Consider the following 230,686-nt stretch of genomic DNA (forward strand, 5'->3'; position numbering starts at 1 on the left):
TCGAGTGATTATGAGGGACGTTTGGATCTGCGAGACGAGGTTATTTTCACAATTGACGGTGCAGATGCCAAGGACTTGGACGATGCCGTCCATATCAAACGCTTAGCAAATGGCAACTTCGAATTGGGTGTCCATATCGCAGATGTATCCTACTATGTGACAGAGGGGTCAGAGTTGGACAAGGAAGCCTTAAATCGGGCGACGTCTGTCTATGTGACAGACCGTGTGGTTCCGATGCTTCCAGAACGCTTGTCTAATGGAATTTGCTCGCTCAATCCAAATGTGGATCGCCTCACCCAGTCTGCCATCATGGAGATTGACTCAAAAGGGCGCGTGGTGAATTATAAGATTACTCAGACAGTGATTCATACAAGTTTTCGGATGACCTATAGTGCAGTCAACGAGATGATTGCAGGCAATCCTGAGACCTTGGAGCGCTATCAAAAGATTGCACCTAGTGTGGAGTTGATGGTTCAACTTCATCACCGTTTAGAAAAGATGCGTTATCAGCGAGGTGCCTTGAATTTTGATACCAAAGAAGCCAAGATTTTGGTCAATCAAAATGGCAAGCCAGTTGATATTGTTCTTCGAGAACGGGGAGTTGCCGAGCGGATGATTGAGTCCTTTATGCTGATTGCAAATGAGACGGTGGCGGAACACTTCAGCAAATTGGACTTGCCTTTTATCTATCGAATTCACGAAGAACCAAAGGCAGAAAAGGTGCAGACCTTCATTGATTATGCGTCTAGCTTTGGAATTCGGATTTATGGCACTGCTAGCAGTATGAGCCAAGAAGCCCTTCAAGAAATCATGAAAAAGGTTGAGGGAGAGCCCTATGAGGCTGTCTTAGCCATGATGTTGTTGCGTTCCATGCAGCAGGCTCGTTATTCTGAGCACAACCATGGTCACTACGGCTTAGCGGCAGAATTCTATACGCATTTTACCAGTCCGATTCGGCGTTATCCGGATTTATTGGTGCATCGCATGGTAAGAGAGTATGGAAAAACAAAGGAAGTCTCTAACCACTTTGAACAGGTCATTCCTGATATTGCCAGTCAATCTTCCAGTCGGGAACGGCGTGCCATTGAGGCGGAGCGTGAAGTGGAAGCCATGAAAAAAGCGGAATACATGGAAGAATTTGTGGGCAAGGAATTTGATGGTGTCATCTCCAGTGTCGTGAAATTTGGAGTGTTTGTTGAATTGCCAAATACGGTCGAGGGCTTGATTCATGTGACTAATTTACCTGAGTATTTCCAGTATCAAGAACGCACGATGACCCTGCATGGAGAGAAATCCGGTGTCGTCTTTGGCGTTGGGCATTTGATTAGAGTTCGTTTGACCAAGGCTGATAAGGCAACGGGGGAAATTGATTTTGACTACCTCCCAAGTGACTATGATGTCAAGGAGAAAAGACAAAAATCAAGTAGTCGCAGACCCGAGAAAAAGCAGGATAAACCACGCAAAACAGATAAAAAATCAAAGAAACTCTTTTACAAGGAAGCAGTAAAAAAAGGAGGAAAACATGGCAAAGGGAGAAGGAAAGGTCGTCGCTCAAAATAAAAAAGCCAGACATGACTATACCATTGTCGACACCCTTGAAGCTGGTCTAGTCTTGACGGGTACAGAGATTAAGAGCGTTCGTGCTGCACGAATCAACCTCAAAGACGGCTTTGCTCAAGTTAAAAACGGAGAGGTCTGGCTGAGCAATGTGCACATTGCCCCTTATGAAGAAGGAAATATCTGGAATCAAGAGCCAGAACGTCGGAGAAAACTCCTGCTTCATAAAAAACAAATTCAAAAATTGGAGCAGGAAATCAAGGGAACAGGCATGACACTTGTCCCTCTCAAGGTTTATCTCAAGGACGGCTTTGCTAAGTTGTTATTGGGACTTGCCAAAGGGAAACACGATTACGACAAGCGAGAGTCCATCAAGCGTAGAGAGCAAAATCGCGACATTGCCCGCCAAATGAAGGCTTACAATCACAGATAGGAGGCTCAGATGAAAAAAATCAAACGCACTATCTATCTAGCCCTGGCTTTTCTGGCTGTCTTTGCTATCGGAGGATTTGCGGCGTCGCATTTCTCAGGTGGGCAGACCCAGATTACTTCGAGTTTGATAAAAAATCGCTTGGAAGCGGCCAAGGAATTGGTGACGACTAAATATTACTATACCAATGTAGGCTCCTTTGAAAATCACCAAGATTTTTATGGTTGGAAAGTCCCTTTTACAACAAAGAAATTTATCCTTTCTTACGATGGTGTCATTCATGCAGGGATGGATCTTGAACAAATGACGGTCCAAGTCAAGGGCAAGACCATCCAGCTGACCTTGCCAGAAGCTAAAATCCTCTCCCATGAGATTGATGACAATAGTCTCAAGGTCTTTGATGAGAAAAATTCAATTTTTAACAGCATTCAGATTGAGGATTATACCTCTTTTGCCAAAGGTCAGAAGGAAAAATTGGAAAAAGAAGCGATTGACAAGGGCTTATACAAAAAGACAGTAGCAGATGCCAAAGTAGCCTTGAAAGATTTATTGCTAGCATCGCCAGACATCAATCAAGGCTATCAGATTGAATTTGTGACCAAGTAATACTCGTCAAAAATCAAAATCTGACGTTGTTAACCCATCTTGCTGAACTCTAGTTCTACCTGCGGTTTTTAGGACACAAGCTATGCTAGATCTTGATTTTTATGGAGGATCAGTTGTAGCAACTTTTTAGGAATGTTAGTCGTTGGTGCTCTGTTTTGGGAGTGGCTCCTGCAGGTACATTTCACATACGAATTGAAATCTTGCATGAAAGTAAGGTGTTTGATGAAATTTTCAAGAAATAATTGGCTTAGAATAGTGATATTATTGGGTTTGGCGTGTCAATGGTTTGATAAAACTGTCTTACTGATCGTTCAAATAGGTATTGGCATGCTGGCCATCTTGGAAATCATTTTTGTTCTGGAAGAGCTCTTTTTTCAGAAAAAATTGCAGATGAGAGATTTAGGAGCTGTTTCATTCGCTTGTTTTTATGGCCTGATTTGGCTGTTGATTCTTGCTGGAGTTTTGAAAAATATTGGTTTTCTGCTCCTTGCTGGGTTTTTGACTTGGGATATTCTCCTTGGACAGAATAGGAAGCCTTACATCAACAGAGGAAGTGCTAGGGAGCATGTGATGTTCACACCGACTCACCATAAAGATTTGGCAAAGATTACCTATGCCTATAGTTCTATTATTGGTAGCAGTATGGTTTCGTATTTTATAATTTCTTTGGATCGTGTTATAGTCGTGTGTCTACTCTTATCATTACAATGTTTTTTGATAAATCAATATTTTTTATCTACCATAAATAGATTGGTAACGAAATGTTGGAGAATCGTATTTCACATCAATATTTTCTTGATGCACTGTTTACCTCTTTTATTGTTCTCATCCCACGTTCATCTTTCTGTAATACCAAACATTTTAGGACTGTTTTTATATCTGTTAGCTCTAATAACTACTTTTCATCTATTATCCTTACTATCGTTTATTATTTTAAACAATGAAGACAAGTAAGAAGAGTATGCTACTATATGGCTAGGATTTGTGGGTATTGGAGTTCACCTAATTCTCTGTAAACGAAAGAGCTTTTTGGCTCTTTTTTTCTTATCTTTGCGAATAGTGAGGTAAGGAGGGATTTTTATGGAAAAGATCATGGAAACCATAAAAGAATACAAGATTGTTGCAGCATTTGTCTGTTTAGGGGTGGCGATTGGGGGATTTTTCCTCTTCCAAACGCCGACAGAAAGTAGCTCTAGTGCTCAGAGTCTGGCTCAAGAAGTCTTGGTCTCCTCAGAAGAGCCAAAAAAAGAAACAGAGGAGATGGTCAAAGCGGAGCCTGTTGAAGAACCAACGCTACTGACTGTGGATGTCAAGGGAGCTGTTCAACATCCTGGTATTTATGAGTTGAAAAAGGAGAGTCGGGTCAACGATGCGATTCAAGCAGCTGGTGGGTTGACCGCAGAGGCTGAGAGCAAGTCCGTCAATCTTGCACAAAAGTTAACTGATGAAGCAGTGATTTATGTGGCAAAGCTTGGAGAGGAAGCACCAGTTGTGACCACTCAAGCTCAAGTAGGGAATAGCCAAGCAACTGGAGCTAGCTCAGATGCATCTGGCAAGGTCAATCTTAATACAGCTGACTTAGCGACCCTACAAACCATTTCAGGAATTGGACAAAAGCGTGCCCAGGATATTTTAGACTATCGTGAAAGCAATGGCAAATTCAAATCTGTGGAAGAGTTGAAAAATGTTTCTGGCATTGGGGCAAAGACCCTAGAAAAATTAAAGGCCTATGTTACAGTGGATTAAGAAATGCCCGATTCCCCTGATTTATCTGACGGTTCTCTTGGTTTGGCTCTACTATGCGATTTACCAAGGCTCAGTGCTTGCTTGGGGCGGCTTTGGTTTTTCAATGTTGCTTCTTTGGGTTCGTTATGCTGGCAAACAGGCTGTTTATGTTTGCATGATATTAGTGTTCTTTGCTTGTCTGTTTAGCTACCGAAGCCGAACCATGGAGCGGGGGATGGAGCTTAATCCGCCGAGCCCAAGGGAAATTCTACTCTTGCCAGATACTATCAAGGTGAATGGGGATTCTCTATCCTTTCGAGGAAAAAGTCAGGGACAACTATTTCAAGCCTTTTATAAACTACAAACTGAGCAAGAAAAGCAGCGTTTTCAAGCCCAGTCTGATCTTCTACGCTTGGAGATAGAAGGAGAACTAAGTCAGGCAGAAGGACGGCGTAATTTTGCTGGATTTGATTACCGAGAATACTTGAAAACACAAGGAATTTACCGTACCTTGACCATTGAGCACATCACGTCTGTTCAGCCTGTGAAAACTTGGAATGTTTTGGATAAGCTCTCTAGTTGGCGGAGAGCTGCAGTCGTCTTTATCAAACAGACCTTTCCTCAGCCCATGTCAAACTATATGACGGGTCTCTTATTTGGTCATTTGGATACGGATTTTGAGGAGATGAATGATCTCTACTCAAGTTTAGGGATTATTCATTTATTTGCCTTATCTGGCATGCAGGTTGGATTTTTCATGGATGGTTTTCGAAAACTTTTGCTCCGACTGGGCTTGAAAATGGAAACCGTCACGGTCATCCAGTATCCATTTTCCTTGCTTTATGCGGGACTGACAGGTTTTTCTGTGTCTGTGGTTCGCAGTTTACTCCAAAAATTATGGGGGCAGGCTGGGGTGAAGGGCTTGGATAATTTTGCCCTGACCATGATGACTTTGAGTCTTCTCATGCCCAATTTCTTGCTGACGGCTGGAGGAATTTTATCCTGCGCCTATTCTTTCTTGCTCAGTATGATAGATACGGATGGTTTATCTTCTTTTAAGAAAATTTGCTATGAAAGTGCGATGATTTCCATCGGAATGTTACCTATTTTGCTCTTTTTCTTTGGGGAATTTCAACCCTGGTCCATCCCTTTGACCTTTTTCTTTTCCTTTATTTTTGACGTTTTGCTCTTGCCAGGGCTTAGTTTGATTTTTCTTCTTGCCCCTTTGGTCGCGATTGCGCAGGTCAATCCGCTCTTTCAGCTCTTGGAGCAGATCATTCGTTGGGTAGGAAGTCTGACTTCTCATCCCCTGGTTTTGGGGCAGCCGAGTCCTATCTTGCTCCTTGCTCTACTGCTTTTCCTTGCGATTTTTGCTGATAAACGGCAAGAAAAAGCTTGGAAGATGGGGTTACTTGGGATGATTACTCTTTTGTTTTTTATCTGTAAACATCCTCTAGAAAATGAAGTGACCATTGTGGATATCGGGCAGGGGGATAGTATCTTTTTGCGTGATATGACAGGAAGAAATATATTGATTGATGTTGGTGGGCGAGTTGAAGTTGGTAAGAAAGAGAATTGGCAACAGCGGGTGAGTGTGCCTAATGCGGAGAGGACCTTGATTCCCTATCTAAAAAGCCGCGGAGTTGGGTGTGTGGATAAGTTGGTGCTCACCCATACCGATACAGACCACATGGGAGATATGCTAGTGGTGGCAAAAGCTCTATCTATCCGAGAGGTTTATGTGTCAAAAGGAAGTTTAACCAAGCAAGACTTTGTTGAAAAACTAGACCAGTTGGGTGTACGAATTCATGTCGTAGAAATTGGAGACCGTTTACCGATTATGGGCGGATATCTAGAGGTGCTATACCCAAGTGGTGTGGGTGACGGTGGCAATAATGACTCCATCGTCTTATATGGGGAGTTGCTCAAGACTAGATTTCTATTTACAGGAGATTTGGAGACAGAAGGAGAAGAGGAGATGATGGCTAGATTTCCAAATCTTCGGGTCGACGTCTTAAAGGCAGGACACCATGGCTCTAAAGGCAGCTCAAGTCCGGCATTTCTAGACCAGATAAAGCCTCAGTTGGCCTTGATTTCCGCGGGAAAGAAAAATCGCTACAAACATCCGCACCAAGAAACCCTAGATCGATTTGATGAACGTCAGATAAAGGTTTTGAGAACAGATGAACAAGGAGCCATTCGCTTTACAGGCTGGTCAGAATGGAAAATCGAAACCGTTCGCTAAGATTTGTGAAAATTATTGCTATCTTTTTAGAATGTGCAACCATGGTCTAAAAGTACAGTGCACCGCATAGGAACTTTTGCTTGAATGCTATAAATTTTAATTGTACTGTTAATCCTTCTTTGCATGCCAAGGAAAGAGGAGAAAGCTTCCGTTTCGAGGACAAAGATTTTGATGGAAGATGAGGTATGAGGTGAAAAGACACCAGCTGTGCCTGTTTTAGACGATGGGCTTATCGATGAATAAATGAGCAGACTAGGAGTTTAGTGCCAGCTAAGCTCCTTTTTAGAACTTGTATTCATACCATTACAGGATTTTTATACCCAATGAAAATCAAAATTAGCGATTTAGCGACTTTCTTAGATGGTTCAGACATAAACCACTTATTTTTTTATTACTGTCTATTCCATTTACTGAAATAGTATCCTGTTTAACTCATTTAGTTCTCTACACTTTAAGACAAAAATAAATATGTTTATATAAAAAGGCTATTTTTGAAATTAAATGAGTATTTATACTCAATGAAAATCAAAGTTAGCAATTTTGCGAGTTTCTTAGATGTTTCCTACCTCTTTTTTATCATTGTCCTTTTCATTTACTGAAAAAGCGTCCTATTTGACTTACTTAGCCCATTTCATTTCATAGCAAAAAATAAATTTTTATATATGGTGGTGGTTATTTTTGAAATTAAATGAGTATAAAATTGTGATAATTTCACAATCTTAGTTTTCTAGGTTATTGGAAAGTCAGTGCCATCAGAGGTCGCTTTTGTGAAATTATCATACATTGATTGTTTTTTAAGGTATGATAACATTGTGAATACAGGTTTTTAGAAAGGATAGGGCATGAAAATTCAGATTACAGGTGATAGCCTAGCAGCGAGATATGAAGGGCATGGAAGTCCGATTTTAAATGAGTTGTTGACTAAAAAATGTGGGGAGTTAGAGATTGTCAATACTGCCATCTCAGGGCAAAATAGTCAGGATTTGCTGGATAGAAAAAGGCTTATCCAGCAAGCAGGTGGTGATTTTCTATTTATATTTGTAGGGAGCAATGACCTTGCTCGGCATAAGCCGATTGATCGAGCTACGTTTTCTAGTAATCTTTATCAATTGATAGATGGTTTGCATGAGTGGGTGGATGAGATTGTCCTTGTCTCTCCGCCTCCTGTCGATGAACAAAAACAAGCCTTTCGAGATAATGACTTGATTATGAGCTATGTTCGTGTCATGGAGGCCGTTGCGAAAGAAAAATCATGTCAGTTGGTTAATATTTTTCGAATGTTTTCAGAAAATGAAGTTCCACTGGCTGAGCTGATGAAAGGTTTGGCAGATGATGGGCTCCATTTTGGAGAGGTCGGCTATCAATTGGTGACGGAGGCTATGCTTGCTTTGATAAATAGTCGCCAATCGAAGGAAAATTTGGTATGATAGAAAAAAGAATTTCTTAGGAAAGTGAAGCACGCAAAAATGGACCATTCGACCTGGCATGAATTAATCAAACAGCAGCTCCCTGAAGGGTATTTCGGGAAAATCAATCAATTTTTGGATTTTGTCTATGGACAAGGAGTGGTGTATCCGCCGAGGGAACAAGTGTTTACTGCCATTCAGACCACAGCTTTAGAAGATGTAAAAGTGGTTATCTTGGGGCAAGATCCCTATCATGGTCCTAAGCAGGCACAGGGCTTGAGCTTTTCCGTACCCAATGATTTACCTGCACCACCCTCTCTACAAAATATCTTAAAAGAACTGGCAGATGATGTGGGTGAAAAAGTCCAGCACGATTTAACACCCTGGGCGGAACAAGGTGTCTTGCTTCTGAATGCTAGTTTGACCGTTCCAGCTGGACAGGCCAATGGCCATGCGGGCCAAATCTGGGAGCCCTTTACGGATGCCATTATCAAGGTGGTCAATCAAAAGGAAAGACCTGTTGTCTTTATTCTTTGGGGGTCTTATGCACGTAAGAAAAAGTCTTTAGTGACCAATCCTCAGCATTTTGTTATTGAATCAGCTCATCCCAGTCCCTTGTCTGCTTATCGTGGCTTTTTTGGCAGCAAGCCCTTTTCACGAACCAATCAGTTTTTAGAGAGTAAGGGGCTTGCACCTATTGATTGGCTTTTATAGGAGGAAAGATGGTAAAATTAGCGACAATTTGTTATCTCGACAACGGAAAAGAATGGCTCATGTTGCACCGCAACAAAAAAGAAAATGATGTTCATGCCGGCAAATGGATTGGCGTTGGCGGCAAGCTAGAAGCAGGTGAAACTCCGCAAGAATGTGCTGTGAGAGAAATTTTTGAAGAAACAGGTCTGCGTGCGAAGCCCGTCTTAAAGGGGATTATTACCTTTCCAGAATTTACGCCAGGTCATGACTGGTATACTTATGTCTTTAAGGCAACAGAGTTTGAGGGTGAGTTGAGGGATTGTGACGAAGGAACGCTTGAATGGGTCCCTTATGAGGAAGTGTTAGATAAGCCGACTTGGGAGGGGGATCGTACCTTTATTTCTTGGTTACTAGATGACAAACCGTTCTTTTCTGCTAAATTTAGCTACAAGGGTGAGGAGCTGGTAGACAGTCAGGTGGATTTTTATGAATAGGAGATACGGATGTATGCAGTAATTACCATTTTTGATGAAGAAACCAATCAAAAAATTCACGGTATCTGGGACGGTTTGGCTAAAGAGCATATTTCGACCTACGGTTTTCAAGTGCCAAATCGTAGGCCTCATATCACCTTGGCAAGTTTTGAAAAGGTGCCAGATATGCAGTATTTTTCAGAGCAGTTGGCTAAATTTTGTGCTGGACAGACAGTGGTAGAACTGCAATTATCGCTATTGGGGACTTTCTTGGATAGTCGTGTCCTCGGATTATTTCCAGTTGTAACGGATGAGTTGTATGACTTGCACCGAAATATCCATCAACTATTATCAGAGTTTAAAAATGAAAATTCTTTGTATCGACCTGGGAAATGGGTTCCTCATTGTACGTTGGTGAACCATGAGAAGGAAGCTGATTTGGAGCAAGCCTATACTTATTGCCGCACTCACTTCTCATCATTTTCTGGTCAATTAACAGAGATGATTGTACTTCAATTTCATACGTCTCAGAAAATCGAAGAGATTTATCGATTTCCCCTATGTCAACATTAGAAAGGATAACAAATGTTACTTATCAAAAATGGTCGGGTGATGGACCCTAAAACAGGATTTGATCAGGTGTGTGATGTCTTGGTTAAAGACAAGAAGATCGTGCAAATTGCAAAGAATATTGACGCAGAAGCAAGCCGCGTTGTGGATGCAACAGGCATGGTTGTGGCTCCTGGTTTGATTGATATTCATGTGCATTTTAGAGAGCCAGGGCAAACACACAAGGAAGATATTCATACAGGAGCGCTGTCTGCAGCTGCTGGTGGCTTTACGCGTGTGGTCATGATGGCCAATACCAATCCAACCATTTCTACGGTTGAAACCTTGAAAGAGGTACTAGCCTCTGCCGAGCGTGAAGATATTCATATTCATTCGGTAGCGACCATTACGGAGAATTTTGATGGACAGCACTTGACGGACTTTGAGGTCTTATTGAAAGCAGGGGCAGCTGGCTTTTCAGATGACGGCATTCCCTTGACCAGTAGTCGTGTGGTCCGTGAGGCTCTGGAGAAGGCGAAAAAATTAGGGACCTTTATTAGTCTCCATGAAGAAGATCCAGAATTAAATGGTATTTTAGGGCTTAATGAAGAAATTGCCCGCAAGCATTTTCATATTTGTGGTGCAACAGGTGTAGCAGAATATAGCATGGTGGCGCGTGATGTCATGATTGCCTATGCCACTAAAGCACCTGTCCACATTCAGCATTTGTCCAAGGAAGAAAGTGTCAAGGTAGTCGAATTTGCCCAGCAATTAGGGGCGCAAGTCACGGCAGAAGTAGCACCGCAGCATTTTTCTAAAACGGAAAGCCTACTTTTGACACAAGGCAGCAATGCCAAGATGAATCCGCCTTTACGCTTGGAATCAGACCGCTTGGCAGTCATTGAGGGCTTGAAATCTGGTGTTATTTCGATTATTGCAACAGACCACGCCCCTCATCATCGGGATGAGAAAAATGTAGCTGATATTACCCAGGCTCCGTCTGGTATGACAGGTCTTGAGACCTCTCTATCGCTTGGTTTGACCCATTTGGTTCAGGCAGGTCACTTGACTTTGATGGAGTTATTGGAAAAAATGACAGTGAATCCTGCTAAGCTTTATCAGTTTGATGCAGGATATTTGGCAGAAAATGGACCAGCAGATCTGACGATTTTTGCTCCAGATGCGGAACGAACCGTTGCGCCTGATTTTCAATCTAAGGCTAGCAATTCGCCATTTGTTGGAGAGGAGTTAGTCGGTCAAGTCTACTACACGATTTGTGATGGGAAGATTATCTACGAATGGGAATAAATAGAAAACTCTCATGAAAATTTCGTGAGAGTTTTGTTTGTTTTCAAAAAGCGAACATTTATCAGAAAAGATTAAAAAATGGTTTTGTTTACGTGATAAATATGTTAAAATAGAAGAAATAAAAAGAAAAAAGAGGGTAAATAATGAAAAAGAAATCTATCATGTTTTCGCTTGCGTCGACTGCTTTATTGGCGCCAGCTCTTCTAGCGAACCATGTGCTAGCAGATGGGACTACTGCTGACGAGATGCCCCCAGTATCGCGCACAGAAATTACAGCTAATCCAGCAACAGTAGAAACGGATAAGGATGTGGTTATTCTTCATACCAATGACGTTCATGGACGGATTGTCGAAGAAAAAAATCGAAACGGTGAAACGACGGTTATCGGAGATGCTAAGTTGGCCGCTGTTTTGGAAGAAGAGTCTGCAAAAACAGACCAACACACCTTGGTGGTAGATGCAGGAGATGCCTTCCAAGGCTTGCCAATCTCCAATAGTTCAAAAGGGGAAGAACGGGCGAAAATCCTCAATGAAATGAACTATGATGCCATGGCCGTTGGGAACCATGAGTTTGACTTTGGTTTGGGTGAAGTGAAAAAATACAAGGAAATCTTGAATTTCCCACTGTTGAGTACCAATACTTATATCAATGGAGCACGTTTATTTGAAGCCTATACGATTGTCGACAAGGATAAGACGGTTAAAGGTGATGAATTTGTGGTCATTGGGGTGACAACTCCAGAAACAGCGACCAAAACACATCCAAAAAATGTCGAAGGGGTAGAATTCAGAGATCCTGTTGATGAAGTGAATAAGGTGATTGCAGAGATTGAAGCCAAGGCTGCAGCAGTTGGAGCAGAATATAAAAATTATGTGATTTTGGCTCACTTAGGAGTGGATAGCACAACTCCTGTTGCTTGGCGTGGTTCTACCTTGGCAGAAGCTTTGGCGGCCAATGAAGTCCTAAAAGGCAAACGTGTTGTGGTTATTGATGGTCACTCCCATACAGTCGAATCAAAACCTTATGGCACAAATGTGACCTATAATCAAACCGGAAGCTACCTCCACAATGTTGGGAAAGTAACCTATAAGACGAAAGATTTATTGGGAAATCCAACACAAATTACCGCTAAATCTGTAACGAATACAGTTCCAAATGCAAAAATTGAAGCCTTGGTTAAACAAATCAAGGACAAATATGATGCAGAAAATGCGAAGGTTGTTGTGGAAAATAGCCCAGTAGAGCTTAGCGGCGATCGTGAAAATGTTCGTGTTCGGGAAACAAACCTTGGAAATATCGTAGCAGATGCTCTGTATGACTATGGACAAACAGGCTTTGCCCACAAATCTCACTTGGCTGTGACAAATGGTGGAGGTTTGCGTGAAACGATTGCCAAGGATAAACCGATTACCAAGGGAAGCATCATCGCGGTATTGCCATTTGGAAATATCATTTCTCAAATTACCGTTACGGGCCAAAACATTCAGGATATGTTTACCAAATCACTTGGTTCCATCCTTCAAGTAGACCAAGATGGCAAGCCTGTCCTTGATCAGAACGGTCAGCCCCTCCTTGAGGCAAGTGGTGGTTTCCTCCAAATTTCTGGTGCAAAAGTTTACTATGATACCAACTTGCCAGCTGAAAAGCGTGTCTTAGGCATTGAAATCAAGGATCCAGAAACAGGCAAATACGAACCGCTAGACTTGACGAAGACTTACTATCTTGCGACCAATGATTTCTTGGCTGCTGGAGGCGATGGCTATACCATGCTCGGTGGTGCGCGTGAGGAAGGTCCATCCATGGATGAGGTTTTTGCAGATTTCTTGAAAACTGCGAAATTAGAAGACTATGCAGACGTCAATCCAAATAGAAGAACCATTTCTATCAGCCAAGCTGATTACGAAAAAATGCTTCAACAAGGAAAAGATGAAAATCCTAACGAAGACTTGCCAAATCCAGGAGGTGTTGAACTTCCATCTAGAAGAAATCGTGGACCAGTTGCGAAACCAGCTGTCTATGGTGCACAGGCTAATCAAATGACCTATGCAGCGCCAAAAGCGTCTGCTCTAGCTACAGCTACAGCAACTGCAAAATCAAGTAGCAAAAATGCACTTCCAGAGACTGGAAGCAAGGATTCAGCCCTTCTTTCCATCTTTGGAGCAAGCCTTGCCCTCCTTGGTTTAGCAGGTATGAAGAAAACAGAAGACAAGTAAAGCTTGATAAAAACTTGGACAGTCTGAAAAGGTTGCCCAGGTTTTTTAATTTTTGTCGTTCAAGTTGGAACATTTGAAAAAGCGGGCGAAAACTGTATTTTCAGATTCGGCCTACCTCATCAGCTGGTAGATATTGAGCTTTACTTTTTAAAACTCATACTCATTTCATTTCAAAAATAGCCTTTCTATCTAGATATATTTATTTTAGGTTTAAAATGTAGAAAACCAAATGAGTTAAACAGGATACTTTTTCAGTAAATAAGATGACTAGTCATAGAACACAGGTAGTTTACATCAAAACCATCTAAGAAAGTAGTAAGATGCTAATGTTGATTTTCATTGGGTATTAGGACACAAGCTACCCTAGTTTTATCTATCACCTTCCACAATTCTTAATTGTAGAACCTAGTCAGATGTTGATTTTTATAGCGGCAGTCGTCAAGAAAAGGCAGGTTTTGAGGGTGCAAATGCTGCAAAGATTATCAAGCAGGAGGGGTTTGAACTTGGAATAGGGGGAAAATGATTCTGACAGCTGTATTTTCAACTGCTTGCTCAACTTCAAACCGAAGTCACAGCTAAAAGGTAGATTCAGTGTGATGAGCGAGGGAGGTAAGAAGCGGATTGTGGTTGAAATCAAATAGGCTGACAGAGCGCGACATCTGACTTTTAGTGAATAAGAATTGCATTTGTTTTTCTTAGGATTTAGCTAGAGCTGCTTGAAAAGGAATATGGAAAGGTTAAGGGGGGGGGGTGATTCCACTAGATAAAATTATCATGTAGGTACAAAGAGATTGTATTTATTTTGCAGAGCATGAAGGGGAAGAAATAAAAACGAATATGTATATATAATCATTCTTATTGAATAAAAAACCTTTGCAATATTGTTCGAAAAAACTTAAATTAGCCGGCAAAACAGATAGATAGTGATGTAGCGCAGGTATTGATGGATAAGGAATCGTAACCTATAAATGTTTGTGAATAAACTAGAAAATCTTTCGAGGAAAAATTTTTAAGAGAAATCGTATAAAAATTAGGATTTTTACGTTCATTGTGTTATAATGATTCAGGGATTCTTCTGCGTTAATAAGATTTTTTGATTAAGCAGTGATGATCGCTTGTATATTTTATGAGTATAGAAGATAGACTTCATTTTTATTGTTAAGATAATGATTTTTGAAACGAGAACAAGGTCTTACTTGGATAAGAAATTGAGAGGACTCCATAGCATATGATTTTTTGATAAGGGGGGAAGGCAGAATTTAACAATTTAGCAAATGTAAACGGCTGCCATACTACCATAGGCAAGTAGATATCAGTACACAAACAGGAGGAAAAAATGGTAGGAAAAAATAATAAACTTATGCAAGCGAAGCGAGATGGTGAAAAATTCACAAAATATTCGTTGCGCAAAATGAAGGTTAGAGGTGCGGCTTCGGTCATGATTGCGGCCTTCTTTCTGCTAGGAGGGGGAGCAAGTGTTGTATATGCTGAGGAAGCTGTCACAGACACTGCTGCATCCTCACAAGTGGTCAGCAACTCAAATCCAGCAAGTAGTGAGCAAGAGGGTGCGTCAGAAACCGAAACAACTCCGGCAGAAACACCAGCGCCAGCTAGCTTAGAAACGCCAGCTCCAGAAGCACCAGCGCCAGCTAAGTCAGAGACGCCTGCGTCAGAGGAAGCAGCGAAAACGCCAGCACCAGAGGCAGAAACGCCAGCTAAGTCAGAGACACCAGCACCAGAGGCAGAAACGCCAGCTAAGTCAGAAGCGTCAGAGGAAACAACACCAGCAGAAAGCAAGCCAGCAGATTCTGCTAAAAAGGCCTCAGACAAGGAAAAATCAGGGACTGTAGAAGTTAAAGAACAACCAATCCATGCAGCTACCTTTAGATCAGCTTTTCGATCTGTTGGAAGTGATCGCAGTACAGCGGATAATAGAGAAGCTGCTCAACCTATACTTGGACCTGCCGACTATGTAGATACTGCTCGCCTAGAAGTAACTAAGAAAAACCTAGTTAGTTACTTTATTGTAGGTGGTAATGCACACGGTAATGATGTGGAGCCTGTTACCTTAACAGAGGATACAAGCGGACAAGTAGGTAGCCTTGGTCTCTTTAGTAAAATCAATATGAATGAAGACTTCACCCTTATCGGGAAGTTGAATTTGGGAGATAAGTATGAAGGATACAGACCAAATGGTCGTAGCGGTGGTGATGGAGTTTCTTTCGTATTTACAACTAAAAATCCAGGTGATGTCGGTCTAGCTGGAGCAAGTATCGGGATAGGTGGAATTCCAAATTCATTTGGATTCAAACTGGATACGTGGCATAATACTGGAGCTCCTAAACCTGCAGATAAGGCTCAAGCGGATCCAAAATTCTCAGGTTATGAAAACGGAGCATTTGGAGCATTTTATAATACAAATGCTGCAGGAGTAGCCATAACAAATCGTGATGATGCTAAGAGTCTTATTAGCCAGCCTACGGGTGAATTAACAGATTTAAGGGTTGATTACAATGGTGCAAGTAAAGTCATGACGGTCACCTACGGTGGCCAAGTCTTTTCAAAAAATATTCAAGCTTATTTAAATGCTTCAAGAACTACAACGAAACAACAACCAGGACAAGAGACGCTAGCTTTTGCCATCTTTGCTTCGACAGGTGCAGGGACAAACTTACAACAGTTTGACTTGACTAGCTTTAATTACTCAGCAGGTGGAAGCTACATCAAGGTCTTGTACAAAGATGAAAAATCAGGCGAAATTATTCAAGAGAAGATTTTTGAAGGTACAACTCGTGATACATTGAATCTTAGTGATAAATTGGCAGTAGCTAATTATGTTAAAAAGGGAAGCAATGAGGAAACTGCAGTAGGATACCGCTCGCCAAATACCATTGCTTATCAATCAGGTATTCAGACGATTACATACACTTATGCAAAAGCAGATAAAAGAAAGTTACAAAAACTTGTTGATGGAGATGATACATTAAAAGCATCAAGTGATTACACCACTGCAAGCAAGGAAACGCAAGATGTTTATAACGCTGCAATAGCTAAGGGTAGGGAAGTATTAGCAGATACTGCAGCTGAACAACCAGCTATTGATGCCAGCATCCAAAAAATCAATGATGCAATTTCAGCTTTGAAAGCGTCAGCCAAGGAAGCCGCCGATGCCGCCGCAGCAGAAGCAGCAGCAACCGCAGCTGTAGAAGCAGCCGAAGCCGCATCAAACGCTGGAAAAGCTAAGAAGACAGATGTCGAATCCGACAATATTGTGAATCCATCTGAGAAAGAAGCTGTTGATGCGTTGAACACAACAACCAACGAGAAGAAAACAGCAGCCTCAAGCTTGGTTGACGCCTTGAAAGATGGACCAGTGAAAACCGCGTTGAAAGAACGCTTGAATAATGTTGTTCCATCAGAGGTAACCGTCAATGACGCGAATAACGACGGCAAAGATGATGCCCAAGCAGAAGCCGAAGCAGCAGCAACCGCAGCTGTAGAAGCAGCCGAAGCCGCATCAAACGCTGGAAAAGCTAAGAAGACAGATGTCGAATCCGACAATATTGTGAATCCATCTGAGAAAGAAGCTGTTGATGCGTTGAACACAACAACCAACGAGAAGAAAACAGCAGCCTCAAGCTTGGTTGACGCCTTGAAAGATGGACCAGTGAAAACCGCGTTGAAAGAACGCTTGAATAATGTTGTTCCATCAGAGGTAACCGTCAATGACGCGAATAACGACGGCAAAGATGATGCCCAAGCAGAAGCCGAAGCAGCAGCAACCGCAGCTGTAGAAGCAGCCGAAGCCGCATCAAACGCTGGAAAAGCTAAGAAGACAGATGTCGAATCCGACAATATTGTGAATCCATCTGAGAAAGAAGCTGTTGATGCGTTGAACACAACAACCAACGAGAAGAAAACAGCAGCCTCAAGCTTGGTTGACGCCTTGAAAGATGGACCAGTGAAAACCGCGTTGAAAGAACGCTTGAATAATGTTGTTCCATCAGAGGTAACCGTCAATGACGCGAATAACGACGGCAAAGATGATGCCCAAGCAGAAGCCGAAGCAGCAGCAACCGCAGCTGTAGAAGCAGCCGAAGCCGCATCAAACGCTGGAAAAGCTAAGAAGACAGATGTCGAATCCGACAATATTGTGAATCCATCTGAGAAAGAAGCTGTTGATGCGTTGAACACAACAACCAACGAGAAGAAAACAGCAGCCTCAAGCTTGGTTGACGCCTTGAAAGATGGACCAGTGAAAACCGCGTTGAAAGAACGCTTGAATAATGTTGTTCCATCAGAGGTAACCGTCAATGACGCGAATAACGACGGCAAAGATGATGCCCAAGCAGAAGCCGAAGCAGCAGCAACCGCAGCTGTAGAAGCAGCCGAAGCCGCATCAAACGCTGGAAAAGCTAAGAAGACAGATGTCGAATCCGACAATATTGTGAATCCATCTGAGAAAGAAGCTGTTGATGCGTTGAACACAACAACCAACGAGAAGAAAACAGCAGCCTCAAGCTTGGTTGACGCCTTGAAAGATGGACCAGTGAAAACCGCGTTGAAAGAACGCTTGAATAATGTTGTTCCATCAGAGGTAACCGTCAATGACGCGAATAACGACGGCAAAGATGATGCCCAAGCAGAAGCCGAAGCAGCAGCAACCGCAGCTGTAGAAGCAGCCGAAGCCGCATCAAACGCTGGAAAAGCTAAGAAGACAGATGTCGAATCCGACAATATTGTGAATCCATCTGAGAAAGAAGCTGTTGATGCGTTGAACACAACAACCAACGAGAAGAAAACAGCAGCCTCAAGCTTGGTTGACGCTTTGAAAGATGGACCAGTGAAAACCGCGTTGAAAGAACGCTTGAATAATGTTGTTCCATCAGAGGTAACCGTCAATGACGCGAATAACGACGGCAAAGATGATGCCCAAGCAGAAGCCGAAGCAGCAGCAACCGCAGCTGTAGAAGCAGCCGAAGCCGCATCAAACGCTGGAAAAGCTAAGAAGACAGATGTCGAATCCGACAATATTGTGAATCCATCTGAGAAAGAAGCTGTTGATGCGTTGAACACAACAACCAACGAGAAGAAAACAGCAGCCTCAAGCTTGGTTGACGCCTTGAAAGATGGACCAGTGAAAACCGCGTTGAAAGAACGCTTGAATAATGTTGTTCCATCAGAGGTAACCGTCAATGACGCGAATAACGACGGCAAAGATGATGCCCAAGCAGAAGCCGAAGCAGCAGCAACCGCAGCTGTAGAAGCAGCCGAAGCCGCATCAAACGCTGGAAAAGCTAAGAAGACAGATGTCGAATCCGACAATATTGTGAATCCATCTGAGAAAGAAGCTGTTGATGCGTTGAACACAACAACCAACGAGAAGAAAACAGCAGCCTCAAGCTTGGTTGACGCCTTGAAAGATGGACCAGTGAAAACCGCGTTGAAAGAACGCTTGAATAATGTTGTTCCATCAGAGGTAACCGTCAATGACGCGAATAACGACGGCAAAGATGATGCCCAAGCAGAAGCCGAAGCAGCAGCAACCGCAGCTGTAGAAGCAGCCGAAGCCGCATCAAACGCTGGAAAAGCTAAGAAGACAGATGTCGAATCCGACAATATTGTGAATCCATCTGAGAAAGAAGCTGTTGATGCGTTGAACACAACAACCAACGAGAAGAAAACAGCAGCCTCAAGCTTGGTTGACGCCTTGAAAGATGGACCAGTGAAAACCGCGTTGAAAGAACGCTTGAATAATGTTGTTCCATCAGAGGTAACCGTCAATGACGCGAATAACGACGGCAAAGATGATGCCCAAGCAGAAGCCGAAGCAGCAGCAACCGCAGCTGTAGAAGCAGCCGAAGCCGCATCAAACGCTGGAAAAGCTAAGAAGACAGATGTCGAATCCGACAATATTGTGAATCCATCTGAGAAAGAAGCTGTTGATGCGTTGAACACAACAACCAACGAGAAGAAAACAGCAGCCTCAAGCTTGGTTGACGCCTTGAAAGATGGACCAGTGAAAACCGCGTTGAAAGAACGCTTGAATAATGTTGTTCCATCAGAGGTAACCGTCAATGACGCGAATAACGACGGCAAAGATGATGCCCAAGCAGAAGCCGAAGCAGCAGCAACCGCAGCTGTAGAAGCAGCCGAAGCCGCATCAAACGCTGGAAAAGCTAAGAAGACAGATGTCGAATCCGACAATATTGTGAATCCATCTGAGAAAGAAGCTGTTGATGCGTTGAACACAACAACCAACGAGAAGAAAACAGCAGCCTCAAGCTTGGTTGACGCCTTGAAAGATGGACCAGTGAAAACCGCGTTGAAAGAACGCTTGAATAATGTTGTTCCATCAGAGGTAACCGTCAATGACGCGAATAACGACGGCAAAGATGATGCCCAAGCAGAAGCCGAAGCAGCAGCAACCGCAGCTGTAGAAGCAGCCGAAGCCGCATCAAACGCTGGAAAAGCTAAGAAGACAGATGTCGAATCCGACAATATTGTGAATCCATCTGAGAAAGAAGCTGTTGATGCGTTGAACACAACAACCAACGAGAAGAAAACAGCAGCCTCAAGCTTGGTTGACGCCTTGAAAGATGGACCAGTGAAAACCGCGTTGAAAGAACGCTTGAATAATGTTGTTCCATCAGAGGTAACCGTCAATGACGCGAATAACGACGGCAAAGATGATGCCCAAGCAGAAGCCGAAGCAGCAGCAACCGCAGCTGTAGAAGCAGCCGAAGCCGCATCAAACGCTGGAAAAGCTAAGAAGACAGATGTCGAATCCGACAATATTGTGAATCCATCTGAGAAAGAAGCTGTTGATGCGTTGAACACAACAACCAACGAGAAGAAAACAGCAGCCTCAAGCTTGGTTGACGCCTTGAAAGATGGACCAGTGAAAACCGCGTTGAAAGAACGCTTGAATAATGTTGTTCCATCAGAGGTAACCGTCAATGACGCGAATAACGACGGCAAAGATGATGCCCAAGCAGAAGCCGAAGCAGCAGCAACCGCAGCTGTAGAAGCAGCCGAAGCCGCATCAAACGCTGGAAAAGCTAAGAAGACAGATGTCGAATCCGACAATATTGTGAATCCATCTGAGAAAGAAGCTGTTGATGCGTTGAACACAACAACCAACGAGAAGAAAACAGCAGCCTCAAGCTTGGTTGACGCCTTGAAAGATGGACCAGTGAAAACCGCGTTGAAAGAACGCTTGAATAATGTTGTTCCATCAGAGGTAACCGTCAATGACGCGAATAACGACGGCAAAGATGATGCCCAAGCAGAAGCCGAAGCAGCAGCAACCGCAGCTGTAGAAGCAGCCGAAGCCGCATCAAACGCTGGAAAAGCTAAGAAGACAGATGTCGAATCCGACAATATTGTGAATCCATCTGAGAAAGATGCCGTTGATGCGTTGAACACGACAACCAACGAGAAGAAAACAGCAGCCGAAGCCTTGGTTGACGCCTTGGAAGATGGCGCAGAGAAAGACGCGTTGAAAGAACGCTTAACGAAAGTTGTCCCATCAGATGTAACCGTTAATGACGCGAATAACAACGGCAAAGACGATGCCCAAGAAGCAGCTGAAAAAGCACAAGCCTTGAAAGCAGCGCAAGACGCGGTTAAAGCAGCCGAAAAAGCACAAAAAGACGCTCAAGACAAACTAAAAGAAATCGAAGGCAGAATGCCAGCAACCGTAACAGCCGAAGATGTGAAAGCAATCGAAGACTTGAACAAAGCGGTAACTGAAGCAAAAGCCAAAGCAGATGAATTAGTAAAAGCCTTAGATGAGGATGTAGAGCAAAAAGCCGACTTAGAAACTCGCTTAGAAGCCGTTAAACCAGTAGCTGTTCCGAAAGAACAAGGTAGACATGATGTTGGCTTAGCAGATGTTAATGAAAAACCAACCTTAGATCTCAATGAAGATGATGACAAAGATGGATTAACAAACTTTGAAGAATTACAAGGTGGAACTGATCCATTCAAGAAGGATACCGATGGTGATGGTTTTGATGATGGTGTTGAAATTAAGCAGGGTACAAACCCACTTGATAAGAACAGTTATCCAGGAAGTGCTAAGCAAGTCGTAACAAGTCACAAAGGTGGTACTGTTAAGGCTGAAGCAACAAGCCAAACCGTACAAACTGTTCATAGCAATACTGCAAAATCAACTTCTACTAAAGAATTGCCAAACACTGGGGATGCAAGAAGTCACGCAGGTATGCTTTACGGTCTAGCAGCACTTGGTCTTGTAGGACTTATCGGTAAACGTAAGAAACAAGACGAAGAATAAAATATTTCTTCTTTCATCTACTAATGACGGAAGTCGAGTTACAATGGTTAACAATTGATAGAACGACTTTGAGTTCGGTTAGTAAGCAGATTGAAGAAAAGCTAGATTCTGGGGGCTGGGAGATAGTTTCCCCAACTCCAGCTAAAAAGCAACGGTTTTAATGCCGTTGCTTTTTGGTTTTTGTGGGCGTCCCATAATAAATTGCATTTATAAAAATGTCAGCCATCTATAATGAGGTGTATTGTAACCGCCCAATAACCAGGTATATTGAAAAAGTTCCAAAGTCTTGCTTGACTCTGGAACTTCTTCTATTTGCAGTTGTTCTGAATTCGTTCAGTCCACGGGAAATAAGCCTCTAGCACCTCCTTTTTTGCGAGTGACTCCTCGTTGGGTAGATTGTCTAGAAGATAGATCATCTATTTCTCAGAATCAAGGCTATGCTTCTTAGCCATCTCCAGTAAGCTCAGGATAATGGCAGTTGCTTTAGCTTTTTTTGAAGCTTGTGTCGCATCCTTAAATTTTTGGCTTTTGCTTTGTCAGATTTAGCCCCCAAGGGACAAGATTTTCCTTGCGAGCTAAGATACGAGCAATATTATCCTTGTGACGGACAATAATCAGACTGCCAAGCAGGGTAATCACTAAGGTGAACAGTGGGTCATAGTGAGGCAATAAAAAGTGAAACAAAGGAAAGAGCAGGACTCCAATAATAGCTAAAAAGGCAGAGAGAATGCTAGCGAGGGAAATCATACTTCCAAGATACAACGTTAGAAAGAAGAGAACAAATAGATATCCAAAGAAGGCAGGTGCAAAGCCCAAAACCACTCCAGCACTTGTGGCTACAGCCTTTCCACCTCTGAAGTTTGCAAATACAGGAAAAGTGTGTCCTAAGACCGCTAATAACCCAAAAATCATAGGAGAAATATCGGAGATGCCAAAGAAAATAGGCAGCAAAGTCGCTACGGTTCCTTTTAAAAAATCAAAAGCAAAGGTAGCAATGCCAGCTTTAACCCCCAGAACACGAAAGGTGTTGGTTGTGCCAGTATTTCCACTGCCGTATTCGCGCAGATTTTTCTTAAAAAAGAGTTGCCCAATCCATAAACCTGCTGGAACAGATCCCATTAAATAGGCTAGTATTAAGAGTAAGACTAATTTTATCATAGGCTTATTATACCATGAAAATGGCTACTGGGATAGTCAGAAGACAAGAATATTTCTAAGGAAATGTCTAGGCAGATTCCCTTCTAGCTAGTACTTCTACAGAAAATTTGATATGATAACACTAGATGAAAAGGAGGATTGTGATGAAAGTTAGAAATGCCGCTATTTTACCAGGTTTTTTGCTGTCTGTTGCAGTTGCGGTACTCGCTAAGTTGTTAGCATCTTTGTTGCCTAGTATTGGAGCTGCTAGCATAGCGATTTGCATTGGAATTATCTTGGGAAATACAATTTGTAAGAATGAAAGATTTGAAAAAGGAACGAAATTTTCAGAAAGTAAGCTCTTAGAGTTTTCGGTCGCACTCTTGGGGTTGACCGTCACCTTTCAAACTATAGGTCGCTTGGGATGGTCAGGCTTGTCTTATATTTTGCTAATGATGACAAGTGTCATTATTTTTGCCTATTTAGTCGGGCGCAGGCTTGGATTTACAGAGGAAATGTCTCTGATGATTGCAGGTGGTAATGCGGTATGCGGGTCTTCAGCCATTGGAGCGATTGCTCCAGCCATTCACGGACAAGATAGGGATAAGGGTCAGGCAATTGTCTTGATCAACCTTCTAGGGACTATTTTAATGTTTGTGCTTCCTTTGCTGGGAGTGCAGGTCTTAGGATTTTCAGATTTAGAAAATAGTGCTCTGACAGGAGGTGTTCTGCAATCAGTGGGGCAAGTCGTAGCATCAAGCAGCCTCATCAATCCAACGGTCACCCAGTATGCGATGCTCTTTAAAATTACGCGCATCCTCTTTTTGGTTGCTGTGGTTGTCTTATTTGAAACCTTTATAAATCGGAAAAGGACGAGTCAAGTTTCTAGCGATGAAGGAGGAACAAACAGATTAGCAAGTTTACCTTGGTATATTTTGGTCTTTTTGGCTCTGTGTTGTGCCAATAGTTTTGTAGCTTTACCGAGTTTTCTCGGATCAGGTTCCACATTTGTTAGTTCTTGGTTTGAAATAACAGCCCTTGCAGCAATTGGGCTCCGATTGGATTTAAAAAAATTCCTCCAAGAAGGTTCCAAATTTTTGTGGTATATGGGATTGATTGGTGCCTTTCAAATGATTCTGGCAATCAGCTTGATTTTCCTACTTTCTATTGGGTAAGTTAGAAAATCCCTTTGTTCGTAAGCGTTATCATTGATAAAAAAAGAAATTTCTTAGGTTTTTTCTTGAAAAAAGGTTCTTTTTAAGGTATGATGGAGAGGTAAATAAAATTAACTCATAAGGAGAGTAGAAAATGTCAATTATTACTGATGTTTACGCTCGCGAAGTCCTAGACTCACGCGGTAACCCAACACTTGAAGTAGAAGTTTATACTGAATCAGGAGCATTCGGTCGCGGTATGGTTCCATCAGGAGCTTCTACTGGTGAGCACGAAGCAGTAGAACTTCGTGACGGAGACAAATCTCGTTACCTTGGTCTAGGTACACAAAAAGCAGTTGATAATGTAAACAACATTATCGCTGAAGCGATTATCGGCTACGATGTCCGCGACCAACAAGCAATCGACCGTGCAATGATCGCTCTTGACGGTACTCCAAACAAAGGTAAATTGGGTGCAAACGCAATCCTTGGTGTATCTATCGCTGTAGCACGTGCGGCTGCTGACTACCTTGAAATCCCACTTTACAGCTACCTTGGTGGATTTAATACAAAAGTTCTTCCAACTCCAATGATGAACATCATCAACGGTGGATCTCACTCAGATGCTCCAATTGCTTTCCAAGAATTCATGATTGTACCTGCTGGTGCACCATCATTCAAAGAAGCACTTCGTTGGGGAGCTGAAATCTTCCATGCTTTGAAGAAAATCCTTAAATCTCGTGGTCTTGAAACTGCTGTAGGTGACGAAGGTGGATTTGCACCACGCTTTGAAGGAACTGAAGACGGAGTAGAAACAATCCTTTCTGCGATTGAAGCAGCTGGATATGTGCCAGGTAAAGACGTATTTATCGGATTTGACTGTGCATCATCAGAATTCTACGATAAAGAACGCAAAGTCTATGACTACACTAAATTTGAAGGTGAAGGAGCTGCTGTACGTACTTCTGCAGAGCAAATCGATTACCTTGAAGAATTGGTAAACAAATACCCAATCATCACAATCGAAGATGGTATGGACGAAAACGACTGGGACGGTTGGAAAGCTCTTACTGAACGTCTTGGTGGAAAAGTTCAATTGGTTGGAGATGACTTCTTCGTAACTAATACTGCTTACCTTGAAAAAGGTATTGAAGAAGGAGCAGCTAACTCAATCCTTATCAAAGTTAACCAAATCGGTACTCTTACTGAAACATTTGACGCTATCGAAATGGCAAAAGAAGCTGGATACACTGCAGTCGTATCACACCGTTCAGGTGAAACAGAAGATTCAACAATTGCTGACATCGCAGTTGCAACAAATGCTGGTCAAATTAAGACAGGTTCATTGTCACGTACTGACCGTATTGCGAAATACAACCAATTGCTTCGTATCGAAGATCAACTTGGTGAAGTTGCAGAATACCGCGGTTTGAAATCTTTCTACAATCTTAAAAAATAATCTCTTTGTGAGGTTAAGGGCGTAAAGCCTTGATAAATCAACACTCTAGGGCGTCATCCTAGGGTGTTTTTTTGGATTTACTACCCTTTGTACTACCCCGACTTTAGAGATTGTTCTTTTTGGTATAGTAAGAGGGTAACTTTTAGATTAAGCACCCTTGATAGTATATTGTTTAATAGTTTGAATTTTGTTATAATGTGCCTTGCCCCCTCAATTTAGAAGGGAGGTGAGTTTTATGGATACCTTCACTACATTTCTTGTCACTGTATCAAGCGGTATTGTTATTGTACTGTTTGAATATTGGTTGAATAATCGTGACAAGTAGCCCTAGGGGCAAAAAGAAAACCCTCAGCATGGCACGCTGGGGGTTTTTGAGTTGTATGGACGTCCTTCACTACGTTTCTACAAGTACATTATACCTCAGTGAGCTTATATTTGTCAATTATTTATAAACTATTGATTGCTGTTTCATAATTTGAGACAGCTTTTTTTGCATTTTCTTGGTTCGTATGCCAATAAACATTCTCCGTCATCATCAAGCTAGAGTGTCCTAATCTGTATTGTACATCTTTAGGGCTAGCTTGAGCGTAGAGCATCATAGTTGTATGTGTGTGACGGAAACCATGGAATGATACGTTAGTCACGCCAGCAGCCTTAAAATGCTTATCTAGTCGTCTTCTCAAATTACAAGAATAGGCATATTTTTCTGTAAATACAGAAAAGACAACTGTTTCAGACCGCCCTAGTTGCCATGATTGCACTTGTTGGCGGTTTTTGTATTGCTTGAGCATGAGTAACGTGGCATTATCTATTGGTATATCTCGGTAACCAGCACTTGATTTAGGCGAGTTTATCTCTTGATATCGGTTTAGCGTCTTGTTGATGCTAATAATGCCGTTGTCTAGGTCAATATCAGACCATTCAAGAGCTAGAGCTTCACTAATACGGCATCCAGTAGCAAGCAACGTCTTATATAAGACGACATCAAAGAGATTTTCATAGTTTGATTGATCCAGTGTATCGAGGTAATCAAGAAATTGTTTTAGTTCTTTGTTGCCTAGGTATTTTACAGTGGTTTTTTCTTTTTGCCGCTTACGTGGTACGATAACATCATTGGCCGGATTGTGTGGTATAACCTGCAGAGATACACCGTATTTCAAAATACGCTTATTCATGTTGTGGAGCAAGGAGTAGTTAGTAAACGCTCCTTTTTGCTCAGTATTAGCCTTGTCAGCCCATTTGTTTACTTGGTGTTGGATAATAGGCGTAGTGAGTTTAGATAGCTTGTAATCGCCAAATACAGGCAATAGATGAACCCTAACCAATCCCTCCATAGATTGGCGAGTATTTGGCTTAACTGTATTTTTGTAACTATCCCACCAAACTTTTACAAGCTCTTTGTATGTGGTTATAGTTGGCTTGTCTTTAACTGTATAGCCGTTAGCAGCAAAAGCATTGATTACATCCCTTGCTTTTGTCTTAACCCCTTTTTTAGTGGTGGCTGTAACAGTTGTACGGGCTTTCTTGCCCGTTAGCTGGTCAACGCCTAGATAAACACTAGCATAGTAAACCTTTTGACCGTTCTTTTTGATTTTGTCTTTGATATTCATGTATTTGTACCTTTCTTTTCATCAGCAGGCAAGGCGCATGATTTTTGTTAGGTGTTTATACATGAAATGATTCTAGTTTTGAGGTGTAGCGATTTGCTACGCCAGATTGTGCTGGAGTACCAAAAACGCTAGTAGAGCTTCAATGATGGGGTTATTTTTGTTTGTCTATTGCTAAACGTAGATGATTAAGAATGTTCATTTGTTCATCGTATCCAATTAGAGACCACGATAAAATAAGTTCTTCGAATTCTCTACCTGCTATACCTAATAAATAATATATGTGTTTTATACGTTCGTGTACGATATATTCGGAGTTTACAGAAGAAAAAAGACCATTTTCATCTATCGTATTAACTGTTTTAAATTTCATTTGTTCATGAATCATATTTTCAAATTCATCTAAAGTTTTATCTCTCAAATATAACTTTGCTATTTCCCGACCTATATCAAGAATTTCTTGCTCTTCTTGCAATTCTTTTTTATTAGCTATTATTGCATCTTCGTTATCTGTATGGATAAAACCCAACAAATTCCCTACACTCACCCCAAAATAATCCGCCAGCGTTTGGGCTTTGTCGGATTTGATGTCATGCTTTCCGTTCTCCCAATTAGATACAGATAGTTTAGTTACTCCAATTTTATCGGCTAATTCTTGTTGAGTTATGCCTTTTTCTTTGCGTAATTCTTTCAATCTATTCATAAATTCACAACCTTTCATCTATTGATTATACAATTATTTTTTAAAAAAGTATAGAAAAAATATAAATTTTTTCGATTTTATCTATTGACTATATAGAAAAACTATGATATTATCAAATCACAGTTATAGAAAATATAGTTTTTCTATAACTTTGGGCAGACATTCAATCTATTCAACCTTTCATCGTCTGCCTTTATTTTAGAAAAGGAGGTAAACGCATGCTGATTACAGAAGAAATGGCGGAGCGTGTACGGGTCAAGCGAGCGATTGACCGCATTACAGCTAAGGCACTTGCCGAAAAGCTGGGAATTACTCACGTTACGCTTGCAAAAGTGGAGAACGGCGACTATGACGCACCACGGCGGATCTATCAGTCGGTTATGGAATGGCTGACAGAAGACCTGTAAACGATTTTTCACTACCTTTCACCCTTGAAAAATCTGAAAAACATAGAAAGAGGTACATAATGGAACAATATTTAAATGCAATCAGTCCAGACGGGACAGTTAGAAGCGTACAACTTGCAGAGCTTTTTGATAAAACCCATGAAGAACTGTTGCAAGACATTGAGAAGGTAAAACAATATTTTTTAGAGCCGACAAAAGAAAAAGATATAGAATTTTCTTTTGAATTTCAAGACTACTATTTTTTAGATGATGAGCAAGAAAATATGGTTGTCTATAAGATTTCTAAAGAAGGATTTTTCTTCTTGGTTGGACAAAGTAAATTAAACAAGAAAAAAGTCTTTAAATTAATGTTGGCTTTTGATATTAAAAACAAGCAGATCATCGAAGAGAACAAAAAGGTATTTGGATTTTAAAAGGAGGTACACAATGGATTTAGGAATTATTTTGAAAAATAACAATTTGGTTGTCGATAGTTTGACAGTAGCGGAAGTGTTCAATAAAGAGCATAAACGAGTATTGCAGGATATAAGAAAAAAGATAGATGAGATTGGACAATCTGGTGGGCACAATTTCGTGCCCACCGATATTGAGGTAAAAACTTACTTTTGGGAAGATAGTTATATATATATTCAAGGTAGAAATAGACCTATTTATTATATGACCCAAAAAGGTTGTACTTACTTAGTTATGGGATATACAGGAAAACTAGCTAATCAGTATAAACTTGCCTACATCGAGCAATTCGAGCAGATGAAGCAGGCTCTTGAAGATCAAGCCATCCCGTATCTAGAAAACCCAACCCCAGACCAGCTAGTCGAGATTATCCGTGAGCGATTATCACGTGCTGAAATCATCATCCAACCCAAAGATGACGAGCTAGGCCGTGACTACTTCGCTATTGGTATCTATGGCTTGCTACGCTACTATGGCCATGATAAAAGCATTACTTACCCCTATATTCGCTCTATCCGTCCCAAAGTGATGGATATTGGGTTAGCAGAGTTTGAAGAGATTGTAAACTATTGTGCTGTTAAGGACAAGCTGAAATTAGCCTATGTTCGTGCAACCTTGGAGAATTGGCAGCCGTCAGAGGTTGAGCAGCTACGCCCGCCAATCTTTGGGATTGCTGGATTATTGACAGTATGACAGACACAAAAAAACGCACCGATTGGCGCGTGAGAGCAATAAAAAAGTCATGTGCAGGCGACCAAACCAATGTACATGACTAAGGAACAATAACAAAACTCAAGCAGGCAAGGCGCATGATTTTTGTTAGGTGTTTATTTGATTATAGCACAAAAACACAGAGAACGCCAACTCTAAAAAAATGGCGATAAAAAAACTTGGATAGTAAACAGTAAATAAACCCCAAAATGAACACGGAGAAAAGAAAATGACGACAGAACAAATACTAGACAGCTACGAGAGTTTAACAAGTGACATGATGAAGGCAGTCAGTGCCTTGAATATTGTCAGACGTTGGCTAGAGAACGTCAAGAAGAGCGATGAAGGATATTATGATTTTATCGCCTTTAAAGAAGCGTACGCGGATATTATCAATCTAGCCATGAACGACTTGCAACGGTTGGCCAGTGAACATTATAAATTTATTGAAAGGGCGGAGAAAGATGAATTTTCAGAAGCTGAATGATATAGCAGATAGACAAGAAGTAAATACCGAAGACTTTGAAGTTATAGACTTCTACCACGAATGCCGCAAGCGAACGAATAGCGTAGCATTCGCCGTCTTGCATGTTTTCCAGATGGGAAAGATAGCAGGGATCAGACAAGAAAGGAAACGTAAAAATGATAATATATGAACTTGACTTACCAATTGAACAACTATTAGCCCTTGTGATTATCCTAGGTATCGTGAACATCTTTCTATGGCGGCATTTGGGCGTGTTTCAGCTTGCTAGCAAGCCCCAAAAGAAACCGATAGACAAAGATACCACGGAGCAATTAAACCCCAACTATGGGGCTTATATTCAGCTTGGCATGAGACGGAACAATTAGGAGGTGAGTACATGGGAGCTTTTTCAACAGAATTTGAACAGGCGTTGCTTGATAGAGTGGATGCCCTTGCCGAAAAGAAACTAGACCTAGAAAGGCAGTTACAAAATCAGACAGGTTTGATAAGTGCCAAGGAATTAAAAAAAGAGCTTGATATTACAGGGTCAACGCTGAACAATTGGATAAAGGCAGGTCTGAAAGTCTATCAAAGTCCTTTTGAAAGCAGTAAAAAGCAATTTTTTAGGGCTAGTGACGTCATACAATTCTTATCTGTACGCTAGGAGGTCTATTTTGAAAATATTTATTATTGATGGTAGCAATTGGCGAGGAATGGCGCATTATTCGCCTAGTCTAGATGTTGTCTATATCAGTGATAGAGTGCCAAAAAGCGAGCACGTGCAGCTAATTGAGGCAGTAAAGCAAAAAGGAACTATTTGGAGGTGAAAGGGTGAAAATTACCGAAAAAGAATTAAAGCAAGCGATAGAATTCTTTAAAATGCCGAAAACATTATATACAAATCCAAACTACAGCAGTTTGAGCACAAATGCGAAAACTATGTATATGTTACTGTTTGATCGTTTGAAATTGTCCTATAAGAATAATTGGATTGATGAATACGGAGCAATTTATCAACGATATACAGTTGAACAATTTATGGCAGATTTACAATGCAGCCGCCCAACAGTTATCAAAATAAAAAAAGAATTATCTGATTATGGTTTACTTGAAGAAGTAAGCGGCGGCAAAGGGAAAGCGAACATCCTTTATCTCCATCATTTAGAGTCAAAAAATTTAACTCCAACCAGTAAAAATTCTTTACACGACCAGTCAAAAAATTTAACTCCAACCAGTAAAAATTCTTTACAAACACCAGTTAAAAAATTTAACCCTATCAATAATAATACTATCAAGACTAATATATCAATAACGGCTAATCAAGAAGTAGCAGCTGGCAGTGGCAAAAATCCAATTTTTGAAAAACTTAAAGAAGCATTTGGGGAAATGGCTATATCTGGAACAATTACCCAAGAAGTTGAAGACTTGCTAAAGGTACATGGCGAACCTTTACTAATGCATGCCTTGAATGAAACTATCCTAAACGGTGGTAGGTCTATCAGATATACGCGTTCTATTTTGGAGCGTTGGCAGGGTCAAGGTTTGCGAACTGTTGAGCAGGTAGAGCAAAACAAGCGAGATTATAAGAATAAACAATCCAAAACTGATGATGTGCCTTTTGACCAGTTAGGCAGGGCAGAAGATTTGGGCTTTTAGGAGGTAGAGTATGCAGATTGGAAATTTTCACCATGTAACCGATAAATTATGCCCTAGACACCAGACCTATACTTGGCAATCAAATGATAAGGTGAAGGCAATAGACCGAAAAGAGCCATATTATGTTGAAGTTTGCCCTGTTTGTGTACAGGAGAAGATAGACAAGGAATTAACGGAGATAACAGGCGAGGCCGTCCTTAATGCTGAATTGTCTCAAACCTATGATCTATTTGAGAGAAAAAGCATTATCACCCCCAAGCTACAATCAGCCAGTTACAAAACGTTTACAGTAAGCGGCGAGATAGACAAACAGGCCAAAGACTTTGGTTTGTGGCTCAATGAGTATTATTTCAAAAACGAAGGCACAGGTAACGCCATTTTGCAGGGACGCCCAGGAGTAGGGAAAAGCCATCTGACGCTTGCTATTGCCCGAAAATTGAATGAGGATTGGAAAGCAATCAAGAAGCCTAAAAGCGTGCTATTTATACCCGTCAATCGCCTATTTCAGACTATCCAAGCTAGTTTTAACAAGTCCGATGGGATGAGCCGTGATGAGATGATGAAATTGTTGGAGCGTGTAGACTATCTTTTCCTTGATGATTTAGGGAAGGAATCCACCTTTGGAAACCATGGCAACGAGGCTAGCAATTGGAAACAAGAATTTTTGTACGAATTACTGGACATGAGAGGCAAGACTATTATCAATACAAACTTGAACGGCGAGCAACTGAAAAAGGTTTATGATCCGTCATTGGTTAGTCGTATCATGGACGGAGTAGGAAAAAATATCTTTGTCTATCCAGAACATGCTGAAGATAGGCGAAAATTGCCCTTCTAGCGTTTTTGTAAGTAGGGCGGTAAATTCTACCGCCTACCCCTTACACGCGCTAAAATAGGCAAAATATGGACGATTTGAAGGTATCAGAAAGGAGCAAGCAAGATGAACCAATACCACTACCAGACAGGTACGAGGGATTTGACCACAGCCCAGAGGATAAAGTTTGCGATCCAAGGCTATCTTATCAGCTTGAGGACTTGGGCAGATAGCGAGATTGAGTTGACAAAATTAGACAAATGTTGGCGGCTTGTCGTCAGGTATACGGCGGACGGTGACAAGTCAGACGACATGGAGCGAATCGCGGCAACCATTAAGCAGGAGGAGCAGACATGAACAAAACTAAACAAAAATAGACACTTTTCATGGGGTGAGAAATCGCCCTTTTGAGAAGTAATAGCCATGCTTTCCTTGACCAGATAAGTCAAACGTGGCAATCTAACCAATTTGAAAAATCAGCCATAGGGTACACCAAAAGGGTAGTATTTCAGCATACAACCCCTAAAAACCTAGTGAAATCAATAGACTAGGGATATTCAGATTATAATAAATTGAAATAAAGGAGTTAAAAAATATGGATTTGAGAGATATTCAACCAATGGAAACAGTTGCCGAGTTATTAAGCCAAGGCTGGATAATTTTAGAAAAAGATGGTATAATAAAAAAAGTCAATAATGTAAGTCATGGCAGTGTTGAAATCCACTTTAGGGATGGTATGCCATACAAAAAGACTGAACATGTTGACGGTTTAATTTAATAAATAATGCTAGAGGAAGAACCCAATGCAAATTTCAAGGCTTATGGCTTTGTTATTGTGTTGGGTTCTTTTATTTGTCATAAGGAGGATTTTAAAATGACAACTTCAAATGTATTGCCTGATATTCAATCTATCGTATCTCAAGTAAATACCAAACGTGATGTGGTGAATGAGTACAAACAAAAACTAGATGCAGCTAAGGCAGAATTAGAGCAAGCCAAAATTAACAGGGAAAAGAATTTCTCATTTGAAACTGATAATAAGGTGTCAGAGTTAGAAAATTATATCTTGCGTGTTGAAAGTCGATATAATGCCTTGAAACGTGAACTTGATGTAGAGTTACCAAGTAAGTTACGTGCAGTTGAAGAATTGTATAATGCATATTTGGTTGAGCAATGGGGACAAAATGAAGAAGTTAGGGAGCTGACAGAGCAAACGCTAACCAGCTTTAAAGAAACTGTTACCTTGCTAAGTCGTTATACTAAAAAGCCGTCAGAACTTAACAAAGAAGTGTTATCACAGATTGTTGATGAAGATTTTAGAAAAGCCTTTAGCGGACAAATGACATTTATTGGTGCTGATAATTATTCACTAGCAAATGCTGTACCGCTAGATTATGAGACCTATCAAAAATTGTATGCCGCAGGGCGTAGCCTAGGAGTTAATCTTGGATGATTTATAAGAAGTATCATACAGCATTGGTATTTACGCTTGTTTTGCAACATCTTCTAAAGGATACTGAGTTAGAGGAAAAAGCTTTTAATTTGTATGCTGATATTTTGGAACAAGAGAAAGTACCAAAACATCAGATTAAATCAGCCATTTTATACTCAAAAAGAATTATCAGAGCCTTTGAAAAGGGGCAAATTTTACAGCCATCACCCTTTACGAGGTGGCAGAAAGTTAGGCAAGTTATCAAAAAGGGTATAGATAAAATGGTTGGTTATTTTACTTCGTAGGGGGGATTATCCCCTTTTACATCTTAGGAGGTAATAGATGGCAGGAAATGAAAATGATAGCCTTACAACTAAACAAGTAAAGTTTATAGATGCCATGCTTACCGAACCAACGATAGAAAAAGCTTGCGAAAAAGCAGGGGTATCTAGAGCAACAGGCCATAAGTATCTAAAGGTTGCAGCAGTTAAAAAAACGTTGAGGATAAAGCAAGATGAGATGATGGATAAAACAACTCAAATGCTATATCTAGCATCGTCTAATGCTGTTTCTGTACTCAATGATATCATGATGGATAGTAAGGTCAATCCATTTATAAGAACTCAAGCCGCAAAGGCTATACTTGAACAATCATATAAAACCCATGAAATTTTTGGGGTTGTAAGGCAGATTGAAGAATTGAGGTTAGAAATTGAGGAAGTATCTAAAGGAAATCAAAGAGTTACGAGAATTTAAGGAGTTATTGAGTAATAGAACTTTACCAGAAACTATTATTGTTGAGGGTAACAATGACTTAGGGGAATTTTTCCAAATTGATGGCGAGCTATTTAGTGATATTGAACTTTTAGAAAACCTTAAAAAATGGCGTGAGTGGGAAGTATCGGTTATTATTGATGATCGGTGCAACCGTACCCTAAATGAAGATGAAACAGAAGTCTTATACTTTCTTACTCATGAGGATATGATGGATTTTATTAGAATTAACAAAGGCTTAGAACCTTTATACCATGAAATATATCAACCATATAACACAGTTTCAAAAAGTGAATGGTTAGAATTGTTAGATTGATGATTTAGGAGGTAGCAATGACTAAGAAAAAAATCGAGCGTATTTCTGTAATACATCGAGAAAAAATTTTATGGCTCAAGTGGTATTTCATGCGAGATAAAGAACAACCTAAGTATAGTGTCCTTGAGCGTAAAATGTTTGATGCTGCTAAAAATCAAGATATGCTATCTTACCAAAAATACGCTACCATCAAGAAGATAACAGATATTAGGATACAAACAAGCGAGGATGATATTTTAAAGGCTGTAAAAGAAGTTTATGTGTATAACCATGTGAACGTTATCGGAGCTTGTCAGCGGATATTATTTATCAGCCAGTCACAAGCTTATAGCAAGTTAAACAAGTGGTTTGAAACTTATTCTGATTTGTATTTTAGCGTTATACCTTTACCTAATATGGGGGTATATCATGATGTGGCAGGTATCTAGTTGATTGTATGTCATAATGTTTTTAAGCACAAGGAGTAGAGGTGGCTATGGGGCACTAGCATTTAGGAAACTAGGTGCTTTTAGTTAAAAATGGACAAAAATGTGATTTACTGATATAATTTATTGTAGTGAATGAGGGCAGAAAGGTTCCTGCCGCACCTAGTATAGGTATCTGAGATGCTGGATATACCGCCCAGCCATTTGCTTTCAATATCGTACCGCTCCCTTGGTTATGTTCAAGGGAGTTTTTATGATTTTTGCCTATCGGCAGATTGACAACCTTCTAAAATTGTGTTACAATGTAACACAAAGAAACGAGGTGAATATTATGAGTACAGTAACTATCAGATTAAATCAAGAAGAAGAAACATTTTTCAAAAGCTATGCTCAATTAACAGGGCAAAGCCTTTCAAGTCTTTTCAAGAAAGCCCTAGAGCGTGATATTGAAGACGAGTATGATTTGAAAATCTATAAACAAGCCTATGCAGAGTATAAGGCAGATCCAGAGACAATTAGCCATGCTGATTTTAAGAAAGAGCTAGGCTTGTAATATGTACAGTATAGAGTATTCTAAAAAGGCTCAAAAGCAGATTAAGAAACTAGATAAGCAGATACAGCGGTTGTTATTCGCTTGGATTGATAAACACTTAGAGGGGACAGACAATCCACGCGCCCATGGTAAAGGTTTAACAGGGAACCATGCTAACGAATGGCGTTACCGTATTGGTGATTATAGGTTTATATGTGATATTCAAGATGATAAAATGGTTATTCTAGCTCTTGAGTTTGGGCATAGGAAAGATATTTACTGATTACTGGAGAAGTAAGATGGTTAAAAATAATGCTATCATTGTTTGTATTTCTGATGAATTAGTAGATGATTGTTACTTAATCGAGGCGCTAAACCATTCTTACTTACCAGGTTGGAGTAAGATAAATCAGTTAATTTTATATAAAAAATAGCACCTTGTCTGGTGCTATCAGATTGAAGACAAAGTCCTAGAAATACTTGTTTCTGAGGGCTTTTTTTGATGTCAAGGAGTATAATAGAGGTAAGAAGAATGTGAGGTGTTGGCTATGTTTCACAAAGAAAATCCCGATTATAACCGTCGTCAAGTAGGCTTCTATACGCTTGAAGAGTTAGTTCCAAAGGACCACTTTCTGCGTCAGTTGGAGGAAACTGTCGACTTTTCTGTCATCTATGACTTGGTGGAGGATAGTTATTCCTCAGACAAGGGTCGTCCTAGCCTTGACCCTGTTATGCTGGTCAAAATCCCTCTGATTCAGTGCTTCTATGGCATTCGCTCCATGCGTCAGACCATCAAGGACATTGAGGTCAATGTTGCCTATCGTTGGTTTCTGGGCTTGAGTCTGGACGATAAGGTGCCTCATTTTACCACATACGGTAAAAACTACAGCCGTCGTTTCGCTGAAACAGAAGTGATCACGCGTATCTTCGAACATGTCCTCAATCTCTGTTTGACTGCTGGATTAGTGGATACAGATGAGATTTTCATCGACGGAACGCACATCAAAGCAGCTGCCAACAACCATAAATACAGACGACAAGAGGTAGAGGCTCAAGCTAAATGGATGAGTGAACAACTCGAAAAAGAAATCGCACAAGATCGGGTAACACATGAAAAAAAGCCCTTAAAGCCCGCCGCAAAAGGCGAGGCTAACACTAAAAAGATGTCCACGACTGACCCTGATAGTGGTTGGTTTCATAAGGGGGAGCATAAGGAGGTTTTCGCTTATGCAGCACAGGTGGCTTGCGACAAACACGGTTGGGCATTAGCCTATACTGTTGAAGCAGGCAATGTCCATGATAGTCAAGCTTTCCCTGCTCTTTTCGCAAAGCTAGAACCGTTTCACCCCAACTATATCATCGCTGACTCTGGTTATAAAACTCCCAGTATTGCCAAATGTCTACTGGATCAGCATATCACACCTGTCTTTCCCTACACCAGACCTCGTGGCAAGAAGGGCATGTTACGACCGAATGATTTCATTTATGACGAGCATTATGACGTCTACCTCTGCCCTGAAAACCAAGTCTTGTCTTACAGCACTACCAACCGTTCTGGCTATCGAGAATACAAGAGTAACCCTAAGACTTGTGCAACCTGTCCACTCCTAAAGAGTTGTACTGAAAGTAAGACCAAGCAGAAGCTAGTCACCAGACATATCTGGAAAGGTTACATGGAGATTTGTGAAGAGATTCGCCACCAAAGAGGGATGAAAGAGCGATATCAGCATCGTAAGGAGACGATAGAGCGACTCTTTGGGACGGCTAAAGAATACCATAATCTCCGCTATACAAGAGAAATTGGTAAGCTCAAAATGCGAGATAAGGTTGGGCTGACTTTGGCGTGCCTTAATCTCAAAAAACTGGTGAAAATGAGGGCAGGAAGGTCTTTTTATGTTGCCCTAATCTACTCTTTTAGACTACTTTTTTCAAAAATAACACAGCAAACAAAAAGACAAACTAGTTTAAGGGCTAGTTTGTCTTCGGTCTGATAGCACCTTGTCTGGTGCTATTTCCTTGCCTGCTGAACTCATAAATTTTAATACCTTTTTTACTATCCCTCTAATATATTCTACTTGTTTGTACGTTATGTTTTGGAATTGAAAAGATGAAAAGTGGGGTAATAATTTAGCCTATTTCATTGAATTATTTGATATTGTGACAATCTTAAAAAATAGTCGTTGCTAGACCAACGTTTTAAAGCCCTTAGTTATTTGACTAGGGGCTTTTTTCGTGTTATTACTCGTCAACAATCAAAAACTGACATCGTTCACTCACCTTGCTTCAACAGTCCAGTAGACTGTTGAAGGTTGGAAATAAGGATTATGAAATACTCCTCAGCTAACCTCCGTTGCCCCTGCGATTTTTAGGACACAAACTAGGCTAGTTATATCGATCATCTTAAGGCTGGGATAAACCTAGTCAGATTTTGATTGTTTAGAGTATTAGGAGGCAAAAAGAGAAAATTTTGAATGCCTATTCTTTGCTTGTATGTCGTTTTCCTTGGGCAATGGCTTCGGATTCAGTCATGGAAATCACTCGGTCACGGCGAGTGTTTTTCGGCATATGCTCCATACTATACCAATAGACCTCTGCTGCACCATAACGAGCAATGTAGACTGTTCGCTCTTCTTGCTGGTTGGTTTCTGGAGAAGTAGCTTCAGGAAGGGTTTGTTCAGGAGCAACGCTTTGTTCTTCTGAATTTTTAGTTTCGGTAACGTTTTTAGTCCTATCAACGGCAGTAGCTTTACCTGTGGCATAATCAATTGTAGCATTTGGCGAAAGATTATCGAGTACGACAGTGGTAATGCCGTGTTCATCAGTGCTCTCATGACCTCCTACTTTGATTTCCACCTTTTGCCCGTTTTCATCGAGTCCAACATATTGCAATTTTATTTGGCGTGGGAGCAATTCCTGCTCTGTATAAATAGGGGTAACTTTATAATCAAGCCAGTAGCTGGGGTGAATGGCGAGCCAGTTATCCAATTGGGTTTCATAGTAGAGCATGCTCGCTTGATTTTTTTCGTCTGTCCCCTTGAAATTTCCGGCATTCAGCCAAGCAGTCATAGGTGTTAAGTTACGTTTTTCATTGGTCAATCCACTAAATTGATAGCCAATTAAATGTCCACGATGCATGAGCCAGGCTTTTTTCTTGCTATCTTTGTATGCAAATTTAAAATTATGCCAACCTGCAGGATTATATTTAATTTTAGGCTCCCGTTTTTTCTTAGGTTCGTCCTTGTCTTGCAGCTGAATATGTGCAGAAGTGGCACGATTGAGGGAGTCCAGCTCACCTAAAAGGAGCTGTTTTTGGCCAGTAAACAAAAGTGTTCCGTCTTCAGAGACGATTGGCTCAGTTTCCTCAGCATAAACGACAGCAGGACTTGGGATATAAATCTTGCTTGCTAGGGTACTTGTATGGAGGGTCAATAAAGCTAGTATGGCAAAGAGCCATTTAGAGGTTCGTTTCATGGTAAGTGCCCCTTTATCAGTGAATAGTTTCACAATTTTCACGCTATCATTATACTAAATTGAAAACGCTTTATCAAATAAAAACTAAAAAAGATCGGACCAAATCTGCCCAATCTTTTGAAAGGATTACATAAAATAGACAATCGCTAAATACTGCAAGACAGAAGCCGCTAGGATAAATAAGTGCCAAATCATATGGAAATAAGGTCTACGTTTGGCATAAAAACCTGCTCCTACTGTGTAGCAAAGGCCACCGGCCAGCATCAGCCCCCAAAAGAGAGGAGTGGTTTGACTGATAATCGGAGGAATTATGAAAATCACCAGCCAGCCCATGATGAGGTAAAGAGCCAGACTAAACTTTTCATTGACTTCTTTGGCAAAAATTTTATAGAGGATACCAAAGAGGCTTGTCCCCCACTGGATAGCAATGATGAGATAGCCCAGCCAGTTATTCATGAGGGTTAAGACAACGGGGGTATAGCTTCCTGCAATGGCAATGTAAATCATAGAGTGGTCAATGATTCGTAAGATATATTTGTGGGTCGAACCATAGACCATGGAATGATAGATGGTTGAGGAGAGAAACATGAGAAAAAGGCTAATGATGAAAATAGAAATGCCAATAGCAGATAGAAGTCCATGTTCCTCATAGGCGTATATTGCAGAAATTGGCAGTAAAATCAGCATGAGAAGGCTACCAACAGCATGAGTAACGCTGTTTGCGACTTCCTCACCAAAGCTCAGTTGAGGGCTAAGTTTGAGAGCTTGTTTCATGAGTTCCTCCTTTTAAATGTAGGCTTATCCTTCTTGTTTGATGAAAGAGTTGAACGGTTTCACAGGCGCTTTGGATAGCAGGGTGAGTAGTATGGATTGCTTGTTGATTGATACACCTGGCAAATTCATCATAGAGTTCTTGAGAAGGGCGTGTCTGTAAGAGCAGTTCGATAGTCTCTGCGATATCGGTAATCGGAAAAACTGTCTTAAGTGTAGTGAGGGCTAGGAGTCGCGCTAGTTGAGTGCGACTGTATTTTTTCTTCAATGGTTTTTGCAGGTAGCCGTGCTTCACATAATTGTTAATCATCGCTGCGGTCAAGGGCTTATCTCTTAGAGAAAAGACTTGTTGATTGATTTGATTGATGTAGAGGAGAACTTGGTCCAGATAGAGGTCAAGGCTTGGTAGTTCTTCCCAGAGAGGGATAAGAGGCTGGTTCAATTGTTTTTAACTCCTTATAATCTAGTTTTGATAACTAGATTATAAGATAATTGACTTTAAAAGTCAACTCAGGTAGAATAAAAGTATGAAAATTTTAATTCCAACCGCAAAAGAACTGAATCTTCAAGCCAATACAGTCCCTACAAAATGCCTTTCGGAAACAAGTCAAGCTGTTTTAGACAGTCTAGCGACTTATACTAAGCAAGATTTAGCTGAATTATACGGCATTAGTTTTGAACGGGCAGAAGAAGAATACCAGAGAATTCAAGCTCTCAAGCAACAAAAGGCAGAAGCTTATCCCGCTCTTGACTTATTTGACGGCTTGATGTACCGCAATATCAAACGGCAGGGGCTCTCACCTCTAGAAAAGGATTATCTGGAGCAGCATTTGCTGATTACTTCTAGTCTATATGGGGTCATTCCTGCCTATAGCGCCATTTCTCCGCATCGCTTAGACTTTATGATGAAGGTAAAGGTAGCTGGAAAAAGCTTGAAACAACATTGGAAGGTGATGTTTGATGCTGCTGTAGAAGGAGAAGAGGTCTTGCTGTCCCTTTTATCCAGCGAGTTTGAGACGGTTTTTTCAAAGGCAGTTCGAAAAAAGATGATTACTTTTAAATTTTTGGAAGATAGGGGAGGACAGCTGAAGATTCATTCGACCATTTCTAAAAAAGCTAGAGGGCAATTTTTAACGGCTTTATTGGAAAATCAGATAGATGATTTAGCGACTATAGGACAGTTGAGCTTTGCTGGATTTCATTTCCGTGAGGATTTGTCTTCTGAAAAAGAATATGTTTTTGCTAAGAAGGGATAGAAAAAGGAGTTGGACAGAAAATCCAGCTCCTTTTGAGGATGGTATTATTGGATAGCTGCGAGCAGGGCTTCTGCTTGTGTAGCCAATGCAGCTGTTTTTTCTTCAGAAAGGACTAATTCACCAGTTCCCCATGCTTCAGGATTAACTGGAGCACCTGTGAATGGTTCAACAACTTGCATACGAATAAATGGCAAAAGTCTGCTGTACTCTTTGAAGACCTCATCTGGCGATGTACCGTTGGCAACAGAAGAGACTGTGACAAATTTTTCATGAAGGGCAGAAGCGCTAGTGGTATCAGACAAGTCAAGGGCGCGTGAAAGCCAGTCAAGAAGGTTTTTGACAACACCTGGGATAGACCAGTTATAAACAGGAGAGAAAATCCAGATGGCATCTGCAGCAAGGACTGCATCACGAGCTTTAGCGACTGCAGCAGGTGTTGGAAGTTCGAAATCTTGGTTCATGAGGGGAACCTGACTGTAGTCAAGGTAAGAAACTTCCGCTTTTCCAGCAAGTGCTTTTTCTGCAACTTGAGCCATTTGATGGTTAAAAGATCCTTTGCGAAGCGATCCGACGATAAATAAGATTTTTTTTGACATAGCTATGTCTCCTTTTTATTAATATGACCTTATCTTACAACAAAAATCACTAATTAGCAATAATTTAGCTTAAATCTTTAAATTTTTTTAAAATACGAATTAAATCTTCCTTATCCTTCTCATCCAAAACTTTTAAGGCCTTTTCAACGTTTCGAATGTGGTCAGGGAGGATTTTTTCAATCTTTTTTCGGCCTTCGGGTGTCAAACCTACGAGGAAGGAACGACGATCTTTAGGGTCGCAGGTGCGAAAAATCAATCCATCTCGAACCATATTTTTAATGACCACAGTCATATTTCCAGATGTGGCTAACATTTTGTCAATCAGATCCTGGATACGAAGATTGCCTTTGCTATACAGGGTTTCTAGCACTGAGAATTGGGTTGGGGTAAGATGGTGTTCTTTAAAAGTCTTGTTTTCAAAAGGAATGAGGGTACGATCGGCCTTTTTAAAGACAATCATCGTTTTCAAATCAAGATGATGTTGGTTTAATAATTCAGATATGTTTTCCATGTGTCTATTGTACTAGGGAATGCGGGATAAATCAAGCATTTTTATGCTACTACTAATTAGTATGAAATAGAAAAATCTTGTTCGTTTGGATTTTTATCATTTTCTGGTATAATAGGTTTATGATTCAATTAGTATTTGTTCTTAGTAGTCATTTATTTTTTATTTATCTGTCCTTTCATCTCCTGTCAGATGTGGTTCAGTGGGACAAGTATCTGAAGGTGACTGCTGACAATAGTATTAAAATTCGGCTGCTAATTTTTTTGTTGAGCGTAGTGATGGGGTATTTACTGAGTTCCTTTTTCATTAGCTTATATCAGTTAGGCAGAGAAGCTTTTATAGCAAATTTATAAGAAGGATAGAGTGAGTGAATATGGATAAAATCGTGATTCAAGGTGGTCGTACAAGACTGGAAGGAACTGTTGAAATCGAAGGGGCAAAAAATGCAGTCTTGCCCCTTCTTGCTGCGACCATCTTAGCTAGTAGTGGAAAAACGGTTCTGACCAATGTGCCTGTATTATCAGATGTATTTACCATGAATCATGTGGTTCGTGGCTTGAATACTCAGGTGGATTTCGATCAAGCAAGCAAGACCATTACAGTTGATGCTAGTCAGCCGATTACAGAGGAGGCTCCTTATAAGTACGTTAGTCAGATGCGTGCCTCTATTGTTGTATTGGGGCCTATTTTAGCCCGTAATGGCTATGCAAAAGTGTCTATGCCAGGTGGTTGTACGATTGGTAGTCGTCCGATTGACCTTCATTTAAAAGGTTTGGAAGCCATGGGGGCAGAGATTCATCAAACGGCCGGTTTTATTGAAGCTAGATGCGATCGTCTTCAAGGAGCACATATTTACATGGATTTCCCGAGTGTTGGAGCTACGCAGAATATCATGATGGCTGCGACCTTGGCAGATGGGACGACCGTTATCGAAAATGCAGCTAGAGAGCCAGAGATTGTAGATTTAGCCCTTTTGCTCAATAAAATGGGCGCAGATGTACGTGGAGCTGGGACGGAAACGCTCACGATTACAGGGGTCAAGGAATTGCACGGAGCGACTCATAGCGTTGTTCAAGACCGTATTGAAGCGGGAACCTTTATGGTGGCTGCGGCCATGACTGGGGGAAATGTCCTCATTAAAGATGCGATCTGGGAACACAATCGTCCCTTGCTCGCTAAAATGCAGGAAATGGGAGTTACCGTCACAGAGGAAGAAAGTGGTATCCGTATAGAAGCCCAAAAGGGGCAACTGAAGGCGGTTCACGTGAAAACCCAGCCGCATCCAGGTTTTCCAACGGATATGCAGGCGCAATTTACGGCACTGATGACCGTAGCCAAAGGCGAGTCTATCATGACAGAAACAGTCTTTGAGAATCGTTTCCAACACTTGGAAGAAATGCGTCGTATGGGTCTTCATTCAGACATTATGCGCGATACAGCCCGCATCGTAGGAGGCCAAGAATTGCAAGGGGCAGAAGTTATGTCAACAGATTTGAGAGCGAGTGCAGCCCTAATTTTAACAGGTTTGGTTGCTGAAGGGGTTACCACAGTAGGACAACTCCAACATTTAGACCGTGGTTATTACCAATTCCACGAAAAATTAGCCAAGCTTGGAGCAGCTATTCAAAGAGTGAAGGATGAGACGGATGAAATCTAATCTATCGTATGTCGGAAAACAGCTGGGATTGCTGTTGTTAGTGATTTTTGTTGGATTTATTCTCCTTTGTGCTGGGCTGATGATTGGCTATAGTCTGGTGGGAAATGGAGATAATGCTTGGGCTATTTTGTCGCCTGAAAAATGGCAGAGCCTATTTGATAAATTCACAGGAAAATAAGGCAAAAAAGGGTAGATTATCTACTCTTTTTCCATGAAAGAGGAGGAGCCTATGGCAAAATATAGAGGAAAAAAAGGGAAGCAAACCTTAGTTGGCTTGCTCCTGAGCTTGGTTTTAGCAGCTGGGGGGTATTATATTGGTGACCAAGGAGGATTGGTTAACCAATCTGCCCACCAGTCACAGGTAGAGGCTAGCTATGCCCCGAGCCGAGAATTGGCAGAAAGTGTGCTAACTGAAACAGTCCAACAGCAGCTCAAGGGAAAGATTGAATGGAATGGAGCAGGGGCATTTGTCGTGAATGGGAACAAAACAAGCGTAAATGCCAACGTTGCCAGTCAACCTTATGCCGACAACAAGGTCAAAATAGTAAACGGACAACTACTTCCAACGGTGGCCAATAGCCTGATGACCAAAGCAACGCGTCAATATAAAAAACGAGAAGAAACGGGCAATGGCTCCACCAATTGGACTCCAGCTGGCTGGCACCAACTGAGAAATCTTTCAGGCGAATACACCCATGCTGTGGATCGTGGGCATTTGCTGGGGTATGCACTGATTGGCAATCTCAAAGGATTTGATGCCTCAACCAGCAATCCTAAAAACATTGCTGTGCAGACCGCTTGGGCCAATCAAGCGAACAAAAGTAACTCGACTGGACAAAATTTTTATGAAAGTCAGGTGAGAAGAGCGCTGGATCAAAATAAACGTGTTCGCTATCGAGTAACCTTGCTCTACCAAACAGAGCAAGATCTGGTTCCTGCTGGGTCTCATCTGGAAGCTAAATCAAGCGATGGTAGTTTGGAGTTTAATGTCTTTATTCCTAATGTTCAAAAAGGGATTGTCCTCAATTATCAAACAGGAGAAGTGCGACTAGCTCCTGACATTCAATGATTGCTAGTCTATTGAAATAACAGGGCTAAATAGTCTTGTTCAATAAGGAAAAAAATTGGTTAGATAAAGAAGGTGAGGAAAAATCGTGGTGTGCTACTCTGAATTTTTCCTCACCTTCTGTTTTCTTGTTCATTTTTGAAAATTTTTTGTAAAAATATAGCTGTTTTTCTTGTCATTTTTGTCCGTTTTTTTTATAATGGATAGGTTAGGAGATATCATGAATAAAAAAATTGTAACAATTTTAGCTAGTGCTGGGTTAGCTTGGGCTTGCCTTTTATTTTCGGTATTTTTATATGAAGGCCGAAGCATCAAAACAACAGGAAGTAATCAAGCGACTGAAACCCTAAAGCAAGTGGTCGAGAGAGATAATCTCATCAAACCAGAGTCAACTGAAGAAGAAAAAGTTGAAGAAAAGAAGAAAACGATTGGAAGAAAGAGTCCCGAAGAAAAGCAGGCAGTGATGGAAGCAGATCTTGCGACTATGAGTTCCTATGGCTTGTATTATGACTATGCCAATCTAAGCCTCGTTGAAGTGGTTCAGGCTTATTTAGATGAGTTTGGAATTCCTCATTCAAGTATTGCTTTTACTTATAAGGATATTGAGAGTGGCGATACCTTTTCGATGAATGAAGAGCAGCCAATGACAGCAGGAAGTACCTACAAATTGCCGTTGAATATGCTTGTTGTGGATGCGGTTGAAAAAGGGAAGTTGTCTCTGAAAGAACGGTTTGATATTACGCAAACAGGTTATGAATACGAGGGAGAGCATGATAGCTATGTATCTGCTTTTGGTGGAGCGATGACCATTCCTGAAATGCAGGAGTATTCACTGGTGTATTCTGAAAATACGCCTGCCTATGCCTTGGCTGAGCGTTTGGGTGGCATGGAAAAAGCTTATAGTATGTTTGATCGTTATGGAAAGTCCACTTCTGCAGAAATTCCAACGATTAGTCGTGAGAATTTGACAACGACTAGCTACTATATCAATGTTCTGGATTATCTATGGAAACATCAAGATAAATACAAAGACCTGTTGCATTTTATTGGAATTTCTTTTCCAGGAGAATACTATAAAAAATTCATTAGCGATGTCACCATCTATCAAAAGCCGGGCTATGTTAGAGAAGCCTTGAATGTAGATGCGATTGTTATGGAAAAAAGTCCTTATATGGTAGCCCTCTATACAGCAGGTCTAGGAGGTGCAACAGTCGAAAGTACCGAAGTGAACGGTGTTGGCTTGTATCAAATCGGTCAATTAGCCTATGTCATCAATGAATGGCATCGTGTGAATATGAATCAAGAATAACTATAAATTAGAGAATAGAGCCCTTGAAACTAGTAAACCATTTTGATGGCTAGTGTTGCAGGAATTGCTCACTTTAAAGAGCAACTAATGGGATCAATAATCTCCGAGATTACTCTATTTTTATCATCTCTGATACGAGAGGCTGGATTTTTCAGCCTCATTTTTTAGGCTCTTTGTCAACTGTAGTGGGTAGATGAAAAGCTAACATCTAGAGAGGACCAGCTTGGTCTTCTCTTTTTTGATGTTGATGGCAATCAAAATCCGCTTTTTGAAGTTTTCAAAGTTCCGAAATCCAAAGGCATTACGCTTGATGACTTTGATGAGATTATTCGTCGCCTCAAGTTTGGCATTTGAGTAAGGCAATTCCATGGCGTTGAGAATCTTATCTTTGTCCTTCAAAAAGGTATTAAATACGGTCTGGAAAATCGGGTTGACAGTCTGCCGAGCGTCTTGGATAAGTCCAAAAAACTGGTCAGCTTGCTTCTCCTGGAAGTGAAAAAGCAGTAGTTGATAGAGCTCGTAGTGTTCTCTCAGTTCTTGAGAATAGCCTATCAGTTTAGCGACAATCTCCTGGTTGGTTAAGTGCATGCGAAAAGTAGGGCGATAGAACCGCTTATCACTGAGTTTACGGCTATCTTGTTGTACCAGTTTCCAGTAGCGTTTGAGCGTCTTGTATTCATGCGATTTGCGGTCAAAAGCATTCATAATTTGGGTACGGACACGGTTCATAGCACGGCTGAGATGTTGCACAACGTGGAAACGATCCAGCACGATTTTAGCATGAGGAAAAAGTTGTTTGGCTAGTTGATAGTAAGGGCTAAACATGTCCATAGTTATGAATTTAACGCGGTTTCTGACCTGTCTAGGATAACGCAGAAAGTGATTTCGGATGGTTGCTTGCGTTCTTCCATCAAGGATAGCGATGATGCTATTTGTGTCAAAATCTTGAGCGATAAAGCTCATTTTCCCTTTCTTGAAGGCATACTCATCCCAGGACATGACTTCTGGAAGCTTAGCCCAATCCGTTTCAAATTTAAACTCATTGAGTTTTCGAATAACTGTAGATGTTGAAATGGAAAGTCTGTGTGCGATATGTGTCATGGCTTGCTTTTCGATGAGTAATTGTGCGATTTTCTGGTTGACAGCGACAGCGATTTGATGGTTCTTCTTAACAATAGGAGTTTCAGCGACCACCATTTTCCCACAGTCCTTGCACTTGAAACGACGCTTTCGAAGGTGGATAAGTAGCGGGTAGCCAGCAGTTTCTAAGTAGGGGATTTTAGAGGCTTTCTGGAAGTCGTACTTAGCCATTTTTCCCTTGCAGGAAGGGCATTTAGGGGCTGTGTAATCCAAGTGACCGTGGAGTTCTAAGTGTGTTCCCATGTCGCATTCATTAGTGATAGTGATATTTTTGTCTTTCATTTTGAGAAAATTTGTGATAAGATTTAGTTGTTCCATATGATTCTTTCTAAATGATAGTTGTGTCGCTTTTCATTATAGGTCATATGGGACTTTTTTTCTACACTGAAAAAGGCTCCATAGTCTCCACAGTGGATTTACCCACTACAGATATTATAGAGCCATTTTTTATGTCTGTAACAGAATATTCAATGCAAATCGAAATTATATTCGTCAAAAATCAGCTTCTTTTGTCGTTCACTCCCTCAGCTGAACTCTAGTTCTACCTACGGTTTTTAGGATACAAGCTAGGCTAGTTTTATCGATCACCTTCCGTAATTCTCAATGTGAAACCTAATCAGATTTTGATGTTTATAGGGTTAGATGGTTTGGTAGTTCGATGAGTTCTTTTTAAACAGAGCCTCATAGATGGGGGTGAACTTCTTGTGTTTCGAAATGAAGATCTTCAAACAAATCTACTGCTGTCCTTTTCATTTACTAACCTTCCTTAGCGATCTATATTTTATCGTAAGAAATAAATAATAATCGATAAAAAGGCATGTAATGAGTATAAATAGTCGTAAAAACACATAATCACTTGACAGGTTGATAGTGTAAATTATACACTAAATGTAAACGGATACATTTAGATTGTGTTGCTCAATCTATGAATTGAAAAGTTTTTATACAGGAGGTTTTGATTATTGAACTCATGATAGCGGAGCGCTGGCTATCGACTGAAAAAGAGAAAGGGCAAAAAGATGAAAGCAAGCAGCAAAGAATTGTTTGAAAAGCGTCGGAGATACGCCATTCGGACCTTAGCAGTTGGGACATGCTCAGTGATGATTGGAGCTTTTTTATTGTCACAAAATCAACTGATTGCAGCAGAAGAAGTGACAGAAGCAGAAGGGGCGAATGCGTCTAGAGAGCTGGAATCAGGCAGGGAAAATGCGGGAAATACCCTAGATACTAGCTATGCAGCACCTGCTGCGTCACCAGAGATGACCAATCCATCAGAAGCAAACCAAGCTGAAAATCAAAAGATAGATATTGGAAATGACTCTGTCGCTCACCATTATACAATTGAAAATGGCGTATTGCGGACAGAATCTATCGAAAATAAGTTGACCAAGGAAAAGGTTGAGTTTGCAGCGGATTCGAAAGAATTCAATGTGCGTTTCAAGTCGGACGAGGTGGCAGAGCCTATTTCTGCAGAGCCCTTGTCAACTGATAAGGAAAGCTGGACGGTTCGTTCCAACTCTGTTGCTTCTGAAACGTCAATGACTGAAGGTCCAGCTCGACTAGCAGTTGATAATAACCCAAACACGATTTGGCATACGAACTGGGGAGCAGGGACAGGACCACAAGGGACACTTCCAGCCCATGTAGAGCTCGAATTTCCACAGGCAAAGCACATTAAGACCCTAGCCTATCTTCCTCGTCAGGTTGGAACAAATGGAGATGCAAAAGAGTATAAGATTTATGCTAAAATGGGTGAATCTGCTGAGTATCAGGAAGTGAAAAATGGCCGGTTAGAACCTTATCCAAACAAGGAGTGGCAATTCATCGACCTTGGGGACTTGCTGGCTGTTCGAGCCTTGAAATTTGAAGTGATTTCAACTCAAAATGGGAATTCCTACGGAGCAGCGGCAGAGTTGGATGTTTCTGAAAAGTCTGTCACAGAATTGCAGCTAGAGGCAGAGCGTCGTCGAAAAGAGTATGCTGAGCGGGTGCAGCGTTTAGAAGATAAACACTCGATTTCCATGAAAAATCTTCGTGTGAAAAAAGATGGCGTTAAAACCGAACAAACCGCAGAAGGTCAGCGGACAACCTTTACATTCCTTCCTTATCATTACCAAGGAAAGACTTTAAATCTTCGTTATGTCGTCGATTTGAAAAATGATGCTAAGTTTATGCAAAGTCATTTGGAAATTGCAGCTCCAGAAGGTCAAGAAGACTTAGCGATTGATACCATTGACTTGCAATCCTATAAGCTTAAAGGAGATGAAAAGATTTGGAAACTGCCCAAACAAGCAGATATTGCTGAAATGGCAGGATTCAATGGCTTTTATGCTGGTTTAGGTCAGCCTGTTTATGTCAAGAGTTTCTATACAGGTTCTGAGTTCCCGGTAGCGTGGAATACGGTAGATGATACCGAAACCTTGTATTCTCGCTACTACTCTGGCAAGAGCCTCAATCAGTTAACCAAAAACAAAGATGGTTATTACGAAACGTGGAATACAGTTCTAGGGGTTGCTCGTTCGGATGATTACCAAGTCTTGCAACAGGATTTCTATAAATATATTCAAGCGATTGGGCAAGACACCTACTATCGTAAGCAGTATAATTCTTGGTTTGACCACATGCTCAATATCAATGCCAAGAATATTCAAAATAGTTTCAATGAAATTGAAAAAGGCTTTACCAATGGAGGTGTAGCACCGCTTGATTCCTTTGTGGTGGATGATGGCTGGCAGGACATGGACACTCTCTGGGATTTTAATACGAAATTCCCAAATAAGCTTTACGATTCTAGTAAACAGGCTCAGCGGTTAGGCTCCAATTTTGGGCTTTGGATGGGACCACAAGGTGGATATTCACAGCCAGGTCATTTGGCAGATGCACTGGTGCGTCAAAACAAGGGCTCTAAGCACGCAGGTGTTGTCTATATTGGGGACAAACGCTATGTTGAAGGTTTGAATAATCTCTATGCAGATTATGAAGATAAATTTGGCATTAACTATTGGAAATTAGACGGACTTTTGCTCAATCCTCGGCCGGATACAGATCCAAATGGAAACTTTATCGGCGGAGGCTACAAAAACATGTATTCCATGACAGAGGCTCATGAGCGCTGGATTGGTCTTTATAATACTATCAGAAAGAGTGCCAAAGACCCTTCAAAAATGTGGATTAACTTGACATCCTACATTACTCCATCTCCTTGGTACCTCCAATGGGTTAACTCCATTTGGATGCAAAATTCTTCTGACGTGGATTATGAAGACAATGTCAAGCGGGGTGAATATGCTAGTCTTGATTTTGGAAATGACGCCAACGAAGCGATTACCTATCGGGATGACCGCTATGAAGAGCTAATCAATCTGCGCAAGTGGCAATTACCATTTTCAAACATTTACAACCATGACCCTGTCTATGGAAATACATCGCACTCTGCTAAACGAATTGAACCAAACGGCGATTATCGTCCACCGATTGAATTTAGCACAGATGATTTACGCAATTATCTCTACATGCTAGGAACGCGGGGAACTGGCTTCTGGGAATTCTATTACAGCTACAACAAGATGGATGATGCTAAGTGGCAAGTCAATGGAGAGGCTGTTAACTGGATTGAATCAAATTTTGAGACCTTGAAACACGCTCGCTTCCATGGAGGAAAGCCAGGTCATGGGGAAGTATATGGCTATTCTGCTTGGAATGAAGATAGCGGTATTTTATCCATTCGAAATCCAATCAATCGCAAACAAAGCTATACGGTTCGTCTTGATCGCTTGATTGGTGTACCGGAAAATATGGCGGCTATGTACCGGACGACGGTCTTGGGAGATAAGCGTCATGATAAGGCAGGGGTGACCAACTATAATGAAGAGGTTACAGTTGAGCTTGAACCTTATGAATCTTTGGTCTTCCAATATAGCAAGAAAAAAGATGAAACCTCCGCTACAGTCGAAAATGCAAAAGCAACTTCCTCTAGAACCGTTGATCTTCGCTTTAATGAAAGAGTCTTGATTGACCAAGCGACCTTCACCGTAGAAGGAAATCGAGTATCCAATGCTAGTCTAAATGCTGATTTGCGCACGGTTACCTTGACCTTGGAAGAAGAGCTAGAAAATGGTCAGACTGTATCTGTTGGTTACAGCAATGTCAAGGATAACGCTGCTGAAGCAAATATCAGTACAGGAACTGTGCAGACTACCTATTTCTCTGAAGGTCGTATTGAGGACATTAGCCATGTTCGTTTGGGAACCCCTCTCAAACAAGATGGGATTGAAGGAACGGGCGAATTTAGTGTGACTGTTAAGACAACTCTGGACAAGCTAGGTCAAACACTTGCCCAACAAGGCGATGATTGGAAGTTGTCAGTTGATGATAATGGCCGTGTTCATTTTGCCGTGAAAGAATTGGAAGTCCAATCAGCACCTCATACAGATTTGAAACCAGATGATCGTGGCATGCCGGATAAGCTAATTGCCCCACATGAAGAAGTCGTGATTACAGCCGTTCGAAATCGTAATGGTAGCTTACGTCTCTACCTCAATGGTGAAGTGCACAATACGGCGTATGACAAAACAAAGGTCAATGAATCTCTATCCATTGGAGATTTGACAGTCGGAACGACAGATTTTGCAGGTCGCATTGATCGCTTTATCCTAGAAAATCATGCCCATGATTTCAAATCAGCCGCAGCACTTCGGCAAGAAGTGGCTCCAAAACCTTACCTAGCAGCCATTGCTGGAGCGACAGTAACTGCTCCATCCTATGATGCAGATGATGGAGGAGTTGCTCGCCCAGTTTCGGCAGCCCTAGATGGAGATGCCAGAACCTATTGGGCAAGTGATCCAAATCAAGATAACCGCACTAGTCCGCAGAGCCTTACTTTTACGCTAGCAGAGCCAAAAATGGTTGCTGGGGTTGATTACACACCACGCCATATTGCAAATGCGGTTGGAAATATTAAGAAAGCCTACATAGAAACGAGCTTAGACGGAGAACATTGGACGCGTGCAGATCTTGTTGGAAAAAATGAGGAGAATATGATTCAGTTGAATCCTGCTCATACCGACAAGCAATCACTTCAATTTGCTCCAGTAATGGCTAAGTATGTACGATTGACAGCTACAGAAACAGCTCACTGGCAGGCTTCAAGTGTTAATAAGGTTGTTGCAGCAGCAGAAGTGGCCCTAGTAGAGCAAGTAATGCCAGAAATAACAGAGACACCAACTTATAATTATCTGTACAATGCCCTTGTTGAGGCCGCAGGTGTTAAAGAGAAGAGCTATACAGCAGAAAGTTATGCAACATTGGTAGCAGCAGTTCAAGCAGGTAGTGCAGCCTTGACATCTGAGGATCAAGAGACCTTGGATCGCCACTACGAGGCGGTCAAGGCAGCCCTAGCTCATTTAGAGAAAGTTGCTGAAACACCAGTAATCGAAATGCACCATTCCGTGGGTGACATTCCAGCCCCAACGGTATCCGAAAAACCAACGCTAGAGTTGCACCACTCCGTAGGTGATGTTTCAGCCCCAACCGTTTCTGAAAAACCAATTCTAGAATTGCACCATTCCGTAGGCGATGTTCCCGCCCCAACCGTTTCTGAAAAACCAATTCTAGAATTGCACCATTCCGTAGGTGATGTTGCAGCCCCAACAGTTTCTGAGAAACCAACCTTGGAATTGCACCATTCCGTAGGTGATGTTCCAGCCCCAACCGTTTCTGAAAAACCAATTTTGGAATTGCATCATTCCTTAGGTGATGTTGCAGCCCCAACAGTTTCTGAGAAACCAACCTTGGAATTGCATCATTCGGTAGGTGATGTTGCGGCTCCAACAGTTTCCGAGAAACCAACCTTGGAATTGCATCACTCCGTAGGTGACGTTGCAGCCCCAACTGTTTCTGAGAAACCAACGCTGGAATTGCACCATTCCGTAGGCGACGTTCCAGCGCCAACCGTTTCTGAGAAACCAACGCTAGAATTGCACCACTCCGTAGGTGATGTTGCAGCCCCAACCGTTTCTGAGAAACCAACGTTGAAATTGCATCACTCCGTAGGTGACGTTGCGGCTCCAACGGTATCCGAAAAACCAACGCTAGAATTGCATCACGCAGTGGGTGGAACTGTTGCCGACAAACCGACACTTGAGTTAGGTAATGTAGTGAGTGCCACCCCAGCGCCAACTGTTGAGGATAAGATGATGGGCTTGGTTCACGAAGGAACACAGCTGAAGGTTGTTGGTTCCGTTGCTGCCTTGAACGGTGCTACCAAGTTAAGAGTTCGTCCAATGACTTCAACAGCACCTGCATTGGAAAACCAAAACTATGAATTGTACGATGTGACTCTTTATAATGAAAAAGACGAACCGGTGCAAATCAAGGGAGAAGTAACCGTTGTCCTTCCAAGTAAAGGTAAAGTGGATAAGGTCTACTATGTTCTTAACAATATGACAGAAAGTCTGCCATTTATCCAAAATGCGGATCAGACAGAAGTCATGTTTAAGGTTACTCACTTTAGCCAATATGCACTTGTTTACGCCAAAGGTGAGTCTGCACCAGTGGTGAATGGAGTGGCGGTAAAACCAGTCAATACTACTTCAGCTGTGCAACCAGGTATTCAATTGCTTGCAAATGACAAGAAGGATGAAAAGATGGAAGCTCAAAGCATGCCAGCAGATAAGATGATGGCAGACAAAGAGATGAAGTCTGAACAGTCCTTGCCAAATACAAGCAGTGCAGAGTCCGCACTTGGTTTAGCAGGTCTTGTTTTAATGGCGATGGGAGCTAGTGCTCTGAAGCCTAGAAACAAAGATGCGTAATACTCCATAAGAAAATCCTCTCTAGAAACTCTAGGGAGGATTTTTTGAAGGGTAAACATTTATATTGTCTTTGTCCTTATGGTTGAGCCTGTCTTGAAATAACCAGTGAATTACATAAATTTAATGGTTTTGTGTTATTTTTTAAGGTCATAATCTTGTAGAATTTCAATGCTCTCAATTTTCACATCTGTTTTTGGTTTGTCGCGCTCGTCTGTTTCACTAGCGGCAATTTTATCAACGATATCCATGCCTTCGAGGACTTGTCCAAAAACAGTATAATTTCCATCTAAGCTAGGATTTCCACCATTTTGATAGGCTTCAATTATGGCTTTTGGATATTTTTGAGGATCGAGTGTGTTTGTCTGGTTTTGCTTATTTTGGTTGATGAAAAATTGACTGCCGTTGGTATCTGCCCCAGCATTTGCCATGGCAAGAGCCCCGCGAATGTTGTAGAGATAAGGTGAAATCTCATTTTTGAAACCTTGCCCGCTATCGATACTCGCATCTTTTCCAGCCCAGATGGATTCTCCGCCTGTTCCATTGCCTTTGGGGTCACCCGTTTGAATCATAAAGTCTTGAATGATACGGTGGAAAATCACACCATTATAGTAGCCTTCCTTGGCATGGGTCAGAAAATTTTCAACTGCCAGTGGTGCATAGGTCGGGAACAGTTTGATTCGAATCGCACCTTCGCTAGTCTTGATCGCTACTTCTGCCTGATCCTTTTCAACCTTATCTGTTAATTGAGGGAAGACAGCATGTTTGTTAGTTAGAGCATCTTCAAGCTCCTTGGCGTATTGTTCGGATTCCTTATTGCGCGATTCTGCAGCAAGGCTAGAATCCACATATTCATCACCACGCAGAGCTCGTTGAACATCTGTGCATCCCCAGAGAAACAGACTGCTAGCAGCGGTTAATAGAAGTAATTTTTTCATAAGTTTCCTTTCTTGTTTATGGATTAGTCCTATTGTAGCACGAATCTCATTCTTTTTCAAAAAGTTCACCAAAAAGAATAGTTTTTATCAGAAAAATTGTTATAATGATAGTTAAAAGATGGTGGGATACACTCTAGTTTTGAGAAGTGTGAGGTGTTTACGTCGGACTATTTTTGAAGAAGTGCTGCTCACATATTTTGTTAGATATGAGAAGTTAATCACTAGAAAAGGAGGGGGAGCCATGGAAAGTTATAGCCATTATCCTGGAGCCATATTGCTAGTAGGACTTTTTCTGCTGGGATTAGCTTGGATCATTCTTAAGTCCGCAAAAGAAGAGTTCAAAAATAATGCAGCTCCCAAGGAGGAGTATGCAGCCCGTCTTGTCGGAAAACGGACTTATCTCGGTCGTGGGCGCTATGCTTCGACGACGTATTATTTGACCTTTGAGTGGAATCAGGGTGAGCGAAGGGAATTTTGTGTCGATGGAGAGGTTTACGGTCTGCTGGCGGAGGGAGATGTAGGAGACTTAATCTTTCAAGGAACTCGTTTGATTGATTTTCGTAGAAATTAGCTTCCTTAAAATTCTTTGTTTTTATTGTCAATACTATCTTTGGCTCATGCGAAGAACCTTTGTCAATCATCTGTTGGCTGAAATTCTCGGAAATAGTGTATAATGGAAAAGCAAGTGACCTGCTAGGGCTGTGTATTTCCCAGTAGGAAAGCTGCGAGTAAAGAGAAAATGAGGAAATAAGATGATTAAAGCCCTAGAATTATACCTAGTCACAGATGGAAATGGCCAAGAAGCAGTTGAATTTTATCGGGAAGTCTTCCATGCGGAAGTTATTTCTTCTTTGACCTGGGGAGAGCAAGTACCAGATTGTCCAGCCGATCGTGCTCATTTATTGATGAACGCACAGTTGAAGATTGGCGAGCAACGACTTATGATTTCAGATGAAAATCCAGATTTTGACTACAAGCATGGCTATAACATGACAGGGGCGATTATTGTCGATCGAGTAGAAGATGCCCAAGAAATTTATGAAAAATTGAGCCAAGGGGCTCGTAAAATTCATCTAGAATTGCAAGAAACTTTTTGGAGTCCAGCCTATGCGAATTTAGAAGATCGCTTTGGTATGATGTGGCAGATTTCAACGGAGGTGGGATAAGCCATGACGACTAAAGAGCAGGTGTATCAACTTTACAAAGACCATGCATCTATGCCGTATATTGCTCCAGATCGAGACTTAGCGACCTGGCTATTGGACGCTAAGCCTGTTCCTAAGCGAAATATGGAACCTTTGGCAGACGGACTATTGGCAGGAGACATCATTCTGTTGTGGCGAATTCAGTTTGATACCTTTACAACGGATTCGGTGTTTCCTAAGTATTTTGAGTACACTTACGGAATTTATGCTCCAAAACATTTGGCAGATTTGGTGGCAAACGGCTACGCTGTTGTCGAAACAGCCTTTGATTCGCTGGATCATCTCAATGCCACTATGAAGAAAAGTATTCTAAAAACCAAGGGTGTGACGGGCTTGTCTAAGATGAAGGCAGCAGATTTAGACGCTGCTTTAAAAGAACATTTTTCGGAAGAAGACTTGGCGGCAACCTTTAGCATTCGTGGCTATAAACTGACGGCTAAGGGAGAAAACGCATTGGCTGAAAATCAGGACGTCATTGACCGTCATCCTAAGAAGAAATTTTGAGTTTGGGACAATATCCCAACCTTAAATAGAAAAAGCGAACAAAACTAGTTTTCTGACCTAAGAATTCTGCCTTGTTCGTTTTTTGTGTCTAATGTGGGAGTGGGGCTCAATCGTGAATTCATAGAAATCGATTATCCTCACTCCTTTTTTTCTAGGTTCAACCGAAACTAATCCACTGGCTTCGTTTACTCATACTCATTAAATTTCAAAAATATCCATCCCATATATAAAAATTTATTTTCTATGAAATGAAGTGGGTTAGGTAAGAAAAACGTGATGCTTTTTCAGCAGGTGAAAAGGGCAGTAACAAAAAAGAGGTAGGAAACATCTAAGAAACTCACCAAATCGCTAACTTTGATTTTCATTGAGTATTACATACCCGCATGTTGATTAGCTTATACAACTTTCAATTGTGAAAGGTTGGAAATAAGGCTAGCGAAACGTTCGCCAGCCTCTTTTAATAGAATGATGATTTATCAACGTTTTACAAACCAGGCAACGACTGCACTAAACTGTTCAATCTGCAAAACTCATGAGGTCAGGGACTTTTGTCCCAGCCTTGATACCGAATTTCAAAAATCAAACTCTACTTATTCTAACCTCTTTTGCATTATAGGTATTCGGTAGCTCCACTGAGTCGTTTTTGAGCGAGGCTCTGCTAGTGCATAGTTGTAAAAAACTAGTTACAACAAGGTGACAAAGGATGAAAATGGTGACAAATATTTCTAAATATTACACGAAAAAGACAGTTCAGTAAAAAGAGCAGAAAAAGTCTAGCTAATCCTAAAAATTGTGGTATGATAGTTTTGTACTAAGAGAAAGAGGAATATTTTCATGAAATTCAAAATGAACAAAAAAGCCTTGCTTTTTTCTACCCTAGCCTTATCATTTGCACCAACAATCAGTGCACAAGCAGAAGAAGTAGCACAAAATTGGGTGCCGCGTTCTGTTGAGGAAATTAAGGCAGACATGATGCGTAGCGAAAACAAACAAAGCTACACGGTCAAATACGGAGATACATTGAGCACGATTGCAGAAGCTTTCGGTCTGGATATGAATGTGCTTGCAAATATCAATAAAATTGCAAATGTAAACTTGATTTATCCTGATACAGTTCTCACGATTACCTCAAATGATCAAAATCAGATTACAGGAGTTGAAATTCAAACGCCAGCAACTGCCCCAGCTGCAGAGCAAGTGACGGCACAAGTTGACTTAGATAGCAATAAAGTCGTTGTCAATGACCAAGCGGTAGTTGTAGAAGATGTGACCAAGCCAGTCACAGAAGTCCCAGCATCCGTAGCAACAAATGTGTCAGAATCGACTGAAGTTTCAACAACTTCTGAACAGCCAGCAGAGCTTCCATCAAGCTCAGCAGAAGCGGTAGTAGCACCAGAGGTGCCAGAAGTACCAGCAGTTTCTGAACAACCAGCGGAACTTCCAGCAGCTGCAGAAGAAACACCAGCTGTTCCAAATGAATCTACAGCGGCTGAAGTTCCAGCACCAGAGGTGGCAGAACCAGCAGCAGTTGAAATTCCAGCTCCAGCTGCAGAGAAAGCTGCCCCAGCTCCAAGCCAGCCAGCCTACAATGCTCCAGCAGCAACAGACTATGCAGGTATTGCTTCTGCAAATCCTCAAAATGCAGGTCTTCGCCCACAAACAGCAGCCTTTAAAGAAGAAGTTGCTAGTGCCTATGGCATTACCTCCTTTAGTCTTTACCGTCCAGGTGATAGTGGTGACCACGGAAAAGGCTTAGCAGTTGACTTTATGGTTGGAAATAATACAGCTCTTGGAGATCAAGTGGCAGACTACGCAACGAGCAATATGGCAAGTAGAGGTATTTCTTATGTCATTTGGAAACAGCGTTTTTATGCACCTTACCCAAGTATCTACGGACCAGCCAATACATGGAACCCAATGGAGGATCGAGGTAGCATCACTGAGAACCACTTTGACCACGTTCATGTATCAATGAATCCATAAAGGATATTAGGAACCTTGGAAGGCTAACTTTCCGAGGTTTTTTGATTTGTCTTGAGAAAGCGCACTCCCATTTCCAAGTGAATTCAAGAATAAAATATGGTATAATGAAAATATGGTAACACAGAAAAATACGAAAAAAAGTCGGACGACACGACGTCCGACGAAAGCAGAATTGGAACGAAAAAAAGCACGCAATCGAATGCTTCTGAGTATTTTATCGGCTTTTTTATTGGTGTTTGCTGCCCTTCGTTTAGGAGCAGTTGGGGTGACGATTTACAATCTCATCCGATTGATGGTCGGAAGTTTAGCTTATGTAGCCATCGCAGCGACCTTGCTATATCTCTTTATGTTCAAGAAGATAAACCAAAAGGAAGGTGCGAAATCAGGATTTTTAAGCCTTTTTGTGGGGCTCTTGATTATTTTTCAGGCCTATTTTGTCATGGCTGTCAATGTAAAGGGGCAGGTGTTATCCACAACGTTTGCTCGGGTTTGGATGGATTTAGTGGCTTTTCGAGTCAAATCTTTTGCAGGGGGAGGTGTTTTTGGAGCTCTTCTTTATGGGCCGACCGCCTTCTTATTTTCAAACATTGGTTCTTATTTTATCGGCCTTCTTCTCCTAGTCTTGGGAGCCCTTTTGATTAGTCCGTGGTCGATGTATGAGGTAACAGAGCATGTGATGGAGCGTTTTCGTGAGTGGCAAGAACAGCGTGAAATCAAACGCCAGCAGAAATTTGCTGAAAAAGAAGCGCGTGAGACCGCGGCTCGTTTGACAGAAGAAAACATGCGTTCAACGGTTGACTTGGAAACAGGGGAGATTATGGAGTATGAAAATCCAGTCCCTAGACCAGTGCCAGCGGAAAGTGAGGCAATAGAACCTGAGATTATTGACTATGATGAGCAGGAGCCTGCGGGCTTTGATGAGGAAACGGATGAAACAGATAGTAGCGAAGAGCTAGAAGTTTCCTTTACGCCTAAAGAACATTTGGATTACAAATTACCAAATTTGTCTCTTTTTGCCCCAGATAAGCCTAAGAATCAATCCAAGGAAAAAAAGATTGTTCGGGAAAATATTAAGATTTTGGAAGAAACCTTTGCCAGTTTTGGGATTAAGGCGACGGTGGAGCGGGCAGAAATTGGCCCGTCTGTCACCAAATACGAGGTGAAGCCAGCTGTTGGTGTACGGGTCAATCGGATTTCGAATTTGGCAGATGATTTGGCTCTAGCCCTTGCGGCCAAAGATGTGCGAATTGAAGCACCGATTCCGGGAAAATCTTTAGTAGGGATTGAAGTGCCGAATTCCGAAGTAGCAACGGTTTCCTTCAGGGAATTGTGGGAACAGTCCAAGACAGACGCTACGAAGCTCCTTGAAATTCCCCTTGGAAAAGCAGTCAATGGCTCGACGCGTTCCTTTGATTTAGCTAAAATGCCCCATCTGTTAGTCGCAGGATCAACCGGATCTGGAAAATCTGTTGCAGTCAATGGTATCATCTCTAGTATTCTGATGAAGGCTAGGCCAGATCAGGTGAAATTTATGATGGTGGATCCGAAAATGGTAGAATTATCGGTCTATAATGATATTCCTCATCTTCTGATTCCTGTGGTGACCAATCCTCGAAAAGCTGCACGAGCCCTTCAAAAGGTCGTGGATGAAATGGAAAGTCGCTACGAGTTATTTTCCAAGGTGGGGGCTAGAAATATTGCTGGCTTCAATGCCAAGGTTGAAGAATACAATGCCCAGACCGAGTATAAACAGATTTCTCTGCCCTTGATTGTGGTCATTGTAGATGAGTTAGCAGACTTGATGATGGTAGCCAGCAAGGAAGTAGAGGATGCCATTATTCGTCTGGGACAAAAGGCACGGGCGGCTGGTATTCACATGATTCTCGCAACCCAGCGTCCATCGGTTGATGTCATCTCTGGTTTGATTAAGGCAAATGTTCCGTCACGGATTGCCTTTGCTGTCTCAAGTGGAACGGATAGTCGTACGATTTTGGATGAAAATGGTGCAGAGAAACTCTTGGGTCGAGGCGACATGCTCTTTAAGCCGATTGATGAAAATCATCCTGTCCGCTTACAAGGTTCCTTTATTTCAGATGATGATGTTGAAGCGATTGTGAGTTTTATTAAACACCAAGCAGAAGCTGAGTACGATGAGTCCTTTGACCCTGGTGAAGTAACAGAAGGAGACTTTGAGGGTGCAACAGGTGATAGCGGTGGCGATCCGCTCTTTGAAGAAGCGAAAGCCCTAGTTGTTGAAACGCAAAAGGCCAGTGCTTCTATGATTCAACGTCGCTTATCAGTTGGCTTTAATCGTGCAACTCGCTTGATGGAAGAATTGGAAGCTGCAGGGGTAATTGGTCCTGCTGAAGGAACGAAACCAAGAAAGGTACTGGAAATGCAATGATGCCATTAGATACCCTACATCATATTGCTATTATCGGTAGTGATTACCAAAAGACAAAAGAATTTTATGTCGATAAGCTAGGCTTTGAACAATTAGATGAGCATATCCGACCAGAAAAGAATGATATTCTCTTCAACGTTCGCAAAGGAAATCTGGTACTCGAAATCTTTATTAAACCAGATGCCCCCAAACGACCACCCATGCCGCAACCAGAACACACAGGATTACGACACCTTGCCTTTAAAGTAGCAGATGTTGAAAACTGCTTGAAGGAGTTTGAACGATTAAACATTCCTCATGAACCCTTACGCTATGACGACTTTGATGGCAGAAAAATGGCCTTCTTCTTTGACCCAGACGGCCTCCCTTTGGAAATCCATGGGTAAGGGCTAGACGGGGACGAAGTACAACATCTGAAGTCAGAGACTATTGTGCGATACTATGTATATCTGACAGAAAAAACCAGCTAGTTCCATGATAAGCTAGCTGGTTTTTCTTTATAGGAATATGCTAATAACTAAGGCTAAATAGAGAAAGAAGGTCAAAATAAAACCAGCTCTCCAAAAGAATTTGAAGAATTTAGGATAGTAAAAAGAACGTTTTTTTCTTAGAAAATAAATCACAATCCACATGGAGAGGATAGAGAGGGCCACACCAAGAAGTGGCAACCAATTATGAAAGAAAAACTTATCTGAAATAAAGTAAAATTCAAAAGCAAATAAGGGAAAGGCCAAATCTGCAAAATTGAATCCGAATTTGTTCAGACGAAATACTTTTGTGATAATAATGGAGAGGATGAGCGTTAAAATAACGAATAAAACGGCTGCAATTTTTAAGACTGTCATAGTCTTATTGTATAAAGAAATGGGGATAATGTAAAGTAAAGGAGAGAATTTTTCTAAAAAATATTTCCTTTTTATAAAATGCCGTGCAAGAAAAAGATAGGTCATTCTGCGATACTAGAATTTCTATACTCTAATATGATAAAGAAGTAGCTGGTTTAGACTAACTTTTGCTTCGAAAACTAAAGTGGAACTTACTTTTGGAAATTACCGGCTAAAATATTTTCCAAATTCCTGACAAAATTCTTGCTTTTCTTTTCTGAATATGCTAGACTAATAGGGTGTGTCAAGAGACATACTTGTGGGAGGTAAAAATCTAACCATTACCGCAAAAACCACAAAGGAGGATTTTTTAAAATGGCTAAAAAAGTCGAAAAACTTGTAAAATTGCAAATTCCTGCCGGTAAAGCGACACCAGCTCCACCCGTTGGACCAGCACTTGGTCAAGCAGGGATCAACATCATGGGATTCACAAAAGAGTTTAACGCTCGTACAGCTGACCAAGCTGGTATGATTATCCCAGTTGTGATTTCAGTCTATGAAGATAAATCATTTACTTTCATCACAAAAACACCACCAGCTGCTGTTTTGTTGAAAAAAGCTGCAGGTGTTGAAAAAGGTTCAGGTACACCTAATAAAACGAAAGTTGCAACAGTTACTCGTGCACAAGTACAAGAAATTGCTGAAACTAAAATGCCAGATTTGAACGCTGCAAACCTTGAGTCTGCAATGCGTATGATCGAAGGTACTGCTCGTTCTATGGGATTCACTGTTGTTGACTAATCAATAACATCCCCAAAACCCGCAAGACTTCATCATTTCTGATGAGTGACGTGGGAGATGAAAATCGATTGAACCACTACTTACAAGGAGAATAAAAAATGGCTAAAAAAAGCAAACAACTTCGTGCTGCTCTTGAAAAAATCGACAGCACAAAAGCATACAGCGTAGAAGAAGCTGTAGCTCTTGCAAAAGAAACTAACTTTGCAAAATTCGACGCAACTGTAGAAGTTGCTTACAACTTGAATATCGACGTTCGTAAAGCTGACCAACAAATCCGTGGTGCAATGGTATTGCCAAACGGAACTGGTAAAACACAACGCGTTCTTGTATTTGCGCGTGGTGCAAAAGCTGAAGAAGCAAAAGCAGCAGGTGCAGACTTCGTTGGTGAAGATGACCTCGTTGCAAAAATCAACGGTGGTTGGTTAGATTTCGATGTTGTTATTGCGACACCTGACATGATGGCGCTTGTTGGTCGTCTTGGACGTGTCCTTGGACCACGTAACTTGATGCCAAACCCTAAAACTGGTACTGTAACAATGGATGTTGCTAAAGCAGTTGAAGAGTCTAAAGGCGGAAAAATCACTTACCGTGCTGACAAAGCAGGTAACGTCCAAGCCATCATTGGTAAAGTATCATTCGAAGCAGATAAATTGGTTGAAAACTTCAAAGCTTTCCATGAAGTAATGGTAAAAGCAAAACCAGCTACTGCTAAAGGTACTTACATGACAAACCTTACAATTACGACTACTCAAGGTATCGGAATTAAGGTTGATACAAACTCACTATAAAAATAAGACTCTGCTTTTTGCAGAGTTTTTTTCTGGAGTTTTTTCAAGAATTTGAGGGATTTGGCTATATAAAATACACAAAATATGGTAAAATAATAAAGATAAAATAAGGAGAGTAGAAATGGGAAATCCTAAATATAAACGTATTTTGATTAAACTATCTGGTGAAGCTTTGGCAGGTGAGCGTGGTGTCGGTATCGACATTACGACTGTTCAGAAAATGGCGGAAGAGATAAAAGAAGTGCATAGTCTAGGGATTGAAATTGCGCTAGTGATTGGTGGTGGAAATCTTTGGCGTGGAGAGCCAGCTGCAGAAGCTGGAATGGACCGAGTACAGGCGGACTACACAGGTATGCTTGGAACGGTGATGAATGCTCTTGTGATGGCGGATTCTCTTAAACAAGTAGGGGTTGATACACGCGTGCAGACAGCTATTTCCATGCAACAAGTGGCAGAGCCTTTTATTAGAGGACGTGCCCTTCGTCATTTGGAAAAAGGTCGCATTGTAATTTTTGGGGCTGGGACGGGCTCTCCTTACTTTTCAACAGATACAACAGCAGCTCTTCGGGCGGCTGAGATTGAAGCAGAAGCGATTCTTATGGCTAAAAATGGCGTAGATGGCGTTTATAATGCGGATCCAAAGAAGGACAAGACAGCTGTGAAGTTTGATGAATTGACCCACCGTGACGTTTTGAACAAGGGGCTACGCATTATGGACTCGACGGCTTCTACTTTATCGATGGATAACGATATTGACCTTGTTGTCTTTAATATGAATGAGCCAGGAAATATCAGACGCGTCGTCTTTGGAGAGCAGATTGGAACAACGGTTTCCAACAAGCTGTAACAAGGGGAAGACATGAAATTAGATGTCTATCTTCGGTTTAGAGGAACGGCCTTAAAGGCTATGGAGTTCTATCGTCAAGTCTTTCAGACAGAATTTGTCGGACCGGTATTGATAGATCCGACTACCAATCGTCTCATCAATGCTTGTCTGGATGTAGGTGGTGTACTGATTTCAGCTAGTGATGTAGAGGATGAGATTTCAACAGTTCTTTCCTCCATTAGTTTGGTCGTGAAAGTAGAAACTCACGAAGAAGCAGAAAGAATATTTGAACAGCTAGCCACAGCTGGGAAAGTGCTCGTTCCTTTAGCTCCACAAGATTGGGGAGATGAATGGGGACAGGTCATGGATGGTTTTGGGATTACCTGGGAAATTTTAGTCCCAGGTCAAATGAATGATAACGTATAAGGAGAAATAAAATGGCAAATGCAATTGTAGAAAAAGCAAAAGAGAGAATGGCACATTCTCATCAAAGTTTAGCACGTGAATTTGGAGGTATTCGTGCAGGTCGTGCGAATGCAAGTTTGTTGGATCGAATCAGCGTGGAGTACTATGGGGTGGATACACCTTTGAACCAAATTGCGTCTATTACGATTCCAGAAGCGCGTGTGCTTTTGGTAACACCGTTTGACAAGTCTTCTGTCAAAGATATTGAGCGTGCGATTAACGCGTCTGATTTGGGAATTACGCCAGCTAGTGATGGAAATGTAATCCGTTTGGTCATTCCAGCCTTGACCGAGGAAACACGTAAGGAATTAGCCAAAGAAGTGAAAAAAGTCGGTGAAAATGCCAAGGTTGCGATTCGCAACATTCGTCGAGATGCCATGGATGAAGCGAAAAAACAGGAAAAGGCTAAGGAAATTACAGAAGACGAATTGAAGGGACTTGAAAAAGATATTCAAAAAGTTACAGATGATGCTGTCAAACACATCGATGAAATGACTGCACATAAGGAAAAAGAATTATTGGAAGTCTAGTGTCATGGGGTAGGGAGGTTTTCCTGCCCTTTTCGTTACAAGAAAGAAAAAGTATCACTTCTCAGTGTCCTTGAGAACTAAGAGTGAATAATAGAAAGAGAACTATGAATACAAATCTAGCGACTATCATCACAGGAATGATTATTGATGAAAATGCTCAATTTTACTTTGTCCAAAAAGACGGGGCGACCTATGCTTTGGATAAATCAGAAGGCGAGCATGCCCTTGGAGAAAGTGTTAAGGGTTTTACCTATACAGATTATAAGCAAAAATTACGCCTGACAACGCGTGAAGTAACCGCGACACAAACGACTTTTGGTTGGGGTGAAGTGACGGATGTCCGCAAGGATTTAGGGGTTTTTGTGGATACTGGCCTACCAGATAAGCAGGTGGTTGTTTCCCTTGATATTTTGCCAGAATTAAAGGAATTGTGGCCCAAGAAGGGTGACAAACTCTACATCCGCTATGAAGTGGATAGTAAGGATCGCATTTGGGGTATTTTAGCAGATCAAATGGATTTTCAGCGTCTAGCAAAACCAGCCTATGACAATATGCATAATCAAAATTGGCCAGCGATTGTTTATCGACTGAAACTCTCAGGCACTTTTGTTTATCTACCAGAAAACAATATGCTTGGTTTTATTCACCCAAGTGAGCGTTATACAGAGCCTCGTCTAGGGCAAGTGTTAGATGCCCGCGTCATTGGATTTCGAGAAATTGATAGAACCCTGAATTTATCTATCAAACCACGCTCATTTGAAATGCTAGAAAATGATGCTCAAATGATTCTGACTTATCTGGAGAGCAATGGTGGGTTTATGACTTTAAATGACAAGTCAGATCCTGAGGATATCAAGGCTGTTTTTGGAATTTCAAAAGGGCAGTTTAAAAAAGCCTTGGGTGGCTTGATGAAGGCTAAGAAAATCAAGCAAGACAGCTTTGGTACAGAATTGATTGGCAAATAAGGAAAGAGCAGATGTTAGCGATTGAATCGATTAGTCAGATGAAGCGAAGTGAGTTGCCTTTTCTGACGGTCTTAACTGGGGACGATGTTGGTCAGTTTGAAGAGTTAAAGCGTCTTTTTCTTGAGAAGATTGGCTATGATCGCTCGGATTTAAATATCTCCTATTTTGACATGAAAGAGGCTCCCTATGCTGAAGTTGAAAATGATTTGATTAGTTTGCCGTTTTTTGAAGAAGAAAAACTAGTGATTTTGGATCATTTTGTGGATATTACGACGATAAAAAAACGCTCCCTCTCCGACGATGAGTTAAAGGCCTTTGAAAGCTACATTGAGCAGCCGGTTGAAACCACGCGATTGATTATTTTTGCAGAAGGCAAGCTCGATAGTAAGCGTCGCTTGGTGAAATTGCTCAAACGAGACGGTCGAATACTAGAGGCTAGTCAACCTAAAGATGAGGAAATTCGTCGTTACTTTACCCATGTTAGCCATGAGAAAGGCTTGCAATTTGCCCCCCAAGTCTTTGAAGAATTGCTGGTGAAATCTGGTTTTCAATTTAGCGAAATGACTAAAAATTTGGCATTTTTAGAAGGCTATAAAAAGACAGGGATTATTTCTTCTGAGGATATTGTTGAGGCAGTTCCAAAGACCTTGCAAGATAATATTTTTGACCTAACTCAATTGATTTTGAATAGTAAAATAGATGCAGCAAGGAGCTTGGTACAGGATTTACGGCTACAAGGAGAAGACGAAATCAAGTTGATTGCCATTATGTTGGGGCAATTTCGGACTTTTTTACAGGTTCAATTACTGGCAGAAGGTGGAAGAGGAGAGCAGCAGATTGTGGCAGACTTGTCTCATTATTTGGGGAGAAAAGTCAATCCTTTTCAGGTTAAATATGCCTTAAGAGATAGTCGCCGCCTATCGCTAGCTTTCTTGGAAGCGTCCGTTACATGCTTGATTGAGACAGATTATCAGATTAAATCAGGAATATATGAGAAAGATTATTTATTTGATTTGGCCTTGCTAAAAATTTCCCAGAATAATTTATAGACAAATTTCTTGAAAATTTTAGGTGATTGCGTTATCATTTTCATAGAACGAATCGAAAAGGAGACGAATAATGGCAATTATTTTACCAGATCTTCCATATGCTTACGATGCTTTGGAGCCTTACATTGATGCAGAAACGATGCATTTGCACCATGACAAACACCATGCGACCTATGTGGCAAATGTGAATGCTGCACTTGAGAAACACCCTGAAATCGGTGAGGATCTTGAAAAGCTTTTGGCTGATGTGGAGTCTATTCCAGCAGACATCCGTCAAGCTGTGATTAATAATGGTGGTGGTCATTTGAACCATGCTCTTTTCTGGGAATTGATGACACCAGCAACGACAGAACCTTCTGCTGAACTTGCGGCAGATATTGCGGCTACCTTTGGTTCTTTTGAAGAATTCCAAGCAGCTTTCACCCAAGCTGCAACGACTCGCTTTGGCTCTGGTTGGGCATGGCTAGTCTTGAACCAAGAAGGAAAATTGGAAGTGACTTCAACTGCAAATCAAGACACACCAATCTCAGAAGGAAAAACACCAATCTTGGGCTTGGACGTGTGGGAACATGCTTACTATGTGAAATACCGCAATGTTCGTCCTGACTACATCAAAGCATTCTTTTCTGTCATTAACTGGAATAAAGTAGATGAGTTGTATGCTGCGGCGAAATAATCAATTGTGAGAGGAGAGAGACTGTCTCCTCTTTTTTTCTATGTCTAAACATGCTATACTAGAGGAGATTAGATTAGAAATGAGAAAAACATGCAAAGAAAACAAATTTCAAAACGCTTAGCAACTGTTGGAAGTTTTGTTCCCCAAGGGGCTAGACTGGTCGATATAGGAAGTGATCATGCCTATCTCCCTATCGCTCTTGTCCAAAAAGGACAAATCAAGGCTGCCATTGCAGGGGAGGTCGTGGCAGGTCCTTACCAGTCTGCCTGCCAGAATGTAGCGGAGCACTCCCTACAGGATAAGATTGAGGTTCGTCTAGCTAATGGTTTGGCTGCTTTTGAGGTGCTGGATCAGATGGATACCTTGGTGGTGGCAGGTATGGGGGGACGCTTAATTTCAGAAATTCTAGCAGCGGATGAAGAGAAATTATCCACTCTGAAACGCCTGATTTTACAGCCCAATAATCATGAGGATCGCCTACGGAGTTGGTTACATGAACATGGTTGGGTCCTTATAGCAGAAGAAATCCTAGAAGAAGCGGGGAAGGTGTATGAAATAATGGTGGCTGAAAAAGGAAGTCAAACCTTATCCAGTCAAGAAGTATGCTTTGGGCCCTATCTATTAAAGGAGAAATCGGCAATTTTCCAACAAAAATGGCAGAAAGAGCAAGAAAAACTCAGTCAAGCCTTAGCGAGAATACCAGCAACGCATGAGCTAGAGCGGCAGGTATTGACCCAAAAAATCCAAGAAATCAAGGAGGTTTTAGATGTTAGCAAGTGAAGTTATCAAACGTTACGAAGCGTTTTGTCCTAAGGAGTTATCGTTAGAAGGCGATAGCGTGGGGCTTCAAATCGGTACTCTTCGTAAAGACATTAAAAAAATTATGATTGCCTTGGATGTCCGAGAACAGACGGTGCAAGAAGCAATCGAAAAGGAAGTGGATTTGATTATTGTCAAACATGCTCCGATTTTTCGCCCCATCAAAAACCTGTGTGTAGATACGCCACAAAATCAAATGTATAGTGAGTTAATCAAGCATGATATCGCCGTCTATGTCAGTCATACCAATATTGATGTACTCAAGGGTGGACTGAATGATTGGTTTTGTGATTTGCTAGAAATCGAGGTGGAAGGTGTCCTTCATGAAACTGCACCAAATGAGGGAATTGGCAGGATTGGGTGCGTGCAGCCTCAGACATTTGAAGCATTTGCAACCAAGGTGAAGCAGATCTTTGGCTTGGATAGCCTGCGGATGATTGCCTATGAAAACCAAGCAGAGAGCATCATTGAGCGTGTGGCAATTTGCGGTGGTAGTGGCGATTCTTTTTTCCGAGATGCGGTGGTTAAGCAAGCGGATGTCTACATCACTGGGGATATCTACTACCATACAGCCCAAGATATGCTCTCAGAAGGCTTATTGGCCCTTGACCCGGGTCATTATATTGAAGTTCTATTTATTGAAAAATTAACCGCTTTCTTTGAAGAATGGAAGCAAGAGGAAGAGTGGGATGTAGAAATTGTGGCTAGTCAAGCTAGTACCAATCCTTTCTCATATCTTTAGGAGTAGCTATGAAGAAAATTGCGATTATCGGAGCTGGGATTGTCGGTTCAACAACTGCCTACTATCTCGCTAAAGAAAATGCTTATGATATTACCGTTTTTGATGAGGGGCTTGGTCAGGCGACCAAGGCAGCGGCAGGCATTATCTGTCCTTGGTTTTCAAAGCGGCGCAACAAAGTCTGGTATAAGATGGCTCGTTTAGGAGCTGATTTTTATCAAAAATTAGTAGCTGATTTGGAAAATGATGGCTTCTCTGCTGATTTTTACCAACAATCAGGAGTTTATCTTCTCAAGAAACAAGAGGAGAAGTTAGCTGATTTATATGAGTTGGGAAAGACGAGACGGGCAGAATCTCCTTTGATTGGAGAGTTGAAAATCTTGCAAAAAGAAGAAGTAGAGAGAGTCTTTCCAGGCTTACAAGGGTTTGAAGCCTTGTTATATGCGAGTGGCGGAGCGCGTGTGGAAGGAAGTCAGCTGACTGAAAGTCTCTTGGTGGCAAGTGGGGTCAAAAGAGTTCATGAAAAGGTGAACCTAGAAGTGCTGTCAGACGGCTATCAAATAGCTGGTCAGCTGTTTGATAGTGTTGTTGTAGCAGCAGGTGCTTGGCTGAGTGAGATACTCGCACCCTTAGGGTATGACGTTGATGTGCGGCCGCAAAAAGGTCAATTACGGGATTACCAACTGCCAATCGAGACAGGTGCCTATCCAGTCCTGATGCCAGAAGGGGAGCTAGACATGATTCCTTTTGCTGGTGGAAAGGTGAGTGTCGGTGCTAGTCATGAAAATGACCGAGGGTTTGACCTTACACCTGATAGAGTGGTTTTAGAGACTTTGGAGCATGAAGCTCTGGGATATTATGCAGGTCTGAAGGAGGCGAGTTCGGTGTCTGAACGTGTCGGCATTCGAGCCTATACGAGCGATTTTTCTCCTTTTTATGGCTCTCTTCCTGAGGAGAAGAAGGTGTATGTTGCCAGTGGCTTAGGTTCTTCAGGTCTCACCACGGGACCTTTGATTGGCTATGAATTAGCACAAATGCTACAAGGGAAGTCAGGCTTGCTAGAGGCGGCAGACTATCCTGTCAGCAGATACATTCAAAAAAGAGGCTAACATGGTGGAAAGAATTTTAAATTATGTGAATATTTGTGTAAAAAAAGGCCATCGAGTGCTTTTGCTTAATCGCCAACATGATGAGTTTAAGGGATGGATTCAGCCTGGTGGTAAAGTTGAGTTTCCAGAATCTTTTTTTGAAGCAGCTAAGAGAGAATTAAAGGAAAAAACAGGATTAACAGCTCTAAATTTGCAACTCAAGGGCATTTCTGGTTTTACCAATCCTAAAAAAGCAGAGCGGTATGTGTACTATGATTTTCTGTGTGAAGGGTTTGAAGGAGAAATCTTGACCGAGTCTCGGGAAGGGGTGCCCAAATGGTGGGCAATAGAAGAACTTCCTAGCTTAGAAATGCAGGATGATATTAGAGAACGCCTGCCACTGTATTGGCGAGCGGGGTCTTTTGAGCGTATTCACTACTGGGATGAAGAACGAGGCTGTATCGCAGAAACCAAGACAATTTTGTATGATTGACCTAGATGCCCTCTTTCAGGAAGTATGGAGCTTGTAAAGCTGCTCGTATTGCTGAGAATGAGCCTAGAAAATGAAGAATTCAACCTAACTTATGTCAAGTACTAGTGATACTCAATGAAAATCAAAATTAACATCTTTCTACTTTCTTAGATGGTTTGGATGTAAACTACCTGTGTTCTATGCTTATTCATCTTATTTACTGGAAATGTATCTTATTTACCTCACTTAGCTTGCTCGATTTTATAGAACAAATAAATAATTATAGATAAGAAAGCTATTTTTGAACTTACATGCGTATAAGTTTCAATTCTTGCTTAGAAAAAATCCGTCTGGAATAAGTTCCAAACGGATTTTTTGTATGGTATACTCATCAAAAACCAAAATCTGACGTTGTTACTTCCCCTTGTTTCAACAGTCAAGCAAACTGTTGAGGGTGATAGATTTTGATTGTTATAGCGTATTAAACATTTAAGACCTTGTCTAAGAAATCTTTTAGACGTGGGTGTTGAGGGTTATCAAAGATTTGATCAGGAGTTCCGTCTTCAAGGAATTCACCGTCTGCTGTAAAGATAACACGGTTGGCAACCTGACGGGCAAAGCCCATCTCGTGGGTGACGATAATCATGGTCATTCCCTGCTGAGCTAGTTCCTTCATGACATTGAGAACATCGCCGACCATTTCAGGATCAAGAGCAGATGTCGGCTCATCAAAGAGCATAATGTCGGGATTCATGGCAAGTCCTCGTGCAATGGCCACCCGTTGTTTTTGCCCGCCTGAAAGGCTATCTGGCATAGCATTGGCCTTGTCTGCTAGTCCGACTTTTTCGAGCAACTCCATTCCAATCTTATCGGCCTCTGCTTGGTTGTAGCGTTTATGCTCGACCGGTGCAAAGGTGATATTTTCTAAAACAGTCATGTGAGGAAAGAGATTGAAGTGCTGAAAGACCATTCCAATATCTTCACGGACGACATCGACATTGGTTGATTTTTCTGTCAAATCATAGCCGTTGACCGTGATATGTCCACTTGTGACATTTTCAAGGAGATTGAGGCTTCGTAAAAATGTGGATTTTCCAGAACCAGATGGTCCGATGATGCAGACCACATCGCCTTCGTAGAATTTTGTTGTAATGCCTTTTAAGACTTCGTTTTCCCCATAATACTTGTGCAAATCATTGACATCAATTTTTAATTTTGCCATTATTTAATCCTCTTTTCTAAGCGTTTTGCAAGTCTAGTCAAGAGCGTGATAATGATTAGGTAGAAGACTGCAAGAATCGCATACATTTTGAAACTTTGGTAGTTTCGTGCGATGATAATCTTCCCTGTTTGGAAGAGTTCTACCAGACCAATCGCAGAGACAATCGTTGTATCCTTCAAAGCAATGACGAATTGGTTGACAAAGTTTGGCAACATAATCTTGGTTGCTTGTGGTAGGATAATCTTTCTCATGGTCTTTGTATAAGAAATACCCAGACTTCGGCTCGCTTCCATTTGTCCGGCTGGTACGGCTTGAATTCCTCCGCGGACGATTTCAGCAATATAGGCACCGGCATTGAGTGAGAGGGCAATGGTTCCTGCGACAAAGTCATTGATAGGACTTTGTTGGCCAGTCATGGATTCGATGAGGTTTGGAATTCCCCAGAAGATGAAGGCTGCAAGAATCATGAGTGGAATGCCTCGGATTACATCGACAAAGATCTCAGAAAGAACACGGAGTGCTTTGATAGGACTCACGCTGAACATTCCAAAGATAATACCGATAACGATGGCAATGGCAAAGGATACGAGAGCTAGGGCTAAGGTAACTCCAAGTCCGCTCAAGAGTTGTTTGTAGTTGTTTTTAAGCAATCCTAGAATAGTTGTCTCATCTACGGTTTCTGTTTCAGAAACAGCATCTTTGGCGAGGTATTTATCGAGGATTTCTTGGTATTTTCCACTTGCTTTAAGGTTGGCAAGTCCGTTGTTGAACATTTCGATGAGTTCGGGATTGCTTCCTTTTTTGACTGCGAAAGCCATATCTCCAATAGGAGTACCAGCGATTGGAGTTTTGAGAGCTTGCCCTTGGCTAATCGAATATTTGACGACCGGTTCATCATCCATAACTGCAACGACTGAACCAGCGTTTAGGCTGTCATACATGGCAGAGGCTTCAGCAAAGGTCTTGATTTTATAGCCATATTTTTCTTGATTTTCCGTGAGGAAGGTTTGGGAAGCAGTTCCATTTTTGACACCAACGGTTTTCCCCTTCAAATCTTCATAAGAAGCAATCTTGCTATTGTCTTTTACAGCTAAGATAGCATTTGAAGTATAGTAAGGTTCTGAAAAGTCAAAGGTTTCTTTTCGAGCATCGGTCACAGACATTCCTGCAATCATCCCGTCTGCTTGTCCAGACTGGATGGCGTTTAGGGCGGCGTCAAAGCCAGGATTGCTCGTCTCAATTGTAAATCCTTGATCCTTGGCAATAGCCTTGATCAAGTCCATATCAATCCCTATGTATTGGTTGTTATCGTTTTGGAAGACGAAAGGTGCGAAGGAAGAATCGCTGACAATGGTGTATTTAGCCTTGACAGGCGTTGCCTTTTGACCAGCTGGAGTGGTGGTCTCTGGAGTAAGGTTTGCTGCTTCAGTGCTAGATGAGGTCCATTTGCTGATGATTTGCTCGAGGCTACCATCTTTTTTCATTTGTGCAAGGGCCTCGTTGAACTCGCTCACCAAGTACTCATATTTACTTCCTTTTTTCACGCCAAAAGCAAAGCTACCTACGGCTTCGCCATCCATGTCAATCTTTAGGTCTTGCCCTTTGTTGATGGCATATTCGATGACTGGTTTATCGTCCATAACAGCGTCAATAGCTCCAGCTGATAGACTGTTATACATCAAATCACCTGTATCAAAGGTCTTGATGGTAAAGCCGTACTGATCCTTGATTTTTTCTAGAAAACGTTGGGAAGCAGTTCCATTTTTGACACCAACTGTTTTTCCACGGAGTTGTTCGTAGGTACTAATGGTGTTTGCCTTGGTTGTTGCAATGACAACCTTGGTATCATAGTAGGTGTCTGACATGGTGAAGACTTTTTCACGTTCTTTGGTCTTGGTCATCCCTGCCATGATAGCGTCAGCCTGTCCTGCTTGAACAGCATTGACAGCAGCATCGAAGCCTGGGAAGGTCATGTCGATGGTCCATCTTTTTAGCTCAGCAACTTTGTTGATGATATCAACGTCAATTCCTTTATAAATTTGATCGGAATCTTTAAATTCAAATGGGGCATAAGCGGTGTCCGAAACGATTTTAATCGTGTCAGCATTTATACTCCCCATAGTCCATATTGGGAATAAAAATAGCAAAAATGCTAGTATTTTTTTCTTCATGGTTGTCTCCTTCTCTAATAGATGTTAACGATTATAGCAAAATTTTGTGTATTTGGCAAATTTTAACATCTGTCATGTTAGAAGATATGACATAATGATTTAGTGATAAAAAATGACGCTGAGGAAAACTTGTGATAAAATAGAAGAAAGAGGTAGAATATGATTGATAGAAGTACCAATAATCAGTTTAAGTTAGTATCCAAGTATCAACCGTCTGGGGACCAGCCGCAAGCGATTGAAACCTTAGTGGACAATATTGAAGGTGGAGAAAAGGCGCAGATTTTATTAGGGGCAACAGGGACTGGTAAAACCTACACCATGAGCCAAGTTATTGCTCGGGTCAATAAACCAACCCTAGTCATTGCCCACAACAAGACCTTGGCAGGGCAGTTGTATGGTGAGTTCAAGGAATTTTTCCCTGAAAATGCAGTGGAATACTTTGTATCCTACTATGATTATTATCAGCCAGAAGCCTATGTCCCTTCAAGCGATACCTATATTGAAAAGGATAGCTCGGTCAACGATGAGATTGATAAACTCCGCCATTCTGCAACCTCTGCCCTCCTAGAGCGTAATGATGTGATTGTAGTTGCTTCCGTATCCTGTATCTATGGTTTGGGATCGCCCAAGGAATACGCAGACAGCGTGGTTAGTTTACGGCCTGGACTTGAAATTTCACGGGATAAATTGCTCAATGACCTAGTGGATATTCAGTTTGAACGCAATGATATTGACTTTCAACGTGGTCGTTTTCGTGTTCGAGGTGATGTTGTTGAAGTTTTCCCAGCCAGTCGAGATGAGCATGCTTTTCGAGTGGAATTTTTCGGAGATGAAATCGACCGGATTCGTGAAATCGAAGCTCTGACAGGTCAGGTCTTGGGAGAAGTAGACCATTTAGCCATTTTCCCAGCCACTCACTTTGTGACCAGTGATGATTATATGGAAACAGCCATCGCTAAAATCCAAGCAGAGCTGGCAGAACAACTTGAACTCTTTGAAAAAGAAGGAAAACTCCTTGAAGCGCAACGCCTCAAGCAGAGAACAGAGTACGATATTGAAATGCTCCGAGAAATGGGCTACACCAATGGCGTGGAAAACTATTCTCGGCACATGGATGGCCGTAGTGAAGGTGAGCCGCCTTATACCCTACTTGATTTCTTCCCAGATGATTTTCTGATTATGATTGATGAGAGCCACATGACTATGGGGCAGATAAAAGGCATGTATAATGGTGACCGTTCTCGTAAGGAAATGCTAGTTAATTATGGTTTTCGCTTACCGAGTGCCCTTGACAATCGTCCGCTTCGCCGTGAGGAATTTGAAAGTCATGTTCATCAGATTGTCTACGTGTCTGCGACACCAGGAGATTACGAAAATGAACAGACAGATACCATTGTCGAGCAAATCATTCGTCCAACAGGGCTTCTTGATCCAGAAGTGGAAGTTCGTCCAACCATGGGACAAATGGATGATTTATTAGAGGAAATTACGATCCGAGCCGAAAAAGGGGAGCGTACCTTTATCACCACTTTGACCAAGAAAATGGCTGAAGACTTGACCGACTATCTCAAAGAAATGGGGGTCAAGGTCAAGTACATGCACAGTGATATTAAGACCCTTGAACGAACGGAGATTATTCGTGACCTGCGTTTGGGAGTTTTTGATGTCCTCATCGGAATCAACTTATTGCGGGAAGGAATTGATGTACCAGAGGTTAGTCTGGTTGCGATTTTGGATGCAGATAAGGAAGGATTTTTACGCAATGAGCGTGGATTGATCCAGACCATTGGACGTGCGGCCCGAAATAGCGAGGGGCATGTCATCATGTATGCGGATAAGATCACAGACTCCATGCAGAGAGCCATGGATGAAACGGCTCGCCGTCGCCAGATTCAAATGGAGTACAATGAAAAACATGGCATTATTCCACAGACAATCAAGAAGGAAATCCGTGATTTAATCAGCGTAACGAAAAGCGTTCTGCCTGATAAGGAAGAAACCGTGGATATTGAAAGTCTCAATAAGCAAGAACGCCGTGAGATGATAAAGAAACTAGAAGGACAAATGCAAGAAGCAGCAGAATTGCTTGACTTCGAACTTGCCGCCCAAATCCGCGATATGATTTTGGAAATCAAGGCCTTGGATTGAAGTAGTTGATAAGAGAGGGCTGAATTCTAAATTTTGGAAAAGTCTGACTTGCCACATGCTCTCCTTGGCATGGATTGTCTGAAGTGGTTTGTGTGTTTCCAAAGCCTGTAAATATTACCGATAAAAAAGTTCAAAAAGTTTGAACTTTTTTTGTATTTTCATAGAAAAATTTGGTATAATAACTGTAAAATAAAAAATCACATAGAAATCTTAGCCAAGAAAGCTAAGTGACTATGTTGCTGTTCTGGTCAAAATGGGCACAGGTCTGTCTTCATTAGAGAGATGAGAGATGCCACAGGTGAGATAGAAAAGGAGAATTCAGATGATTGAATTTAGAGATGTGACCAAGGTTTACGATACAAAGATTGCCCTTAATCAGCTCAATCTAACCATCAATAGTGGGGAGATTGTCGGCTTGATTGGCCACAATGGGGCTGGAAAGTCCACGACGATTAAGTCGTTGGTCAGTGTTTTGAATCCGACGAGAGGACAGATTTTCGTTGATGGACAAGAACTGGCAGAAAACCGTTTGGCTATTAAAAAGAAGATAGGCTATGTAGCGGATTCTCCTGATCTTTTCTTGCGTTTGACAGCCAATGAATTTTGGGAGATGGTGGCAACAGCCTATGATATGGAAGAGGTGACGGTGAAAGGACGCTTGGAGAGTCTTCTTGCTACGTTTGACTTTGCGAGCCACCGGTATGAGGTCATCGAGTCCTTCTCTCATGGAATGCGGCAAAAGGTGTTTGTCATCGGGGCTCTCTTGTCAGATCCCGATATTTGGGTGTTGGATGAGCCTTTGACAGGGCTCGATCCGCAGGCTGCCTTTGATCTCAAGCAGATGATGCGAGAGCATGCAGACAAGGGAAATTCCGTCCTCTTTTCAACCCATGTCTTGGAAGTCGCTGAGCAATTGTGCGATCGCTTAGCCATCCTGAAAAAAGGAGAATTGATCTTTTTTGGAACCCTTGAAGAATTAAAGGGGCAACATCCAGAAAAAACGCTTGAAAGTGTCTATTTAGATTTGGCTGGTCGAAGAGAAGAGGTGAGCGAAGATGCGTCTGAAAGCCATTAAAACTCTAACGAGAATGAACATTCTTTATGCTACATCAGCGAATAATCTTAATCAATATCGAAAGAAACAAGCCAAGAATCCGACCAAACCCATCAATCCGGCAAAAAAATTGATTGTGACCTACCTACTTGTCGGAATTCTTTATCTCTTTATCTTTGGAATGCAAGCAGCTGTCTTTCCCTTGGTCAAACAAGAGGGGCTTTTTACCAATTTGCTGGGGATGTTTTATCTGTATGTCTTTTCTCAAGGATTTTTATCCTTTTACAATGTTTTTTATGAGAGCAAAGACTTACAGTCTTATCGTCCCTACGCTTTTAGTGAAGCAGAGATTATGGCTGGTAAAGGAGTATCTGTCCTTCTTCCTTGCTTAATCGGTATTTTCCCGATTTTGGCTTATGTTATCGGCCTTCAATTTCAGGTTGGACATCCTATTTGGTTGGCTTGTATCATTTTTCTTTTGACAACTATCTTGATTTTCAGCAATTTAACTGCCCTTCTCTTGGTTGGCGTGCATTTTGTCACAAAGACGAATGTCTTTCGCCAGCACAAGCAAATCTTGTCTAATCTCTTGATTACATTGGCGAGTTTGATTGGATTTGGAGCGATTATCTTTGTCAATTCAGTTGGTACAAAGGTTAGTGAAAATGGAGAAATTTGGGATGTATCTTCTTATTTTCCCTTTATGAAGCCCTTCCATGATTTTGGGGTGGATCCGTTTGCTCCAAAATCGCTTTTAGGAATGGGAGCCTGGCTTGCTGTTACAGCCTTTTTGGGACTGGTGATTTATAAGAAGGTCTTACCAGAGTTCTACGAATCAGCCCTCCAAACAACTACGACTGTGAATAAGGTCAAGAAAAGTAAAGCTTTGGCTCTCAATGGAATCAAGGATTTTCCAAGCTTTGTCTGGCGTTATCAGCTCAACTTGATTAGCGACGGTTCCGTCTTTATTCAGGCCGTCTTGATGCCAAGTGTCACTCCTTACATTTTCTTTCTTCCTGCACTGATAAGTGGAAATGTGTTACATTCGCAGATGTTTACTTCCATTTTATCTCTCCGCTATGGTGTAACCTTTATTCTCCTTGCTGTTTTCATCGCGAGTATGAATGTTGGGGGTGTTAATCTGACAGCTATTGGCTTGTCCCTAGAGCGTGAAAATTATGAGTATCTCAAAGTTCTGCCTTTTGACATGAAACGTTATATACGCCTCAAGTTTTGGTATTTGACGCTATTGCAATCAATCATTCCCTTGATCTTGCTCATCGTCCTTGGTTTTGTGATGAGACTGCCTTTCTCAGTGCTTCTGTTAATGCTGATTACGTGGGTAGTGACATCTCTAGGTTGGGGAGCGTGGGGGTATCAGCACGATAAACGTCACATGGTGACCAATTGGTCCAATATCACAGAACTTTCCAATCGTGGCAATAGTACCCTTAAAATGATTTTAGGAATGGTTGGATTTATGATTTATTTAGTGGTAACCATTTTTTCAGCATTTATCCTGTATCAATTGCCAGAGTATGTGGGCTATGTACTGACAGGACTTGTTTTTCTCCTTGTAGCAGGCTTATCTATTTGGGCTATGTGCTATTATTTGAAGAAATTAGCAGAGCTGGAAGAATAAAAGCAGGTGAGATTTCAGAGATGTTTCTTTGAAATCTCCTTTTTGCTTTTCAAACTGAAAATAAACCTCCTAATATCCGAAATAGTAAAAAATTTGCTATAATAGAAGGAGAAGAAAAGGGGGAAACGATGAGCGTTAAAGTCAAAGATTTATTGAAAAAAGTTCGCTTAAACTTAGTTTATGGGGACCCAGACATGTTGGAAAAAGAAGTAGTCACATCGGACATTGCACGGCCGGGGCTAGAAATGACGGGGTATTTTGATTATTATTCACCCGAGCGGATTCAGCTGATGGGAATGAAGGAGTGGTCTTATCTGACCAAAATGACTTCTCACAATCGCTACCAAGTCCTCTCCAAGATGTTTCAAGAGGATACGCCGGTCATGATTGTAGCTAGAAATTTGGAAATTCCAGAGGAAATGTTACAGGCTGCTAAGGAAAAACGAGTAGCTATCATGCGCAGTCATGTGCCAACTAGCCGCCTATCTGGAGAAATTTCAGCCTATTTGGATTCACGTTTGGCACCACGGACCAGTATCCACGGTGTTTTGATGGATATCTATGGGATGGGGGTTTTGATCCAGGGAGATAGCGGTATTGGAAAGAGCGAGACCGGTCTAGAACTTGTGAAACGAGGACACCGTTTGGTGGCTGATGACCGTGTGGATATCTACTCAAAGGATGAATCGACCTTGTGGGGAGAACCAGCTGAAATTTTAAGACACTTGCTAGAAATACGGGGGGTCGGAATTATTGATGTCATGAGCCTGTATGGGGCGAGTGCTGTTAAGGATTCTTCTCAGGTTCAGTTGGCGGTTTATTTGGAAAATTATGATACTTCTAAGACTTTTGATCGCTTGGGCAATAATGCAGAAGAATTTGAAGTGTCTGGTGTTTCCATTCCTCGCATTCGTATTCCAGTAAAAACTGGGCGTAATATCTCTGTTGTGATTGAAGCCGCAGCGATGAACTTTCGTGCCAAGGAAATGGGATTTGATGCGACCAAGACTTTTGAAGAACGCTTGACCAATCTCATTCGTGAAAATGAGGTGAAGAAATGATTGATCCTATCGCGATTCAGCTAGGTCCTTTGAGTATTCGTTGGTATGCCTTGTGCATTATTACAGGCCTGTTGATAGCTGTTTTTCTTGCCCAAAAAGAAGCATCACGGAAAAAAATTCTTCCAGATGATGTGGTGGACTTTATCCTTTTGGCCTTTCCCTTGGCTTTAGTAGGAGCACGACTTTACTATGTCATCTTTAGCTGGGACTATTATAGCCAGCATTTAGGGGAGATTGTTGAGATTTGGAATGGGGGCATTGCGATTTACGGCGGGCTATTGACTGGTGCCTTGGTCCTTTACCTCTTTTCCAAAAGAAAATGGATTAATCCCTTGGATTTTCTGGATATTGCAGCACCAGGTGTACTGCTTGCCCAGAGCTTAGGTCGATGGGGAAATTTTTTCAATCAAGAAGCGTATGGTGCAGTGGTGAAACATTTAGACTATTTGCCAGCTTTTATCCGCAATCAGATGTATATTGATGGTGCCTATCGCCAGCCGACTTTCTTATATGAATCTGTATGGAACCTTGTTGGTTTTGTCTTGATAATGACCGTGCGTCATCGACCACAGCTTCTAAAACGTGGAGAGATTACAGCGTTTTACCTAATCTGGTATGGATTTGGACGGCTCCTGATTGAAGGAATGCGAACAGATAGCCTGATGTTTGCCGGTTTACGTGTGTCTCAATGGTTATCCGCCATTTTAATCATGCTAGGCATCATCCTAATCCTTCACCAACGTCGCAAAAAAGATACCCCTTATTACTAAGAAGAATTGGAGAAAATATGTTAGAAATTGCGTATAGTTTAGTTGCAGTTGCCCTGGTGGCCTTGATTATTTATATCATTTTATTGGTCAAAAAAATTACCACTGTTTTAGATGAGGCTGAAAAAACAGTGCAAATCTTGACCAGTGATGTTAATGTCACCTTGTATCAAACCAATGAATTGTTGGCAAAAGTGAATGTCTTAGCCGATGACATTAATGGCAAGGTAGCGACAATCGATCCCCTCTTTGCTGCTGTTGCAGATCTGTCTGAGTCTGTTTCGGATTTAAATACTTCTGCTCGGCATTTGAGCCAAAAAGCGTCATCAGCAGGTAAAAATAGTATCAAAGCGAGTGCAGGCTTATCCGCACTTCGCATGGCTTCTAAAGTCTTTAAAAAGAAACATTAAGAAAGTAGGTTAGAAAAATGGGCAAATTATCATCCATTCTTTTAGGAACAATTTCAGGAGCAGCAGCGGCAGCTTTCTTGACCAGCAAAAAAGGAAAAGAAGTGACTGCAAAAGTAGCAGACTTTGTCAATGATGTCAAAGAAAATCCAGAAGACTTCAAAGCACAGGCAGCTGATACTTGGAATGACTTTTCGCAGCAAGCAGTTCAAACCATCTCAGAAACCAAAGAAAAGGTTGAAAATGGAGAAATTACAGGAGAAACTATCTTAGAATCAGTCAAAGAAACAACGAAACAAGTCCTTGATTTTTCTCAAGAAAAATTTGAGGAAATCAAAGAGAAAATGCAAGAAACCAAGAATTCTGATTTTGTTCAAGAAGTGCAGGAAGAAACAGAAGAATTGGCAGAGGAGCCAGAGGATACGGAAGACATTATCATTGAAATCGAATTAGAAGATGAGGAAATGACTTAAAAGGAGCTAGAGATATGAAAATAGTGAAGAATGTACTTCAAGTATGGGGACTAGTCTTATTGATACAATTACCAGTATTAGGAGAAATGGATTGGGGAGACTTAGAACCATCAAAATTTTCTTTACTATTTCATCTCTTGTATTGGGGAGTTAGTCTCAGCTTAATTTTCTGGGGAATCTATACTCTGCGAAAAAAAGCTTTACAGACTCGACATGAGCAAGTATCTACTCCAAATCAAAAGATTTCCTACCTTAAAATCATATTTTTAGTATTTCTTGCTATTGTTTTAGAAATTCTACTGAGCAATATTTTCCCCAGAGAAAAGAACTTTTCGAATGCTGTTAAATTGCATGACATTTTTTCTAACTATGGCTGGATGACGTTAATGACTTTAAATCTATTATCTCCTGCCTTGGAAGAGCTTGTTTTTAGAGGAATTTTCCAAGAAAAACTGTCTCATCACTATTCAAAAAGTATAGCTATCTTTTTTTCAACGGTTGTATTTGCCTTTTTGCATACCTATACCTTGGATACACATTTTTTTCAACATATAATCTCGGGGTTTTTATTTTCATGGCTATACAGTCAAACTGGAGATATTAAGAAATCTATTTTCGCTCATATTGCAAAAAATACACTCACAACGATTTTACATCTGTTTCTATGAATAAAAAGGGCTATCAGCTTAGTCCTTTTTGTGATAAAAAATCAAGTTCTATTTGAGATGCTACTGTTAATTTTTGTAACCGCTCCATAACGAGGTATATTGAAAAAGTTCCAAAGTCTTGCTTGACTCTGGAACTTTTCTATTTGCAGTTGTTCTGAATTCGTTCAGTCCACGGTAAATAAGCCTCTAGAACCTCCTTTTTTGCGAGTGACTCCTCGTTTGGAAGATGTTCCAGAAGATAAGTGATGTATTTCTCTGAATCAAGACCATGCCTCTTAGCTGTCTCCAGTAAACTCAGGATAATGGCAGTTGCTTTAGCTCCCTCAAAACTTTGGGAAAACAACCAATTTTTCCGTCCCATGACCAAGGACTTAATGGCGCGTTCTGTTACATTATTGGATAGAACCAAGCGGCCATCTTGAAGAACTGCCTTGAATAGTTCTTCATACTTAAGGCTATACTCTATCGCACGACCAAGTTTTGATCCAGGTAAAATAGATTGATTGCGGCACCAGTCGAAAAACTCATCCATCAAAGGGGCTAACTCTGCCTGGCGTTTATGTAGTCGCTCTTCAGTAGAGAGGTCAACCCAGTCATTCTCCAAGGCAAATAGACGGTCGCAATAGGCTAATCCCTTGGCACCCAAGGAAGTCCTGTCTGCCTTTTTAGGCGTCGCCTCGAAGAACTTTCTTCTGACATGAGCCCAACAACCAACTAGCTGAGCTTTGTCTAACTGCCTATATGCCGACCACATATCACAATGTACATAGCCTGTGTAATCTCCAAGAAACTCCTTCACAACCAAACCACTCCGCCCTTTATCGTGATGATAAAGAGTGATTCCCTGTTCCTCATGCTTCCCAGACAAGAAGGTCCAGTAGAAGGTCAACTGGCTATCATTTTCCAAGACCCTATAAGAAGTCTCATCCGCATGGAGAACAGGCTGTTCTAGTAATTTCTCGTGCAGAAGGTCATAAATCGGCTCGAAATAATACTGACTAGACTTGATGTGCCAGTTGGCGATTTCCTTCCGTGTGATGGGCAAGACAAGCTTGTTCCAATCCTCTTCCTGGCGGTAGTTGGGGACCTTCAGATTGAACTTCTGATGAATGGTGTGGGCAATAATGGAGGCTGACCCCAAGCTATGGGCCAGAGGTGCCTTAGGAACAGGAGCCTTGATAATTTTATCGCTAAGATTGTTCTCGCTACACGCCTGACACTTGTAAGCGTGTTGGACATGGTCAATTCGCTTCAATTGTGCAGGAATGAAGACCAACTCTTGCCGTTGGACGGTTGAACCAATTTCTTTCAACTGACCATGACAGTCTGGACAAGTGCAGTCTTCGCCTTTTAGTTCATGATGAACCATCTCCGGAGTAAACTGACTGAAAACAGCCTGACGAACTCCCTTGGTTTTCTTACGTTGATAGGTAATCGTTTCTGTGTCACCTGGGTAAGTCAGCGTCTTCTTCAGGAAGTGGTTCTTCTTCAAAGAGACTTAGCTGACCAGTTTGATGCACAACCTTCTCTGATGACTTGCCATAGAGCTTTTGTGTCAGATAAGCTACTTGTTCACGAAGGAGAGCAAGTTCATTTGTGAGTTGTTGGTTAACAGCTGCTTGTTGTTTAATAATGGCTAATAACTCTTCCATAGTCTCACCCTCCAGTTTTCTTTATTATACCGAAAAGAAAGCCATGATTTCAATAGAAATCACGACTTTTTGTAGATTTTATTTTAGGACTTATCGAAAATCCCTTCATCAGCCAGTCAACTTGCTCGGAAGTGAGGGCTTTGACCTCATGTTCATCATTAGGCCAAGTGAGTTTGCCGTTTTCAAATCGTTTGTAGAGTAGCCAAAAACCTTGTCCATCCCAATAAAGAGCTTTGAACCGATCTTTTCGTCCACCACAGAAGAGAAAGACTTGACCAGAAAAGGGATCTAATTCAAATTGACGTTTAACGAGATAAGCCAATGAATCAATCCCTTGACGCATATCGGTTTTTCCACAAACCAAGTAAACTTGTCCTAAATCACTGAGTCGGATGCTCATAAGCAAGTACCTTTTCTAAAATAGTTTCCAGTGTTTCTTGATGAAGAGATTGGAACAAGCTTAGTTCAACTTTTCCAATACGCATTTTCAGTGCCATCTTGCTTTTGGATTTATGAGGAAATCGACGAGATTGTGGTGTTTTCAAGGGAACAATAGGTTGTGACATCAAAATAGCCTCCAGTTCTGTTTTCTGATAACAGTATACTGGAGGAGTGGAAAATATCATAGACACCTCGTTATTGGGCGGTTACTAATTTTTAATAAGGGGTTTAGGGACGAAGTCACCATATATTCTTTCCTCACTCCTGTATTTTTAGGTTCGCACTCATCCTGGTTTGTCCCAAACTCTTACTCCCGCCCCGCAAGGTTGATTAGTTTCCACAACTCTCAATTGTGAAAGGTTGGAAAAAGATCTAGTAAAGAATTGTTCACGAGCCTCTGCTACTAGAATGTTGATTTATAAACGTTTTACAAATCAGATAATTACTGCGTAAAACTGTTCAATCTACAAAAATAATAGAGCAGGAACTTTTGTGCAGCCTCTGAGCTTGCAAGGACCTAAACAGAGTAAATGATCTATTAACGTTCAGACTTTTGCCTTAAGGTTAGTCAGTTTTCTGTAAACGCTTCATGACAATTAAAACGGTAGAAATATTAGTTTTGTTGATTGTTTCTTAACCAATTTCTATCAGAAAAAGAGGGTAGATTTTTCATCGTCAACTGTATAATGCTTTCATAGATTGCAATATACAATACCAAACAAAGAGAGGCTTGCAAAAGGGAATTCCAGAGGCACTGTTCATGAAGGTAGTAGCATACAGAAAAACGGTTGAGCCGTGGGACTTCAACCGTTTTTCTAGTTTGATGTTAGTAGACAATGTTGCTGTAAGTGAATACACAAAAAGCCAAGCAATTTTACAGTATTACCTTCACATCACAAATCTTCTTCTGTTGTTTCTTGAGTTTTATAGCGTTCTTGGATGATTTGATAGGTTTTTAGAATACCCAGACTGACACTCATAGCCGCTCCAAAAGATAGGAAGGCGTTGAATTTTAAGGATAAAAAGAAGAAACTAAAGAGGGCTGTTAGGACACAGAAAATAGCAATGTTTACAAAGAATAGTAATTCTTTTAAATCAGGGCCTAACTCTTCCTCAGGGGCATACTCTTGGTAGAGGGAGGTTTCTTCTTGTTTGACATCATCATACTCGTAATGGTAGTCCTCTTGCGGGGACTGAAATCTTCTAGCGTTCATACTCTCTCCTTACAATACTTTACTATTTTATCATGTTTTATAGATAAAATATGTTACAAAAGTGTTACAAAAGAAATAAGTCTCTTTTTCAAAAAAAGTTGGAAAGAGCAATCGAAAAGTGCTATACTTTTAAGTATGGAAAAGATTATCATAACAGCAACGGCTGAGAGCCTTGCACAAGCAAAAGCATTAGTAGAATTAGGCGTTGACCGTATTTATGTGGGGGAAAAGGAGTTTGGTCTTCGTTTGCCGCACACTTTTTCGCATGAGGAGTTAAGAGAAATTGCGACGATGGTGCACGAAGCAGGAAAGGAGTTGACAGTAGCTGTCAACGCTCTTATGCACCAAGACATGATGAATCGGATCAAGCCCTTTCTTGATTTCTTAGAGGAAATTGGGACAGACTATATAACGGTTGGAGACGCAGGTGTTTTTTATGTCTTGAAACGAGATGGCTACTCTTTTAAAACGATTTATGACGCCTCAACTATGGTCGCTAGCAGTCGTCAGATTAACTTCTGGGGTCAAAAGGCAGGGGCAAGTGAAGCTGTTTTAGCTAGAGAAATTCCTTCGGCAGAGTTGTTTCAAATGGAGGAGGTTTTGGAAATTCCTGCTGAAATTCTAGTCTATGGAGCCAGTGTCATTCACCATTCCAAGCGTCCACTTTTGCAAAATTACTATAATTTTACAAAAATAGACGACGAAAAGAGTAGGACGCGAGATTTGTTTTTGGCTGAGCCGGGAGACCCTGAGAGCCATTATTCCATTTTCGAGGACAATCATGGTACGCATATTTTTGCCAATAATGATTTAGATTTGATGACCAAACTTGATGAGTTGGTGGCACATGGCTTTACCCATTGGAAGCTGGAGGGGCTTTATACGCCAGGAGATTCTTTTGTAGAAATTGCCCGTCTGTTTGTAGAAGCAAGGACGTTGATAGAGCAAGGGAAATTTACAGCCAATCAAGCCTTTCTCTTTGATGAAAAAATTCATCAATGGCATCCTAAAAATCGTTTTTTGGACACAGGATTTTATGAATTTGCTCCAGATAAGGTCCAATAAGAGAAAGAGCGATTGTTATCGAATTAGATGGAGGGAGAGTTCTTCCCTCTTTTGTTTTATTTGGAAAGAACATTCATTTTTTAGGCTACAAATAAATGTTCTGAAAATTAGAATTGTGAAAATACTTGATAGTATCTTGATTTTGTCCCACTTTTACTATACAATAAAAGGGAAACATCAAACTTTTATATTGCAAATAGGAGGATATGATGGCAAAAATATTGAAACGTCCAGAGGTCTTGGCACCTGCTGGTACTTTAGAGAAGTTAAAAGTCGCCATTCGTTACGGAGCGGATGCGGTCTATATTGGTGGACAAGCCTATGGATTGCGGAGCCGCGCGGGAAATTTCACCTTTGAGGAAATGGAAGAAGGCATTCAATTTGCCCGTGAATATGGAGCAAAGGTCTATGTTGCGGCCAACATGGTCACCCATGAGGGAAATGAAGTCGGAGCAGGAGAGTGGTTTCGCAAATTGCGAGACATAGGCATTGCAGCCGTTATCGTGTCAGATCCAGCTCTGATTGCCATTGCTTGCACAGAAGCGCCCGGGCTTGAAGTTCACTTATCGACACAGGCAAGTGCCACCAATTATGAAACCTTGGAATTCTGGAAAGAATTAGGATTAACACGGGTTGTTTTGGCACGGGAAGTATCCATGGAAGAATTGGCAGAAATTCGTCGCAATACGGATGTAGAAATCGAAGCTTTTGTTCATGGAGCGATGTGTATTTCCTACTCAGGACGATGCACACTTTCTAATCACATGAGCCTGCGCGATGCTAATCGTGGTGGCTGTTCGCAATCTTGCCGCTGGAAATATGACTTGTACGATATGCCTTTTGGCCAAGAACGCAAGAGCCTAAAAGGGGAAATTCCAGAAGAATTCTCCATGAGTGCGGTGGATATGAGCATGATTGACCATATTCCAGACATGATTGAAAATGGAGTGGACAGTCTCAAAATCGAGGGTCGGATGAAGTCTATCCACTATGTTTCTACCGTGGCGAATTGCTATAAGGCAGCAGTGGATGCTTATTTAGAAAGTCCAGAGAAGTTTGAGTCTATCAAGCAAGATTTGGTCGATGAGATGTGGAAGGTTGCCCAGCGTGAACTAGCGACTGGATTTTACTATGGTATTCCCACTGAAAATGAGCAACTTTTCGGAGCCCGCCGGAAAATTCCAGAATATAAGTTTGTTGCGGAAGTTGTTTCTTATGATGAGGATAAGCAAGTGGCAACCATTCGCCAACGCAATGTGATCAATGAAGGGGATCAGGTAGAGTTTTATGGTCCAGGTTTCCGTCATTTCGATGCGGTGATTACCGATTTGCGGGATGCTAAGGGCAATCAGATTGATCGTGCACCAAATCCGATGGAGCTGTTGACCATTTCAATGCCGACAAAGGTTTATCCTGGGGATATGGTGCGGAGCCGAAAGGAAGGGTTAATCAATCTTTACAAGGAAGATGGGACTAGCCAAACCCTTCGCGCTTAATAAAGGATACTATTTTTAGGACCTGTTTTACGGCCAACCAAAAAGAGCAGACTTAGGAATCTGCTCTTTTTTGTGCTTGACTGATCGTATCGGGTACGAGACGAATTCGCTTGATGTCGGAAATTCGTATAATCGTTGAAATATTTTTTTTAAAATTCTTGACAATCAATTGCTGACGCTCTTCATCATACTTGACAATATCACCTGTAAAGCTCTTGTCGGAAAAAATAACATGAATTCCTGATTTTCTCTGAAGAGCGATACGAATCACTCGAAAAATATCTGCTTGATTCACAGAGACATCGGTCGTTGGCTCCTGATTGCTCACAAATTCATGCATCCTATTTAGAATCATCTTGAGAAATTTTTTCATAGCTAAATTCTCCATAACTTGTTACAATATATTATATAAAATCTGATTGAAAATGTAAAATGTTTACGAATAAATCAGAAAAGAAAATGAAAAGGAGACCAGTATGGCAGATTTTAAATTTGAAATTGAGGAAAAACTGCTCGTTTTATCAGAAAATGAAAAGGGATGGACCAAGGAGCTGAACCGCGTGAGCTTTAATGGAGCACCTGCAAAATACGATCTTCGGACTTGGAGCCCAGATCATACAAAGATGGGAAAAGGCATTACCTTGTCGAATGAAGAATTTCAGGTTCTATTAGACGCCTTTAGAAATTAGAAAGTCAGACATTTATCGTTTACTACTCGTCAAAAACTAAAATTTGACGTCGTTAACTCACCTTGCTTCAACAGTCCAGCGGACTGTTGAAGGTTGGAAATAATGCTCAGCGTAAACTTTAGTTCTAATTATGGTTTTTAGGACACCAGCAACGCTAGTGTTATCTATGACCTTCCACAATTCTCAATTGTGGAACCTAGTCATATTTTGATCTTTATAGAGTAGAAAGTATAGCTGTAAAAATAGAAAAAGAGTGGTTTTGAAAACCACTCTTTAGAATTATTTGAGACCGTATTTTTTGTTGAAACGATCCACACGTCCATCTGCTTGAGTGAACTTTTGACGTCCAGTGTAGAATGGGTGTGAGTCTGATGAAATTTCGACACGAATCAATGGGTAAGTTTCCCCTTCGAATTCAACTGTTTCGTTTGAAGACTTTGTTGAACCGCTAAGGAACTTGAAGCCAGTAGTAGTGTCCATAAAGACAACAGGGCGATAATCTGGATGAATATCTTTTCTCATTTTAAAAATCCTTTCTGCCATGGACTCTTTGCGAGCCATAGATTAGTTACTCTGATAGTGTATCAAATTCTTGGGAACTTGACAAGTATTTTCTATCAATTTTCTTTGTTTTTTACAAGATATTGTAATTCTTGGTAGATTTGATCGACTTCTTCTTTTGAGTAAGCGTTGGCACCGCTGGCTAGGGGATGACCGCCGCCGTCATGTTTTTTAGCCACTTCATTGATAGGGACAAATTTGCTGCGGAGGCGTACACGGTAATGAGCGCTTTCTTGCTCAACGAAAATCCCCCAGAGTTCCACCTGATCAATTTTTCCTGGGGCAGATACGATCGCTGCTGTATCAGCGTCTGTCAATCCGTTTTCTTTTAAGAGTTCTTGAGTGAGAATGACCCGGGCGACCCCGTTTTCATCCATTTCAAGATGGTCATAGACATATCCCTGTAATTTAGCAATAGGGAAGCTAAAGGAGTCCATTTTTCGTGCTAATCCCGCAAAGTCAAATGGATAGTTGCGTAATTTACTGGCAATTTCCAAGGTCTTAGCCGTCGTGGCAGGGTAGAGAAATCGGCCAGTATCTCCGATAATCCCAGCATAGAGTAATTTTGCCGTATAGTCATCTAAGTCAAGATCGTGGGTAAAAGCAAAATGTGCAATCATTTCACTTGTACTGCTGGCATTGGTGTCGACCCAAAGGAGGTCTCCGTAAGCATCGTCATTAGGATGATGGTCAATCTTAATCAGAAAATCTCCTTTTTCATACCGCTTATCATCAATGCGAGCTGTATTTGCTGTATCGCAGACGATGACAAGGGCTCCCTCGTAGTTGCTGTCTTCCACCGTATCCATGTGGGCCAGCCAGGTTAAACTAGGTTCGTCGTATCCTGGTGCTAGAATAGTTTTTTGTGGGAAATGCCGTTGCAAGAGGTGTTTTAATCCCATCTGACTTCCTAAGGCGTCAGGGTCAGGCCTCATGTGCCGATGAATGATGATGGTGTCGTATTCCTTGATTTTATGTAGAATCTGAAGTTGTAAATCCATAATTGCTCTCCAATCTCTTTCCTTATATTTTACCATAAGAAAACACGTTTTGAAAACGGAAAAAGCAGAAAAAAAGCTTGAAAATGGTGCAATTATTTTGAGAACATGGTATAATACTTCTCATAGAATACGAGGAGGAAACTATGGCTTTAGCAAAGATTGTATTTGCAAGTATGACTGGAAATACGGAAGAAATCGCGGACATTGTCGCCGATCGCTTGAAAGAGTTGGGGTTAGATGTGGACGTGGATGAGTGTACAACCGTAGATGCAGAGGATTTTTTAGAAGCGGATATTGCTGTTGTTGCAACCTATACCTATGGTGATGGGGAATTGCCAGATGAAATCGTGGATTTTTATGAAGATTTGGCTGAGTTAGACCTGTCTGGTAAGGTTTATGGAGTTGTCGGATCTGGAGACACTTTCTACGATGAATTTTGTAAGGCAGTCGATGATTTTGAAGCTGTTTTTGCAGGTACAGGAGCTGAAAAAGGAGCTGATTGTGTCAAAGTAGACTTGTCTGCAGAAGATGAAGATATTGAAAAATTAGAAAACTTTGCCAATGCCCTAGTTGCTAAATTGGGATAAATACTAAAAAGATTTCTTCTTTATTGTAGAGTGTGGATGATAAAGTTTTGTTGTAGAGCAGGGCTTTAGCAAGTCTGCTGAAGAAGAAATCAAGAAAAGGGAGTGAGAAACATCATGATGGTATCCGCTCCCTCTTTTTCTAGAAAGGATTTTATATGGATTTGCTAGCGATTCGTCAGGAAATTGATCAAGTCGATCAAGCTTTGGTAACTTTGTTAGAAAAACGGATGGACTTGGTTGGTCAAGTAGCGGCTTACAAGGCACAGGTAGGAAAAGCGATTTTTGACCGCCAACGCGAAGAAGAAGTTTTGGAAAAAATTGCAGGATTAGTCGAAAATCAAGACTATCGTGAAAGATTAGTAGAGACGTTTGCAGCTATTATGAAGGAATCACGGACTTATCAAGCAAGTGTCTTGGAGTGCGAGAAATGACAAGGCTCATCAAGGCCAAAGAATTTATCTTGTGGAGCTTGTTCGCTTTAGTTATCGGTTTTTTAGCTGGTATTTTAGCGACCTGTTTCGGTCAAATTCTCTTGTGGGTAGGGGAGATCCGGTCAAACTATATCTTTGTCTTGTTGCCGTTTCTACCTTTGATTGGTCTTGTGATTGTCTGGCTGTATCAGCGATATGGTGGGCGTGCTAGTCAAGGCATGTCCTTGGTGTTCAAAGTTGGTCAAGGGGAGAAGGAAGAAATTCCTAGACGCTTAATTCCCTTGGTGATAGTGACTACTTGGTTCACTCATTTATTTGGAGGGTCTGCTGGGCGAGAAGGAGTAGCAGTCCAGTTGGGAGCTACTCTTTCATACCAGTTGGGAAAACGATTTTTCTCCTTACAGGAGCAAAGACGCTTGATTGTCATTGGGATGGCAGCTGGTTTTGCAGGGCTTTTTCAAACACCCCTTGCGGCAACCTTGTTTGCTATGGAAGTTTTGGTGGTTGGCTCCCTAGCTTTGTCAGCCATGTGGCCGGCCCTTATTGCGGCCTTTGTAGCCAGCCAGACTGCTCATTTTCTAGGGCTTGAAAAATTCTCCCATGCTTTGATGGACGCTCCTGTATGGACATCGGATTTGTTTGGTACCTTGCTCATACTAGGCTTTTTGTTTGGTCTTTGTGGAAATGCATTTGCATGGTGCTTGTCCCAAACTAAGGCATTGCTTAATCAGTATTTTCCCAATCCATATAGACGTGTGTTAATCTTAGGGACTGTTCTGAGTGTGCTGTTACTGGTGGGGCAAGGCCGTTATGCAGGTTTGGGAACAAATTTGATTGCAGCTAGTTTTTCAGGTCAAGCTATTGCGAGTTATGATTGGATTTTTAAATTACTGTTAACGGTTCTGACGCTTGCAGTGGGTTATCAGGGAGGTGAGGTCACTCCCTTATTTGCGATAGGTTCGAGTCTAGGAGTGGTCTTAGCACCATTCTTTGGTTTGCCACTGGAGTTTGTAGCAGCCTTAGGATATGCTTCGGTCTTTGCTGCTGCAACTTCAACCTTTTTAGGTCCCATTCTCATTGGATGTGAAGTATTTGGATTTGAACATTTTCCAGCTTTTTTCCTTGTCTGCAGTCTGGCCTTTTTATTGAATCGTGCCAACTCTATTTATAGCGGGCAAAAAATACGAGAATGATCAAGAAAAGTCTTTACATTTTTCAAAGAAGTGTGATATAATAGAACAAGTGTGTAATGGACACACAAAAAACGGCTAATCCGCTGGACCAAGCGTTTATGATTAGCAAGAATAGGAGTAGAAAAAAATGAATCCATTAATCCAAAGTTTGACAGAAGGTCAACTTCGTACTGATATCCCAGCGTTTCGCCCTGGAGACACTGTCCGCGTTCACGCAAAAGTTGTCGAAGGAAATCGCGAGCGTATCCAGATTTTTGAAGGCGTTGTTATCGCTCGCAAAGGTCAAGGAATCTCAGAAAACTACACAGTTCGTAAAATTTCTAACGGAGTTGGTGTAGAGCGTATCTTCCCACTTCACACACCACGTGTTGAAAAAATCGAAGTGGTACGTTACGGTAAAGTACGTCGTGCGAAATTGTACTACCTTCGTGCTCTTCAAGGAAAAGCTGCACGTATCAAAGAAATTCGTCGTTAATCAGAAAAGAAGGACTTGTTCTTCTTTTCAACGACTGGAAATCTGTCCCCGTGGCAGATTTTTTCGTAAGTCCCCTTAGTTCAATGGATATAACAACTCCCTCCTAAGGAGTAGTTGCTGGTTCGATTCCGGCAGGGGACAGAATAGATAGAGAGGCTGGGCAGAAGGTTCAGCTTCTTTTAACACATTTAGTAAAAATAGATTAACGCCGTGGTTGATGGATAGGGTATTTCTTTTTAAGCTCCCAGAGATAATCTAGTCAGCTGTGCGGCGAGCTTCAACATTAGGGGAGTGCTGAGTGAGAACTGAGGCTAAGCACCCACGAAGGGGGTAACTTCTCTTTTGTTTCCTTATTTAAAATAGGAGAAATCATGAAAGTTTATTTTATCGGCGGCTTGGGGTGCAATTCTTTCTATCCACAAGATTTACTACTTGAACTTCCTTTTGAGGTAGCCTATATAGACCTTTATCAAGAAGCTACTCTTCCTTTTTTGGAAAATCTGGAGACGCTTGCTCTTTGGTTTGAGAAGCAAGTGGATTTGTCAGAGGACGTTTTACTGATAGCCCATTCTTTAGGAGCAGATTTGGCCGTGGCTTTGGCTGCTCGATATAAAACTCTTCATTTGATTTTAGTAGATGGCGGTTTTTTAGATATGGGAAAACTGTGCTCTTTGGAGGAGGAGTTGGCAGAGGCAAGGATGTATTTGGAACATACGTGTTATGAAAGTCTTGAACAAGTGATAGAAGAGGAAAAAGAAGCAGCACCTTTTTGGACAGAAAATTTGGAGCAAGCCGTTAGAACCTCTTATATCTATGATCAATCTTTGAGCGTTTTTCGTTTAAATCTATCTTTTTCTCTGGTCAAGGCACTGCTAAGGTTGCGTCGTCAAGTATTTGGACTGCTTTCTGAGGTTGTCAATCCCTCTTTACTAATCCTACCAGAACTTGGAAAAGAAACTCCGAATTGGAAAAAGGAGGCTCTGGCGTTATTGCCAGAAAAAGTAAGAGTTGTGGAGCTTGCAGATTGTGGGCACTCTCTTTACACGGAAAAACCGAGAGAAGTAGGGGAGATAATTGTTAGAGAATGGGAGAAAGTCTTTTCAGCCAGACACGGTCACTAAGGATCGTGTTTTTTTATCGGCTCTTTGTCAACTGTAGTGGGTAGATGTCAGCTAACACCTAGAGAGGACCAACTTGGTCTTCTCTTTTTTGATGTTTAAGGCAATCAAAATCCGCTTTTTGAAGTTTTCAAAGTTCCTGAAACCAAAGGCATTTCGTTTAATGACTTTGATAAGATTATTGGTAGCTTCCAATTTAGCGTTGGAATAAGGCAATTCCAAAGCGTTTAAAACCTTGTCCTTATCCTTTAGAAAGGTCTTAAATACCGTCTGGAAAATAGGGTTAACAGTGGCTCTTTCTTGCTCAATTAGGTCAAAGAAATGCTCTGAGTTCCTCTCTTGGAAATGGAATAAAAGAAGTTGATAGAGTTCATAATGTTGTCGTAACTCATCTGAGTAGGATAGGAGCTTGTCTAAGATTTCCTTATTGGTCAAATGCATGCGAAATGTAGGGCGATAAAATCGTTTATCACTGAGTTTACGGCTATCTTGTTGTACCAGTTTCCAGTAGCGTTTTAAGACACGGTATTCCTGGGATTTTCTATCGAATTGATTCATGATTTGTATGCGGACACGGTTCATAGCACGGCTGAGATGTTGCACAATGTGGAAGCGATCAAGCACGATTTTGGCATGTGGAAAAAGCTGTTTAGCCAATTTGTAGTAAGGGCTAAACATGTCCATAGTGATGATTTTAACGCGGTTTCTGACCTGTCTAGGGTATCTCAGAAAGTGATTTCGGATGGTTGCTTGCGTTCTTCCATCAAGGATAGCGATGATGTTATTTGTGTCAAAATCTTGAGCGATAAAGCTCATTTTCCCTTTCTTGAAGGCATACTCATCCCAGGACATGACTTCTGGAAGCTTATCCCAATCCGTTTCAAATTTAAACTCATTGAGTTTTCGAATAACTGTAGATGTAGAAATGGAGAGTCTGTGTGCGATATGTGTCATTGCTTGATTTTCGATGAGTAATTGTGCGATTTTCTGGTTGACAGCGACAGATATTTGATGGTTCTTCTTAACAATAGGAGTTTCAGCGACCGCCATTTTCCCACATTCCTTGCACTTGAAACGACGCTTTCGAAGGCGGATAAGTAGTGGGTAGCCAGCAGTTTCTAAGTAGGGGATTTTAGAGGCTTTCTGGAAGTCATACTTAGCCATTTGTCCCTTGCAGGAAGGGCATTTAGGGGCTGTGTAATCCAAGTGACCGTGGAGTTCTAAGTGAGTTCCCATGTCGCATTCATTAGTGATCGTGATATTTTTGTCTTTCATTTTGAGAAAATTTGTGATAAGATTTAGTTGTTCCATATGAGTCTTTCTAAATGATGGTTTTATCGCTTTTCATTATAGGTCATATGGGACTTTTTTTCTACACTGAAAAAGGCTCCATAATCTCTACAGTGGATTTACCCACTACAGATATTATAGAGCCTTTTTATCGAACATTTTCAGATGAAAATGATATAATAAAGGAATGCAAATGAAACCGACATCCGCTTATGTGCATATTCCTTTTTGCACACAAATTTGTTATTATTGTGATTTTTCCAAGGTTTTTATTAAAAATCAGCCTGTGGATCGTTATTTGGAGTATTTGATTCGTGAATTTGAATCCTATGAGATTGGGAAACTGAGGACACTCTATATCGGAGGAGGCACTCCAACAGCTCTTTCAGCTCCCCAATTAGACTTTCTGCTCCGCCATTTAACGGAGAATTTAGATCTCAGTGCTCTGGAAGAATTGACCATCGAAGCCAATCCAGGTGATTTGGATGAGGAAAAGATTGCAGTGCTCAAGAATTCAGCTGTAAATCGTGTGTCTTTAGGTGTGCAGACGTTTGATAACCGCATGCTCAAGCAGATTGGTCGGAGCCACCAAGAGCAGGATATTTATGAGAATATTACCAACCTGAAAAAAGCAGGTTTTGACAATATTTCGATTGACTTGATTTATGCACTTCCCAAGCAGACGATGGAGCAGGTTCAGGAAAATGTTGCCAAAGCTCTGAGTCTTGATATCCCTCATATGAGCCTTTATAGCTTGATTTTAGAAAATCATACCGTCTTTATGAATCGGATGCGCCGTGGGAAATTGCCACTGCCTAAGGAAGATTTGGAAGCAGAGATGTTTGAGTACATTATCACAGAGCTGAAAAAAGCAGGCTTTGACCACTATGAGATTTCCAATTTTTCCAAGCCCGGCTTTGAAAGTCGTCACAATCTCATGTATTGGGACAATGCAGAATACTACGGTCTTGGGGCTGGAGCCTCAGGCTATGTGCAGGGAGTTCGTTATAAAAATCATGGCCCTATTCGGCATTATTTAGAGGCTGTCGAAGCCGGCAATGCTCGGATTACAGAGGAGCATTTGACCCTAAAGGAGAAAATGGAAGAAGAGATGTTTTTAGGCTTGCGAAAGAAATCTGGCGTTTCTAAAAAGCGATTTGAAGAGAAATTTGGACAGTCTTTTGAGGGCTTGTACGGTGAAATCGTGGCTGACTTGATTACTCAGGGGCTTTTGGTACCTGATAAGGAGATGGTCAGGATGACGCAAAAGGGTCTCTTTTTAGGGGATACCGTTGCAGAAAAATTTATATTGGAGTGAGTATGGGACAGATTTATCAGATGCAGATGAAGATTCCCTTTGACATGAGTGATGTCAATGGAAATATTAAGATTCCTCAGTTGATTTTGCTTTCCTTGCAGGTATCAGAAATGCAGTCAGAAAGCTTGGGAATTAGCGATCAAGATTTGTTAGAGAAACACCAGCTGGTGTGGATTGTGACTGACTATGAAATGATTCTTCACCGTCTACCGGCTTTTGGAGATGAGATTAGAATTGAAACAGAGGCTCTGTCTTACAATCGCCTGTTTTGCTACCGACGTTTTACCATTTTTGACCGTGACGGAGAGGTATTGGTAGAAATGCTGGCCAGCTTTGTCATGATGAACCGAGAGACTAGAAAAGTTCAGCCTGTTGACGGAGATTTACTGGCACCGTATCAATCGTCATTTGATAAAAAGGTGATTCGAGGACCGAAATATCCAGCAACAGAAATGCTTGAACAAAAGGAATTTCAAATTCGTTTTTATGATTTGGATATGAATGGCCATGTCAATAATAGCAAGTATTTAGATTGGATTTTTGAAGCTTTGGGTGTGGCGTTTTTGACCAGCCATGTACCGCGTAAAATCAATCTCAAGTATGTGAAGGAAGTGCGTTCAGATGGCACTATTGCTTCATGTGTGGAAAGGGAGGGCTTGGTCAGTTCTCACCAAATTAGGAGCGATGCGGGTATTCACGCACAGGCAATCATTGAATGGAGAAAGGAAGAAAATCATGTATAAGGGATATTTGATTGATTTAGATGGGACGATTTACATGGGAAAGGAGCGAATTCCAGCTGGAGAAGCCTTTGTGCATGAATTGCAAAAACGTGCCATTCCCTATCTGTTTGTGACCAATAATACCACGCGAACACCTCAGTCGGTCCAGGAAATGTTAGCAAACCATTTCAATATTGAAACCCCTTTAGAGACGATTTACACAGCGAGCCTTGCGACTATTGACTACATGAAGGAGAAAAATCTGGGCAATACCGTCTATGTGATTGGAGAAGAGGGGCTAAAAAGTGCGATTTTCAAGGCTGGCTATGTGGAGAACAAAGAAAATCCCGCCTATGTGGTCGTTGGCTTGGATTGGCAAGTGGACTATGAAAAGTTTGCAACGGCGACCCTAGCCATTCAAAAAGGAGCCCACTTTATTGGCACCAATCCTGACTTGAATATTCCAACCGAGCGAGGTTTATTGCCTGGAGCTGGCTCTTTGGTTGCCTTAATTGAAGCAGCAACACGGGTAGAGCCTGTTTTTATCGGCAAGCCCAATCAAATCATCATGGATAAGGCAGTTGAAAAATTAGGCTTTGAAAAGAAAGACCTTCTCATGGTTGGAGATAACTATCTGACGGACATTCGTGCAGGTATTGATAATGGCATTCCAAGTTTACTGGTGACAACAGGATTTACCAAGTCAAGTGAAGTCGCAGATTTACCAATTCCACCAACGCATGTGGTAGAAAGCTTAGCGGAGTGGGATTTCGATGCGGATTAAATGGACGTTTATTGCGAGTCAAATTTGGCTGTTGGCTCTGGCTATTTTGTTGACGATTTACTTGATGTGGCTCGTGTATCCGATAGAAATTCGGTATCTTCATTTATCAGACCAGACTTATTTGAGCCAAAGTACGATTGCTTATAATTTTACGATTCTGATGAACTATCTAACCAATCCGTTTGTGCAGGTGTTAGCGATGCCTGATTTTCGCTCTTCGGCTGCTGGTGTCCATCATTTTCAAGCAGTGAAGTGGTTGTTTCACCTCGTTCAAGCTCTGAGCATCCTCTTGCTCCCTTTTGCCTATCTTTTTTACAAAAAAGTGATCAAAGCAGGCTATTTTTCCTTGTTTACTAGAAAGATATTAGGTGTTCTTTTAACGCCCTTGGTCATCGGATTAGCAGCTTTAGGGATGGGATTTGACCTCTTTTTTACCCTTTTTCATCAAATCCTCTTTGTGGGGGATGATACCTGGCTGTTTGACCCGAGATTTGACCCAGTTATTCGGATTTTGCCGGAAGAATTATTCTTGCATGCCTTTCTACTCTTCTTTGTCCTATATGAGGGCATGCTCATCGTTTTGTATATTTGGAGTCGCCAAAAGAAAGGAGAGCCTTTATGGAAAATATGAAACAAGCACGTCGTGATGTAGGGACGTTTTCAGGATTGTGCCTTTTATATGGCATGGTGATGCTTTTAGTGTCTGGTTTTTGGGGGATGGTGGTTACTCTTTATCAAGCCTTGCAACATCCAGGCAGGGCGGAAGAAATCGCCTATGAAACCTATGAATTTTTACAAACAGATGGCACCCACTACTTGATTTCCGTTGGATTTGGGGTTTTGATTTTTTACCTCTATCGCAATGGAAAATTATTCAAATCAGATTTGCGGACAAATAAGAAAATGACAGCTGCTTGGTTTTTCCGCTTTCTTCCATTTTTGTTTTTCGCCCAATTTGCTTTTTTTGGCGTGAACTTCATTTTTGAGAGTATATTAAATCTTTTTGGTTGGACCATGGCACCTGCAGTGGAGCAGGCTTCTGGTCAATCGGAAAGCTGGACTATGTTTTTATACGCAAGCATTTTGGGACCCATATCAGAGGAGCTGATTTTCCGTGGTGCTGGCTTGCGGACATTTGAAACTAATGGAAAAATGTTTGCCATTGTGATGTCATCGATGCTGTTTGGCGTCTTTCATGGCAATCTTTCTCAATTCTTTTTTGCGGCAGGCGTTGGCTTGCTCTTTGCCTATGTAACTATCGAATACTCGATTTATTGGGCGATGCTCCTTCATATTATCAATAATTTAGTGATTAGTGATGGGATTTCTCGCCTGTCAATGGTCATGCCTGGCGAAATCGTAGAGAGTGTTTACTTAGGATTGCTAGGAATTGGCTCCATCCTCTCCATCCTACTCTTGATTCGCTACCGCTTTGCCATAAAGCAGTACGTGAAAGACCATCGACCACCAAAAGGGATTTATCAGCAGGTCTTTCGTTCCCCTTTGCTGTGGATTTTTATCCTGCTTTTGGTTTATCTCTCTTTGGGCACCCTTGCTCCTTTAGGATAATTTGTAAAAAAAAGAAGTACTTCCTTGCTAGTGGAGTATCTAAGAGACTATCAAAAACTCCATATTCTCTATTAGAGAAGAATATGGAGTCAGATTGAAGACAAAGTCCTAGAAATACTTGTTTCTGAGGGCTTTTTTTGATGTCAAGGAGTATAATAGAGGTAAGAAGAATGTGAGGTGTTGGCTATGTTTCACAAAGAAAATCCCGATTATAACCGTCGTCAAGTAGGCTTCTATACGCTTGAAGAGTTAGTTCCAAAGGACCACTTTCTGCGTCAGTTGGAGGAAACTGTCGACTTTTCTGTCATCTATGACTTGGTGGAGGATAGTTATTCCTCAGACAAGGGTCGTCCTAGCCTTGACCCTGTTATGCTGGTCAAAATCCCTCTGATTCAGTGCTTCTATGGCATTCGCTCCATGCGTCAGACCATCAAGGACATTGAGGTCAATGTTGCCTATCGTTGGTTTCTGGGCTTGAGTCTGGACGATAAGGTGCCTCATTTTACCACATACGGTAAAAACTACAGCCGTCGTTTCGCTGAAACAGAAGTGATCACGCGTATCTTCGAACATGTCCTCAATCTCTGTTTGACTGCTGGATTAGTGGATACAGATGAGATTTTCATCGACGGAACGCACATCAAAGCAGCTGCCAACAACCATAAATACAGACGACAAGAGGTCGAGGCTCAAGCTAAATGGATGAGTGAACAACTCGAAAAAGAAATCGCACAAGATCGGGTAACACATGAAAAAAAGCCCTTAAAGCCCGCCGCAAAAGGCGAGGCTAACACTAAAAAGATGTCCACGACTGACCCTGATAGTGGTTGGTTTCATAAGGGGGAGCATAAGGAGGTTTTCGCTTATGCAGCACAGGTGGCTTGCGACAAACACGGTTGGGCATTAGCCTATACTGTTGAAGCAGGCAATGTCCATGATAGTCAAGCTTTCCCTGCTCTTTTCGCAAAGCTAGAACCGTTTCACCCCAACTATATCATCGCTGACTCTGGTTATAAAACTCCCAGTATTGCCAAATGTCTACTGGACCAGCATATCACACCTGTCTTTCCCTACACCAGACCTCGTGGCAAGAAGGGCATGTTACGACCGAATGATTTCATTTATGACGAGCATTATGACGTCTACCTCTGCCCTGAAAACCAAGTCTTGTCTTACAGCACTACCAACCGTTCTGGCTATCGAGAATACAAGAGTAACCCTAAGACTTGTGCAACCTGTCCACTCCTAAAGAGTTGTACTGAAAGTAAGACCAAGCAGAAGCTAGTCACCAGACATATCTGGAAAGGTTACATGGAGATTTGTGAAGAGATTCGCCACCAAAGAGGGATGAAAGAGCGATATCAGCATCGTAAGGAGACGATAGAGCGACTCTTTGGGACGGCTAAAGAATACCATAATCTCCGCTATACAAGAGAAATTGGTAAGCTCAAAATGCGAGATAAGGTTGGGCTGACTTTGGCGTGCCTTAATCTCAAAAAACTGGTGAAAATGAGGGCAGGAAGGTCTTTTTATGTTGCCCTAATCTACTCTTTTAGACTACTTTTTTCAAAAATAACACAGCAAACAAAAAGACAAACTAGTTTAAGGGCTAGTTTGTCTTCGGTCTGACTCCATATTCTCTATTAGAGAAGAATATGGAGTTTTGTATTTTTTTCAGAAAATTTTCAGAATGTGATATAATAGAGAAAAACGAGAAGGGAAAGCAAATGGAAGAGACATTTTTTATGATTAAGCCAGATGGTGTCAGACGTGGATTGATTGGGAAAGTTTTGGAGAGGATTGAGCGTAGAGGATTTCGGATTGAACGATTAGAATTGCGTTCGTCGGTCAGTCAAACATTGATTGATCAGCATTATGAAAGTTTGGTAGAACAGCCTTTTTATCCAGCTATTCGAGATTTTATGATGAGTGGTCCCTTGGTTGTGGGAATTCTTTCAGGAGAGAGTGCCATCGCTTCTTGGCGTCAGATGATGGGAGCAACACGGCCAGAAGAAGCACTGCCTGGGACGATTCGAGGAGATTTTGCACAGGCTGCACCGCTAGGGCAAACCATCCAAAATATTGTTCATGGCTCAGATTCTGTTGAATCTGCTGCGCGTGAAATAGCTCTCTGGTTTGAAAAAGAACACTAAAAATAGGGAAGTGGAAACGAAGTCGAATTTTCTAAGAAGAGATTTCGACTTCTGCCTTTTATGATCATCTTTGGAGCTTCAAGATAAATCCAATCTTTTTGGAAAATATCAGTCATTCAATTGATGGTATAAAGGTATAGAAGCTCAGATATAGACATAAAGAAGTGAGGGAGTGATTGTTTAGGAAATCAAACTTTCTCTCTTTTTTAGTTCTATTTATGTAATTTCAAAAATAGGCATTTGAAGTACATATATTTATTTTTGCGAAATGAAGCAGGTTAAGTCAGTCAAATCGGATGATTGCTTAGCAGATGAAACGTATAGGTATAAAAAATAGGTACTTTACGTCTGAATCATCTAAGAAAGTCGCAAAATACTAGCTTTGATTTTGAATAAGTATTACAAGTCTTGCTAGAAGAAGTCTGGCAAGTCCTGCCATTTTTTGCTACAATAATCCTATGAACAACATTATTCAATCTAAATTAGAACTCTTGCCCTCTAGTCCGGGTTGTTATATTCATAAAGACAAGAATGGCACGATTATCTATGTCGGAAAAGCTAAAAATCTGCGTAATCGGGTGCGTTCTTATTTTCGAGGGAGCCATGATACCAAGACGGAGGCCTTGGTATCAGAAATCGTTGATTTTGAATTCATCGTCACAGAGTCAAATATTGAGGCTCTGCTCCTTGAAATCAATCTGATCAAGGAAAATAAGCCTAAATATAATATTATGCTCAAGGATGACAAGTCCTATCCTTTCATCAAAATTACCCAAGAAACATATCCTCGACTTTTGATTACCCGTCAGGTCAAAAAGGATGGTGGTCAGTATTTTGGACCCTATCCTGATGTAGGGGCGGCCAATGAAATCAAGCGATTGCTCGATCGGATTTTCCCTTTTCGAAAATGCACCAATCCTCCTGAAAAGGTCTGCTTTTACTACCATATTAATCAATGCAAGGCACACACGATTTGTCATGTTGCTGATGATTATTTTCAAAAAATGGCAGTGGAAGTTGCAAATTTTCTCAAAGGTCAGGATGATCAGATTATCCATGATTTGCAGGAGAAAATGCAGCAGGCAGCAAAGGAGATGGAGTTTGAAAAGGCTGCGGAGTATCGTGATCTTCTGCAAGCGATCGCAACGCTCCGTACCAAGCAGCGTGTGATGGCAAAAGACCTACAAAATCGTGATGTTTTTGGCTATTATGTCGACAAGGGCTGGATGTGTGTGCAGGTATTTTTTGTCCGTCAAGGAAAGCTCATTGAGCGTGATGTCAATCTTTTTCCCTATTACAATGATCCGGATGAAGATTTTTTGACTTATGTAGGGCAATTTTACCAAGAAAAAGAGCATTTGGTTCCTAATGAAGTGTTGATTCCAGCAGATATTGACGAAGAGGCGGTCAAGGCTCTGGTTTCAACAAAGGTACTGAAACCCCAGCGAGGAGAGAAAAAGCAGTTGGTCAATCTGGCTATAAAAAACGCCCGTGTGAGTTTACAGCAGAAATTTGACCTCCTTGAGAAATCGCTGGAAAAAACACAGGGAGCAATTGAACAGCTGGGAGATATTCTCCAAATTCCTACTCCCATCAGAATTGAAGCCTTTGATAACTCCAATATCATGGGGACTAGTCCTGTATCTGCGATGGTGGTCTTTGTCAATGGTAAGCCGAGCAAGAAGGATTATCGGAAATATAAGATTAAGACAGTGGAGGGGCCAGACGACTACGCGAGTATGCGAGAAGTGATGAAACGGCGGTATAGTCGTGTTTTGAGAGAGGACTTAGTGCCGCCAGACTTGATTGTGATTGATGGGGGGCAAGGGCAAGTGAACGTTGCTAAGGCAGTGGTCAAGGATGAGTTGGGCTTAGACATTCCGATTGCAGGATTGCAAAAAAATGATAGGCACCAAACCCATGAACTTCTCTTTGGTGATCCGCTTGAGGTTGTAGAATTATCCCGCAATTCCCAAGAATTTTTCCTCTTGCAGCGTATTCAGGATGAGGTACACCGCTTTGCCATTACCTTTCACAGACAAGTTCGGTCGAAAAATTCCTTCTCATCGAAATTAGATGGAGTTGAAGGCTTGGGACCAAAACGAAAACAGGCCTTGCTGAAGCATTTCAAAAGTTTAGCCAATATTGAGGCCGCGAGCTTAGAAGAAATTAGAAAGTTGGGCATTCCGCAAAAGGTCGCAGAAAATGTCCAAAATCACCTCAAAGAAAATCTGTAAATCTGTGCAATCCCTTTCAAAATATGATAAAATAAAATTATCTTACAAACGAAGGAAGTGACTATGAAATTTTTAGCATTAAATAAAAAACGCCATGCTGTCAAGCATTTTTCGGACAAGGAAGTTGATTTTAAAGATGTCCGTACAGCTATTGAAATCGCGACCTTAGCACCAAGTGCTCACAATATGCAACCATGGAAATTTGTCGTCGTAAAAGATAGAAAAGAGGCCCTGGCAGAGCTTTCCTACGGTGGCAATGGAGATCAAATTCGGGAGGCTCAGTATGTGATTGCTCTCTTTTCAGATCAGGATTTGGACAGACGAGCGCGCAAGATTGCTCGCGTCGGAGGAGTACATAACTTTACCGAAGAGCAGTTACAAAAGTATATGGTGAATTACCCTGCGGAGTTTGCCTGTTATTCAGAGCAGCAAAAGAGTGACTATCTGGCCTTGAATGCTGGTTTGGTCGCTATGAATTTAGTGTTAGCATTGACAGACCAAGGAATTGGCTCAAATATGCTCCTAGGATTTGACAAGTCAAAAGTCAATGAAGTCTTAGAGGTTGATAGCCGCTTTCGTCCTGAATTGCTCATTACGGTGGGTTATACAGAGGATATGATTGAGCCAAGTTATCGCTTGCCAGTCGATGAATTGATTGAAAAACGTTAAGCAAGACCGAAGGTCAAAAGGAGAAAAAATGACAATTGATTTTAAAGCAGAAGTGGAAAAACGCCGTGAGGATTTACTAGCTGATTTGTTTAGTTTGCTTGCAATCAACTCTGAGAGAGACGATAGCCTAGCAGATGCCGAACATCCATTTGGACCTGGCCCTGTTAAAGCCCTCCACAAATTTTTAGAGATTGCGGAGCGTGACGGCTATCCAACTAAGAACGTAGACAACTATGCCGGGCATTTTGAGTACGGTGACGGTGATGAAGTCCTTGGTATCTTTGCTCACATGGATGTAGTGCCTGCCGGAAGCGGCTGGAATACAGATCCTTATACGCCGACCATTAAAGATGGGAAACTCTATGCACGTGGCTCAAGCGATGATAAGGGGCCAACCATGGCTTGCTACTATGGTCTTAAAATCATTAAGGAATTGGGCTTGCCGATTTCCAAGAAAGTTCGCTTTGTCGTGGGAACAGATGAAGAATCTGGTTGGGCGGATATGGATTATTACTTTGAGCATAGTGGTGTCAAAGAGCCTGATTTTGGTTTCTCACCAGACGCTGAGTTTCCGATCATCAATGGTGAAAAAGGAAATATGACCGAGTATCTTCATTTCGCTGGAGAAAATAGCGGAGCAGCACGCCTGCACACATTTACAGGCGGCTTGCGTGAAAATATGGTGCCAGAGTCTGCAACAGCCCACGTATCAGGTGATTTGCCAGACCTAGCAACTAAATTGGCAGCCTTTGCGACAGAATACAAGGTCGCATTTGAACTTGCTGAAGAAGATGACAAGTACAAAGTGACCATTATTGGAAAATCCGCTCACGGAGCGTCTCCACAATCTGGTGTGAATGGGGCAACTTATCTTGCTCGCTTCTTGAACCAGTTTGATTTTGCAGGACCAGCTAAGGATTACCTTGCAGTTGCCGGAGAAATCTTGTTTGAAGACCACAAGGGTGAGGCACTTGGTGTAGCATATACAGATGAGAAAATGGGAGCACTGTCTATGAATGCAGGTGTCTTCCGCTTTGATGAAGCGTCTACTGATAATACCATTGCACTCAACTTCCGTTATCCAAAAGGAACAAGTCCAGAAGAGATCCAAGCCGTCTTGAAGAACTTGCCAGTGCTAGAGGTAACCTTGTCAGAGGATGGCCACACTCCTCACTATGTGTCTATGGACGATCCATTGGTGGCGACCTTGCTGGATGTCTACGAACGTCAAACAGGTTTGCGTGGTCATGAACAAGTCATTGGTGGTGGAACCTTTGGCCGTCTCTTGAAACGTGGAGTGGCTTACGGTGCTATGTTCCCTGGTTATACAGATACCATGCACCAAGCCAATGAATTTGCGGATGTCGAAGACCTCATGCGTGCAGCTGCTATTTACGCAGAAGCAATCTATGAATTGGTCAAATAAGTCATCATAAATGATAGGTTAAAGAGGAGGTTGGGCTCAAGTCCAGCCCCTTTTTACAAGGGAGGTGCTTGCATGCTAGACTTAGAAGAAATACGTGCATCCATCATGGCAGATCCAGATAATCAATCTTATACAGAAAAAGGCATTCAGCCCTTGTTTCAGGTAGACAGCAGGGCAAGGATTGTGATTGTTGGTCAAGCACCAGGTTTGAAAGCACAAGAGCGTAGTCAGTTATTTGCAGACTCAAGTGGGGAGCGCTTGCGTACCTGGCTAGATGTGGATGAGGAGAGGTTTTACCAGTCAGGACAGATTGCAATTCTTCCTATGGATTTTTACTATCCCGGTAAAGGCAAATCAGGGGATTTACCACCGCGAAAGGGCTTTGCCCCCAAATGGCATCCGCAGCTGCTAGACCTGTTGCCAGAAGTTGAGTTGCCCCTCTTGATTGGGCAGTATGCCCAAGAGTACTATTTGAAGGATAGGAGAAAACGAACCTTGACGGAGACGGTTCGTGCTTATGAAGACTATCTACCCCAGTATTTCCCCTTGGTGCATCCATCTCCACGAAATAATATCTGGCAGTCGAAAAACCCTTGGTTTCAAGTAGAAGTTGTTTCCGTTCTTAGAGATAGGGTAGCAAAGATTCTTGCTCATTAAGCATAAAAGTAGAAGATATTCTTGGAAAAGTTACGAAAATAAGCTATAATAGGATTGTAATAAAAATTTAAGGAGGTTTATGTTATGAATAAACAGGATTGGTTAGACTATTTTGAAGCTATAAATGGTCGTTCGGCAACGGAAGAGGAAATCTCTCAAGCCATAGCGACAGGTGAATTGTTAGAAGAGGTGCAAGTCTCAGCAGAGTCTATCTCGATGATTCAGGAAGAGTCAGTTATCTCTGATGCTACAGAAAAAACAGTAGGGGTTCAAACAAGTCCAGAAGTACAGGCGCAACAAGTGACTTTTGTTCAGCCAGAATCTCAGGTACAGCAACAGGTCTTTGTCCAATCAGAAGGACAAGCTCAGCAGCAATCATTTGTTCAACAAGGTCCACAAGTCCAAGGACAAGCATTTCAGGGTCAATCAATGCAAGGCCAAGGCTTCTATATTCAAACTCCATCTCAAGCACAAGTGAAGAGTAGTTTCAAAGTATTTTGGGAATGGCTAGTCGCTTCTTGGAAATCTCCCAGTGCGGAGGGAGAATTGAATAAAACAAATGGCTATCTCGCTTTTGGATTTTTGTCTCTCTTTTATACTATTACCATCTTTATGTCTATGTATCATTTGACAGGAGGTGTAACAAGGATTATCAATTCTTTTAATTCGTATAATTCTCAAAATGTACAAAATCCGCTTGGAATCAGTGCCTTTTTCATGATTTTAATCAGCTCTGCCTTATATGTATTTTCTATTATTTTTTCAGGTTTTGTGGTAAAGCGGTTGGTTTATCAAGACAGTACTTTTACATTTACGAAAGCATTTGATTGGTATGGTCGACTATTTTCTATCAATATCTTGTTGACGGGGATTTCCGCTCTTTTTGCCCTGATTGGTTTGGTTCAACCGGCGCTCTTTATTTTCTGGATTTCTCTATTGATTACTTCCGTTGGCGTTGTTTATGCTTTGATTGTTTCAAAAGGTGAATCCAAGATGGATCCATTCTATAAATATTTGATTGCCATTTTATTGAACGGCTTTATCATGTTTATTTTCTTCATGATGGAACTTTCCATTATCAGTAATTATATTGGTTCTATTTTTGGAAATATTATCTCTAATATTCCAAGATTCTAAGATAGGAGTAAAGAATGGCCAGTAAAGAAAAGTGGGTCGAACTATTTGAGCGAGTTGTTGGTCGTAAGCCAAGCCCAGAAGAGTTTATGGCTGGAAAGCAAGTGGATTTTGACTTGAAAGCTATTAAAAAGATTGCTAGTTCGACTCAAGAAGAGGAAACGACACCCGTTTCCCTAGATGTGATTCCAGAATTGCCACAAGTAGAAGTGGAAAAGCTTCCTGAGGCCGATCAAGTTGAGTTATCCAATGAAATAGAACAAAAAAATCTATGGTTGGTTCATTTTGAGCAAGTATTTGGTCGCAAACCCAGTCCAGAAGAATTCATATTTGGAAAGCAAGCTCATTTTTCACCAGCAAGTCTACAACATTTGATTTCTCAATATGAGAGTGCAGAAAAGAAGCTCAAGGTAGCGAAAAAACCATTTTCTAAAGCAAAGAAATGGTTGGTAGGAGCTGTGCTTCTCGTCTTAGTTAGTTTGGCGGGATTATTTTTCTATTTTCAATCAATAACCGGCATTGGCGTAGCGGCCAAAGAGTTTCAAGTCGCTGTTGATAGTAAAAACTATGATAGTTTAGCAGAGCAACTATCAACCAAAGAGTATAAATGGACTAAGGAAGAGGCTGAATCCTTCGTTTCCTATCTAAACACTCAGATAGATAACTTAGACACAACAGTGGAAACTCTTGTTCATTCAAAAGGAAAAAAGGAAATAACAGATAGGCAGGGCAATCGTTTAATTGGCTTTGAAGAGATAGGGAAAAAGTTTGGACTGTTTCCAGAGTATGATATCAAAACTTATCCTGTAAAATTAGTGATGCATACAAACTTAGAAGGAGTTACGGCTGTTAGCAGTGACAAAAAGTCTGTCTCCCTAAAGAAAGATGCTGATACAGAATTGGGAGATTTTAAATTGATTTCTGATCCAATAACGGTCAAAGGAAAGACGGAGTTAGGGACTATTGAATCAAATATTCCGCTGGATCTCGCAAAAGTCAAGAACAATGAATTAAAATTAGATTTGAAAGCTGAAAAACGTAAAGTTACAGCCAGTTTGCCAAGTATGGTTGAAAATCCTACGGATGTCAAATTGATTGTCAATGGAAAAGAAGTATCAACCAATCTTTCTGCTGAAATTCAAGTTTTATCGGGTCAGCAATTAGAAGTACATGCTGTTTTTAATCTAGATAATGCCACTTACACGACCAATAAATCCAAGATCACGGTTTCTGATAAAGATCTGGATATTCCTCTTGAAGTATCCGCTGATGTTCGTAAGAAATTACAAGATGGTGCGGCAGCTAAAAAAGCCAAGGAAGCGGAGGCGCGTCAGGCAGAGCAACAAAAAGGAAAAATCTCTGGATTTCTAGCAGATTATCGCAGTGCTGTCTTTAGTTCGATTTCGAACCGCGCGAACTATTATGAAAAATATTATGATACTGGTAGTGAGGTCTATAAGGAAATGCTTGCTTGGACGACAGGAGGTGGAGTTGTTCGGGCAAAAATTGATTACTATACACCAGGCGCCTTGGATATTAGAAGTATTTCTCAGGAAAATGGAGACTATGTCGTTAAAACCTATGAAGATTTTACGGTCCATTATGTTGATAGAACGCCAAATAGTGTGAGTAGGAAAGATAAGACCTATCGTTTGAGACCTGCTGGTGATAGTTTTGTGATTTATCAGATAGAAGTAGTAGAGCATTAGGAGAAAGATATGAAAAAAATAAAATGGATTAGTGCTATCGGTACAATATTATTATTGACTGCCTGTTCTTTTCAAAAGCATTCTTCGGTAGAAGAAAAGGCTGAATCATCCAAAACTGCCCCTACTTCCGCGTCAACTAAGGAAGCCAAAAAGCAGACAGGGGATTTTTCAACAGAGGCAGCAGACGCACGTTCAACATCTCCAACAATGGATAAAACAGTATCCTACAACGGCTCTTACTACAGTGTTCAGGGGAAATATGGGGAAGTTTTAGTTGTCAATAAGCACTACCCCCTTTCTCCAGACTACAATCCTGGTGAAGATCCAGAAGCGCAAGCGTCACTTTTAGAATTGATTGCAGCAATGCAAGAGCAAGGTTATGCCATTAGTGATCAGTATAGCGGATTTCGAAGCTATGATACGCAGAGCTCTCTTTATCAAAATTATGTTGCTAGAGACGGTCAAGCAGCGGCAGACCGCTATTCTGCTCGACCGGGTTACAGTGAACATCAAACAGGCTTGGCCTATGATTTGATTGATACATCTGGCAATTTGGTGCAGGAGAAAAAGGCTAGTAAGTGGCTCTTGAAGCACGCTGCCGAATATGGCTTTGTCGTTCGGTACCTTTATGGAAAAGAAAAAGAAACCGGCTATATGCCAGAAGAATGGCATTTACGTTATGTAGGTAAGGAAGCCAAGGATATTGCTAAATCAGGCTTGACCTTGGAAGAGTACTACGGCTTTACAGGCGGTGACTACGAGGACTAACGAGCAGATAGTGCAATGATGCTATTTGCCTAGCCAGTTAAAAATAGAGATGATTGAAATTGATGAAAAAGTACGCCTAAGGCGTGGTAAACCAGATGATAGCGAAGCTCTTGCTTGGTATCAGGATCAAGAAGTGGTTTATCTTGTAGATGGAGTGAGGGAGAGCTACAGCCTTGAAAAATTACAGCGAATGTATGCTTACTTGGATCAGACAGGAGAGCTCTATACGATTGAAGTTCAAGAGGAAACGGGCTGGAAGGCAATTGGAGATGTCACCTTTTCACAGAATGATGTGCCAATTGTGATTGGAGATCCAGCCTATCGAGGACAAGGGCTTGGGAAAAAGATTGTTCAGGCACTAGTCGCAGAGGCTAAAAAACGAGGCTATTCTGCACTACATGTCAGAGAAATCTATCAGGATAATGTGGCTTCCCAGAAATGTTTTACTGCTTGTGGATTTCAGATTCAAGCTAAGACAGAAAAAGGGTATTCGTATAGACGAGACTTGGAATAGGTTCTTGCCAAATCTTTCTAATTCTGCTAAAATGAAGGTAGTGCTCAGAGGAAATCGATAGCTGAATTTCCATGAGTGAAATTGAATAGAAGTCTGCAAGACTAGTACACCTAGGGAAACTGTTCAGGGAGATGAGCCGTGACTGGAAGCTCATTCAGTGAAAATAGGTCGAATTCACTTGCGTACGGACTTAAAAATAAAGGTTTGCAGTATTGCAAATGAAAACGGATGGTACCGCGTGTCAACGCTCCGATTGTGAGGTTGATAGGCGGTTTTTATGTTTTTATATGGAGGAAATATGAGTACGATTGAAGAAAAATTACAAACTTTGCGAGCTGAGACGTTGGAAAAATTAAGCCAAGTTTCGCATGAAAATGCCAAAGAGTTGCAAGATTTGCGTGTTTCTGTTTTAGGAAAAAAAGGCTCGTTAACAGAGATTTTAAAAGGTATGAAAGATGTGTCAGCAGAAATGCGTCCTGTTATCGGAAAGCATGTCAATGAAGCACGTGACATTCTAACGGCTGCCTTTGAAGAGGCTGCAGTCCTGCTGGAAGAGAAAAAGGTGGCCAACCAATTGGCTAAGGATAGTCTGGATGTGACCCTTCCAGGTCGCAAATTAGCAGTTGGAAACCGTCATATTCTTACGCAAACTAGTGAGGAAATCGAAGACATTTTCATCGGAATGGGCTACCAAGTCGTGGACGGCTTTGAGGTGGAAAAAGACTATTACAACTTTGAGCGGATGAACCTGCCAAAGGATCACCCAGCGCGTGATATGCAAGATACGTTCTACATTACAGAAGAAATCTTAATGCGGACACATACCAGTCCTGTTCAAGCCCGTGCGATGGATGCCCATGATTTTTCAAAAGGTCCCTTGAAGATGATCTCTCCAGGGCGTGTTTTCCGTCGCGATACGGATGATGCAACTCACAGCCATCAATTCCATCAAATCGAAGGGCTAGTGGTTGGAGAAAATATCTCTATGGCTGATTTAAAGGGAACCTTGCAGCTGATTATCCAAAAAATGTTTGGAGAAGAGCGTAGCATTCGCTTGCGTCCTTCTTACTTCCCATTTACCGAACCGTCAGTTGAGGTCGATGTTTCCTGCTTTAAGTGTGGTGGAGATGGCTGTAATGTCTGCAAACAGACGGGCTGGATTGAGATTTTAGGGGCTGGAATGGTTCACCCGCACGTGCTTGAGATGAGTGGAATTGATGCGAGTCGCTATTCTGGTTTTGCCTTTGGTCTAGGTCAAGAACGGATTGCCATGCTCCGCTACGGAATTAACGATATCCGTGGTTTCTACCAAGGGGATGTCCGCTTTTCTGACCAATTCAAGTAGAGGGAAGCGATGATTGTTACCGTTGAGAAAACAGACTTGCCCTTGCTTCGTGAGCTAGAAGTGCAGACCTATCAAGAGACCTTTGGAGATTTTATCAAGGAGGAAGACATGGAGCATTATTTTGCCCATGATCTATCTCTTGAAACCTTAGAAAAAGAATGGGAAAATCCAGAATCAGCCCATTATTTTATCCTTCATGAAGGGCAGCCAGTTGGATTTTTGAAGGTGAATTGGGGAGAGGCCCAGACCGAGCATGAGCTAGAGGATGCCTTTGAAATTCAACGGATTTATGTCTTGAAATCCCACCAGGGCTACGGTTTGGGAAAGACCTTATTCGAATTTGCTCTTGAAAAGGCAGTAGAGGGTCAGTTTACCTGGGCTTGGCTAGGAGTTTGGGAAAAGAATTTCAAGGCACAAAAGTTTTATTTCAAGTATGGGTTTGAACGCTTTAGTGAGCATGAATATGTGACAGGAGATACAGTAGATATTGACTGGCTTTTGAAAAAGCGGATCAGAGAAGAAAAATGAGGAAGTATGATGTTAGTAAGTTATAAATGGTTAAAAGAATTAGTAGATATGGATGTGCCGAGCAAGGAATTGGCGGAAAAGATGTCAACGACAGGAATCGAGGTGGAGGGGGTGAACTCTCCTGCAGCTGGTCTGTCAAAAATTGTAGTCGGAGAAGTACTCTCTTGTGAGGATGTACCAGATACCCACCTTCATGTCTGTCAAGTAGATGTCGGTGAAAAAGCACCTCGTCAAATCGTCTGTGGAGCACCGAATGTCCGTGCAGGCATCAAGGTCATGGTGGCTCTTCCTGGTGCACGTATTGCCGATAATTATAAGATTAAAAAAGGGAAAATTCGTGGGTTCGAATCGCTTGGTATGATTTGTTCTCTAGGTGAGTTGGGAATTTCTGACTCGGTTATTCCAAAAGAATTTGCGGACGGTATCCAGATTTTGCCGGCTGATGCGGTTAATGGCGATGAAGTCTTTTCCTACCTTGACCTAGACGATGAGGTAATTGAACTGTCCATTACACCAAATCGTGCAGATGCTCTGTCCATGCGTGGGGTAGCCCATGAAGTGGCAGCTATCTATGATAAAAGTGTGCAGTTCAAGGAATTTCCCCTTGCAGAAATAACTGAAAAGGCAAGTGATGTGGTCTCTGTTTCACTTGAGACAGAGAAGGCTCCATTTTACGCTGCTCGTGTGCTGGATCATGTCCAGATTGCACCAAGTCCACAATGGCTCCAAAATCTCTTGATGAATGCGGGCATTCGTCCGATTAACAATGTAGTCGATGTGACCAATTATATTCTCTTGTATTTTGGTCAACCGATGCATGCCTTTGATTTGGATACCTTCACAGGGGATACGATTTTGGTTCGATTAGCAAAAGCTGGTGAGACCTTAGTGACTTTGGATGGTGAAGAACGGGATTTACGTGAGACAGACATGGTGATTACCGTGAATGATCAGCCAGTAGCCCTGGCTGGTGTCATGGGGGGACAAGAAACGGAGATTTCTGAGAAATCGACGCGGATTGTTCTTGAGGCAGCGGTTTTTGATGGGAAAACAATTCGTAAGACAAGCAGTCGCTTGGGACTTCGGAGTGAATCATCTGCTCGCTTTGAAAAAGGAATTAATCTAGCAACGGTAACAGAAGCATTGGATGCTGCAGCAAGTATGATTGCGGCATTAACAGGGGCACGTGTCTACCAAGGGCGTGTAGTAGCTGGTGAGCTAGATGTGTCTGATCAAACGGTCTCTACAAGCTTGCCAGATGTCAATCGTGTATTGGGAACCAACTTGGCTTACAGTGATATTGAGGATGTTTTCCGCCGTCTTGATTTCGGTCTTTCTGGCAATGCCGACCAGTTTACAGTTAGCGTGCCTCGCCGCCGTTGGGACATCACTATTCCAGCTGATTTGTTTGAGGAAATTGCTCGTATTTATGGTTATGATCAGCTGCCGACGACCTTGCCAAAAGATGCAGGAACGGCTGGGGAGTTGACAAGCACCCAAAAACTTCGTCGCAAGGTACGAACTGTCGCAGAAGGAGCAGGCTTGACAGAAATCATAACCTATGCCTTGACAACGCCAGACAAGGCAAGGGAATTTACCGTAAAACCATCAAACGTAACCGAATTGATGTGGCCGATGACGGTGGAGCGGAGCGTTCTTCGTCAGAATATGATTGCAGGCATGCTAGATACTGTTCGCTACAATGTAGCCCGTAAGAATAGCAATCTTGCTTTGTATGAGATTGGCAAGGTCTTTGAGCAAGAAGGAAATCCAAAAGAAGACTTACCAACGGAAATCAATCGCTTTGCCTTTGCCTTGACAGGGGTAGTGACAGAGAAAGATTTCCAAACGGCAGCAGTCCCAGTTGATTTCTTCCATGCTAAGGGAATTGTCGAGGCTCTCTTTGAGCGTTTGGGGCTGACAGTGGACTACACGGCAACAAGAGAGCTACCAAGCATGCATCCAGGTCGTACGGCCCTTGTGTTGCTAGGAGAAGAAGTGATTGGATTTGTCGGCCAAGTTCATCCAACAACGGCTAAAGCCTATGATATTCCAGAAACCTATGTTGCAGAATTGAACCTATCAGCGATTGAAGCTCAGCTAGAGGCTCCTCAACCATTTGTGGAAATCACGAAATTCCCAGCAGTCACACGTGATATTGCCCTGCTATTGGATAGCAAGGTAACCCATCAAGAAGTGGTCAATGCTATTGAAGGTGCAGGGGTGAAACGCTTGACAGCCATTCACTTATTTGACATTTTTGAAGGAGAAAAATTGGGTCTGAACAAGAAATCTATAGCCTACAGTTTGACCTTCCAAAATCCAGAAGATAGTTTGACGGATGAAGAAGTTGCCAAGTATATGGAAAAAATCACTGCGGCTCTTAGCCAGTTAGGAGCAGAAATTCGTTAATTTTTTCTGATTGAAAGAATAGAAGAAAATGGACATTTGGACGAAATTATATGAAGCAGCCAAAGAGCACTACGCTCCGGTGGAAGTAACCCCTTTTGTTTATGCTCATCATGTGGTAGCGGCCTTTGAGGCAGAGGATGGGCAAATTTTTACTGGTTTTTGTATGGAAGCAACAGCAGGTGTCTTTCATCTGTGTGCAGAGCGTGCGGCTGCCTTTAATATGTATCAGCAATCTGGTCAAACGACAATCAAGCGGATGATTGCCTTTCGAGATCGACCACCTTATGGGGAAGGCTCTGGAATGCCATGCGGGGCTTGTCGTGAGTTTTTGATGCAATTATCGCGTGAAAATCGCAATATGGAAATCATGATCGATTATGAAAAACGCGAAATTGTGACTTTAAAAGACCTCATGCCCTATTGGTGGGGAGAAGAGCGGATGGCATCTTCAACTGAAGATGAGACAAAGATTGACGAACAATAATAAAAAGAAAAACGCCTCCTTTTAGAATTCTGGGAATCAGAACGCTAAAGGAGGCGTTTTTTTAGAAAGAGAGCTGCTATCGTTATTGGAGTGATATTTGTTGTCAAAACTCAAAATCTGACGCCGTTAACTCACCTTGCTGACCTCTAGTTTTACCTGTGGTTTCGTTGCCTAGTCGGATTTTGAGTTTTATAGATGTCTAGTCTATCAATCCTGCCCAGTGGTCAATGCTTGCGGTTAGAAAAGCAGCACAGCCCTTGCTTTCCTTATCATAGTAGGCAGTAAAGCGGTCATCTGTGATGTAGAGTTGGGCGATACCGATATGTGTTTCAGGAGTATAGTGCTTGTCTGCGATTTGGAGCCATTCTTTATGGAGTTGGACAATTTTTTTGCTTTCCTTTTTATCTATTGTCCACCCCTCTTCTATCGCTTGGAGGAGCAGGGCTTTAATCTTTTGATCGAGTTCTTGCCAACGCTTGTAGGTTTCTGCGTTCATATTGGCGAAACGTTGATTAGCCTGTTCGATTGTTTCTTCACCATAGTTTTTGCGAAGTTCAGCTCCGTATTGTGCTTCGTTTTCGGCTATTTTCTGCTCCTTAAATGCTTGAAATTTTTCTTCTGTTGTCATGGTTCGTGTTCCTTTCTCTGCTTGAATGGTGCGTTCAAGATTAGCAATCATAGCCTCTATTCGTTTCTTTTTAGCTTTTAAATCTGCCAAATGGTCTTCTAAATGGGCTAAGGTATCAGTATTTTTTGAGGTAAGCAAGTTTTTGATTTGCTTGAGTTCAAAGCCTCGTTCCTTGAAAAAGAGAATCTGTTGTAGGGTGTTAATCTCTTTTTCACCATAAAAGCGATAGCCGCTCTCCATTTTACGAGAAGGTAGAAGAAGTCCAATCTCCTCATAGTAACGAAGGGTGCGGGTGCTGATACCGGATAAGTCCGCCAATTGTCGAATTGAATAGGTCATGCTTGTTTCTCTCTTTGTTTCTAATCTTGCAAGATATTTGAATGAGGTTTAGACCTCAGTAGGTGTTATAGATTGAACAGTTCAATGTGAAGTAGTTGTCTGACAGGTAAAGTATTACAGGTCTAGCCAACCTTGCGGGGTGAGACGATGAAATGGAGATTTTGTCTAACCATTTCTGTCTCACTCTCAGTATACAACTTACCGTAACGTCAATGTCAAGAGGTTTTGAGGAAAATAGTAAAAAATTTAGCGAGATTTCTCAATCTGACAAATCAGAGAAGAAATCCCAAAAAATAGTGAACACTTGAGTGTTGATACTTTTTTAGGAGAAAAAGGCTTGTATTTTGGTTCCGTCAATGATAGGAAGAAAGTCTAGTCAGCTTGACTAGGTATTTTTGTGCTAAATTTTCTGTTGAAACATGCTATAATAGTCCTAGTACAGTCAGAAAAGAGTTGCCTATGAAATTATATTATACGGATATTCGTCATCCTTTGACACAGATGTTAGCCGAGAAAGCTTATGCGTTAGCTAAGTCGGGGAAACGTGTCTTTTACATTGCTCCTAACTCGCTCTCCTTTGAAAAGGAGAGAGCAGTTCTGGAGTATTTGCCTCAAAAAGCTTCCTTTGCCATCACCATCACACGCTTTGCTCAAATGGCTCGTTATTTTACCCTCAATGAACCAGAGTATAAAGAGCCGCTAGATGATGTTGGTCTAGGCATGCTTTTTTACCGGACTCTTTCCCTCATTCCAGATAAGGATTTGAGAGTCTATGCTCGCTTTAAGCAGGATGCAGGTTTTATCCAGCAGCTGGTCGATTTATACCATGAATTGCAGGACGCTCACATGAGCTTTGCAGACTTGGAAAGCCTAGAAGAGCCTGAGAAGCGAGCAGATTTGCTCAAGATTTTTACAGAGGTCACCCACTTGTTGAATCAAGGGCAGTTTGCGTCAGGTTCCAAGTTGTTACGCTTTGCAGAGCAGTTGGAAACGGGGCAATTTGATCAAGAACTGACACAATTAGCTGTGGTGGTGGATGGCTTCACTCGTTTTTCTGCGGAGGAAGCCTATTTGATTAGCCTTTTGCATAAGCGAGGAGCAGAAGTTATCATTGGAACTTTTGCAAGTCAAAAGGCTTATGTGAGTAATTTCTCTGAAGGCAATGTCTATCAAGCTAGCCTTGATTTTTTACGAACCTTGGCAGAGGAATTTGAAACAAAACCAGAGTATTTACCTTATGAAAAGAAGGAAGATAGCTTTGAAAAGTTAGCTCGGCTTTTTGAAAGTCGGTATGATTTCTCTCAATTGGACTTGGAGTGGACAGAAGAGGATAAGCAAGCTGTCCATATCTGGTCCTGTTTGAGCCAAAAGGAAGAATTGGAATATGTGGCTAAGAGCATTCGGCAAAAGCTCCATGTTGGAGCACGGTATAAGGAAATTCGCGTGCTCTTGGGAGATGTGTCTGCTTATCAACTGCAGCTCAAAACGATTTTTGATGCCTACCAAATTCCTTTTTATCTAGGACGTGCTGAGTCCATGGCCCATCATCCCTTGGTGCAGTTTGTTGAATCACTGGCTCGTTTAAAAACCTATCATTTTCGTGCAGAGGATTTGCTCAATCTGCTAAAAACGGGTCTCTATGGACAGTTTAGCCAGCAAGATTTGGATGATTTTGAGCAGTATGTTCGGTTTTTAAATCTCAATGGTTTGGCTGCTTTTCGGCGGGAATTTACCATCAATCATCATCACAAATTTAATCTGAACCACTTAAATCGCCTGCGTGAGCAAATCGTTGAACCCTTGGCGGATTTACTGCTTTCTCGGAGCAAGACAAGCCAAGGGATTTTAAAGAAATTCCAGACGTTTGCGGTATCAAGCCACTTGATGGAAAATTTCAAGGCTATGGGAACAGGTTTCTCTCTTCAAGAGGAGGAGCGAGCAGAGGAAGTTTGGAAGGCTTTTAGCCATGTTTTGGAACAATTTGCCCTAGTGTTTGCCCAAGAAAAAGTGGGGATGGATGACTTTTTACAGCTCCTTGAATCGGGCATACTTTTATCCAATTACCGAACCATCCCAGCTCGAGTGGACGTGGTAACGGTCCAATCCTATGATTTGATTGAACCCCTGTCTAGCAAGTATGTCTATGCTATCGGGCTGACTCAGGAAAATTTCCCAAAGATTGCTCAAAATGCTAGTCTTTTAAGCGATGAAGATCGGGCGAAATTGAACGAAGAGACAGAAGATTTGGCGGAGCTTATCATTGCCCGCAAGGAAAACATGAAGAAAAATCGCTTTGTGGCCTTTTCTTTGCTCAATGCAGCTAAGGAGGAATTGTACCTATCCACCCCGCAAGTCCTCAATGAAACAGAGGGCAATATGTCTCCTTATCTCAAGGACTTGGTGGAGCAGCCGATTGGTTTGCCGATTGAAAAGAAGCAAGTCCGTGCTTCGAGCGAAGATATTGGGACTTATCGTGGGTTGTTGTCTCGTGTCATTGCTCTCTACCAAGGTGAGATTGAGGAAGAGTGGACGGAGTCTGAGCAGACCTTCTGGTCAGTAGCTGTGCGTGTTCTACGCAAGAAGTTAGAGCATCAAGGCATTGAAATTCCTGCTTTGGCTCCTGCTGCTAAGAGTAGTCCGCTGTCTTTGGAGACTTTGGAAATTCTCTATCCCAAGGACCGGCCGTTTTCTCTCTCTACATCCGCTTTGACCGAATTTTATCGGCACGAATACGCCTACTTTTTGAAATATGTCCTTCGCTTGGAAGAAACCATTCGCTTGACCCCTGACTCAAGGAGTCATGGGAATTTCCTACACCGCATTTTTGAGAAGGTTATGGCGGAGAATACGTCTGAGCATTTTGACAAACGGCTACAAGAAGCCATGCGAGAAACCAGTCAAGAGACTGAATTTGCCTCACTTTACACGGAACCGCAAGCAGCTTTTACTCGCGCTATCTTGCTTGAAACCGCACAGGTGACCGGTCAAGTCTTGCGAGAAAATCCAGTCATTCGTCCGATTGGCGAAGAGACGATTTTTGGCAAGGGTGAAAAGACTTTTCTGACCTTGTCTGATGGACGTGAGCTCAAGGTGAATGGAAAGGTAGACAGGATTGATGAGCTGCTGGATGGAAGTCTGGGAGTCGTGGATTACAAATCTGGCAATGTTAGCTTTCAATACCAGAAATTTTTCAACGGTCTAAATTCCCAATTACCAACCTATTTATCAGCCTTAACGCAGGAAGAGTGGGCAACAAACTTGGAGAACATTTTTGGGGCCATGTACTTGCAAATGATCAATCCCGTTGTCGCCTTAAAAGATACAAAAGAAGAGGGGGAAGCCCTAGCAACTGCTCTGAAAAATTTGGAATACAAGGGCTTGTTTTTAAAAGATCATGCTGCTCTTTTGGGAACTTTTTATCAAAAGAAAAAGGAACATCTCTTAACAAAAGAGGAATTAGAAGTTCTTTTAGCCTATAATCGCTTGCTTTATCGTCGAGCGGCAGAGCAGATTTTAACAGGTGTTTTTGCCATCAATCCATTTACAGAAGATGGTCGTAGCATTGATTCCTTTGTAGAGCAATACAAGGCTATTACAGGATTTGAAGCCAATCTTCATTTGGGACAGGCTCGAAAGCTGGTCAAGCTAAATCCAGCGGATTATGAAAAGCGGCCAATGGGGGACACCTTGCGACAAGCATGGATAGAGAAGATGAGAGAGGAGTTGGACCAGTGAAACGACAAGCATTTTTAAATCCAGAACAAATCAGGCAGTTACAAGAACAGGAAAGGAAATCGGATAAAATCGCAAAGCGGACACCAGAGCAGATCGAAGCTATCTATACTTCAGGTCAAAATATCCTAGTTTCTGCCTCGGCAGGATCAGGAAAGACCTTTGTCATGGTTCAGCGAATTGTGGATCAAATCCTGAGGGGAGTGGAGCTGGAAGAACTCTTTATCTCGACCTTTACCGTCAAGGCAGCCACCGAGCTCAAAGAGCGTCTCGAAAAGGAAATCACCAAGCTCATGCAAGAGACGAAAGACAGCGAGCTCAAGCAGCATTTGGCCAAGCAATTAGCCGATTTACCAACGGCTGATATTGGAACCATGGACTCCTTTACTCAAAAGCTACTGACCAAATATGGATATCTGCTTGAAATCTCGCCCAATTTTCGCATCTTACAAAGTAGCAGTGAGCAGACCCTCCTTCAAAATGAAGTGTTTGAGCAAGTATTTGCGCAGTTCTATGATGGAAAGGCTAAATCGTCTTTTGAGCACTTGGTGAAGAATTTTGTCGGGACACGCAAAGACATCGCAGGCTTTAAAGAGAGGGTATATCAGCTCTATCGCTTTGTCCAATCGACTGAAAATCCCCTAAAGTGGCTGACAGATTCTTTTCTGATTGGCTATGATGAGTTGGATTTGGAGAGGGAGCGTGAGAACTTACGGCAAAAGATTTTGGCAGCTTTGTATGATTTGGAGACTTTTTTCAGTCATCACCTAGTAAATGATGGTCGAGAATTCGCCAAGACCAAGTACCAAGAGCAATTAGCCTTAATTCTGGAGCAGATTGCAACCCTGAGTGACAGTGCAGATTTTGAAAGAGTCAAAGAGGTTTTGGAGTTTACCGTAGCTATCTCTCGTGCGAGCAATGGCAGAGCCTTGACCATTACCACGCGTAAAGAGGAGTTAAAAGAACTCGCTCAAGCCTATAATAAGGAGCGCAAGGAAAAAATAGAGACTATCAGAACTCTGGCCAGCCAGCTCTACCAATTTGACTACCAAGCTCGCTACCATCAAGAAGCACGTGAGATGCTGGTGACCTTGCAAGGCTTTATGAAAGTCTTTATAGAGGCTTATTTAGAGCGTAAGAAAATAGAAAATGCCTATGAATTTGCGGACATCAGCCATTTTGCGATAGAGCTTTTGGAGAAATTTCCGCAAGTGCAGGATTTCTACCGCCATAAATACCACGAAGTCATGGTCGATGAGTATCAGGATACTAGCCCGATTCAGGAGAGAGTGTTGGAACTCCTATCCAACGGCCAAAATCGCTTTATGGTGGGGGATATTAAGCAGTCTATTTACCGTTTTCGTCAGGCAGAACCCCAGATTTTTAATGATAAATTTAAGCTCTATGCTGAGAATGAAAAAGCTGGGAAACTGATTTTGCTCAAGGAAAATTTCCGTAGTCATATCGAGGTGCTTTCCATTACCAATGAGATTTTCAAGCACTTGATGGATGAAGAGGTGGGCGAGATTCGCTATGATGAGCAGCATTACCTTGTGGCTGGAAATCCAGCTAAACGCGAGAAGAAGTCCCAGTATCAAGCTGAATTTCTGATTTACGACAAGGACCAAGTGGATGAGGAAATGGACAACAAGAGCAAGGAAATTGCCATGGTCATCCAAGAAATTATTCGCTTGCATAAGGAAGAAGGGGTTGCCTTTGAGGATATAGCCCTCTTAACCTCATCGCGGACCCGCAATGATAAGATTTTGACGGCCTTTACTGAGGCAGGAATTCCTGTGGTGTCTGATGGGGCAGAGAGCAACTATCTTCAATCTGTGGAAGTTATGGTCATGCTAGATACGCTTCGAACCATTAACAATCCACTCAATGATTATGCCCTAGTCGCCCTTTTGAAATCTCCCATGTTTGCTTTTACAGAGGATGAGTTGGCACGGATTTCTCTACAAGGGTCAGCTGATGTTTCTGGTGAAAATCTCTACGAAAAACTCCAGCATAGTTTGAAAAAAAGTGGGCAACACCCGCACTTGATAGAGCAAGAGTTGATGGAAAAACTCCAGCTATTTGAGAGCTATCTGACCAACTGGAGAGCTCTCTCGCGGACCCAGTCGCTCTATGACTTGATTTGGAAGATTTATCAAGACCGATTTTACTATGATTATGTGGGGAGTTTGCCGAATGGTGACCATCGACAGGCCAATCTCTATGCCCTGTCCCTTCGGGCAAATGACTATGAAAAGAGTAGTTTTAAGGGGCTTTCTCGTTTTATCAGTATGATTGATAAGATTTTGGAGAATGAGCATGATTTAGCAAATGTTGCCGTTGCTCCTCCTCAACAAGCTGTTCAGCTTATGACAATTCACAAGAGCAAGGGGCTAGAGTTTGCCTACGTCTTCTTGTTGAATTTGGATCAGCCTTTTAATAAGCAAGATAGCACTTCCAGCATGATTATCAGTCGAAAAAAAGGGGTAGGCATTAAATATGTAGCCGATGTAGCTCTGTCTGCTGAGGAGATGACGCTTAGCCACCCCATCCGCCTATCAGTTGAAACCTTCCCTTACCAAAAAAATGCCCAAGAATTGCAACTTGCGACGCTGTCTGAACAAATGCGTCTACTCTATGTCGCCATGACACGGGCGGAGAAAAAGCTCTATCTTATCGGAAAGGCAAGTCAAGAAAAATGGCAGGGTGAAATTCCTCCACTAGCAGAAAATGGTCTTTTGCCCCAATCGCTCCGAGCCAATAGCCAGACCTTTCAAGACTGGATTTGGGCTGTGACCACGGTCTTTCAAAGAGATGACCTTCCTTTGCATATTCGTTTTATCGGCGATGAAGACTTGACGGCAGATAAGATTGGTACTATCCATGAACCAAAGCTTGAATTTGTAGACAGTCAAGCCCATAATCGCCAATCAGAGGACATCACAAGAGCCCTGTCGATTTTAGAAAGTGTCGATGAGATCAATCGCAGCTACCAAGCAGCCATTGACTTGCCAAGTGTTCGGACACCAAGTCAAATCAAGAAACTCTATGAGCCAGTGATGGAGACAGAAGGGGTGGATGTGATTGCACCAGACAAACAAGCCGGACTGACGATTGATTGGCCAGATGTGACTCAAAAAACCAAGGTGACAGGTGCTTTAGTGGGAAGTGCAGTCCACGAACTCATGCAACGTCTCCCTCTTCAATCCCCTATGACGAGAGAGATTCTTGAGCAGACCCTCAGCCAAGTCCAAGCTGATGTGGCTGTCAAGGAGCGCATTGATTTACAAAACATTCTGCTCTTTTTTGAGACAAATTTGGGAAAAATCTTGCTTAAACATCGTCAAAAAGTCCATCGCGAAGCCCCCTTTGCCATGCTAAAGACAGACCCAGCTAGCCAGGAAGCATTTGTAGTTCGGGGAATCTTGGATGGCTATCTGCTGTTAGATGACAAGATTATCCTCTTTGACTATAAGACGGATTATTATCAGGTAGCAAGTGACTTAGTAGCTCGTTATAGAGAACAGCTGGCCCTGTATGCCGAGGCCTTAGCTCGTTCATACGGAATAAAAACCATTGAAAAGTATTTGATTTTACTGGGAGGACAGCACTTAGAAGTTGTGCGTGTCGATTAGGAGGTTTTATGCGAGATAATCATCTTCATACTTATTTTTCTTATGATTGTGAAGCCTCATTTGAGGAGTATCTCCAAGCTTACGAAGGGCACATCGTGACGACGGAGCATTTTGACTTGAGCAATCCCTATCTAGGTGGGCCTAGAGATGATGTGCCTGACTATGCCAAGTACTCGGTAGCCGTAGCAGAGCTCAATCTTTCCTATGGCAATCGCGTGAAACGAGGGATTGAGATTGGTTACTATGCCCCGCGTTTAGCGGATATTTTAGCCTTTTTAGAGGGAAAAGACTATGATGTCAAGCTCCTTTCTATCCATCACAATGGACGATTTGACTACTTAGAAGAAGCGGTATTTGAGCTAGACAGAGAGCAGCATATCCGATCCTATATCCGAGAAATGCAGGAAGCAATAAAGTCTGTTCCAGCCCATGTTCTGGCTCATTTTGACTATGGTTTTCGCAAGTTGCAGGTCAGCGTAGAAGAATTACAGCTAGCAGAAAAAGACTTACGCCTGCTTTTTCGACTGATGATGGAGCATGGCCTTGCTTTTGAAATCAATACCAAATCGATGTATCTCTATGGCAATGAAGCACTTTATCGCTATGCACTTAAACTGCTGTCTGATATGGGGTGCCAACGGTACTCAATTGGCTCAGACGGTCACAATCTTGCACATTTCCGACTAGGCTTTGACAAGGTAGAAGAGCTCTTGAGCGAGTTTCAGATTCGAAAGGAGTGGTTAGTGTGAAATTCATTTGCTTATCAGGATTTGGCCAAAAAGCAGAAGTTTGGAAGGAAGTAGCCAGTGCTTTGCCAGATCACCAAGTAGAAGTCGCCTTTTCCTACAAGAGTGAAGAAGGATTTCATTCCTTTGAACAATGGGCAGATCAAGTCTACCAATCGCTGCAGCAACTGGACCAACCCTACATGCTGGTGGGCTTGTCCTTGGGTGGATTGCTAGCCCTTTCTATGGCAGATAAGCCCTTGCCAAATTGCCAAGGGATGGTTCTTTCAGCTACCCCCTACAAGTTGAAGGGAAATAGAGCTTATGCCTTACAAGGATTGATTTTCCGTGTCATTCCAGCTTTTGTTTTTCAAAAATGGGGAATGAACAAGAAAGAAGTGCTTGATATTCTCAAGGATTTGTCTACTTTGGATTTCTCCCAAAAGCTCGCTCAGCTGCCTCTACCTGTCATGGTCATTTGTGGCAGCAAGGATTGGGCGAATTTAGCTACCGCGCGTGATTTGGCTGCTAAAATTCCTCGCAGTCGTTTAGAAATCCTAGCTGGAGGAGGTCACGAAGTCAATCGAGACTGTCCTCAAGAATTTGCGGCCTTGCTGGAAGAAATGGTGGACTGGGTGGCTTCCCTCCAAGTTTAGAAAGGAAATATATGCTTTGGAAATTATTTAAAACCACCTTTATGATTAGCGCTTTTACATTTGGTGGTGGTTATGTGATTGTTCCACTAATGAAAACATCCTTTGTCGATCGATTGGGCTGGATTGAAGAGGAAGAGATGCTAGATTTGATTGCCTTAGCACAGACATCGCCTGGGGCTATCGCGGTCAATAGCTCTATTGCCATTGGTTATCGGATGGCTGGTGTACTAGGGGCTTTAATCGCTATGCTAGCAACTGTCTTACCTCCGATGGTTATTCTCATGGGAATGTATGTTTTGTATGATGCGGTCAAAAGAAATCCTCTTGTAGCCAGTCTTCTCAAAGGAATGCAGGTGGGCGTGTGTGCCATTATTCTTGATGTGGTCGTGGACTTGGTAATGGGCTTGGGAAAGCAAAAAGGAGTGACTCATTGGGTAACCTTTACGTGTGCCCTTGTTTTGACCTTGTTTTTTAAGGTCAATCTGTTAGTGGTTATTTTCAGCATGACCCTACTAGGGCTAGTTCTGGGTACAATCGAGAGAAGATGGAGGACTGCAGATGCTCCTTGACTTATTTTTAACCTTTGTAAAAATTGGCCTTTTGAGCATTGGAGGAGGTTATGCGTCACTCCCCTACATCCAAAGCCTGATAGTCGAGGGGAAGGGATGGCTAGATAGTACGACTTACGGAGATTTACTGACTATTTCGCAAATGACCCCAGGACCTCTGGCTATCAATTCCGCTAGCTTTGTGGGAATGAAGGTAGCAGGACCAGTCGGTGCTGTCGTTGCGACGTTGGGCAATGTTCTCCCCTCTTTTGTCATTGTCCTAATTTTTTCCATGATTTATTACCGCTATAAAAATTTAAACGGTGTACAGTTGGTTATGAAAGCCATTCGTCCAGTTGTGGTGGCTCTGATTGCCTCTGTGGCTTACAGCTTAGTGGTGATGTTGGGAGGAGATACCAGCTCTGTTTACCAGTTTATTTTACTGATTTTAGCCTTTGTAATTGTTCGCAGTAAGAAAATCAATACGATATGGGTCATCTTTGGAACAGGACTGGTCAATCTCCTCCTTGGTTTGCTACTGTAAGAGAAAGGAACTTCATGCCAGATACATGAAGTTTTTTCTTGCCAAACAGTTCTCTATTAAGGACAGCAGAATATAGAGTATTGAACGACACAAGCCAAATAGAAATGAGTTGTGTAGGGATAAAAATTTTAATCCTTAAAATGATGTCGTAATATTTTTATCTGAGTATTAAAAAGATATTTCTTATAAAAAATATAAAAGTTCAATAAAATAGAGGTCAAAAAATGCCAAAATAGATAAAAAGTGCTATAATAGAACCGTTTTCAACAAGAAATTCAAAGGAGATAGAAATGGTTCAAATGCTGGGAAGTCGGCTCAAAAATAAACGAAAAGAATTAGGCATGACTCAAAGTGAGCTGGCAGAAGGGATTTGTGAACAAAGTCAAATCAGCCGGATTGAAAAGACGGACTTTGCTCCAAGTTCGGATATTCTTTACCTCCTGTCGAAAAAAATGGGAGTGACCATGGAGTATTTCTTTGATGAAAGTATGAAGGAAACCTCTTCTACCTTAGATCAGTTTAAAAAAGCGGTTGAAAAAGCTTTGAAAACTCGTGATTATGAATTAGTTGTTTATCTAGTAGAATTAGAGTCAGAAAGAGACCATCTACTATCCAAAGAAGACGAAGTTTACCTAGAGTACCTCAAAGCAATTGTCTTATTTCATGTGAACGAATTAAAAATAGAGGCTATCGAGAAACTAGAAAATCTAATTTTAGATACGAAACCCCAATATCCCTTTTATTTAGATTTTTTCAATGTATTAACCTTCTTTTACTTTGAAATGGATCGAATGAAAGAGTATAAAGAACTCTATCAATTTTTACTAAAAAATGTCAAGCAGCTTGATCTTTCTAGAATAGATCATTTTCATAAATATATCAAAATACGCTATAACTATGCTCGTTCTTTGGTGAATAGTCAACAAATGCAAGAAGCGATTAAGGAAATTACGGAAGTTATTGAACTTTGTAAGGAAGCCGATAGCAATTATTTACTGGCAGATTTATTATGCCAGTTAGCTAGGGCAGGAGAAAAATTTTTAAATCAAGCAGAAATATTAGAGTATTATCATCAGGCAGAAGCCCTCTATAAGATTTATGACAGCTATGTTTTACAGTTACAGTTGAAACAATATTTAGCAGAAAATTTTGGCGAAAAATGAGATAATGGAGCTAGTTTTTCAAAGATTAAAAGCTTTAAAACCCTATTTTAAAAATGGATTGGTTTTAAGGCTTTTTTGTTTCACTCAATACTGAAGAGAGAATAAAAACCAAAATAACATTTTTTTTAAAAAATAACCAAAATAACATAAAATAAATTGACGGCGCTTTCCAAATATGTTATACTCTTTATATAAGGGGGTAAGGGCAATGAAAAAAATGATAGTGTACTTCGCTTTACTAATTATTGGCTTTGGTCTAAATAATCATAGAGGATATGAGAAAAAATCGTTTGATCCAGGTCACGCATGCTCTGTGGACATAAAAACGCTTAACAGTGGTTGATTATTATAAGTGTTAAGAAAGGAAAATAGGTATGAGATATTCTTTACCAAGTCGGTACAAAAATGGAGATATTTGAAATTATCCTATGGATAATTATTGAAAAGAATGTTTAAGATATAGATAAGGAGGCACATATGATTCAGAAAATTAAGAAAAACTCATTGTTATGTTCGATAGTATTAATTTTGATGGGATTGGGAGCAAAGAATATTGTGTCAGCTATTCAAGTAGCAGAAGTCCTTAATACTCGGTATGAAATTTATCTTGTAATGGGGAATACTCGGACTTCATATACCTATAGAACCATACAATTTAGAAGATATTACACTTCCTATATAACAAGCGAGCGTCGCGACTATGGTATAAATCCAGGTGTTCTTTATACATATCACTATAATACATATTGAGAATGAAGTGGGGGCTATAGATATAGCCTCTACCTTTGTTTTAGGTAGGGAGGGAAAATAATGAAATTTTTTTGTTTTGAATTCAAACGATTTATAAATAATCCCAAGAATAAAATTTGCCTAGTTCTTCTTTTGTTACTTTTCATAGGATTATTTATTTTAAATCAAACAACGTTTCAAAAGGGCTTTTCAGCCTTATCTATAGAGACAAATCAACTAAATCTTCAACAATCCAATCAGTCTGTGGACAATTTAAAAAAAGCAGTAGAATTGAATCCAAATGACAATCAATTAATTCAAGAATTGGAGAGGGCTCAAGAGGAACAAAAAATATTCTTAGAGCAATCAGAAACTTTAAAAAATGAGGATTATGCAGCTTTTACTAATCTACAATATCAACTAGATAGTTCACGACTAGAGCAAATATCTGAAAAAGATTCAGAAGAATATAAAAAGTTAAAAATAAATCTAAAATATTATGAATCTGTAAAAGGAGTAGCTGGCTCCCCTAGTCCATATATAAACAGTACGGATGAGTCTGCTTTTACTATAGGAAGTTCTATGATGGCCTGGTTATCATCAACTGTTATTTTTGTATTATTGACAGTTTTAGTCTCCGATTCAATAAGTGCTGAAATTGAAAGTTCTCAAATTAGATTTTATCATTTAATGGGTGCTAAGAATCCTAAAAATTTATTACTTAAATTATGTGTTCCAATTGTAGTTACCTTTTCACTAACCATAATGATTTTCTTTTGTCTGTATATTATAAAAGGAATGATGAACAGTTTTGGGACTTTGGAGTATCCATATTTAACGATTGATGGTGATATACTACCAATTTGGAAAGTGACGTTGTATACAATAGTGCTATATTTGGTATCTTTATTATTTATTGCCTCTTTGGGTCAATTTTTAGGTCTGGTATTCAAAAAAAGCTTAGTTGTCATTGGATTGATTGTAGTTTGTCTAACGAGTTTTATGACATTGTCGCAAGAAGAATGGTTTCGCCCTTTTAAAAAGTTTTTTCCCTTCGAATATCTAGGCTATGGTCAAGTAGTTAATGATAAACAAATTCTTCCTCAACATGCTGTTTTAATTGGCGTATGTTACCTATTGATATTTAGTTTTTTGTTTATTGTAATTTCAAATCATCTGTATAAAAATTATTATTACAGGAAAGGATGAAGAGCAATGAAAGGAATAGATGTCAGAGATATCACAATAGATATTTTCGAGAATTTAAGTTTTAGTATGCCGAGTACAGGATTATATGGGGTGATTGGACAGAATGGTGCTGGAAAGAGTACCCTTTTTAGTATGATGTCTGGTGAAATTAAGATTCCAAAAAAGAATATGAGAATTGGGAAAGTGTCCTATATTCCTAGTTTAAATATTTTTGATAAATATTTGACAGCCAATGACTATGTAAAGGTATTATCGTTAAATGAACAGAAGCGATTTCATAAAAATCTTAAGCAAATGGGTGGAGCAACTTTCTTTGGCAAAAAAATAGGAAAATATTCTTTAGGAATGGGAGAATTATTTTGTTTTATCTATGCTCTATCCATAGAAAGCGATGTGCTGATTTTAGACGAATTGCTAGATGGTTTGGATGAACAGAGGAGATTTGCAGCCTACGAATTATTGAAACATTATAAGAAAGAAAAATTGATTTTATTGACCTCTCATAATTTATCAGAAGTATTTAAAGTAAGTGATGATGTTTACTTTTTGGAGGAAGGGAAATTGGTCATCGTAGATGGGCTAGAAACTGCCCAGAATAAAATATTATCTACATAAGACTATCATTATTAATTCAGATAAAAACAATAATTAACGATGTTTCCTAAGAATATTATATTTTTTGCATAGGGAGTGAGAGCAATGAAAAGAATAATATCTCTCGTATGTTTATCACTCTCTATTGTCTATTGGTTGAAACCGTAAGGGATTCAAACGACAGTATAATCTTAAACTCAGACAAGGGTATTTTGTGGGTCCAGTATAAAAGGGATGAGAAGGATATCCCAAAAGGGGAAGTATTTTCAAACGAGAATTCAGTCATGCGATTTCACTCATTTTAACGCCGAATAGGAGGAAACTTTATGAAAAAATCAATGTACTCTATTTTTCCTTTATTACTTTGTTCGATTCTGATTTCAGGGTGTGGGGAGCGGTCTAATTCTTCTGTCAGTCAAAGTGCGAAACAACAAGCTTCCGTCTCTACTGTGCATGTAGAGACGGAAGCAAAGTCTTCTGCAAAAGTTCAGTCAACTTCATCCTCATCCGAAACTTCTGGTGTTCAAGATAAGGCTCGAATTTCTAATAGTGATACAATTGCTAGTTCCGCAAAAGCTCCTTCCCTAGTTGATCTTCGAGAATTGGCTGATCTGAAGGCTGGCTTAGAGGATCCGAAAGTATTAGCTGGTTTAAATGCAGGAGTTGATTTATCAACCCCAACTACAAGTGAAGCCAGCAATCCAGCATCTGGTCAAAAGCATGTGCTGACTGTAAAAGGGCAAATTCAACAGGTATGGAATTATTGTGCCCCAACAACTGTTAGCATGATGTTAGCTTCCCGCGGGATAGAAGCCAATCAGTTCCAATTAGCAAAAGAAATGGGGACGTATGATCCTTTTGGCACGCATAATAAGGATGCCATCCGTATTTTAAATAAATATTTATTTGGTTATGAATATCCGAGTGCCCAGCAACCAGGTTATCGCCTAGAAACTGTTCGGAATGCCAGCAGCCAATCAGAAGATATGAAAAAATTTAAGCAGCGGCTTATTCAGAATATCAAAGATGGCTACCCTATGTATTATACATTTGATGTTTCTAAAGTAAATCCTGGAAAATCAGGAGAGCACAATGTGATTGGGATTGGCTATCTAGAAACACCCGATGGTAAAGATATTGAATTGCTATACTATTTGGACCCATCTCCGATTGTCCAAGATCCAGTCTATGGCGGTCTGAAAACCATTACGCCGGAGGAATTATTGGCAGCGATGTTGACCTGCGAAGAACCCAATTATGCTTGGTAATCCATGTTTGGGAAATTTATTTCTCAAACATTCCCAGATTATAAAGATGGAATATTCAATGTGAAGTTCCCTCAAAAATTAGATTGTGTGTCTAAGTTTTGAGGGAACTTTCGTTTTTGATTGAGAAGTTTATTTTATCCACTTGCCCTCTATAGTTCAGAGAGAAGCATTAAAAAATCAAAAGATTAATATATAAATATTTGACAATTTTTTATAGGTTTGATAGAATGAACGTAAAAAATAGGAGGTTCACAGATGAGAATTCGTTTGAGATTGTTTCCGTTTCGTTCTTTAATCCTACTTATTCCTTTGCTGCTACTAGTCCTCATTTATAAGGATGCCATTCTCGATTGGTTTATATTTGATGTGAATGCTCCCGATTTGGCGGGGATGGATGCTCAGGCTCTAAAAATTCATATCTTCAAAAATTTACTTTTTTTGGACAACACTCTATTTTTCTACAATTTTTATCAATCCTTTATGTTTCCGATGATAGCGGTCGTGATGGCGTATGAATATCGCTATATCAATGAACGCTATCTTCGTTATAGAATTGGCAGGACGAAAGATTATGAAATAGCTCGGCGTTCTCTCAAGTTTCAACTAACGGCTTATCAAGTGGGGATTTTTCTCAGTGTTTTGTCTTGCTTGCTGCTTGTCGCTTTCTTTTGGGGCAGAGTCGCCATGGAAGGTTTACCTAACTATTTTGCCCAAAATTCTGTTCTGCGACTCTTTGGCGAGCATACATGGCTTTATCTCATCTTTTATAGTGTTGTGAAAGTGGTGGCCATTATGATGAATAGTTGGCTTGTATTTGCCATGGTGGATTATTTTAATCATTTTATCAAAGCAAGTTTGTTCTATCTTATCTTTATATGGGCTCTGTGTCCGTTATTGTACGCTTTTTTACCCTTTTATCTCGTTCCCATGTCAAGCTACATGATAACGTCCTACGGAGGAATCAATTTGCCCATTGTATTCCTACCCTATACATTGTTTATCTGTCTAATAATGTTTATGAAAGTTACCAAAAAATATGAAGTTTTATAGAGGATTGCCTTTTATCGTGAAAAGCCTTTTTAGTGCCTTCTTTATTTACACGATATTTACAAAATTTAATGTTTACGGGTATCGGGATTTGGTATTGCTCATAAGGGAACAACTCTTAAATCCATTTTTGAAAGCAGAAGGAGAGCAGCTGAGTTTTATCAAGGTGATTAGTTTGTTGGGACTATATTTTAATAACTTTTACTATTTAATTTCGATGGTATCGGATTTGAGCAGTGGAGCAAAAGAAATCATTTGCTACCATTCGGAAAGTCAAATGGGATTTGATTTAAAAGTACTTAAATTGCTTAGTTATACTTATTTTCTTGAGTACGCTACACTGATATTGAGCTTGTTTGGCATTTCTTGGCTCTTATTTCATCAGCTAGATTTGTCACCATCTGTTCTAGCTCTCTTGTTTTCTTGGTTCTTAGTTGACGGAGTTTTTGCTTGTTTAACAGCCTTGATAAGCTCGTCTTCAGTTCTATCCTTGCTTTTATTTTTTATGCTAAATTTAGTCAGGTATTTCTTATTACCTTATCCCTACATCCCAGTAGTAGTAATGTGCCTGATTTTCTATATACATTCCAGGAAGGAGATGCTTGATGTTAAAAATTCAAAACGGTTGTAAGCGTTATAAAGGACAAGAAGTTTTAAAAGATATTAATTTAGAATTTCTTGATGGGCATATTTATGGTCTAGTTGGGATCAATGGCTCGGGGAAAACCCTTATTTTAAAAGCCTTGGCAGGCTACATCACATTAGATCGAGGTTTTGTTCAGCAAGATCATATCAAGATTCGAAGTCGTCGCAATTACATAGAAAATGCGGGTATTTTGATTGAAAATCCCCAATTTATCTCCCATCTAAGTTTGTTGGAAAACTTAGAATTGATTGCCTCCATCAGCCAGAATCGAAAAAAGATTGATCTGGATAGGTGGATTCAGCTTTATCAATTAGAAAAATTTAAACATACCCTTTTTAAACATCTTTCCTTGGGAACGAAGAAAAAGATGGCTTTAATTCAAGCCTTCCTCCACAATCCTGCTATTTTACTTTTGGATGAACCTATGAATGCCTTGGATGATGCAAGCGTGCGTGTCACAAAAGAGCTGCTTATGGAGTACAAACAGGACAGGTTAGTGATTTTAACCTCTCACATCGCCCAAGACATTGAAGACCTTTGTGATACGGTCTATACGGTTTCTGATGGGCAAATTGTCTGTTGATACCTATTTATAAGAGTGGTAGGACACATCCCTTTTAAAAAGAGAGCTAGGCATTTTTTGAATATGAAAAAAGTAGAGGTACTCCCCTACTTTTTTTGATGAATAAATTAATGTGAGACGCGACGGCGTGCAGCTTTTTTGCGGTTTTCTTCGATGAAGGCAGCTTTTTGCTCTTCTGGCTCAATCACTTTCTTTTTGATGGCATAGACCGCACCTGCAACAGCTGCAACTGTTCCAGCGACACCTGTAAGCAAACCTTTTGCAAAATTTTTAGCCATGAGTTTCCTCCTTTATAAGAACTTCATTTTTTTGTGTTATAATATATACTAACGAAAAAATAAAATTTTTTCAAGGAAAAACGATGAAAACAAAAATAATTGTAATTGTAGGTCCAACGGCGGTTGGAAAAACAGCCCTAAGTTTAGACTTGGCGGAGCGATTTTCAGGGGAGATTATCAGCGGAGATAGTCAACAGGTTTATCGGAATCTCGATATCGGCACTGCTAAGGCGACTAAGGAAGAACAGGCTCGTGCTCCCCATCATTTGCTTGATGTGCGAGATGTGACAGAAGGCTATTCCGCCTATGATTTTGTTGCAGAAGCTAGGCGGGCGATAAAGGAGATTGTAGGACGTGGAAAACTGCCTATTATCGCTGGAGGGACGGGGCTTTACCTGCAAAGTCTGCTAGAAGGCTACCATTTGGGAGGAAAGGTTTCTCACGAGGCGATACTAGCCTATCGCAAGGAGCTGGAGTGTTTGTCAGATGAGGTTTTATTTGAGAAAATAGCAGAGCTGGGGGTGGAAATTCCCCAAATCAATCGCCGTCGTGCGATGCGTCAACTTGAAATTGCTCATTTTGGTCAAGAGTTAAAAAATCAAGAACCAGCCTATGAAGTGTTGCTGATTGGTTTAAACGATGAGCGCGCTCGCTTGTATGAGCGAATCAATCAGCGAGTGGATGACATGATGGAGCAAGGATTGTTAGAGGAGGCAAAATGGCTCTATGACACCTATCCTGATGTTCAGGCTGTCAAGGGAATCGGTTACAAAGAGTTCTTCCCTTATTTTAAGGGAGAAATAACCCTAGAAGAATCTATCGAATGCCTCAAGCAAAATACGAGACGCTTTGCCAAACGCCAGTTAACCTGGTTTCGCAACCGCATGCAGATCCCTTTTTATCAGATTTCAGAGCCAGATTACAAGGATAGGATTCACCATCAGGTAGAGAGATTTTTAAAGGAAAAAGGACTGGAGCATCTTGATTGACCGAGTATGGGGACGCGTATCAAAAAGATGATGAATGAAACGTTGAAATAGCTCCCTATGTTTATCTTGTGGCAAAGAAGCGATGGACAAGTGTTCTAGGCTTGTCAGGAAATATTCCTTGGAGAGTTTGAGAGTGAAGAGAGAAATGATAGAAACGAAACAGCAAGAAGAACGGGTGCTTCTGGTCGGTGTAGAGCTCCAAGACAGCCACCATTTTGAGATGTCCATGGAAGAGCTGGCCAGCCTTGCAAAGACCGCAGGGGCAGTGGTCAAAGGGAGTTACACCCAGAAACGAGAGAAATATGACAGTAAAACCTTCATTGGTTCGGGAAAATTAGAAGAAATCAAACGTATGGTTGATGCGGATGAAATTGCAACGGTGATTGTCAACAATCGCTTAACCCCACGCCAAAATGTCAATTTAGAAGAGATTTTAGGGGTGAAGGTTATCGATCGTATGCAGTTGATTTTAGATATCTTTGCCATGCGAGCCAGAAGTCATGAGGGGAAATTGCAGGTGCATTTGGCTCAGCTGAAATATCTCCTACCAAGGCTTGTAGGGCAAGGGATTTTACTGAGTCGTCAGGCTGGGGGAATTGGCTCCAGAGGGCCTGGTGAAAGTCAGCTAGAGTTAAACCGCCGTAGCATTCGCAACCAAATTGCTGATATCGAGCGTCAATTAAAGGTCGTGGAGAAAAATCGAGCAACGGTTCGTGAAAAGAGATTGGAATCCAGTGTTTTCAAAATTGGTCTTATCGGCTACACCAATGCTGGGAAATCAACGGTGATGAATGCCCTGACTACGAAAAGCCAATATGAGGCAGATGAGCTTTTTGCAACCTTGGACGCCACGACTAAGGTAATTCATCTGGCAGGTCACTTGGATGTGACTTTGACAGATACAGTGGGATTTATCCAAGATTTGCCGACGGAACTTGTCAGTAGTTTTAAATCCACGCTGGAAGAAAGTAAGAATGTGGACTTGTTAATCCATGTGATTGACGCAAGTGACCCTCATCACGAAGAGCATGAGGAGACCGTCTTTTCCATCATGAAAGAGTTGGATATGCTGGATATTCCGCGTCTGACTCTCTACAATAAGCAGGATAAGGCAGAGAATTTCACCCCTACGCAGACGCCTTATCACCTCATTTCTGCTAAGGAGGACAATAGCAGAGCTGTCTTGCAGGACTTGATTGTCGAGAAGATAAAAGAACTCTTTCAGCCGTTTCGGATTCAAGTGGGATTTGAAAAAGCCTATAAAATTCATGAATTAGAAAAGATAGCCTTGCTTGAAAAACGTGAATATAAAGACGATAAAGAAGAGATTTCTGGCTATATCGCAGAAAAAAACAAATGGAAATTAGAGGAGTTTTATGACTGATTATATCCAGTTAGCCCTAGATTATGGCGGTTTTACTAGTCTAGATCGGGTGTATCTAGCCAATCGCTTAAAAGAGTTGAAGGAGGAGGAAAAATTGCGTTTTGTGACCCCTCCCCCTTCTGTTCTCAATGCTTATTTTGCAGAACTGTATCAGAAAAAGAGTCCGCTTGAGGCGACGTACTATTTTTTAGACGTTAGCAAGGCCTTTCAATTGTGGAATGAAGAACCAAGTTTTAATGAGGAAAAGCCCTTTATTCGCTTGAATTTATCTGGGAAATCCTATGGTTTTTGCTATGAAACAGAAGAGCTAGCCCGAGTCTTTCCAGAAAAGAAAGAAGCGATCAGTCCTGAGTTGTGTTTTGAGATTGCTCAGATTTTTCCGGACTTTTTAGTCTATGAGGAGAACGGAAAGATTTATTTAGAACTAGCTCCTCAGGAAGAAATCATCCGAGAAAGACAGGAGTTGACCGCCTTGACGAACTTGGAACTCTTAGCAGATGGGCATACAAAATTAGTCGGCTATAACCAAGAGGAATTGGTCACTTTGGCGGCGAACTATGAAGGTAACTGCTATTATCGTTCGCAAAATCGTTTAGCAATGCTATACATAAAATAGAAGGGAAATCATGGAAGTACAATTTTTAGGAACAGGGGCTGGTCAGCCCTCCAAAGCACGCAATGTCTCGAGTCTCGTTCTCAAATTATTGGAAGAAATTAACCAAGTTTGGATGTTTGATTGTGGCGAAGGGACCCAGCAGCGGATTTTGGAAACGACGATTAAGCCTCGGAAAATCACCAAGATTTTCATCACCCATTTGCATGGGGATCATATCTTTGGCTTGCCAGGATTTCTCTCAAGCCGAGCCTTTCAGGCAAATGAAGAACAGACAGATGTAGATATTTATGGTCCTGTGGGCATTAAAAACTATGTTTTGACCAGTCTCAAAGCTTCAGGGAGCCGCTTGCCTTATCGCATCCTATTTCATGAATTTGATGAGCATAGTCTAGGAAAAATTCTGGAAACGGATAAATTTACAGTCTATGCGGAGCAGTTGGACCATACGATTTTCTGTGTGGGCTACCGTGTGATGCAAAAGGATTTGGAAGGGACTTTAGATGCCGATGCCCTTCGTGCAGCAGGTGTTCCTTTTGGCCCACTTTTTGGCAAAATCAAAAATGGTGAGAATGTCCGTTTAGAGGACGGGACGGAAATTATTGCCAAGGATTATATTTCTGCACCACGTCCTGGTAAAGTAGTGACCATTTTAGGAGATACTAGAAAGACAGATGCTAGCGTCCGTTTGGCTGTGGCAGCGGATCTCCTCATTCATGAATCGACCTATGGCAAGGGAGATGAAAAAATGGCACGGAGCCATGGTCATTCGACCAATATGCAGGCAGCTGAAGTAGCTAAGGAAGCAGGAGCCAAACGACTGTTGCTCAACCATATCAGTGCTCGCTTTTTATCCAAGGACATCAGTAAAATGCGTAAGGATGCAGCTACGATTTTTGAGCAAGTGCATATTGTGAAAGACTTAGAAGAGATTGAAATATGAGGAGAATTGTCATAACAGGAGCAAGTGGTGGTCTTGCCCAAGCGATTGTAAAACTTCTGCCAGATGACCAGCTGATATTGATTGGACGGTCCATGAAACGGCTAGAGGAGCTGTATGGCACCCTAGCAAACTGCGATTTGGTTGAACTAGAGATTACCGATAGTGAAGCGGTGGAGCGTTTTGCAGAGAAATGCCGCATCCACTATGGTCCCATCGATATTTTCATCAATAATGCAGGCTATGGTTTGTTTGAAGATTTTGACAAGATTTCTTCTCAAGACATCGAAGAGATGTTTCGGGTCAATACCTTTGCTCTGATGAATTTATCTCGGTTGTTTGGACAGCAGATGAAGGAAGTGAGAAAGGGGCAGATTATCAATATTGTCAGTATGGCAGGCTTGATTGCAAGTGCGAAGTCCAGTTTGTATTCGGCAACCAAGTTTGCGGCGATTGGATTTTCAAACGCCCTACGTTTGGAATTGCGTCCCTATCAAGTTTTTGTAACGACCGTTAATCCAGGTCCCATCAAAACAGCCTTTTTTGAGCAAGCAGATCCCGAAGGCACTTATTTACAGGCGGTCAAAGCCTATCTGCTGGAGTCAGACTTGGTTGCCCAAAAAATCGTTGCTAGCTTTGGCACTAAAAAACGTGAAATTAACCTTCCTTGGCTGCTTCATCTGGCGTACAAATGCTATACTTTGTTTCCCCGTTTGGGAGATTTTTTAGCCAGTAATCTTTTTAATTATAAGTGAGGTTTTGATGGATATAAAAGCTTATCAAGCACATATTGCCCAGCCTTGGGGGCAGATTTATTACCAGATTTTATTTGATCAGCTAAAAGAAGTGAAGGGAAAGACTGTTCTTGACTTTGGCAGTGGTTTTGGTCACGTGGCTCAGTTTCTAGCACGGGAAAATCAAGTTCTGGCTATTGAACCAAACGAGGAGATGATTGACTCGCGCGTGGTAGACCCTCTTTATCCCTATCAGCAGGAGCAAGGAGGCTTTGAGGCGTTGGAACAGTTAGCTCCAGCATCTTTTGATGTGATTATTTGTCACAATGTCCTAGAATATGTGGATAATCCAAGCCAGTATTTACATGCTTTTCATCGACTTGTAAAAGACGATGGTCACCTTTCACTTGTTAAGCACCATGAGGTGGGACGCATCATGCAGACAGCAGTGTTTGAATGCAATATCCCTAAAACCATGGGCTTTTTGGCAGGCGAACACTACCAATCTCACACTATGGGGCTGGCCAAGGCCTATAAGATTGAAGAGGTATTGCCTAAGGATACCTTTGTTCTGGAGGATTATCAGGGAATTCGCACCTTTTATGGCCTGCAACCCAACAGTGTCAAAACAGATCCCCATTGGCTTAAGGAAATGACGGAGTTAGAGTTGGCCGTTTCTAGTCAATCTCCGTATCGGGACATTGCCGCCTTTCAGCATCTTTGGCTGAGAAAGAAGGAGAGGTAGCCTTACTCCTTTCTAAAAAGATGGAGAAATATGAAGCAAAAAGCAAGAGTCAGCCATTTTTCCGATTTGGTCTGGCTCCTTTTTCGTGGTATAATAGAAACTAGATTTTAAGAAACAAAGGAATACGATGATTACTTCGAAATATGATTGGCAGTTAGCGACGACCTTCTCGGATGAGGCTTTTTTGAAAATGGGGAAAAAAGCAGGTCTCGAACCTGCCGTTGCAGCTCTCCTTTATCAACGGGGCATTCAGACAGAGGAAGCTTTGAAAGCCTTTTTAGAGCCTGATTTAAATCAGCTTCATGACCCCTATCTGTTAAATGACATGGAAAAAGCAGTGGAGCGGATTCGTCAGGCGATTTCCGAGGGCGAGCAAATCTTGGTCTATGGTGATTACGATGCAGATGGTATGACCAGTGCTTCTATCATCAAGGAAACCTTAGATGAGTTGGGGGCGGAATGCCAGGTCTATCTGCCCAATCGCTTTACAGATGGCTATGGTCCAAATAAGAGTGTCTATAAATACTTTATTGAACAAGAAGGAATTTCACTGATTATCACTGTTGACAATGGGGTGGCTGGGTTAGAGCCAATTGCCTTTGCTCAAGAAGCTGGGGTTGATGTGATTGTGACTGACCACCATGCCATGCCAGAGATTCTGCCTCAGGCCTATGCTATTCTTCATCCTGAACATCCGGCTGCTCACTATCCGTTTCAGCATTTAGCGGGTTGTGGGGTAGCGTTTAAGCTAGCCTGTGCCCTCTTGGAGGATATTCCCTTAGAATTGCTCGATTTGGTTGCCATTGGAACGATTGCAGATATGGTTAGTTTGACAGGGGAAAACCGTGTTTTGGTCAAGTATGGCTTGTCTGTCTTGCAACAAACCCAGCGAATTGGTCTACAAGAATTGCTACATGTCTCTGGGATTGCATCTAGTGATGTCACGGAAGAAACGGTTGGTTTTCAGCTAGCTCCTCGGCTCAACGCCTTGGGGCGTCTGGACGATCCCAATCCAGCGGTAGATTTGCTGACAGGGTTTGATGAAGAGGAAGCCCACGCCATTGCCCTCATGATTAACGAAAAAAACGATGAGCGAAAAGCATTGGTGGAAGCTATCTATGAAGAAGCTAAGGCCATGGTTAAGTCTGAAAAATCAGCCCAAGTTTTGGCGAAAGCAGGTTGGAATCCAGGGGTCTTGGGAATTGTGGCAGGACGGCTCTTAGAAGAACTTCATCAGCCAGTTGTCGTCTTATCCATTGATGGGGATTTTGCCAAGGGGAGTGCCAGAAGTGTTGAAGCGGTCAATATTTTTGATGCACTCGATCCGCACAGGGATTTGTTTGAAGCTTTTGGAGGTCACGCTGGAGCCGCAGGAATGACCTTAAAAGTAGAAAATCTTACTTCCTTATCAGATGTATTAGAAGCATATATTCAGACAGAAAATCTTGATTTAAGCCGTAAAAGTCCTCTTTATCTGGATGAAGAATTGCAGTTGGCAGAGTTGACCTTAGATACCTTGAAGAGCTTTGACAAATTAGCTCCCTTTGGTATGGATAATAAGCGTCCGATTTTTTATATCAAGGATTTGGTAGTAGAACAAGCACGGACGATGGGTCAGGGCAATAACCATTTGAAGCTCAAGATTTTCCAAGATGGGGCAGCTTTTGACGTCGTTGCGTTTGGAAAAGGAAGTCTAGCCATGGAATTTGCACAAGCCAAGCAGTTGGAGTTAGCGGTCACCCTGTCGGTCAATCAGTGGAACGGTCAGACAACCTTGCAGCTCATGATGACGGATGCCAGGGTTAATGGGGTACAATTGTACAATATTCGTGGGCGAAAAGCGACTGTCCCAGAAGGCGTTCCTCAACTCCGGTTTAAAGATGACCAAGTGGAGGTAGGAGATAGCCCAGCCATCGTAGTCTATGATGTTCCAGAAAATCTAGATAGGCTCAAGTCGATTTTACAAACCCAGAATTTCTCCGCTATTTATTTCAAAAATGAAATCAATCCAGCCTATTATTTAACTGGCTATGGCACGCGGGAGCAATTTGCCAAGCTCTATAAAACCATCTATCAATTTCCAGAGTTTGATGTACGCTACAAGCTCGCAGACCTAGCAGCTTTTTTGAAAATTGAGAAAATTCTTCTGATCAAAATGATTCAGATTTTTGAAGAATTAGGTTTTGTGACCATTACAGATGGTGTGATGAAGGTTGAGAAAGAAGCAGAAAAACGAGAGATTGCTAGTAGTCAGATTTACCAAGAGTTGAAAAAAATTGTCAAGGAGCAGGAATTGATGGCTCTAGCCCCTGTCCAAGAAATCTATGATGTTTTAATGGCACCAGATAAATCTTAGACCCTCCATTTCCCATTTTTAGAAAAAATGGTATAATAAAGAGTAAAATTTTAAAAAAGAGAAAGAAATCAATGAACTTAAAAGATTATATTGCCAGTATCGAAAATTATCCGCAAGAAGGAATTATCTTCCGTGATATTAGCCCCTTGATGGCTGATGGAAATGCTTATAGCTATGCTGTTCGCGAGATTGTTCAGTATGCAACAGACAAAAAAATCGATATGATTGTAGGTCCTGAGGCGCGTGGCTTTATCGTAGGTTGTCCTGTTGCCTTTGAATTAGGAGTTGGTTTTGCTCCGGTTCGCAAACCAGGAAAATTACCACGCGAAGTCATCTCGGCTGACTATGAAAAAGAATATGGACTAGATACCCTCACCATGCATGCAGATGCTATTAAGCCAGGTCAACGTGTCTTGATTGTGGATGACCTGTTGGCTACAGGTGGAACTGTCAAAGCAACGATTGAGATGATTGAACGCCTTGGTGGAGTTGTGGCAGGTTGTGCCTTCTTGATTGAACTAGATGATCTGAAAGGCCGTGAAGCTATTGGGGACTATGATTACAAGGTTTTAATGCATTATTGATATAGTTAAAAACTAGAACTAGTCAGAGAAAAAATATAATTGAAAACTATATCTCCTTTGAGTATAATAACAGTAAAGTACGGTAAAGGAGATATTTTCATGCCTATTAAAATCGATAAAAAGTTACCAGCTGTTGATATTTTAAAATCTGAGAATGTCTTTATTATGGACGATGAGCGAGCCAATCAACAGGATATCCGCCCCTTGAATATCTTGATTTTGAACCTGATGCCTCAGAAAATTGTCACAGAAACACAACTGCTTAGACATCTAGGGAATACTCCTTTGCAGCTCAATGTAGAATTTCTTTATATGAAAAGTCATGACTTCAAAACCACTGGTTTGGAGCATTTGGAGACTTTTTACAAGACTTTTGAGGAAGTGCAAGACCGCTATTTTGATGGTTTGATTATCACGGGAGCCCCTGTGGAGCATTTGCCGTTTGAAGAGGTGGATTATTGGGAGGAATTTTGTCGCTTGATTACTTGGAGTAAGACCCATGTTTATTCGACGCTTCACATTTGCTGGGGGGCTCAGGCAGGACTATATGCTCGGTATGGAGTAGATAAGATGACCTTATCCAAGAAATTATCAGGGGTTTTCTCACAGTTCAGTCCTGAGCATCCAAATCTTCTTTTTAGGGGATTTGATGACGAATATTTCTCCCCCCACTCTCGGCATACAACCGTCCGCAAAGAAGCCATTCAGGCATTGACCAATTTGGAGATTTTATCAGAAGGAAGAGAAGTCGGCGTGTCAGTTGTCGCGAGCCGTGATTTGCGAGAAGTTTATAGTTTTGGACATTTGGAATATGACCGAGATACCCTTGCAAAAGAATATGAACGTGATGTTACAGCAGGCCTGAATCCAGATGTACCAGAACATTATTTTAAGGATGATAATCCCCAAGCCCGACCAAATTTATGTTGGAGTTTACCGGCAGCTCTGTTTTTCAGCAATTGGATCAACTATGCTGTTTATCAAGAAACACCATTTGACTGGGAAAGTCCAGAAAATGAGGTTTCCTTCTTTGCCTATTTATAAAGAGGAATTATGACGTATTTACGAGCTTTTAGAGAAGGGAATTTGGTTTTGCCAAGCGCCCTCTTCTTTCATTTTCATGAAATTTTTGATTCGAGCGATGATTTTTTAGTGTGGCAATTTTTCTATTTGCAAAATACGAGTGCAGTAGAGGATATTTCCCCTTCAAAAATTGCAGAGAGTTTGGGAAAAACAGTGGCGGAAGTCAATCGTTCCATGTCTAGTTTGACCGAAAAAGGTCTCTTGCAGTACAAGACCATTGAACTAAATGGGGAGATTGAAGCGATTTTTGATGCCTTGCCAGCCCTTGAGCGTTTGGATGAAATAGAGCAGAGAAAACAAGGAACTTCGAAGAAAGAAGCAGCTCCAAATGACTTGAAGAATGTGGTAACGGCCTTTGAGCAGGAGTTGGGACGTTTGCTGACCCCTTTTGAACTGGAAGATTTGGGAAAAACACTGGAAGAAGGTACCAAACCAGAGCTTGTTAAAGCGGCTCTTCGAGAAGCGGTCTTTAACGGGAAGCCAGTATGGAGCTATATCCAAGCAATTTTGAGAAATTGGCGTCGTGAAGGGATTACAAGCGTTCAACAAGTCGAAGCCAAAAGACGAGAACGGGAACAATTTGACCAAAAGCAAGTCCTTGTATCGGATGAATTCGTCAAAGCCATGGATTTATGGAAAGAAGATTAAAGAGCTAAGATTGGCTCTTTTTTATTTGGAATGAACACATGTGAAGAATTTTTGTAACCGCCCAATAACGAGGTGTCTATGATATTTTCCACGCCTCTAGTATACTGTTATCAGAAAACAGAACTGGAGGCTATTTTGATGTCACAACCTATTGTTCCCTTGAAAACAGGCTCTTTGTCAACTGTAGTGGGTAGATGTCAGCTAACATCTAGAGAGGACCAACTTGGTCTTCTCTTTTTTGATGTTTAAGGCAATCAAAATCCGCTTTTTGAAGTTTTCAAAGTTCCTGAAACCAAAGGCATTTCGTTTAATGACTTTGATAAGATTATTGGTAGCTTCCAATTTAGCGTTGGAATAAGGCAATTCCAAGGCGTTTAAAACCTTGTCCTTATCCTTTAGAAACGTCTTAAATACCGTCTGGAAAATAGGGTTAACAGTGGCTATTTCTTGTTCAATTAGGTCAAAGAAATGATCTGAGTTCTTCTCTTGGAAATGGAATAAAAGAAGTTGATAGAGTTCATAATGTTGTCGTAACTCATCTGAGTAGGATAGGAGCTTGTCTAAGATTTCCTTATTGGTCAAATGCATGCGAAATGTAGGGCGATAAAATCGTTTATCACTGAGTTTACGGCTATCTTGTTGTACCAGTTTCCAGTAGCGTTTTAAGACACGGTATTCCTGGGATTTTCTATCGAATTGATTCATGATTTGTATGCGGACACGGTTCATAGCACGGCTGAGATGTTGCACAACGTGGAAACGATCAAGCACGATTTTAGCATGAGGAAAAAGTTGTTTGGCTAGTTGATAGTAAGGGCTAAACATGTCCATAGTGATGAATTTAACGCGGTTTCTGACCTGTCTAGGGTATCTCAGAAAGTGATTTCGGATGGTTGCTTGCGTTCTTCCATCAAGGATAGCGATGATGTTATTTGTGTCAAAATCTTGAGCGATAAAGCTCATTTTCCCTTTCTTGAAGGCATACTCATCCCAGGACATGACTTCTGGAAGCTTAGCCCAATCCGTTTCAAACTTAAACTCATTGAGTTTTCGAATAACTGTAGATGTTGAAATGGAGAGTCTGTGTGCGATATGTGTCATTGCTTGCTTTTCGATGAGTAATTGTGCGATTTTCTGGTTGACAGCGACAGAGATTTGATGGTTCTTCTTAACAATAGGAGTTTCAGCGACCGCTATTTTCCCACAGTCTTTGCACTTGAAACGACGCTTTCGAAGGCGGATAAGTAGCGGGTAGCCAGCAGTTTCTAAGTAGGGGATTTTAGAGGCTTTCTGGAAGTCGTACTTAGCCATTTGTCCCTTGCAGGAAGAGCATTTAGGGGCTGTGTAATCCAAGTGACCGTGGAGTTCTAAGTGTGTTCCCATGTCGCATTCATTAGTGATCGTGATATTTTTGTCTTTCATTTTGAGAAAATTTGTGATAAGATTTAGTTGTTCCATATGAGTCTTTCTAAATGATGGTTTTATCGCTTTTCATTATAGGTCATATGGGACTTTTTTTCTACACTGAAAAAGGCTCCATAATCTCTACAGTGGATTTACCCACTACAGATATTATAGAGCCTGAAAACACCACAATCTCGTCGATTTCCTCATAAATCCAGAAATGATCTGGTACTGAAAATGCGTATTGGAAAAGTTGAACTAAGCTTGTTCCAATCTCTTCATCAAGAAACACTGGAAACTATTTTAGAAAAGGTACTTACTTATGAGCATCCAACTCAGTGATTTAGGGCAGGTCTATCTGGTTTGCGGCAAAACCGATATGCGTCAAGGAATTGATTCGCTGGCCTATCTCGTTAAACGTCAATTTGAATTAGATCCCTTTTCTGGTCAAGTCTTTCTCTTCTGTGGTGAACGAAAAGATCGGTTCAAAGCTCTTTACTGGGATGGACAAGGTTTTTGGCTACTCTACAAACGATTGGAAAACGGCAAACTCACTTGGCCAAGCAATGAAGAAGAGGTCAAAGCCTTAACTTCCGAGCAAGTTGATTGGTTGATGAAGGGATTTTCGATAAGTCCTAAAATAAAACCTACAAACAGTCGTGATTTTTATTGAAATCATGGCTTTCTTTTCGGTATAATAAAGAAAACTGGAGGGTGAGACTATGGAAGAGTTATTAGCCATTATTAAACAACAAGCAGCTGTTAACCAACAACTCACAAATGAACTTGCTCTCCTTCGTGAACAAGTAGCTTATCTGACGCAAAAGCTTTATGGCAAGTCATCAGAGAAGGTTGTGTATCAACCTGGTCAGCTAAGTCTCTTTGAAGAAGAACCACTTCTTGAAGAAGACGCTGACTTACCCAGGTGACACAGAAACGATTACCTATAAACGTAAGAAAACCAAGGGAATTTGTCAGGCTGTTTTCAGTCAGTTTACTCCAGAGATGGTTCATCATGAACTAGAAGGCGAAGACTGCACTTGTCCAGACTGTCACGGTCAGTTGAAAGAAATTGGTTCTTGTATTCAACGGCAAGAGTTGGTCTTCATCCCTGCACAATTGAAGCGGATTGACCATGTCCAACACGCTTACAAGTGCCAGAACTGTAGCGAGAAGAATTTTAACGATAAGATTATCAAGGCTCCTGTTCCGAAGGCTCCTTTGGTACATAGCCTAGGGTCAGCTTCTATCATTGCCCACACCATTCATCAGAAGTTTAACCTGAAAGTTCCCAACTACCGTCAAGAAGAGGATTGGAACAAGCTTGGCTTGCCAATCACACGGAAGGAAATCGCCAACTGGCACATCAAGTCTAGTCAGTATTATTTCGAGCCGATTTATGACCTTCTGCACGAGAAATTACTAGAACAACCTGTTCTCCATGCGGATGAGACTTCTTACAGGGTCTTAGAAAGTGATAGCCAGTTGACCTTCTACTGGACCTTCTTATCTGGCAAGCATGAAGAACAGGGAATCACTCTTTATCATCACGATAAAGGGCGGAGTGGCTTGGTTGTGAAGGAGTTTCTTGGAGATTACACAGGCTATGTACATTGTGATATGTTACGGCAGTAACTTGGAACTTTAGTTCCTTAGTTCTGCCTATGCGATAGCAGTCCAAGCTTGAGGAACGAAGCGACGCTAAGCTTGGTTAACTGCGAACCGCTGAGTGCCTATCGACAGTTAGACAAAGCTCAGCTAGTTAGTTGTTGGGCTCATGTCAGAAGATCTTTTTTGAGGCCACTCCTAAAAAGGCAGACAGGACTTCCTTGGGTGCTAAGGGATTAGCCTATTGCGATCGCTTATTTGCTTTGGAGAATGACTGGGTTGACCTCTCTACTGAAGAGCGACTACATAAACGCCAGGCAGAGTTAGCCCCTTTGATGGACGAGTTCTTCAACTGGTGCCGCAATCAATCTATTTTACCTGGATCAAAACTTGGTCGTGCGATAGAGTATAGCCTTAAGTATGAAGAACTATTCAAGGTAGTTCTTCAAGATGGCCGCTTGGTTCTATCCAATAATGTAGCAGAACGCGCTATTAAGTCCTTGGTCATGGGACGGAGTGAAAGAGTCCAGTGGACTCTTTCAGCCTGAGCTTAAAAATACAAAAGTGAAGGTGGTTGTTTTCCCAAAGTTTTGAGGGAGCTAAAGCAACTGCCATTATCCTGAGTTTACTGGAAACAGCTAAGAGGCATGGTCTTGATTCAGAGAAATACACCACTTATCTTCTGGAACATCTTCCAAACGAGGAGTCACTCGCAAAAAAGGAGGTTCTAGAGGCTTATTTAGCGTGGGCTGAACGAATTCAGAACAACTGCAAATAGAAAAGTTCCAGAGTCAAGCAAGACTTTGGAACTTTTTCAATATACCTCGTTATGGAGCGCTTACGAATTTTTGAATGAAAGATTTCTAGAAAAATAGCAAATCTACACTTGTTTATATTTGTAAACTCTATTCATTTTATGATTTGTTTGAAAATAGTTGCGAACTAGAATATGATTGATTTTAAAATGGGGAGAGGGAGGTAGAATAAAATCTATGAACTAGTGATATTTTGTAAAAAAGTATAGAGATAAAGGGTTAGAAAATCACGAGGGAGGGGGTATTTTAAAGCAATAAAAAGCGTTTTAGGAAAAATAAAAAATGATACTAATTAGTTCTTTTTTCTTTACAAAGATGTTTCCTTTATGATTTAATAATGAATATAACCTATCATTGACGGGAGGAGAATAGTATTTGTTATGAAAGAACTCTTTGAAAAACAGAGAAAATTTTCGATTCGAAAATTAGCCATTGGGGTCGTATCAGCTATGATTGGATTGATGATGATTGGAAGCCTAGCTTCGACTACTGTATATGCAGAGCAAACCGCTCAAGTCATAAGTGGTCAAACAAAGGAATTGGATTTGCATTATGTTCATGTCTTGGAATCTGATTTAACAAATCTAGAACAAGCTGTTGTCAAAGATGAAGAGCACTTTTACAAGGAGTATGCTCGGGATGAAAATGCGAATTTTATTTTAGTTTATCAAAAAAAGGATGCTCAATCCTTGCTGCCTAGGACTGGAGGAGTTCTCACCAATGCTGGACTTGTCATTGGTGGAGCAAGTCTCTTATACCTTATTGTCATTGGTCGAAAAAATCGGAAAAAAGCAGCTGCATTTTTTCTTTTGACAACAGTTTTAGGGGGACAACTTCCTCTAACGAGTGTTTCTGCTTTAGAGCAAGATTTAAAGGCCATTTATGCAGAAAGTCATAAAACAATTGATGGACAGACAGTGTTGGCTCCTGAGAAAGAGCGAGGGGATCTTCGATTTGTTGGTTATATTACTCAAAAAGATGCTCTCCAGATTCCGCGCTTGAAAACCTTATTGAAGGAATACGTACCAAATATTGAAGCGGGTGTTTCTCGTTTAGAAGGAGGTTCGCAGGGGGCTACTCAAGCTGCTGTTTCCTCGTTGCCAAATGGCATTGCTGAAGCAACTAGCGCAAATTCAACTGCAGCATCACAGGTTGTTGTTCCAATTTATTCAACAGTTCCTCAACATTCGGAAATATTGGAGAGACAGCCTATAGTCCCAGCTACGGGATCTGTTGGTTCCCAAATCTTGCCATCAGGGCTACCGACGGTGTCAACATCTCCAGCTACGTCCAAGGAAGAGGATGTTATCGAAGTTCCAGTAGCTGTTCCGTCTGAAGAAACTGTATCACCAGTTCCAGAATTTCCAACGCCTCCAGAGCTTTCTGATGAAGAAATTGTTTCTGAAGTTCCAGTAGTTGTCACGCCTGAAGAAACTGTATCACCAGTTCCAGAGTTTTCAGCATCTCCAGAGCTTTCTGATGAAGAAATTGTTTCTGAAGTTCCAGTAGTTGTCATGCCTGAAAAAACTGTAGCACCAGTTCCAGGGTTTTCAACGCCTCCAGAGCCTTCTGATGAAGAAATTGTTTCTGAAGCTCCGGTAGTTGTCACGCCTGAAGAAACTGAGGCACCAGTTCCAGTTCCAGAGTTTCCAACGTCTCCAGAGCTTTCTAAGGAAATTCCTAGCGAAACCATCTCTGAGGATTTACCGGTGTCTGAACCAATTAAACCAGTGATACCAGAAGTGGTCATTGGTTCAATAGAAGAAGTGGTTACGGAAGACATTCCTTATGATTTTATTCAACAAGAAGATGAACAAGCATGGGAAGATGAGATCTCTGTTTCTGAAGGAGAAGTGGGGCAAAAGGCTACTACAATCACTTATGAAACAGTGAATGGACAGAAAACAGGGAGAATCTTAGGGAGTACAGAAGTTATTTTGAAGTCTCCTGTTTCAAAAATTGTTACAAAAGGAACAAAACCATTACAGTCGTCTATCACGGAAACAAGCGTTATTGCTATTTCGGCTTCTATTCGAGAAGTGGAAGATGACACCCTATGGGAAGGTGATATTCAGGTCATCGAAGGTCAAGCTGGTGAAAAAACGGTGACAACGATCTATGAAACGATTCGTGGTGAAAAAACGGGAGTGATTCTATCAATGGAGGAAGAGCAGACAGTTGCATCAGTTGATAGGATTATTGTGAAGGGGACAAAACCATTACCTGGGCGTGTTCAAGAGACGGAAGTGCTTGTTATTCCTCGTGGTCGAAGACAAGAGGAGGATGATACCTTATGGGCCGATGAAACGAAGATAATTGAGGGCCAAGATGGCGAGAAGATTATCACGAAAATTTATGAAACCAATAAAGGGATTAAGACAGATACCCTTCTTTCGATAACCGAAACTCTGATAAGACCGGCTGTTGATACAATTGTTGTTCAAGGTGTGAAACCGCTGCATGGAAGTGTGGCCGAGGTAACACGGGAAATTATCCCTCATGGCACTCGGACGGAGTTAGATTCCACTCTGTGGGTAGATGAAAGCCGCATGGAGGAAGGGCGCGACGGAGAGAAGGAAGTCACGACGACCTACGAAACGGTTAGGGGAGAAAAGACAGCTAAGGTTCTTTCGACGACTGAAAATGTCCTTAGACCTGCTATCGACACGGTTGTCTATCAAGGAACCAAACCACTTTTAGGAAGTGTGACCGAGGTAACAGGGGAAATTATCCCTCATGGCACTCGGACGGAGTTAGATTCCACTCTGTGGGCCGATGAAAGCCGCATGGAGGAAGGACGCGACGGAGAGAAGGAAGTCACGACGACCTACGAAACGGTTAGGGGAGAAAAGACAGCTAAAGTTCTTTCAACGACCGAAAATGTGCTCAGACCTGCTATCGACACGGTTGTCTATCAAGGTATCAAACCACTTTTAGGAAGTGTGACCGAGGTAACACGAGAAGTTATTCCTCGTGGTCGAAGACAAGAGGAGGATGATACCTTATGGGCCGATGAAAGCCGCAGGGAGGAAGGACGCGACGGAGAGAAGGAAGTCACGACGACCTACGAAACGGTTAGGGGAGAAAAGACAGCTAAGGTTCTTTCAACGACCGAAAATGTACTCAGACCTGCTATTGACACGGTTGTCTATCAAGGTATCAAACCACTTTTAGGAAGTGTGACTGAGGTAACACGAGAAGTTATTCCTCGTGGTCAAAGACAAGAGGAGGATGATACCCTATGGGCCGATGAAAGCCGCAGGGAGGAAGGGCGCGACGGAGAAAAAGAAGTCACGACGACCTACGAAACGATTAGGGGAGAAAAGACAACTAAGGTTCTTTCAACGACCGAAAATGTCCTTAGACCTGCTATTGACACGGTTATCTACAAAGGGACCAAGAGACATGTTAAACCAAGTCTCACTATTCAGGTGGTGCAGACAGATTTGGATAAAAAATCAGCAACGATTTATTATAAGTTAGAAGATGAGGCTGAGGCTTATCGTTCTGCTAAAGTAGCTGTTTTCCAAAATGGCGTGAAAATTCAGGAAGTAGCTCTTCTCAATAATCGTGCACAGTTTACAAAGCTTGACTACAATATCCCTTATACAATCGTAACCAGCACGACCTATGATTTAGGAAAAGGCCAACAAGTCGAAGAGCTCACAAATCGCCGCGAATTCGAATTGGAATATAAGAAAATCGAACTGAAAGCAATTGATTCTGTGGAGCTCTATAGTCGAGAAAATCAGCGCGAACGTCGTCATTTATCTCTTGAAAGAATTCCGGCTAATTTAGATCACTATTTTGTAAAAATAAAATCTTCTAAATTCAAAGAGATGCTGCTGCCGGTATCTAGTATTCAAGAAAGTAGACACAATGGTGTGCCAAGCTACAAAGTGCAAATTGCCTTTGATGAATTGGTGGAAGATGTTTCTAAAGATTTGAACTATAAAGATGGCTATCATTTTTACATTGAAAAGGCTATTTCTAAACCAGGTGTGATTACTTCTTTCCAAGGGTTGATGGCAGCCATTCAGGCGAATCCTGCTGGACATTATGTGCTTGGAGCAGATATTAGTGCAGACGATTGGACAACTACAGATGCTACTGCTAGCTACATTTCTCGTCCGTTTACGGGTAGCCTTTATGGAGCGTCGGATGGAAGGAAATTTGCGATTTATCATTTGAAAAAACCTCTCTTTGCGACACTGGATGGTGCCATTATCCAAAATCTTGATTTGAAGGAAGTAGCAATTGAAACAACAGTGACTAATGTTGGTGCCTTGGCTTCCATAGCGCAGGGAAATGCTTCAATTAGTGATGTTTCAGCTCAAGGAGATATTGTAGCAGCTGGAGATATTGGTGGTTTGATTGCCACTATGAAAGATGGAGCTATTATAAATAATGCTAGCTTTGCTGGAAGTATTCGGGCAACGACCAAGCAAGGAACGTCTAATGTTGGAGGTCTTGTTGGTTATATGACAGGCAAGGGAACCTTGCTGGAAAAAGGACAAGCAACAGTTGCTATTTCTGTATCGGCTAGCAGTAATAACCAGCGCACAGGCGGTCTTGTAGGAATGGCTGTTAGTCAGGCCCATCTTAAGAATTCAACGGTGAGCGGCTATATTGTTAATAGTGGTACTTCAGGCCAAACGGGAGGAGTTGTCGGCTCTACTTGGTCAAATGGAATGGTTGACTCGATTATCAGTGGTGTGGGAGTGACTGGAGGTCATATCCTCTATGGGGATACTGGGTATGTGGACGCAAATGTGAAAAATGTATTCAGTATCAACGGAAAAGCTTTTGGTCGAGATGATTCACGAGGTAGAGGCATTTCTGAGAGAGAAGCGGCTAGTAAAATTACAACTTTTGGAATCACTACTAATTTGGCTGATTCAGATAAAGCTTCGAGAAAGAATCAGTACCAAGTTGATTATACCTCAGTGAAATATGCAACGGCCAATCGCGCTATTGCCTATGAAAATATAGAGAAATTACTGCCATTTTACAACAAGGACTTGATTGTCCGTTATGGCAATCAGGTCTCTCCATCTAGCAAACTCTACACGACTAAATTGGTAGATGTTGTTCCAATGAAGAATAATGAGGTTGTAATTCATGTGCAGGGGCAAAAGCAACAAGTCAATCGTCTCATGCTTCACTATGCAGATGGTACAGTAGAGTATGCACGTCTAGCCTATAAAGGAGATTTTGCTGAAGGTAAGTTAGCAGAGTATACTCTGGGCGATACAGGCTTGCTTTATACTCCAGAAGTATTCTTATCAAGCTATCAGTCTATCTTAAATCGCGTTCTTCCACAGCTAAATGCTATTACCTATCGATCGGAAGCGATTCAGCAAACTCTAGGAATTCCAGCCAGCGTGACAGATGAGGTTGTTGCAGCAAAGAAAAAAGAACTCGAAAATGCCAAACAACGAACACCGGATCTGGTAATTCCATCGAATCAGCAGTTGAAAAAAGATATCATTAACGAACGCTTATCACGGATGTTCTTAGAGGATAGCTTTAACGAAGTCAAAGGAAACTTGGCTCAACAATTGCAAAAGGTCTTGGCTACGGACAAATCCATCAACACACTCGGAAAAGCTGTATCCGATAGTATCGTTCAAAAGATATCTGATAATAAAGAGGCACTCTTACTGGGATTAAGCTATCTGAATCGTTGGTATGGTATTTCTTACGGGAATGTGAATACTAAAGATTTAACCAGCTTTAAACTCGATTTCTTTGGCAATCAGAATGTCTCAACCCTAGACGGAGTCATCTCGCTTGGAAAATTAGGCTACGATCTCTTGCAGGCTTCCAATAATGTACACGGCTATGCGAATGGGATTGGTCGTTGGAATGGAAAAGCGGATATTTTCAGTTTGTTAGAAAGTTATCGCGAGCGCTTCTTACCGGAGAAAAATAATAATGACTGGTTCAAAGAAGCTACAAAAGCCTATGTTGTCGAGTCTTACTCGCAGATTCCAGAAGTTGAGGCGCGTCAAAAAGCGGCTTACGGAAACAAGAGAAATAAAGCTTCGATTGGTATTTATGACCAGTTGTCTCGTTCAACTTGGACTTATCAAAACATGTTATTGCCCCTTTTGACCATGACTCAGGAGTCTGTCTATATTATTTCCAATATGAATACACTCTCATTTGGAGGTTACGAACGCTACCGCAATTCATTGACACCAGAAAATCGTGCAGAGATTCGAGCGATGGTGGATCAAACCGCCATTTGGCAACGGAATCACTTTGATTTCTACTATAAAATCCTTAATGCCTCTGCTCGTGAGAAACTCTTTAAACAGGTACTCAACTATGATGGATTTAACTATCTCAATGCCGATGGCAAAGTAGCATGGGAAACTCTTTTGAGTGATGCGGCCTCTATCAAAGAATTTTTTGGACCTGTCGGAAAATATTATGGTCACAATGGAAGCAGTGCCTATGCTTCTGGCATCTACACCCACTTTGTGGCAGATAAACTCCTAGGTCAAACTGGAACATCGATTTATACCCATGAAATGGTGCATAATAATGACTCGGAAGTCTACTTTGGAGGCTATGGACGCCGTGAAGGACAAGGAGCTGAATTATATGCTCTAGGTCTTTTACAAGCACCTTCAGAAGAGAGTTCAGCTTGGTTTAGCATCAATAGCTTGTTTGAATTTGACAAGGATTCAACAAAGCGCTACCATGCTGCCAATCCAGTAGAGCGCTTTAAGAATACGGATGATGTAAACCAATACATTAAAGGAATGATGGATGTGGTTTATCTGATGGACTATGTAGAGGGGCAAGCGATTCTGAAACAATCAAATGAGGTGAAAAAGAAATGGCTCCGAAAAATTGAGAACTACTATGTCACAGATAGTAAGTATAAGATTGAAACGCATGCCGGAAATACGATTCGAGAATTAACCAATAGCGAAGTGGCACAATTGAGAACTTTCAGCGATTTAATTGACCACAGTATCCTAACCAAGCGTCTGGGTCTCCAGGATGGGCAACATGGTCGCAATGGTTACTTTACGATTTCCTTGTTTGCGCCGATCTATTCTGCCTTAGACAATCCTAAAGGAAGCCCTGGAGACATTATGTTCCGTAGGATGGCCTATGAATTGTTTGCTGAAAAAGGCTATTACGGAGGATTTGTACCTTATGTTTCTGGTCAGTACGGGCCAGAATCCTTGGCAAATGGCTCTAAATCATGGTCTGATTGGTTGCAGAGAGATGTCGGTCGTGTGACGGATACCATGGTTCTTGAAAAGGTTTTTAAAGGTCAATACAAGAATTGGACGGATTTCAAAAAAGCTATGTATCGAGAGAGAGTAAATCAACTGCCAAACCTAAAACCAATCACCATTAAGTACGATTTAGGACGTTTTTACTCACAAAAAACAGTGACCATTAGCTCCTATGAGCAATTGCAATCCATGATAGAAGAAGCCATGGCGTATGACATTCGAAATATTGATGTCACAACGAATTACCCAAGTGTTAGCTGGGTTGATATCTTAAAACGCTCTGTTTATAATGCATATCTTCGCAGCACGGATGATTTCAGAGAATCTATCTTTGAACAAAATTCGTTTATCTATGCTTCGAGTCGGCATACGCTATAGATGGTCATTGCGATTGAGGTAGTATGAATAGAGAAAAGACTTGAGCCTACGAGCGAGTTCGCTGAAAAAGTCTTTTGACAATAGATGATAGAATAAAAACCGAATGATGGTACTTTCTCAACAGAGATGAAAGATCACTCATTCGGTTTTTAGATTATTTAGTCTATTTTCTATCCCTTTGACTTTTTCAATACCTTGCTACCGATTAGTTTATTTTTCTGGGTTTTTGATAGTTGTCAAGAATGATATGCTAGGAAACGGTCAAGATTAGGTTTCAAACGCCATACAGGTGTGCTACCAAGATTTTTCTAGTTGCTCGCTAGTAAAGTAGGAAGGACTTAAGTGTCATCCAAATCATAAACGCATATGAGTTAGTATTTGAATTCATTGACAGGGAAATGAAGCTTATATGAATTCGTAGACATGGAGGAAAATCGCTATTCTTTTTTAATCGATTTATGCTATAATAGAAGCAAAAAGAACGGGAGAAACTCATGGCAAAAACAGTTCATACAGAGAAAGCACCAGCAGCGATTGGCCCCTATGTCCAAGGGAAGATTGTTGGCAATCTTTTGTTTGCAAGCGGTCAAGTGCCTCTATCACCTGAAACGGGTGAAATCGTAGGGACAACGATTCAGGAGCAGACCAAACAAGTATTGGCAAATATCAAAGCTATTTTAGAAGCGGCTGGAACAGACTTTGACCACGTTGTAAAAACGACTTGTTTTTTGAGTGATATGAATGATTTTATCCCCTTTAATGAAGTCTATCAAACAGCCTTTTCAAAGGAATTCCCAGCCCGTTCGGCGGTGGAAGTTTCTAGGCTCCCACGAGATGTGAAGGTTGAAATTGAAGTTATTGCAGAAATTGCCTAGAAGAGGGGGAGGACGCAAGTCTGCCCTTTTCCTTTTTCCAGTGGTAAAATAGGAGAAAATATGACAGAGAAAAAAGTAGAGTTGGTCATTGTGACAGGTATGAGCGGCGCAGGTAAGACGGTGGCCATCCAATCGTTTGAGGATTTGGGGTATTTTACGATTGATAATATGCCACCAGCCTTGGTTCCTAAATTTTTGCAGTTGGTGGAGACACGTAAGGACAATGATAAATTGGCTATGGTTGTGGATATGCGGAGCCGTTCCTTCTTTTCTGAAATTCAAAATGTACTAGACGAGATTGAAAATGATGAAGAATTGAATTTCAAGATTTTATTTTTAGACGCTGCGGATAAGGAGTTGGTGGCTCGGTACAAGGAGACACGCCGTAGTCATCCTTTGGCGGCAGATGGCCGTATTTTAGATGGGATTAAGTTAGAGCGTGAATTGTTGGCTCCGCTTAAAAATCTGAGCCAAAATGTTGTGGATACGACAGAGCTGACTCCACGAGAATTGCGTAAAGTGATTGCTCAGGAATTTTCAGACCATGATGAGAGCCAGGGTTTTCGTGTGGAAGTAGTCAGTTTTGGCTTTAAATATGGCTTACCCTTGGATGCGGACTTGGTTTTTGATGTCCGTTTCCTGCCCAATCCCTATTACCAGCCAGAATTACGCAATCAAACAGGGTTAGACAAGGCCGTATTTGATTATGTCATGAATCATCCAGAGTCAGAAGAGTTTTATCAACACTTACTGGCCTTGATTGAGCCTATTTTGCCAGGCTATCAAAAGGAAGGCAAGTCTGTTTTAACGATTGCAGTGGGGTGCACAGGGGGCCAACACCGCAGTGTGGCCTTTGCCCAGCGGCTTGCAGATGATTTGCAGCAACATTGGTCGGTTAACAGCAGTCATCGTGACAAGGATCGCAGAAAGGAAACGGTAAATCGTTCATGAGAAAACCTAAAATAGCAGTCATTGGTGGCGGAACAGGGATCTCAGTCATCCTAGACAGTCTTCGCAAAAAAGATGTAGATATAGCAGCGATTGTAACCGTCGCTGATGATGGAGGAAGCTCTGGTGAGCTTAGAAAGAGCCTGCAGCACATTACGCCGCCAGGAGACTTACGAAATGTCTTGGTAGCCTTATCAGATATGCCTCGTTTTTATGAGCAAGTATTCCAGTATCGATTTGCAAAGGAGGATGGTCCTTTGGCAGGTCACCCCTTGGGCAATCTGATTATTGCAGGCATTTCAGAAATGCAGGGTTCGACCTATAATGCCATGCAACTCTTGACCAAATTTTTCCATACGACAGGGAAAATCTATCCATCTAGCGACAGTCCTTTGACCTTACATGCTGTTTTTACAGATGGTCGTGAGGTTTCAGGAGAAAGTCAGCTAGCCAAGCATTCGGGCATGATTGAGCGCGTGTATGTGACCAATACCTACAATCAGGACAAGCCCGTAGCGAGCAGAAAAGTGGTGCAGACCATTTTAGAGAGTGATTTGGTTGTCTTGGGACCTGGTTCTTTATTTACTTCGATTTTACCTAATCTTGTGATTGAAGAGATTGGTCAAGCTCTTTTAGAAACCAAGGCTGAAATTGCTTATGTGTGCAATATCATGACCCAGCGAGGGGAAACCGAGCATTTTTCAGACAGTGACCATGTAGGGGTTCTTCATCGCCATCTCGGTCAATCCTTTGTGGACACGGTGTTGGTGAATATCGAGCCTGTTCCAAAAGAATATATGACTAGCCACCAATTCGATGAATACCTGGTTCAAGTTGAGCATGATTTTGCAGGCTTACAGGAGCAAGTGCCGCGAGTCATCTCGTCTAATTTCCTAAAATTAGAAAAGGGTGGAGCCTTTCATGATGGCGATGCGGTGGTAGAAGAATTATTGAGCCACATACGGGTGTCTTCATGAGTTTCACAATCAAGGTAAAAGAAGAATTATTAGGTTTGCAGCAGGCTGACAAGTATGAACTGGCAGCCATTATCAAAATGTCTGCCAGTCTTGGCATTGCAAGTCAAGGGCTGACCTTGTCGATTACGACAGAAAATGCAAAAATCGCTCGCCATATTTACGAACTGCTGGCTAAATTTTATCAGGTCAAGGCAGATATTCGCCACCATCAGAAGACCAATTTGCGTAAAAACCGTGTCTATACGGTACTGGTAGATCAGGGAGTGGAAGACATCTTGGCTGATTTGCATTTGGCAGATGCCTTTTTTGGGATTTCAGCGGGGATTGACCAGAGTATTTTGTCCAGTGATGAAGCCAGTCGTGCCTATCTACGCGGAGCTTTTTTAGCCAGTGGTAGCATCCGAGATCCAGAGTCTGGCAAATACCAATTGGAAATCTTATCAGTCTATCTGGACCATGCCGAGGATATGGCGGCGCTGATGCAGAAATTTTTACTGGACGCAAAAACCTTGGAGCGTAAAAAAGGTGCGATTACCTACCTGCAACGAGCCGAAGACATCATGGATTTTTTGATTGTGATTGGCGCTATGGAGGCTATGAGAGAGTTTGAGTCTGTGAAAGTCTTGCGCGAGACGAGAAATGATCTCAATCGAGCCACGAATGCAGAAACAGCCAATATCGCACGAACCGTGACAGCGAGTATGAAAACCATCAATAATATCAGCAAGATTATCGATACAATTGGACTGGAGAGTTTGCCTGTGGATTTGCAGGAAGTGGCTCATTTGCGTATTCAACACCCAGACTACTCTATTCAGCGTTTGGCGGACAGTCTGAGTCAGCCCTTGACCAAAAGTGGCGTCAACCATCGCTTGAGAAAGATTAACAAAATAGCAGAAGAAATCTGAGGACAAAGTCATAAATATTTTTTGTGGGATAGTTGTTCAGAAGTTTTCAGATTTGCAACACAAGCAGTTCAAAAATTCATCTATTGCTGCCCGGTTTTAAATGACTTCATCTAGTTTCAAACTGTTTATTGAAAAGCTAGACCCCATGTTTTTCTATTCAGATGATTTTTTGTTGAAAATATGGTAAAATGAAAAGAAGATTAGGTACAGAAAGGCTTTCGCAACTATGAAAGGTATTATTCTCGCAGGAGGGTCAGGTACTCGTTTGTATCCCTTGACTCGTGCAGCATCGAAACAATTGATGCCGATTTATGATAAACCCATGGTTTACTATCCCCTCTCAACCCTTATGTTGGCAGGAATTAAGGATATTTTAATTATTTCTACGCCGAGTGACTTACCTCGTTTTGAGGAAATGTTAGGAGATGGATCTGAACTTGGGATTTCACTTTCTTATGCCGTTCAGCCAAGTCCAGATGGTCTTGCTCAGGCCTTTATTATCGGAGAAGAATTTATCGGTGATGACAGGGTTGCCCTGATTCTTGGTGATAATATCTATCATGGAAATGGCTTGACCAAGATGTTGCAACGGGCAGCTAGCAAGGAAACAGGTGCAACCGTTTTTGGCTATCAAGTAAAAGATCCAGAACGCTTTGGTGTTGTGGAATTTGATGCGGATATGAATGCCATTTCGATTGAAGAAAAACCGGAGCAGCCAAAATCAAATTTTGCTGTAACAGGTCTTTATTTCTATGACAATGATGTGGTAGAGATTGCCAAAAATATCAAGCCGTCTCCTCGTGGAGAATTAGAAATCACCGATGTGAATAAGGCTTATTTGGAGCGTGGTGACTTGTCTGTTGAGTTGATGGGGCGTGGTTTTGCTTGGCTCGATACTGGGACACATGAGAGCTTGTTAGAAGCAGCCCAGTATATCGAAACGGTTCAGCGTTTGCAAAATGTTCAAGTGGCAAATCTTGAAGAAATTGCCTATCGCATGGGCTACATTACGAAGGAGCAGGTCTATGAACTCGCTCAACCATTGAAGAAAAATGAATACGGACAATACTTGCTCCGTCTGATTGGAGAAGCCTAATGACAGAAAATTTTTTTGGTAAGACCTTAGCTGCTAGAAAGATTGACGCTATTCCTGGCATGTTAGAGTTTGACATTCCTGTTCATGGGGACAATCGTGGTTGGTTTAAGGAGAATTTTCAAAAAGAGAAAATGCTGCCCTTAGGATTTCCAGAAAGCTTTTTTGCAGAAGGAAAATTGCAAAACAATGTCAGCTTTTCTCGTAAGCATGTCTTACGTGGACTTCATGCAGAGCCTTGGGACAAATACATTTCTGTTGCGGACGGCGGAAAAGTGCTCGGTTCTTGGGTTGATTTACGTGAGGGAGATACGTTTGGAAATGTCTACCAGACAGAGATTGATGCGAGCAAGGGGATTTTTGTTCCGCGTGGTGTGGCAAACGGCTTTCAAGTCCTATCTGATACGGTAGCCTACAGCTACTTGGTGAATGATTACTGGGCCTTGGAATTAAAACCAAAATACGCCTTTGTCAACTATGCAGATCCAAGTTTAGGCATCAAATGGGAAAATCTTGAGGTAGCAGAAGTATCTGAGGCTGATAAGAATCACCCAATGCTTCAGGATGTTAAACCCTTGAGAAAAGAAGATTTGTAAGATGTATCATCGTTTTTTAGAGATTGCGCAAGCCTTAAATGAATTGGGCATTATTCCTCTTTTAATGGGATCAGTTGGTCTAGAGCAGCGAACAGGTAGAAGTTGGGCGGCTCGTGATTTGGATATTCATGTCCCCAGTGACCCTAGGGGTTGGGAAGCTCCTGATGAAGAGCGAATTTATCGAGCAACTGAGTTGATTGCAATGATGGAACAACTAGGTTATACCTTGGTAGATCGCCACGAACATGAATTTCAAAAGGAAGGGTGTTCAGTAGAATTCGGTGGTCTTCATTCGCTCCCAGCTTTTGCAGGTGTTCCACTAGAAGAATTAGAGGAGATAAGAGATGGCGATGTCCGCTATTATCTGCCCACTCTGGAGCAATACTTGAACATCTATCAAGCATCTTCCAAAGACAGTTATCGTAATGATAAGAATAATCAAAAAGACTTTGCTAAAATTGCATATTTAAAAGAAGTATTAAAAAAATAAGCCTAGCTCAGTCAAAATAATAGAACAGTTATCGGAGAAATCATGTCTGAATTTAAAAATATTATCGTCACAGGTGGAGCTGGTTTTATTGGCTCAAACTTTGTGCATTATGTCTATAACAATCATCCAGATGTCCATGTGACAGTCTTGGATAAGTTGACCTACGCAGGCAACCGTGCTAATCTCACTGAGATTTTAGGTGAACGTGTTGAGCTTGTTGTTGGCGATATCGCTGACAGTGAGGTGGTTGATCAGTTAGCAGCAAAAGCAGATGCGATTGTTCACTATGCCGCAGAAAGCCACAATGACAATTCACTGAATGACCCAAGTCCCTTCATTCATACGAACTTTATCGGAACCTATACTCTGTTAGAAGCAGCACGTAAATACGATATTCGCTTCCATCATGTGTCAACAGATGAGGTTTATGGGGACCTTCCACTTCGCGAAGATTTACCAGGTCATGGTGAGGGCCCAGGTGAGAAATTCACGGCTGAAACCAAATACAATCCAAGTTCACCGTATTCATCAACCAAGGCAGCTTCTGACTTGATTGTGAAGGCTTGGGTACGTTCATTTGGTGTCAAAGCAACGATTTCCAACTGTTCAAACAACTACGGACCTTACCAACACATTGAAAAATTCATTCCACGCCAAATTACCAATATTTTGAGCGGTATCAAGCCAAAATTATATGGTGAAGGAAAAAATGTCCGTGACTGGATTCATACTAATGACCATTCCTCTGGTGTGTGGACGATTTTGACCAAGGGTGAAATTGGCGAAACCTACCTAATTGGTGCTGATGGTGAGAAGAACAACAAGGAAGTCTTGGAGTTAATCTTAGAGAAAATGGGTCAACCTGCTGATGCCTATGACCACGTAACAGACCGTGCTGGTCACGACCTACGTTATGCGATTGATGCAAGCAAACTCCGCGATGAGCTTGGTTGGAAACCAGAATTTACCAACTTTGAAGCAGGTCTGGAAGAAACAATCAAATGGTATAGCGACCATGCAGATTGGTGGCAGGCTGAAAAAGAAGCCGTTGAAGCCAACTACGCGAAAACACAGAAGGTCATTAAATAAGGAAGTCTGGAAGAGACTTAAGGTCATGTAGAGGCTGAGACAAAACTCAGTCTCTGAATTTTATAGGGTGAATGGTTGGATGGACAACTGCAAAAAATGATTATTCAAGACTATAGAACAATATACGTGAGAGAGTAGAGATGTAAAAAATGGTAGTGCTCTCAGTTGTTCAATACTATCAAAGTAGAAAAGATAAGGAGTAATGACATGCTTTCAATCATTATCCCCTGTTTTAACGAAGAGGAAAGCATTCCTCTCTTTTTTGCAGCGGTTGAAAAGATTAAAAAGGAACTGCACACAGAAATAGAATATATTTTTATCAATGATGGTTCGCAAGATCGAACGCTTGAGGTCTTGCGAGACTTGAGCCAGTCCTATAGTCATGTGCACTATCTTTCTTTTTCGAGAAACTTTGGCAAGGAAGCCGCTTTGTATGCAGGGCTTGAACATGCCAGAGGTGACTTAGTGACGGTGATGGATGTCGATTTGCAAGATCCGCCAGAACTATTGATAGAAATGAAAGACATGCTAGAAGTAGATAAAGACTTGGACTGTGTAGGAACCAGACGGACGACACGTGATGGGGAGCCTCCAATTCGAAGTTTTTTTGCGAAATTATTCTATAAATTGATCAATAAAATTAGCCAAGTTGAAATGGTGGATGGGGCTCGTGATTTTCGTTTGATGAGACGATCAATGGTCGATGCTATTTTAGAAGTGACAGAGTACAATCGTTTCTCCAAAGGTATTTTTGCTTGGGTAGGTTTTAAAACGACCTACTTAGAATATAAGAACGTTGAGCGTGTGGCAGGCACGACTAGCTGGAATTTTTGGCAACTCTTTAGCTATTCTTTAGAGGGAATTGTTAATTTTTCCGATGCTCCCTTGGCGATTGCCTTTGTAGCTGGTTTGACCGCTTGCTTATTAGCCTTTCTGCTAATGGGAGTTGTGATTTTACGGACCTTGATATTTGGAGATCCGACCTCGGGTTGGCCATCTCTGGTCTCTATCATCCTATTTTTGGGAGGATTTCAATTGTTAAGTATCGGGATTCTTGGAAAATATATTGGTAAAATATTCATGGAGACGAAGAAGCGTCCGATTTATATTGTCAAAGAGAGTAATAAACAGGAAAGGTAGAATGAGATGTCAGAACATACGTTTGTAATCTCAGCTTACGGAGAAAGCCAATTTTTAGAAGATTGTATTCAGTCTTTACTTCATCAAACAGTGCAGTCAGAAATATTTGTCTATATCAATGAATCAAATCCTTATGTTGAAGGAATTTGTAAGAAATATGGTCTATCTTTAAAAACAGGCCAAGGAGGAGGAATTGGTCGTGACTGGAATCAATCCTTATCGCTTGTTAAAACACCTTATGTGACCATTGCTCATCAAGACGATTTGTATGAATCTGAATACGCACAGTCTATTCTGGAACAGTTTTCAAAACAGAAAGATGCCACGATTGTTTTTTCGGATTATGCAGAATATCGTGACCAGCAAGTTGTCCCTCCTAACCGAAATTTAAAAATTAAAACATTTATGTTGCAGCTCATGTCTCTTTTTCCAAGTTCTAAGTTTTGGAAGAAGAGAGTATTATCCTTGGGAAATCCTATCTGCTGCCCGGCTGTTAGTTATAATCGAAATAAGTTGAGAGATTTTTCTTTCCGAGAAGATTTAAAAACCTCTTTAGATTGGTATGCTTGGTATGACATCAATGAACATTATCCAGGTGCCTTTATTTACGTACCAAAAAAACTGATGTATCATCGTATTCATAGTGAATCTGAAACGACTGCTACCATCTCAGATAATACGCGTAGCAAAGAAGATATGTATATGTATCAGTTGATGTGGCCTCGATTTATTGCAAGTTTTTTGATGAAGTTTTATGAAAAAAGCCAGCAGACCAATAGTCAATAACAGTATTGGAGAAGTAAAATGAAGAAGTTGATTATTATACCAGCTTATAATGAGAGCAGCAATATTGAAGGTACCATTCAAGCTATAAAAGAGAAGGCGCCGCATTTTGATTATGTGATTATCAACGATTGCTCAACAGATAATACGCTAGAAATTTGCAAAAAAAATAAGTACAATGTTGTGGACCTTCCGATTAACTTAGGGATCGGTGGTGCGGTACAGACGGGTTATTTGTATGCTAAGAAATATAACTATGATATTGCAGTTCAGATTGATGGCGATGGGCAACATGACCCAGCATTTTTAGAGGAAATGGCAAATATTCTAGAAAAAAATCAAGTGGACATGGTGATTGGTTCTCGATTTATTAAGAATGAAGGATTTCAATCATCATTTGCGAGACGAATGGGTATTCGTTATTTTACATGGATTATCAAATTGATGACAGGGAACACGATAACAGATGCCACATCGGGTTTGAGGTTGGTCAACCGCTCTCTTATTGAAAAATTTGCAGTCAATTACCCCCAGGATTATCCCGAACCAGAAACAGTAGTAGATGTCTTGCATAATCATTATACGATTAAAGAAATTCCTGTGATCATGAAAGAAAGACAGGGCGGTGTATCTTCGATTTCGCTGAAAAAATCTATTTATTACATGTTTAAAGTTAGCCTAGCGATTGTTATGGTAAAATTGAGAGGAAGAGAAAATGCTTAGTTACACAGCTCGACTATTTATATCGACTATTATTGCTCTATTTTTGATGTGGATGCTCCAACTGATTAGGAAGCATACTTTAAATATTCGTTATGCCTTATCTTGGTTTTTATTATCTGTTGCTCTTTTATTGTTTGTTTGGTTTCCTCAGTTATTAAATAACTTGACCGTTCTTGTTGGTATCTATTCACCGACAAACCTTCTCTTTTTTGTAGGTTTTTGCCTTAGTCTAGGAATTATTTTTTCCCTAACCAATATTGTGTCCAGTCATGCTCAAAAAATAAAACAATTAAGTCAAACAATCGCCTTGATGGATAAGGAGTTACGATCTCATGATGAGTAAGTCAACTCCGTCTCCTCAAAAGATATTTTTGTGGAATATCTTAGGAAGTTTATCAACAGCAGCAATCTCTGTGCTGTTGTTATTAGTTGTATCACGGACTTTGTCTGATTTTGAAGCTGATATATTTAGTATTGCTTATGCAATTGGGAATTTATTAAACATTGTTGGTTCTTTTCAAGTTAGAAATTTTCAAGCTACAGATATTAAAGGGAAATATCAGTTCTATGATTATTTAATGGCGCGTATATGGACGTGTGCATTGATGATGGCGGCGACTTTCATCTACATATACTGGCAACAATATGATAGTTATAAGAGTTTCGTAATTCTTTTGATTTCTTTGTATAGGATGACGGATGCATTTTCTGATGTTTTTCAAGGTTTATTTCAACAAAAAGAACGATTAGATATTGCAGGAAAATCTCTCTGTTATCGAAATATCTTGCTTTTTTTAGTGTTTTCCTGTGCCTTATTTATGACTAAAAACTTGCTAGTATCCTTGTTTTTGCTCTGTTTAGTATCTATATGTTTTATCTTTGTCTATGATATTTCTTATACGAAACAGTTTTTAGAAATTTCCTTAAAAAGTAGGGATAGAAGAATAGTTTTGTTATTATTAAAGGAGAATTTACCTCTTTTCATAAATGCTTTTTTATTGGTATATATATATAACCAACCTAAATACTCCTTAGATGGATTACTGGAAGCTGGAGTTGTGGAACAAGGAATTCAAAAAGATTTCAATATTTTATTTATGCCAGTATTTGTAATGAATTTAATGATGTTCTTTTTAAGGCCGATGTTGACGAAATTAGCTATTCATCGAGAAAAAAAAGATATAGAAGGTTATCAATCTTTAAAAAGGAATATATTTTTAATCCTTTTCCTATTCACAGGATTAGTATTTCTAGGAAGTTATTTTTTAGGAATCCCTGTGTTAAGCATTCTATATTCAACTCCTCTACATCAATATAAAGAATCATTCTTGATATTGATGCTTGGAGGAATCTTGAGTTCTTTTGCAACTGTTTTTGATAATTTATTGACAGTTTTAAGAAAGCAGAAGGTATTAGTGGTTTCATTTGCCTCTTCTTTTCTGGTTTCTCTCTTTCTATCGGATCATCTTGTCAGATCCTACTCTGTTTTTGGGGCAGCCCTTTCATTTCTAGTATCAATGTCTGTTTGGTTGATTATTTCAATCATCATTTATCAACTAGTGAAGGATAAAGAATTTTAAAAAGGAGAATACATGAGATTTTCGATTATTATTCCAGCCTATAATATAGAAAGCTATATTGAAGAGGCTGTTGAAAGTGTTGTTTTACAAGAGTATGATCAAACGAATTATGAAATTATTATTGTAAATGATGGTTCTACCGATCAGACGGGAAATATTTGTGATACATTTGAGTCACAATATTCACAAGTTCGAGTGATTCATCAAAAAAATGGAGGATTATCCAGAGCAAGGAATACAGGAATTCAATCGGCAAGAGGAGACTATCTCTTATTTTTAGATGGAGATGATTTTTGGTCGGATGTCCAATTTTTGAAAGGGCTATCTTCTATCATTGATAAAAATGAAGTAGATATGCTTGTTTTTCCTTTTTCTTATTTTTACAATAATACTCATAAAAGTGTGATAGCCTACCACTGGAAAGAGCGTGTTGGAGATTTTTATGCTAATGCCATCAGCTTGACAAGCGATGGAGTGATGAATCCGCCAGCTTGGAATAAATGTGTAAAAAGAGACTTGTTTTTATCTTCAGATTCATTGAAATTTATTGAGGGACGCTTGTCGGAGGATGTTCCGTGGTGTGCGGCCTGTCTAAAAAATATTGGAACGTATGCTATTTATGATAATCCTCAGTATATGTATCGGCAAAATCGTATAGGAAGTATTACCAATCAAGTAAAAGAAAAAAGTGTTCAAGATATTTTGCAAAGTATTGATGAAGGACTATCAGATATATCTGAACAAACTCCTACTATTCAAAAAGCACTTTCTATTTACTTTGCTACAGTTTATATTTCAATCTTGCCTTTTACCTACCCTTATCGCTACAACCAATCTATTGCACATTTTTTGAAAAAATACCGCTATTTATTGAAGTATCGAAGTTATATTAAAAATAAGGAGTTTAGATTGACTGGAACAATTGCTGCAATGGGAGGTCTTGTCGTCTCGAGTTTTATTTTGAACAAGTTACTTTACATATATAACCTTTATAAAGGAAAGAAATAAAAGACATCAGGAATGTAGTTGGAAGGAAAATTATTTATGGAAAATCTAATAAATCGTTTGGAAGTTCGAAAAAAGAAAGCCTCCTATGTAATATTTGTAATTGTATTTTTTATAGTTTCTATTATAAACATACCGATTAACGAACCAATTCCTAAAAAATTACTAGTTCTTTTATTCTTTTCTGGAATTTTACTTATTATTTTTAAGCCTAAAAAATTACCAGTAGCGGCAGCACTAATTATCCTTGTTACTGGCTTATTTTCTTCATTTCTAACTCCAATTGGTGATGTTCCTGATGAAACGGCACACTATTATCGCAGTGTATTTGTATCAGAGGGTGATGTAAACCTATCAAACGATTTGGAAAATTTGAAGGTATCAGAGGACACGCAAAACGTTCAGTCAAAAAATAAGACTCTGATTATAAATAGTCCATTGAATAATATGAAACACCAATCCAAAGAGAAAGTAGCACCAGAGGTAACGATTACAAACATCTATTCCTTTATTTCTTATGTACCTCAAGCCCTCGGTCTTGCTATAGGAAATGCATTGAATATTAGTATAGTTTTTAGCTACTGGCTGGGAAGGTTCTTCAATGTATTAGCCTATGCCTTATTATGCTATTTAGCTATTAGACTTGCTTCTAAAGCTGAACAGTTGATTGCAGTAGCAGCTTTATTACCCATGAATGTGTATTTGTCCGCTTCTTACAATCAAGATAGTGTCGCTTTAGGAGTTATCTTATTGGTGATTGGTTTATTTTGTAATTTTGCTTATTCTAACAAAAAGATAACCTTACCAAAATATATGTTTTATACGATGTTATGTGTTTTGTTAGCAGTGATTAAATTTCCGTTTATTGTCCTAATAGCCCTACCTTTCTTTTTACCGTCTGAGCGATTTGAAATGAAACATAGCTGGTTAATCAAGATTTGTTCTATATTCATTGTTTTTATCTTATCAATTCTTTGGCTAAAAATCTCAGCACAAGTTCATAATGTGACGATGGCAGGAACAGAAGCATTTAAAGATGTGAACTCTAAAGAGCAACTTTTATCTATGATTCACTCACCAGTGAATTACAGTCTTGTTATTTTGAAGGAAAGTTTATTAAGAATTTTGAAGCCTGAAAATATGAATTTATTTGGCTGGCTTACATATGGTCCAACCTTTTTGGTAGGGTGGAACATGATATTTTATTTTCTTGTTATTCTAAATAATGCAGGTAAGCTTAAAATAAATTGGTTAAGTAAAGTTCTTTTGTCTATGATTATCGCAGCGATTACGATAGGAATTGTTTTATCTATGTATATAAGCTGGACACCTGTTGGAACCTTAGCAGTAGGAGGAGTTCAAGACAGGTATTTCTTGGGAGTAGTACCCTTGATTTTAATCTTTTTTACTACAAATAATGCAACGTTTGAGAAGTATCAAGGGGTAATCCACGATTCTTTGATACTTGATATTTCAATGTGCTTCATTTATACAATGCTATTGAGCACTTTATTTACATACTATGCATGGTAAATGGATAGTCAATCTATAAACGAACAAAGGAGTGGAATATGATTTTAATTACAGGTAGCAATGGCCAGCTAGGAACAGAGTTGCGTCATCTTTTGGATGAGAGACAGGAAGACTATGTTGCGGTGGATGTTGCAGAAATGGATATTACAGATAGTGCTATGGTTGAGAAGGTATTTGCAGAAGTGAAGCCGACCTTGGTCTATCACTGTGCAGCCTACACAGCAGTGGACGCTGCTGAAGACGAAGGCAAAGAGCTGGACTATGCTATTAACGTGACAGGAACAGAAAATGTTGCAAGAGCAGCCGAAAAACACGGAGCGACTATGGTCTATATCTCAACAGATTACGTCTTTGATGGGGAATTGCCAGTCGGTCAAGAATGGGAGGTGGATAGCACACCAGCTCCTCAGACAGAGTATGGCCGTACCAAACGCATGGGAGAAGAGCTGGTTGAGAAATACGCTAGTCGTTACTACATTATCCGCACTGCTTGGGTATTTGGAAATTATGGGAAGAATTTTGTTTTTACCATGCAAAACTTGGCCAAAACCCATCAACGTTTAACTGTGGTGAATGACCAACATGGTCGTCCAACTTGGACACGAACCTTGGCTGAATTTATGACTTATTTGGCGGAAAATCAAAAAGATTTTGGCTATTATCATTTGTCAAATGATGCGGCAGAAGATACGACTTGGTATGATTTTGCAGTTGAAATTCTAAAAGATACTGACGTGGAAGTCGTGCCTGTTGACTCCAGCCAATTTCCAGCTAAAGCTAAGCGACCTTTCAACTCAACCATGAGTTTGAAAAAAGCCAAAGAAACTGGCTTTGTCATTCCAACTTGGCAAGATGCTTTGAAGGAATTTTATCGCCAAGAGAAAAAGTAAGCAGAATAGAAGGGTTAGCGTTGCTAGCTCTTTCTTGTTTTATTAGGCAAATAGCATAGAAAATGGTATAATGGAATAGATTGTAAAATCTTGAATTGAGGAAGAGCATGAAACATGTCTTTGTGATTGGAAGTCGCGGACTTCCCGCGAAATATGGAGGGTTTGAAACCTTTGTCGAGCAATTAGTGACCCACCAAGAAAACAGGAATATCCAGTATCATGTGGCTTGTTTGTCAGATGAAACCCACCATGTGCATACCCTTTACAAGGGAGCGGATTGTTTTACCATCAATCCACCGAAGCTTGGACCAGCGCGCGTGATTGCCTATGATATGCTAGCGATTCGCTATGCCCTGTCTCTCGTGAAAAAAGAGAGAATAGAGCGTCCGATTTTCTATATTTTAGGAAACACTATCGGTGCCTTTATTGCACCGTTTGCTCACCAAATTCACGCTATTGGCGGGAGCCTTTTAATCAATCCAGACGGGCTAGAGTGGAAACGTAGTAAGTGGTCGCGTCCTGTCCAGGTCTATCTCCAGTATTCTGAGAAAATGATGACCAAGCATGCCGATTTGGTAATTTCTGATAATATTGGGATTGAAGATTATATCAAGAACTCCTATCCATGGGCTCAGACCAAATTTATCGCTTATGGGACAGATACCCACCTTTCAAAACTTGACAGCAAAGATCCGAACGTACGAGCATTTTTCACGAAATGGCAAAGTCAAGAGAAGGGATATTATCTGATTGTGGGACGTTTTGTTCCTGAAAATAATTATGAGCAGATTTTGACAGAGTTTATGAAGTCTTCGACCGAGAGAGATCTATTGATTGTCTGCAATCATGAGGGAAATTCTTATTTTGAAAGACTTCGTGAAACGACAGGTTTTGATCAGGATGGTCGGATTAAATTTGTGGGAACAGTTTATGATCAAGAGTTATTGAAATATCTGCGTAATCAAGCTTTTGCCTATCTTCATGGGCATGAGGTTGGGGGAACCAATCCTAGTCTCTTGGAAGCCTTGGCACAGACAGATTTGAATTTGGTCTTGGATGTTAGCTTTAACCACTATGTGGCAGAAGAGACGGCCTATTATTGGACAAAGGAGGAGAATTCTTTGGCTCAGCTGATTGATCAAGTGGATCAGAAGCAGGAGTTCACAGCCTTAGGCAATCAAGCAAAACAACAGATTCAACAACAGTATACTTGGGATAGGATTGTTGAGCAGTACGAGGACTTATTTTTACAATGAAAGTCAATATTTTGATGTCCACCTATAATGGTGAACGATTTTTAAGAGAACAGATTGATAGCATTCGCAGGCAAACGGTTTCTGATTGGACCTTGTTGATTCGAGATGATGGATCAAGCGATGGCACAAGGGACATTATTGAGGAATATTGCCAAAAAGATGAGCGAATTTCCTTCATCAATCCAGATGATACGACAAATCTTGGGGTAATAAACAGTTTTCATACCCTTTTGCAGTACAAAGCAGCGGATTACTATTTCTTTAGTGATCAGGATGATGTGTGGTTGGAGCATAAATTAGAATGGCAATTAGAAGAAGCTCAGGCTTACCCAGCAGACAAGCCTTTGCTAGTTTACACCGATTTAACCGTTGTTGGACAGGATTTGACAATCATGCATGAAAGCATGGTAAAAACGCAGTCGGACCATGCCAATACCCTTCTTGTTCAGGAATTAACAGAAAATACAGTCACAGGTGGTGTAGCCATGGTCAATCATACCTTGGCGGAGCTTTGGACAGGACAAGAAGCGCATGCCTTACTGATGCATGATTGGTATTTGGCACTTGTTGCGGCAGCTCTAGGAAACCTTGTCTATATTGAACAACCAACTGAACTCTACCGCCAGCATGAAGCAAATGTACTGGGAGCTAGAACTCTTAAAAAACGAATGCACAATTGGATTCGCCCCCATGTGTTATTTGCAAAATACTGGAAATTAATCAAGGACAGTCAAAGACAGGCTAGAAATCTCTTGGATTTGCCCCTGTCAGCCAAGGATAGAGAACTAGTCGAGAATTTTATAACGATTATGGATGTTCCCTTTATGGAACGACTCAAGCGTATACGAGTGTATGGTTATCGGAAAAATAAGGCCTTTCACACCCTTGTTTTTACCGGTCTTATCCTCACAAAATTTGCCTATAAGGAGTAAATGATGAATTTATTTCATAAAAAAAATGTGATTTTATTAAAAGAAATGGTCAAAACCGACTTTAAACTGCGTTATCAAGGGAGCTTGATTGGTCATTTATGGTCGATTTTGAAACCTCTTTTGTTATTTACCATTATGTATCTTGTATTTGTACGTTTTTTACGCTTTGATGATGGAACCCCTCATTATGCAGTGAGTTTGTTACTCGGTATGGTGACGTGGAATTTCTTTACAGAAGCCACTAATATGGGGATGCTATCGATTGCATCTCGGGGTGACTTATTAAGAAAAATTAATTTCCCGAAAGAAATTATCGTGTTCTCCTCTATCATCAATGCTTCTATTAATTATTTCATCAATTTATTAGTTGTTCTTAGCTTCTCACTGATCAATGGAGTTGCTCTCACATGGCAAATACTCATCATTGTTCCCCTATTTTTAGAATTATTGTTGTTTGCGACGGGGATTGCATTTATTTTAGCAACATTTTTTGTAAAATATAGAGATATTGGACCTATCTGGGAAGTTATTTTGCAGGCAGGGATGTATTCGACACCGATTATTTATTCCCTAACCTACATTCTTCAACGAGGCCATTTAACGATTGCAAAAATCATGATGATGAACCCATTGGCACAAATTATTCAAGAATTAAGACATTTTATTGTTTATTCTGGAGCAACCATTTCATGGGATATCTTTGAAAATAAGCTATTTTTAGCAATTCCCTATGTACTCTCTATTGCAGTATTTGCGCTTGGATACTCTCTTTTCAAACAAAAATCTAAGAAATTTGCGGAGATTTTATAATGCCAGAAAAACAAATTGCTTTAAAAGTTGAAAACGTAAGTAAATCTTTTCATTTACCAACAGAATCTACACAGAGCTTGCGAACAAGTTTGGTGAATTATTTTAGGGGAATAAAAGGTTATAAGGAACAACATGTATTAGAGAATGTCTCTTTTGAAGTTGAGAAAGGAGATTTTTTTGGAATTATTGGACGTAATGGTTCGGGTAAATCAACTCTTTTAAAGGTTATTTCTCAAATTTATACGCCAGAATCGGGCAAGGTCACTGTAAACGGCACTTTAGTCCCCTTCATCGAACTTGGGGTTGGTTTTAATCCAGAACTAACCGGTCGTGAAAATATTTACTTGAATGGCGCTCTTCTTGGTTTTTCAAGAGAAGAAATTTCAGCTATGTATGATGATATTGTAGAATTTGCAGAGCTAGAAGAGTTTATGGATCAAAAATTAAAGAATTATTCTAGTGGCATGCAGGTTCGTCTAGCTTTTTCGATTGCCATTAAGGCTCAAGGCGATATTTTAATTTTGGATGAAGTATTGGCTGTTGGAGATGAGGCTTTTCAGAGGAAGTGTTTTGACTATTTTGCACAATTAAAACGTGAGAAAAAAACAGTAATTTTAGTTACGCATTCAATGGAGCAAGTGCAGCGTTTCTGTAATAAAGCCATGTTGATTGATAAGGGATATCAGACAGTGATTGGAACTCCGATGGAGATTTCACAGATTTATAAGACTTTGAATGGAATTGACGTTAAGACAGAAAGTGCTGGTCAGCTTGCTTCGCATGGGATTTCAGTAGAAGCTGATTTTAAAAATCAACAGAATGCAACTTTGCTGTTTAATTTTGATGTGTGTTTTGAACAAGAGATTCTTGATCCTGTGTTAACATTTACAATTCATAAAGATAATGGTGAACTACTGTATAGGTGGGTTTCTGATGAAGAAATGGATGGTGAAATTAATGTAGTGGATCAAAGAGTTCATATAACATTTGACATTCAAAATATTTTTCCAAATGGGAAGTTTTTAACAGAACTTGGTGTTAAATCACGTGACCGCTCTAAAGAATATGCGATATTTAGTGGAATCTCAAATTTTGAGTTGATCAACAGAGGGAAAGCTGGGAATAATATTTATTGGAAGCCAAAAGCAAATGTTAAGTTGATATAATCAAAGAGGTGCAAGATGTTTCAAAACAAGAAAATTTTAATCACTCATATATGGTTACGCGGTTTTAGTGGAGCAGAAATTAATATATTAGAACTCGCTTCATTTTTTAAAAATAATGGTGCAGAAGTTGAAGTATTTACGCTGTCTGCCCAAGATCCGATGAAGTCTGAGTTTGAAACGAGAGAGATTTGTCTGATTACAGATTATTTTCATCCGTTTGATCTAAGTAGATATGATTATATTTGGTCTGCGCAAAATATTCTTCCAGCGTCTATTATTAAAAGCTTAGGACAAAAACGTGAAAAAACACCGAAATTTTTATTTTTTCATATGGCTGCTTTACCAGAACATGTTTTGGAACAACCGTTTGTGTATCAATTGGAAGAACATATTTCTTCTGGAACATTAGCGATTTCACAAGAAATTGTAGATTGTAATCTTCATCGATTTTTTAGAGAGATTCCAAATTTACAATTTTATCAAAATCCCGTCCCTTCTGAATATCTAAAAGAAAAGTATAGTTGTTCTCAAGTGGAGTTGAAAAAGATTCTAGTCATTTCAAATCATCCTCCTCAAGAAATCAAGGATTTAAAGGAAGAATTAAAGGAATACAAAATCGAAGTAGATTATTATGGTGTATGGGCAGATAAGTATGAGTTAATCAGTCCGGATTTATTGGCAAGATATGATTGTGTGATTGGTATTGGGAAAAATATTCCTTATTGTTTGGTGATGGGAAAACCGATTTATGTATATGATCATTTTGCAGGCCCAGGTTTTCTTACAGATGAAAATTTTGAATTAGCGGAATATCATAATTTTTCAGGTAGAGGTTTTGAAGAACAAAAGCGCACAAGTAAAGAAATCGCCAAAGATATTGTTGCTAATTTTTCTGCTGCTAAAAATTTTCAAGAAAAAAATTTGGAAAGATTTCAAGAGCAGTTCTCTCTTCAAAATATTATCCCTTTAATTTTGAAAACGGTAGAGCAGCGTGCGGAAGTTGGGACAATTTTTGATTCCTATTATATCACTTATTTACTAGCGATGAATACACTGATAAAGGATCTTGTTCGTTTGAATAATGATACTATGAATCTTTGGGAAGGAATTCATAATCTTGAAGGAGAGTTAGAATCTCTTAAAATAGTTGCGGACGAGCGAGAGGTCATAAAAAATGAGTTGGAATTATTAAAACTTTCAAGATTTTATAAATTATCTTTAGTATGGACAAAGATTAAAAAGATATTAAGAAATAAGGAATAAATAAGATGAATAAGTTAATATCGACTTATAAAAATGAAGGTACGAGAGCTACTTTACGAAAAATAAGTCATAAATTGAAGAGTATTAAGTATCCTAGTGGAGAGATGTCCCCCAAAATTGATATGTCTGCTATTCCTGTTATGCCACAATTGGAAGATTTGATAAAGGCAGATTATATCCATCAACCTTATGTGAAACCAGAAAAACTAGATAAGGATCGATTAAATATTGCATGGGTGACTCCTCCTGTTGGTCCAGGAGGGGGAGGGCATACCACCATTTCCCGATTTGTAAAGTATTTGCAATCTCAAGGACATCGTCTAACCTTTTATCTTTATAGAAACAATACGATTCCTCAATCTGCCAAGGAAGCACAGGATATTTTTGAACGATCCTATAAACTCAATGTTCCTGTAAAGGAGATAGAGGAATTTCAAGATGAGGATGTCGTTTTTGCGACTAGCTGGGAAACTGCTTATGCTGTATTTAATTTGATTGGAGAAAATTTACATAAATTTTATTTTGTCCAAGATTTTGAGCCTATATTTTATGGTGTTGGCTCTCGTTATAAATTAGCAGAGGCTACCTATAAATTTGGATTTTATGGAATCACAGCAGGAGCGTGGCTTCCTGATAAAGTCAAAGAATATGGTATGGAAGCAGATTATTTTAATTTTGGAGCAGACATTGATATCTATAGACCTAAAGCCCCAATTTTAAAAAAGAAAAAAATAGCTTTTTATGCTCGTGCCCACACAGAAAGACGCGGTTTCGAATTGGGTGTCATGGCTTTGAAAATTTTTAAAGAGAAGCATCCAGAATATGAGATTGAGTTTTTTGGACAAGAGATGTCAAATTATGATATTCCTTTTGAATTTACAGATAGAGGTATTTTAAATAAGCAAGAACTAGCAGAAATTTATCACGAAAGTGTTGCTTGCTTAGTTCTTTCTTTGACAAATGTTTCTCTTCTTCCACTTGAACTCTTAGTAGCAGGCTGTGTACCAGTTATGAATACGGGAGACAATAATACGAAAGTATTAGGAGATAATACTGATATTGTCTACGCAGAGGCCTATCCTATTGATTTAGCTACAAAATTATCCGAAGTAGTGGAGAGAGAAGCTATCAGTGAATATGCTGAAGAAATAAGTCAGAAATACCAAGCCACATCATGGGAAGAGAGCTATAAAAAAGTGGAAGAGATTATTTTACGTGAGGTAACTCGTGTCTAACAATAAGAAAGCGACTATTTTTATCCCTGTTTATAATGGGGAAAACGATCATTTGGAAGAGACTTTAGCAGCCTTGTATCGCCAAAAAACAAATTTTGAGTGGGATGTATTGATTACTGATTCAGGTTCTAGAGATAAATCTGTAGAAATTATAGAACGATTTGCTGAAAAGTACGGCAATATTCAGTTGAAAAAAATTGCTAAAGAAGATTATTCTCACGGGGGTACACGTCAAATGGCTGCTGAGATTTCTTCAGGAGAAATCATGGTTTACTTGAGTCAAGATGCGGTTCCTTATAATGAAAATTGGTTGACAGAGATGGTTACTCCATTTGCATTAAATCCTAATATAGCAGGAGTAGTAGCACGTCAGAAACCTCGTTTAGCCTGCTTTCCAGCGATGAAGTATGATATTGAAGCAGTATTTCGTGAACAGGGTGCAGAAGATGCTTTGACTTTCTGGACACGTTCGGATGAAACATTAAAAGGGACATATACAAAGGAATCCTTTTATAGTGATGTCTGTTCTTCAGCCCCTCGTGAGTTTTTGGTCAATCAGATTGGCTATCGTCAGGTAGCTTATTCTGAAGATTACGAGTATGGAAAAGATATTTTAGACGCTGGATATATCAAGGTTTATAATGCCAAAGCAATTGTAGAACATTCGAATGATGTTCTATTGTCGCAGTATAGAAAGCGCATGTTTGATGAAACTTATAATATTCGTATCAATAGTGGAGTGACGACTCCTGTATCTCTAGCAACTCTAGTTATGAATACGGTTAAAGGAAGTTTGAAAGATGCTGTCAAAATTTGTAGGGATAGCGATTTTTCACGAAAACGAAAATTGTATTGGCTATGCGTAAATCCTTTATTTCATCTAGAAAAATGGAGGGGGTTTCGCTTAGCGAATAAAGTAGATATATCTGAAGATCATAGCAGATACTCATTAGAGAAGAGTGGGGGATAGGAGCATAGGAATAGATTATGCCAATTAAACAAAAGTTATATTATTTGTTACTATTATTTTTATTCTATATTATCAGTTATAAGGAAATAACTTATAATATTATCGGAATAGGTTTATTACGATCGTCTCATTTAGAACAGTATTATCAAATGGGATTTACTATTTCTATTATAATATTGATTTGGGTATTCTCTAATTATGTTTCCGTAAAATTATTTTTTGAACTTACGATTCTTTATTTATTTTATTTAACATCATCTTATTTTATGAAGATGACCTTAAAAATTAATGATAATCAATTTATTTGGAATCAATTTTCAAAAAATCATTTTCTACAAACCAATTTTGTATGGATTTTAGTTATCATTTTATCTTTATCATTTATTGTAAGAGTGATTAAAGAGTTTTATTTCCCTACTCTTATAAATTTGAGCACCTCTAGACTGACATACAGAATACTAGTAAGTCAATTTTTGACATCTTTTATTTTAACTGGTAATCAAATGAAAGATAGAATATTGACCAATCGACTTATCTCAATAGATTTACAGAATAAAGGTGAAATATTTCAAAATTTATTTATCTATACTCTATTATGCTACCTTGTGATTTCTGTTTTATCTTACTTGTTTATAAAAGCTTGCGGAAATTTGTTCAAAAATAAAGTTAGTTTGTCTTTAGCTGTTACAACAAGCGTGATTCTGGGAGCGATTTTTAACTATTATATTCAAATTGGGATTACAGAATACGGGAAATGGTATGACTATTACATTGTTTCAGGAGCTACCTTTTTTCAAATATTTATTTTGACAGGAGTTTTTCTGGGAGTATATCTTATATGTAATAGATATATATTTGGAACAGTTTTTAATATTATTTTTGGAACTGCAATTAGTGTTATAAATAGTATCAAATTTGATATGAGAAGTGAACCTTTTATTCCTGCGGATTTATCCTGGTGGAAAGAATTTCAAACATTGTCAAAATTTATTTCGATTGATATTGTTCCGATTATGTGGGGAATTTTTTTACTGTTATTTTTTACTTTATATTTGCAGAGGCGTGGTCTGCTATCTGGTAAAATTGTATCCAAAAATTGGAAAAGATTGTTGTATGTTGTACTCATTTGGCAAATATTTGTAGGAATTGTACACGTATTTTCTCAGGCAAAAGATGAAAACATTCCTAAAGGAATTCCGGTATTATCGTCGGTCAATAATGTATATGACATCGCTTGGCAAGGATTGAATGCAAGAGCAAGATTTCAATCATTAAGCTATGTTTGGATGAAACAGTTTTCGATTAAAGTGATGGAAACACCTGTAAGGTATTCAAAATCTGCTATTGATGAGATAGTTCAAAAATATAAAACACATTCAAATGAGCTGAATCGCAGTAGAATAAATTCTATTTCTGATCAAACTGTTATTTATGTTTTGAGCGAAAGTTTATCGAATCCAAAACACATTCCTCAAATTACAGCCTCAACAGAAGTTCTACCGAATATTGAGGAGATAAAGAGCAAAACAACTAGTGGAATGATGAAGTCTGATGGATACGGTGGAGGAACAGCCAATATGGAGTTTCAGACTTTGACAGGATTACCTAAATATAATTTTACTTCTTTTGTGTCGATTCTCTATACGGAGGTTGTACCAAGATTTTCAATATTTCCAACAATCAGTGATCAATTTTTATCAAATAATAGAATTGTTCTACATTTTGCTCATGCAAACAATTATTCAAGAAATATTATTTACAAACGTCTGGATTTTGATAAGCAGATATTTTTAAAGAATGGAAATGTAAAGATAGAACCACCTTCTATTCTGGGCGCTCATCCTAGTGATCAGTCAACTTATGATGAGTTAATAAGACAGTTGGATGTTAACGAAAGTCAATTTTTTTCAGTAATGACAATGCAAAATCATGCACCTTGGTATTTCGATACACCAGAAAATCTAATTGTAACAGGAGAAGGATTTACGAATTCTGAGAATTCTTCCTTAACTTCTTATTCCCGTTTACTTTATCAAACTGATCAGGCTACGAAAAAATTTTTAGATGATTTATCTAAGGTGAATAAAAAAATTACGGTTGTTTTTTATGGTGATCATTTACCAGGTTTATACCCTAAATCAGCATTTGAGAAGAATCCAGATAGTCAATATCTCACGGATTACTTTATATGGAGTAATTTTGATACGCCTAAATTGGATTATCCGCTTGTAAATTCTAGTGACTTTACAGCTTTAACGCTAGAACAAACAAATTCAAAGGTATCACCTTATTATGCCTTGCTTACAGAGGTCTTGCATAAGGCAAGTGTAGATAAGAATGAATTAGATGATGAAGGAAGAGCGATTGCAGAAGATTTAAAACTAGTGCAGTATGACTTAGTTGCTGGGAAAGGCTATCTTCCAAAGGAATTTTTTGAAATCCCTAAATAGGCATTTTAAATTTACAAAATAGAATAGTTCGTCTATTCTATTTTTTTTGATTTTATGGTAAACTATATAGGAGGAGGTAAGCGATGATAAAGATTTTTGGTCAGTTGCGATACCATTGGCAGCCAGATGTATCCATTTTAGTTGTGTATTGGTCTTTATCACTGATTCCGATATTTGTAGGGCTTTCTTTGATGTATGAGAGTTCAAGAATTCCTACCTTAGTCTTATTTTCCTTCTTTTTATTTATGTTGTTATTAGGATTGGGTGTCCATCGTTATTTTACCATCTACGAAGATGGGATGTTGGGGATTATTACGGCCAACCCTTTTACACCGAAAAAAATTGCGATCGCAAGCATAAAAAAAGTAGAAGTGACGAAGACCTCTATTACACTCTTTTTAGACGGCAAAGAAAAAGGCCGAACCTTCTGTATGCGAAAGTGGCCGAAGAAATACTTTGTCAATGCTCTTGCCTTAAATGAGCATTTCCAAGGAGAAGTTGAATTGATGGATCATTTGACTCATTTGGATTATTTTGAAGTGTATTATGGAAACACTCAAAAAGATTAGTCTCCTAGGAGTGCGCGTGTGGGACATTCTCTCACAGCCTCCAGAATTCCTTCATCAGGAGTGACTTCTTTTTCAAGAAGGTCGTCTTCTTGGTGAAATTTGACAATTCCATTATCGTGGTAATCAAATAAATCGGAATAAGTTTGGCAAAGCCCGCAAGCAATACATCGTTCAGGAATTAGTTTTATCTTCATATACATATTGTAATAAGATTTTGAAAAAAATACAAGGAGGAAGTTATGGAAAAAGAAGGTTGGGAAGAAAATATTTATGAAAATGGAGAAGAAGAGTTGAAGCGTTCAAGTAAATCAACCAGTGTTTTAGCGACACGTTTATTGACGATTTTAGCGTCAGTATTTTTTGTGATTGTCATTATAATGATTGCCCTGCTCGTCTATCTATCGACAGGTGGTAGCAATAAAAAGACCAATATGGAAGGATTCTTTAGTACGTCAGTCAATGCAGGTGCGACGACAGAAACCGTTGTAGCCTCATCGACAGAAGGCGAAGGAGAAGTTCAGGAAGGTGAAGAACAGACTTCTCAAACTCCTGCGGAAGGAACTATAGTGGTTCTAGCTGGCGAAGGAGAAGCTTCCATCGCAGCCCGTGCAGGGATTTCGATTGCTGATTTGGAACGTTTAAACCCTTCCCACATGTCAACAGGTTCTTGGTATGCCAATCCTGGTGATGTTGTAAAGATTCGCTAGGAGTACAGGCATGAAACAAATTCAAATCGCCATTGATGGCCCAGCCTCAAGTGGTAAAAGTACCGTTGCAAAGATTATTGCGAGAGATTTCGGCTATACTTATTTAGATACAGGGGCGATGTATCGTGCTGTCACCTATCTAGCCCTTCAAAATGGTCTAGGGCTAGAAGATATAGATTCTATCCTGATGCTTTTAGAGGCCCATCCGATTAGTTTTGGTCGTGATGAGGAAGGGGAGCAGTTAGTTTTCGTTGGGGATGTTGATGTCACACATGCCATTCGAGAAAATGATGTCACGAATGCTGTATCTGCTGTGGCGGCACAGGAGATGATTCGAGAGCGTCTCGTCGCCTTGCAACGTTCCATTGCAGAACAAGGCGGGATTGTCATGGATGGTCGTGATATTGGGACCGTTGTCCTTCCAACAGCAGAATTAAAGATTTTCCTAGTAGCCTCTGTCCAAGAACGTGCAGAGCGTCGCTATAAAGAAAATCTTCAAAAAGGGATTGAGACAGATCTAGCAACCTTAGAAAAAGAAATTGCAGAAAGAGACTATAAGGATAGTCATAGAGCTGTATCGCCTTTAAAACCAGCCGAGGATGCCATTCATTTTGATACCACAGGCGTCGATATTCCAGCAGTTGTAGATTTTATTTCTAAAAAAGCGAAAAAAATTCTTGACAAATCAGCTGAAACTTGATAAGATAATAGAGTTGAGAAAAGCAGAAGTGAGAGCTTCTCGCCTTGCGACTAACGTTGTCTGGCTCTACGGATTAAGTTTCAGTGATGGAATAAATCATGTAGGACGGATTTGCGTTGCAAGTCCGTTCTTGTTTTTCTCTAAAAATAAAAAAGAGGTGAAAACCATAGCAAAACAAGACTTATTCATCAATGATGAAATTCGTGTGCGTGAAGTTCGCTTGATTGGTCTTGAGGGTGAGCAATTAGGCATTAAACCACTTGCAGAGGCACAAGCTTTGGCCGATAATGCAAGCGTGGATTTAGTGTTAATTCAACCACAAGCCAAACCACCTGTTGCAAAAATTATGGACTACGGTAAGTTCAAATTTGAGTATCAGAAAAAGCAGAAAGAACAGCGCAAAAAGCAAAGTGTTGTTACCGTCAAGGAAGTTCGTCTCAGTCCAACGATTGATAAAGGGGACTTTGATACGAAACTTCGCAATGCACGAAAATTCCTTGAAAAAGGAAACAAAGTGAAGGTTTCTATCCGTTTCAAAGGACGGATGATTACCCATAAAGAAATTGGAGCTAAGGTATTAGCAGATTTTGCTGAAGCGACACAAGATGTGGCGATTATTGAGCAAAGAGCTAAGATGGATGGACGTCAAATGTTCATGCAGTTAGCCCCAATCCCTGACAAAAAATAGCTGTCAGAAAGTTAGAAAAAGGAGAATATACCATGCCAAAACAAAAAACACACCGCGCATCAGCTAAACGTTTCAAACGTACAGGTTCTGGTGGATTGAAACGTTTCCGTGCTTACACTTCTCACCGTTTCCACGGAAAAACTAAAAAACAACGTCGTCATCTTCGCAAAGCTTCTATGGTATCTGCAGGAGATTTCAAACGTATTAAAGCAATGCTTACTGGTCTTAAATAAGACAGTTGTAGATTTATTCTAGGAATTATTGGAGGAAATATAAATGGCACGTGTTAAAGGTGGCGTTGTATCACGCAAACGTCGTAAACGTATTTTAAAATTAGCTAAAGGTTACTATGGTGCAAAACATATCTTGTTCCGTACTGCAAAAGAACAAGTAATGAATTCTTACTACTATGCATACCGTGACCGTCGTCAGAAAAAACGTGATTTCCGTAAATTGTGGATCACACGTATTAATGCGGCAGCTCGTATGAACGGTTTGTCATACTCACAATTGATGCATGGTTTGAAATTGGCTGAAATCGAAGTAAACCGCAAAATGTTGGCTGATCTTGCTGTAAATGATGCAGCTGCTTTCACAGCGCTTGCAGATGCGGCAAAAGCTAAATTGGCTAAATAAATCTAAGATAAGAAAATGAACGACACTCTATAAATTGGGCAGTGATATCCAAGTTATAGAGTGTTTTTCTCTATTCCCAATCATTTTATGGCGACTGGGAAAGAGACAAAAACTCCCCAAGTCAGATAAGATAGACTTGGGGAGTTCTTTATAGGCTGGTTGAGTGTTTGGGTTGGACTTTTTGGTCTGGGTAGAGATAATTCATAGCATTATTGATAGCAGTTGGTGCTTCTCCTAAGCCAGTTGCGATAAGGTCGATCTTACCTTCGTAGCTACAACAGTCTCCTGCTGCATAAATACCGGCTACAGAGGTTTCTTGCTTGCTATTGACCTTAATTTTGTGACGGTCGAGTTCCAAGCCCCAGTTTTTGAGATTGCCAACAGAGGATTTAAATCCGTAGTTCACAAAAAGGTGGTCCAAAGCGAGATGTTCTGTCTCCTCAGACTTGATTTTTGAGATTTCTAGATGGGTAAGGCGTGTGCCATCTCCGATGAGTTTGCTTGGGACAAATGGTGTTTTGATGGTCACACTAGACTCTTCTAAGGCACTGACGCTATGCTCTAAGGCACGGAAATTTTCGCGTCTGTGAACAATGGTTGTTGAAGAAAGTTTTTCAAAAGCAAGTGCCCAATCCACCGCTGAATCTCCGCCTCCCAAAATCACGACATTTTGACCTGCATATTGATGGAGATTTGAGACATGGTAATGGATGTTGTCAAAGTCTTCGACTCCCTCTAGTTCCAAGGGGCGTGGTTTGAAGGCTCCGCCTCCCATGGCAATTAAAATAGCCTTACTATGGTGCTGGCCTTTGGTGGTTGTAAGGATGAATTCTTGTTCTGTCTTTTCAATGTTTAGTACCGTTTCGTTGAGATGGATACTGGTTTCAAAGCTGGTTAATTGGTCAATTAAGCGAGTGGTCAATTCTTCACCTGTTAAATTTGTAAAGCCTGGGACATCCAAGATTTTCTTTTCAGGATAGAGAATGGCCGGCTGTCCTCCGAGTTGTGGAAGAGAGTCAATCAATTTGACCTTGGCTTGGCGTAAATGGGCATAAAAGGCAGCAAAGAGACCGGTAGGGCCGCCACCGATAATCGTAATATCAAATACTTCAGACATAGGTACTCCTTCAAAAATAACTTCTTTTATTCTACCATAAATGAAAAGAAAAGATGGAAAAAATGTGTTTATTGTTCAGAATTATGCTACAATAGAGTAGATGATGAGAGCGGAACCAATCTCAAAAAGAGAGAGTGGATTGTCGCTCATGATGGGGGTAATAGGGAGGAAATTTCCTTGCCCCCTCGCATCTTGATGATTAAATGAACTTTGGGTGAGAAATGTTACGTCTTGCCCGATGAACGTAAAGGAGCTACTATGCAAGCAGTGGAACATTTTATTGAAACTTTTGTACCAGAACACTATGATTTGTTTTTGGATTTAAGTCGGCAGGAAAAAGCTTTTACAGGACGTGTTACTATCACTGGTGAAGCCAAGTCAGAAACGATTTCTCTTCATCAGAAGGATTTAAACATTCAAGCTGTCCGATTAGGTGACGAAGAGGTATCCTTTGAAGTGAACAAGGAGAAAGAATCGCTTTCTATTTCGCTCCCTCGCACTGGTTCTGTAACATTTGTGGTTGAGTTTTCAGGAAACATCACGGACAATATGACAGGAATTTATCCATCTTACTATGTGGTGGATGGTTTGCGTCAGGAAGTTTTGTCGACCCAGTTTGAAAGTCATTTTGCCCGCGAAGCTTTTCCATGTGTGGATGAGCCAGAAGCCAAGGCAACCTTTGATTTATCGTTGAAATTTGACCAGGCAGAGGGCGAGATTGCCTTGTCCAATATGCCAGAAATTGACCTTGAAAAACGCAAAGAAACAGGTGTTTGGACTTTTGCAACAACTCCTCGCATGTCTTCTTATCTGCTTGCTTTTGCGGCGGGAGATTTGCAGGGCATCACCACGACAACCAAGAATGGAACCTTGGTGGGAGTTTATGCGACAAAGGCGCAACCAGTTGGTAAATTAGATTTCGCATTGGATATTGCCAAGCGTTCGATTGAATTTTACGAAGATTATTTTGGTGTTGCTTATCCAATTCCACAATCTCTTCATGTGGCACTTCCTGATTTTTCAGCAGGTGCTATGGAAAACTGGGGCTTGGTGACCTATCGAGAAGTGTATTTGCTAGCGGATGAACACTCAAGTGTTACGAGCCGTCAACAGGTTGCGTTGGTGATTGCCCATGAAGTAGCTCACCAGTGGTTTGGAAACCTTGTGACGATGAAGTGGTGGGACGACCTCTGGTTAAATGAGAGCTTTGCCAATATGATGGAGTACGTCTGTGTGGATGCCTTAGAACCAAGCTGGAAGATTTTTGAAGATTTCCAAACAGGCGGTGTCGGAGCAGCCTTGAAACGCGATGCTACGGATGGGGTCCAATCTGTCCATGTCGAAGTAACTCATCCAGATGAAATCAATACTCTCTTTGATGGGGCAATCGTTTATGCCAAAGGAAGCCGTCTCATGCACATGCTTCGTCGTTGGCTTGGAGATGAAGCTTTTGCCAAGGGGTTGAATGCCTACTTTAAGAAACACCAATACGGAAATACCGTAGGAACGGACCTTTGGAATGCCCTTAGCGATGCTTCTGGCCGTGATGTGGCAGGATTCATGGATGCTTGGTTGGAGCAACCAGGCTATCCAGTCTTGACCTTGTCTGTAAAAGAGGATGTCTTGACGATTTCTCAAAAACAATTCTTTATCGGAGAAAGCGAAGAAAAGGGACGTCTGTGGCCAGTACCGCTAAACAGCAACTGGCAGGGTCTGCCAGATACTTTGACCGAAGAAAGTATTCGCATTCCAAATTACAGCCAGCTAGCTGCTGAAAATGAAGGAGCACTTCGTCTCAATACGGAAAACACAGCTCACTATATCACAAATTATCAAGGCGAACTTTTGGATAATCTGTTGAGTAACCTTGCAAGCTTAGATGCGACTAGCAAACTTCAGATTGTGCAAGACCGCCGTTTATTAGCAGAAAGTGGTGTCATTCCAACAGCTGACTTGATTCCTGTAATTCAACGATTAGCCAAAGAAGATGCTTACATGGTTGTCGATGCCGTTACCATGGTGCTTATCAACCTCAAACGATTTGTCGATTCGGATACAGATGTAGCAAAAGCTTTTGATGCGTTAAGCATTAGGCTAAACCAATACAATTATGACCGTCTTGGCTTTGAAAAGATTGCTGGTGAAAAAGACGAAGATGAATTAGTGCGTCAACTAACCCTTAGCAATATGATTCAAGCCGATGAGGCTGATGCAGTGGCAAAAGCCAGCCAACTCTTTGAAGTCCACAAGGAAGATTTGGAAAAAATTCCTGCAGCCATTCGCCTCTATGTCTTGAGCAATCAAATGAAACACCAAGAAAGCAAGGAGTTGGTCGATCGTTACCTCGATCTTTATATCAAGACAAATGACAGTGCTTTCCAAAGAGAGCTGGCATCGGCCCTTTCCAAGACGAAAGACGCAGATACAGTGGCCTACATTCTTGCTAAATGGCAGGATAAATTTGTCGTGAAACCGCAAGATTTGGCTTCTTGGTATGGAGCTTTCTTGCGCCAAGATTACACCCAAGAATTAACTTGGAGCTGGGCTCGTGAAAATTGGGACTGGATTAAGGCGGCTTTGGGTGGCGATATGAGCTTTGATCATTTTGTGGTCTTGCCAGGTGCCATCTTTAAGACCCAAGAGCGTTTAGATGAGTACAAAGCCTTCTTTGAACCTCAGTTAGATGATTTGGCGATTAGCCGAAGCATTAGCATGGGAATTAAAGAGATTTCTGCTAAAGTAGCCTTGTTAGAACGTGAAAAAGAATCTGTTCACGCTGCGATTCTAGCCAGTGTAGAATAAGGTAAAAAAGTGGCTCCATAATTTCTGTAGTGGGTAAATCCTCTGCGGAGATTATAGGGCTTTTTGACTACATAAAAATGCTCCATAAGGCTTATAATGAAAAGTGCTTATGGCAAAGAATCCTAATCTTCAGAAGTCCTTGGTTTATCCGAGGATTTTTGTTTTTTTATAGTAGAAAATAGGCAAATGTTTTCAAAAATGATATACTAGAAGCATGACAAAAGCAGATCAAATTTTCAAAGAAAACATTCAAAAAATACTCAATGAGGGCGTCTTTTCAGAGAATGCTCGTCCACGTTATAAAGATGGAAATGTTGCAAATTCCAAATATATTACCGGCTCCTTTGCGGAATACGATTTGGCAAAGGGGGAGTTTCCCATTACCACCTTACGTCCCATTCCGATTAAGTCGGCTATTAAAGAAGTTTGCTGGATTTACCAAGATCAGACCAATAGCCTTTCGGTTTTGAATGACAAATACGGTGTGACCTATTGGAATGACTGGGAAGTTGGAACAACAAGAACGATTGGTGAGCGGTATGGTGCTGTTGTCAAAAAACACCAGATTATTGATAAAATTCTCAAACAATTAGCGGATAATCCCTGGAATCGTCGTAATATTATCTCACTTTGGGACTATGAAGCCTTTGAGGAGACAGACGGTCTCTTGCCTTGTGCCTTTCAGACCATGTTTGATGTCAGACGAGTTGACGGAGAGATATATTTGGATGCCACTCTGACCCAACGAAGTAATGATATGTTGGTAGCCCACCATATCAATGCCATGCAGTATGTGGCCCTCCAGATGATGATCGCGAAGCATTTCGGTTGGAAAGTTGGGAAATTTTTCTATTTCATCAATAATTTGCACATCTACGATAATCAATTTGAACAGGCCAAGGAGTTGCTCAATAGGGAGCCGAGTGATTGTCAGCCACGCTTAGTCTTGAATGTGCCAGATGGAACGAATTTTTACGATATCAAACCGGAAGATTTTGAATTAGTTGATTATCATCCAGTCAAACCACAGCTCAAGTTTGATTTAGCGATCTAACACCTGAAGGAGCCAGCTATGAGCAAACTATCTTTTTTCATCTTACTTGCTTATCTACTATATATTGGTGGCAAAACACTTGGTTTAAAAGAGCCTTGGCGAGTATTCATCCCGTACTGGGGCTTGGGCTGGTATTTGGGCTATTATGCAGGAAGAACAGACCAGACGCGAAGAATTCTAGCAAGGGTTGGAGGAGGATTTGCACTTATCTACCTTCTTATTTCTACCTATGCCTTGTGGTCTCTTTTCATCCTAACAAATAATCCCGATGATTATTTTAATGTGTTCTTTTTTCTGGCGAAATATCCATTTATTATCCTTCCCATTTTTATCGGTTTCTTCATTCTCAGTCTTACCCTTTTCCTCAGCGGGGCTTATCGCTTTATGAAGCTATTTAAAGGCCCTTCTACTAAAGAATTAGCTGTTTTGTTTCCTATAACAGTGCTACTTGACCTTGTCTTGCATTATTTATCAATTCGTCTGGGCTTTATTTTGCCGAGCTTAGTGCTGATTATTTATTGGGTGACAAGAGAGAAAGAGGGAAATTATTTTATTCTTTATGAGGACAAGTAGAAAAAATGAAAAGACACTCGTAGTTTACAAGTGCCTTTTTCTTCCTTTTTTGATAAAATAAGATGAGTAGGATAAAGGTGGAACTATGACGAAGAAAATTGTTGCCATTTGGGCGCAGGATGAGAAAGGATTGATTGGAAAAAATCAAACCCTTCCCTGGCATTTACCAGCTGATTTACAGCATTTTAAAGAAACAACCCTTCATCAAGCTATTCTGATGGGACGGGTAACCTTTGATGGCATGGGGAAAAGGCTCTTACCCAAACGTATCAGTTTGATTTTGACGAAGGATGAGCAGTATGAGGCAGGAGATGAACGAGCCTTGGTATTTCACTCGGTTGAGGATGTCCTTGCTTGGTATGAAAAGCAGGACTGTTCCTTGTATATCATTGGAGGAAGCCAGATTTTCACGGCTTTTGAAGCTGTGTTAGATGAGTTGGTGGTGACTGACATTCAGGAGCAGTTTGAGGGAGATACCTACTTTTCAACTTCGTTTGATTGGAATGCTTTTGAAGAGGTAGCAAGCAATTTTTATCCCAAGGATGAAAAAAATGCCTATGACTTTACTGTGAGACGCTGGCGCAGAAAGGAGCTGTAATGGAACGCAGTATTTTTGGATTTTTTACAGCTGTTTTGTGCGGGATTTGTGTGCTGACCGCCTTGCAGGCCCAAAAGAAAAGACGCTATGGGCTAGCCGTCCTCTTTTGGCTCAATGCCTTTACCAATCTTGTCAATAGCATCCATGCCTTTTATATGACCTTATTTTAATGAAAAAGTTTAGAAAATTACAAGAACTAGGAGTAAACAATGCCTACAAATAGGAAACAAGAGATGATGGTTTATTGCTCATTTTGTGGAAAAAGTCAGGAAGAAGTTCCCAAAATTATTGCAGGAAATAATGCCTTTATCTGTAACGAATGTGTCGAGTTAGCTCAGGAAATTATCCGTGAAGAATTGGCAGAAGAAGTCTTGGCAGACTTGTCTGTGGTGCCAAAACCACAAGAATTGCTCAATATTTTGAACCATTATGTTATCGGGCAAGACCGTGCGAAACGTGCCTTGGCAGTAGCGGTTTATAACCATTACAAACGGATCAATTTCCATGATAATCGTGACAGCGAAGAGGAAGTGGATTTGCAAAAGTCAAACATTCTTATGATTGGCCCGACTGGTTCAGGAAAGACATTTCTAGCGCAAACCTTGGCTAAGAGTTTGAATGTTCCTTTCGCTATTGCGGACGCAACAGCCTTGACAGAAGCTGGTTATGTGGGGGAAGATGTTGAAAATATCCTCTTGAAACTTTTGCAAGCAGCAGATTTCAATATTGAGCGTGCCGAGCGTGGCATCATCTATGTTGATGAAATTGATAAAATCGCAAAGAAAAGTGAAAATGTTTCTATCACCCGAGATGTCTCTGGTGAGGGTGTCCAACAAGCCCTTCTCAAAATCATTGAAGGGACAGTGGCGAGCGTTCCACCACAGGGTGGACGTAAGCATCCGCAGCAAGAAATGATTCAGGTGGATACGAAGAATATTCTCTTTATTGTCGGCGGTGCTTTCGACGGCATTGAAGAAATCGTGAAACAGCGTCTGGGCGAAAAAGTTATTGGATTTGGTCAGAATAATCGAGCAATCGCTGAAAATGGCTCTTATATGCAGGAAATCATTGCCGAAGATATTCAAAAATTCGGTATTATTCCTGAGTTAATCGGTCGATTGCCTGTCTTTGCTGCCCTAGAGCAGTTGACGGTAGAGGATTTGGTTCGAATTTTAAGTGAGCCGAGAAATGCCTTAGTTAAACAATACCAAGCCCTCTTGTCCTTTGATGATGTTCAATTGGAATTTGATGACGAGGCTCTTCGGGAAATTGCTCAAAAAGCCTTGGAGCAAAAAACAGGAGCACGTGGCCTTCGTTCCATTATCGAGGAAACCATGTTAGATGTTATGTTTGAAGTTCCAAGTCAAGAAAATGTCAAGCTGGTTCGCATTACCAAGGAAGCTGTAGAAGGCAAGAGCAAGCCAATTTTGGAAACGGCTTAAGGGGTAAACATGGAAATCAATACACATAATGCAGAGATTTTGCTGAGTGCGGCCAACAAATCTCACTATCCTCAAGATGACATTCCAGAGATTGCCCTAGCAGGTCGTTCCAATGTTGGAAAATCAAGTTTCATCAACACTCTTTTAAATCGAAAAAATCTAGCTCGGACCTCTGGGAAACCTGGGAAAACGCAGCTCTTGAATTTCTTTAACATTGATGACAAACTTCGTTTTGTTGATGTGCCGGGATATGGTTATGCAAAAGTGTCAAAGGCAGAGCGTGCCAAATGGGGCAAGATGATCGAGGAGTACTTGACCAGTCGTGAAAATTTACGGGCAGTGGTCAGTCTTGTCGATTTGCGGCATGACCCCAGTAGCGATGATGTGCAGATGTATGACTTTTTAAAATATTATGAAATTCCTGTCATTGTAGTCGCGACAAAGGCAGATAAGATTCCGCGTGGAAAGTGGAATAAGCACGAGTCTGCCATCAAGAAAAAATTGGATTTTGACAAGGGAGATGATTTTATTGTCTTTTCCTCTGTTGATAAGTCCGGTCTTGATGATGCTTGGGATGCGATTTTATCGAAAATCTAGCTATCAAACAGGAAAAGGGTTTGGGGCGCTGTCCCAGCCTTTTCTTCTACACAGAAAGGATGCCATGAATAATATTACATGCCCCCATTGTGGGACGGCTTTTACAGTCAATGAAACCCAGTACAGCCAGCTTTTAGCCCAGGTACGGACGGAGGAATTTTCCAAGGAAATCCACGAGCGTTTAGAGCAAGAACGACAGTTAACCGAGCAGCAATTCAAGCAAAAAAGTCAGGAACAACTGTCCCTAAAAGAGCAGGAAATCATCCAACTCCAACATCGAATTGACCAATTTCAGTTGGAAAAAGATGTTTTAAAAGGGAATTTAGAAAAGGATTTCACTCAAGTCTTAACCCAAAAAGAGCAAGAGGTCAAGGAGTTGCAGCATGCACTTTCACGTTTGGAATTAGAAGAAGAGAGCCGCTTGAAAGAGCAAGTGTATGTGCTGGAAAAAGAACGTGATGAGGCAAAGACCCAGCTTCTTTTGCAGGAAAAAGAGGCAGAATTAGCCCAGAACTCTCTCAAAGAACGTTATGAAATAGAACTCCGGCAAAAAGAAGAAACGATTGAATTCTACAAGGATTTCAAGGCTAAACAATCGACTAAAATGATTGGAGAGAGCTTGGAACAACACTGCGAGTATGAGTTTAACAAGCACCGCATGTCCATGTTTCCTCGTGCAGAATTTTCCAAGGACAATGACGCTCGGACAGGCAGCAAGGGCGATTATATTTACCGCGAATACGATGAAAACGGGGTTGAAATTCTCTCGATTATGTTTGAAATGAAAAATGAAGGCGATGAAACGGCAACCAAGAAAAAGAATGAGCATTTTTTAAAGGAATTAGACAAGGATCGCCGAGAAAAGTCGTGTGAGTATGCGATTTTGGTGAGCCTTCTTGAGTCCGATAGTGAGCTGTATAATTCTGGTATTGTCGATGTTTCTTATGTATATGAAAAGATGTATGTCATCCGACCCCAGTTTTTCCTACCGATGATTACCCTTTTGCGGAATGCCGCTATGAATGCCTTGACCTATAAGCAGGAATTGGCACTCGTACGTGAGCAAAATATTGATATTACGCATTTTGAAGAAGATTTGGAAATCTTTAAGAATGCTTTTGCCAAAAATTACCAGTCGGCGAGTAACAATTTCCAAAAGGCGATTGAGGAGATTGATAAGGCCATTAAGCGGATGGAAGCGGTCAAGGCAGCCCTAACGACCAGTGAAAATCAACTGCGTCTCGCCAATAATAAATTAGAAGATGTGTCAGTCAAAAAGCTAACCCGAAAGAATCCGACTATGAAAGCCAAATTTAAAGCCCTGAAAGAAGAGACTGGAGCGAGATGATGAATGGAATTATAAATGTTAAAAAAGAAGCCGGAATGACTTCGCATGATGTAGTTTTTAAACTGCGAAAAATCTTGCAAACCAAGAAAATCGGCCACGGTGGAACGCTAGATCCTGACGTGGTAGGTGTGTTGCCGATTGCAGTGGGAAAAGCAACGCGTTTGGTTGAGTATATGCAGGAAGAAGGCAAGACCTATGAGGGTGAGATTACACTTGGATTTTCGACGACAACTGAAGACGCAAGTGGGGAGATTGTGACAGAAACGCGGCTATCAGAGCCTCTATCAGAAGAGGTTATTGATACGGCCATGCAGACATTTGTAGGAACTATCAAGCAGACTCCTCCTATGTATTCCGCAGTCAAGGTCAATGGTCGAAAGTTATATGAGTACGCAAGGGCAGGTGAAATCATCGAACGTCCAGAACGAGAGGTAACCATTGATGCATTTGAGAGAACCAGTCCTCTCTTTTTTCAAGACGGGCTCTTGTCCTTTCAATTTCGGGTGGTTTGTAGCAAAGGCACCTATATCCGCACCTTGTCGGTAGATTTGGGAGAAAAATTAGGCTATGCGAGCCACATGTCTGCACTCACACGGACCTCTTCTGCCGGTATGCATTTGGAAGATAGTTTGACCTTGGCTGAAATTGCTGAGAAAGTAGCAGCAGATGACCTATCCTTTTTGCAACCTCTAGAATTAGGAATTGGAGACTTGAAAGTACTAGAGTTGACCAGTGAGCAAGAGGAGGAAGTCCGATTTGGACGCTTCATTTCTTTAGCAGTTGAGGACGAGCAGGTGGCAGGATTTCACGAGGGGAAATTAATCGCTATCTTGGAAAAACGAGAGGCAGTTTACAAGCCTAAAAAAGTCTTTCAGTGAGATTTTATGATAAAATAGAACTATGAAAACGATATATATTACCAATCAGGAAGATATAGAACAGCGTGAGGACACTGTCCTCGTCTTGGGATATTTTGATGGTCTTCATAAAGGGCATCAGGCCTTGTTTGAAGCGGCCAGAAAAATAGCGACAGCCCAACAGTTGAAAATAGCTGTCCTAACCTTTCCAGAGTCCCCTAAGATTCCATTTGTCCGCTATCAAGAAGATTTATTGTCCCACTTAGCAAATCCTGATGAGCGAGAGGAAGCTTTTGCAGCCATAGGAGTGGATTTTCTTTACTTGATAGATTTTAGTAGCCGTTTTGCACATCATACAGGTCAAGAATTTGTGGAGCAATACATCAAGGCTCTGAAGGCAAAGGTTATTGTGGCAGGATTTGACTATCATTTTGGTCGCGATAAACAATCAGCTAAGGATTTGCAAGGCTATACCTCTGCTGAAGTCATCATTGTGCCATCTGTCGAGAAGGCAGGAGAAAAGATTAGTTCGACACGGATTAAACAGGCAATTACGAAAGGAGATGTGAAGGTAGCCTACGAGTTGTTAGGGCGTCCATTAACGACCCATGGTTTGGTGGTTCATGGGGATGCACGAGGCCGAACCTTGGGCTATCCGACGGCTAATCTAGCTCCTTTGGATAGGGTTATTCTGCCTCAAGAGGGGGTATATGTCGTGGATGTTGCCTATCAAGGTCATATTTATCGCGGCATGGCTAGTATTGGCAAGAATGTGACCTTTAATGGCAATGAATTACGCTTGGAAGTGCATTTATTTGACTTTTCAGGAAATATGTATGGTGATAAAGTGACCATTTACTGGCTAGATCGCCTACGGGATATGATTAAATTCTCTAGCTTGAAGAATTTAATGGTGCAATTAAAACAAGACGAAGCAGCTGCACGACGTTGGACGCTTGACTAGGGGATGAATCCTCTTAAAATCTCTGAAAAAATCACGAAAATGTCTAGTCGGATGCCTGATAATTTGGTATAATAAGAATAGGTCTAAATAAATAAGAAGAGAAATACATGATTACACTATTTTTATCACCAAGTTGCACTAGCTGTAGAAAAGCGCGTGCTTGGTTACTCAATCATGATGTTCCTTTTCAGGAACACAATATTATGACGAGTCCCCTTTCACGAGATGAATTACAGCATATCCTTTCTTTAACAGAAAATGGTACAGATGACATTATTTCAACTCGTTCAAAGATTTTTCAAAAATTAAATGTAGATGTTGAAAATATGTCTATATCCGAATTGATTCGTTTGATTGGAGAAAATCCAAGTCTTTTACGACGCCCGATTATTCTCGACGGCAAACGGATGCAAATCGGTTTTAATGAAGATGAGATTCGAGCGTTTTTGCCACGTGGCTACCGCCAGCAGGAATTACGCGATGCAACCTTACGAGCAGAGATTGAATAAGGAATATGAATAAGAACTATCAATACCCACTAGATTTATCGTGGAGCACTGAAGAGCTTGCTTCAGTGCTTTCTTTTTTATCCCAAGTTGAAAAAGCCTACGAATCAAAGGTTTTGGCACAAGACGTGCTAGAAGCCTATAAGGTCTTTAAAACAGTTGTCCCAAGCAAAGGGGAAGAAAAACGGATTGGACGCGAATTTGAGGCTGCCAGTGGCTACTCGCTTTACCGGACTGTTGAAGCCGCAAAAAAACAGGAGAAAGGAATGATTTCTCTTGGAAATTAAGTTCGCATTTGCAAAAACGATTATTTACGAGGCAGCAGCCTACATCCGTGAACGCCTAGATGAGCCGATTGTGATTGCTACAAAATCAGGGCCGACAGATCTCGTGACCCAGCTGGACGAAGAAGTCCAAGACCAGCTTGTACAGAAGATTCTAGCATCGTATCCAGAAGATAAGATTTTTGCGGAGGAAAAGGGGCTTCGTCATCCTATTTTTGATGGTCAGGTTTGGGTGATTGATCCCATTGATGGAACCAATAATTTTATTGCCCAACAGACGGATTTTGCTATTATGCTTGCCTATTTTGAAAATGGCGTTGGCCAGTTTGGCTTTATCTATGATGTGATGCGAGATGAGCTTTACCACGGTGGAGGGCAGTTTGATGTTTACTGTAATGAGCAGAAATTAGCTGGTTATCGCGATAGGTCCTTGCAGCAATCTCTGATTTCTATCAGCGCTGGTTTCTTTCAGAGTGAGTCGATTGATATTTTGCCTCTTGTGCACCAATCTTTGGGAACCCGTCTTTATGGTAGTGCAGGGATTAGTTTTGCAAAGGTTTTATCGGGTCGCTTGCTCTTGTATGTGTCCTCGATTTTTCCTTGGGATTATGCAGCTGCTAGTATTTTAGCGGAAAAATTAGGCTATCAGGTCTTGACTATCGATGGGCAAATCCCAGATTTTCAAACGCGTCAGGATGTGATGATTGCTCCTATAGAAAAAATGGGAGAAATTACTTCTTATATCGTCAAAAAGGAGGGAGTTAGATGAAGTTTCCAAAAGGATTTCAAGAAAAATATGAGCAACTTTTGGGAGAGGAGGCTAGCTCTTTTTTTATGAGCTTTGAGAAAGAAGCTGTTGCAGGTTTTAGGACCAATCCCTTAAAAGAAGTCCAACAAACCTTTGAACAGTCAATTCCTTCAATGCCTTGGTCTTATTATGGAAAGGTGAATGGGAAATCTCCAGAGCATGTGTCTGGTCTCTTATATTCACAGGAACCAGCAGCACAAGTGGTGGGACAGGTAGCCGCTCCTCAAGAGGGCATGAAGGTCTTGGATTTAGCTGCTGCACCTGGAGGAAAATCAACCCATCTCTTATCTTATTTGGGCAATACAGGCCTTCTTGTCAGCAATGAAATTTCAAAAAAACGCTCGAAAATCCTAGTCGAAAATATTGAACGATTTGGAGCCCGCAATGTCCTGGTGACCAATGAATCAGCAGAGCGCTTGGCTAAGGTTTTTGGGGGATATTTTGATATGATTGTCTTAGATGCCCCGTGCTCAGGTGAGGGGATGTTTCGAAAAGACCCTGCTGCCATGGATTATTGGACGTCTACTTATCCAAGTGAATGTGCTATGCTACAACGAGATATTTTGACAGATGCCATTAAGATGTTAGCCCCAAACGGTGTTCTTATTTATTCAACCTGTACCTGGTCGCCAGAAGAAAATGAAGAGATTGTCCAGTGGTTGATCGAAGAGCATGATGCGATTCTTGAAGAAGTGCCCTTTATCAATGGAATGGTGAAAGGAATCGGAATGCCTCAAGTAGCCCGCATGTATCCTCACCATTTTATGGGAGAAGGTCAGTTTGTTGCGCGACTTCGGTTTTCTGGTAATAGTAAAAACCAAAAAAGAAAAGGAAGTCGGAGTAATTTAACGGCCGAACAACAGCAATTGTGGAAGGAGTTTTCAGATAAACACTTGCAAACGGTACTGACGGGGATTTTGCAAACCTTTGGTGAGCAGCTCTATCTATTGCCGGAGGAGCTTCCGGATCTTTCCAAGCTAAAAATTGCACGAAATGGCTTGCATCTGGGAACCTTTAAAAAGAAACGTTTTGAGCCAAGCTTTGCCTTGGGCTTGGCCTTACAACCAAGAGAAGTAATATCTAAGATAGAATTAACGGAGGAACAGTTTTATCGCTATGCAGCAGGTGAGACGATCAACGTAGATCCACTTTTTCCAAACGGCTGGTACCAAGTCTTAGCTGCAGGAAACGGCTTAGGATTTGCGAAAGTCAGTCAAGGCATTCTGAAAAATTATTTCCCTAAGGGTCTCCGTTTTCGTTGATACTGGCGAAAAATACTAATGTTATTATATTTTTTCGAGAGGTATTTGATTCTACTCCTTGATTTTTCAGGGACTTTCGTAGAAAAATCTTTTCAAATATTCTGACTTATGATATAGTGAAAATAGGAAAGCTTTTGAGAGCATTTCCCACTTATTCTAAAGGAGATAAAGATTGAAAAAACAACACAAAATTCTCTCTTCTATGCTGATTGCAGCTCTGGGATTGAGTTTGTCTGCCTGTGCTTCGTGGATTGACCGTGGAGAATCCATTACAGCAGTGGGATCGACCGCTCTTCAGCCCTTAGTTGAAGCAGCCGCTGATGAATTTAGCATTGAAAATAAGGGCAAAACGGTGAATGTCCAAGGTGGTGGGTCTGGTACAGGCCTGTCTCAAGTTCAGTCAGGTGCTGTTCAGATTGGAAATAGTGATGTCTTTGCTGAAGAAAAATCAGGAATTGATGCGAGCCAGTTGGTCGATTACCAAGTAGCTGTTGCAGGTATTGCTGTCATCGTGAATAAGGACGTCAACGTCAAGGATATTAGCCTTAATCAGCTCAAGAAGATTTTTACAGGTGACATTAAAAACTGGAAAGAACTAGGTGGAAAAGATTTAGAGATTTCCATTATTAACCGGGCAGTCGGTTCTGGTTCACGGGCAACCTTTGATACGGTTGTGATGAAAGGGGAAGAAGCAGCACAGAGTCTAGAACAAGACTCAAACGGAATGGTCAAATCAATCGTTTCCCAGACTCCGGGGGCGATTTCCTATCTTGCCTTTTCCTATATCGATAACTCAGTAAAGACAATTCAGTTGAATGGTTTTGAACCTACAATGGACAATGTTGTTACCAATGATTGGCCAATCTGGTCTTATGAACACATGTATACCAAGGGTGAAGCGACTGGCCTTGAAAAGGAATTTCTAGACTATGTCATGTCTGAAAAAATTCAAAAAGGAATTGTCGTTGATATGGGTTATATTTCAGTCAATGATATGAAAGTAACTAAGAGCGCAGACGGTACAGTGAAGGAGAAGAAGTAAGCATGAAAAATGAAAAACTTGCCAAAGAATTGCTGTCCCCTTCTAAAAATTCTCGCTTAGAGAAATTTGGAAAGAGCATTACCTTTCTTTGCCTAGCCTTGATTGTATTCATCGTAGCGATGATTTTACTCTTTGTTGCCCAAAGAGGTTTGTCGACCTTCTTTGTGAATGGTGTCAACATCTTTGAATTTCTATTTGGAACCGTTTGGAAACCAGCCATTAAGTCCTTCGGTGCTTTTCCAATGATTGCTGGCTCCTTTATTGTGACGATTTTATCTGCCCTTATTGCAACACCTTTTGCAATTGGAGCAGCCGTATTTATGACTGAGGTATCGCCGAAATATGGTGCCAAGATTTTGCAACCAGTTATCGAACTCTTGGTTGGGATTCCATCCGTTGTCTATGGATTTATTGGCCTTCAGGTTGTTGTACCTTTTGTCCGCTCGATTTTCGGTGGGACAGGTTTTGGTATTTTATCAGGGGTTTTTGTCCTCTTTGTTATGATTTTGCCAACGGTAACCTTTATGACGGTTGATAGCTTGAAAGCAGTGCCACGTCATTACCGTGAAGCAAGTCTTGCCATGGGAGCTACTCGTTGGCAAACAATTTGGCGTGTGACCTTACATGCAGCCAAGTCTGGTATTTTTACTGCGGTTGTCTTTGGAATGGCTCGTGCCTTTGGTGAAGCCCTTGCAATTCAAATGGTCGTAGGAAATTCAGCAGTTGTACCGACTTCTTTAACAACACCAGCTGCAACTCTAACATCTGTTTTAACCATGGGAATTGGAAATACGGTTATGGGCACTGTCCAAAATAATGTTCTCTGGTCATTGGCTCTCGTTCTATTATTGATGAGTTTAGTCTTTAACTTGATTATGAAATTTATTACAAGAGAGAGGAAGAGAAACTATGCACGCTAAAAAAGTTGATAAATTAGCGACAGGGATTTTGTACTCGATAGCGATTATTATCGTTGCCATTTTAGCTTCCCTCATTTTGTATATCTTGCTCCGAGGTCTTCCTCATGTGAGTTGGTCTTTCCTAACTGGGAAATCTTCTTCCTATCAAGCAGGTGGAGGAATTGGCATTCAGCTCTATAATTCCTTCTTCCTATTAGTGATTACGCTCTTGATTTCTGTTCCACTTTCAATGGGTGCAGGAATTTATCTGGCAGAATATGCGAAAAAGGGTCGCTTGACCAATTTTATCCGTACCTGTATTGAAATTTTGTCTTCTCTTCCCTCTGTGGTTGTTGGTCTCTTTGGTTATTTGATTTTTGTTGTCCAATTTCAATACGGCTTTTCTATCTTATCAGGTGCCTTAGCTTTGACGGTCTTTAATCTGCCACAAATGACGCGCAATGTCGAAGATAGTTTGCGCCATGTTCACCATACGCAGCGCGAAGCTGGTCTAGCTCTTGGTATTTCACGTTGGGAAACAGTATTTCACGTTGTCATCCCTGAAGCACTTCCAGGAATTGTAACCGGAATTGTCCTTGCTTCTGGTCGTATTTTTGGGGAAGCTGCGGCTCTTATCTACACCGCAGGTCAATCAGCGCCAGCCCTTGATTGGTCAAACTGGAATCCTTTGAGTGTTACCAGTCCGATTTCGATTTTCCGTCAGTCAGAAACGCTGGCAGTTCACATCTGGAAGGTTAATAGTGAAGGAACGATTCCAGATGCAACGCAGGTTTCAGCTGGTAGTGCAGCTATTCTCTTGATTTTCATTTTGATTTTCAACGTATCTGCACGTTATATCGGTAAAAAATTGCATGCAAAATTAACATCTGCAACCTAGAGTAGAGGAGAAAAAATGGCAGAATACAATTGGAATGAAAAGCATATCATCACCTTTCCTCAGGAGAAGATTGCCTTAGAAACCAAGGATTTACATGTCTATTATGGTAGTAAGGAATCGATTAAGGGTGTCGATATGCAGTTTGAAAAACATAAAATTACAGCCCTCATCGGCCCGTCTGGCTCTGGGAAATCAACCTATCTTCGTAGTTTGAACCGTATGAATGATACCATTGATATTGCTAAGGTTACAGGAGAAATTCTCTATGAAGGTGTGGATGTGAACCACCCTGAAATCAATGTCTACGAAATGCGTAAGCACATTGGAATGGTTTTCCAGCGTCCCAATCCCTTTGCTAAATCCATTTACCGCAATATCACCTTTGCGCATGAACGTGCGGGTGTCAAAGATAAAAAAGTCTTGGATGAGATTGTGGAGACTTCGCTCAAACAAGCCGCTCTCTGGGATCAAGTCAAAGATGATTTACATAAGTCAGCCTTGACATTATCAGGAGGACAGCAACAACGCTTGTGTATCGCTCGTGCTATCGCAGTGAAACCAGAAATTCTCCTCATGGATGAGCCTGCTTCAGCACTTGATCCGATTGCCACTATGCAGTTGGAAGAAACCATGTTCGAATTGAAAAAGAACTATACGATTATCATTGTGACTCACAACATGCAACAAGCAGCACGCGCCAGTGATTACACAGCCTTCTTTTATTTGGGAGATTTGATTGAGTATGATAAAACAGCCAATATCTTCCAAAATGCCAAATTACAATCAACAAACGACTACGTGTCAGGACACTTTGGATAGAAAGGAACTTTGATGACAGCACCGATTTTACAAGTTAAAGACTTGTCTGTTTATTACAATAAGAAAAAGGCCTTGAACGATGTTTCCATTGATTTTTATCCAAATGAGATTACAGCCCTGATTGGTCCTTCTGGTTCTGGAAAATCAACGCTCTTACGTTCAATTAACCGTATGGGGGATTTGAATCCAGAGGTGACCTTGACAGGAGCCATTACCTACAATGGACATAATATTTACAGTCCTCGTACGGATACAGTTGATTTGCGAAAAGAGATTGGAATGGTATTCCAACAGCCCAATCCTTTCCCAATGACCATTTATGAAAATGTGGTCTATGGCTTGCGCATTAATGGAGTGAAAGACAAGCATATTTTAGACGAGGCTGTTGAGACTTCCTTGATGGGGGCTTCCATTTGGGATGAGGTCAAGGACCGCTTGCATGATTCTGCCATTGGCTTATCGGGTGGACAGCAGCAGCGGGTCTGTGTAGCACGGGTTCTTGCAACGAGCCCTAAAATCATCTTGCTGGACGAACCAACATCCGCCCTTGATCCTATCTCAGCTGGAAAGATTGAAGAAACCTTGTATGGTTTGAAGGACAAGTACACCATGGTCTTGGTCACACGTTCCATGCAGCAGGCGTCACGGATTTCTGATCGAACTGGGTTTTTCCTAGGTGGCGATTTAATCGAATACAATACGACCAAGGAAGTCTTCTTGAATCCTCGCAATAAAGAAACAGAAGAATACATCACAGGAAAATTTGGATAAGGGGAAAGATATGTTACGGACACAATTTGAAGAAGAATTAGAAAAACTAGACAATCAATTCTACGCGATGGGAAATGAAGTTCTTGGACAAATCAATCGTACGGTGCGAGCTTTTGTGTCGCATGATCGTGAGTTGGCACAAGAAGTCATTGCTGATGATACAGATGTTAATGAGTACGAAATGAAATTAGAGAAAAAATCACTCGAAATCATCGCTCTTCAACAGCCGGTTTCGCAAGATTTGCGAACGGTCATTACCATTTTAAAAGCCAGTAGCGATTTGGAGCGGATGGGAGACCATGCGGTGTCAATTGCCAAGGCGACTATTCGTATGAAGGGAGAAATGCGAATCAAGTCCGTTGAAGAGGCGATTAGCAAAATGGGGCGTGAGGTGAAGAACTTTGTCGAAGAAACACTCAACCTCTACCTAAATGGCAATGCCGACCAAGCTTACGAAGTAGCCATGATGGATGAAACAATCAATGAGTATTTCGATCAAATCCGAGATTTAGCCACCGAGGAAATCAAGGCAAATCCAGAATTGGTGATTACAGGCCGTGATTATTTCGAAGTCATTTCCTATTTGGAACGGATTGGCGATTATGCAAAAAATATCTGCGAATGGGTTGTCTATTTTGAGACAGGAAAAATCGTTGAAATGTAAAGAAGAGAGCTGGGATAATACCGGCTCTCTTTTATGGAGTATTACAATACGAGGCTGTTTTCAGGGTATTCCTTGACTATCTGTTACCAACGGCATGAAATGCTGAAATTTTCTCGAAAAGTCTGCTGGATTGTGGTAGAATAGAACTAGAAAATATGAGGAGAATGATATGAAAAGTGGTGTATCCAATAGTAAGAAAGAGTTTGCCTTTCTCTCCAGCTCGATTATCGGTCAAGTCGTTAGGGGGATTTTGGTTGGCCTAGTAGTCGGAGGTGTCGTCGGTTCCTTTCGTTTGTTGATTGAAAAAGGATTTCATATTGTCCAAGGTTTGTATTTGAACATTCCCTCAAATCCTATTTTCTTTGGAGGTATTCTTGGACTTTATGCAGGCTTGATTTTCCTTGCAAAGGTTCTCCTACAAAGTGAAAAAGATATTAAGGGATCTGGAATTCCTCAGATTGAGGCAGAGCTCAAGGGCTTGATGTCTTCAGATTGGTGGAGTGTCCTTTGGAAGAAATATGTGTTAGGAGTGGTGTCCATCGCTAGCGGTTTGATGTTGGGAAGAGAAGGCCCCAGTATTCAATTAGGGGCTATGACTGGAAAAGGTGTGGCAAAACAGCTACAGCTAAGTCCTGTTGAAGAACGCTCCTTAATTGCTAGCGGGGCAGCAGCAGGCTTAGCAGCAGCCTTCAATGCGCCGATTGCAGGCTTATTATTTGTAGTAGAAGAAATCTATCATCACTTTTCTCGATTTTTTTGGGTTTCGACTTTAGCAGCGAGTTTAACAGCAAATGTTGTGTCCCTCTGGATATTTGGTTTGGATCCTGTCCTAGATATGCCGGATAATCTTCCAGCCTTATCCTTGGGGCAATACTGGCTGTTAATCGGCTTTGGGCTTTTCTTAGGCTTGGCTGGGTTCATTTATGAGAAAGTCATTTTAAGAATTGGAGATGCCTATGCCTGGATAGGGGCAAAGTTCCACCTTTCTGCTCATTTCTATCCTGCTGTGGCTTCTTTGTTGATTGTACCAATTGGAATACTGGCTCCTCAACTGTTGGGTGGCGGTCACCAGCTGATTTTATCCTTGACGAGCCAATCCTATCTAGTGTCAACTTTGCTATTGTACGTAATTCTGCGTTTTGTGTGGAGCATGGTGAGTTATGGAAGTGGTCTGCCAGGAGGGATTTTCCTGCCCATGCTCACCTTAGGAGCATTACTAGGCGCTATCTTTGGTTCTTTATTTTTTACAATGGGTGTTATTTCGCAGCAACAAATTCCTATTTTTATCATTTTAGGAATGAGCGGTTATTTCGGAGCGATTTCCAAGGCACCTTTGACAGCTATGATTTTAGTCACGGAAATGGTAGGAGACATCCGCAATCTCATGCCGCTTGGTTTGGTCACCTTGGTAGCCTATATTGTAATGGATTTACTAAAAGGGACACCGATTTATGAGGCTATGCTTGAAAAAATGTTGCCTGAACAGGTGGACGAGAGTGGGGAGACGACCTTAATCGAAATCCCTGTGTCTGAGAAAATAGCTGGAAAACAGGTCCACGAATTAGACCTACCGAGGGATATCCTGATTACCATGCAAATTCATCAAGGAAAATCTCAGACAGTTAATGGCAGTACCCATCTTTATTTGGGAGATATGATTTGCTTAGTTATTCCGAAATCTCAGATTGGAGCAGTGAAAGATTTGTTATTGTAGAGAGGGAGACCTCTCTATTTTTTCCGAACTTTATTTTAAAAAGATTGATAAAATTTTACAAAAACTGGACTTTGTGTTATAATTCATAAGGAAACGTCAAGAAAGGCGTAGCGATGCAAGATAGCATAGGTAGGTCATTTTATCTAAAGGAGAGCTGAGATGCTTAACGAATTCCCTATTTTTGACTATGAAGACATTCAATTGATTCCAAATAAATGTATTATTAAGAGCCGTGCAGAGGCAGATACTCGGGTGACTTTGGGCAACCATACCTTTAAATTACCGGTTGTACCTGCAAACATGCAGACTATTATTGATGAAAATGTAGCAGAGCAACTGGCAAAAGATGGTTATTTTTATATCATGCACCGTTTTGATGAGGCTGGACGACTTCCCTTTATCAAGCGTATGCATGAACAGGGCTTGATTGCTTCTATCTCAGTTGGGGTGAAAGAATACGAGTATGAGTTTGTGACCCAGTTGAAAGATGATGCACCAGAATACATTACCATTGATATTGCTCATGGTCATGCCGATAGTGTGATTCGAATGATTCAACATATCAAAAAAGAATTACCTGATACTTTTGTCATTGCAGGAAATGTTGGAACACCTGAGGCAGTTCGTGAATTGGAAAATGCAGGAGCAGATGCGACCAAGGTTGGAATTGGCCCAGGGAAAGTATGTATCACTAAGGTCAAGACTGGCTTCGGTACGGGTGGATGGCAATTAGCAGCCCTACGCTGGTGTGCCAAAGCTGCGCGCAAGCCGATTATTGCAGACGGGGGTATTCGTACCCATGGTGATATTGCCAAATCTATTCGTTTTGGGGCAAGCATGGTCATGATTGGCTCACTCTTTGCTGGTCACATTGAAAGCCCAGGAAAAACGGTCGAAGTAGATGGTGAACAATTCAAGGAATACTACGGTTCTGCGTCTGAATACCAAAAAGGAGCGTATAAGAACGTAGAAGGTAAGAAAATTTTGTTGCCAGCTAAAGGACATTTGAAAGATACCTTAATTGAAATGGAACAAGATTTGCAAAGCTCCATTTCTTATGCAGGTGGCAAAGATATTTCGAGCTTGAAACATGTGGATTATGTCATCGTGAAAAATTCGATTTGGAATGGCGATGCCCATTAATGATGAATCGTATTTGAAGATAAAAAAGCTGGGAAATTTGGATCGATCCCCAAAAGTTAGACAAAAATCTAACGATAGGGAGGTCGGTACAAATTTCCCAGCTTTTTGCAGCTATTTACTCATTTGTGCTTGGGGACGTTTCGATGGATGGTGTGGTTATTTCTGGGGTCGAGACAACAGCTGTTTCACTAGAGCTAGGAAGACTGCTAGCTTCTGTCTCACTCACAGAGCTTTCCGATGGCAAGGTCGTCCCTTGCTCTTGCGTCTCTAAAGTTGGAGTAGACACTTCTTTTTCGATTTCTCGGATAACTGTTTGTTGTTCAATTTTTGGCTCCGAATCACTCTTTTCCTTGTCTTTATTCAAGGCATTATGAATCGTGATGGAGGCTGTAATCAAGCTCAGAATACTACCGATGAGTGCAATCGTTTTTTGAAGTGTGGTAAATCCTTGAGCAATATCTTGTTTTTTGGGGAGTAGATGTGTTTCAGACTTTTTTTGTTTACGAGAGTAATGATCCATGTAAATTCTAATCTCCTTTCCTTTCTATTATACCTTCTTTTTTTGAAAATGTCTTTATTAATCTTTAATCTTGCAAAAGATGAAACTTGCCTATAGCACTTAGTAGCGGCAATTTTCATTTTTTGCTATAATGGTTAACAAAGAAGGTGAAAGACATGAAAAAAATATTAGTTGTAGATGATGAAAAGCCCATTTCAGATATTATCAAGTTTAACATGGTCAAGGAAGGCTATGAAGTACTGACGGCTTTCAATGGTCGTGAGGCCCTGGAGATGTTTGAGGCAGAGCGTCCTGACATTTTGATTTTGGACTTGATGTTGCCAGAGATTGATGGATTAGAGGTCGCAAAGACCATCCGCAAAACCAGCAATGTTCCGATTATTGTCCTATCTGCCAAGGATAGTGAGTTTGACAAGGTCATCGGACTTGAGATTGGGGCGGATGATTATGTGACCAAACCTTTTTCCAATCGGGAGTTGCAAGCGCGTGTCAAGGCTATTTTGCGTCGTGCGGAGCTGGCCCCTGAAAATCAAGACGCCCAAGCTGAGCAGACCGAGATTACCATCGGCAAGCTTCAAATTCTAAAAGATGCTTTTGTTGCGAAAAAACTAGGCAAGGAATTGGAATTAACTCATCGTGAATTTGAGCTCTTGCTCCACTTAGCTACGCATGTAGGTCAAGTGATGACACGAGAGCATTTGCTCGAGACTGTCTGGGGCTATGATTATTTTGGAGATGTGCGGACGGTGGATGTGACCATTCGTCGCTTGAGAGAAAAAATTGAAGACGTCCCAAGCCGACCAGAATATATCTTAACGCGTCGTGGTGTGGGCTATTACATGAGAAATAATGATTGAAACCATTAAAAGTTTTATAGTATCTAAGGATTTTATCTTTGTCCTGCTTATTTTGGGTTTTGTTCTGGTGATTGCTCTGTTAACCTTGGAGAATCGCAGGGATAATTTAAGAATTCGAGAGCTCAACCAAAAGGTCAAGGATTTGATTGCAGGAGATTACTCTGAAGTGCTTGACATGCAGGGTGGGCCTGAGATTACGGACATTACCAATAGTTTAAATGACCTCTCTGAGGTCATTCGTTTGACCCATGAAAATCTTGAGCAGGAAAGTAAGCGGCTAAACAGTATCTTATCTTACATGACAGACGGGGTGCTTGCGACCAATCGTAGGGGCAAAATTATCATGATCAATGACATGGCAGCACGTCAGCTAGGGGTCAAAAAGGAAGAAGCTGAAAATCTCAACATTTTACAGCTCCTAGGCATTGAAGAAGAGTACGAGCTGCGCGATTTGATTACCAAGGTTCCAGATGTGACCATTGATTCGCAGGATGAAAATGGAGAATACTTGAGTTTGCGAGTGCGGTTTGCTCTGATTCGTAGGGAATCTGGCTTTATTTCTGGCTTGGTGGCTGTTCTACACGATACGACCGAGCAGGAAAAGGAAGAGCGAGAGCGACGACTCTTTGTCTCGAATGTCAGCCACGAGCTGCGTACCCCCTTGACTAGTGTCAAGTCCTATCTAGAAGCACTGGATGAGGGAGCACTGAGTGAGCCTGTGGCACCTGATTTTATCAAGGTATCGCTCGATGAGACCAATCGCATGATGCGGATGATTTCAGACTTACTCAATCTATCCCGCATTGACAATGCGGCCACCCAGATGGATATTGAGCTGACCAACTTTACGGCCTTTATCACCTTTATCCTCAATCGCTTTGATAAGATGAGGGGACAGGATGCGAATAAGAAATATGAGCTGGTTCGCAATTATCCGATTAACTCGGTCTGGGTGGAGATTGATACGGACAAGATGACCCAAGTCATCGATAATCTCTTGAACAATGCTATTAAATACTCACCAGATGGAGGGAAGATTACCGTTAGCATGAAAACGACCGAAACCCAGATGATTGTCTCCATCTCAGATGAAGGCTTGGGAATTCCAAAGGCAGATTTGCCCAAGATTTTTGACCGCTTTTACCGAGTGGATAAGGCGAGAAGTCGGGAGCAAGGGGGGACTGGTCTGGGTCTTGCTATCGCAAAGGAAATCGTCAAACAGCACAATGGCTTCATCTGGGCCAAAAGCCAGTACGGCGAAGGATCGACCTTTACCATTGTCCTGCCTTATGACAAGGATGCGGTGAAAGAAGAGGACTGGGACGAGGAAGAAATAGAAGGATAGATGAGTAGTAAAGGATTTAAGTATAGTATTTTAGCTTCTGGCTCCAGTGGAAATTGCTTCTATCTGGAGACTGATCAGAAGAAAATTTTAGTAGATGCAGGTCTCTCGGGCAAGAAAATCACCAGTCTCCTCGGAGAGATTGGGCGTAAGCCCGAGGATTTGGATGCGATTTTGGTCACCCATGAGCATAAGGACCATATCCACGGGGTAGGAGTCTTGGCCCGCAAGTACCATCTGGATATCTATGCCAATGAGGAGACTTGGCAAGCTATGGACACAGCTTTGGGCAAGATTGATGTCAGCCAAAAGCATATCTTTGAAATGGGCAAGACCAAGACCTTTGGGGACTTGGATATCGAAAGTTTTGGGGTCAGCCATGACGCGGTAGCACCTCAGTTTTATCGCTTTATGAAGGATGATAAGAGCTTTGTTATGCTGACGGATACGGGCTATGTGAGTGACCGCATGGCGGGCATTATCGAAAATGCCGATGGCTATCTAATCGAGTCCAATCACGATATCGAAATCCTGCGAAGTGGGGCCTATCCATGGAGCCTCAAGCAGCGGATCCTCTCAGACAAAGGTCATCTATCCAATGAGGACGGGGCGGAGACCATGATTCGCACCTTGGGCAATCGCACTAAAAAAATCTATCTAGGCCACCTCAGTAAGGAAAATAATATCAAGGAGTTGGCTCACATGACCATGGTCCATCAGCTGGCACGGGCAGATCTTGGGGTCGGTGTGGATTTTCAGGTCTATGATACCTCGCCAGACACGGCAACGCCTTTGACAGACATCTGAGCGAATAAGTACTCCTCACGAGGATTTAAGATAAAAGGCTCTCTTGCAGCTGCAGGAGAGCTTTTTATCTAGCAAGATGCCAAATAAGAGAAAAAATTCTTGAACTTGAAGATCATCCAGATGCTTATTGCTACTCAGGTACTTTTAAAAATAGCTACTTTATATAAGCCTGTTTATTTTTATATAAAATGAAGTAGGCTAAGTAAGTCAAATAGGATGATGTTTTAGCAGATGAAAAGTACAGTGATAAAAAAGAGGTAGGAAACATCTAAGAAAGCCTGAAAAATGCTAACTTTGATTTTCATTGAGTATAAACTGAAATAGCTGCCGAATTTTTGGATCATCCAACCGTTATTTACTGTGTCCTCAAGGCTATGGGGTGCACTCGAAAAAGTAGCTCAATTTCTCGCATCCTTTAGAGCAAACGAATGTCTCTGGAAGACGCTGCTAGAAAGTGTCTTTGGGTGCGGATTTGCTACATGGAAAGCTAATAGCTCCAATGACACTTACGAAGAGTGACTTTTTGAATGCTGGTTTCAGAAATTCTTGTTACCGATGTTAGATGCACCATCGGTCATTAGGATAGATAATAATAGATTTCCATGGAATGGGGAGGATAGAAGACCTATGTGAAGGGAAAGGTTACAAATTTTTATCTCTTCCTATTCCCAAAAACGCAGGCATGTACATATTTTCCTTCTGAAGATGATTGAAGAAACAGCATAGAACTAAAAAGAAGGGAGAACCTTCTTTTTTAGCTGATTAGAAGATAAAATCCAGATTTTTCTGTCGAACGTCAATCCAACATTGAAGTTTTTCGCAAGATGTGTCATAATAGTAATGATGGGTGGTGAAAACGTTCTATTAAGAATGGAACCATCGTTGAAAGGAGCCAATATGGAAAATTTAAAGCAGATGGCTGGCGTTAAAGCTGCAGAATATGTGACAGATGGCATGGTGGTCGGTCTTGGCACAGGTTCGACTGCTTATTATTTTGTGGAAGAAATTGGGCGTAGGATCCGTGAGGAAGGCTTGTCTATCACAGCGGTAACGACTTCCAGTGTCACGACCCAGCAGGCGCAAGGCCTAGGCATTCCTCTGAAATCTATCGATCAGGTGGAGAACGTGGATGTGACCGTTGATGGAGCTGATGAGGTCGATCCCCACTTTAATGGAATTAAAGGCGGAGGGGGTGCTCTTCTCATGGAGAAAGTTGTAGCTATTCCAACCAAGCACTACATTTGGGTGGTGGATGAAAGCAAGCTCGTAGAGCATTTGGGAGCTTTTAAGCTTCCAGTCGAAGTGGTGCAATACGGGGCAGAGCAGGTCTTTCGTCGTTTTGAGAGAGCAGGCTATCGGCCTAGTTTCCGCAAGAAAGAAGGCCAGCGTCTCGTGACAGATATGCAAAACTTTATCATTGACCTTGACTTGAAAAAGATTGATGATCCCCTAGCCTTGGCTGAGGAATTAGATAGCATGGTTGGCGTGGTCGAGCACGGTCTCTTTAACGGTCTAGTGCAGACGGTCATTGTGGCTGGGCAAAAAGGTTTAGAAATTTTAGAAAAGAAGATTGGAGAATAAACATGGCAAAATTTAAACGCATGCACGTTGTGGTATTGGATTCAGTAGGAATCGGTGCTGCACCAGATGCAGATCAATTTTTTAATGCTGGTGAGCCAGATACGACGTCAGATACTTTAGGTCATATCTCAGAAACGGCAGGTTTGAACGTCCCAAATATGGCAAAGATTGGTCTGGGCAATATCGAGCGTACTACACCGCTCAAAACCGTTGCTGCTGAGGAAAATCCAACAGGTTATGTGACAAAATTAGAAGAGGTATCACGTGGAAAGGATACCATGACCGGTCACTGGGAAATTATGGGACTTAATATCACCGATCCATTTGATACCTTCTGGGATGGTTTTCCAGAGGACTTGCTTCAAAAAATTGAGGCATTTTCAGGACGAAAAATCATTCGTGAGGCCAATAAACCGTATTCAGGAACAGCAGTTATTGATGATTTTGGCCCACGTCAAATGGAAACAGGTGAGTTGATTGTCTACACATCTGCCGACCCTGTTCTTCAAATCGCCGCTCACGAGGACATTATTCCACTAGAAGAACTTTATAAAATCTGTGAATACGCACGTTCGATTACGCTTGAGCGTCCGTCTTTATTAGGACGGATTATCGCGCGTCCCTATGTGGGAACACCGGGCAATTTTACGCGTACTGCTAACCGTCATGACTATGCTGTTTCCCCATTTGCTCCAACCGTGCTTGACAACCTGAAAGCAGCAGGTATTGATACCTACGGTGTTGGAAAGATTAACGACATCTTCAATAGTGCAGGAATTTCCCACGATATGGGTCATAATAAGTCTAACAACCACGGTGTGGATACCTTTGTCAAGGTCTTGCAAAATGAGGACTTTACAGAAGGTCTGTCCTTTACCAACTTAGTGGACTTTGATGCGGTCTATGGTCATCGTAGGGATACAGAAGGTTACCGCGATTGCTTGGAAGAATTTGATGCCCGCTTGCCAGAAATTATTGAAAACCTTCGTGAAGATGATCTCCTCATGATTACGGCTGACCACGGAAATGACCCAACTTATGTCGGAACAGACCACACCCGTGAGTATGTCCCATTGCTCATTTTTGGCAAATCGCTCACAGGTGCAGGCCATATCCCAGTTGGGCACTTTGCGGACATCTCAGCAACGATTGCGGATAACTTTGGCGTTGAAAAGAGCCAAATTGGGGAAAGTTTCCTAGATAAATTGGTATAAGATGAAAGAATATGAATCCAAGGTAGCCTTGTTAGCAGAAATAAAGCAGAAAGCCGACCTCTTTATCGGAGAATTTTCGGTAATTTCGGATAAGGACAAGGATTTGTTGCTAGACGGAGTGGATCGCAGTCCAGCCCAGATGCTTGCCTATCAATTAGGTTGGTTGAAACTGTTGCAAGGCTGGGAAAAGGATGAGCAGGCAGGGCTTGACGTAATCACACCGCATAGAGACTTTAAGTGGAATCAGCTCGGCGGACTCTATCAGCAATTTTATAGAGAGTATGGAGACTATTCTTTGCAAGAGTTGATGATGCAGTTTGAAAAAGAGGTGGGCGCTATCTTAGAGCAGGTAAATCGCTACACCGATGAGGAATTGTTTCAGCCAGAGAGCAGAAAATGGGCCAGTTCAACACCTAGCAAGTGGCCTGTTTGGAAATGGATTCATATCAATACCGTTGCACCCTTTACTAACTTTCGAACAAAGATTCGGAAGTGGAAGAAAGAATATGCAATATTATCAGAAACACAATAAGGTGGTCCTATGATTGAACAAGTAGAACGATTGATTGCTGAAATCAATCGCATTCATCAATTGTATTCAAAAGATTATTTTGAAACAGGAAAGGTGGAAAAAGTCAATCTTTCTCATACCTTTAGGAGAGTTCCGACTGAGCATATCTTATCCTATCGTCTTAATTTACATGAATCTATCAATGATTATTTGTATCGTGCGGATGTGAAAGATATCCATTATTATTACCGTGTCAAGACGGCAGAAAGTATCTTGTATAAGATTGATTCCTATAAAAAAAGAGATAGCCACTATCCAGTTAATAATATTTTAAATGATATTTTTGGTGCACGAGTGATTCTTCAGTCTGAGGAGATTCAGGAGATTTTAGAGCGCTTGGATTATTGGAAGGAAACCTATAGTCTGAAAAATTGGTATATCAGAGATAGGGATGGTTATGTCGGTATTCATATCTATTTTAAAAATCAGAGCAATTTCTACTATCCTTGGGAATTGCAGATCTGGGATGAGAAGGATGCAGAAGCGAATATTGAAAGTCATAGGCTATATAAACGTAGCTTTGTAAACTAATAGGAGAAAGAAAAAAGATGTCATTAATGGAAAAAATTCAAGAAACAAAGAACTTTTTGGAAGCAAAAGGGCTTACAGCGCCAGAATTTGGCTTGATTTTGGGGTCTGGCTTGGGAGAATTGGCTGATGAAGTAGAAAATGCGATTGTCATCGACTATGCAGAGATTCCAAACTGGGGTAAATCGACTGTTGTCGGTCACGCTGGAAAATTAGTTTATGGAGACTTGGCTGGTAAGAAAGTGTTGGCTCTTCAAGGACGTTTCCACTTCTATGAAGGAAATCCAATGGAAGTCGTTACTTTCCCAGTTCGTGTGATGAAGGCACTTGGCTGCCATAGTATCATCGTGACAAACGCAGCAGGTGGTATTGGCTATGGCCCAGGAACCCTCATGATGATCAATGACCATATCAACATGATTGGGACCAATCCGCTCATTGGTGAAAACTTGGATGAGTTTGGTCCACGCTTCCCAGATATGTCAGATGCTTACAGCAAGGATTACCGTGCCAAAGCGAAAGAAATTGCAGAGAAGATTGATGTTCAGGTAGAAGAAGGTGTCTATCTAGGTGTGTCTGGTCCAACTTATGAAACACCAGCGGAAATCCGTGCCTACCAAACTATGGGCGCTTCTGCTGTCGGTATGTCAACTGTACCAGAAGTCATTGTGGCCGTGCATTCAGGGATGAAAGTTTTAGGAATTTCAGCGATTACTAACTATGCAGCTGGGTTCCAAAGTTCACTCAATCATGAAGAAGTCGTCGAAGTGACAACACGCATTAAGGAAGATTTCAAAGGCTTCATCAAAGCAGTCTTGGCAGGTTTATAAGAGGAGAAGAGATGTCTATTCATATTGGAGCAAAAGTTGGCGAGATTGCTGACAAGATTTTATTACCGGGTGACCCTTTGCGGGCAAAATTCATCGCAGAAAATTTCTTAGAAGATGCGGTGTTGTTCAACGAAATTCGTGGCATGTATGGCTATACGGGGACTTACAAAGGGGAGCGTGTGAGCGTGATGGGAACAGGTATGGGAATGCCGTCTATTTCTATCTATGCGCGTGAGTTAATTGTGGACTATGGTGTAAAACGCTTGATTCGTGTGGGAACCGCAGGTTCGCTCAATCCAGATGTCCATGTCCGTGAATTGGTCTTGGCCCAGGCAGCAGCGACAAACTCAAACATCATTCGCAACGATTGGCCTATGTATGACTTTCCACAGATTGCTAGTTTCAATCTGCTGGACAAGGCCTATCATATCGCTAAAGAATTAGGCATGACCACGCATGTGGGCTCTGTCTTGTCGTCTGATGTCTTTTACTCAAACTTTGCTGAGCAAAATATCAAGTTAGGCACCATGGGCGTTCATGCTGTTGAAATGGAAGCAGCAGCCCTTTACTACCTTGCTGCACAACATGGTGTAGAAGCCCTTGGCATTATGACCATTTCAGATAGCCTTGTTAACCCAGACGAAGACACGACAGCAGAAGAACGCCAAACAACCTTCACAGATATGATGACAGTTGGTCTTGAAACCCTGATTTCAGAATAAATAAAATAGTCATTTTTAGCTTAGCGGACAAAAGAGGCTCTTTGTCAACTGTAGTGGGTAGATGTCAGCTAACACCTAGAGAGGACCAACTTGGTCTTCTCTTTTTTGATGTTTAAGGCAATCAAAATCCGCTTTTTGAAGTTTTCAAAGTTCCTGAAACCAAAGGCATTTCGTTTAATGACTTTGATAAGATTATTGGTAGCTTCCAATTTAGCGTTGGAATAAGGCAATTCCAAAGCGTTTAAAACCTTGTCCTTATCCTTTAGAAAGGTCTTAAATACCGTCTGGAAAATAGGGTTAACAGTGGCTCTTTCTTGCTCAATTAGGTCAAAGAAATGCTCTGAGTTCCTCTCTTGGAAATGGAATAAAAGAAGTTGATAGAGTTCATAATGTTGTCGTAACTCATCTGAGTAGGATAGGAGCTTGTCTAAGATTTCCTTATTGGTCAAATGCATGCGAAATGTAGGGCGATAAAATCGTTTATCACTGAGTTTACGGCTATCTTGTTGTACCAGTTTCCAGTAGCGTTTTAAGACACGGTATTCCTGGGATTTTCTATCGAATTGATTCATGATTTGTATGCGGACACGGTTCATAGCACGGCTGAGATGTTGCACAACGTGGAAACGATCAAGCACGATTTTAGCATGAGGAAAAAGTTGTTTGGCTAGTTGATAGTAAGGGCTAAACATGTCCATAGTGATGAATTTAACGCGGTTTCTGACCTGTCTAGGGTATCTCAGAAAGTGATTTCGGATGGTTGCTTGCGTTCTTCCATCAAGGATAGCGATGATGTTATTTGTGTCAAAATCTTGAGCGATAAAGCTCATTTTCCCTTTCTTGAAGGCATACTCATCCCAGGACATGACTTCTGGAAGCTTATCCCAATCCGTTTCAAATTTAAACTCATTGAGTTTTCGAATAACTGTAGATGTAGAAATGGAGAGTCTGTGTGCGATATGTGTCATTGCTTGCTTTTCGATGAGTAATTGTGCGATTTTCTGGTTGACAGCGACAGATATTTGATGGTTCTTCTTAACAATAGGAGTTTCAGCGACCGCCATTTTCCCACATTCCTTGCACTTGAAACGACGCTTTCGAAGGCGGATAAGTAGTGGGTAGCCAGCAGTTTCTAAGTAGGGGATTTTAGAGGCTTTCTGGAAGTCATACTTAGCCATTTGTCCCTTGCAGGAAGGGCATTTAGGGGCTGTGTAATCCAAGTGACCGTGGAGTTCTAAGTGAGTTCCCATGTCGCATTCATTAGTGATCGTGATATTTTTGTCTTTCATTTTGAGAAAATTTGTGATAAGATTTAGTTGTTCCATATGAGTCTTTCTAAATGATGGTTTTATCGCTTTTCATTATAGGTCATATGGGACTTTTTTTCTACACTGAAAAAGGCTCCATAATCTCTACAGTGGATTTACCCACTACAGATATTATAGAGCCGAGTTTTTTCGTGTATTGCATTTTTTATAATCAATGAAGATCAAAGTTAGCGATTTTGCTACTTTCTTAGATGTTTCCTACCTCTTTTGTATCACTGTCCTTTTCATTTGCTAAAAAATCATCCCGTTTTTCTTACCTAGCCCACTTTATTTCATAGAAAAAATAAATTTTTATATATGGGGACTATTTTTGAAATTAAATGAGTATTACAATGGGAATCGTGTTTGATGAGTATGAACAGTAGTCCATTGCTTCTTGCTTTTAGATAGGATAGCGTCTCCAAAAAATCTCTCCTACTTTTGCAATACTTAAAGTTATGGTATAATTTTATAATATACTTAGAAAGGGAAGAGCGATGAATATTCAACAATTACGCTATGTGGTGGCCATTGCTAACAGTGGGACCTTTCGAGAAGCTGCTGAAAAGATGTATGTGAGCCAGCCGAGCCTCTCTATTTCTGTTCGTGATTTGGAAAAGGAATTAGGATTTCAGATTTTCAACCGAACCAGCAGTGGGACCGTTTTGACACGGCGGGGAATGGAGTTTTACGAAAAAGCACAGGAATTGGTCAAAAAATTTGATGTGTTTCAAAATCAATATGCCAACCCTGAAGATGAAGGCTCAGAATTTTCTATCTCAAGCCAGCACTATGATTTTCTCCCCCCTTTGATGGTGGAATTTGCAGAAACTTATCCTGAAGATAAAAATTTTCGAATTTTTGAATCTACAACGGTCCAGATTTTAGATGAGGTGGCCCAAGGTCATAGTGAGATTGGTATTATCTATCTCAATAATCAAAATACCAAGGGGATTCTGCAGAAAATTGATAAATTAGGGCTTGAGGTTGTGGAGTTGCTCCCCTTTCAAACCCATATCTATCTCAGGGAAGACCATCCCTTAACCCAGAAAAAAGAGCTGGTCATGGAGGACTTGGTAGGGCTGCCGACCGTTCGTTTTACCCAAGAAAAGGACGAATACCTTTATTATTCGGAAAATTTGGTGGATACCAGTGATAGCTCCTTGCTGTTTAATGTGACCGATCGGGCTACCTTAAATGGAATTTTAGAACGGACAAATGCTTATGCGACAGGTTCTGGTTTTTTAGACAGTGATAGCGTTAATGGCATTACGGTCATTCCTGTAAAAGATGCACTGGATAATCACCTGGTCTATGTGAAACGTGAAGGAATGGATTTGTCACCTGTTGGGAAAGCTTTTGTGAAGGTCATGGAACGTTATTTTGAAAAAAGGAGTCAGGCATGAAACGAAAGATTGGAGTACCAGCCTTGATTGGACTGATGATTGTGCTCGATCAATGGGTCAAAGAAATGGTTGTTGCAAATATTCCTTTGGGAGAAACCAGGGAATTTCTCCCTCCGATAATGAGTTTGACCTATCTACGTAACACAGGAGCTGCTTTTTCAATCTTGGAAAATCAACAATGGCTCTTTGCCGTGATTACCATTGTAGTAATGGGAGGAGCGATTGGGTATTTGATAAAACATTTGCAGAATTCTTTCTGGTTGGTTGCAGGACTTTCCTTGATTATCGCGGGAGGTTTTGGGAATTTTATCGACCGATTGAGGCAAGGGTTTGTCGTAGATATGTTCCAGTTTGATATTGTTCAATTTGCAATTTTTAATATAGCGGATATGTATCTGACTTTTGGAGTGCTTATCCTATGCTTGGTCATCATGAAGGAAGAAAAGAATGGAAATTAAAGTAGAAGTTGGCGGTCAAAGATTGGACAAGGCCGTGGCAGACTTGACTGCCTTGTCTCGTAGTTTAGCCAACGAACAAATAAAAAATGGGCAAATTTTGGTCAATGGTCAGCCCAAGAAGGCAAAATATACCGTACAAGCAGGAGATGTCATCTACTATCATCTTCCTGAGCCAGAGCTAGTGGAGTACGTTGCAGAAGATTTGCCTCTTGAGATTGTTTATCAAGATAGAGATGTTGCCGTGGTCAATAAACCACAGGGCATGGTCGTCCATCCAAGTGCTGGGCACACATCTGGTACCTTGGTGAATGCCCTTTTGTATCATATCAAGGATTTATCAGGGATTAACGGTGTTTTACGTCCAGGAATTGTCCATCGGATTGACAAGGATACATCTGGTTTGTTGATGGTGGCTAAAAATGATGAGGCACACCTAGCCTTGGCAAAGGAATTAAAAGAGAAAAAATCTCTGCGGAAGTATTGGGCAATCGTGCATGGAAATCTCCCCAAAGATAGGGGAATGATTGAAGCACCGATTGGGCGGAGCGAAAAAGACAGAAAAAAACAAGCTGTTACGGCCAAAGGTAAGCCAGCCGTGACTCGCTTTCAGGTCTTGGAACGCTTTTTAGAGTATACTTTGGTCGAGTTACAGTTAGAGACAGGAAGAACCCACCAGATTCGCGTCCACATGGCCTATATTGGTCACCCTGTAGCTGGTGATGAGGTTTATGGTCCACGAAAAACCCTGAAGGGGCATGGTCAATTTCTCCATGCAAAAACACTTGGTTTTAGCCATCCTACAACAGGAGAGGCCTTGGAGTTTTCCGTAGACGTGCCAGAGATTTTTGAAGAGACGCTTGAAAGATTAAGAAATACATAAAAGAGGAGTGAGACAGTGTCAGTAATTACAAGTTTGACAAACTTTATTTGGAGTCCCTTATTATTGGGAGTTTTGATTGTAGCAGGAACCTATTTTACCTTTCGGATGAAATTTGTTCAGGTTCGAATGATTCCAGAGATGATTCGTTGCATGTTTGAAAAATCAGACGAAGATGATGAAGGGATTTCGTCCTTTCAGGCTTTGACAGTCGCCTTATCGGGTCGTGTTGGAACTGGAAATATCACAGGCGTGGCAACAGCCATTGCTTTAGGAGGGCCAGGAAGCATTTTTTGGATGTGGTTGATTGCCTTTATTGGCTCTGGTTCAGCCTTTGTGGAGACAGTTCTTGGTCAGCTCTTCAAGGAAAGAAAAGAGAGTGGTTTTATCGGTGGGCCAGCTTACTATATTGAACACGGATTGAAAAATAAAACCTTTGCAACGATTATGGCCTTTATCATGATGATTTCTTCTGCATTTTTGATGTCAGGGGTGCAGACCAACGGCATTAGTGCAGCTATGGAAAATGCCTTGAACATTCCACCCTTGTGGACCAGTATCGTTGTTAGCCTTGCTCTTTTTGTGATTATCATTGGAGGGATTTCACGAATTGCAAAATTTGCGGAATATGTAGTGCCTTTTATGGCGGGAGTCTATATTTTGATGGCTTTGATTGTCATTGTCTTAGATTTTGATCGAGTATTGCCAACTTTTCAGCTGATTTTTGCAAGTGCCTTTGGTTGGGAACCGCTCTTTGCAGGTATTGTAGGCTCTGCGATTATGTACGGAGTTCGACGCGGAGTTTATTCAAATGAAGCGGGACAAGGTTCTCAGGTAGCTGCTGCGGCGTCTGCTCAAGTTTCTCATCCCATCAAGCAAGGATTGGTACAGGCTTTTTCAGTTTATATTGATACCTGGTTTGTTTGTACGGCAACTGCCTTGATTATTCTTCTGACAGGGTCTTACAATGTTTATGATGCTGCTAAACAGCCAATTGTCGAAAATCTTATGAATATTACGCCTGAAAATGCGGGAGCCCTATATACGCAAACAGCCTTATCTCACATTATGGGGCCATTTGGAAGTATATTTGTAGCGGTTGCTTTGGTCTTTTTTGCGTTTACTACCTTGATGAGCTATTACTATATTGCACATACAAATTTACTTTATCTATTGAAAGAAAAAGTCAAGCCAATTCATATATTGATTTTGCAAATTTTGATGATTGCTGGCCTCTTTTATTCAGGAATTGCCTCTAGTGAATTTGTCTGGGCTTTGGGAGATTTAGCTATCGGCTTTACGGTCTGGGGGAATATCGTTGCAATTTTCTTGCTATCTCCCTTGGTCTTTACCCTGTTAAAGGATTATGAAAAACAGTTGAAAGCTGGGAAAGACCCTGTTTTTGACCCGCGTAATCTGGAGATTACAGCATCTGAGTATTGGTACAATCGCTAAGTGTAAGGAACTAAAGAGTAGAGAAGAGCTCAAATCGTTTAAAAAGATTCCTTGCTTTCTAGTCCTTAGGATTGGACAACATCAATCAAGCATTGTATCAATCTATTTCTACGAATATGGATACCAGAAGTTGGACTTTTACCCAACTTTTTTTTATGTTTTCTTCAGCGGGGATATAATCGGATAGAGCCGTTCTGGTTGACATTTCTTTGATAGGTACGTAAATCGCTTTGTTGGAAATGTGCATGGTCTAATTCCTGTAGAATCCTTTGATTTGGAGAGGGAAGTTCAGCAAAAATCGTAGCCCCATAAGCATATTTGAGTTCAGTAGTGGGAAACTCTGTAGGTGACAGCCATTAACCAAGGCTTGAGGAAATAGAGGCTTTGCAAAACAAAGTCTAGTCTAGCAAGGAGCAGAGTAGATGTCCTATCTGCTCTTTTTGTTTTTTCCTATTTTAGTTTTATCAGGTTTTATGGTATAATCATTCAATATGTCTCATCTACTGCTCCTAAAAAATCTCCTTTGTGAATGAGGAAGCAAAGGGGAAATCTGAGTGGTTACTAGCATTCAGCAGATGTAGTGCACGGAGAAAATGATGGGATTTTACAAAGTCGTGATAGAAAGAGTAGCAACTAATGAAGTACAAACGCATTGTTTTTAAGGTGGGGACTAGCTCGTTGACAGAGCCAGATGGTAGCTTGTCACGCTCCAAAGTAAAACAAATCACCCAGCAATTAGCCATGCTTCATGAGGCAGGACATGAATTGATTTTAGTGTCTTCTGGTGCGATTGCGGCAGGATTTTCTTCACTTGGATTCAAGAAACGTCCGACAAAAGTGGCAGACAAGCAGGCATCAGCGGCTGTTGGGCAGGGGTTGCTACTAGAGGAATACACAGCAAACTTGTTGCTGAAACAAATTGTCTCTGCACAGATTTTGTTGACTCAGGATGATTTTGCAGACAAGCGTCGTTATCAAAATGCCCACCAAGCCATGTCTGTTTTATTGAATAGAGGAGCCATTCCTATCATCAATGAGAATGATACCGTCTCAATTGCAGAGCTCAAGGTTGGCGATAATGATACCTTGAGTGCCCAAGTAGCAGCCATGGTTCAGGCAGATTTATTGGTGCTTTTAACAGATGTTGATGGCTTGTATACGGATAATCCCCATAAAAATCCAGCAGCCAAACGCTTGGAGAAGGTTGAGAAGATTTCAACGGACTTGATTGAAATGGCGGGCGGGGCAGGTTCCAGTAACGGTACAGGCGGTATGCTAACCAAAATCAAGGCAGCAACGATTGCGACCATGGCAGGAGTGCCTGTTTATATCTGTTCCTCCTTGAAGGAAGTACCTTTACTTGAGGCTGCAGAAGCACAGGCAGACGGAACTTTCTTCATTGCCCAAGATAAAAATATGAAAACTCAAAAACAATGGTTGGCATTTTATGCCAGTAGCAAGGGCAGTATCTGGGTGGACAAGGGAGCAAGTAAGGCACTGAGCCAAGGTGGAAAGAGCCTCTTGGTGTCAGGGATTACGAGAATGGATGGAGCCTTTTCTTATCATGACATTGTGGGCGTTTATGATGAGGAGACAGACCAAGCCTTGGGCAAAGGACGCGTGCTCTTTGGACATTCTGCTTTAAAAGATTTGCTGAAGGCTAGTAAGCCAAAAGGTGTGGTCATTCATCGGGATGATTGGATTTCCTTAACACCAGAGCTTGAACTCTTATTTTCAGAGTTTTAGCAAGATGGATGACGGAAGAATGTATTCTAAAAGAGTGGAGGCCAGCAATTGTTTGAGTGGCTATAAAAGTCCATACATCACAAGAAAGGAAGATTATGACCAGTACACAAGAATTATTAGAAGCTGTAAATCGGGTTAAAAAATCGATTAACACGGCAAAAGAGGATGAGAAGAATGCTGCGCTTGAAGCGATGGCTGAGCAATTATTGGCACACACACAGGTTATTTTACAGGCCAATCAAAAGGATATGGCTGCTTCAAAAGGAAAGATTTCAGAGGTCATGTTAGACCGTCTGTTTTTAGATGAGGAGCGGATTGCAGCCATGGCTAAAGGCATTCGAGATGTAGCTTCGTTACCAGATCCTATTGGAGAAATTCTAGAGGAGACAAGCTTACCCAATGGCCTTCAAGTGCTCAAAAAACGAGTGGCTCTAGGGGTTGTTGGGATTATCTACGAAAGTCGACCAAATGTAACCTCAGATGCAGCAGCCTTGGCTTTAAAGAGTGGAAATGCTGTCGTTCTCCGCAGTGGGAAAGAGGCCTATCAGACTGCGGCAGCAATTGTAGCAGCTTTAAAAATGGGACTGGCCCAAACCAACATTTCACCAGATTGCTTGCAGTTGATTTCTGATACAAGTCGTGAGAGTAGTTATGCGATGATGAAGGCCAAAGGTTATTTGGATTTACTAATTCCGCGCGGTGGGGCGGGCTTGATTCAGGCTGTGGTTGAAAATGCGATTGTGCCCGTAATTGAGACAGGAACAGGGATTGTGCACGTCTATGTAGATCAGGCAGCCAATCAAGACATGGCATTATCCATTATTCGTAATGCCAAGACCAGCCGACCATCGGTCTGCAATGCTATGGAAGTGTGTCTTGTGCATGAGGCTATCGCAGAGGAATTTCTCCCGCGTTTGCAGGAAACCTTGGTAACAGAACGCAAGCACTTAGGGCTTTCACCTGTAGAATTGCGGCTGGATGCCGAGGCTAGTCGTTTGATTAAAGGGCAAGTAGCTAAAGAGACAGATTTTGATACCGAATTTTCTGATTATATTTTAGCGGTCAAGCTTGTATCATCCTTGGAAGAAGCTGTTTGTCATATTGAAAGTCACAGCACCCATCATTCGGATGCGATTATCACGGAAGATAGCCAAGCAGCAGCTTATTTCACAGAACAAGTGGACAGTGCTGCTGTCTATGTCAATGCCTCAACTCGTTTTACAGATGGGGGAGAATTTGGTCTAGGATGTGAAATGGGAATTTCTACTCAAAAATTGCATGCCAGAGGGCCGATGGGCTTGAAGGAAATGACAACCTATAAATACATTGTAGCTGGAAATGGCCAAGTGAGGGAATAAGATGACAAAGATTGGTTTTATCGGTTTGGGAAATATGGGCGGTCTTTTGGCTCGTATTGTCTCAAAAAATCATGATGCAGAGATGATATTGGCAAATCGAAGTCCTGAAAAAGCAAGTACAATCGCCCAAGAAATCGGAGGACAAGCTGTTTCAAACCAAGAGGTCTTTGAGCAGGCGACAGTCATTTTTTTAGGAGTTAAACCAGCCCAGTTTGAAGCCCTACTTGCTCAATATAAATCCGTGCTTGAGACGCGGTCGTCTGTTTTACTCATCAGCATGGCGGCTGGGCTTTCTTTGGCTCAACTGCAAGACATGGTTCCCAGTCAGCACCGCTTTATTCGCATGATGCCCAATACCCCAGTCGCTGTAGGGGCAGGTGTCATTACCTATGCCTTAGGAAAAGGCACTAGTCAAGCAGATGAACAACTATTCCAAGAACTGTTCACAGGAAGTGCAGAGTTAATCCTACTAGAGGAAAAGCAACTGGATGCTGCAACGGCTCTGGCTGGCTGTGGCCCTGCCTTTGTGTATCCATTTATTGAGGCCTTGAGTGATGCAGGTGTTCAGCAAGGCTTGCCTCGTGCGATTGCCCTTAAAATGGCTGCCCAGACCGTACTAGGTTCTGGCAAAATGGTGCTTGATAGTCACGAACATCCAGCCGTCTTGAAAGATCAGGTTTGTAGCCCAGGGGGCTCGACAATTGCAGGTGTTGCCAGTCTTGAAAAAACAGGATTTAGAGGTTCGGTGATCGAAGCGGTGACTGAAGCCTATGAACGCACGCAAGAATTGGGTCAGAAATAGTCACTGAAAGCAGATTTGTCAAATTTTTAAAAATAGGGTATACTTAACAAAGAAAAAAGGAGAAAAAGATGAATACTTTACCAAATTGTCCAATATGCAACTCAGAATATGTCTATGAAGATGGCACCCTTTTGGTCTGCCCAGAATGTGCCCATGAATGGAATCCAGCAGAAGAAGTCGTTGAGGAAGGCTTGGTCGTCATCGATGCAAATGGCAACCGCTTGGCCGATGGAGATACTGTAACGGTTATCAAAGATTTGAAGGTCAAGGGTGCACCCAAAGATATCAAGCAAGGAACACGGGTGAAAAATATCCGCCTAGTCGAAGGTGACCACAATATCGATTGTAAAATTGATGGCTTTGGAGCCATGAAATTGAAATCGGAGTTTGTCAAGAAAATCTAAGATGAAGAGACAGGTTATATTCTACAGCCGAATTATCCTTTTCATTTTAGGATTTACAGGTGTTTATTTAGAAATTACTCGGCATGGTGGCTTTGGGATGCTCTTGTACTATACCGTTTTGTCCAATATCATCGTGACGGCCTTCACTGCTTATTTGCTCTATCTCATGCCGCGCTCATCAAGTGCTTGGAAGACGGACAAGATTCTGCGTATCAAGGGAGGCGTGACCATGTGTATCATGATTACATGTGTGATTTACAATTTTATGCTAGCTCCTTTAGCAACCGATTTTTACCGCTTGGAAAATTTTCTGTGCCATTATATCGTACCTTTATGGTTTTTTGCGGATACCTTGTTTTTTGATAAGGGACGTCTCTATCGGTGGTTTGATCCCTTGCTCTGGACCAGTGTCCCTCTTCTTTATATGGCTTTTGCACTGCTAAATGGCTTAATTCTTAAAATGCCCATTCCCGGAGCGGTCGATAGTCCCTTTGCGTATTTCTTTTTAAATATTCCGAAATATGGCGGAGCCTATGTGTTTCGCTGGGTGATAATCATTTTTGTGGCTTATCTAGGAGCTGGATTTAGCCTAGTTGGGCTAAAGGCTCTACCTCGCCCGAGAAAAATGAATAGCATCAAATGAGTTGAGCCAGTCATAAGCTCAACTTTTTCTCGTTTAAAAGGAAATTTTTTTCAATTCTCAAAAATTTTGACACAAATAAATTCAACTTTTTCTTGCTAAAAAGGAAAGATTGTGATATGATAGATAAAATTAAAGATTCCTTTAATTCTGTCCAGAGAGGCAGGCAAGGAGAAACGGTCATAGAATGGGTGGAGTGTAACCTGCGGGTCTTGCTCTAGCCATATTTTCTGAAGTCTCCTTGCATAAGGAGACTTTTTTAGTATATTTATAGGAGGCCACTTGTGAAAACAAAAGAAGTTGTTGATGATTTGACCATGAAGCGTGCCATCACGCGTATGACTTATGAAATCATCGAACGCAACAAGGATTTGGACAAGATTGTCCTAGCAGGGATTAAGACAAGAGGAGTCTATATTGCCCGACGGATCCAAGAGCGTTTAGAGCAGTTAGAGAAAGTTCAAGTTCCTATGGGAGAGCTGGATACCAAGCCGTTTCGTGATGATATGAAGGTAGATGAAGACACAACTCATATACCGGTAGATATTACGGATCGAGAAGTTATCTTGGTGGACGATGTGCTCTACACAGGGCGGACCATTCGTGCGGCTATTGACAATCTGGTCAGTCTAGGACGTCCTGCACGTGTCAGTTTGGCTGTTCTAGTTGACCGTGGACATCGAGAATTGCCGATACGGCCAGACTATGTTGGGAAAAATATTCCAACCAGCCAATCGGAAGAAATTATTGTCGAGATGCAGGAAGAAGACGGACAAGATCGCGTCTTAATTAGGAAGGAAAAATAAGACCATGAATCAAGAAATGAAATATGATGTGCAAGATATGCCAAAGCCGGGGCTATTACTAGGCTTGTCATTCCAGCACTTGTTTGCCATGTTTGGGGCGACCGTTCTCGTTCCAATCTTGGTGGGAATTGACCCTGCGGTGGCTCTTTTATCCAGTGGTCTTGGAACCCTCGCCCACTTATCTGTCACTAAATTCAAGGTTCCAGCTTACATGGGGTCAAGTTTTGCCTATATCGCTGCTATGCAACTCCTCATGAAAACAGATGGAATCGCAGCAGTAGCACAAGGAGCCATTACAGGTGGTTTGGTGTACTTTATCGTAGCTATGATTGTTCGCGTGGCGGGCAATGAATGGATTGATAAAATTTTGCCACCGGTAGTTGTAGGTCCCATCATCATGGTCATTGGGCTCAGCCTTGCAGGAACAGCTGTCAATGATGTCATGCTCAAAGACGGTGCTTATAGCTTCACCAATTTCCTAATCGGAATGGTAACTTTGTTTGCCGTAATTCTACTCAATATCTATGGTAAGAAAATCATTGGTGTCATTCCAATCCTGCTCGGTTTAATCATCGGTTACCTCTTTGCCCTCCTTTTAGGAGCGGTGACAGGACAGGAAATCATTTCCTTTGCTGGAGTTGCCAAAGCTTCCTGGATTAGCTTTCCACCGATGAACCTTCCCTTCCTAGATTACGGCATCAAACTTTATCCGAGTGCGATTTTAACCATGGCTCCGATTGCCTTTGTGACTATGACAGAACACTTCGGTCACGTGATGGTCTTAAACAGTTTGACAGGAAAAGATTTCTTTAAGGATCCAGGACTGGATAAGACACTTGCCGGAGATGGACTAGCTCAGATTATTGCAGGTTTTGTCGGGGCACCACCCGTTACCAGTTACGGTGAAAATATCGGTGTTATGGCCTTAAATAAGATTTACAGTGTCTATGTGATTGCTGGTGCAGCAGTTCTTGCGATTGTCATGAGTTTTGTTGGAAAAGTATCCGCTCTTCTACAATCCATCCCAAGCCCAGTTCTTGGAGGAATTTCCATTGCCCTCTTTGGAGTGATTGCCTCTAGTGGATTGAAAATCTTGATTGAAAAGCAAACCGATATGGACAATAAGAAAAATCTCTTGATTGCCAGTGTTATCTTGGTATCTGGTATTGGAGGGTTGACCCTTCAGCTATCTGGGCTACAAATTTCAGGCGTTGCCCTGTCTACGATTTTAGGAATTATGCTCTACCTTATCCTACCAGAACCTAAACAATAATCCTTATCTTATATCTGTTATCCATCGAGCCGACAGCTCAATAAAATTTAAAGGAGAATCTCATGTCAACCAATCAAATCGCTCTTAAACATCTTGTTTCTATGGAATTGCTTAGCAATGAAGAAGTGCTTTCCCTGATTAAACGAGGGATTGAGTTCAAAAATGGAGAAAAAGTCTCTTACGATGACCAACACATCGTGAGCAATCTTTTCTTCGAATCTTCTACCCGCACCCACAAGGCTTTTGAAGTCGCAGAATTAAAATTAGGACTGGACTTATTAGACTTTGATAGCAAAACAAGCTCCGTCAACAAGGGAGAAACCTTGTATGATACCATTTTAACCCTTTCTGCCTTGGGAGTTGATGTCTGTGTGATTCGCCACCCAGAAGTTGATTACTACAAAGAGTTGATTGACAGCCCGACGATTACGGCTTCCATTGTCAATGGTGGAGATGGTTCTGGACAACATCCTAGCCAAAGTTTGCTCGATTTGATGACGATTTATGAAGAATTCGGTCATTTTGATGGCTTAAAAGTTGCTATCGCAGGTGACTTGAAACATTCTCGTGTAGCCAAGTCAAATATGATGATTTTAAAACGCTTGGGGGCAGAGCTATACTTTGCTGGACCAGAAGAATGGAGAACGGCAGAATTTGCAGAATATGGTACATTTGTAACGATTGATGAGGTCATTGATAAGGTAGATGTGATGATGTTTCTGCGGGTACAGCACGAACGTCACGACGAATATTCAGCCTTTTCGATTAACAATTACCACAAGGCACATGGTTTGAATCAAGAACGCTATGATCGCTTGCAGGAACATGCCATTATCATGCACCCAGCCCCTGTTAACCGTGGGGTGGAAATCGCTGATGAATTGGTCGAAGCACCAAAATCACGCATTGTTCAACAAATGACCAATGGAGTATTTGTCCGTATGGCCATTATCGAAGCGGTATTAAAAGGCCGAGAGGAAAATCGCTAAGAAAAGATTAGAAGGAGAATCAAACCTTATGGGAAAACGTCTGTTAATTTTAGAAGATGGGACCATTTTTGAAGGAGAAGCTTTTGGGGCAGACATGGATGTAACAGGAGAAATTGTCTTTAATACTGGCATGACAGGCTACCAAGAGTCCATCACGGACCAGTCTTATAATGGACAGATTTTAACCTTTACCTATCCCTTAGTCGGAAATTACGGTGTAAATCGGGATGATTATGAGTCGATTATCCCGACTTGCAAGGGCGTAGTGGTCTATGAATGGGCGAGACGGGCGAGCAATTGGCGCAATCAACTGACGCTTGATGAATTTTTGAAAGCCAAGCACATTCCAGGCATTGCAGGCATTGATACACGAGCTTTGACGAAGATAATTCGCCAACACGGAACCATGAAAGCAACTCTTGCAAATGTGGGAGATGCTCTTGAGCATTTGCAGGATCAGTTAAAGGCGACGGTGCTGCCGACAGACAATATCAAGCAGATTTCGACCAAAACGGCTTATCCAGCGCCAGGCACAGGTCGCAATGTGGTCTTGGTGGACTTTGGTTTGAAACATTCCATTCTTAGAGAATTGGCCAAACGACATTGCAATGTCACCGTCGTGCCCTACAATACCAAGGCAGAAGAAATTCTCCAATTAAATCCCGATGGCGTCATGTTGTCAAACGGCCCTGGGGATCCTGATGATGTGCCAGAGGCTTTGGATATGATTCGTGCTATTCAAGGAAAAATTCCGATTTTTGGCATTTGTATGGGGCATCAGCTTTTTAGCAAGGCCAATGGGGCAAAAACCTATAAGATGAAATTTGGGCACCGTGGTTTTAACCATGCCGTTCGTGAAATTGCGACTGGTCGCGTGGATTTCACTAGCCAAAACCATGGCTATGCGGTGAGCCGAGAAGATTTTCCTGAAGAATTGCTCATCACGCATGAGGAAATCAACGACCATTCAGTCGAAGGGGTACGCCACAAATATGATCCTGCTTTTTCTGTCCAATTTCATCCAGATGCAGCACCAGGACCGCACGATGCGAGTTATCTTTTTGACGAATTTATGGAATTGATGGATGGATTTCAAGCTGAAAAAGCTCATCGTTAAGCGATTGAATATTTAATGACAGCCAGAGAGCTGACGAATAGAAAGGAGAAACAAAGGGAGCCGTATTTGCAAAATTGAATACGGGCTACGAACTTTGTCAAAAAGATAGTTTGTCCTAGAACTCATTGTTCTGCGGAACAAACTCCTATTTTGACTGTGTTCGTTTGACGCCCTTTATATCTTAATTATGCCAAAACGTAGGGATATTCATAAAATCATGGTGATTGGGTCTGGGCCGATTGTGATTGGTCAGGCGGCTGAGTTTGATTATGCGGGGACACAGGCTTGTCTTGCCTTAAAGGAAGAGGGCTATAGTGTGGTCTTGGTCAATTCAAATCCGGCAACGATTATGACGGATAAGGAGATTGCAGATCGGGTTTATATTGAACCGATTACGCTGGAGTTTGTGACGAGGATTTTACGGAAGGAGCGACCAGATGCTCTTTTACCGACCTTGGGTGGTCAGACGGGCCTCAACATGGCCATGGAATTATCTAAGGCTGGGATCTTGGATGAGCTTGGGGTTGAACTTCTAGGAACAAAATTATCTGCCATTGACCAGGCTGAAGAT

224 protein-coding genes, 1 tRNA gene, 3 pseudogenes and 1 other annotated feature (2 of these 229 running past the window's edge) are annotated in these 230,686 nt (G+C 41.1%); of the genes and pseudogenes, 199 read left to right on the forward strand and 29 right to left on the reverse strand.

What is annotated here, in order from left to right:
• The 13 genes from rnr to BFM96_RS06485 all read left to right on the forward strand — a co-directional run.
• Positions 1–1,560, forward strand: the 3' portion of a protein-coding gene (gene rnr, locus BFM96_RS06425; protein WP_068991845.1) for a ribonuclease R. The gene continues 726 nt to the left of window position 1, outside the view; only the last 1,560 of its 2,286 coding nucleotides appear in the window; its start codon lies off the left edge, out of view; its stop codon occupies positions 1,558–1,560.
• Positions 1,523–1,990, forward strand: a complete 468-nt coding sequence (gene smpB, locus BFM96_RS06430; protein ID WP_068991851.1) for an SsrA-binding protein SmpB — start codon at positions 1,523–1,525, stop codon at positions 1,988–1,990. Before rnr ends, smpB begins: the two co-directional genes overlap by 38 nt.
• A gap of 9 nt (positions 1,991–1,999) precedes the next feature.
• Complete coding sequence (locus tag BFM96_RS06435; RefSeq protein ID WP_068991856.1) at positions 2,000–2,593, forward strand: DUF4230 domain-containing protein; 594 nt, start codon at positions 2,000–2,002, stop codon at positions 2,591–2,593.
• 222 nt (positions 2,594–2,815) lie between these two features.
• Entirely contained in the window at positions 2,816–3,547 is a 732-nt protein-coding gene (locus BFM96_RS06440; RefSeq protein WP_145939718.1) for a hypothetical protein, read from the forward strand.
• A gap of 126 nt (positions 3,548–3,673) precedes the next feature.
• A complete protein-coding gene (locus tag BFM96_RS06445) occupies positions 3,674–4,339 on the forward strand; it encodes a helix-hairpin-helix domain-containing protein (protein ID WP_068991861.1) in 666 nt (221 codons plus the stop codon).
• Positions 4,323–6,563 carry a DNA internalization-related competence protein ComEC/Rec2 gene (locus tag BFM96_RS06450; RefSeq protein ID WP_068991864.1) on the forward strand — a complete coding sequence of 747 codons (2,241 nt, stop codon included), beginning with the start codon at positions 4,323–4,325 and terminating at the stop codon, positions 6,561–6,563. Before BFM96_RS06445 ends, BFM96_RS06450 begins: the two co-directional genes overlap by 17 nt.
• Before the next feature lie 842 nt (positions 6,564–7,405).
• Positions 7,406–7,990, forward strand: coding sequence for a GDSL-type esterase/lipase family protein (locus tag BFM96_RS06455; protein ID WP_068991866.1), 585 nt, complete (start codon positions 7,406–7,408; stop codon positions 7,988–7,990).
• A gap of 39 nt (positions 7,991–8,029) precedes the next feature.
• Positions 8,030–8,683, forward strand: a complete 654-nt coding sequence (locus BFM96_RS06460) for a uracil-DNA glycosylase (RefSeq protein WP_068991869.1) — start codon at positions 8,030–8,032, stop codon at positions 8,681–8,683.
• 8 nt (positions 8,684–8,691) lie between these two features.
• Positions 8,692–9,156 carry an NUDIX hydrolase gene (locus BFM96_RS06465; RefSeq protein ID WP_068991872.1) on the forward strand — a complete coding sequence of 155 codons (465 nt, stop codon included), beginning with the start codon at positions 8,692–8,694 and terminating at the stop codon, positions 9,154–9,156.
• A 9-nt stretch (positions 9,157–9,165) separates the two neighbouring features.
• Complete coding sequence (locus BFM96_RS06470) at positions 9,166–9,708, forward strand: 2'-5' RNA ligase family protein (RefSeq protein ID WP_068991874.1); 543 nt, start codon at positions 9,166–9,168, stop codon at positions 9,706–9,708.
• A gap of 12 nt (positions 9,709–9,720) precedes the next feature.
• Entirely contained in the window at positions 9,721–10,992 is a 1,272-nt protein-coding gene (locus tag BFM96_RS06475) for a dihydroorotase (protein ID WP_068991877.1), read from the forward strand.
• Positions 10,993–11,135: 143 nt separating this feature from the next.
• The gene (gene nt5e / locus BFM96_RS06480) at positions 11,136–13,205 is read left to right on the forward strand and encodes a cell surface ecto-5'-nucleotidase Nt5e (protein ID WP_068991879.1); all 2,070 of its coding nucleotides are present in this window, start codon (positions 11,136–11,138) and stop codon (positions 13,203–13,205) included.
• Positions 13,206–14,541: 1,336 nt separating this feature from the next.
• Entirely contained in the window at positions 14,542–21,504 is a 6,963-nt protein-coding gene (locus tag BFM96_RS06485; RefSeq protein WP_068991882.1) for a GA-like domain-containing protein, read from the forward strand.
• Positions 21,505–22,017: 513 nt separating this feature from the next.
• On the opposite strand, the gene plsY is transcribed toward BFM96_RS06485, so the two are convergent.
• Complete coding sequence (gene plsY / locus BFM96_RS06490; protein WP_068991885.1) at positions 22,018–22,662, reverse strand: glycerol-3-phosphate 1-O-acyltransferase PlsY; 645 nt, start codon at positions 22,660–22,662, stop codon at positions 22,018–22,020.
• 143 nt (positions 22,663–22,805) lie between these two features.
• Between plsY and BFM96_RS06495 the strand changes: the two genes are divergently transcribed.
• The 3 genes from BFM96_RS06495 (at position 22,806) to BFM96_RS11100 (ending at position 25,579) form a co-directional block, all read left to right on the forward strand.
• Positions 22,806–23,816, forward strand: coding sequence for a YeiH family protein (locus BFM96_RS06495; RefSeq protein WP_068991887.1), 1,011 nt, complete (start codon positions 22,806–22,808; stop codon positions 23,814–23,816).
• A gap of 133 nt (positions 23,817–23,949) precedes the next feature.
• A complete protein-coding gene (gene eno / locus BFM96_RS06500) occupies positions 23,950–25,254 on the forward strand; it encodes a surface-displayed alpha-enolase (RefSeq protein WP_068991889.1) in 1,305 nt (434 codons plus the stop codon).
• Between the two features lie 235 nt (positions 25,255–25,489).
• Positions 25,490–25,579, forward strand: a complete 90-nt coding sequence (locus BFM96_RS11100; protein ID WP_145939719.1) for a type I toxin-antitoxin system Fst family toxin — start codon at positions 25,490–25,492, stop codon at positions 25,577–25,579.
• A gap of 121 nt (positions 25,580–25,700) precedes the next feature.
• Here BFM96_RS11100 and BFM96_RS06505 read toward each other — a convergent pair whose 3' ends face one another.
• Positions 25,701–26,864: a tyrosine-type recombinase/integrase gene (locus BFM96_RS06505; protein ID WP_068991891.1), complete on the reverse strand. Its 1,164-nt coding sequence runs from the start codon at positions 26,862–26,864 to the stop codon at positions 25,701–25,703.
• A 151-nt stretch (positions 26,865–27,015) separates the two neighbouring features.
• On the reverse strand, positions 27,016–27,564 hold the full coding sequence (locus BFM96_RS11355) for a helix-turn-helix transcriptional regulator (RefSeq protein WP_068991893.1): 549 nt from the start codon (positions 27,562–27,564) through the stop codon (positions 27,016–27,018).
• Positions 27,565–27,782: 218 nt separating this feature from the next.
• Here BFM96_RS11355 and BFM96_RS06515 point away from each other — a divergent pair, with 218 nt between their 5' ends.
• The 18 genes from BFM96_RS06515 to BFM96_RS06605 all read left to right on the forward strand — a co-directional run bounded on the left by BFM96_RS06515 (position 27,783) and on the right by BFM96_RS06605 (position 37,541).
• Positions 27,783–27,971, forward strand: coding sequence for a helix-turn-helix domain-containing protein (locus tag BFM96_RS06515; protein ID WP_068991896.1), 189 nt, complete (start codon positions 27,783–27,785; stop codon positions 27,969–27,971).
• Between the two features lie 59 nt (positions 27,972–28,030).
• On the forward strand, positions 28,031–28,384 hold the full coding sequence (locus tag BFM96_RS06520) for a Rha family transcriptional regulator (RefSeq protein ID WP_068991899.1): 354 nt from the start codon (positions 28,031–28,033) through the stop codon (positions 28,382–28,384).
• A gap of 13 nt (positions 28,385–28,397) precedes the next feature.
• Positions 28,398–29,117 carry a Rha family transcriptional regulator gene (locus tag BFM96_RS06525; RefSeq protein ID WP_068991902.1) on the forward strand — a complete coding sequence of 240 codons (720 nt, stop codon included), beginning with the start codon at positions 28,398–28,400 and terminating at the stop codon, positions 29,115–29,117.
• A gap of 247 nt (positions 29,118–29,364) precedes the next feature.
• Positions 29,365–29,622 (forward strand): hypothetical protein, encoded by a 258-nt coding sequence (locus tag BFM96_RS06530; protein WP_068991905.1) that lies wholly within the window; start codon positions 29,365–29,367, stop codon positions 29,620–29,622.
• A 155-nt stretch (positions 29,623–29,777) separates the two neighbouring features.
• A complete protein-coding gene (locus BFM96_RS06540) occupies positions 29,778–29,987 on the forward strand; it encodes a hypothetical protein (RefSeq protein WP_083201763.1) in 210 nt (69 codons plus the stop codon).
• Between the two features lie 11 nt (positions 29,988–29,998).
• A complete protein-coding gene (locus tag BFM96_RS06545) occupies positions 29,999–30,265 on the forward strand; it encodes a hypothetical protein (protein ID WP_068991913.1) in 267 nt (88 codons plus the stop codon).
• Positions 30,266–30,432: 167 nt separating this feature from the next.
• Positions 30,433–31,257 carry a DnaD domain protein gene (locus BFM96_RS10935; protein WP_083201764.1) on the forward strand — a complete coding sequence of 275 codons (825 nt, stop codon included), beginning with the start codon at positions 30,433–30,435 and terminating at the stop codon, positions 31,255–31,257.
• 10 nt (positions 31,258–31,267) lie between these two features.
• Complete coding sequence (locus BFM96_RS06555; protein WP_068991915.1) at positions 31,268–32,095, forward strand: ATP-binding protein; 828 nt, start codon at positions 31,268–31,270, stop codon at positions 32,093–32,095.
• Positions 32,096–32,197: 102 nt separating this feature from the next.
• Positions 32,198–32,428 (forward strand): hypothetical protein, encoded by a 231-nt coding sequence (locus tag BFM96_RS06560; RefSeq protein ID WP_068991918.1) that lies wholly within the window; start codon positions 32,198–32,200, stop codon positions 32,426–32,428.
• 238 nt (positions 32,429–32,666) lie between these two features.
• Positions 32,667–32,849, forward strand: a complete 183-nt coding sequence (locus BFM96_RS06565; protein ID WP_068991920.1) for a hypothetical protein — start codon at positions 32,667–32,669, stop codon at positions 32,847–32,849.
• A 96-nt stretch (positions 32,850–32,945) separates the two neighbouring features.
• Positions 32,946–33,524: a hypothetical protein gene (locus BFM96_RS06570; protein ID WP_068994227.1), complete on the forward strand. Its 579-nt coding sequence runs from the start codon at positions 32,946–32,948 to the stop codon at positions 33,522–33,524.
• Positions 33,521–33,808, forward strand: coding sequence for a hypothetical protein (locus BFM96_RS06575; protein ID WP_068991922.1), 288 nt, complete (start codon positions 33,521–33,523; stop codon positions 33,806–33,808). The genes BFM96_RS06570 and BFM96_RS06575 overlap by 4 nt, the downstream gene beginning before the upstream one ends.
• Positions 33,809–33,845: 37 nt before the next feature.
• Complete coding sequence (locus BFM96_RS06580) at positions 33,846–34,259, forward strand: replication protein (protein WP_068991925.1); 414 nt, start codon at positions 33,846–33,848, stop codon at positions 34,257–34,259.
• A gap of 7 nt (positions 34,260–34,266) precedes the next feature.
• Positions 34,267–34,593 (forward strand): hypothetical protein, encoded by a 327-nt coding sequence (locus tag BFM96_RS06585; protein WP_068991929.1) that lies wholly within the window; start codon positions 34,267–34,269, stop codon positions 34,591–34,593.
• 17 nt (positions 34,594–34,610) lie between these two features.
• Positions 34,611–35,021, forward strand: a complete 411-nt coding sequence (locus BFM96_RS06590) for a hypothetical protein (RefSeq protein ID WP_068991933.1) — start codon at positions 34,611–34,613, stop codon at positions 35,019–35,021.
• Positions 35,022–35,349: 328 nt separating this feature from the next.
• A complete protein-coding gene (gene relB, locus BFM96_RS06595) occupies positions 35,350–35,571 on the forward strand; it encodes a type II toxin-antitoxin system RelB family antitoxin (RefSeq protein ID WP_024532383.1) in 222 nt (73 codons plus the stop codon).
• 1 nt (position 35,572) lies between these two features.
• Entirely contained in the window at positions 35,573–35,833 is a 261-nt protein-coding gene (locus BFM96_RS06600) for a type II toxin-antitoxin system RelE family toxin (RefSeq protein ID WP_068991936.1), read from the forward strand.
• Between the two features lie 265 nt (positions 35,834–36,098).
• Complete coding sequence (locus BFM96_RS06605) at positions 36,099–37,541, forward strand: IS1182 family transposase (protein WP_068989453.1); 1,443 nt, start codon at positions 36,099–36,101, stop codon at positions 37,539–37,541.
• Positions 37,542–38,025: 484 nt separating this feature from the next.
• Here the strand turns inward: BFM96_RS06605 and BFM96_RS06610 are convergent, their stop codons facing one another.
• The 3 genes from BFM96_RS06610 to BFM96_RS06620 form a co-directional block, all read right to left on the reverse strand.
• Positions 38,026–39,021: a DNA/RNA non-specific endonuclease gene (locus BFM96_RS06610; RefSeq protein ID WP_068991938.1), complete on the reverse strand. Its 996-nt coding sequence runs from the start codon at positions 39,019–39,021 to the stop codon at positions 38,026–38,028.
• 126 nt (positions 39,022–39,147) lie between these two features.
• On the reverse strand, positions 39,148–39,795 hold the full coding sequence (trhA, locus tag BFM96_RS06615) for a PAQR family membrane homeostasis protein TrhA (protein WP_068991939.1): 648 nt from the start codon (positions 39,793–39,795) through the stop codon (positions 39,148–39,150).
• Positions 39,773–40,234, reverse strand: coding sequence for a DUF1836 domain-containing protein (locus BFM96_RS06620; RefSeq protein ID WP_068991942.1), 462 nt, complete (start codon positions 40,232–40,234; stop codon positions 39,773–39,775). The genes trhA and BFM96_RS06620 overlap by 23 nt, the downstream gene beginning before the upstream one ends.
• Positions 40,235–40,319: 85 nt before the next feature.
• Between BFM96_RS06620 and yaaA the strand changes: the two genes are divergently transcribed.
• The gene (gene yaaA, locus BFM96_RS06625) at positions 40,320–41,048 is read left to right on the forward strand and encodes a peroxide stress protein YaaA (RefSeq protein WP_068991945.1); all 729 of its coding nucleotides are present in this window, start codon (positions 40,320–40,322) and stop codon (positions 41,046–41,048) included.
• 44 nt (positions 41,049–41,092) lie between these two features.
• Here yaaA and BFM96_RS06630 read toward each other — a convergent pair whose 3' ends face one another.
• A complete protein-coding gene (locus BFM96_RS06630; RefSeq protein ID WP_068991947.1) occupies positions 41,093–41,644 on the reverse strand; it encodes an NADPH-dependent FMN reductase in 552 nt (183 codons plus the stop codon).
• Between the two features lie 64 nt (positions 41,645–41,708).
• Positions 41,709–42,155, reverse strand: a complete 447-nt coding sequence (locus BFM96_RS06635; RefSeq protein ID WP_068991950.1) for a MarR family winged helix-turn-helix transcriptional regulator — start codon at positions 42,153–42,155, stop codon at positions 41,709–41,711.
• A gap of 119 nt (positions 42,156–42,274) precedes the next feature.
• On the opposite strand from BFM96_RS06635, the gene BFM96_RS10940 reads away from it, so the two are divergent.
• The 5 genes from BFM96_RS10940 to BFM96_RS06655 all read left to right on the forward strand — a co-directional run bounded on the left by BFM96_RS10940 (position 42,275) and on the right by BFM96_RS06655 (position 46,184).
• A complete protein-coding gene (locus tag BFM96_RS10940) occupies positions 42,275–42,505 on the forward strand; it encodes a DUF1146 family protein (RefSeq protein ID WP_083201813.1) in 231 nt (76 codons plus the stop codon).
• A gap of 20 nt (positions 42,506–42,525) precedes the next feature.
• Positions 42,526–43,809 (forward strand): UDP-N-acetylglucosamine 1-carboxyvinyltransferase, encoded by a 1,284-nt coding sequence (gene murA, locus BFM96_RS06640; RefSeq protein WP_068991951.1) that lies wholly within the window; start codon positions 42,526–42,528, stop codon positions 43,807–43,809.
• A complete protein-coding gene (locus BFM96_RS06645) occupies positions 43,799–43,987 on the forward strand; it encodes a DNA-directed RNA polymerase subunit beta (RefSeq protein WP_068991954.1) in 189 nt (62 codons plus the stop codon). The genes murA and BFM96_RS06645 overlap by 11 nt, the downstream gene beginning before the upstream one ends.
• Before the next feature lie 51 nt (positions 43,988–44,038).
• The gene (locus BFM96_RS06650; protein ID WP_145939720.1) at positions 44,039–44,878 is read left to right on the forward strand and encodes a DNA/RNA non-specific endonuclease; all 840 of its coding nucleotides are present in this window, start codon (positions 44,039–44,041) and stop codon (positions 44,876–44,878) included.
• A 217-nt stretch (positions 44,879–45,095) separates the two neighbouring features.
• Entirely contained in the window at positions 45,096–46,184 is a 1,089-nt protein-coding gene (locus tag BFM96_RS06655) for a serine hydrolase (protein ID WP_083201765.1), read from the forward strand.
• Between the two features lie 201 nt (positions 46,185–46,385).
• Here BFM96_RS06655 and BFM96_RS06660 read toward each other — a convergent pair whose 3' ends face one another.
• Positions 46,386–47,642 (reverse strand): ISL3 family transposase, encoded by a 1,257-nt coding sequence (locus BFM96_RS06660; RefSeq protein ID WP_083201766.1) that lies wholly within the window; start codon positions 47,640–47,642, stop codon positions 46,386–46,388.
• 701 nt (positions 47,643–48,343) lie between these two features.
• On the opposite strand from BFM96_RS06660, the gene BFM96_RS06665 reads away from it, so the two are divergent.
• A complete protein-coding gene (locus BFM96_RS06665) occupies positions 48,344–54,136 on the forward strand; it encodes a discoidin domain-containing protein (RefSeq protein ID WP_068991959.1) in 5,793 nt (1,930 codons plus the stop codon).
• Positions 54,137–54,270: 134 nt separating this feature from the next.
• Here BFM96_RS06665 and BFM96_RS06670 read toward each other — a convergent pair whose 3' ends face one another.
• Positions 54,271–55,071 carry a peptidylprolyl isomerase gene (locus BFM96_RS06670; protein ID WP_068991960.1) on the reverse strand — a complete coding sequence of 267 codons (801 nt, stop codon included), beginning with the start codon at positions 55,069–55,071 and terminating at the stop codon, positions 54,271–54,273.
• 241 nt (positions 55,072–55,312) lie between these two features.
• Between BFM96_RS06670 and BFM96_RS06675 the strand changes: the two genes are divergently transcribed.
• The 6 genes from BFM96_RS06675 to gloA2 all read left to right on the forward strand — a co-directional run bounded on the left by BFM96_RS06675 (position 55,313) and on the right by gloA2 (position 61,553).
• The gene (locus BFM96_RS06675) at positions 55,313–55,642 is read left to right on the forward strand and encodes a DUF2500 domain-containing protein (RefSeq protein WP_068991962.1); all 330 of its coding nucleotides are present in this window, start codon (positions 55,313–55,315) and stop codon (positions 55,640–55,642) included.
• Positions 55,643–55,823: 181 nt separating this feature from the next.
• Positions 55,824–56,237 carry a VOC family protein gene (locus BFM96_RS06680; protein ID WP_068991965.1) on the forward strand — a complete coding sequence of 138 codons (414 nt, stop codon included), beginning with the start codon at positions 55,824–55,826 and terminating at the stop codon, positions 56,235–56,237.
• A 3-nt stretch (positions 56,238–56,240) separates the two neighbouring features.
• On the forward strand, positions 56,241–56,780 hold the full coding sequence (locus tag BFM96_RS06685; protein WP_068991968.1) for a hypothetical protein: 540 nt from the start codon (positions 56,241–56,243) through the stop codon (positions 56,778–56,780).
• Positions 56,781–57,626: 846 nt separating this feature from the next.
• Positions 57,627–58,763, forward strand: coding sequence for a LysM peptidoglycan-binding domain-containing protein (locus tag BFM96_RS06690; protein ID WP_068994232.1), 1,137 nt, complete (start codon positions 57,627–57,629; stop codon positions 58,761–58,763).
• 112 nt (positions 58,764–58,875) lie between these two features.
• Positions 58,876–61,167: a DNA translocase FtsK gene (locus BFM96_RS06695; protein WP_068991970.1), complete on the forward strand. Its 2,292-nt coding sequence runs from the start codon at positions 58,876–58,878 to the stop codon at positions 61,165–61,167.
• Positions 61,167–61,553, forward strand: coding sequence for an SMU1112c/YaeR family gloxylase I-like metalloprotein (gloA2, locus tag BFM96_RS06700; RefSeq protein ID WP_068991974.1), 387 nt, complete (start codon positions 61,167–61,169; stop codon positions 61,551–61,553). The genes BFM96_RS06695 and gloA2 overlap by 1 nt, the downstream gene beginning before the upstream one ends.
• A gap of 111 nt (positions 61,554–61,664) precedes the next feature.
• Here gloA2 and BFM96_RS06705 read toward each other — a convergent pair whose 3' ends face one another.
• Positions 61,665–62,012 carry a DUF3397 family protein gene (locus BFM96_RS06705; protein ID WP_068991977.1) on the reverse strand — a complete coding sequence of 116 codons (348 nt, stop codon included), beginning with the start codon at positions 62,010–62,012 and terminating at the stop codon, positions 61,665–61,667.
• A 354-nt stretch (positions 62,013–62,366) separates the two neighbouring features.
• Between BFM96_RS06705 and rplK the strand changes: the two genes are divergently transcribed.
• The 12 genes from rplK to BFM96_RS06765 all read left to right on the forward strand — a co-directional run bounded on the left by rplK (position 62,367) and on the right by BFM96_RS06765 (position 71,230).
• The gene (gene rplK, locus BFM96_RS06710) at positions 62,367–62,792 is read left to right on the forward strand and encodes a 50S ribosomal protein L11 (protein ID WP_003069940.1); all 426 of its coding nucleotides are present in this window, start codon (positions 62,367–62,369) and stop codon (positions 62,790–62,792) included.
• 98 nt (positions 62,793–62,890) lie between these two features.
• Entirely contained in the window at positions 62,891–63,580 is a 690-nt protein-coding gene (rplA, locus tag BFM96_RS06715; RefSeq protein ID WP_068991978.1) for a 50S ribosomal protein L1, read from the forward strand.
• 121 nt (positions 63,581–63,701) lie between these two features.
• The gene (gene pyrH / locus BFM96_RS06720) at positions 63,702–64,427 is read left to right on the forward strand and encodes a UMP kinase (protein WP_068991981.1); all 726 of its coding nucleotides are present in this window, start codon (positions 63,702–63,704) and stop codon (positions 64,425–64,427) included.
• A gap of 12 nt (positions 64,428–64,439) precedes the next feature.
• Complete coding sequence (locus BFM96_RS06725; RefSeq protein WP_068991984.1) at positions 64,440–64,832, forward strand: VOC family protein; 393 nt, start codon at positions 64,440–64,442, stop codon at positions 64,830–64,832.
• An 11-nt stretch (positions 64,833–64,843) separates the two neighbouring features.
• Positions 64,844–65,401, forward strand: a complete 558-nt coding sequence (gene frr, locus BFM96_RS06730) for a ribosome recycling factor (protein ID WP_068991986.1) — start codon at positions 64,844–64,846, stop codon at positions 65,399–65,401.
• 104 nt (positions 65,402–65,505) lie between these two features.
• Complete coding sequence (gene cvfB / locus BFM96_RS06735) at positions 65,506–66,366, forward strand: RNA-binding virulence regulatory protein CvfB (RefSeq protein WP_068991990.1); 861 nt, start codon at positions 65,506–65,508, stop codon at positions 66,364–66,366.
• An 11-nt stretch (positions 66,367–66,377) separates the two neighbouring features.
• Positions 66,378–67,415 carry a DNA polymerase III subunit delta gene (gene holA, locus BFM96_RS06740; protein ID WP_068991998.1) on the forward strand — a complete coding sequence of 346 codons (1,038 nt, stop codon included), beginning with the start codon at positions 66,378–66,380 and terminating at the stop codon, positions 67,413–67,415.
• A 70-nt stretch (positions 67,416–67,485) separates the two neighbouring features.
• Positions 67,486–68,091, forward strand: a complete 606-nt coding sequence (sodA, locus tag BFM96_RS06745; RefSeq protein WP_068992000.1) for a superoxide dismutase SodA — start codon at positions 67,486–67,488, stop codon at positions 68,089–68,091.
• Between the two features lie 90 nt (positions 68,092–68,181).
• Entirely contained in the window at positions 68,182–68,871 is a 690-nt protein-coding gene (locus BFM96_RS06750) for a tRNA (adenine(22)-N(1))-methyltransferase (RefSeq protein ID WP_068992007.1), read from the forward strand.
• Positions 68,858–69,652 (forward strand): Nif3-like dinuclear metal center hexameric protein, encoded by a 795-nt coding sequence (locus BFM96_RS06755; protein WP_068992009.1) that lies wholly within the window; start codon positions 68,858–68,860, stop codon positions 69,650–69,652. Before BFM96_RS06750 ends, BFM96_RS06755 begins: the two co-directional genes overlap by 14 nt.
• Before the next feature lie 8 nt (positions 69,653–69,660).
• On the forward strand, positions 69,661–70,758 hold the full coding sequence (locus tag BFM96_RS06760) for an NAD(P)/FAD-dependent oxidoreductase (protein ID WP_068992012.1): 1,098 nt from the start codon (positions 69,661–69,663) through the stop codon (positions 70,756–70,758).
• 1 nt (position 70,759) lies between these two features.
• Positions 70,760–71,230, forward strand: a complete 471-nt coding sequence (locus tag BFM96_RS06765; protein ID WP_068992015.1) for an 8-oxo-dGTP diphosphatase — start codon at positions 70,760–70,762, stop codon at positions 71,228–71,230.
• A gap of 460 nt (positions 71,231–71,690) precedes the next feature.
• Here BFM96_RS06765 and BFM96_RS06770 read toward each other — a convergent pair whose 3' ends face one another.
• Together BFM96_RS06770 and BFM96_RS06775 are read right to left on the reverse strand one after the other, a co-directional pair.
• A complete protein-coding gene (locus BFM96_RS06770; protein WP_068992020.1) occupies positions 71,691–72,431 on the reverse strand; it encodes an amino acid ABC transporter ATP-binding protein in 741 nt (246 codons plus the stop codon).
• Positions 72,431–74,602, reverse strand: a complete 2,172-nt coding sequence (locus tag BFM96_RS06775; RefSeq protein WP_068992023.1) for an ABC transporter substrate-binding protein/permease — start codon at positions 74,600–74,602, stop codon at positions 72,431–72,433. Before BFM96_RS06775 ends, BFM96_RS06770 begins: the two co-directional genes overlap by 1 nt.
• A 159-nt stretch (positions 74,603–74,761) precedes the next feature.
• Between BFM96_RS06775 and uvrB the strand changes: the two genes are divergently transcribed.
• From uvrB to BFM96_RS06815, 8 genes are all read left to right on the forward strand, one after another.
• A complete protein-coding gene (uvrB, locus tag BFM96_RS06780) occupies positions 74,762–76,750 on the forward strand; it encodes an excinuclease ABC subunit UvrB (protein ID WP_068992026.1) in 1,989 nt (662 codons plus the stop codon).
• Positions 76,751–77,072: 322 nt separating this feature from the next.
• On the forward strand, positions 77,073–77,825 hold the full coding sequence (locus BFM96_RS06785) for an ABC transporter ATP-binding protein (RefSeq protein WP_068992028.1): 753 nt from the start codon (positions 77,073–77,075) through the stop codon (positions 77,823–77,825).
• Positions 77,806–79,446 carry a hypothetical protein gene (locus BFM96_RS06790; RefSeq protein ID WP_068992033.1) on the forward strand — a complete coding sequence of 547 codons (1,641 nt, stop codon included), beginning with the start codon at positions 77,806–77,808 and terminating at the stop codon, positions 79,444–79,446. The genes BFM96_RS06785 and BFM96_RS06790 overlap by 20 nt, the downstream gene beginning before the upstream one ends.
• A 128-nt stretch (positions 79,447–79,574) precedes the next feature.
• Positions 79,575–80,507, forward strand: a complete 933-nt coding sequence (gene hprK / locus BFM96_RS06795) for an HPr(Ser) kinase/phosphatase (RefSeq protein WP_068992035.1) — start codon at positions 79,575–79,577, stop codon at positions 80,505–80,507.
• Positions 80,504–81,277, forward strand: a complete 774-nt coding sequence (lgt, locus tag BFM96_RS06800; protein ID WP_068992037.1) for a prolipoprotein diacylglyceryl transferase — start codon at positions 80,504–80,506, stop codon at positions 81,275–81,277. The genes hprK and lgt overlap by 4 nt, the downstream gene beginning before the upstream one ends.
• A 17-nt stretch (positions 81,278–81,294) precedes the next feature.
• The gene (locus BFM96_RS06805; protein ID WP_068992044.1) at positions 81,295–81,684 is read left to right on the forward strand and encodes a DUF948 domain-containing protein; all 390 of its coding nucleotides are present in this window, start codon (positions 81,295–81,297) and stop codon (positions 81,682–81,684) included.
• 17 nt (positions 81,685–81,701) lie between these two features.
• The gene (locus BFM96_RS06810; RefSeq protein ID WP_068992046.1) at positions 81,702–82,154 is read left to right on the forward strand and encodes a YtxH domain-containing protein; all 453 of its coding nucleotides are present in this window, start codon (positions 81,702–81,704) and stop codon (positions 82,152–82,154) included.
• A gap of 14 nt (positions 82,155–82,168) precedes the next feature.
• Positions 82,169–82,822, forward strand: a complete 654-nt coding sequence (locus tag BFM96_RS06815; protein ID WP_068992047.1) for a CPBP family intramembrane glutamic endopeptidase — start codon at positions 82,169–82,171, stop codon at positions 82,820–82,822.
• Between the two features lie 139 nt (positions 82,823–82,961).
• Here the strand turns inward: BFM96_RS06815 and BFM96_RS06820 are convergent, their stop codons facing one another.
• The 5 genes from BFM96_RS06820 to BFM96_RS06840 all read right to left on the reverse strand — a co-directional run bounded on the left by BFM96_RS06820 (position 82,962) and on the right by BFM96_RS06840 (position 86,129).
• Positions 82,962–84,314: an IS66-like element short variant transposase gene (locus tag BFM96_RS06820; protein ID WP_068992048.1), complete on the reverse strand. Its 1,353-nt coding sequence runs from the start codon at positions 84,312–84,314 to the stop codon at positions 82,962–82,964.
• A complete protein-coding gene (locus BFM96_RS06825; protein ID WP_068992051.1) occupies positions 84,268–84,474 on the reverse strand; it encodes an IS66 family transposase in 207 nt (68 codons plus the stop codon). The genes BFM96_RS06820 and BFM96_RS06825 overlap by 47 nt, the downstream gene beginning before the upstream one ends.
• Positions 84,475–84,523: 49 nt before the next feature.
• Positions 84,524–84,874: an IS66 family insertion sequence element accessory protein TnpB gene (tnpB, locus tag BFM96_RS06830; RefSeq protein ID WP_068988960.1), complete on the reverse strand. Its 351-nt coding sequence runs from the start codon at positions 84,872–84,874 to the stop codon at positions 84,524–84,526.
• Positions 84,855–85,040, reverse strand: a complete 186-nt coding sequence (locus tag BFM96_RS06835; protein ID WP_068992055.1) for a hypothetical protein — start codon at positions 85,038–85,040, stop codon at positions 84,855–84,857. Before BFM96_RS06835 ends, tnpB (BFM96_RS06830) begins: the two co-directional genes overlap by 20 nt.
• Before the next feature lie 768 nt (positions 85,041–85,808).
• Positions 85,809–86,129 carry a DUF3270 family protein gene (locus BFM96_RS06840; protein WP_068992059.1) on the reverse strand — a complete coding sequence of 107 codons (321 nt, stop codon included), beginning with the start codon at positions 86,127–86,129 and terminating at the stop codon, positions 85,809–85,811.
• A 135-nt stretch (positions 86,130–86,264) separates the two neighbouring features.
• On the opposite strand from BFM96_RS06840, the gene BFM96_RS06845 reads away from it, so the two are divergent.
• Both BFM96_RS06845 and BFM96_RS06850 read left to right on the forward strand, forming a co-directional pair.
• Positions 86,265–87,194, forward strand: coding sequence for a peptidase U32 family protein (locus BFM96_RS06845; protein ID WP_068992067.1), 930 nt, complete (start codon positions 86,265–86,267; stop codon positions 87,192–87,194).
• 209 nt (positions 87,195–87,403) lie between these two features.
• Complete coding sequence (locus BFM96_RS06850) at positions 87,404–88,690, forward strand: peptidase U32 family protein (protein WP_068992070.1); 1,287 nt, start codon at positions 87,404–87,406, stop codon at positions 88,688–88,690.
• Positions 88,691–88,742: 52 nt separating this feature from the next.
• Here the strand turns inward: BFM96_RS06850 and BFM96_RS06855 are convergent, their stop codons facing one another.
• Positions 88,743–89,078, reverse strand: coding sequence for a hypothetical protein (locus tag BFM96_RS06855; protein WP_188595326.1), 336 nt, complete (start codon positions 89,076–89,078; stop codon positions 88,743–88,745).
• An 88-nt stretch (positions 89,079–89,166) separates the two neighbouring features.
• On the opposite strand from BFM96_RS06855, the gene BFM96_RS06860 reads away from it, so the two are divergent.
• A complete protein-coding gene (locus BFM96_RS06860; RefSeq protein WP_068992076.1) occupies positions 89,167–89,379 on the forward strand; it encodes a YdbC family protein in 213 nt (70 codons plus the stop codon).
• 279 nt (positions 89,380–89,658) lie between these two features.
• Here BFM96_RS06860 and BFM96_RS06865 read toward each other — a convergent pair whose 3' ends face one another.
• Both BFM96_RS06865 and BFM96_RS06870 read right to left on the reverse strand, forming a co-directional pair.
• Positions 89,659–89,901 carry a type B 50S ribosomal protein L31 gene (locus BFM96_RS06865; protein WP_068994235.1) on the reverse strand — a complete coding sequence of 81 codons (243 nt, stop codon included), beginning with the start codon at positions 89,899–89,901 and terminating at the stop codon, positions 89,659–89,661.
• A gap of 95 nt (positions 89,902–89,996) precedes the next feature.
• Positions 89,997–90,941: a DHH family phosphoesterase gene (locus BFM96_RS06870; protein WP_068992079.1), complete on the reverse strand. Its 945-nt coding sequence runs from the start codon at positions 90,939–90,941 to the stop codon at positions 89,997–89,999.
• A 143-nt stretch (positions 90,942–91,084) separates the two neighbouring features.
• On the opposite strand from BFM96_RS06870, the gene BFM96_RS06875 reads away from it, so the two are divergent.
• From BFM96_RS06875 to BFM96_RS06900, 6 genes are all read left to right on the forward strand, one after another.
• A complete protein-coding gene (locus BFM96_RS06875; RefSeq protein ID WP_068992081.1) occupies positions 91,085–91,528 on the forward strand; it encodes a flavodoxin in 444 nt (147 codons plus the stop codon).
• Positions 91,529–91,683: 155 nt separating this feature from the next.
• Positions 91,684–91,959 carry a chorismate mutase gene (locus tag BFM96_RS06880; protein WP_068992084.1) on the forward strand — a complete coding sequence of 92 codons (276 nt, stop codon included), beginning with the start codon at positions 91,684–91,686 and terminating at the stop codon, positions 91,957–91,959.
• Positions 91,956–93,152 carry a chloride channel protein gene (locus tag BFM96_RS06885; RefSeq protein WP_068992087.1) on the forward strand — a complete coding sequence of 399 codons (1,197 nt, stop codon included), beginning with the start codon at positions 91,956–91,958 and terminating at the stop codon, positions 93,150–93,152. The genes BFM96_RS06880 and BFM96_RS06885 overlap by 4 nt, the downstream gene beginning before the upstream one ends.
• A gap of 127 nt (positions 93,153–93,279) precedes the next feature.
• Entirely contained in the window at positions 93,280–93,627 is a 348-nt protein-coding gene (gene rplS / locus BFM96_RS06890; RefSeq protein ID WP_068992090.1) for a 50S ribosomal protein L19, read from the forward strand.
• 69 nt (positions 93,628–93,696) lie between these two features.
• Positions 93,697–93,768: transfer RNA gene (locus tag BFM96_RS06895), tRNA-Arg, on the forward strand.
• Between the two features lie 230 nt (positions 93,769–93,998).
• Positions 93,999–94,748, forward strand: a complete 750-nt coding sequence (locus tag BFM96_RS06900) for an alpha/beta fold hydrolase (RefSeq protein ID WP_068992102.1) — start codon at positions 93,999–94,001, stop codon at positions 94,746–94,748.
• A 51-nt stretch (positions 94,749–94,799) separates the two neighbouring features.
• On the opposite strand, the gene BFM96_RS06905 is transcribed toward BFM96_RS06900, so the two are convergent.
• On the reverse strand, positions 94,800–96,056 hold the full coding sequence (locus BFM96_RS06905; RefSeq protein ID WP_068989058.1) for an ISL3 family transposase: 1,257 nt from the start codon (positions 96,054–96,056) through the stop codon (positions 94,800–94,802).
• 166 nt (positions 96,057–96,222) lie between these two features.
• Here BFM96_RS06905 and hemW point away from each other — a divergent pair, with 166 nt between their 5' ends.
• The 19 genes from hemW (at position 96,223) to BFM96_RS07000 (ending at position 116,464) form a co-directional block, all read left to right on the forward strand.
• The gene (gene hemW / locus BFM96_RS06910) at positions 96,223–97,353 is read left to right on the forward strand and encodes a radical SAM family heme chaperone HemW (RefSeq protein ID WP_068992105.1); all 1,131 of its coding nucleotides are present in this window, start codon (positions 96,223–96,225) and stop codon (positions 97,351–97,353) included.
• 2 nt (positions 97,354–97,355) lie between these two features.
• Positions 97,356–98,096 (forward strand): acyl-ACP thioesterase domain-containing protein, encoded by a 741-nt coding sequence (locus BFM96_RS06915; RefSeq protein ID WP_068992110.1) that lies wholly within the window; start codon positions 97,356–97,358, stop codon positions 98,094–98,096.
• Positions 98,086–98,859 carry a TIGR01457 family HAD-type hydrolase gene (locus BFM96_RS06920; protein ID WP_068994237.1) on the forward strand — a complete coding sequence of 258 codons (774 nt, stop codon included), beginning with the start codon at positions 98,086–98,088 and terminating at the stop codon, positions 98,857–98,859. The genes BFM96_RS06915 and BFM96_RS06920 overlap by 11 nt, the downstream gene beginning before the upstream one ends.
• A complete protein-coding gene (locus tag BFM96_RS06925) occupies positions 98,849–99,490 on the forward strand; it encodes a TIGR01906 family membrane protein (RefSeq protein WP_068992113.1) in 642 nt (213 codons plus the stop codon). The genes BFM96_RS06920 and BFM96_RS06925 overlap by 11 nt, the downstream gene beginning before the upstream one ends.
• Positions 99,478–100,428 (forward strand): CPBP family intramembrane glutamic endopeptidase, encoded by a 951-nt coding sequence (locus tag BFM96_RS06930; protein ID WP_068992118.1) that lies wholly within the window; start codon positions 99,478–99,480, stop codon positions 100,426–100,428. Before BFM96_RS06925 ends, BFM96_RS06930 begins: the two co-directional genes overlap by 13 nt.
• A 186-nt stretch (positions 100,429–100,614) precedes the next feature.
• Positions 100,615–102,057 (forward strand): IS1182 family transposase, encoded by a 1,443-nt coding sequence (locus BFM96_RS06935; RefSeq protein WP_068989453.1) that lies wholly within the window; start codon positions 100,615–100,617, stop codon positions 102,055–102,057.
• Positions 102,058–102,155: 98 nt separating this feature from the next.
• The gene (ndk, locus tag BFM96_RS06940) at positions 102,156–102,581 is read left to right on the forward strand and encodes a nucleoside-diphosphate kinase (protein ID WP_068992121.1); all 426 of its coding nucleotides are present in this window, start codon (positions 102,156–102,158) and stop codon (positions 102,579–102,581) included.
• A 458-nt stretch (positions 102,582–103,039) separates the two neighbouring features.
• Positions 103,040–104,818, forward strand: coding sequence for an excinuclease ABC subunit UvrC (uvrC, locus tag BFM96_RS06945; protein WP_188595296.1), 1,779 nt, complete (start codon positions 103,040–103,042; stop codon positions 104,816–104,818).
• Between the two features lie 63 nt (positions 104,819–104,881).
• Positions 104,882–105,487, forward strand: coding sequence for a nitroreductase family protein (locus tag BFM96_RS06950; protein ID WP_068992124.1), 606 nt, complete (start codon positions 104,882–104,884; stop codon positions 105,485–105,487).
• 28 nt (positions 105,488–105,515) lie between these two features.
• Entirely contained in the window at positions 105,516–106,913 is a 1,398-nt protein-coding gene (gene pepV, locus BFM96_RS06955) for a dipeptidase PepV (RefSeq protein ID WP_068992126.1), read from the forward strand.
• Positions 106,914–106,985: 72 nt separating this feature from the next.
• Positions 106,986–107,570 carry a uracil-DNA glycosylase family protein gene (locus tag BFM96_RS06960; RefSeq protein WP_068992129.1) on the forward strand — a complete coding sequence of 195 codons (585 nt, stop codon included), beginning with the start codon at positions 106,986–106,988 and terminating at the stop codon, positions 107,568–107,570.
• Between the two features lie 84 nt (positions 107,571–107,654).
• A complete protein-coding gene (locus tag BFM96_RS06965; RefSeq protein WP_068992132.1) occupies positions 107,655–108,707 on the forward strand; it encodes a DUF6574 domain-containing protein in 1,053 nt (350 codons plus the stop codon).
• A 14-nt stretch (positions 108,708–108,721) separates the two neighbouring features.
• Entirely contained in the window at positions 108,722–110,413 is a 1,692-nt protein-coding gene (locus tag BFM96_RS06970) for a TcaA second domain-containing protein (RefSeq protein ID WP_068992135.1), read from the forward strand.
• A 9-nt stretch (positions 110,414–110,422) separates the two neighbouring features.
• A complete protein-coding gene (gene ldcB / locus BFM96_RS06975) occupies positions 110,423–111,181 on the forward strand; it encodes an LD-carboxypeptidase LdcB/DacB (RefSeq protein WP_068992137.1) in 759 nt (252 codons plus the stop codon).
• A 49-nt stretch (positions 111,182–111,230) separates the two neighbouring features.
• Positions 111,231–111,695, forward strand: a complete 465-nt coding sequence (locus BFM96_RS06980) for a GNAT family N-acetyltransferase (protein WP_068992140.1) — start codon at positions 111,231–111,233, stop codon at positions 111,693–111,695.
• Between the two features lie 298 nt (positions 111,696–111,993).
• Complete coding sequence (gene pheS, locus BFM96_RS06985; RefSeq protein WP_068994242.1) at positions 111,994–113,040, forward strand: phenylalanine--tRNA ligase subunit alpha; 1,047 nt, start codon at positions 111,994–111,996, stop codon at positions 113,038–113,040.
• A gap of 9 nt (positions 113,041–113,049) precedes the next feature.
• Positions 113,050–113,568, forward strand: coding sequence for a GNAT family N-acetyltransferase (locus tag BFM96_RS06990; protein WP_068992143.1), 519 nt, complete (start codon positions 113,050–113,052; stop codon positions 113,566–113,568).
• A 9-nt stretch (positions 113,569–113,577) separates the two neighbouring features.
• The gene (gene pheT, locus BFM96_RS06995) at positions 113,578–115,980 is read left to right on the forward strand and encodes a phenylalanine--tRNA ligase subunit beta (protein ID WP_068992146.1); all 2,403 of its coding nucleotides are present in this window, start codon (positions 113,578–113,580) and stop codon (positions 115,978–115,980) included.
• A 28-nt stretch (positions 115,981–116,008) separates the two neighbouring features.
• The gene (locus BFM96_RS07000) at positions 116,009–116,464 is read left to right on the forward strand and encodes a cytidine deaminase family protein (protein ID WP_068992148.1); all 456 of its coding nucleotides are present in this window, start codon (positions 116,009–116,011) and stop codon (positions 116,462–116,464) included.
• 199 nt (positions 116,465–116,663) lie between these two features.
• Here the strand turns inward: BFM96_RS07000 and BFM96_RS07005 are convergent, their stop codons facing one another.
• The gene (locus BFM96_RS07005; protein ID WP_068992151.1) at positions 116,664–117,431 is read right to left on the reverse strand and encodes a MerR family transcriptional regulator; all 768 of its coding nucleotides are present in this window, start codon (positions 117,429–117,431) and stop codon (positions 116,664–116,666) included.
• A 459-nt stretch (positions 117,432–117,890) separates the two neighbouring features.
• On the opposite strand from BFM96_RS07005, the gene rexB reads away from it, so the two are divergent.
• The 13 genes from rexB (at position 117,891) to BFM96_RS07075 (ending at position 134,510) form a co-directional block, all read left to right on the forward strand.
• The gene (gene rexB, locus BFM96_RS07010) at positions 117,891–121,166 is read left to right on the forward strand and encodes an ATP-dependent nuclease subunit B (protein ID WP_068992154.1); all 3,276 of its coding nucleotides are present in this window, start codon (positions 117,891–117,893) and stop codon (positions 121,164–121,166) included.
• A complete protein-coding gene (addA, locus tag BFM96_RS07015; protein ID WP_068992155.1) occupies positions 121,163–124,798 on the forward strand; it encodes a helicase-exonuclease AddAB subunit AddA in 3,636 nt (1,211 codons plus the stop codon). Before rexB ends, addA begins: the two co-directional genes overlap by 4 nt.
• 8 nt (positions 124,799–124,806) lie before the next feature.
• A complete protein-coding gene (locus BFM96_RS07020; RefSeq protein ID WP_068992157.1) occupies positions 124,807–125,547 on the forward strand; it encodes a PHP domain-containing protein in 741 nt (246 codons plus the stop codon).
• The gene (locus BFM96_RS07025; RefSeq protein ID WP_068992160.1) at positions 125,544–126,179 is read left to right on the forward strand and encodes an alpha/beta fold hydrolase; all 636 of its coding nucleotides are present in this window, start codon (positions 125,544–125,546) and stop codon (positions 126,177–126,179) included. Before BFM96_RS07020 ends, BFM96_RS07025 begins: the two co-directional genes overlap by 4 nt.
• 11 nt (positions 126,180–126,190) lie before the next feature.
• Positions 126,191–126,748 (forward strand): chromate transporter, encoded by a 558-nt coding sequence (locus BFM96_RS07030; RefSeq protein WP_083201771.1) that lies wholly within the window; start codon positions 126,191–126,193, stop codon positions 126,746–126,748.
• Entirely contained in the window at positions 126,738–127,271 is a 534-nt protein-coding gene (locus BFM96_RS07035) for a chromate transporter (RefSeq protein ID WP_068992173.1), read from the forward strand. Before BFM96_RS07030 ends, BFM96_RS07035 begins: the two co-directional genes overlap by 11 nt.
• A gap of 290 nt (positions 127,272–127,561) precedes the next feature.
• Entirely contained in the window at positions 127,562–128,434 is an 873-nt protein-coding gene (locus tag BFM96_RS07040) for a helix-turn-helix domain-containing protein (protein WP_068992199.1), read from the forward strand.
• A 477-nt stretch (positions 128,435–128,911) separates the two neighbouring features.
• Positions 128,912–129,184, forward strand: coding sequence for a hypothetical protein (locus BFM96_RS07045; RefSeq protein ID WP_068992206.1), 273 nt, complete (start codon positions 128,912–128,914; stop codon positions 129,182–129,184).
• Positions 129,185–129,244: 60 nt separating this feature from the next.
• Positions 129,245–130,372: an ABC transporter permease gene (locus tag BFM96_RS07050; protein WP_068992208.1), complete on the forward strand. Its 1,128-nt coding sequence runs from the start codon at positions 129,245–129,247 to the stop codon at positions 130,370–130,372.
• A 6-nt stretch (positions 130,373–130,378) separates the two neighbouring features.
• Positions 130,379–130,987 carry an ATP-binding cassette domain-containing protein gene (locus tag BFM96_RS07055; protein ID WP_068992210.1) on the forward strand — a complete coding sequence of 203 codons (609 nt, stop codon included), beginning with the start codon at positions 130,379–130,381 and terminating at the stop codon, positions 130,985–130,987.
• Positions 130,988–131,292: 305 nt separating this feature from the next.
• Positions 131,293–132,234 carry a C39 family peptidase gene (locus tag BFM96_RS07060; protein WP_068992213.1) on the forward strand — a complete coding sequence of 314 codons (942 nt, stop codon included), beginning with the start codon at positions 131,293–131,295 and terminating at the stop codon, positions 132,232–132,234.
• Positions 132,235–132,489: 255 nt separating this feature from the next.
• Positions 132,490–133,284, forward strand: coding sequence for a hypothetical protein (locus tag BFM96_RS07065; protein ID WP_068992216.1), 795 nt, complete (start codon positions 132,490–132,492; stop codon positions 133,282–133,284).
• Positions 133,285–133,886: 602 nt separating this feature from the next.
• Positions 133,887–134,510 (forward strand): ATP-binding cassette domain-containing protein, encoded by a 624-nt coding sequence (locus BFM96_RS07075; RefSeq protein ID WP_068992222.1) that lies wholly within the window; start codon positions 133,887–133,889, stop codon positions 134,508–134,510.
• 107 nt (positions 134,511–134,617) lie between these two features.
• On the opposite strand, the gene BFM96_RS07080 is transcribed toward BFM96_RS07075, so the two are convergent.
• Entirely contained in the window at positions 134,618–134,788 is a 171-nt protein-coding gene (locus BFM96_RS07080) for a DUF3042 family protein (RefSeq protein ID WP_068992225.1), read from the reverse strand.
• An 83-nt stretch (positions 134,789–134,871) separates the two neighbouring features.
• Here BFM96_RS07080 and miaA point away from each other — a divergent pair, with 83 nt between their 5' ends.
• The 10 genes from miaA to BFM96_RS07130 all read left to right on the forward strand — a co-directional run bounded on the left by miaA (position 134,872) and on the right by BFM96_RS07130 (position 144,864).
• Positions 134,872–135,777: a tRNA (adenosine(37)-N6)-dimethylallyltransferase MiaA gene (miaA, locus tag BFM96_RS07085; RefSeq protein WP_068992228.1), complete on the forward strand. Its 906-nt coding sequence runs from the start codon at positions 134,872–134,874 to the stop codon at positions 135,775–135,777.
• Positions 135,778–135,922: 145 nt separating this feature from the next.
• Complete coding sequence (hflX, locus tag BFM96_RS07090; RefSeq protein ID WP_068992231.1) at positions 135,923–137,161, forward strand: GTPase HflX; 1,239 nt, start codon at positions 135,923–135,925, stop codon at positions 137,159–137,161.
• Complete coding sequence (locus BFM96_RS07095; protein ID WP_068992234.1) at positions 137,154–137,777, forward strand: cystathionine beta-lyase; 624 nt, start codon at positions 137,154–137,156, stop codon at positions 137,775–137,777. The genes hflX and BFM96_RS07095 overlap by 8 nt, the downstream gene beginning before the upstream one ends.
• Before the next feature lie 10 nt (positions 137,778–137,787).
• Positions 137,788–138,717, forward strand: coding sequence for a ribonuclease Z (rnz, locus tag BFM96_RS07100; protein ID WP_068992237.1), 930 nt, complete (start codon positions 137,788–137,790; stop codon positions 138,715–138,717).
• Complete coding sequence (locus tag BFM96_RS07105; RefSeq protein ID WP_068992239.1) at positions 138,714–139,469, forward strand: SDR family NAD(P)-dependent oxidoreductase; 756 nt, start codon at positions 138,714–138,716, stop codon at positions 139,467–139,469. The genes rnz and BFM96_RS07105 overlap by 4 nt, the downstream gene beginning before the upstream one ends.
• A 7-nt stretch (positions 139,470–139,476) precedes the next feature.
• The gene (locus tag BFM96_RS07110; protein ID WP_068992242.1) at positions 139,477–140,193 is read left to right on the forward strand and encodes a class I SAM-dependent methyltransferase; all 717 of its coding nucleotides are present in this window, start codon (positions 139,477–139,479) and stop codon (positions 140,191–140,193) included.
• A 127-nt stretch (positions 140,194–140,320) separates the two neighbouring features.
• Positions 140,321–142,549 (forward strand): single-stranded-DNA-specific exonuclease RecJ, encoded by a 2,229-nt coding sequence (gene recJ / locus BFM96_RS07115; RefSeq protein ID WP_068992245.1) that lies wholly within the window; start codon positions 140,321–140,323, stop codon positions 142,547–142,549.
• 71 nt (positions 142,550–142,620) lie between these two features.
• Positions 142,621–143,133, forward strand: coding sequence for an adenine phosphoribosyltransferase (locus tag BFM96_RS07120; RefSeq protein ID WP_068992247.1), 513 nt, complete (start codon positions 142,621–142,623; stop codon positions 143,131–143,133).
• 99 nt (positions 143,134–143,232) lie between these two features.
• Entirely contained in the window at positions 143,233–144,177 is a 945-nt protein-coding gene (gene metA, locus BFM96_RS07125) for a homoserine O-acetyltransferase MetA (RefSeq protein WP_068992250.1), read from the forward strand.
• Positions 144,178–144,186: 9 nt separating this feature from the next.
• A complete protein-coding gene (locus BFM96_RS07130; protein ID WP_068992253.1) occupies positions 144,187–144,864 on the forward strand; it encodes a DnaD domain-containing protein in 678 nt (225 codons plus the stop codon).
• Positions 144,865–145,065: 201 nt separating this feature from the next.
• Here BFM96_RS07130 and BFM96_RS07135 read toward each other — a convergent pair whose 3' ends face one another.
• On the reverse strand, positions 145,066–146,322 hold the full coding sequence (locus BFM96_RS07135; protein ID WP_068989088.1) for an ISL3 family transposase: 1,257 nt from the start codon (positions 146,320–146,322) through the stop codon (positions 145,066–145,068).
• Between the two features lie 268 nt (positions 146,323–146,590).
• Here BFM96_RS07135 and tnpB (BFM96_RS07140) point away from each other — a divergent pair, with 268 nt between their 5' ends.
• The 30 genes and pseudogenes from tnpB (BFM96_RS07140) (at position 146,591) to BFM96_RS07290 (ending at position 181,612) form a co-directional block, all read left to right on the forward strand.
• On the forward strand, positions 146,591–146,941 hold the full coding sequence (gene tnpB, locus BFM96_RS07140; RefSeq protein ID WP_068992256.1) for an IS66 family insertion sequence element accessory protein TnpB: 351 nt from the start codon (positions 146,591–146,593) through the stop codon (positions 146,939–146,941).
• Positions 146,942–146,990: 49 nt separating this feature from the next.
• Complete coding sequence (locus BFM96_RS07145; RefSeq protein WP_068992259.1) at positions 146,991–147,197, forward strand: IS66 family transposase; 207 nt, start codon at positions 146,991–146,993, stop codon at positions 147,195–147,197.
• Positions 147,151–147,891, forward strand: a pseudogene (locus tag BFM96_RS07150) (IS66 family transposase); the annotation flags it as partial. The gene BFM96_RS07145 and the pseudogene BFM96_RS07150, both read left to right, overlap by 47 nt.
• Positions 147,892–147,993: 102 nt before the next feature.
• A pseudogene (locus BFM96_RS07155) lies at positions 147,994–148,654 on the forward strand (IS66 family transposase); the annotation flags it as partial.
• 417 nt (positions 148,655–149,071) lie between these two features.
• Positions 149,072–156,331 (forward strand): ZmpA/ZmpB/ZmpC family metallo-endopeptidase, encoded by a 7,260-nt coding sequence (locus BFM96_RS07165; protein ID WP_068992267.1) that lies wholly within the window; start codon positions 149,072–149,074, stop codon positions 156,329–156,331.
• Positions 156,332–156,825: 494 nt separating this feature from the next.
• Positions 156,826–157,206: a RidA family protein gene (locus BFM96_RS07170; RefSeq protein ID WP_068992270.1), complete on the forward strand. Its 381-nt coding sequence runs from the start codon at positions 156,826–156,828 to the stop codon at positions 157,204–157,206.
• A 60-nt stretch (positions 157,207–157,266) separates the two neighbouring features.
• Positions 157,267–158,157: an RNase adapter RapZ gene (rapZ, locus tag BFM96_RS07175; RefSeq protein WP_068992273.1), complete on the forward strand. Its 891-nt coding sequence runs from the start codon at positions 157,267–157,269 to the stop codon at positions 158,155–158,157.
• A complete protein-coding gene (locus BFM96_RS07180; protein ID WP_068992276.1) occupies positions 158,154–159,131 on the forward strand; it encodes a YvcK family protein in 978 nt (325 codons plus the stop codon). The genes rapZ and BFM96_RS07180 overlap by 4 nt, the downstream gene beginning before the upstream one ends.
• Entirely contained in the window at positions 159,128–160,039 is a 912-nt protein-coding gene (gene whiA / locus BFM96_RS07185) for a DNA-binding protein WhiA (protein ID WP_068992279.1), read from the forward strand. Before BFM96_RS07180 ends, whiA begins: the two co-directional genes overlap by 4 nt.
• Positions 160,040–160,265: 226 nt before the next feature.
• Positions 160,266–161,135 carry a glucose-1-phosphate thymidylyltransferase RfbA gene (rfbA, locus tag BFM96_RS07190; RefSeq protein WP_068992298.1) on the forward strand — a complete coding sequence of 290 codons (870 nt, stop codon included), beginning with the start codon at positions 160,266–160,268 and terminating at the stop codon, positions 161,133–161,135.
• The gene (locus BFM96_RS07195) at positions 161,135–161,728 is read left to right on the forward strand and encodes a dTDP-4-dehydrorhamnose 3,5-epimerase family protein (RefSeq protein WP_068992301.1); all 594 of its coding nucleotides are present in this window, start codon (positions 161,135–161,137) and stop codon (positions 161,726–161,728) included. Before rfbA ends, BFM96_RS07195 begins: the two co-directional genes overlap by 1 nt.
• A gap of 1 nt (position 161,729) precedes the next feature.
• Positions 161,730–162,218, forward strand: coding sequence for a phosphoribosylanthranilate isomerase (locus tag BFM96_RS07200; protein ID WP_068992304.1), 489 nt, complete (start codon positions 161,730–161,732; stop codon positions 162,216–162,218).
• 42 nt (positions 162,219–162,260) lie between these two features.
• Positions 162,261–163,307 (forward strand): dTDP-glucose 4,6-dehydratase, encoded by a 1,047-nt coding sequence (gene rfbB, locus BFM96_RS07205; protein WP_068992307.1) that lies wholly within the window; start codon positions 162,261–162,263, stop codon positions 163,305–163,307.
• Positions 163,308–163,514: 207 nt separating this feature from the next.
• Entirely contained in the window at positions 163,515–164,447 is a 933-nt protein-coding gene (locus BFM96_RS07210; protein ID WP_068992309.1) for a glycosyltransferase family 2 protein, read from the forward strand.
• A 6-nt stretch (positions 164,448–164,453) separates the two neighbouring features.
• Positions 164,454–165,233, forward strand: a complete 780-nt coding sequence (locus BFM96_RS07215) for a glycosyltransferase family 2 protein (protein ID WP_068992312.1) — start codon at positions 164,454–164,456, stop codon at positions 165,231–165,233.
• Between the two features lie 18 nt (positions 165,234–165,251).
• A complete protein-coding gene (locus tag BFM96_RS07220) occupies positions 165,252–165,953 on the forward strand; it encodes a glycosyltransferase family 2 protein (protein WP_068992315.1) in 702 nt (233 codons plus the stop codon).
• Positions 165,946–166,296 carry a DUF2304 domain-containing protein gene (locus BFM96_RS07225; RefSeq protein ID WP_068992318.1) on the forward strand — a complete coding sequence of 117 codons (351 nt, stop codon included), beginning with the start codon at positions 165,946–165,948 and terminating at the stop codon, positions 166,294–166,296. Before BFM96_RS07220 ends, BFM96_RS07225 begins: the two co-directional genes overlap by 8 nt.
• Positions 166,286–167,533, forward strand: a complete 1,248-nt coding sequence (locus BFM96_RS07230) for a lipopolysaccharide biosynthesis protein (protein ID WP_308419373.1) — start codon at positions 166,286–166,288, stop codon at positions 167,531–167,533. Before BFM96_RS07225 ends, BFM96_RS07230 begins: the two co-directional genes overlap by 11 nt.
• A 12-nt stretch (positions 167,534–167,545) precedes the next feature.
• The gene (locus tag BFM96_RS07235) at positions 167,546–168,541 is read left to right on the forward strand and encodes a glycosyltransferase family 2 protein (protein WP_068992336.1); all 996 of its coding nucleotides are present in this window, start codon (positions 167,546–167,548) and stop codon (positions 168,539–168,541) included.
• Between the two features lie 18 nt (positions 168,542–168,559).
• The gene (locus BFM96_RS07240) at positions 168,560–170,071 is read left to right on the forward strand and encodes a DUF2142 domain-containing protein (protein WP_189234564.1); all 1,512 of its coding nucleotides are present in this window, start codon (positions 168,560–168,562) and stop codon (positions 170,069–170,071) included.
• A 38-nt stretch (positions 170,072–170,109) separates the two neighbouring features.
• Positions 170,110–170,961 (forward strand): dTDP-4-dehydrorhamnose reductase, encoded by an 852-nt coding sequence (gene rfbD, locus BFM96_RS07245; protein WP_068992341.1) that lies wholly within the window; start codon positions 170,110–170,112, stop codon positions 170,959–170,961.
• 107 nt (positions 170,962–171,068) lie between these two features.
• Positions 171,069–172,217, forward strand: coding sequence for a beta 1-4 rhamnosyltransferase Cps2T (gene cps2T, locus BFM96_RS07250; protein WP_068992348.1), 1,149 nt, complete (start codon positions 171,069–171,071; stop codon positions 172,215–172,217).
• Positions 172,214–173,149 carry a glycosyltransferase family 2 protein gene (locus tag BFM96_RS07255; protein ID WP_068992351.1) on the forward strand — a complete coding sequence of 312 codons (936 nt, stop codon included), beginning with the start codon at positions 172,214–172,216 and terminating at the stop codon, positions 173,147–173,149. The genes cps2T and BFM96_RS07255 overlap by 4 nt, the downstream gene beginning before the upstream one ends.
• 3 nt (positions 173,150–173,152) lie before the next feature.
• Positions 173,153–173,959, forward strand: a complete 807-nt coding sequence (locus tag BFM96_RS07260; protein WP_068992354.1) for an ABC transporter permease — start codon at positions 173,153–173,155, stop codon at positions 173,957–173,959.
• Positions 173,959–175,125, forward strand: coding sequence for an ABC transporter ATP-binding protein (locus tag BFM96_RS07265; protein ID WP_068992357.1), 1,167 nt, complete (start codon positions 173,959–173,961; stop codon positions 175,123–175,125). The genes BFM96_RS07260 and BFM96_RS07265 overlap by 1 nt, the downstream gene beginning before the upstream one ends.
• Before the next feature lie 15 nt (positions 175,126–175,140).
• Entirely contained in the window at positions 175,141–176,388 is a 1,248-nt protein-coding gene (locus BFM96_RS07270; protein WP_068992360.1) for a glycosyltransferase, read from the forward strand.
• A 5-nt stretch (positions 176,389–176,393) separates the two neighbouring features.
• Positions 176,394–177,623: a rhamnosyltransferase WsaF family glycosyltransferase gene (locus BFM96_RS07275; RefSeq protein ID WP_068992363.1), complete on the forward strand. Its 1,230-nt coding sequence runs from the start codon at positions 176,394–176,396 to the stop codon at positions 177,621–177,623.
• 52 nt (positions 177,624–177,675) lie between these two features.
• Complete coding sequence (locus BFM96_RS07280; protein ID WP_398575096.1) at positions 177,676–178,593, forward strand: glycosyltransferase family 2 protein; 918 nt, start codon at positions 177,676–177,678, stop codon at positions 178,591–178,593.
• A gap of 17 nt (positions 178,594–178,610) precedes the next feature.
• Complete coding sequence (locus BFM96_RS07285) at positions 178,611–181,043, forward strand: LTA synthase family protein (protein WP_068992369.1); 2,433 nt, start codon at positions 178,611–178,613, stop codon at positions 181,041–181,043.
• Between the two features lie 83 nt (positions 181,044–181,126).
• Positions 181,127–181,612, forward strand: a complete 486-nt coding sequence (locus tag BFM96_RS07290) for an EbsA family protein (RefSeq protein WP_068992372.1) — start codon at positions 181,127–181,129, stop codon at positions 181,610–181,612.
• Here the strand turns inward: BFM96_RS07290 and BFM96_RS10950 are convergent.
• A complete protein-coding gene (locus tag BFM96_RS10950) occupies positions 181,609–181,806 on the reverse strand; it encodes a ferredoxin (RefSeq protein ID WP_083201772.1) in 198 nt (65 codons plus the stop codon). The genes BFM96_RS07290 and BFM96_RS10950 overlap by 4 nt on opposite strands.
• A gap of 45 nt (positions 181,807–181,851) precedes the next feature.
• On the opposite strand from BFM96_RS10950, the gene BFM96_RS07295 reads away from it, so the two are divergent.
• The 5 genes from BFM96_RS07295 to rplT all read left to right on the forward strand — a co-directional run bounded on the left by BFM96_RS07295 (position 181,852) and on the right by rplT (position 184,343).
• The gene (locus BFM96_RS07295) at positions 181,852–182,319 is read left to right on the forward strand and encodes an SAG1386/EF1546 family surface-associated protein (RefSeq protein ID WP_068992375.1); all 468 of its coding nucleotides are present in this window, start codon (positions 181,852–181,854) and stop codon (positions 182,317–182,319) included.
• Between the two features lie 10 nt (positions 182,320–182,329).
• On the forward strand, positions 182,330–183,019 hold the full coding sequence (cmk, locus tag BFM96_RS07300) for a (d)CMP kinase (protein ID WP_068992377.1): 690 nt from the start codon (positions 182,330–182,332) through the stop codon (positions 183,017–183,019).
• Positions 183,020–183,033: 14 nt separating this feature from the next.
• Positions 183,034–183,161 (forward strand) — a sequence feature (ribosomal protein L20 leader region).
• 15 nt (positions 183,162–183,176) lie between these two features.
• Positions 183,177–183,707, forward strand: a complete 531-nt coding sequence (gene infC, locus BFM96_RS07305) for a translation initiation factor IF-3 (protein ID WP_068994246.1) — start codon at positions 183,177–183,179, stop codon at positions 183,705–183,707.
• A gap of 32 nt (positions 183,708–183,739) precedes the next feature.
• Positions 183,740–183,940 carry a 50S ribosomal protein L35 gene (gene rpmI / locus BFM96_RS07310; protein WP_015604488.1) on the forward strand — a complete coding sequence of 67 codons (201 nt, stop codon included), beginning with the start codon at positions 183,740–183,742 and terminating at the stop codon, positions 183,938–183,940.
• Between the two features lie 43 nt (positions 183,941–183,983).
• Complete coding sequence (rplT, locus tag BFM96_RS07315) at positions 183,984–184,343, forward strand: 50S ribosomal protein L20 (protein WP_003003310.1); 360 nt, start codon at positions 183,984–183,986, stop codon at positions 184,341–184,343.
• Between the two features lie 148 nt (positions 184,344–184,491).
• On the opposite strand, the gene BFM96_RS07320 is transcribed toward rplT, so the two are convergent.
• Positions 184,492–185,460 carry an NAD(P)/FAD-dependent oxidoreductase gene (locus tag BFM96_RS07320; protein WP_068992380.1) on the reverse strand — a complete coding sequence of 323 codons (969 nt, stop codon included), beginning with the start codon at positions 185,458–185,460 and terminating at the stop codon, positions 184,492–184,494.
• Between the two features lie 258 nt (positions 185,461–185,718).
• On the opposite strand from BFM96_RS07320, the gene BFM96_RS07325 reads away from it, so the two are divergent.
• The 22 genes from BFM96_RS07325 (at position 185,719) to guaC (ending at position 206,505) form a co-directional block, all read left to right on the forward strand.
• Entirely contained in the window at positions 185,719–188,262 is a 2,544-nt protein-coding gene (locus BFM96_RS07325) for a M1 family metallopeptidase (RefSeq protein WP_068992386.1), read from the forward strand.
• A 214-nt stretch (positions 188,263–188,476) separates the two neighbouring features.
• Positions 188,477–189,316: a thymidylate synthase gene (locus tag BFM96_RS07330; protein ID WP_068992388.1), complete on the forward strand. Its 840-nt coding sequence runs from the start codon at positions 188,477–188,479 to the stop codon at positions 189,314–189,316.
• 18 nt (positions 189,317–189,334) lie between these two features.
• Entirely contained in the window at positions 189,335–189,889 is a 555-nt protein-coding gene (locus BFM96_RS07335; protein WP_068992391.1) for a hypothetical protein, read from the forward strand.
• A gap of 85 nt (positions 189,890–189,974) precedes the next feature.
• Positions 189,975–190,487, forward strand: coding sequence for a dihydrofolate reductase (locus tag BFM96_RS07340; RefSeq protein WP_068992394.1), 513 nt, complete (start codon positions 189,975–189,977; stop codon positions 190,485–190,487).
• Positions 190,487–190,657, forward strand: a complete 171-nt coding sequence (locus BFM96_RS11110; RefSeq protein ID WP_145939721.1) for a hypothetical protein — start codon at positions 190,487–190,489, stop codon at positions 190,655–190,657. The genes BFM96_RS07340 and BFM96_RS11110 overlap by 1 nt, the downstream gene beginning before the upstream one ends.
• A gap of 39 nt (positions 190,658–190,696) precedes the next feature.
• Positions 190,697–191,929, forward strand: coding sequence for an ATP-dependent Clp protease ATP-binding subunit ClpX (gene clpX, locus BFM96_RS07345; RefSeq protein ID WP_068992396.1), 1,233 nt, complete (start codon positions 190,697–190,699; stop codon positions 191,927–191,929).
• Between the two features lie 9 nt (positions 191,930–191,938).
• A complete protein-coding gene (gene yihA, locus BFM96_RS07350) occupies positions 191,939–192,526 on the forward strand; it encodes a ribosome biogenesis GTP-binding protein YihA/YsxC (RefSeq protein ID WP_068992401.1) in 588 nt (195 codons plus the stop codon).
• A 64-nt stretch (positions 192,527–192,590) separates the two neighbouring features.
• Positions 192,591–193,874 (forward strand): DUF2130 domain-containing protein, encoded by a 1,284-nt coding sequence (locus BFM96_RS07355; RefSeq protein ID WP_068994248.1) that lies wholly within the window; start codon positions 192,591–192,593, stop codon positions 193,872–193,874.
• Positions 193,874–194,752, forward strand: coding sequence for a tRNA pseudouridine(55) synthase TruB (gene truB, locus BFM96_RS07360; protein WP_068994250.1), 879 nt, complete (start codon positions 193,874–193,876; stop codon positions 194,750–194,752). The genes BFM96_RS07355 and truB overlap by 1 nt, the downstream gene beginning before the upstream one ends.
• Before the next feature lie 22 nt (positions 194,753–194,774).
• Positions 194,775–195,695 (forward strand): bifunctional riboflavin kinase/FAD synthetase, encoded by a 921-nt coding sequence (locus tag BFM96_RS07365; RefSeq protein WP_068992403.1) that lies wholly within the window; start codon positions 194,775–194,777, stop codon positions 195,693–195,695.
• A gap of 107 nt (positions 195,696–195,802) precedes the next feature.
• Positions 195,803–196,204 (forward strand): Spx/MgsR family RNA polymerase-binding regulatory protein, encoded by a 402-nt coding sequence (locus BFM96_RS07370; RefSeq protein WP_068992406.1) that lies wholly within the window; start codon positions 195,803–195,805, stop codon positions 196,202–196,204.
• A gap of 5 nt (positions 196,205–196,209) precedes the next feature.
• Entirely contained in the window at positions 196,210–196,488 is a 279-nt protein-coding gene (locus BFM96_RS07375; RefSeq protein WP_068992409.1) for a UPF0223 family protein, read from the forward strand.
• Positions 196,478–197,254 (forward strand): inositol monophosphatase family protein, encoded by a 777-nt coding sequence (locus BFM96_RS07380; protein ID WP_068992412.1) that lies wholly within the window; start codon positions 196,478–196,480, stop codon positions 197,252–197,254. The genes BFM96_RS07375 and BFM96_RS07380 overlap by 11 nt, the downstream gene beginning before the upstream one ends.
• A complete protein-coding gene (locus BFM96_RS07385) occupies positions 197,251–198,555 on the forward strand; it encodes an RsmF rRNA methyltransferase first C-terminal domain-containing protein (protein WP_068992415.1) in 1,305 nt (434 codons plus the stop codon). Before BFM96_RS07380 ends, BFM96_RS07385 begins: the two co-directional genes overlap by 4 nt.
• Positions 198,556–198,757: 202 nt before the next feature.
• Positions 198,758–199,597 (forward strand): phosphate ABC transporter substrate-binding protein PstS family protein, encoded by an 840-nt coding sequence (locus BFM96_RS07390; RefSeq protein ID WP_068994253.1) that lies wholly within the window; start codon positions 198,758–198,760, stop codon positions 199,595–199,597.
• A gap of 2 nt (positions 199,598–199,599) precedes the next feature.
• On the forward strand, positions 199,600–200,517 hold the full coding sequence (pstC, locus tag BFM96_RS07395) for a phosphate ABC transporter permease subunit PstC (protein ID WP_067089696.1): 918 nt from the start codon (positions 199,600–199,602) through the stop codon (positions 200,515–200,517).
• Positions 200,507–201,394, forward strand: coding sequence for a phosphate ABC transporter permease PstA (gene pstA / locus BFM96_RS07400; RefSeq protein WP_068992417.1), 888 nt, complete (start codon positions 200,507–200,509; stop codon positions 201,392–201,394). The genes pstC and pstA overlap by 11 nt, the downstream gene beginning before the upstream one ends.
• A 15-nt stretch (positions 201,395–201,409) precedes the next feature.
• Complete coding sequence (gene pstB, locus BFM96_RS07405; protein ID WP_068992420.1) at positions 201,410–202,213, forward strand: phosphate ABC transporter ATP-binding protein PstB; 804 nt, start codon at positions 201,410–201,412, stop codon at positions 202,211–202,213.
• Between the two features lie 12 nt (positions 202,214–202,225).
• Positions 202,226–202,984 carry a phosphate ABC transporter ATP-binding protein PstB gene (gene pstB / locus BFM96_RS07410; protein WP_068992423.1) on the forward strand — a complete coding sequence of 253 codons (759 nt, stop codon included), beginning with the start codon at positions 202,226–202,228 and terminating at the stop codon, positions 202,982–202,984.
• Between the two features lie 10 nt (positions 202,985–202,994).
• Positions 202,995–203,648 carry a phosphate signaling complex protein PhoU gene (gene phoU, locus BFM96_RS07415; protein WP_068994254.1) on the forward strand — a complete coding sequence of 218 codons (654 nt, stop codon included), beginning with the start codon at positions 202,995–202,997 and terminating at the stop codon, positions 203,646–203,648.
• A gap of 169 nt (positions 203,649–203,817) precedes the next feature.
• Positions 203,818–205,362: a ClC family H(+)/Cl(-) exchange transporter gene (locus BFM96_RS07420; protein WP_068992426.1), complete on the forward strand. Its 1,545-nt coding sequence runs from the start codon at positions 203,818–203,820 to the stop codon at positions 205,360–205,362.
• A 159-nt stretch (positions 205,363–205,521) separates the two neighbouring features.
• Entirely contained in the window at positions 205,522–206,505 is a 984-nt protein-coding gene (gene guaC, locus BFM96_RS07425) for a GMP reductase (protein WP_068992429.1), read from the forward strand.
• Positions 206,506–206,620: 115 nt separating this feature from the next.
• Here the strand turns inward: guaC and BFM96_RS07430 are convergent, their stop codons facing one another.
• On the reverse strand, positions 206,621–207,025 hold the full coding sequence (locus BFM96_RS07430; RefSeq protein ID WP_068992431.1) for a DUF6556 family protein: 405 nt from the start codon (positions 207,023–207,025) through the stop codon (positions 206,621–206,623).
• 155 nt (positions 207,026–207,180) lie between these two features.
• Here BFM96_RS07430 and yycF point away from each other — a divergent pair, with 155 nt between their 5' ends.
• The 10 genes and pseudogenes from yycF to deoD all read left to right on the forward strand — a co-directional run bounded on the left by yycF (position 207,181) and on the right by deoD (position 215,477).
• Entirely contained in the window at positions 207,181–207,882 is a 702-nt protein-coding gene (gene yycF, locus BFM96_RS07435) for a response regulator YycF (protein ID WP_068992434.1), read from the forward strand.
• On the forward strand, positions 207,875–209,227 hold the full coding sequence (gene vicK / locus BFM96_RS07440) for a cell wall metabolism sensor histidine kinase VicK (RefSeq protein ID WP_068992437.1): 1,353 nt from the start codon (positions 207,875–207,877) through the stop codon (positions 209,225–209,227). The genes yycF and vicK overlap by 8 nt, the downstream gene beginning before the upstream one ends.
• A complete protein-coding gene (locus BFM96_RS07445; RefSeq protein ID WP_068992441.1) occupies positions 209,228–210,031 on the forward strand; it encodes an MBL fold metallo-hydrolase in 804 nt (267 codons plus the stop codon).
• Between the two features lie 427 nt (positions 210,032–210,458).
• A pseudogene (locus BFM96_RS11545) lies at positions 210,459–210,695 on the forward strand (IS630 family transposase); the annotation flags it as partial.
• Between the two features lie 233 nt (positions 210,696–210,928).
• The gene (gene rpiA, locus BFM96_RS07450; RefSeq protein ID WP_068992444.1) at positions 210,929–211,612 is read left to right on the forward strand and encodes a ribose-5-phosphate isomerase RpiA; all 684 of its coding nucleotides are present in this window, start codon (positions 210,929–210,931) and stop codon (positions 211,610–211,612) included.
• 2 nt (positions 211,613–211,614) lie between these two features.
• Positions 211,615–212,826, forward strand: a complete 1,212-nt coding sequence (locus tag BFM96_RS07455) for a phosphopentomutase (RefSeq protein WP_068992446.1) — start codon at positions 211,615–211,617, stop codon at positions 212,824–212,826.
• 1 nt (position 212,827) lies between these two features.
• Positions 212,828–213,358: a ClbS/DfsB family four-helix bundle protein gene (locus BFM96_RS07460; RefSeq protein ID WP_068992449.1), complete on the forward strand. Its 531-nt coding sequence runs from the start codon at positions 212,828–212,830 to the stop codon at positions 213,356–213,358.
• A 9-nt stretch (positions 213,359–213,367) separates the two neighbouring features.
• On the forward strand, positions 213,368–213,928 hold the full coding sequence (locus tag BFM96_RS07465; protein ID WP_068992452.1) for a nucleotidyltransferase family protein: 561 nt from the start codon (positions 213,368–213,370) through the stop codon (positions 213,926–213,928).
• A gap of 17 nt (positions 213,929–213,945) precedes the next feature.
• Complete coding sequence (locus BFM96_RS07470; RefSeq protein ID WP_068992455.1) at positions 213,946–214,755, forward strand: purine-nucleoside phosphorylase; 810 nt, start codon at positions 213,946–213,948, stop codon at positions 214,753–214,755.
• A gap of 11 nt (positions 214,756–214,766) precedes the next feature.
• The gene (deoD, locus tag BFM96_RS07475) at positions 214,767–215,477 is read left to right on the forward strand and encodes a purine-nucleoside phosphorylase (RefSeq protein ID WP_068992458.1); all 711 of its coding nucleotides are present in this window, start codon (positions 214,767–214,769) and stop codon (positions 215,475–215,477) included.
• A gap of 68 nt (positions 215,478–215,545) precedes the next feature.
• Here the strand turns inward: deoD and BFM96_RS07480 are convergent, their stop codons facing one another.
• Positions 215,546–216,802: an ISL3 family transposase gene (locus tag BFM96_RS07480; protein WP_068988908.1), complete on the reverse strand. Its 1,257-nt coding sequence runs from the start codon at positions 216,800–216,802 to the stop codon at positions 215,546–215,548.
• A 479-nt stretch (positions 216,803–217,281) separates the two neighbouring features.
• Here BFM96_RS07480 and BFM96_RS07485 point away from each other — a divergent pair, with 479 nt between their 5' ends.
• The 14 genes from BFM96_RS07485 to carB all read left to right on the forward strand — a co-directional run.
• On the forward strand, positions 217,282–218,190 hold the full coding sequence (locus BFM96_RS07485) for a LysR family transcriptional regulator (protein WP_068992461.1): 909 nt from the start codon (positions 217,282–217,284) through the stop codon (positions 218,188–218,190).
• Complete coding sequence (gene lspA, locus BFM96_RS07490; RefSeq protein ID WP_068992464.1) at positions 218,187–218,648, forward strand: signal peptidase II; 462 nt, start codon at positions 218,187–218,189, stop codon at positions 218,646–218,648. The genes BFM96_RS07485 and lspA overlap by 4 nt, the downstream gene beginning before the upstream one ends.
• Entirely contained in the window at positions 218,638–219,528 is an 891-nt protein-coding gene (locus BFM96_RS07495) for an RluA family pseudouridine synthase (RefSeq protein WP_068992466.1), read from the forward strand. Before lspA ends, BFM96_RS07495 begins: the two co-directional genes overlap by 11 nt.
• A 15-nt stretch (positions 219,529–219,543) precedes the next feature.
• Positions 219,544–220,980, forward strand: coding sequence for an alanine/glycine:cation symporter family protein (locus tag BFM96_RS07500; protein ID WP_068992468.1), 1,437 nt, complete (start codon positions 219,544–219,546; stop codon positions 220,978–220,980).
• Between the two features lie 636 nt (positions 220,981–221,616).
• Positions 221,617–222,726, forward strand: coding sequence for a glutamate 5-kinase (proB, locus tag BFM96_RS07505; protein ID WP_068992478.1), 1,110 nt, complete (start codon positions 221,617–221,619; stop codon positions 222,724–222,726).
• A gap of 95 nt (positions 222,727–222,821) precedes the next feature.
• Positions 222,822–224,084, forward strand: coding sequence for a glutamate-5-semialdehyde dehydrogenase (locus BFM96_RS07510; RefSeq protein WP_068992481.1), 1,263 nt, complete (start codon positions 222,822–222,824; stop codon positions 224,082–224,084).
• 1 nt (position 224,085) lies between these two features.
• Complete coding sequence (gene proC / locus BFM96_RS07515; RefSeq protein ID WP_068992484.1) at positions 224,086–224,886, forward strand: pyrroline-5-carboxylate reductase; 801 nt, start codon at positions 224,086–224,088, stop codon at positions 224,884–224,886.
• Positions 224,887–224,954: 68 nt separating this feature from the next.
• Positions 224,955–225,290, forward strand: a complete 336-nt coding sequence (locus BFM96_RS07520) for a zinc ribbon domain-containing protein YjdM (protein WP_068992487.1) — start codon at positions 224,955–224,957, stop codon at positions 225,288–225,290.
• A 1-nt stretch (position 225,291) separates the two neighbouring features.
• Positions 225,292–225,933, forward strand: a complete 642-nt coding sequence (locus BFM96_RS07525) for a Pr6Pr family membrane protein (protein WP_068992490.1) — start codon at positions 225,292–225,294, stop codon at positions 225,931–225,933.
• Between the two features lie 281 nt (positions 225,934–226,214).
• On the forward strand, positions 226,215–226,736 hold the full coding sequence (gene pyrR, locus BFM96_RS07530) for a bifunctional pyr operon transcriptional regulator/uracil phosphoribosyltransferase PyrR (protein WP_068992493.1): 522 nt from the start codon (positions 226,215–226,217) through the stop codon (positions 226,734–226,736).
• Between the two features lie 4 nt (positions 226,737–226,740).
• Positions 226,741–228,009 carry a uracil-xanthine permease family protein gene (locus BFM96_RS07535; protein ID WP_068992496.1) on the forward strand — a complete coding sequence of 423 codons (1,269 nt, stop codon included), beginning with the start codon at positions 226,741–226,743 and terminating at the stop codon, positions 228,007–228,009.
• A gap of 62 nt (positions 228,010–228,071) precedes the next feature.
• Positions 228,072–228,998 (forward strand): aspartate carbamoyltransferase catalytic subunit, encoded by a 927-nt coding sequence (locus BFM96_RS07540; RefSeq protein ID WP_068992498.1) that lies wholly within the window; start codon positions 228,072–228,074, stop codon positions 228,996–228,998.
• A gap of 28 nt (positions 228,999–229,026) precedes the next feature.
• Complete coding sequence (locus BFM96_RS07545; RefSeq protein ID WP_068992500.1) at positions 229,027–230,115, forward strand: carbamoyl phosphate synthase small subunit; 1,089 nt, start codon at positions 229,027–229,029, stop codon at positions 230,113–230,115.
• Positions 230,116–230,302: 187 nt separating this feature from the next.
• Positions 230,303–230,686 carry the beginning of a carbamoyl-phosphate synthase large subunit gene (carB, locus tag BFM96_RS07550; protein ID WP_068992503.1) on the forward strand. Its footprint extends 2,796 nt past the window's final position, so 384 of the gene's 3,180 nt are visible here — the first part of the coding sequence; it begins with the start codon at positions 230,303–230,305; its stop codon lies off the right edge, out of view.

Origin of the sequence: Streptococcus himalayensis (assembly GCF_001708305.1) — a bacterium.
Classification (GTDB): Bacteria; Bacillota; Bacilli; order Lactobacillales; family Streptococcaceae; genus Streptococcus; species Streptococcus himalayensis.

Excerpts from the sequence above, each read along its gene's own strand:
- smpB (WP_068991851.1), top strand. The coding sequence starts at position 1,523 with ATGGCAAAGGGAGAAGGAAAGGTCGTCGCTCAAAATAAAAAAGCCAGA.
- BFM96_RS06435 (WP_068991856.1), top strand. The coding sequence starts at position 2,000 with ATGAAAAAAATCAAACGCACTATCTATCTAGCCCTGGCTTTTCTGGCT.
- BFM96_RS06440 (WP_145939718.1), top strand. The coding sequence starts at position 2,816 with ATGAAATTTTCAAGAAATAATTGGCTTAGAATAGTGATATTATTGGGT.
- BFM96_RS06445 (WP_068991861.1), top strand. The coding sequence starts at position 3,674 with ATGGAAAAGATCATGGAAACCATAAAAGAATACAAGATTGTTGCAGCA.
- BFM96_RS06450 (WP_068991864.1), top strand. The coding sequence starts at position 4,323 with ATGTTACAGTGGATTAAGAAATGCCCGATTCCCCTGATTTATCTGACG.
- BFM96_RS06455 (WP_068991866.1), top strand. The coding sequence starts at position 7,406 with ATGAAAATTCAGATTACAGGTGATAGCCTAGCAGCGAGATATGAAGGG.
- BFM96_RS06460 (WP_068991869.1), top strand. The coding sequence starts at position 8,030 with ATGGACCATTCGACCTGGCATGAATTAATCAAACAGCAGCTCCCTGAA.
- BFM96_RS06465 (WP_068991872.1), top strand. The coding sequence starts at position 8,692 with ATGGTAAAATTAGCGACAATTTGTTATCTCGACAACGGAAAAGAATGG.
- BFM96_RS06470 (WP_068991874.1), top strand. The coding sequence starts at position 9,166 with ATGTATGCAGTAATTACCATTTTTGATGAAGAAACCAATCAAAAAATT.
- BFM96_RS06475 (WP_068991877.1), top strand. The coding sequence starts at position 9,721 with ATGTTACTTATCAAAAATGGTCGGGTGATGGACCCTAAAACAGGATTT.
- nt5e (WP_068991879.1), top strand. The coding sequence starts at position 11,136 with ATGAAAAAGAAATCTATCATGTTTTCGCTTGCGTCGACTGCTTTATTG.
- BFM96_RS06485 (WP_068991882.1), top strand. The coding sequence starts at position 14,542 with ATGGTAGGAAAAAATAATAAACTTATGCAAGCGAAGCGAGATGGTGAA.
- plsY (WP_068991885.1), bottom strand. The coding sequence starts at position 22,662 with ATGATAAAATTAGTCTTACTCTTAATACTAGCCTATTTAATGGGATCT.
- BFM96_RS06495 (WP_068991887.1), top strand. The coding sequence starts at position 22,806 with ATGAAAGTTAGAAATGCCGCTATTTTACCAGGTTTTTTGCTGTCTGTT.
- eno (WP_068991889.1), top strand. The coding sequence starts at position 23,950 with ATGTCAATTATTACTGATGTTTACGCTCGCGAAGTCCTAGACTCACGC.
- BFM96_RS11100 (WP_145939719.1), top strand. The coding sequence starts at position 25,490 with ATGGATACCTTCACTACATTTCTTGTCACTGTATCAAGCGGTATTGTT.
- BFM96_RS06505 (WP_068991891.1), bottom strand. The coding sequence starts at position 26,864 with ATGAATATCAAAGACAAAATCAAAAAGAACGGTCAAAAGGTTTACTAT.
- BFM96_RS11355 (WP_068991893.1), bottom strand. The coding sequence starts at position 27,564 with ATGAATAGATTGAAAGAATTACGCAAAGAAAAAGGCATAACTCAACAA.
- BFM96_RS06515 (WP_068991896.1), top strand. The coding sequence starts at position 27,783 with ATGCTGATTACAGAAGAAATGGCGGAGCGTGTACGGGTCAAGCGAGCG.
- BFM96_RS06520 (WP_068991899.1), top strand. The coding sequence starts at position 28,031 with ATGGAACAATATTTAAATGCAATCAGTCCAGACGGGACAGTTAGAAGC.
- BFM96_RS06525 (WP_068991902.1), top strand. The coding sequence starts at position 28,398 with ATGGATTTAGGAATTATTTTGAAAAATAACAATTTGGTTGTCGATAGT.
- BFM96_RS06530 (WP_068991905.1), top strand. The coding sequence starts at position 29,365 with ATGACGACAGAACAAATACTAGACAGCTACGAGAGTTTAACAAGTGAC.
- BFM96_RS06540 (WP_083201763.1), top strand. The coding sequence starts at position 29,778 with ATGATAATATATGAACTTGACTTACCAATTGAACAACTATTAGCCCTT.
- BFM96_RS06545 (WP_068991913.1), top strand. The coding sequence starts at position 29,999 with ATGGGAGCTTTTTCAACAGAATTTGAACAGGCGTTGCTTGATAGAGTG.
- BFM96_RS06555 (WP_068991915.1), top strand. The coding sequence starts at position 31,268 with ATGCAGATTGGAAATTTTCACCATGTAACCGATAAATTATGCCCTAGA.
- BFM96_RS06560 (WP_068991918.1), top strand. The coding sequence starts at position 32,198 with ATGAACCAATACCACTACCAGACAGGTACGAGGGATTTGACCACAGCC.
- BFM96_RS06565 (WP_068991920.1), top strand. The coding sequence starts at position 32,667 with ATGGATTTGAGAGATATTCAACCAATGGAAACAGTTGCCGAGTTATTA.
- BFM96_RS06570 (WP_068994227.1), top strand. The coding sequence starts at position 32,946 with ATGACAACTTCAAATGTATTGCCTGATATTCAATCTATCGTATCTCAA.
- BFM96_RS06575 (WP_068991922.1), top strand. The coding sequence starts at position 33,521 with ATGATTTATAAGAAGTATCATACAGCATTGGTATTTACGCTTGTTTTG.
- BFM96_RS06580 (WP_068991925.1), top strand. The coding sequence starts at position 33,846 with ATGGCAGGAAATGAAAATGATAGCCTTACAACTAAACAAGTAAAGTTT.
- BFM96_RS06590 (WP_068991933.1), top strand. The coding sequence starts at position 34,611 with ATGACTAAGAAAAAAATCGAGCGTATTTCTGTAATACATCGAGAAAAA.
- relB (WP_024532383.1), top strand. The coding sequence starts at position 35,350 with ATGAGTACAGTAACTATCAGATTAAATCAAGAAGAAGAAACATTTTTC.
- BFM96_RS06600 (WP_068991936.1), top strand. The coding sequence starts at position 35,573 with ATGTACAGTATAGAGTATTCTAAAAAGGCTCAAAAGCAGATTAAGAAA.
- BFM96_RS06605 (WP_068989453.1), top strand. The coding sequence starts at position 36,099 with ATGTTTCACAAAGAAAATCCCGATTATAACCGTCGTCAAGTAGGCTTC.
- BFM96_RS06610 (WP_068991938.1), bottom strand. The coding sequence starts at position 39,021 with ATGAAACGAACCTCTAAATGGCTCTTTGCCATACTAGCTTTATTGACC.
- trhA (WP_068991939.1), bottom strand. The coding sequence starts at position 39,795 with ATGAAACAAGCTCTCAAACTTAGCCCTCAACTGAGCTTTGGTGAGGAA.
- yaaA (WP_068991945.1), top strand. The coding sequence starts at position 40,320 with ATGAAAATTTTAATTCCAACCGCAAAAGAACTGAATCTTCAAGCCAAT.
- BFM96_RS06630 (WP_068991947.1), bottom strand. The coding sequence starts at position 41,644 with ATGTCAAAAAAAATCTTATTTATCGTCGGATCGCTTCGCAAAGGATCT.
- BFM96_RS06635 (WP_068991950.1), bottom strand. The coding sequence starts at position 42,155 with ATGGAAAACATATCTGAATTATTAAACCAACATCATCTTGATTTGAAA.
- BFM96_RS10940 (WP_083201813.1), top strand. The coding sequence starts at position 42,275 with ATGATTCAATTAGTATTTGTTCTTAGTAGTCATTTATTTTTTATTTAT.
- murA (WP_068991951.1), top strand. The coding sequence starts at position 42,526 with ATGGATAAAATCGTGATTCAAGGTGGTCGTACAAGACTGGAAGGAACT.
- BFM96_RS06645 (WP_068991954.1), top strand. The coding sequence starts at position 43,799 with ATGAAATCTAATCTATCGTATGTCGGAAAACAGCTGGGATTGCTGTTG.
- BFM96_RS06650 (WP_145939720.1), top strand. The coding sequence starts at position 44,039 with ATGGCAAAATATAGAGGAAAAAAAGGGAAGCAAACCTTAGTTGGCTTG.
- BFM96_RS06655 (WP_083201765.1), top strand. The coding sequence starts at position 45,096 with ATGAATAAAAAAATTGTAACAATTTTAGCTAGTGCTGGGTTAGCTTGG.
- BFM96_RS06660 (WP_083201766.1), bottom strand. The coding sequence starts at position 47,642 with ATGGAACAACTAAATCTTATCACAAATTTTCTCAAAATGAAAGACAAA.
- BFM96_RS06665 (WP_068991959.1), top strand. The coding sequence starts at position 48,344 with ATGAAAGCAAGCAGCAAAGAATTGTTTGAAAAGCGTCGGAGATACGCC.
- BFM96_RS06670 (WP_068991960.1), bottom strand. The coding sequence starts at position 55,071 with ATGAAAAAATTACTTCTATTAACCGCTGCTAGCAGTCTGTTTCTCTGG.
- BFM96_RS06675 (WP_068991962.1), top strand. The coding sequence starts at position 55,313 with ATGGAAAGTTATAGCCATTATCCTGGAGCCATATTGCTAGTAGGACTT.
- BFM96_RS06680 (WP_068991965.1), top strand. The coding sequence starts at position 55,824 with ATGATTAAAGCCCTAGAATTATACCTAGTCACAGATGGAAATGGCCAA.
- BFM96_RS06685 (WP_068991968.1), top strand. The coding sequence starts at position 56,241 with ATGACGACTAAAGAGCAGGTGTATCAACTTTACAAAGACCATGCATCT.
- BFM96_RS06690 (WP_068994232.1), top strand. The coding sequence starts at position 57,627 with ATGAACAAAAAAGCCTTGCTTTTTTCTACCCTAGCCTTATCATTTGCA.
- BFM96_RS06695 (WP_068991970.1), top strand. The coding sequence starts at position 58,876 with ATGGTAACACAGAAAAATACGAAAAAAAGTCGGACGACACGACGTCCG.
- gloA2 (WP_068991974.1), top strand. The coding sequence starts at position 61,167 with ATGCCATTAGATACCCTACATCATATTGCTATTATCGGTAGTGATTAC.
- BFM96_RS06705 (WP_068991977.1), bottom strand. The coding sequence starts at position 62,012 with ATGACAGTCTTAAAAATTGCAGCCGTTTTATTCGTTATTTTAACGCTC.
- rplK (WP_003069940.1), top strand. The coding sequence starts at position 62,367 with ATGGCTAAAAAAGTCGAAAAACTTGTAAAATTGCAAATTCCTGCCGGT.
- rplA (WP_068991978.1), top strand. The coding sequence starts at position 62,891 with ATGGCTAAAAAAAGCAAACAACTTCGTGCTGCTCTTGAAAAAATCGAC.
- pyrH (WP_068991981.1), top strand. The coding sequence starts at position 63,702 with ATGGGAAATCCTAAATATAAACGTATTTTGATTAAACTATCTGGTGAA.
- BFM96_RS06725 (WP_068991984.1), top strand. The coding sequence starts at position 64,440 with ATGAAATTAGATGTCTATCTTCGGTTTAGAGGAACGGCCTTAAAGGCT.
- frr (WP_068991986.1), top strand. The coding sequence starts at position 64,844 with ATGGCAAATGCAATTGTAGAAAAAGCAAAAGAGAGAATGGCACATTCT.
- cvfB (WP_068991990.1), top strand. The coding sequence starts at position 65,506 with ATGAATACAAATCTAGCGACTATCATCACAGGAATGATTATTGATGAA.
- holA (WP_068991998.1), top strand. The coding sequence starts at position 66,378 with ATGTTAGCGATTGAATCGATTAGTCAGATGAAGCGAAGTGAGTTGCCT.
- sodA (WP_068992000.1), top strand. The coding sequence starts at position 67,486 with ATGGCAATTATTTTACCAGATCTTCCATATGCTTACGATGCTTTGGAG.
- BFM96_RS06750 (WP_068992007.1), top strand. The coding sequence starts at position 68,182 with ATGCAAAGAAAACAAATTTCAAAACGCTTAGCAACTGTTGGAAGTTTT.
- BFM96_RS06755 (WP_068992009.1), top strand. The coding sequence starts at position 68,858 with ATGTTAGCAAGTGAAGTTATCAAACGTTACGAAGCGTTTTGTCCTAAG.
- BFM96_RS06760 (WP_068992012.1), top strand. The coding sequence starts at position 69,661 with ATGAAGAAAATTGCGATTATCGGAGCTGGGATTGTCGGTTCAACAACT.
- BFM96_RS06765 (WP_068992015.1), top strand. The coding sequence starts at position 70,760 with ATGGTGGAAAGAATTTTAAATTATGTGAATATTTGTGTAAAAAAAGGC.
- BFM96_RS06770 (WP_068992020.1), bottom strand. The coding sequence starts at position 72,431 with ATGGCAAAATTAAAAATTGATGTCAATGATTTGCACAAGTATTATGGG.
- BFM96_RS06775 (WP_068992023.1), bottom strand. The coding sequence starts at position 74,602 with ATGAAGAAAAAAATACTAGCATTTTTGCTATTTTTATTCCCAATATGG.
- uvrB (WP_068992026.1), top strand. The coding sequence starts at position 74,762 with ATGATTGATAGAAGTACCAATAATCAGTTTAAGTTAGTATCCAAGTAT.
- BFM96_RS06785 (WP_068992028.1), top strand. The coding sequence starts at position 77,073 with ATGATTGAATTTAGAGATGTGACCAAGGTTTACGATACAAAGATTGCC.
- BFM96_RS06790 (WP_068992033.1), top strand. The coding sequence starts at position 77,806 with ATGCGTCTGAAAGCCATTAAAACTCTAACGAGAATGAACATTCTTTAT.
- hprK (WP_068992035.1), top strand. The coding sequence starts at position 79,575 with ATGAGCGTTAAAGTCAAAGATTTATTGAAAAAAGTTCGCTTAAACTTA.
- lgt (WP_068992037.1), top strand. The coding sequence starts at position 80,504 with ATGATTGATCCTATCGCGATTCAGCTAGGTCCTTTGAGTATTCGTTGG.
- BFM96_RS06805 (WP_068992044.1), top strand. The coding sequence starts at position 81,295 with ATGTTAGAAATTGCGTATAGTTTAGTTGCAGTTGCCCTGGTGGCCTTG.
- BFM96_RS06810 (WP_068992046.1), top strand. The coding sequence starts at position 81,702 with ATGGGCAAATTATCATCCATTCTTTTAGGAACAATTTCAGGAGCAGCA.
- BFM96_RS06815 (WP_068992047.1), top strand. The coding sequence starts at position 82,169 with ATGAAAATAGTGAAGAATGTACTTCAAGTATGGGGACTAGTCTTATTG.
- BFM96_RS06825 (WP_068992051.1), bottom strand. The coding sequence starts at position 84,474 with ATGGAAGAGTTATTAGCCATTATTAAACAACAAGCAGCTGTTAACCAA.
- tnpB (WP_068988960.1), bottom strand. The coding sequence starts at position 84,874 with ATGAGCATCCGACTCAGTGATTTAGGACAAGTTTACTTGGTTTGTGGA.
- BFM96_RS06835 (WP_068992055.1), bottom strand. The coding sequence starts at position 85,040 with ATGTCACAACCTATTGTTCCCTTGAAAACACCACAATCTCGTCGATTT.
- BFM96_RS06840 (WP_068992059.1), bottom strand. The coding sequence starts at position 86,129 with ATGAACGCTAGAAGATTTCAGTCCCCGCAAGAGGACTACCATTACGAG.
- BFM96_RS06845 (WP_068992067.1), top strand. The coding sequence starts at position 86,265 with ATGGAAAAGATTATCATAACAGCAACGGCTGAGAGCCTTGCACAAGCA.
- BFM96_RS06850 (WP_068992070.1), top strand. The coding sequence starts at position 87,404 with ATGGCAAAAATATTGAAACGTCCAGAGGTCTTGGCACCTGCTGGTACT.
- BFM96_RS06855 (WP_188595326.1), bottom strand. The coding sequence starts at position 89,078 with ATGGAGAATTTAGCTATGAAAAAATTTCTCAAGATGATTCTAAATAGG.
- BFM96_RS06860 (WP_068992076.1), top strand. The coding sequence starts at position 89,167 with ATGGCAGATTTTAAATTTGAAATTGAGGAAAAACTGCTCGTTTTATCA.
- BFM96_RS06865 (WP_068994235.1), bottom strand. The coding sequence starts at position 89,901 with ATGAGAAAAGATATTCATCCAGATTATCGCCCTGTTGTCTTTATGGAC.
- BFM96_RS06870 (WP_068992079.1), bottom strand. The coding sequence starts at position 90,941 with ATGGATTTACAACTTCAGATTCTACATAAAATCAAGGAATACGACACC.
- BFM96_RS06875 (WP_068992081.1), top strand. The coding sequence starts at position 91,085 with ATGGCTTTAGCAAAGATTGTATTTGCAAGTATGACTGGAAATACGGAA.
- BFM96_RS06880 (WP_068992084.1), top strand. The coding sequence starts at position 91,684 with ATGGATTTGCTAGCGATTCGTCAGGAAATTGATCAAGTCGATCAAGCT.
- BFM96_RS06885 (WP_068992087.1), top strand. The coding sequence starts at position 91,956 with ATGACAAGGCTCATCAAGGCCAAAGAATTTATCTTGTGGAGCTTGTTC.
- rplS (WP_068992090.1), top strand. The coding sequence starts at position 93,280 with ATGAATCCATTAATCCAAAGTTTGACAGAAGGTCAACTTCGTACTGAT.
- BFM96_RS06900 (WP_068992102.1), top strand. The coding sequence starts at position 93,999 with ATGAAAGTTTATTTTATCGGCGGCTTGGGGTGCAATTCTTTCTATCCA.
- BFM96_RS06905 (WP_068989058.1), bottom strand. The coding sequence starts at position 96,056 with ATGGAACAACTAAATCTTATCACAAATTTTCTCAAAATGAAAGACAAA.
- hemW (WP_068992105.1), top strand. The coding sequence starts at position 96,223 with ATGCAAATGAAACCGACATCCGCTTATGTGCATATTCCTTTTTGCACA.
- BFM96_RS06915 (WP_068992110.1), top strand. The coding sequence starts at position 97,356 with ATGGGACAGATTTATCAGATGCAGATGAAGATTCCCTTTGACATGAGT.
- BFM96_RS06925 (WP_068992113.1), top strand. The coding sequence starts at position 98,849 with ATGCGGATTAAATGGACGTTTATTGCGAGTCAAATTTGGCTGTTGGCT.
- BFM96_RS06930 (WP_068992118.1), top strand. The coding sequence starts at position 99,478 with ATGGAAAATATGAAACAAGCACGTCGTGATGTAGGGACGTTTTCAGGA.
- BFM96_RS06935 (WP_068989453.1), top strand. The coding sequence starts at position 100,615 with ATGTTTCACAAAGAAAATCCCGATTATAACCGTCGTCAAGTAGGCTTC.
- ndk (WP_068992121.1), top strand. The coding sequence starts at position 102,156 with ATGGAAGAGACATTTTTTATGATTAAGCCAGATGGTGTCAGACGTGGA.
- uvrC (WP_188595296.1), top strand. The coding sequence starts at position 103,040 with ATGAACAACATTATTCAATCTAAATTAGAACTCTTGCCCTCTAGTCCG.
- BFM96_RS06950 (WP_068992124.1), top strand. The coding sequence starts at position 104,882 with ATGAAATTTTTAGCATTAAATAAAAAACGCCATGCTGTCAAGCATTTT.
- pepV (WP_068992126.1), top strand. The coding sequence starts at position 105,516 with ATGACAATTGATTTTAAAGCAGAAGTGGAAAAACGCCGTGAGGATTTA.
- BFM96_RS06960 (WP_068992129.1), top strand. The coding sequence starts at position 106,986 with ATGCTAGACTTAGAAGAAATACGTGCATCCATCATGGCAGATCCAGAT.
- BFM96_RS06965 (WP_068992132.1), top strand. The coding sequence starts at position 107,655 with ATGAATAAACAGGATTGGTTAGACTATTTTGAAGCTATAAATGGTCGT.
- BFM96_RS06970 (WP_068992135.1), top strand. The coding sequence starts at position 108,722 with ATGGCCAGTAAAGAAAAGTGGGTCGAACTATTTGAGCGAGTTGTTGGT.
- ldcB (WP_068992137.1), top strand. The coding sequence starts at position 110,423 with ATGAAAAAAATAAAATGGATTAGTGCTATCGGTACAATATTATTATTG.
- BFM96_RS06980 (WP_068992140.1), top strand. The coding sequence starts at position 111,231 with ATGATTGAAATTGATGAAAAAGTACGCCTAAGGCGTGGTAAACCAGAT.
- pheS (WP_068994242.1), top strand. The coding sequence starts at position 111,994 with ATGAGTACGATTGAAGAAAAATTACAAACTTTGCGAGCTGAGACGTTG.
- BFM96_RS06990 (WP_068992143.1), top strand. The coding sequence starts at position 113,050 with ATGATTGTTACCGTTGAGAAAACAGACTTGCCCTTGCTTCGTGAGCTA.
- pheT (WP_068992146.1), top strand. The coding sequence starts at position 113,578 with ATGTTAGTAAGTTATAAATGGTTAAAAGAATTAGTAGATATGGATGTG.
- BFM96_RS07000 (WP_068992148.1), top strand. The coding sequence starts at position 116,009 with ATGGACATTTGGACGAAATTATATGAAGCAGCCAAAGAGCACTACGCT.
- BFM96_RS07005 (WP_068992151.1), bottom strand. The coding sequence starts at position 117,431 with ATGACCTATTCAATTCGACAATTGGCGGACTTATCCGGTATCAGCACC.
- rexB (WP_068992154.1), top strand. The coding sequence starts at position 117,891 with ATGAAATTATATTATACGGATATTCGTCATCCTTTGACACAGATGTTA.
- BFM96_RS07020 (WP_068992157.1), top strand. The coding sequence starts at position 124,807 with ATGCGAGATAATCATCTTCATACTTATTTTTCTTATGATTGTGAAGCC.
- BFM96_RS07030 (WP_083201771.1), top strand. The coding sequence starts at position 126,191 with ATGCTTTGGAAATTATTTAAAACCACCTTTATGATTAGCGCTTTTACA.
- BFM96_RS07035 (WP_068992173.1), top strand. The coding sequence starts at position 126,738 with ATGCTCCTTGACTTATTTTTAACCTTTGTAAAAATTGGCCTTTTGAGC.
- BFM96_RS07040 (WP_068992199.1), top strand. The coding sequence starts at position 127,562 with ATGGTTCAAATGCTGGGAAGTCGGCTCAAAAATAAACGAAAAGAATTA.
- BFM96_RS07045 (WP_068992206.1), top strand. The coding sequence starts at position 128,912 with ATGATTCAGAAAATTAAGAAAAACTCATTGTTATGTTCGATAGTATTA.
- BFM96_RS07050 (WP_068992208.1), top strand. The coding sequence starts at position 129,245 with ATGAAATTTTTTTGTTTTGAATTCAAACGATTTATAAATAATCCCAAG.
- BFM96_RS07055 (WP_068992210.1), top strand. The coding sequence starts at position 130,379 with ATGAAAGGAATAGATGTCAGAGATATCACAATAGATATTTTCGAGAAT.
- BFM96_RS07060 (WP_068992213.1), top strand. The coding sequence starts at position 131,293 with ATGAAAAAATCAATGTACTCTATTTTTCCTTTATTACTTTGTTCGATT.
- BFM96_RS07065 (WP_068992216.1), top strand. The coding sequence starts at position 132,490 with ATGAGAATTCGTTTGAGATTGTTTCCGTTTCGTTCTTTAATCCTACTT.
- BFM96_RS07075 (WP_068992222.1), top strand. The coding sequence starts at position 133,887 with ATGTTAAAAATTCAAAACGGTTGTAAGCGTTATAAAGGACAAGAAGTT.
- BFM96_RS07080 (WP_068992225.1), bottom strand. The coding sequence starts at position 134,788 with ATGGCTAAAAATTTTGCAAAAGGTTTGCTTACAGGTGTCGCTGGAACA.
- miaA (WP_068992228.1), top strand. The coding sequence starts at position 134,872 with ATGAAAACAAAAATAATTGTAATTGTAGGTCCAACGGCGGTTGGAAAA.
- hflX (WP_068992231.1), top strand. The coding sequence starts at position 135,923 with ATGATAGAAACGAAACAGCAAGAAGAACGGGTGCTTCTGGTCGGTGTA.
- BFM96_RS07095 (WP_068992234.1), top strand. The coding sequence starts at position 137,154 with ATGACTGATTATATCCAGTTAGCCCTAGATTATGGCGGTTTTACTAGT.
- rnz (WP_068992237.1), top strand. The coding sequence starts at position 137,788 with ATGGAAGTACAATTTTTAGGAACAGGGGCTGGTCAGCCCTCCAAAGCA.
- BFM96_RS07105 (WP_068992239.1), top strand. The coding sequence starts at position 138,714 with ATGAGGAGAATTGTCATAACAGGAGCAAGTGGTGGTCTTGCCCAAGCG.
- BFM96_RS07110 (WP_068992242.1), top strand. The coding sequence starts at position 139,477 with ATGGATATAAAAGCTTATCAAGCACATATTGCCCAGCCTTGGGGGCAG.
- recJ (WP_068992245.1), top strand. The coding sequence starts at position 140,321 with ATGATTACTTCGAAATATGATTGGCAGTTAGCGACGACCTTCTCGGAT.
- BFM96_RS07120 (WP_068992247.1), top strand. The coding sequence starts at position 142,621 with ATGAACTTAAAAGATTATATTGCCAGTATCGAAAATTATCCGCAAGAA.
- metA (WP_068992250.1), top strand. The coding sequence starts at position 143,233 with ATGCCTATTAAAATCGATAAAAAGTTACCAGCTGTTGATATTTTAAAA.
- BFM96_RS07130 (WP_068992253.1), top strand. The coding sequence starts at position 144,187 with ATGACGTATTTACGAGCTTTTAGAGAAGGGAATTTGGTTTTGCCAAGC.
- BFM96_RS07135 (WP_068989088.1), bottom strand. The coding sequence starts at position 146,322 with ATGGAACAACTAAATCTTATCACAAATTTTCTCAAAATGAAAGACAAA.
- tnpB (WP_068992256.1), top strand. The coding sequence starts at position 146,591 with ATGAGCATCCAACTCAGTGATTTAGGGCAGGTCTATCTGGTTTGCGGC.
- BFM96_RS07145 (WP_068992259.1), top strand. The coding sequence starts at position 146,991 with ATGGAAGAGTTATTAGCCATTATTAAACAACAAGCAGCTGTTAACCAA.
- BFM96_RS07165 (WP_068992267.1), top strand. The coding sequence starts at position 149,072 with ATGAAAGAACTCTTTGAAAAACAGAGAAAATTTTCGATTCGAAAATTA.
- BFM96_RS07170 (WP_068992270.1), top strand. The coding sequence starts at position 156,826 with ATGGCAAAAACAGTTCATACAGAGAAAGCACCAGCAGCGATTGGCCCC.
- rapZ (WP_068992273.1), top strand. The coding sequence starts at position 157,267 with ATGACAGAGAAAAAAGTAGAGTTGGTCATTGTGACAGGTATGAGCGGC.
- BFM96_RS07180 (WP_068992276.1), top strand. The coding sequence starts at position 158,154 with ATGAGAAAACCTAAAATAGCAGTCATTGGTGGCGGAACAGGGATCTCA.
- whiA (WP_068992279.1), top strand. The coding sequence starts at position 159,128 with ATGAGTTTCACAATCAAGGTAAAAGAAGAATTATTAGGTTTGCAGCAG.
- rfbA (WP_068992298.1), top strand. The coding sequence starts at position 160,266 with ATGAAAGGTATTATTCTCGCAGGAGGGTCAGGTACTCGTTTGTATCCC.
- BFM96_RS07195 (WP_068992301.1), top strand. The coding sequence starts at position 161,135 with ATGACAGAAAATTTTTTTGGTAAGACCTTAGCTGCTAGAAAGATTGAC.
- BFM96_RS07200 (WP_068992304.1), top strand. The coding sequence starts at position 161,730 with ATGTATCATCGTTTTTTAGAGATTGCGCAAGCCTTAAATGAATTGGGC.
- rfbB (WP_068992307.1), top strand. The coding sequence starts at position 162,261 with ATGTCTGAATTTAAAAATATTATCGTCACAGGTGGAGCTGGTTTTATT.
- BFM96_RS07210 (WP_068992309.1), top strand. The coding sequence starts at position 163,515 with ATGCTTTCAATCATTATCCCCTGTTTTAACGAAGAGGAAAGCATTCCT.
- BFM96_RS07215 (WP_068992312.1), top strand. The coding sequence starts at position 164,454 with ATGTCAGAACATACGTTTGTAATCTCAGCTTACGGAGAAAGCCAATTT.
- BFM96_RS07220 (WP_068992315.1), top strand. The coding sequence starts at position 165,252 with ATGAAGAAGTTGATTATTATACCAGCTTATAATGAGAGCAGCAATATT.
- BFM96_RS07225 (WP_068992318.1), top strand. The coding sequence starts at position 165,946 with ATGCTTAGTTACACAGCTCGACTATTTATATCGACTATTATTGCTCTA.
- BFM96_RS07230 (WP_308419373.1), top strand. The coding sequence starts at position 166,286 with ATGATGAGTAAGTCAACTCCGTCTCCTCAAAAGATATTTTTGTGGAAT.
- BFM96_RS07235 (WP_068992336.1), top strand. The coding sequence starts at position 167,546 with ATGAGATTTTCGATTATTATTCCAGCCTATAATATAGAAAGCTATATT.
- rfbD (WP_068992341.1), top strand. The coding sequence starts at position 170,110 with ATGATTTTAATTACAGGTAGCAATGGCCAGCTAGGAACAGAGTTGCGT.
- cps2T (WP_068992348.1), top strand. The coding sequence starts at position 171,069 with ATGAAACATGTCTTTGTGATTGGAAGTCGCGGACTTCCCGCGAAATAT.
- BFM96_RS07255 (WP_068992351.1), top strand. The coding sequence starts at position 172,214 with ATGAAAGTCAATATTTTGATGTCCACCTATAATGGTGAACGATTTTTA.
- BFM96_RS07260 (WP_068992354.1), top strand. The coding sequence starts at position 173,153 with ATGAATTTATTTCATAAAAAAAATGTGATTTTATTAAAAGAAATGGTC.
- BFM96_RS07265 (WP_068992357.1), top strand. The coding sequence starts at position 173,959 with ATGCCAGAAAAACAAATTGCTTTAAAAGTTGAAAACGTAAGTAAATCT.
- BFM96_RS07270 (WP_068992360.1), top strand. The coding sequence starts at position 175,141 with ATGTTTCAAAACAAGAAAATTTTAATCACTCATATATGGTTACGCGGT.
- BFM96_RS07275 (WP_068992363.1), top strand. The coding sequence starts at position 176,394 with ATGAATAAGTTAATATCGACTTATAAAAATGAAGGTACGAGAGCTACT.
- BFM96_RS07285 (WP_068992369.1), top strand. The coding sequence starts at position 178,611 with ATGCCAATTAAACAAAAGTTATATTATTTGTTACTATTATTTTTATTC.
- BFM96_RS07290 (WP_068992372.1), top strand. The coding sequence starts at position 181,127 with ATGATAAAGATTTTTGGTCAGTTGCGATACCATTGGCAGCCAGATGTA.
- BFM96_RS10950 (WP_083201772.1), bottom strand. The coding sequence starts at position 181,806 with ATGAAGATAAAACTAATTCCTGAACGATGTATTGCTTGCGGGCTTTGC.
- BFM96_RS07295 (WP_068992375.1), top strand. The coding sequence starts at position 181,852 with ATGGAAAAAGAAGGTTGGGAAGAAAATATTTATGAAAATGGAGAAGAA.
- cmk (WP_068992377.1), top strand. The coding sequence starts at position 182,330 with ATGAAACAAATTCAAATCGCCATTGATGGCCCAGCCTCAAGTGGTAAA.
- rpmI (WP_015604488.1), top strand. The coding sequence starts at position 183,740 with ATGCCAAAACAAAAAACACACCGCGCATCAGCTAAACGTTTCAAACGT.
- rplT (WP_003003310.1), top strand. The coding sequence starts at position 183,984 with ATGGCACGTGTTAAAGGTGGCGTTGTATCACGCAAACGTCGTAAACGT.
- BFM96_RS07320 (WP_068992380.1), bottom strand. The coding sequence starts at position 185,460 with ATGTCTGAAGTATTTGATATTACGATTATCGGTGGCGGCCCTACCGGT.
- BFM96_RS07325 (WP_068992386.1), top strand. The coding sequence starts at position 185,719 with ATGCAAGCAGTGGAACATTTTATTGAAACTTTTGTACCAGAACACTAT.
- BFM96_RS07330 (WP_068992388.1), top strand. The coding sequence starts at position 188,477 with ATGACAAAAGCAGATCAAATTTTCAAAGAAAACATTCAAAAAATACTC.
- BFM96_RS07335 (WP_068992391.1), top strand. The coding sequence starts at position 189,335 with ATGAGCAAACTATCTTTTTTCATCTTACTTGCTTATCTACTATATATT.
- BFM96_RS07340 (WP_068992394.1), top strand. The coding sequence starts at position 189,975 with ATGACGAAGAAAATTGTTGCCATTTGGGCGCAGGATGAGAAAGGATTG.
- BFM96_RS11110 (WP_145939721.1), top strand. The coding sequence starts at position 190,487 with ATGGAACGCAGTATTTTTGGATTTTTTACAGCTGTTTTGTGCGGGATT.
- clpX (WP_068992396.1), top strand. The coding sequence starts at position 190,697 with ATGCCTACAAATAGGAAACAAGAGATGATGGTTTATTGCTCATTTTGT.
- yihA (WP_068992401.1), top strand. The coding sequence starts at position 191,939 with ATGGAAATCAATACACATAATGCAGAGATTTTGCTGAGTGCGGCCAAC.
- BFM96_RS07355 (WP_068994248.1), top strand. The coding sequence starts at position 192,591 with ATGAATAATATTACATGCCCCCATTGTGGGACGGCTTTTACAGTCAAT.
- truB (WP_068994250.1), top strand. The coding sequence starts at position 193,874 with ATGAATGGAATTATAAATGTTAAAAAAGAAGCCGGAATGACTTCGCAT.
- BFM96_RS07365 (WP_068992403.1), top strand. The coding sequence starts at position 194,775 with ATGAAAACGATATATATTACCAATCAGGAAGATATAGAACAGCGTGAG.
- BFM96_RS07370 (WP_068992406.1), top strand. The coding sequence starts at position 195,803 with ATGATTACACTATTTTTATCACCAAGTTGCACTAGCTGTAGAAAAGCG.
- BFM96_RS07375 (WP_068992409.1), top strand. The coding sequence starts at position 196,210 with ATGAATAAGAACTATCAATACCCACTAGATTTATCGTGGAGCACTGAA.
- BFM96_RS07385 (WP_068992415.1), top strand. The coding sequence starts at position 197,251 with ATGAAGTTTCCAAAAGGATTTCAAGAAAAATATGAGCAACTTTTGGGA.
- BFM96_RS07390 (WP_068994253.1), top strand. The coding sequence starts at position 198,758 with ATGCTGATTGCAGCTCTGGGATTGAGTTTGTCTGCCTGTGCTTCGTGG.
- pstC (WP_067089696.1), top strand. The coding sequence starts at position 199,600 with ATGAAAAATGAAAAACTTGCCAAAGAATTGCTGTCCCCTTCTAAAAAT.
- pstA (WP_068992417.1), top strand. The coding sequence starts at position 200,507 with ATGCACGCTAAAAAAGTTGATAAATTAGCGACAGGGATTTTGTACTCG.
- pstB (WP_068992420.1), top strand. The coding sequence starts at position 201,410 with ATGGCAGAATACAATTGGAATGAAAAGCATATCATCACCTTTCCTCAG.
- pstB (WP_068992423.1), top strand. The coding sequence starts at position 202,226 with ATGACAGCACCGATTTTACAAGTTAAAGACTTGTCTGTTTATTACAAT.
- phoU (WP_068994254.1), top strand. The coding sequence starts at position 202,995 with ATGTTACGGACACAATTTGAAGAAGAATTAGAAAAACTAGACAATCAA.
- BFM96_RS07420 (WP_068992426.1), top strand. The coding sequence starts at position 203,818 with ATGAAAAGTGGTGTATCCAATAGTAAGAAAGAGTTTGCCTTTCTCTCC.
- guaC (WP_068992429.1), top strand. The coding sequence starts at position 205,522 with ATGCTTAACGAATTCCCTATTTTTGACTATGAAGACATTCAATTGATT.
- BFM96_RS07430 (WP_068992431.1), bottom strand. The coding sequence starts at position 207,025 with ATGGATCATTACTCTCGTAAACAAAAAAAGTCTGAAACACATCTACTC.
- yycF (WP_068992434.1), top strand. The coding sequence starts at position 207,181 with ATGAAAAAAATATTAGTTGTAGATGATGAAAAGCCCATTTCAGATATT.
- vicK (WP_068992437.1), top strand. The coding sequence starts at position 207,875 with ATGATTGAAACCATTAAAAGTTTTATAGTATCTAAGGATTTTATCTTT.
- BFM96_RS07445 (WP_068992441.1), top strand. The coding sequence starts at position 209,228 with ATGAGTAGTAAAGGATTTAAGTATAGTATTTTAGCTTCTGGCTCCAGT.
- rpiA (WP_068992444.1), top strand. The coding sequence starts at position 210,929 with ATGGAAAATTTAAAGCAGATGGCTGGCGTTAAAGCTGCAGAATATGTG.
- BFM96_RS07455 (WP_068992446.1), top strand. The coding sequence starts at position 211,615 with ATGGCAAAATTTAAACGCATGCACGTTGTGGTATTGGATTCAGTAGGA.
- BFM96_RS07460 (WP_068992449.1), top strand. The coding sequence starts at position 212,828 with ATGAAAGAATATGAATCCAAGGTAGCCTTGTTAGCAGAAATAAAGCAG.
- BFM96_RS07465 (WP_068992452.1), top strand. The coding sequence starts at position 213,368 with ATGATTGAACAAGTAGAACGATTGATTGCTGAAATCAATCGCATTCAT.
- BFM96_RS07470 (WP_068992455.1), top strand. The coding sequence starts at position 213,946 with ATGTCATTAATGGAAAAAATTCAAGAAACAAAGAACTTTTTGGAAGCA.
- deoD (WP_068992458.1), top strand. The coding sequence starts at position 214,767 with ATGTCTATTCATATTGGAGCAAAAGTTGGCGAGATTGCTGACAAGATT.
- BFM96_RS07480 (WP_068988908.1), bottom strand. The coding sequence starts at position 216,802 with ATGGAACAACTAAATCTTATCACAAATTTTCTCAAAATGAAAGACAAA.
- BFM96_RS07485 (WP_068992461.1), top strand. The coding sequence starts at position 217,282 with ATGAATATTCAACAATTACGCTATGTGGTGGCCATTGCTAACAGTGGG.
- lspA (WP_068992464.1), top strand. The coding sequence starts at position 218,187 with ATGAAACGAAAGATTGGAGTACCAGCCTTGATTGGACTGATGATTGTG.
- BFM96_RS07495 (WP_068992466.1), top strand. The coding sequence starts at position 218,638 with ATGGAAATTAAAGTAGAAGTTGGCGGTCAAAGATTGGACAAGGCCGTG.
- proB (WP_068992478.1), top strand. The coding sequence starts at position 221,617 with ATGAAGTACAAACGCATTGTTTTTAAGGTGGGGACTAGCTCGTTGACA.
- BFM96_RS07510 (WP_068992481.1), top strand. The coding sequence starts at position 222,822 with ATGACCAGTACACAAGAATTATTAGAAGCTGTAAATCGGGTTAAAAAA.
- proC (WP_068992484.1), top strand. The coding sequence starts at position 224,086 with ATGACAAAGATTGGTTTTATCGGTTTGGGAAATATGGGCGGTCTTTTG.
- BFM96_RS07520 (WP_068992487.1), top strand. The coding sequence starts at position 224,955 with ATGAATACTTTACCAAATTGTCCAATATGCAACTCAGAATATGTCTAT.
- BFM96_RS07525 (WP_068992490.1), top strand. The coding sequence starts at position 225,292 with ATGAAGAGACAGGTTATATTCTACAGCCGAATTATCCTTTTCATTTTA.
- BFM96_RS07535 (WP_068992496.1), top strand. The coding sequence starts at position 226,741 with ATGAATCAAGAAATGAAATATGATGTGCAAGATATGCCAAAGCCGGGG.
- BFM96_RS07540 (WP_068992498.1), top strand. The coding sequence starts at position 228,072 with ATGTCAACCAATCAAATCGCTCTTAAACATCTTGTTTCTATGGAATTG.
- BFM96_RS07545 (WP_068992500.1), top strand. The coding sequence starts at position 229,027 with ATGGGAAAACGTCTGTTAATTTTAGAAGATGGGACCATTTTTGAAGGA.